The 229,637-nt window shown below is 69.3% G+C and carries 213 protein-coding genes, 10 tRNA genes and 1 other RNA gene (1 of these 224 running past the window's edge); 157 read left to right on the top strand and 67 right to left on the bottom strand.

Annotation, left to right across the window (positions count from 1 at the left end; all coding sequences use genetic code 11):
* From HDC37_RS10175 to serA, 6 genes are all read left to right on the top strand, one after another.
* Positions 1-1,122, top strand: partial view of an acetolactate synthase large subunit gene (locus HDC37_RS10175; protein WP_179560289.1) — the 3' portion only. It extends 687 nt beyond the left edge of the window; only the last 1,122 of its 1,809 coding nucleotides appear in the window; its start codon lies off the left edge, out of view; the stop codon is at positions 1,120-1,122.
* 1 nt (position 1,123) lies between these two features.
* Positions 1,124-1,633, top strand: coding sequence for an acetolactate synthase small subunit (ilvN, locus tag HDC37_RS10170; protein ID WP_124293464.1), 510 nt, complete (start codon positions 1,124-1,126; stop codon positions 1,631-1,633).
* 26 nt (positions 1,634-1,659) lie between these two features.
* Entirely contained in the window at positions 1,660-2,736 is a 1,077-nt protein-coding gene (gene ilvC, locus HDC37_RS10165; protein ID WP_257021425.1) for a ketol-acid reductoisomerase, read from the top strand.
* A gap of 120 nt (positions 2,737-2,856) precedes the next feature.
* Positions 2,857-3,420: a DNA polymerase III subunit gamma/tau gene (locus HDC37_RS10160; protein ID WP_179560287.1), complete on the top strand. Its 564-nt coding sequence runs from the start codon at positions 2,857-2,859 to the stop codon at positions 3,418-3,420.
* Positions 3,417-3,770: a bacitracin resistance protein gene (locus HDC37_RS10155; RefSeq protein WP_179560286.1), complete on the top strand. Its 354-nt coding sequence runs from the start codon at positions 3,417-3,419 to the stop codon at positions 3,768-3,770. The genes HDC37_RS10160 and HDC37_RS10155 overlap by 4 nt, the downstream gene beginning before the upstream one ends.
* Positions 3,771-3,904: 134 nt before the next feature.
* Positions 3,905-5,509 (top strand): phosphoglycerate dehydrogenase, encoded by a 1,605-nt coding sequence (gene serA, locus HDC37_RS10150; RefSeq protein WP_179560285.1) that lies wholly within the window; start codon positions 3,905-3,907, stop codon positions 5,507-5,509.
* Positions 5,510-5,518: 9 nt separating this feature from the next.
* Here the strand turns inward: serA and HDC37_RS10145 are convergent, their stop codons facing one another.
* Positions 5,519-6,064, bottom strand: coding sequence for a TetR/AcrR family transcriptional regulator (locus HDC37_RS10145; RefSeq protein ID WP_179560284.1), 546 nt, complete (start codon positions 6,062-6,064; stop codon positions 5,519-5,521).
* Between the two features lie 66 nt (positions 6,065-6,130).
* On the opposite strand from HDC37_RS10145, the gene HDC37_RS10140 reads away from it, so the two are divergent.
* The 7 genes from HDC37_RS10140 to HDC37_RS10110 all read left to right on the top strand — a co-directional run bounded on the left by HDC37_RS10140 (position 6,131) and on the right by HDC37_RS10110 (position 13,687).
* Positions 6,131-7,666: an MFS transporter gene (locus HDC37_RS10140; protein WP_374939175.1), complete on the top strand. Its 1,536-nt coding sequence runs from the start codon at positions 6,131-6,133 to the stop codon at positions 7,664-7,666.
* A 43-nt stretch (positions 7,667-7,709) separates the two neighbouring features.
* Positions 7,710-8,759 carry a 3-isopropylmalate dehydrogenase gene (locus HDC37_RS10135; RefSeq protein WP_179560282.1) on the top strand — a complete coding sequence of 350 codons (1,050 nt, stop codon included), beginning with the start codon at positions 7,710-7,712 and terminating at the stop codon, positions 8,757-8,759.
* A gap of 38 nt (positions 8,760-8,797) precedes the next feature.
* Complete coding sequence (locus HDC37_RS10130; protein ID WP_179560281.1) at positions 8,798-9,904, top strand: branched-chain amino acid aminotransferase; 1,107 nt, start codon at positions 8,798-8,800, stop codon at positions 9,902-9,904.
* A gap of 36 nt (positions 9,905-9,940) precedes the next feature.
* Complete coding sequence (locus HDC37_RS10125) at positions 9,941-10,717, top strand: fumarylacetoacetate hydrolase family protein (RefSeq protein WP_179560280.1); 777 nt, start codon at positions 9,941-9,943, stop codon at positions 10,715-10,717.
* Complete coding sequence (locus HDC37_RS10120; protein WP_179560279.1) at positions 10,717-12,009, top strand: MFS transporter; 1,293 nt, start codon at positions 10,717-10,719, stop codon at positions 12,007-12,009. Before HDC37_RS10125 ends, HDC37_RS10120 begins: the two co-directional genes overlap by 1 nt.
* 10 nt (positions 12,010-12,019) lie before the next feature.
* The gene (gene gltX, locus HDC37_RS10115) at positions 12,020-13,534 is read left to right on the top strand and encodes a glutamate--tRNA ligase (RefSeq protein ID WP_179560278.1); all 1,515 of its coding nucleotides are present in this window, start codon (positions 12,020-12,022) and stop codon (positions 13,532-13,534) included.
* 81 nt (positions 13,535-13,615) lie between these two features.
* Positions 13,616-13,687 (top strand) — tRNA-Gln (locus HDC37_RS10110).
* 34 nt (positions 13,688-13,721) lie between these two features.
* On the opposite strand, the gene HDC37_RS10105 is transcribed toward HDC37_RS10110, so the two are convergent.
* Positions 13,722-14,633 carry a phosphotransferase gene (locus tag HDC37_RS10105; RefSeq protein ID WP_179560277.1) on the bottom strand — a complete coding sequence of 304 codons (912 nt, stop codon included), beginning with the start codon at positions 14,631-14,633 and terminating at the stop codon, positions 13,722-13,724.
* Between the two features lie 23 nt (positions 14,634-14,656).
* Positions 14,657-15,295, bottom strand: a complete 639-nt coding sequence (locus HDC37_RS10100) for an MBL fold metallo-hydrolase (RefSeq protein ID WP_179560276.1) — start codon at positions 15,293-15,295, stop codon at positions 14,657-14,659.
* A gap of 106 nt (positions 15,296-15,401) precedes the next feature.
* On the opposite strand from HDC37_RS10100, the gene HDC37_RS10095 reads away from it, so the two are divergent.
* A tRNA-Glu gene (locus HDC37_RS10095) sits at positions 15,402-15,477 on the top strand.
* 197 nt (positions 15,478-15,674) lie between these two features.
* Here the strand turns inward: HDC37_RS10095 and HDC37_RS10090 are convergent.
* The gene (locus HDC37_RS10090; RefSeq protein ID WP_179560275.1) at positions 15,675-16,058 is read right to left on the bottom strand and encodes a hypothetical protein; all 384 of its coding nucleotides are present in this window, start codon (positions 16,056-16,058) and stop codon (positions 15,675-15,677) included.
* A 244-nt stretch (positions 16,059-16,302) separates the two neighbouring features.
* On the opposite strand from HDC37_RS10090, the gene HDC37_RS10085 reads away from it, so the two are divergent.
* The 3 genes from HDC37_RS10085 to HDC37_RS10075 are packed head-to-tail and all read left to right on the top strand — an operon-like array spanning position 16,303 to position 20,116.
* A complete protein-coding gene (locus tag HDC37_RS10085) occupies positions 16,303-17,088 on the top strand; it encodes a DeoR/GlpR family DNA-binding transcription regulator (RefSeq protein ID WP_179560274.1) in 786 nt (261 codons plus the stop codon).
* On the top strand, positions 17,085-18,062 hold the full coding sequence (locus tag HDC37_RS10080) for a 1-phosphofructokinase family hexose kinase (protein ID WP_179560273.1): 978 nt from the start codon (positions 17,085-17,087) through the stop codon (positions 18,060-18,062). The genes HDC37_RS10085 and HDC37_RS10080 overlap by 4 nt, the downstream gene beginning before the upstream one ends.
* Before the next feature lie 23 nt (positions 18,063-18,085).
* Positions 18,086-20,116, top strand: a complete 2,031-nt coding sequence (locus HDC37_RS10075) for a fructose-specific PTS transporter subunit EIIC (RefSeq protein WP_179560272.1) — start codon at positions 18,086-18,088, stop codon at positions 20,114-20,116.
* 62 nt (positions 20,117-20,178) lie between these two features.
* Here the strand turns inward: HDC37_RS10075 and HDC37_RS10070 are convergent, their stop codons facing one another.
* Both HDC37_RS10070 and HDC37_RS10065 read right to left on the bottom strand, forming a co-directional pair.
* Positions 20,179-21,300 carry a DUF4349 domain-containing protein gene (locus HDC37_RS10070; protein ID WP_179560271.1) on the bottom strand — a complete coding sequence of 374 codons (1,122 nt, stop codon included), beginning with the start codon at positions 21,298-21,300 and terminating at the stop codon, positions 20,179-20,181.
* Positions 21,297-21,848 (bottom strand): RNA polymerase sigma factor, encoded by a 552-nt coding sequence (locus tag HDC37_RS10065; RefSeq protein ID WP_308472169.1) that lies wholly within the window; start codon positions 21,846-21,848, stop codon positions 21,297-21,299. Before HDC37_RS10065 ends, HDC37_RS10070 begins: the two co-directional genes overlap by 4 nt.
* A 139-nt stretch (positions 21,849-21,987) precedes the next feature.
* On the opposite strand from HDC37_RS10065, the gene HDC37_RS10060 reads away from it, so the two are divergent.
* From HDC37_RS10060 to HDC37_RS10030, 7 genes are all read left to right on the top strand, one after another.
* The gene (locus tag HDC37_RS10060; RefSeq protein ID WP_179560269.1) at positions 21,988-23,124 is read left to right on the top strand and encodes a TerC family protein; all 1,137 of its coding nucleotides are present in this window, start codon (positions 21,988-21,990) and stop codon (positions 23,122-23,124) included.
* Between the two features lie 142 nt (positions 23,125-23,266).
* The gene (leuC, locus tag HDC37_RS10055) at positions 23,267-24,781 is read left to right on the top strand and encodes a 3-isopropylmalate dehydratase large subunit (RefSeq protein ID WP_179560268.1); all 1,515 of its coding nucleotides are present in this window, start codon (positions 23,267-23,269) and stop codon (positions 24,779-24,781) included.
* Position 24,782: 1 nt separating this feature from the next.
* Positions 24,783-25,403 (top strand): 3-isopropylmalate dehydratase small subunit, encoded by a 621-nt coding sequence (gene leuD, locus HDC37_RS10050; protein WP_179560267.1) that lies wholly within the window; start codon positions 24,783-24,785, stop codon positions 25,401-25,403.
* Positions 25,404-25,475: 72 nt separating this feature from the next.
* A complete protein-coding gene (murA, locus tag HDC37_RS10045) occupies positions 25,476-26,858 on the top strand; it encodes a UDP-N-acetylglucosamine 1-carboxyvinyltransferase (RefSeq protein ID WP_179560266.1) in 1,383 nt (460 codons plus the stop codon).
* 4 nt (positions 26,859-26,862) lie between these two features.
* Positions 26,863-27,639 (top strand): lysophospholipid acyltransferase family protein, encoded by a 777-nt coding sequence (locus HDC37_RS10040; protein WP_308472168.1) that lies wholly within the window; start codon positions 26,863-26,865, stop codon positions 27,637-27,639.
* Positions 27,629-28,768 (top strand): NAD(P)H-dependent glycerol-3-phosphate dehydrogenase, encoded by a 1,140-nt coding sequence (locus tag HDC37_RS10035; protein ID WP_179560265.1) that lies wholly within the window; start codon positions 27,629-27,631, stop codon positions 28,766-28,768. Before HDC37_RS10040 ends, HDC37_RS10035 begins: the two co-directional genes overlap by 11 nt.
* On the top strand, positions 28,668-29,756 hold the full coding sequence (locus tag HDC37_RS10030; RefSeq protein WP_179560264.1) for a D-alanine--D-alanine ligase family protein: 1,089 nt from the start codon (positions 28,668-28,670) through the stop codon (positions 29,754-29,756). Before HDC37_RS10035 ends, HDC37_RS10030 begins: the two co-directional genes overlap by 101 nt.
* 6 nt (positions 29,757-29,762) lie before the next feature.
* Here HDC37_RS10030 and HDC37_RS10025 read toward each other — a convergent pair whose 3' ends face one another.
* The gene (locus tag HDC37_RS10025) at positions 29,763-30,239 is read right to left on the bottom strand and encodes a DUF3515 family protein (protein WP_179560263.1); all 477 of its coding nucleotides are present in this window, start codon (positions 30,237-30,239) and stop codon (positions 29,763-29,765) included.
* A 42-nt stretch (positions 30,240-30,281) separates the two neighbouring features.
* Between HDC37_RS10025 and thiL the strand changes: the two genes are divergently transcribed.
* The gene (gene thiL, locus HDC37_RS10020) at positions 30,282-31,262 is read left to right on the top strand and encodes a thiamine-phosphate kinase (protein WP_308472167.1); all 981 of its coding nucleotides are present in this window, start codon (positions 30,282-30,284) and stop codon (positions 31,260-31,262) included.
* A gap of 2 nt (positions 31,263-31,264) precedes the next feature.
* Here thiL and rsmD read toward each other — a convergent pair whose 3' ends face one another.
* Positions 31,265-31,837 carry a 16S rRNA (guanine(966)-N(2))-methyltransferase RsmD gene (rsmD, locus tag HDC37_RS10015; RefSeq protein ID WP_179560261.1) on the bottom strand — a complete coding sequence of 191 codons (573 nt, stop codon included), beginning with the start codon at positions 31,835-31,837 and terminating at the stop codon, positions 31,265-31,267.
* Between the two features lie 121 nt (positions 31,838-31,958).
* Between rsmD and HDC37_RS10010 the strand changes: the two genes are divergently transcribed.
* The 7 genes from HDC37_RS10010 to mutM all read left to right on the top strand — a co-directional run bounded on the left by HDC37_RS10010 (position 31,959) and on the right by mutM (position 37,881).
* Positions 31,959-32,549 carry a hypothetical protein gene (locus HDC37_RS10010; RefSeq protein ID WP_179560260.1) on the top strand — a complete coding sequence of 197 codons (591 nt, stop codon included), beginning with the start codon at positions 31,959-31,961 and terminating at the stop codon, positions 32,547-32,549.
* A gap of 53 nt (positions 32,550-32,602) precedes the next feature.
* Positions 32,603-34,807, top strand: coding sequence for an ATP-dependent DNA helicase RecG (locus HDC37_RS10005; RefSeq protein WP_179560259.1), 2,205 nt, complete (start codon positions 32,603-32,605; stop codon positions 34,805-34,807).
* Positions 34,808-34,881: 74 nt separating this feature from the next.
* Positions 34,882-35,379: a pantetheine-phosphate adenylyltransferase gene (coaD, locus tag HDC37_RS10000; RefSeq protein WP_179560258.1), complete on the top strand. Its 498-nt coding sequence runs from the start codon at positions 34,882-34,884 to the stop codon at positions 35,377-35,379.
* A gap of 47 nt (positions 35,380-35,426) precedes the next feature.
* Positions 35,427-36,005, top strand: a complete 579-nt coding sequence (locus tag HDC37_RS09995; RefSeq protein ID WP_257021449.1) for a DUF177 domain-containing protein — start codon at positions 35,427-35,429, stop codon at positions 36,003-36,005.
* Between the two features lie 2 nt (positions 36,006-36,007).
* Positions 36,008-36,217, top strand: coding sequence for a 50S ribosomal protein L32 (gene rpmF, locus HDC37_RS09990; protein WP_019179169.1), 210 nt, complete (start codon positions 36,008-36,010; stop codon positions 36,215-36,217).
* Between the two features lie 19 nt (positions 36,218-36,236).
* On the top strand, positions 36,237-36,968 hold the full coding sequence (rnc, locus tag HDC37_RS09985) for a ribonuclease III (protein ID WP_374939165.1): 732 nt from the start codon (positions 36,237-36,239) through the stop codon (positions 36,966-36,968).
* Positions 36,961-37,881 carry a bifunctional DNA-formamidopyrimidine glycosylase/DNA-(apurinic or apyrimidinic site) lyase gene (gene mutM / locus HDC37_RS09980; protein WP_179560257.1) on the top strand — a complete coding sequence of 307 codons (921 nt, stop codon included), beginning with the start codon at positions 36,961-36,963 and terminating at the stop codon, positions 37,879-37,881. The genes rnc and mutM overlap by 8 nt, the downstream gene beginning before the upstream one ends.
* On the opposite strand, the gene HDC37_RS09975 is transcribed toward mutM, so the two are convergent.
* Together HDC37_RS09975 and HDC37_RS09970 are read right to left on the bottom strand one after the other, a co-directional pair.
* On the bottom strand, positions 37,839-38,933 hold the full coding sequence (locus HDC37_RS09975) for a GNAT family N-acetyltransferase (RefSeq protein WP_179560256.1): 1,095 nt from the start codon (positions 38,931-38,933) through the stop codon (positions 37,839-37,841). The two genes, mutM and HDC37_RS09975, sit on opposite strands and share 43 nt — an antisense overlap.
* A 58-nt stretch (positions 38,934-38,991) precedes the next feature.
* Positions 38,992-39,264, bottom strand: coding sequence for a hypothetical protein (locus HDC37_RS09970; protein ID WP_179560255.1), 273 nt, complete (start codon positions 39,262-39,264; stop codon positions 38,992-38,994).
* Positions 39,265-39,750: 486 nt separating this feature from the next.
* On the opposite strand from HDC37_RS09970, the gene smc reads away from it, so the two are divergent.
* The 4 genes from smc to HDC37_RS09950 all read left to right on the top strand — a co-directional run bounded on the left by smc (position 39,751) and on the right by HDC37_RS09950 (position 45,206).
* Positions 39,751-43,269, top strand: a complete 3,519-nt coding sequence (smc, locus tag HDC37_RS09965) for a chromosome segregation protein SMC (protein ID WP_179560254.1) — start codon at positions 39,751-39,753, stop codon at positions 43,267-43,269.
* Positions 43,270-43,306: 37 nt separating this feature from the next.
* Positions 43,307-44,179, top strand: a complete 873-nt coding sequence (ftsY, locus tag HDC37_RS09960; protein WP_179560253.1) for a signal recognition particle-docking protein FtsY — start codon at positions 43,307-43,309, stop codon at positions 44,177-44,179.
* A 76-nt stretch (positions 44,180-44,255) separates the two neighbouring features.
* Positions 44,256-44,756 carry a DUF2004 domain-containing protein gene (locus HDC37_RS09955; protein WP_179560252.1) on the top strand — a complete coding sequence of 167 codons (501 nt, stop codon included), beginning with the start codon at positions 44,256-44,258 and terminating at the stop codon, positions 44,754-44,756.
* A 21-nt stretch (positions 44,757-44,777) separates the two neighbouring features.
* Positions 44,778-45,206, top strand: coding sequence for an MSMEG_6728 family protein (locus HDC37_RS09950; RefSeq protein ID WP_179560251.1), 429 nt, complete (start codon positions 44,778-44,780; stop codon positions 45,204-45,206).
* Positions 45,207-45,213: 7 nt separating this feature from the next.
* Here the strand turns inward: HDC37_RS09950 and lipA are convergent, their stop codons facing one another.
* Complete coding sequence (gene lipA, locus HDC37_RS09945) at positions 45,214-46,215, bottom strand: lipoyl synthase (protein ID WP_179560250.1); 1,002 nt, start codon at positions 46,213-46,215, stop codon at positions 45,214-45,216.
* Positions 46,212-46,850, bottom strand: a complete 639-nt coding sequence (gene lipB, locus HDC37_RS09940) for a lipoyl(octanoyl) transferase LipB (protein WP_179560249.1) — start codon at positions 46,848-46,850, stop codon at positions 46,212-46,214. The genes lipA and lipB overlap by 4 nt, the downstream gene beginning before the upstream one ends.
* A gap of 77 nt (positions 46,851-46,927) precedes the next feature.
* On the opposite strand from lipB, the gene HDC37_RS09935 reads away from it, so the two are divergent.
* From HDC37_RS09935 to HDC37_RS17540, 3 genes are all read left to right on the top strand, one after another.
* On the top strand, positions 46,928-47,899 hold the full coding sequence (locus tag HDC37_RS09935) for a TetR family transcriptional regulator (protein ID WP_179560248.1): 972 nt from the start codon (positions 46,928-46,930) through the stop codon (positions 47,897-47,899).
* A 61-nt stretch (positions 47,900-47,960) separates the two neighbouring features.
* Positions 47,961-49,538 (top strand): signal recognition particle protein, encoded by a 1,578-nt coding sequence (gene ffh, locus HDC37_RS09930; RefSeq protein WP_179560247.1) that lies wholly within the window; start codon positions 47,961-47,963, stop codon positions 49,536-49,538.
* Positions 49,539-49,817: 279 nt separating this feature from the next.
* Positions 49,818-50,660, top strand: a complete 843-nt coding sequence (locus tag HDC37_RS17540) for an endonuclease domain-containing protein (RefSeq protein ID WP_179560246.1) — start codon at positions 49,818-49,820, stop codon at positions 50,658-50,660.
* A gap of 12 nt (positions 50,661-50,672) precedes the next feature.
* On the opposite strand, the gene HDC37_RS09920 is transcribed toward HDC37_RS17540, so the two are convergent.
* Positions 50,673-51,842 carry a glutamate--cysteine ligase gene (locus HDC37_RS09920; protein ID WP_179560245.1) on the bottom strand — a complete coding sequence of 390 codons (1,170 nt, stop codon included), beginning with the start codon at positions 51,840-51,842 and terminating at the stop codon, positions 50,673-50,675.
* A 189-nt stretch (positions 51,843-52,031) separates the two neighbouring features.
* On the opposite strand from HDC37_RS09920, the gene rpsP reads away from it, so the two are divergent.
* The 7 genes from rpsP (at position 52,032) to treZ (ending at position 60,534) form a co-directional block, all read left to right on the top strand.
* Positions 52,032-52,454, top strand: coding sequence for a 30S ribosomal protein S16 (rpsP, locus tag HDC37_RS09915; RefSeq protein WP_179560244.1), 423 nt, complete (start codon positions 52,032-52,034; stop codon positions 52,452-52,454).
* A 13-nt stretch (positions 52,455-52,467) separates the two neighbouring features.
* Complete coding sequence (locus HDC37_RS09910) at positions 52,468-52,698, top strand: RNA-binding protein (protein WP_179560243.1); 231 nt, start codon at positions 52,468-52,470, stop codon at positions 52,696-52,698.
* Position 52,699: 1 nt separating this feature from the next.
* Positions 52,700-53,350 (top strand): ribosome maturation factor RimM, encoded by a 651-nt coding sequence (gene rimM, locus HDC37_RS09905; protein WP_179560242.1) that lies wholly within the window; start codon positions 52,700-52,702, stop codon positions 53,348-53,350.
* 1 nt (position 53,351) lies between these two features.
* Positions 53,352-54,029 (top strand): tRNA (guanosine(37)-N1)-methyltransferase TrmD, encoded by a 678-nt coding sequence (gene trmD, locus HDC37_RS09900; RefSeq protein ID WP_179560241.1) that lies wholly within the window; start codon positions 53,352-53,354, stop codon positions 54,027-54,029.
* A 141-nt stretch (positions 54,030-54,170) separates the two neighbouring features.
* Entirely contained in the window at positions 54,171-56,375 is a 2,205-nt protein-coding gene (gene glgX, locus HDC37_RS09895; protein ID WP_179560516.1) for a glycogen debranching protein GlgX, read from the top strand.
* Positions 56,372-58,807: a malto-oligosyltrehalose synthase gene (treY, locus tag HDC37_RS09890; RefSeq protein WP_179560240.1), complete on the top strand. Its 2,436-nt coding sequence runs from the start codon at positions 56,372-56,374 to the stop codon at positions 58,805-58,807. Before glgX (HDC37_RS09895) ends, treY begins: the two co-directional genes overlap by 4 nt.
* Positions 58,807-60,534 carry a malto-oligosyltrehalose trehalohydrolase gene (gene treZ, locus HDC37_RS09885; protein WP_179560239.1) on the top strand — a complete coding sequence of 576 codons (1,728 nt, stop codon included), beginning with the start codon at positions 58,807-58,809 and terminating at the stop codon, positions 60,532-60,534. The genes treY and treZ overlap by 1 nt, the downstream gene beginning before the upstream one ends.
* Positions 60,535-60,540: 6 nt before the next feature.
* Here the strand turns inward: treZ and map are convergent, their stop codons facing one another.
* On the bottom strand, positions 60,541-61,323 hold the full coding sequence (map, locus tag HDC37_RS09880; protein WP_179560238.1) for a type I methionyl aminopeptidase: 783 nt from the start codon (positions 61,321-61,323) through the stop codon (positions 60,541-60,543).
* A 108-nt stretch (positions 61,324-61,431) separates the two neighbouring features.
* On the opposite strand from map, the gene HDC37_RS09875 reads away from it, so the two are divergent.
* The 9 genes from HDC37_RS09875 to HDC37_RS09835 all read left to right on the top strand — a co-directional run bounded on the left by HDC37_RS09875 (position 61,432) and on the right by HDC37_RS09835 (position 68,553).
* The gene (locus tag HDC37_RS09875) at positions 61,432-61,920 is read left to right on the top strand and encodes an MFS transporter permease (RefSeq protein ID WP_179560237.1); all 489 of its coding nucleotides are present in this window, start codon (positions 61,432-61,434) and stop codon (positions 61,918-61,920) included.
* 176 nt (positions 61,921-62,096) lie between these two features.
* On the top strand, positions 62,097-62,444 hold the full coding sequence (rplS, locus tag HDC37_RS09870; RefSeq protein ID WP_124293414.1) for a 50S ribosomal protein L19: 348 nt from the start codon (positions 62,097-62,099) through the stop codon (positions 62,442-62,444).
* Between the two features lie 151 nt (positions 62,445-62,595).
* Positions 62,596-63,357 carry a signal peptidase I gene (lepB, locus tag HDC37_RS09865; protein WP_179560236.1) on the top strand — a complete coding sequence of 254 codons (762 nt, stop codon included), beginning with the start codon at positions 62,596-62,598 and terminating at the stop codon, positions 63,355-63,357.
* Positions 63,358-63,367: 10 nt separating this feature from the next.
* A complete protein-coding gene (locus HDC37_RS09860; RefSeq protein WP_179560235.1) occupies positions 63,368-64,027 on the top strand; it encodes a ribonuclease HII in 660 nt (219 codons plus the stop codon).
* 61 nt (positions 64,028-64,088) lie between these two features.
* Positions 64,089-64,412, top strand: a complete 324-nt coding sequence (locus HDC37_RS09855) for a DUF2469 family protein (RefSeq protein WP_124293411.1) — start codon at positions 64,089-64,091, stop codon at positions 64,410-64,412.
* Between the two features lie 102 nt (positions 64,413-64,514).
* Complete coding sequence (locus tag HDC37_RS09850) at positions 64,515-64,877, top strand: YraN family protein (RefSeq protein WP_179560234.1); 363 nt, start codon at positions 64,515-64,517, stop codon at positions 64,875-64,877.
* Positions 64,874-66,400 (top strand): YifB family Mg chelatase-like AAA ATPase, encoded by a 1,527-nt coding sequence (locus tag HDC37_RS09845; RefSeq protein WP_179560233.1) that lies wholly within the window; start codon positions 64,874-64,876, stop codon positions 66,398-66,400. The genes HDC37_RS09850 and HDC37_RS09845 overlap by 4 nt, the downstream gene beginning before the upstream one ends.
* Positions 66,397-67,587 (top strand): DNA-processing protein DprA, encoded by a 1,191-nt coding sequence (dprA, locus tag HDC37_RS09840; RefSeq protein ID WP_374939164.1) that lies wholly within the window; start codon positions 66,397-66,399, stop codon positions 67,585-67,587. The genes HDC37_RS09845 and dprA overlap by 4 nt, the downstream gene beginning before the upstream one ends.
* Positions 67,588-67,641: 54 nt before the next feature.
* Complete coding sequence (locus HDC37_RS09835) at positions 67,642-68,553, top strand: tyrosine recombinase XerC (RefSeq protein ID WP_179560232.1); 912 nt, start codon at positions 67,642-67,644, stop codon at positions 68,551-68,553.
* A 12-nt stretch (positions 68,554-68,565) separates the two neighbouring features.
* Here HDC37_RS09835 and HDC37_RS09830 read toward each other — a convergent pair whose 3' ends face one another.
* Complete coding sequence (locus tag HDC37_RS09830; protein ID WP_179560231.1) at positions 68,566-69,135, bottom strand: murein hydrolase activator EnvC; 570 nt, start codon at positions 69,133-69,135, stop codon at positions 68,566-68,568.
* A gap of 326 nt (positions 69,136-69,461) precedes the next feature.
* Between HDC37_RS09830 and rpsB the strand changes: the two genes are divergently transcribed.
* The 9 genes from rpsB (at position 69,462) to HDC37_RS09785 (ending at position 76,275) form a co-directional block, all read left to right on the top strand.
* A complete protein-coding gene (rpsB, locus tag HDC37_RS09825) occupies positions 69,462-70,388 on the top strand; it encodes a 30S ribosomal protein S2 (protein ID WP_179560230.1) in 927 nt (308 codons plus the stop codon).
* Positions 70,389-70,480: 92 nt separating this feature from the next.
* Positions 70,481-71,308: a translation elongation factor Ts gene (gene tsf / locus HDC37_RS09820; protein ID WP_179560229.1), complete on the top strand. Its 828-nt coding sequence runs from the start codon at positions 70,481-70,483 to the stop codon at positions 71,306-71,308.
* A gap of 86 nt (positions 71,309-71,394) precedes the next feature.
* Positions 71,395-72,114, top strand: coding sequence for a UMP kinase (gene pyrH, locus HDC37_RS09815; RefSeq protein ID WP_179560228.1), 720 nt, complete (start codon positions 71,395-71,397; stop codon positions 72,112-72,114).
* 87 nt (positions 72,115-72,201) lie between these two features.
* The gene (frr, locus tag HDC37_RS09810) at positions 72,202-72,756 is read left to right on the top strand and encodes a ribosome recycling factor (protein WP_179560227.1); all 555 of its coding nucleotides are present in this window, start codon (positions 72,202-72,204) and stop codon (positions 72,754-72,756) included.
* 7 nt (positions 72,757-72,763) lie between these two features.
* On the top strand, positions 72,764-73,813 hold the full coding sequence (locus HDC37_RS09805; protein WP_179560226.1) for a phosphatidate cytidylyltransferase: 1,050 nt from the start codon (positions 72,764-72,766) through the stop codon (positions 73,811-73,813).
* Complete coding sequence (locus HDC37_RS09800; RefSeq protein ID WP_179560225.1) at positions 73,810-74,403, top strand: DivIVA domain-containing protein; 594 nt, start codon at positions 73,810-73,812, stop codon at positions 74,401-74,403. Before HDC37_RS09805 ends, HDC37_RS09800 begins: the two co-directional genes overlap by 4 nt.
* Before the next feature lie 57 nt (positions 74,404-74,460).
* Positions 74,461-75,258 (top strand): lytic transglycosylase domain-containing protein, encoded by a 798-nt coding sequence (locus HDC37_RS17200; protein WP_308472166.1) that lies wholly within the window; start codon positions 74,461-74,463, stop codon positions 75,256-75,258.
* A 4-nt stretch (positions 75,259-75,262) separates the two neighbouring features.
* Positions 75,263-75,547 carry a hypothetical protein gene (locus HDC37_RS09790; protein WP_179560224.1) on the top strand — a complete coding sequence of 95 codons (285 nt, stop codon included), beginning with the start codon at positions 75,263-75,265 and terminating at the stop codon, positions 75,545-75,547.
* The gene (locus tag HDC37_RS09785; protein ID WP_179560223.1) at positions 75,547-76,275 is read left to right on the top strand and encodes an alpha/beta hydrolase; all 729 of its coding nucleotides are present in this window, start codon (positions 75,547-75,549) and stop codon (positions 76,273-76,275) included. The genes HDC37_RS09790 and HDC37_RS09785 overlap by 1 nt, the downstream gene beginning before the upstream one ends.
* A gap of 11 nt (positions 76,276-76,286) precedes the next feature.
* Here HDC37_RS09785 and HDC37_RS09780 read toward each other — a convergent pair whose 3' ends face one another.
* Positions 76,287-77,360: an AI-2E family transporter gene (locus HDC37_RS09780; RefSeq protein ID WP_179560222.1), complete on the bottom strand. Its 1,074-nt coding sequence runs from the start codon at positions 77,358-77,360 to the stop codon at positions 76,287-76,289.
* A gap of 192 nt (positions 77,361-77,552) precedes the next feature.
* Between HDC37_RS09780 and HDC37_RS09775 the strand changes: the two genes are divergently transcribed.
* Both HDC37_RS09775 and HDC37_RS09770 read left to right on the top strand, forming a co-directional pair.
* Positions 77,553-79,433 (top strand): glycosyl transferase, encoded by a 1,881-nt coding sequence (locus HDC37_RS09775; protein WP_179560221.1) that lies wholly within the window; start codon positions 77,553-77,555, stop codon positions 79,431-79,433.
* The gene (locus HDC37_RS09770) at positions 79,430-80,389 is read left to right on the top strand and encodes a tetratricopeptide repeat protein (RefSeq protein ID WP_179560220.1); all 960 of its coding nucleotides are present in this window, start codon (positions 79,430-79,432) and stop codon (positions 80,387-80,389) included. The genes HDC37_RS09775 and HDC37_RS09770 overlap by 4 nt, the downstream gene beginning before the upstream one ends.
* Before the next feature lie 59 nt (positions 80,390-80,448).
* On the opposite strand, the gene glgB is transcribed toward HDC37_RS09770, so the two are convergent.
* From glgB to glgX (HDC37_RS09755), 3 genes are read right to left on the bottom strand one after another with little or no spacing between them, the layout of a single operon-like run.
* Complete coding sequence (glgB, locus tag HDC37_RS09765) at positions 80,449-82,635, bottom strand: 1,4-alpha-glucan branching protein GlgB (RefSeq protein WP_179560219.1); 2,187 nt, start codon at positions 82,633-82,635, stop codon at positions 80,449-80,451.
* Complete coding sequence (locus HDC37_RS09760) at positions 82,632-84,719, bottom strand: alpha-1,4-glucan--maltose-1-phosphate maltosyltransferase (protein WP_179560218.1); 2,088 nt, start codon at positions 84,717-84,719, stop codon at positions 82,632-82,634. Before HDC37_RS09760 ends, glgB begins: the two co-directional genes overlap by 4 nt.
* A 57-nt stretch (positions 84,720-84,776) precedes the next feature.
* Positions 84,777-86,864, bottom strand: coding sequence for a glycogen debranching protein GlgX (gene glgX / locus HDC37_RS09755; protein ID WP_179560217.1), 2,088 nt, complete (start codon positions 86,862-86,864; stop codon positions 84,777-84,779).
* 71 nt (positions 86,865-86,935) lie between these two features.
* Between glgX (HDC37_RS09755) and HDC37_RS09750 the strand changes: the two genes are divergently transcribed.
* The 3 genes from HDC37_RS09750 to ligA all read left to right on the top strand — a co-directional run bounded on the left by HDC37_RS09750 (position 86,936) and on the right by ligA (position 91,601).
* Positions 86,936-88,135: a cysteine desulfurase family protein gene (locus tag HDC37_RS09750; RefSeq protein ID WP_179560216.1), complete on the top strand. Its 1,200-nt coding sequence runs from the start codon at positions 86,936-86,938 to the stop codon at positions 88,133-88,135.
* Between the two features lie 9 nt (positions 88,136-88,144).
* Entirely contained in the window at positions 88,145-89,251 is a 1,107-nt protein-coding gene (gene mnmA, locus HDC37_RS09745; protein ID WP_179560215.1) for a tRNA 2-thiouridine(34) synthase MnmA, read from the top strand.
* A gap of 103 nt (positions 89,252-89,354) precedes the next feature.
* Positions 89,355-91,601 (top strand): NAD-dependent DNA ligase LigA, encoded by a 2,247-nt coding sequence (gene ligA / locus HDC37_RS09740; protein ID WP_179560513.1) that lies wholly within the window; start codon positions 89,355-89,357, stop codon positions 91,599-91,601.
* 15 nt (positions 91,602-91,616) lie between these two features.
* Here the strand turns inward: ligA and HDC37_RS09735 are convergent, their stop codons facing one another.
* Complete coding sequence (locus tag HDC37_RS09735) at positions 91,617-93,329, bottom strand: long-chain-fatty-acid--CoA ligase (RefSeq protein WP_179560214.1); 1,713 nt, start codon at positions 93,327-93,329, stop codon at positions 91,617-91,619.
* Positions 93,330-93,414: 85 nt separating this feature from the next.
* On the opposite strand from HDC37_RS09735, the gene gatC reads away from it, so the two are divergent.
* From gatC to HDC37_RS17190, 6 genes are read left to right on the top strand one after another with little or no spacing between them, the layout of a single operon-like run.
* Positions 93,415-93,714: an Asp-tRNA(Asn)/Glu-tRNA(Gln) amidotransferase subunit GatC gene (gatC, locus tag HDC37_RS09730; protein WP_179560213.1), complete on the top strand. Its 300-nt coding sequence runs from the start codon at positions 93,415-93,417 to the stop codon at positions 93,712-93,714.
* Positions 93,711-95,234: an Asp-tRNA(Asn)/Glu-tRNA(Gln) amidotransferase subunit GatA gene (gene gatA / locus HDC37_RS09725; RefSeq protein WP_179560212.1), complete on the top strand. Its 1,524-nt coding sequence runs from the start codon at positions 93,711-93,713 to the stop codon at positions 95,232-95,234. The genes gatC and gatA overlap by 4 nt, the downstream gene beginning before the upstream one ends.
* Positions 95,234-96,748, top strand: a complete 1,515-nt coding sequence (gene gatB, locus HDC37_RS09720) for an Asp-tRNA(Asn)/Glu-tRNA(Gln) amidotransferase subunit GatB (RefSeq protein WP_179560211.1) — start codon at positions 95,234-95,236, stop codon at positions 96,746-96,748. The genes gatA and gatB overlap by 1 nt, the downstream gene beginning before the upstream one ends.
* 33 nt (positions 96,749-96,781) lie before the next feature.
* Positions 96,782-98,020 carry a DNA polymerase IV gene (gene dinB / locus HDC37_RS09715; RefSeq protein ID WP_179560210.1) on the top strand — a complete coding sequence of 413 codons (1,239 nt, stop codon included), beginning with the start codon at positions 96,782-96,784 and terminating at the stop codon, positions 98,018-98,020.
* Between the two features lie 25 nt (positions 98,021-98,045).
* Positions 98,046-98,366 (top strand): hypothetical protein, encoded by a 321-nt coding sequence (locus tag HDC37_RS17195; protein ID WP_124293385.1) that lies wholly within the window; start codon positions 98,046-98,048, stop codon positions 98,364-98,366.
* Positions 98,341-98,934: a hypothetical protein gene (locus HDC37_RS17190; RefSeq protein ID WP_308472165.1), complete on the top strand. Its 594-nt coding sequence runs from the start codon at positions 98,341-98,343 to the stop codon at positions 98,932-98,934. The genes HDC37_RS17195 and HDC37_RS17190 overlap by 26 nt, the downstream gene beginning before the upstream one ends.
* Before the next feature lie 4 nt (positions 98,935-98,938).
* Here HDC37_RS17190 and HDC37_RS09705 read toward each other — a convergent pair whose 3' ends face one another.
* The 6 genes from HDC37_RS09705 to HDC37_RS09680 form a co-directional block, all read right to left on the bottom strand.
* On the bottom strand, positions 98,939-99,442 hold the full coding sequence (locus tag HDC37_RS09705; protein ID WP_179560208.1) for a DUF2017 family protein: 504 nt from the start codon (positions 99,440-99,442) through the stop codon (positions 98,939-98,941).
* On the bottom strand, positions 99,439-99,726 hold the full coding sequence (gene clpS, locus HDC37_RS09700) for an ATP-dependent Clp protease adapter ClpS (RefSeq protein ID WP_374939163.1): 288 nt from the start codon (positions 99,724-99,726) through the stop codon (positions 99,439-99,441). The genes HDC37_RS09705 and clpS overlap by 4 nt, the downstream gene beginning before the upstream one ends.
* Positions 99,727-99,734: 8 nt before the next feature.
* Entirely contained in the window at positions 99,735-100,085 is a 351-nt protein-coding gene (locus tag HDC37_RS09695; protein ID WP_179560206.1) for a metallopeptidase family protein, read from the bottom strand.
* 35 nt (positions 100,086-100,120) lie between these two features.
* Positions 100,121-100,196 (bottom strand) — tRNA-His (locus tag HDC37_RS09690).
* 37 nt (positions 100,197-100,233) lie between these two features.
* The gene (orn, locus tag HDC37_RS09685; RefSeq protein WP_179560205.1) at positions 100,234-100,860 is read right to left on the bottom strand and encodes an oligoribonuclease; all 627 of its coding nucleotides are present in this window, start codon (positions 100,858-100,860) and stop codon (positions 100,234-100,236) included.
* 52 nt (positions 100,861-100,912) lie between these two features.
* A tRNA-Arg gene (locus HDC37_RS09680) sits at positions 100,913-100,985 on the bottom strand.
* A 108-nt stretch (positions 100,986-101,093) separates the two neighbouring features.
* Between HDC37_RS09680 and HDC37_RS09675 the strand changes: the two genes are divergently transcribed.
* On the top strand, positions 101,094-101,306 hold the full coding sequence (locus HDC37_RS09675) for a methyltransferase (protein WP_179560204.1): 213 nt from the start codon (positions 101,094-101,096) through the stop codon (positions 101,304-101,306).
* 42 nt (positions 101,307-101,348) lie between these two features.
* On the opposite strand, the gene HDC37_RS09670 is transcribed toward HDC37_RS09675, so the two are convergent.
* Complete coding sequence (locus HDC37_RS09670; RefSeq protein WP_308472164.1) at positions 101,349-102,008, bottom strand: hypothetical protein; 660 nt, start codon at positions 102,006-102,008, stop codon at positions 101,349-101,351.
* Positions 102,009-102,069: 61 nt separating this feature from the next.
* Between HDC37_RS09670 and HDC37_RS09665 the strand changes: the two genes are divergently transcribed.
* On the top strand, positions 102,070-103,494 hold the full coding sequence (locus tag HDC37_RS09665; protein ID WP_179560203.1) for a PLP-dependent aminotransferase family protein: 1,425 nt from the start codon (positions 102,070-102,072) through the stop codon (positions 103,492-103,494).
* A gap of 5 nt (positions 103,495-103,499) precedes the next feature.
* Here HDC37_RS09665 and HDC37_RS09660 read toward each other — a convergent pair whose 3' ends face one another.
* Positions 103,500-103,760 (bottom strand): hypothetical protein, encoded by a 261-nt coding sequence (locus HDC37_RS09660; protein ID WP_179560202.1) that lies wholly within the window; start codon positions 103,758-103,760, stop codon positions 103,500-103,502.
* Positions 103,761-103,962: 202 nt separating this feature from the next.
* Here HDC37_RS09660 and ssb point away from each other — a divergent pair, with 202 nt between their 5' ends.
* The 4 genes from ssb (at position 103,963) to HDC37_RS09640 (ending at position 107,391) form a co-directional block, all read left to right on the top strand.
* Positions 103,963-104,517 carry a single-stranded DNA-binding protein gene (gene ssb / locus HDC37_RS09655; protein ID WP_179560201.1) on the top strand — a complete coding sequence of 185 codons (555 nt, stop codon included), beginning with the start codon at positions 103,963-103,965 and terminating at the stop codon, positions 104,515-104,517.
* Positions 104,518-104,562: 45 nt separating this feature from the next.
* Entirely contained in the window at positions 104,563-105,093 is a 531-nt protein-coding gene (locus tag HDC37_RS09650; protein ID WP_308472163.1) for a DUF6993 domain-containing protein, read from the top strand.
* A gap of 101 nt (positions 105,094-105,194) precedes the next feature.
* Positions 105,195-106,874, top strand: coding sequence for an energy-dependent translational throttle protein EttA (gene ettA / locus HDC37_RS09645; protein ID WP_179560200.1), 1,680 nt, complete (start codon positions 105,195-105,197; stop codon positions 106,872-106,874).
* On the top strand, positions 106,867-107,391 hold the full coding sequence (locus HDC37_RS09640) for a thioesterase family protein (RefSeq protein WP_179560199.1): 525 nt from the start codon (positions 106,867-106,869) through the stop codon (positions 107,389-107,391). The genes ettA and HDC37_RS09640 overlap by 8 nt, the downstream gene beginning before the upstream one ends.
* Positions 107,392-107,410: 19 nt before the next feature.
* Here the strand turns inward: HDC37_RS09640 and HDC37_RS09635 are convergent, their stop codons facing one another.
* Positions 107,411-108,262: an acyl-CoA thioesterase II gene (locus HDC37_RS09635; RefSeq protein WP_179560511.1), complete on the bottom strand. Its 852-nt coding sequence runs from the start codon at positions 108,260-108,262 to the stop codon at positions 107,411-107,413.
* A 126-nt stretch (positions 108,263-108,388) separates the two neighbouring features.
* On the opposite strand from HDC37_RS09635, the gene HDC37_RS09630 reads away from it, so the two are divergent.
* Positions 108,389-109,066 (top strand): hypothetical protein, encoded by a 678-nt coding sequence (locus tag HDC37_RS09630; RefSeq protein WP_179560198.1) that lies wholly within the window; start codon positions 108,389-108,391, stop codon positions 109,064-109,066.
* A gap of 24 nt (positions 109,067-109,090) precedes the next feature.
* On the opposite strand, the gene HDC37_RS09625 is transcribed toward HDC37_RS09630, so the two are convergent.
* The 4 genes from HDC37_RS09625 to pepN form a co-directional block, all read right to left on the bottom strand.
* The gene (locus HDC37_RS09625; protein WP_218869615.1) at positions 109,091-110,758 is read right to left on the bottom strand and encodes an FAD-binding dehydrogenase; all 1,668 of its coding nucleotides are present in this window, start codon (positions 110,756-110,758) and stop codon (positions 109,091-109,093) included.
* A complete protein-coding gene (locus tag HDC37_RS09620; RefSeq protein WP_179560196.1) occupies positions 110,758-111,168 on the bottom strand; it encodes a globin in 411 nt (136 codons plus the stop codon). Before HDC37_RS09620 ends, HDC37_RS09625 begins: the two co-directional genes overlap by 1 nt.
* A 51-nt stretch (positions 111,169-111,219) precedes the next feature.
* Entirely contained in the window at positions 111,220-112,359 is a 1,140-nt protein-coding gene (locus HDC37_RS09615) for a mechanosensitive ion channel family protein (RefSeq protein WP_179560195.1), read from the bottom strand.
* A gap of 65 nt (positions 112,360-112,424) precedes the next feature.
* Positions 112,425-114,971, bottom strand: a complete 2,547-nt coding sequence (pepN, locus tag HDC37_RS09610) for an aminopeptidase N (RefSeq protein ID WP_179560194.1) — start codon at positions 114,969-114,971, stop codon at positions 112,425-112,427.
* A gap of 122 nt (positions 114,972-115,093) precedes the next feature.
* On the opposite strand from pepN, the gene HDC37_RS09605 reads away from it, so the two are divergent.
* From HDC37_RS09605 to HDC37_RS09585, 5 genes are all read left to right on the top strand, one after another.
* Complete coding sequence (locus HDC37_RS09605; RefSeq protein WP_179560193.1) at positions 115,094-116,299, top strand: ferrochelatase; 1,206 nt, start codon at positions 115,094-115,096, stop codon at positions 116,297-116,299.
* Positions 116,300-116,369: 70 nt separating this feature from the next.
* Entirely contained in the window at positions 116,370-116,933 is a 564-nt protein-coding gene (locus HDC37_RS09600; RefSeq protein ID WP_179560192.1) for a ribose-5-phosphate isomerase, read from the top strand.
* Positions 116,934-116,938: 5 nt separating this feature from the next.
* Positions 116,939-117,940, top strand: a complete 1,002-nt coding sequence (locus HDC37_RS09595; RefSeq protein WP_179560191.1) for an Fpg/Nei family DNA glycosylase — start codon at positions 116,939-116,941, stop codon at positions 117,938-117,940.
* A 20-nt stretch (positions 117,941-117,960) separates the two neighbouring features.
* Complete coding sequence (locus HDC37_RS09590) at positions 117,961-118,608, top strand: FMN-binding negative transcriptional regulator (protein ID WP_179560190.1); 648 nt, start codon at positions 117,961-117,963, stop codon at positions 118,606-118,608.
* Positions 118,605-120,110 carry an amidohydrolase family protein gene (locus HDC37_RS09585; RefSeq protein ID WP_179560189.1) on the top strand — a complete coding sequence of 502 codons (1,506 nt, stop codon included), beginning with the start codon at positions 118,605-118,607 and terminating at the stop codon, positions 120,108-120,110. The genes HDC37_RS09590 and HDC37_RS09585 overlap by 4 nt, the downstream gene beginning before the upstream one ends.
* Positions 120,111-120,198: 88 nt before the next feature.
* Here the strand turns inward: HDC37_RS09585 and HDC37_RS09580 are convergent, their stop codons facing one another.
* Positions 120,199-120,684, bottom strand: coding sequence for a Dps family protein (locus HDC37_RS09580; RefSeq protein WP_179560188.1), 486 nt, complete (start codon positions 120,682-120,684; stop codon positions 120,199-120,201).
* Between the two features lie 153 nt (positions 120,685-120,837).
* Here HDC37_RS09580 and HDC37_RS09575 point away from each other — a divergent pair, with 153 nt between their 5' ends.
* A complete protein-coding gene (locus HDC37_RS09575; protein WP_179560187.1) occupies positions 120,838-122,973 on the top strand; it encodes an acyltransferase family protein in 2,136 nt (711 codons plus the stop codon).
* A 33-nt stretch (positions 122,974-123,006) separates the two neighbouring features.
* A complete protein-coding gene (locus tag HDC37_RS09570; RefSeq protein ID WP_179560186.1) occupies positions 123,007-123,546 on the top strand; it encodes a gamma carbonic anhydrase family protein in 540 nt (179 codons plus the stop codon).
* A gap of 18 nt (positions 123,547-123,564) precedes the next feature.
* Here the strand turns inward: HDC37_RS09570 and HDC37_RS09565 are convergent.
* Positions 123,565-123,638 (bottom strand) — tRNA-Gly (locus tag HDC37_RS09565).
* A gap of 128 nt (positions 123,639-123,766) precedes the next feature.
* Here HDC37_RS09565 and HDC37_RS09560 point away from each other — a divergent pair.
* The 5 genes from HDC37_RS09560 (at position 123,767) to clpX (ending at position 128,248) form a co-directional block, all read left to right on the top strand.
* Positions 123,767-123,843: transfer RNA gene (locus HDC37_RS09560), tRNA-Pro, on the top strand.
* A gap of 70 nt (positions 123,844-123,913) precedes the next feature.
* Positions 123,914-125,353 carry a trigger factor gene (gene tig / locus HDC37_RS09555; RefSeq protein ID WP_179560185.1) on the top strand — a complete coding sequence of 480 codons (1,440 nt, stop codon included), beginning with the start codon at positions 123,914-123,916 and terminating at the stop codon, positions 125,351-125,353.
* Positions 125,354-125,528: 175 nt separating this feature from the next.
* On the top strand, positions 125,529-126,119 hold the full coding sequence (locus HDC37_RS09550; RefSeq protein WP_124293359.1) for an ATP-dependent Clp protease proteolytic subunit: 591 nt from the start codon (positions 125,529-125,531) through the stop codon (positions 126,117-126,119).
* Between the two features lie 29 nt (positions 126,120-126,148).
* Positions 126,149-126,832, top strand: coding sequence for an ATP-dependent Clp protease proteolytic subunit (locus HDC37_RS09545; protein WP_179560184.1), 684 nt, complete (start codon positions 126,149-126,151; stop codon positions 126,830-126,832).
* 147 nt (positions 126,833-126,979) lie between these two features.
* Positions 126,980-128,248, top strand: coding sequence for an ATP-dependent Clp protease ATP-binding subunit ClpX (gene clpX / locus HDC37_RS09540; RefSeq protein WP_179560183.1), 1,269 nt, complete (start codon positions 126,980-126,982; stop codon positions 128,246-128,248).
* Between the two features lie 105 nt (positions 128,249-128,353).
* On the opposite strand, the gene HDC37_RS09535 is transcribed toward clpX, so the two are convergent.
* Positions 128,354-130,405 carry a M3 family metallopeptidase gene (locus HDC37_RS09535; RefSeq protein ID WP_179560182.1) on the bottom strand — a complete coding sequence of 684 codons (2,052 nt, stop codon included), beginning with the start codon at positions 130,403-130,405 and terminating at the stop codon, positions 128,354-128,356.
* 91 nt (positions 130,406-130,496) lie between these two features.
* Here HDC37_RS09535 and HDC37_RS09530 point away from each other — a divergent pair, with 91 nt between their 5' ends.
* From HDC37_RS09530 to HDC37_RS09520, 3 genes are read left to right on the top strand one after another with little or no spacing between them, the layout of a single operon-like run.
* Positions 130,497-131,132: a helix-turn-helix domain-containing protein gene (locus HDC37_RS09530; protein ID WP_179560181.1), complete on the top strand. Its 636-nt coding sequence runs from the start codon at positions 130,497-130,499 to the stop codon at positions 131,130-131,132.
* Complete coding sequence (locus HDC37_RS09525; protein WP_179560180.1) at positions 131,129-131,338, top strand: hypothetical protein; 210 nt, start codon at positions 131,129-131,131, stop codon at positions 131,336-131,338. The genes HDC37_RS09530 and HDC37_RS09525 overlap by 4 nt, the downstream gene beginning before the upstream one ends.
* Positions 131,339-131,341: 3 nt before the next feature.
* Entirely contained in the window at positions 131,342-132,664 is a 1,323-nt protein-coding gene (locus HDC37_RS09520; RefSeq protein WP_308472162.1) for an MFS transporter, read from the top strand.
* Here the strand turns inward: HDC37_RS09520 and HDC37_RS09515 are convergent.
* The 3 genes from HDC37_RS09515 to HDC37_RS09505 all read right to left on the bottom strand — a co-directional run bounded on the left by HDC37_RS09515 (position 132,637) and on the right by HDC37_RS09505 (position 136,867).
* Positions 132,637-132,876 (bottom strand): hypothetical protein, encoded by a 240-nt coding sequence (locus tag HDC37_RS09515; protein WP_179560179.1) that lies wholly within the window; start codon positions 132,874-132,876, stop codon positions 132,637-132,639. The genes HDC37_RS09520 and HDC37_RS09515 overlap by 28 nt on opposite strands.
* A 1-nt stretch (position 132,877) precedes the next feature.
* Positions 132,878-135,466 (bottom strand): valine--tRNA ligase, encoded by a 2,589-nt coding sequence (valS, locus tag HDC37_RS09510; RefSeq protein WP_179560178.1) that lies wholly within the window; start codon positions 135,464-135,466, stop codon positions 132,878-132,880.
* Positions 135,467-135,529: 63 nt separating this feature from the next.
* The gene (locus HDC37_RS09505) at positions 135,530-136,867 is read right to left on the bottom strand and encodes an MFS transporter (RefSeq protein ID WP_308472161.1); all 1,338 of its coding nucleotides are present in this window, start codon (positions 136,865-136,867) and stop codon (positions 135,530-135,532) included.
* Between the two features lie 279 nt (positions 136,868-137,146).
* Here HDC37_RS09505 and ileS point away from each other — a divergent pair, with 279 nt between their 5' ends.
* Genes ileS through ndk form a run of 4 tightly spaced genes read left to right on the top strand, consistent with a single transcriptional unit; the run spans position 137,147 to position 142,698 of the window.
* Positions 137,147-140,509 carry an isoleucine--tRNA ligase gene (gene ileS / locus HDC37_RS09500; RefSeq protein ID WP_179560177.1) on the top strand — a complete coding sequence of 1,121 codons (3,363 nt, stop codon included), beginning with the start codon at positions 137,147-137,149 and terminating at the stop codon, positions 140,507-140,509.
* Positions 140,509-141,861: a folylpolyglutamate synthase/dihydrofolate synthase family protein gene (locus tag HDC37_RS09495; RefSeq protein ID WP_179560176.1), complete on the top strand. Its 1,353-nt coding sequence runs from the start codon at positions 140,509-140,511 to the stop codon at positions 141,859-141,861. Before ileS ends, HDC37_RS09495 begins: the two co-directional genes overlap by 1 nt.
* Positions 141,858-142,283, top strand: coding sequence for a DUF4233 domain-containing protein (locus tag HDC37_RS09490; protein WP_308472160.1), 426 nt, complete (start codon positions 141,858-141,860; stop codon positions 142,281-142,283). Before HDC37_RS09495 ends, HDC37_RS09490 begins: the two co-directional genes overlap by 4 nt.
* Before the next feature lies 1 nt (position 142,284).
* Positions 142,285-142,698: a nucleoside-diphosphate kinase gene (gene ndk / locus HDC37_RS09485; protein ID WP_179560174.1), complete on the top strand. Its 414-nt coding sequence runs from the start codon at positions 142,285-142,287 to the stop codon at positions 142,696-142,698.
* On the opposite strand, the gene HDC37_RS09480 is transcribed toward ndk, so the two are convergent.
* A complete protein-coding gene (locus HDC37_RS09480; protein WP_179560173.1) occupies positions 142,699-143,301 on the bottom strand; it encodes a vitamin K epoxide reductase family protein in 603 nt (200 codons plus the stop codon).
* Positions 143,302-143,594: 293 nt separating this feature from the next.
* Between HDC37_RS09480 and HDC37_RS09475 the strand changes: the two genes are divergently transcribed.
* Complete coding sequence (locus tag HDC37_RS09475) at positions 143,595-146,003, top strand: Rne/Rng family ribonuclease (protein ID WP_179560172.1); 2,409 nt, start codon at positions 143,595-143,597, stop codon at positions 146,001-146,003.
* On the opposite strand, the gene HDC37_RS09470 is transcribed toward HDC37_RS09475, so the two are convergent.
* A complete protein-coding gene (locus HDC37_RS09470; protein ID WP_179560171.1) occupies positions 145,997-146,278 on the bottom strand; it encodes a DUF4031 domain-containing protein in 282 nt (93 codons plus the stop codon). The genes HDC37_RS09475 and HDC37_RS09470 overlap by 7 nt on opposite strands.
* Before the next feature lie 157 nt (positions 146,279-146,435).
* Here HDC37_RS09470 and rplU point away from each other — a divergent pair, with 157 nt between their 5' ends.
* The 11 genes from rplU (at position 146,436) to HDC37_RS09415 (ending at position 154,213) form a co-directional block, all read left to right on the top strand.
* Positions 146,436-146,744, top strand: a complete 309-nt coding sequence (gene rplU, locus HDC37_RS09465) for a 50S ribosomal protein L21 (RefSeq protein ID WP_164478179.1) — start codon at positions 146,436-146,438, stop codon at positions 146,742-146,744.
* Between the two features lie 18 nt (positions 146,745-146,762).
* Positions 146,763-147,017, top strand: coding sequence for a 50S ribosomal protein L27 (gene rpmA, locus HDC37_RS09460; protein ID WP_179560170.1), 255 nt, complete (start codon positions 146,763-146,765; stop codon positions 147,015-147,017).
* Between the two features lie 95 nt (positions 147,018-147,112).
* On the top strand, positions 147,113-148,618 hold the full coding sequence (gene obgE, locus HDC37_RS09455) for a GTPase ObgE (protein WP_179560169.1): 1,506 nt from the start codon (positions 147,113-147,115) through the stop codon (positions 148,616-148,618).
* A complete protein-coding gene (gene proB / locus HDC37_RS09450; protein WP_179560168.1) occupies positions 148,615-149,439 on the top strand; it encodes a glutamate 5-kinase in 825 nt (274 codons plus the stop codon). The genes obgE and proB overlap by 4 nt, the downstream gene beginning before the upstream one ends.
* A 35-nt stretch (positions 149,440-149,474) precedes the next feature.
* The gene (locus HDC37_RS09445; protein ID WP_179560167.1) at positions 149,475-150,791 is read left to right on the top strand and encodes a glutamate-5-semialdehyde dehydrogenase; all 1,317 of its coding nucleotides are present in this window, start codon (positions 149,475-149,477) and stop codon (positions 150,789-150,791) included.
* Positions 150,792-150,839: 48 nt separating this feature from the next.
* Positions 150,840-151,067, top strand: a complete 228-nt coding sequence (locus tag HDC37_RS09440; RefSeq protein ID WP_179560166.1) for a hypothetical protein — start codon at positions 150,840-150,842, stop codon at positions 151,065-151,067.
* 9 nt (positions 151,068-151,076) lie between these two features.
* Positions 151,077-151,673, top strand: coding sequence for a nicotinate-nucleotide adenylyltransferase (gene nadD, locus HDC37_RS09435; protein ID WP_179560165.1), 597 nt, complete (start codon positions 151,077-151,079; stop codon positions 151,671-151,673).
* Complete coding sequence (locus HDC37_RS09430; RefSeq protein WP_179560164.1) at positions 151,670-152,620, top strand: hypothetical protein; 951 nt, start codon at positions 151,670-151,672, stop codon at positions 152,618-152,620. Before nadD ends, HDC37_RS09430 begins: the two co-directional genes overlap by 4 nt.
* Entirely contained in the window at positions 152,617-153,021 is a 405-nt protein-coding gene (rsfS, locus tag HDC37_RS09425; RefSeq protein WP_179560163.1) for a ribosome silencing factor, read from the top strand. The genes HDC37_RS09430 and rsfS overlap by 4 nt, the downstream gene beginning before the upstream one ends.
* 42 nt (positions 153,022-153,063) lie before the next feature.
* Positions 153,064-153,136: transfer RNA gene (locus tag HDC37_RS09420), tRNA-Ala, on the top strand.
* A 72-nt stretch (positions 153,137-153,208) separates the two neighbouring features.
* Entirely contained in the window at positions 153,209-154,213 is a 1,005-nt protein-coding gene (locus tag HDC37_RS09415; protein WP_179560162.1) for an epimerase, read from the top strand.
* On the opposite strand, the gene HDC37_RS09410 is transcribed toward HDC37_RS09415, so the two are convergent.
* Positions 154,189-154,401 carry a hypothetical protein gene (locus HDC37_RS09410; protein WP_179560161.1) on the bottom strand — a complete coding sequence of 71 codons (213 nt, stop codon included), beginning with the start codon at positions 154,399-154,401 and terminating at the stop codon, positions 154,189-154,191. The two genes, HDC37_RS09415 and HDC37_RS09410, sit on opposite strands and share 25 nt — an antisense overlap.
* A 105-nt stretch (positions 154,402-154,506) precedes the next feature.
* Here HDC37_RS09410 and HDC37_RS09405 point away from each other — a divergent pair, with 105 nt between their 5' ends.
* The 3 genes from HDC37_RS09405 to HDC37_RS09395 are packed head-to-tail and all read left to right on the top strand — an operon-like array spanning position 154,507 to position 157,206.
* Positions 154,507-154,698 carry a hypothetical protein gene (locus HDC37_RS09405; RefSeq protein ID WP_218869723.1) on the top strand — a complete coding sequence of 64 codons (192 nt, stop codon included), beginning with the start codon at positions 154,507-154,509 and terminating at the stop codon, positions 154,696-154,698.
* Positions 154,699-154,757: 59 nt separating this feature from the next.
* Positions 154,758-155,939, top strand: coding sequence for a sorbosone dehydrogenase family protein (locus tag HDC37_RS09400; RefSeq protein ID WP_179560159.1), 1,182 nt, complete (start codon positions 154,758-154,760; stop codon positions 155,937-155,939).
* Between the two features lie 37 nt (positions 155,940-155,976).
* A complete protein-coding gene (locus HDC37_RS09395; protein WP_308472159.1) occupies positions 155,977-157,206 on the top strand; it encodes a glycoside hydrolase family 3 N-terminal domain-containing protein in 1,230 nt (409 codons plus the stop codon).
* Here the strand turns inward: HDC37_RS09395 and HDC37_RS09390 are convergent.
* Genes HDC37_RS09390 through HDC37_RS09375 form a run of 4 tightly spaced genes read right to left on the bottom strand, consistent with a single transcriptional unit; the run spans position 157,089 to position 160,551 of the window.
* Positions 157,089-158,057, bottom strand: a complete 969-nt coding sequence (locus HDC37_RS09390) for a 3-methyladenine DNA glycosylase (RefSeq protein ID WP_257021423.1) — start codon at positions 158,055-158,057, stop codon at positions 157,089-157,091. The genes HDC37_RS09395 and HDC37_RS09390 overlap by 118 nt on opposite strands.
* Entirely contained in the window at positions 158,047-158,784 is a 738-nt protein-coding gene (locus tag HDC37_RS09385) for an SOS response-associated peptidase (RefSeq protein ID WP_179560158.1), read from the bottom strand. The genes HDC37_RS09390 and HDC37_RS09385 overlap by 11 nt, the downstream gene beginning before the upstream one ends.
* Positions 158,785-158,828: 44 nt before the next feature.
* Positions 158,829-159,863 (bottom strand): App1 family protein, encoded by a 1,035-nt coding sequence (locus tag HDC37_RS09380; RefSeq protein ID WP_179560157.1) that lies wholly within the window; start codon positions 159,861-159,863, stop codon positions 158,829-158,831.
* Between the two features lie 4 nt (positions 159,864-159,867).
* A complete protein-coding gene (locus tag HDC37_RS09375; RefSeq protein WP_179560156.1) occupies positions 159,868-160,551 on the bottom strand; it encodes a DedA family protein in 684 nt (227 codons plus the stop codon).
* Positions 160,552-160,593: 42 nt separating this feature from the next.
* Between HDC37_RS09375 and HDC37_RS09370 the strand changes: the two genes are divergently transcribed.
* The 5 genes from HDC37_RS09370 (at position 160,594) to holA (ending at position 168,825) form a co-directional block, all read left to right on the top strand.
* Entirely contained in the window at positions 160,594-161,901 is a 1,308-nt protein-coding gene (locus HDC37_RS09370; RefSeq protein ID WP_179560155.1) for an anthranilate synthase component I family protein, read from the top strand.
* Positions 161,902-162,002: 101 nt separating this feature from the next.
* Complete coding sequence (gene leuS / locus HDC37_RS09365) at positions 162,003-164,594, top strand: leucine--tRNA ligase (protein WP_179560154.1); 2,592 nt, start codon at positions 162,003-162,005, stop codon at positions 164,592-164,594.
* Between the two features lie 103 nt (positions 164,595-164,697).
* A complete protein-coding gene (locus tag HDC37_RS09360; RefSeq protein ID WP_179560153.1) occupies positions 164,698-165,348 on the top strand; it encodes a helix-hairpin-helix domain-containing protein in 651 nt (216 codons plus the stop codon).
* Between the two features lie 38 nt (positions 165,349-165,386).
* On the top strand, positions 165,387-167,759 hold the full coding sequence (locus HDC37_RS09355) for a ComEC/Rec2 family competence protein (protein WP_218869574.1): 2,373 nt from the start codon (positions 165,387-165,389) through the stop codon (positions 167,757-167,759).
* Positions 167,760-167,769: 10 nt separating this feature from the next.
* Positions 167,770-168,825, top strand: coding sequence for a DNA polymerase III subunit delta (gene holA, locus HDC37_RS09350; RefSeq protein WP_179560151.1), 1,056 nt, complete (start codon positions 167,770-167,772; stop codon positions 168,823-168,825).
* A gap of 89 nt (positions 168,826-168,914) precedes the next feature.
* Here the strand turns inward: holA and rpsT are convergent, their stop codons facing one another.
* The 3 genes from rpsT to HDC37_RS09335 all read right to left on the bottom strand — a co-directional run bounded on the left by rpsT (position 168,915) and on the right by HDC37_RS09335 (position 174,420).
* Complete coding sequence (gene rpsT, locus HDC37_RS09345) at positions 168,915-169,175, bottom strand: 30S ribosomal protein S20 (RefSeq protein WP_141938606.1); 261 nt, start codon at positions 169,173-169,175, stop codon at positions 168,915-168,917.
* Positions 169,176-169,290: 115 nt separating this feature from the next.
* Positions 169,291-170,031, bottom strand: coding sequence for an alpha/beta fold hydrolase (locus tag HDC37_RS09340; RefSeq protein WP_179560150.1), 741 nt, complete (start codon positions 170,029-170,031; stop codon positions 169,291-169,293).
* An 87-nt stretch (positions 170,032-170,118) separates the two neighbouring features.
* Positions 170,119-174,420 (bottom strand): ExeM/NucH family extracellular endonuclease, encoded by a 4,302-nt coding sequence (locus HDC37_RS09335; protein WP_179560149.1) that lies wholly within the window; start codon positions 174,418-174,420, stop codon positions 170,119-170,121.
* Between the two features lie 281 nt (positions 174,421-174,701).
* Between HDC37_RS09335 and lepA the strand changes: the two genes are divergently transcribed.
* The 12 genes from lepA (at position 174,702) to leuA (ending at position 187,488) form a co-directional block, all read left to right on the top strand.
* Complete coding sequence (lepA, locus tag HDC37_RS09330) at positions 174,702-176,549, top strand: translation elongation factor 4 (protein WP_179560148.1); 1,848 nt, start codon at positions 174,702-174,704, stop codon at positions 176,547-176,549.
* A 10-nt stretch (positions 176,550-176,559) separates the two neighbouring features.
* Positions 176,560-177,210, top strand: a complete 651-nt coding sequence (locus HDC37_RS09325; protein ID WP_179560147.1) for a DUF1990 family protein — start codon at positions 176,560-176,562, stop codon at positions 177,208-177,210.
* Positions 177,211-177,212: 2 nt separating this feature from the next.
* On the top strand, positions 177,213-178,424 hold the full coding sequence (gene hemW, locus HDC37_RS09320; protein ID WP_179560146.1) for a radical SAM family heme chaperone HemW: 1,212 nt from the start codon (positions 177,213-177,215) through the stop codon (positions 178,422-178,424).
* Between the two features lie 102 nt (positions 178,425-178,526).
* Positions 178,527-179,567 (top strand): heat-inducible transcriptional repressor HrcA, encoded by a 1,041-nt coding sequence (gene hrcA / locus HDC37_RS09315; RefSeq protein WP_179560145.1) that lies wholly within the window; start codon positions 178,527-178,529, stop codon positions 179,565-179,567.
* A 49-nt stretch (positions 179,568-179,616) separates the two neighbouring features.
* Positions 179,617-180,735 carry a molecular chaperone DnaJ gene (gene dnaJ, locus HDC37_RS09310; RefSeq protein ID WP_179560144.1) on the top strand — a complete coding sequence of 373 codons (1,119 nt, stop codon included), beginning with the start codon at positions 179,617-179,619 and terminating at the stop codon, positions 180,733-180,735.
* 3 nt (positions 180,736-180,738) lie between these two features.
* Positions 180,739-181,467: a 16S rRNA (uracil(1498)-N(3))-methyltransferase gene (locus HDC37_RS09305; protein WP_374939162.1), complete on the top strand. Its 729-nt coding sequence runs from the start codon at positions 180,739-180,741 to the stop codon at positions 181,465-181,467.
* Positions 181,468-181,490: 23 nt separating this feature from the next.
* Positions 181,491-181,838 (top strand): HIT domain-containing protein, encoded by a 348-nt coding sequence (locus HDC37_RS09300; protein ID WP_179560142.1) that lies wholly within the window; start codon positions 181,491-181,493, stop codon positions 181,836-181,838.
* Positions 181,839-181,881: 43 nt separating this feature from the next.
* A complete protein-coding gene (locus HDC37_RS09295) occupies positions 181,882-182,910 on the top strand; it encodes a PhoH family protein (protein WP_179560507.1) in 1,029 nt (342 codons plus the stop codon).
* Entirely contained in the window at positions 182,907-183,377 is a 471-nt protein-coding gene (gene ybeY / locus HDC37_RS09290) for an rRNA maturation RNase YbeY (RefSeq protein ID WP_179560141.1), read from the top strand. The genes HDC37_RS09295 and ybeY overlap by 4 nt, the downstream gene beginning before the upstream one ends.
* Complete coding sequence (locus HDC37_RS09285) at positions 183,374-184,678, top strand: hemolysin family protein (protein ID WP_179560140.1); 1,305 nt, start codon at positions 183,374-183,376, stop codon at positions 184,676-184,678. The genes ybeY and HDC37_RS09285 overlap by 4 nt, the downstream gene beginning before the upstream one ends.
* Entirely contained in the window at positions 184,675-185,592 is a 918-nt protein-coding gene (era, locus tag HDC37_RS09280; protein WP_179560139.1) for a GTPase Era, read from the top strand. Before HDC37_RS09285 ends, era begins: the two co-directional genes overlap by 4 nt.
* A gap of 135 nt (positions 185,593-185,727) precedes the next feature.
* Positions 185,728-187,488: a 2-isopropylmalate synthase gene (gene leuA, locus HDC37_RS09275; RefSeq protein WP_179560138.1), complete on the top strand. Its 1,761-nt coding sequence runs from the start codon at positions 185,728-185,730 to the stop codon at positions 187,486-187,488.
* 7 nt (positions 187,489-187,495) lie between these two features.
* Here the strand turns inward: leuA and HDC37_RS09270 are convergent, their stop codons facing one another.
* Positions 187,496-188,182: a trimeric intracellular cation channel family protein gene (locus HDC37_RS09270; RefSeq protein ID WP_179560137.1), complete on the bottom strand. Its 687-nt coding sequence runs from the start codon at positions 188,180-188,182 to the stop codon at positions 187,496-187,498.
* Positions 188,183-188,217: 35 nt separating this feature from the next.
* Between HDC37_RS09270 and recO the strand changes: the two genes are divergently transcribed.
* Genes recO through HDC37_RS09255 form a run of 3 tightly spaced genes read left to right on the top strand, consistent with a single transcriptional unit; the run spans position 188,218 to position 190,495 of the window.
* Positions 188,218-188,946: a DNA repair protein RecO gene (gene recO, locus HDC37_RS09265; protein WP_179560136.1), complete on the top strand. Its 729-nt coding sequence runs from the start codon at positions 188,218-188,220 to the stop codon at positions 188,944-188,946.
* Positions 188,943-189,770: an isoprenyl transferase gene (locus HDC37_RS09260; RefSeq protein ID WP_179560135.1), complete on the top strand. Its 828-nt coding sequence runs from the start codon at positions 188,943-188,945 to the stop codon at positions 189,768-189,770. Before recO ends, HDC37_RS09260 begins: the two co-directional genes overlap by 4 nt.
* Before the next feature lie 29 nt (positions 189,771-189,799).
* Positions 189,800-190,495: a DsbA family protein gene (locus tag HDC37_RS09255; RefSeq protein ID WP_179560134.1), complete on the top strand. Its 696-nt coding sequence runs from the start codon at positions 189,800-189,802 to the stop codon at positions 190,493-190,495.
* 19 nt (positions 190,496-190,514) lie between these two features.
* On the opposite strand, the gene HDC37_RS09250 is transcribed toward HDC37_RS09255, so the two are convergent.
* A complete protein-coding gene (locus HDC37_RS09250; protein ID WP_179560133.1) occupies positions 190,515-191,021 on the bottom strand; it encodes a glutathione peroxidase in 507 nt (168 codons plus the stop codon).
* 57 nt (positions 191,022-191,078) lie between these two features.
* On the opposite strand from HDC37_RS09250, the gene dusB reads away from it, so the two are divergent.
* From dusB to HDC37_RS09210, 8 genes are all read left to right on the top strand, one after another.
* The gene (gene dusB, locus HDC37_RS09245; RefSeq protein ID WP_179560132.1) at positions 191,079-192,245 is read left to right on the top strand and encodes a tRNA dihydrouridine synthase DusB; all 1,167 of its coding nucleotides are present in this window, start codon (positions 191,079-191,081) and stop codon (positions 192,243-192,245) included.
* 76 nt (positions 192,246-192,321) lie between these two features.
* Positions 192,322-193,650, top strand: a complete 1,329-nt coding sequence (locus HDC37_RS09240) for a deoxyguanosinetriphosphate triphosphohydrolase (protein ID WP_179560506.1) — start codon at positions 192,322-192,324, stop codon at positions 193,648-193,650.
* The gene (dnaG, locus tag HDC37_RS09235; protein WP_179560131.1) at positions 193,650-195,554 is read left to right on the top strand and encodes a DNA primase; all 1,905 of its coding nucleotides are present in this window, start codon (positions 193,650-193,652) and stop codon (positions 195,552-195,554) included. The genes HDC37_RS09240 and dnaG overlap by 1 nt, the downstream gene beginning before the upstream one ends.
* Positions 195,555-195,598: 44 nt before the next feature.
* Entirely contained in the window at positions 195,599-196,384 is a 786-nt protein-coding gene (locus HDC37_RS09230) for an ATP-binding cassette domain-containing protein (protein WP_179560130.1), read from the top strand.
* A 101-nt stretch (positions 196,385-196,485) separates the two neighbouring features.
* Positions 196,486-196,558, top strand: a tRNA-Asn gene (locus HDC37_RS09225).
* Positions 196,559-196,725: 167 nt separating this feature from the next.
* Positions 196,726-197,091, top strand: coding sequence for a hypothetical protein (locus HDC37_RS09220; protein ID WP_179560129.1), 366 nt, complete (start codon positions 196,726-196,728; stop codon positions 197,089-197,091).
* A 539-nt stretch (positions 197,092-197,630) separates the two neighbouring features.
* The gene (locus HDC37_RS09215) at positions 197,631-198,365 is read left to right on the top strand and encodes a hypothetical protein (protein WP_179560128.1); all 735 of its coding nucleotides are present in this window, start codon (positions 197,631-197,633) and stop codon (positions 198,363-198,365) included.
* Positions 198,366-198,379: 14 nt separating this feature from the next.
* Positions 198,380-198,574, top strand: coding sequence for a hypothetical protein (locus HDC37_RS09210; protein ID WP_179560127.1), 195 nt, complete (start codon positions 198,380-198,382; stop codon positions 198,572-198,574).
* Between the two features lie 130 nt (positions 198,575-198,704).
* Here HDC37_RS09210 and HDC37_RS09205 read toward each other — a convergent pair whose 3' ends face one another.
* Together HDC37_RS09205 and def are read right to left on the bottom strand one after the other, a co-directional pair.
* On the bottom strand, positions 198,705-199,082 hold the full coding sequence (locus tag HDC37_RS09205) for a VOC family protein (RefSeq protein ID WP_179560126.1): 378 nt from the start codon (positions 199,080-199,082) through the stop codon (positions 198,705-198,707).
* 253 nt (positions 199,083-199,335) lie between these two features.
* Positions 199,336-199,902 (bottom strand): peptide deformylase, encoded by a 567-nt coding sequence (gene def / locus HDC37_RS09200; protein WP_179560125.1) that lies wholly within the window; start codon positions 199,900-199,902, stop codon positions 199,336-199,338.
* 42 nt (positions 199,903-199,944) lie between these two features.
* Between def and HDC37_RS09195 the strand changes: the two genes are divergently transcribed.
* Complete coding sequence (locus tag HDC37_RS09195; protein WP_308472158.1) at positions 199,945-201,024, top strand: DMT family transporter; 1,080 nt, start codon at positions 199,945-199,947, stop codon at positions 201,022-201,024.
* A 16-nt stretch (positions 201,025-201,040) separates the two neighbouring features.
* On the opposite strand, the gene HDC37_RS09190 is transcribed toward HDC37_RS09195, so the two are convergent.
* Both HDC37_RS09190 and HDC37_RS09185 read right to left on the bottom strand, forming a co-directional pair.
* Positions 201,041-201,117: transfer RNA gene (locus HDC37_RS09190), tRNA-Ile, on the bottom strand.
* A gap of 35 nt (positions 201,118-201,152) precedes the next feature.
* Positions 201,153-203,171, bottom strand: coding sequence for a DUF262 domain-containing protein (locus HDC37_RS09185; protein ID WP_179560124.1), 2,019 nt, complete (start codon positions 203,169-203,171; stop codon positions 201,153-201,155).
* Between the two features lie 152 nt (positions 203,172-203,323).
* On the opposite strand from HDC37_RS09185, the gene HDC37_RS09180 reads away from it, so the two are divergent.
* Positions 203,324-204,097 (top strand): hypothetical protein, encoded by a 774-nt coding sequence (locus tag HDC37_RS09180; RefSeq protein ID WP_179560123.1) that lies wholly within the window; start codon positions 203,324-203,326, stop codon positions 204,095-204,097.
* Positions 204,098-204,276: 179 nt separating this feature from the next.
* Positions 204,277-204,780: a DUF3145 domain-containing protein gene (locus HDC37_RS09175; RefSeq protein ID WP_179560122.1), complete on the top strand. Its 504-nt coding sequence runs from the start codon at positions 204,277-204,279 to the stop codon at positions 204,778-204,780.
* A 157-nt stretch (positions 204,781-204,937) separates the two neighbouring features.
* On the opposite strand, the gene HDC37_RS09170 is transcribed toward HDC37_RS09175, so the two are convergent.
* From HDC37_RS09170 to HDC37_RS09135, 8 genes are all read right to left on the bottom strand, one after another.
* Positions 204,938-206,176 (bottom strand): beta-ketoacyl synthase, encoded by a 1,239-nt coding sequence (locus HDC37_RS09170; RefSeq protein WP_179560121.1) that lies wholly within the window; start codon positions 206,174-206,176, stop codon positions 204,938-204,940.
* 60 nt (positions 206,177-206,236) lie between these two features.
* Positions 206,237-206,485 carry an acyl carrier protein gene (locus HDC37_RS09165; RefSeq protein WP_124293295.1) on the bottom strand — a complete coding sequence of 83 codons (249 nt, stop codon included), beginning with the start codon at positions 206,483-206,485 and terminating at the stop codon, positions 206,237-206,239.
* A 68-nt stretch (positions 206,486-206,553) separates the two neighbouring features.
* Positions 206,554-207,555 (bottom strand): beta-ketoacyl-ACP synthase III, encoded by a 1,002-nt coding sequence (locus HDC37_RS09160; RefSeq protein WP_179560120.1) that lies wholly within the window; start codon positions 207,553-207,555, stop codon positions 206,554-206,556.
* Positions 207,552-208,466, bottom strand: coding sequence for an ACP S-malonyltransferase (locus HDC37_RS09155; RefSeq protein ID WP_179560119.1), 915 nt, complete (start codon positions 208,464-208,466; stop codon positions 207,552-207,554). Before HDC37_RS09155 ends, HDC37_RS09160 begins: the two co-directional genes overlap by 4 nt.
* Positions 208,467-208,560: 94 nt before the next feature.
* Positions 208,561-209,754: a CdaR family transcriptional regulator gene (locus tag HDC37_RS09150; protein ID WP_124293292.1), complete on the bottom strand. Its 1,194-nt coding sequence runs from the start codon at positions 209,752-209,754 to the stop codon at positions 208,561-208,563.
* 18 nt (positions 209,755-209,772) lie between these two features.
* Positions 209,773-212,502, bottom strand: a complete 2,730-nt coding sequence (gene aceE / locus HDC37_RS09145) for a pyruvate dehydrogenase (acetyl-transferring), homodimeric type (protein WP_179560118.1) — start codon at positions 212,500-212,502, stop codon at positions 209,773-209,775.
* Positions 212,503-212,611: 109 nt separating this feature from the next.
* Positions 212,612-212,684 (bottom strand) — tRNA-Val (locus tag HDC37_RS09140).
* A gap of 33 nt (positions 212,685-212,717) precedes the next feature.
* Positions 212,718-213,683: an LLM class F420-dependent oxidoreductase gene (locus tag HDC37_RS09135; RefSeq protein ID WP_179560117.1), complete on the bottom strand. Its 966-nt coding sequence runs from the start codon at positions 213,681-213,683 to the stop codon at positions 212,718-212,720.
* Positions 213,684-213,813: 130 nt separating this feature from the next.
* Between HDC37_RS09135 and HDC37_RS09130 the strand changes: the two genes are divergently transcribed.
* From HDC37_RS09130 to rnpB, 3 genes are all read left to right on the top strand, one after another.
* Positions 213,814-214,545: a zinc ribbon domain-containing protein gene (locus tag HDC37_RS09130; protein WP_179560116.1), complete on the top strand. Its 732-nt coding sequence runs from the start codon at positions 213,814-213,816 to the stop codon at positions 214,543-214,545.
* Between the two features lie 34 nt (positions 214,546-214,579).
* The gene (locus HDC37_RS09125; protein WP_179560115.1) at positions 214,580-216,313 is read left to right on the top strand and encodes a bifunctional 3'-5' exonuclease/DNA polymerase; all 1,734 of its coding nucleotides are present in this window, start codon (positions 214,580-214,582) and stop codon (positions 216,311-216,313) included.
* A gap of 44 nt (positions 216,314-216,357) precedes the next feature.
* Positions 216,358-216,718, top strand: an RNA gene (gene rnpB, locus HDC37_RS09120) — RNase P RNA component class A.
* A gap of 191 nt (positions 216,719-216,909) precedes the next feature.
* Here the strand turns inward: rnpB and ppgK are convergent.
* Positions 216,910-217,707, bottom strand: coding sequence for a polyphosphate--glucose phosphotransferase (gene ppgK, locus HDC37_RS09115; RefSeq protein WP_179560114.1), 798 nt, complete (start codon positions 217,705-217,707; stop codon positions 216,910-216,912).
* Between the two features lie 77 nt (positions 217,708-217,784).
* Here ppgK and HDC37_RS09110 point away from each other — a divergent pair, with 77 nt between their 5' ends.
* From HDC37_RS09110 to HDC37_RS09090, 5 genes are all read left to right on the top strand, one after another.
* On the top strand, positions 217,785-218,006 hold the full coding sequence (locus HDC37_RS09110; RefSeq protein WP_179560113.1) for an SPOR domain-containing protein: 222 nt from the start codon (positions 217,785-217,787) through the stop codon (positions 218,004-218,006).
* Positions 218,007-218,067: 61 nt separating this feature from the next.
* A complete protein-coding gene (gene glnA / locus HDC37_RS09105; RefSeq protein WP_179560112.1) occupies positions 218,068-219,405 on the top strand; it encodes a type I glutamate--ammonia ligase in 1,338 nt (445 codons plus the stop codon).
* A 7-nt stretch (positions 219,406-219,412) separates the two neighbouring features.
* Positions 219,413-222,415, top strand: a complete 3,003-nt coding sequence (locus HDC37_RS09100) for a bifunctional [glutamine synthetase] adenylyltransferase/[glutamine synthetase]-adenylyl-L-tyrosine phosphorylase (RefSeq protein WP_179560111.1) — start codon at positions 219,413-219,415, stop codon at positions 222,413-222,415.
* Between the two features lie 88 nt (positions 222,416-222,503).
* Positions 222,504-223,178 carry a hypothetical protein gene (locus HDC37_RS09095; protein WP_218869571.1) on the top strand — a complete coding sequence of 225 codons (675 nt, stop codon included), beginning with the start codon at positions 222,504-222,506 and terminating at the stop codon, positions 223,176-223,178.
* Positions 223,175-223,720, top strand: coding sequence for a hypothetical protein (locus tag HDC37_RS09090; RefSeq protein WP_179560110.1), 546 nt, complete (start codon positions 223,175-223,177; stop codon positions 223,718-223,720). Before HDC37_RS09095 ends, HDC37_RS09090 begins: the two co-directional genes overlap by 4 nt.
* Positions 223,721-224,112: 392 nt before the next feature.
* Here the strand turns inward: HDC37_RS09090 and HDC37_RS09085 are convergent, their stop codons facing one another.
* The 3 genes from HDC37_RS09085 to HDC37_RS09075 all read right to left on the bottom strand — a co-directional run bounded on the left by HDC37_RS09085 (position 224,113) and on the right by HDC37_RS09075 (position 227,480).
* Positions 224,113-225,459 carry a hypothetical protein gene (locus HDC37_RS09085; protein ID WP_308472157.1) on the bottom strand — a complete coding sequence of 449 codons (1,347 nt, stop codon included), beginning with the start codon at positions 225,457-225,459 and terminating at the stop codon, positions 224,113-224,115.
* Positions 225,460-225,789: 330 nt separating this feature from the next.
* Positions 225,790-225,999: a helix-turn-helix transcriptional regulator gene (locus HDC37_RS17600; RefSeq protein ID WP_374939174.1), complete on the bottom strand. Its 210-nt coding sequence runs from the start codon at positions 225,997-225,999 to the stop codon at positions 225,790-225,792.
* Between the two features lie 848 nt (positions 226,000-226,847).
* The gene (locus tag HDC37_RS09075) at positions 226,848-227,480 is read right to left on the bottom strand and encodes a TetR/AcrR family transcriptional regulator (RefSeq protein WP_179560109.1); all 633 of its coding nucleotides are present in this window, start codon (positions 227,478-227,480) and stop codon (positions 226,848-226,850) included.
* A 211-nt stretch (positions 227,481-227,691) separates the two neighbouring features.
* Between HDC37_RS09075 and HDC37_RS09070 the strand changes: the two genes are divergently transcribed.
* On the top strand, positions 227,692-228,237 hold the full coding sequence (locus HDC37_RS09070; protein WP_179560108.1) for a hypothetical protein: 546 nt from the start codon (positions 227,692-227,694) through the stop codon (positions 228,235-228,237).
* Positions 228,238-229,054: 817 nt separating this feature from the next.
* On the top strand, positions 229,055-229,483 hold the full coding sequence (locus HDC37_RS09065; RefSeq protein WP_179560107.1) for a hypothetical protein: 429 nt from the start codon (positions 229,055-229,057) through the stop codon (positions 229,481-229,483).
* Positions 229,484-229,637: the final 154 nt, after the last annotated feature.

Here is a 229,637-nt window from a genome sequence, read left to right as displayed (position 1 = left end):
TACGTCGGCGGCGGTGTGATCCGCGCCCGCGCTGCGGCAGAGCTGCGGTCGCTCGCCGAGGCGACCGGCGCGCCGGTCGTGACGACGCTGATGGCCCGCGGCGCCTTCCCCGACTCCCACGCTCAGCACCTCGGCATGCCGGGCATGCACGGGACGGTTCCCGCAGTGCTGGCACTGCAGGAGTCCGACCTCCTCATCGCCCTCGGTTCACGCTTCGACGACCGCGTCACCGGCAAGGCCGCTCTCTTCGCGCCCGATGCCCGGGTGGTGCACGTCGACATCGACCCGGCCGAGATCGGCAAGATCCGGGCCGCCGACGTGCCGATCGTGGGCGACCTGAAAGAGGTGCTGCCCGATCTCGAGGCGGCCTTCCGCGCGGCGAGCGCCGACACCGCTCCGGACATCGCCCAGTGGTGGTCGTTCCTGGACGGACTGCGCGACGAGTTCCCCCTCGGCTACGCGCCGACGACCGACGGGCTCCTCGCCCCGCAGTACGTCATCCAGCGGATCGGCGAACTGACCGGCCCCGAGGGGGTGTACGCCGCCGGCGTCGGTCAGCACCAGATGTGGGCGGCGCAGTTCATCAAGTACGAGCGCCCCAATGCCTGGCTGAACTCCGGCGGGGCCGGCACGATGGGCTATTCGGTGCCGGCGGCGATGGGCGCGAAGGTCGCCGAGCCCGACCGCGTGGTCTGGGCGATCGACGGTGACGGATGCTTCCAGATGACCAATCAGGAGCTCGCCACCTGTGCCATCAACAAGATCCCGATCAAGGTCGCGATCATCAACAACTCCTCCCTCGGCATGGTGCGTCAGTGGCAGACCCTGTTCTACGACGGCCGCTACTCGCACACCGACCTGAACACCGGGCACGACACCATCCGCATCCCCGATTTCGTCAAGCTCGCCGAGGCCTACGGGTGCCTGGCGATGCGAGTGGAGCGGGAAGAGGATGTCGACGCGGCCATCCAGAAGGCCCTGGAGACCAACGACCGTCCCGTCGTCATCGACTTCGTCGTGAGCGCCGACGCGATGGTGTGGCCCATGGTGCCGCAGGGTGTCAGCAACAGCTACATCCAGTACGCCCGCGACCACTCGCCGGCCTTCGAGCGGGAGATGTGACATGTCGAGCCACGTGTTGAGCCTCCTCGTGGAGGACAAGCCCGGTCTGCTCACCCGTGTCGCGGGGCTGTTCGCGCGCCGCGGGTTCAACATCGAGTCCCTCGCCGTGGGGGTGACCGAGGTTCCCGGCCTCTCCCGCATCACCGTCGTGGTCGATGTCGACGAGCTCCCGCTGGAGCAGGTGACGAAGCAGCTGAACAAGCTGGTGAACGTCATCAAGATCGTCGAGCTGGATGCCACGGCGTCCGTGCAGCGGGAGCACATGCTCGTCAAGGTCCGCGCCGACAACGCCAATCGATCGAACGTGCTCGAGGTGGTGAACCTCTTCCGCGCCTCTGTGGTCGATTACGCCCCCGATGCCGTGGTGGTCGAGATCACCGGCGACAAGGGCAAGATCGAGGCGTTCCTGCGCGCGGTCGAGCCGTTCGGCATCAAGGAGCTCGCGCAGTCGGGACTCCTCGCCATCGGCCGCGGCGGCAAGAGCATCACCGAGCGGGTCCTCCGCGGCTGAACTTTTCGGCTTCCTCGCGCCGGTCGTTGAGCGAGCGAAGCGAGACGAAACGACCACGACAAGGAGAAACATCCATGACAGCTGAGATCTTCTACGACGACGACGCCGACCTTTCGCTCATCCAGGGCAAGAAGGTCGCGATCGTCGGCTACGGCTCGCAGGGGCACGCCCACGCGCTGAACCTCCGCGACTCGGGTGTCGAGGTCGTCATCGCGCTGAAGGACGGGTCGAAGTCGACCGAGAAGGCCCAGGAGGAGGGCTTCGAGGTCAAGAACGTCGCGGACGCCGCCGAGTGGGCCGACCTCATCATGATCCTCGCGCCCGATCAGCACCAGCGCGGGATCTTCACCGACCACATCAAGGACAGGCTCGCGCCCGGGAAGACCCTCGCCTTCGCCCACGGATTCAACATCCGTTTCGGCTACATCCAGGCGCCCGAGGGCGTCGATGTGATCCTCGTCGCGCCGAAGGCGCCCGGCCACACGGTCCGCCGTGAGTTCGTCGCCGGCCGTGGGATCCCCGACATCATCGCCGTCGAGAACGACGCCTCCGGTCAGGCGTGGGACGTGGCGAAGTCGTACGCCAAGGCCATCGGCGGCACCCGGGCCGGCGTGATCAAGACCACCTTCACCGAAGAGACCGAGACCGACCTCTTCGGTGAACAGGCCGTGCTCTGCGGCGGGGTGTCGCAGCTCATCCAGTACGGTTTCGAGACGCTCAGCGAGGCCGGCTACCAGCCCGAGATCGCCTACTTCGAGGTGCTGCACGAACTGAAGCTCATCGTCGACCTGATGTGGGAGGGCGGCATCGCCAAGCAGCGCTGGTCGGTGTCGGACACCGCCGAGTACGGCGACTACGTCTCGGGGCCGCGCGTGATCGACCCGCACGTGAAGGAGAACATGCAGGGCGTCCTCGCCGACATCCAGTCCGGTGCCTTCGCCCAGCGCTTCATCGACGACCAGGACAACGGCGGCAAGGAGTTCCTCGCCCTCCGCGAGAAGGCGGCCCAGCACCCGATCGAGGAGGTCGGCCGGGGGCTGCGCTCGCTCTTCGCGTGGAAGCAGACCGATGCCGACTACACGGAAGGGTCCGCGGCGCGCTGAGCCGCACCTCGGTTCATCCGAGTATCCGCACCGGCGGGTCGCGCACGTCGCGACCCGCCGGTGTCGTCCTGCCCGGGGCGGGTCGCGTGGGGGAGAGCCGCGGCCCGGTAGCCTGAACCGGTGACGTCGCGCGATGATGACGCCTTCCGCTGGGAGGGCGACGACGACCCCGTCCCGGTCGACCCGCCTCCCGCCGGACGGGGGGCGCCACCGACGCTGCCGCCGGGCTATCGCGCAGTCGGGAAGGGCAGCGGCGAGCTTCCGAAGACGCAGGAACCGGCGCGGAGGTCCGACGCCGACCTGGAGGGCGGCGCCGACACGGCGCCGGGCGACGTGGCCCTCGAGGAAGACGCGTCCAGAGGGATGGGCAACGCGTCGCTGATCGCTCTGGGGATCCTCGGCGGCATCTATCTGCTGTTCTCCATCGGCTGGTTGATCGGCGGACTCCGCGTCCACGGGGTCGCCTCCTTCCTCGTCTCCGGCGACGGCATCGCCCCACCGGTGTGGACCACCGGGAACGCCGCGGCGGTGGGGCTCGCGGTCGCTGCTCCCGCGCTGTGGTTCACCGCGGTCTACACCCTCACCCGCCGCTCGGCCGCGTGGCTTCGCTGGGTGCTCCTGGGAGCAGGTGTCGTGCTCCTCGTGCCGTGGCCGTTCATCGTCGTAGGAGCATTCGGATCATGACCTCGGCCTCCGCCTCCGACTCCGCGCCCGCTCGACGGCGACCCGTCTGGGTCACCGTCGCCGTCAGCGGCGCGTTCGGGCTGTTCTACGCCTACGTGGTCTGGAACGCCGTCACCCTGCTCGTCGCCCAGGCGTCGGGTCCGCTCGGTCTGAATGCGCTCGGCTGGGCGGTGCTCGGGCTCACGATCGTGTTCCCGATCATCGCCTTCGGGGTGGCCTTCGCGGTGGGCTACACCCGACCGCTCGGCGAGTTCGCCCTGGTGCTGCTGGTCGGTCTCGCCGTCGTGGCCGTGCTGTGGGTGAACGTCCTCGCCTACGCCTACACGTACGGGGCTCAGCTTCTCGGGTGACCCGTTTCCCGCGACGTCACACGGTCGGAGGGGCTCACCCTCGCGCGATAGGCTGACAGCGGCCCGCCCCGCGTGCGGCGGGACATCCCACAGCCGCTCGTCGCCGCTCGCGCCCGCACCGAAGGTCTGCCCCTGTGTCGAAGCCCGTCGTCCTGATCGCCGAACAGCTCTCACCCGCCACCATCGACGCCCTCGGGCCGGATTTCGACGTCCGCCACGTCGACGGCACCGATCGTGCCGCGCTCCTGGCCGCCCTCGCCGACGCGCGCGCCGTGCTGGTGCGGTCGGCGACGCGCATCGACTCCGAGGCTCTGGCCGCCGCTCCCGACCTCAAGGTCGTCGCCCGCGCCGGCGTCGGCCTCGACAACGTCGACATCAAGGCCGCGACCGCGCAGGGCGTCATGGTCGTGAATGCGCCGACCTCGAACGTGATCTCCGCTGCCGAGTTGACCGTCGGCCACATCCTGAGTCTTGCCCGTCACATCCCCGCCGCCCACGCCTCCCTCGCCGACGGACAATGGAAGCGCAGCGCCTTCACCGGCGTCGAGCTGTTCGAGAAGACCGTCGGCATCTTCGGTCTCGGTCGTATCGGGGCGCTCGTCGCCGAGCGCCTGCGCGCGTTCGGCGTCCGTGTGGTCGGATACGACCCCTACGTCACGCCCGCGCGCGCGCAGCAGCTGGGGGTCGAACTGCTCTCGTTCGACGAGGTGCTGCGCCAGAGCGACGCGATCACCGTCCATATGCCCAAGACCCCGGAGACCACGGGCATGATCGGCGCCGAGCAGCTGGCGCTGATGAAGCCCTCGGCCTACGTGGTGAACGTCGCCCGTGGCGGACTCATCGACGAGGACGCCCTGTACACCGCGCTGACGACAGGAGTGGTCGCCGGCGCAGGCCTCGACGTCTTCACCACCGAGCCGCCCGCGACCGACTCGGTGGCCGCGCGCCTGGTGTCCCTGCCCAACGTGGTCGGCACTCCGCACCTCGGAGCGAGCACCGAGGAGGCGCAGGAGAAGGCCGGCGTCTCGGTGGCTCGCTCGGTCAAGCTCGCTCTCGAGGGCGATCTCGTTCCCGATGCGGTGAACGTCGCCGGGGGAGTCATCGACCCGTTCGTGCGGCCCGGCATCGCCCTCGTCGAGCAGCTCGGCCAGTTCTTCACCGCCCTCGCGCACGGTGCGCTGACCAGTCTCGACATCGAGGTGCGTGGTGAGCTCGCCGCGTACGACGTCAGCGTCTACCGGCTCGCGGCATTGAAGGGCATCTTCACGAACATCGTCAGCGAGAACGTCTCCTACGTCAACGCGCCGCTGTTCGCCGAGCAGCGCGGCATCGAGGTCCGCCTGATCGTCGAGACCGAAAGCCCTCTTTACCGGAACATCACGCTCCTGCGCGGCACCCTCTCCGACGGCACGGTGCTCACGGTCGCCGGAACCCTCGCGGGTACGCGGATGGTTCCGAAGGTCGTGGGCATCAACGGCTACGACATCGAGGTCGCCATCGCGCATCATCACGTCGTCATGCGGTACGCCGACCGGCCCGGGATCGTGGCGATCTACGGCAAGTACCTCGGCGACGCCGACATCAACATCGAGGCCCTCCAGGTCGCCCAGCCCGACAGCACGGGGCGCGCCCTCAGCGTGCTCACCGTCGACTCGCCGGTGCCCGACGAGATCCTCGACGAGATGAGACGCGCGACCGGAGCCGACCTGTTCCGGCAGATCGACATCACCGGATCCTGACCGTCGCCGTCAGGTGCCCGCAGAGCGTTCGACGAGGCTGATGAGGGCGTCCAGCGCCCCGCCGCGGGGTGTTGGTCCGGGGACGTTCCCACCCCCGAGGGCGTTGTTGAAGTAGAGCCCGTCGCTGACCAGCATGACGAGGTCCAGCGCGGCAGCATCGCGGGTGTGGGGGCGGAGCACGTCGGCCCACTTCGCCCGGACGTCGCGCAGCGCCTCGCTCGCTGCGGCGTTGCCCCCCTGAGCCAGGCGCGCCACGGCGAGCAGTGCGCGGTCCAGCGCGTCGTCGTTCATCACGGAGGTGCGCACGAAGTACGCGATGGGTCCTTCCGGGGCGGCGGCGGTGGCCGCGACGTCGGCATCGACGAGCGAGTGGAGCCGTTCGAGAAGCGCCTGTTCGAGCGCCTCCTTCGACGCGAAGTGATACAGCAGCCCTCCCTTGGACACCCCCGCGGCTCGGGCCGTGGCATCCAGCGTCGATCCGCGTTCGCCCTCGCCGATGAGCAGCGCCTCGAACGCGTCGAGGACCTTCTCTCGGGCGAGGGGTGGTCTGCTCATGGCCTCGATCGTATCGACGGGGTGGATCCTCCTCTGATACTATACCGACCGGACGGTATAGAAATGATGACACTCACGCAGGAGATCGAACTCGCCGACACCGCGGGCAGGCGGGTGGGATGGCGTGGCTGGGCGGCCCTGGTCGTCCTCATGCTGCCCGTGCTGCTGGTCTCGGTCGACAACACGGTGCTGAGCTTCGCGTTGCCGGCGATCTCAGCTGATCTGGCCCCCTCCAGCACTCAACAGCTGTGGATCATCGACGCGTATCCGCTGGTGCTCGCGGGACTGCTGGTCACCATGGGAACCCTCGGTGACCGATTCGGGCGGAGAAGGATGCTGCTGCTCGGCGCGACCGGCTTCGCCACAGTCTCCGCCCTCGCCGCCTTCGCCCCGAGCGCGGAGTGGCTGATCGCCGCGCGCGCCGGCATGGGCGTCTTCGGCGCGATGCTGATGCCCTCGACCCTCTCGCTGCTGCGCAGCATCTTCACCGATCGCGATCAGCGCCGCTTCGCCATCGCGGTGTGGGCCTCGATGTTCTCGGCGGGTTCCGCCCTCGGACCGATCGTCGGCGGCATTCTCCTCGAGCACTTCTCCTGGGGGGCGGTGTTCCTGATGGCTGTGCCGGTCCTCATCCCGCTGCTGATCCTCGCCCCGCTCCTGGTGCCCGAGAGCCGGGATCCGAACCCGGGTCGCATCGATCCCTTCAGCATCGCGCTCTCGCTGGTGACGATGGTCCCGATCGTCTACGGCATCAAGGAACTCGCGGTGTACGGAGTGTCAGGGCCCGCCCCGCTGCTGATCCTGGCGGGTCTGGCGTTCGGCGTCCTGTTCGTGCGCCGGCAGCTGCGGGTGCAGAATCCGATGCTGGATATGCGTCTGTTCCGCGTGGGAACCTTCAGTGGCGCCCTCGTGGTGAACCTCCTCAGCGTCGTGGGGCTCGTCGGCTTCCTCTTCTTCGTGGCGCAGCACCTCCAGCTCGTCCTCGGGCTCACCCCGTTGGAATCGGGCCTCGCCCTCGTTCCGGGCCTGGCCGCGATGATCGCGGCAGGGCTGACGGTGGTGCCGATCGCGAAGCGCATCGCACCGCGCATCGTCGTGCCGGCGGCCCTGATGCTCTCGGTGCTCGGATATCTCCTCATCGCCGCGGCGGGCGATGACACCGGTCCCGGGCTTCTCATCGGCGCGTTCGTCGCACTGGGGATGGGCATCGGCGCGGCTGAGACCGTCTCCAATGAACTGATCCTCGCCAGCGCGCCACCCGCCAAGGCCGGGGCAGCCAGCGCGGTCTCGGAGACAGCGTACGAACTGGGGGCTGTGCTGGGGACGACGGTGCTCGGGGGGCTGCTGACGGCGCTCTACCGATCGAATCTGGTGCTTCCCGAGGGCGTCCCGGCCGCGGTGGCCGCGGACGCCTGGGAGACGCTCGCCGGGGCCGTGCAGGCGGCGGCAGAGCTCGGTGGCTCCGCGGGGGAGGGCCTGCAGGCCGCGGCGGCGCAGGCCTTCTCCGCCGGAGTGAGCGTCACCGCGCTCATCGGGGCGGGACTGGTCGTCCTCGCCGGTGTCGTCGCGGCCACTACTCTGAAGGGATCCCGCGCCTCGTGACCGACCGGTTCGTCGGACGAGGCTTCCGATGAACAGGAGTGCGATGTCGCGTGTGGTGAAGCTGGCCGTGATCCCCGGAGACGGTATCGGCCCGGAGGTCGTGGCCGAGGCGGAGAAGGTGCTGGACGCCGTCACGGCCGGTGGCGTCACCTTCAACAAGACCCGGTTCTCGCTCGGAGCCGGGCGCTACCTCGACACCGGTGACACCCTCACCGATGACGATCTCGCCGCGATCGCGGGGCACGACGCGATCCTGCTCGGCGCCGTGGGCGGAGTGCCGGGCGACCCGCGGCTGAAGGACGCCAACATCGAGCGGGGACTGCTGCTGAAGCTCCGCTTCGAGCTCGACCACTACGTCAACCTCCGGCCGTCCAAGACGTACCCGGGCTCGGTCACACCTCTTGCAGACCCCGGCGACATCGACTTCGTCGTGGTGCGCGAGGGCACCGAGGGCCCCTATGTCGGAAACGGCGGCGCGATCCGCCGTGGAACGGCGCAGGAGGTCGCCAACGAGACATCCGTCAACACCGCCTTCGGCGTCGAACGCGTCGTCCGCTACGCGTTCGACCTCGCCGAGCGCCGCTCACGGCGGCTGACCTGGGTGCACAAGACCAACGTGCTCGTCCACGCGGGGGCGATCTGGCAGCGCATCGTGCGCGAGGTCGCGGCGCAGCATCCGGATGTCGCCGTAGACTACCTCCACGTCGACGCGGCCACCATCTTCCTGGTCACGAACCCCCGCCGCTTCGACGTCATCGTCACCGACAACCTCTTCGGCGACATCCTGACCGACCTGGCCGGCGCCGTCACCGGTGGCATCGGCCTCGCCGCCTCCGGGAACATCAACCCCGCGGGGGCGTTCCCATCGATGTTCGAGCCCGTGCACGGATCGGCTCCCGACATCGCCGGGCAGCAGAAGGCCGACCCGACGGCGGCCATCCTCTCGGTCGCTCTGATGCTGGACCACCTCGGTCTCGGCACCGAAGCCGATCGCGTCACGCGCGCGGTCGAGGGGGACATCGCCGCCCGCAGCGGCGCACCGCGAACGACCTCGCGGATCGGCGACGACATCGTCGCACGCCTCCAGGCGTAACCTGGACATCTCCGCGCCACACACCTCAGGATGCCCGCATGACGCTCATCGACTCAGACCCCGACACCGGCCTCGCCCCCCTGCAGTTCGCCGTCACCAAGAACCTCGCGGCCAAGACGCCGGCCGAGCGCGACGCGATCCTGGCCAACCCCGGCTTCGGCACCCACTTCACCGACCACATGGTCGACATCTGCTGGTCGGTGGGCGGCGGGTGGCACCGTCCCCGGGTGCAGCCGTACGGTCCGATCGCCATGGATCCCGCCGCCGCCGTCCTGCACTACGGCCAGGAGATCTTCGAGGGGATCAAGGCCTATCGCCACGCCGACGGCTCGATCCACACGTTCCGCCCCGATCAGAACGGCCGGCGCCTGCAGCGCTCGGCGCGCCGCCTCGCCCTTCCCGAGCTGCCGGTGAGCTACTTCATCCAGTCGCTGCGGGAGATCATCGCCGTGGACGGCGCATGGGTTCCCAGTGGCGCCGACCAGAGCCTGTATCTGCGGCCGTTCATGTTCGCCAAGGAGGCCTTCCTGGGCGTCCGTCCCGCCCACAAGGTGAACTACTACGTCATCGCCAGCCCCGCCGGGGCTTACTTCAAGGGCGGCGTCCAGCCGGTGTCGATCTGGCTGAGCGAGGACTACTCGCGCGCCGGCAAGGGCGGCACCGGAGCGGCGAAGACCGGCGGCAACTACGCCGCGAGCCTGCTGCCGCAGTCCGAGGCCTACGAGAACGAGTGCGACCAGGTGGTGTTCCTCGACGAGCACCGCAACGTCGAGGAGCTCGGCGGCATGAACATCATCTTCGTGTACAAGGACGGGCGGATCGTCACCCCGCAGTCGGAGTCGATCCTCGAAGGGATCACGCGCGACTCGATCCTGCAGCTCGCGATCGACCGCGGCCACCACGTGGAGGGCCGCGCGGTCTCGATCGACGAATGGCGGGAGGGCGTCGCCTCGGGTGACATCGTCGAGGTCTTCGCCTGCGGCACCGCGGCCGTGGTCACCCCGATCGGGGTGCTCAAGGGCAAGGACTTCCTCGACGAGCAGCCGGTCGGGGAGCTTGCGCTGTCGCTGCGCGAAGAACTCACCGACATCCAGTACGGTCGCCGCGAAGACCGCCACGGCTGGCTGCTGCGGCTCGACGGCTGACCCTCCGGCGGCGGAGGTGATCGCTAGGCTGAGCGGGTGAGAGTCGCCCGCTTCAGCCACAACGACACGATCAGCTACGGAATCGTCGACGACGGCGAACTCGTCGTCCTCGCCGGCGACCCGATGTTCGCCGGCTTCGACACGACCGGGGAGCGGGTTCCGCTCGGCGCGGTGACGCTGCTGGCGCCGGTCATCCCGCGTTCGAAGATCGTCTGCGTCGGTCGCAACTATCGGGACCACGCCGCCGAGCTCGGCAACGACGTGCCCGCCGAGCCGCTGCTGTTCTTCAAACCCAACACGGCCGTCATCGGCCCCGGCGATGCGATCGTGCTGCCGACGCAGTCGGAGCGGGTGGACTTCGAGGGCGAGCTCGCGGCGGTGATCGGCCGGGTGACGAAGAACGTTCCCGCCGAGCGTGCCCTCGATCACGTGTTCGGCTACACGATCGGCAACGATGTCACGGCGCGCGACCTGCAGCGCAGCGACGGACAGTGGTCGCGGGCGAAGGGGTTCGACACGTTCTGCCCGCTCGGGCCGGCGATCGAGACCGAGTTCGACCCGACGGCGCCTGCCCGTCTGACGACGCGGCGAAACGGCGAGACCGTGCAGAGCGCGCCGCTGACCGACATGATCTTCTCCGTCGCCGACATCATCGCCTACGCTTCGGCGGCGTTCACCCTGCTTCCCGGCGACGTGGTGCTGACGGGGACCCCGGCGGGAGTCGGACCTATCGCCCCCGGCGACACGGTCGACGTCGAGGTCGAGGGACTCGGAACCCTTCGCAACACCGCGCGCGCCGCCGGCGAGGGGTGATGACCGGGGGTCCGGATGCCGGGCGCTCATCGCGCGCGCGACCGGTGACCGGGTTCGACGACGCCCTCGCCGCCGCCGCGGTCATCCAGCGCCGGACCGTGCGGGTGCTCTCAGCGGGCCAGATCCTCGGCGGCATCGCCTTCGGCGCGACGATCTCGCTCGGCGCGATCCTCGCCGGCGAGGTCTCGGGCGAGGAGTCGCTGTCGGGCCTGGCCGCCGCGGCCGTGACGCTCGGCACCGCCTTCACGGCCGTCCCACTCGCCGCGCTCGCCCGGCGACGCGGCCGGCGGCTGTCGCTGGCCGCCGGCATGGCAATCGCGCTCGTCGGCGTTGCCGGCGTCATCACCGCGGTGGCAGCGGCATCGTTCCCGCTGCTGCTCGTGGCGTTCCTGCTGGTCGGCGCGGGCCAGGCGGCGAACCTCCAGTCCCGCTTCGCCGCCGCAGACCTCGCCACGGATGCCACTCGGGGCCGGGATCTGTCGATCGTGGTCTGGGCGACGACGATCGGCGCGGTCCTCGGTCCGAATCTCACCGGCCCCGGCGAGGCCGTCGGCGGCCTCCTCGGCCTTCCCGCCCTCACGGGGCCGTACGTCTTCACCGTTCTCGGACAGGCGCTCGCGATCGCCCTGTACCTCTCGGCCCTGCGACCGGATCCGTTGCTCACGGCCCAGCAGCTCGTGATCAGCAGGGAAGCGGCGGGCGGGTCGGCCATCGCGCCGCGCACCGACCATCCCCGGCCCGCGCGGTACGCGATCTTCGCCATCGCCGCGGCGCACGGGGTGATGGTGTCGGTCATGGCGATGACGCCGGTGCACCTCCTCCACCAGGGCGCGACCCTCACCGTCATCGGCTTCACCATCAGTCTCCACATCGCCGGGATGTATGCCGCGGCGCCGATCTTCGGCGTCCTCGCCGATCGCCTCGGTCGCATCCCCACGATCCTCCTCGGCCAGGCCATCCTCGCCGCCTCCCTCGTGACGGCGTCCTTCGGTCAGGACTCGACCTTCTGGGTGACCGTCGGCCTCATCCTCCTGGGCCTCGGATGGAGCGCGTCGACCGTCGCGGGGTCGGCGCTGCTCACCGAGGCCTCCTCAGAAGGGCGCCGCACGCGCCGTCAGGGTCTGAGCGACTTCCTCATGAGCCTCGTGGGCGCCGGCGGAGCGATCCTCGCCGGGGTGGTCCTCGGCTGGATCGGGTACGGCGGCCTCGCCCTGGCGGTGTCGATCGCCGTGGTCGCGACCTCGGCGCTGGCCCCCTTGGCGCTTCGCGGACGGGCGCGGGCGGACGCCTAAACTGGCACGGATGCCTGCCACGCCCGATCCCCGCACCACGACCGCCACCGGTTCCGACGTCCGCGTCCGGTTCTGCCCCTCGCCGACGGGACTGCCGCACGTCGGACTCGTGCGCACCGCCCTGTTCAACTGGGCCTACGCCCGCCACCACGGCGGCACGATGGTGTTCCGCATCGAAGACACCGACGCGGCGCGCGACAGCGAGGAGAGCTACCGGCAGCTCCTCGATGCGCTCCAGTGGCTGCGGATCGACTGGGACGAGGGCGTCGAGGTGGGAGGTCCCCACGCGCCCTACCGCCAGTCGCAGCGCCATGAGATCTACCGCGGCGTCCTGGAGAAGCTGATCGCCTCCGGCGCGGTGTACGAGAGCTACTCGACGGCCGCGGAGATCGACGCACGCAATGAAGCGGCAGGGCGGGCGAAGCAGCTCGGATACGACAACTTCGATCGCGACCTGACCGACGAGCAGAAGGCGGCGTACCGCGCCGAGGGCCGCGAGCCCGCGTGGCGCCTGCGCGTCCCCGACGAGGACCTCACCTACGTAGACCTCATCCGAGGTGAGGTCACCTTCCCCGCGGGATCGTTCCCCGACTTCGTCATCGTCCGTGCCGGCGGCGTTCCGCTCTACACCTTCGTCAACCCGGTCGACGATGCGCTGATGGGGATCACGCACGTCCTCCGCGGCGAAGACCTCATGCCCTCCACCGCTCGCCAGCTCGCGCTCTACCGAGCGCTGATCGACGCCGGCGTGACCACGTTCATCCCGCGCTTCGGCCACATGCCGCTCGTGCTCGGCGACGGGACCAAGAAGCTGTCCAAGCGCGATCCGCGCGCCGATCTCTTCCTCCAGCGCGAGAAGGGCTTCATCCCCGAGGGGCTGCTGAACTACCTCGCCCTGCTCGGCTGGTCGCTCTCCGCCGATCGTGACGTGTTCACCCTCGATGAGCTGATCGCGGCCTTCGACATCGCCGATGTCAACCCGAACCCCGCCCGCTTCGACCAGAAGAAGGCGGAGTCGATCAACGGCGATCACATCCGGATGCTGGAGGCCGACGATTTCGCCACGCGCATCGTCCCGTACCTGGCCGGGGCGGGCCTCATCTCCGATCCGCCGTCCGAGGATCAGGAGGCGCTGCTGCGCCGTGCCGCTCCGCTCGTGCAGGAGCGGATGCCGCTCCTCGGCGACGTCACGGGAATGCTCGGCTTCCTCTTCGTCGACGAAGTGGCGTACGACGACGATGCGCTGAGCGCTCTGCCCGCCACCGCGGGCGAGGTGCTCGTGGCGTGCGTCGGAGCCCTCGAGCTCGTGCCGGCGGGGGAGTGGACTGCGGCGGCCGTGCAGGACGCCCTTTCGCGCGCTCTCGTGGACGAGCTCGGACTCAAGCCCCGCGTGGCGTACGGCCCGCCGCGTGTGGCGATCACGGGGCGTCGCGTCTCACCACCCCTGTTCGAGTCGATGGAGCTCCTCGGGAAGGACGAGTCGCTGCATCGCCTGGGCCGGCTGGTCGCGCACATCGGAGGATGACGCGCGGCATCCGCTCTCGGTTTGGTGTGCCGTGCGTGGTCGACTAGACTCGACCCTCGGCACGGCTTCGGCTGAGGCTGGTGGGGTATGGTGTAATTGGCAACACGGCTGATTCTGGTTCAGTTGTTCTTGGTTCGAGTCCAGGTACCCCAGCAAGACGACAAACCCCCGATCACCGGGGGTTTCGTCATTCCGGGCGCAACTCGGCGAGAGTCTCCCGTGCGAGCGCCGCATACGCGGGCGCATCGTCGCTGTGCCCGAGCAGGATCACGGTGAAGGCGGCAGCCCATGCTCGCGCGCGGACCCAGTCCGCGGCGGTGAAGGCCTCGCCCATGCCCGCGATGAACGCGCGGCGACCGCCCGCATCGAAACACAGCCACGCGACGGCGAGATCGTAGGCGGGGTCTCCGGGGGCGACGTCGATGAAGTCGATCACCGCCACCAGCTGAGGACCTCGGGCGATGAGGTTCCCCGGGTGCAGGTCGCCGTGGATGAGCACGGGTGCGCCACGCCACTCCTGCGCTGCCAGGCCCGCATCCCACAGCCGCGCGAGCAGATCCACATCTGCGGGATGGATCCTCGCCTCCGTACGCAGGTCTGCCAGGCGGGCGGAGATGCTCTCCGCCCGGGTGACGAGGGCGCCGCCGCGGACCGGATTCGGGGGGAGGTCGCCCGGCGACGTGCGGTGGATCGCGGCGACCGCGCGGGCGAGCGGTGCAGCCCAGGCGCGACGCTCGGCGCGGGGCACCTGAAGACCGGCGGTGCCCTCGTGCCAGGTGACCAGCGACCAGGGGTAGGGGAAGATGTCGTCGGGGCGTCCGGCGAACACGACGTCCGGTGCGCCCATACCCGCGGCGGCGAGGTTTCGCGACAGCCCCGGCATCACGACCTGCTCGTGGGCGAGGCCGTGCGCCGCAGCGACCCGGCGCGGAAGACGCATGGCGACGGTGTCGCCCACGCGCCAGGTCTCGCAGTCCCATCCCGTGGCGGCGCGGCGGGGCGGGGCGTCGTCGATGAGCGGCGAGCGGAGGTGGCGTCGCACAAGCCGCTGCACCTGCGCCACGGCGATCTCGATGTCCGCCGACGGGATGCCGGGCATCGCTGCGGCCTTTCCCCGGGTGGTCAGAGCTCGAGGCTGTCGCCGGGATCGAGCTCGAAGAACTCGCCGCCGTTCTGCTCGGTCGCCCAGCGCAGTCGCCCGCGGTGCATGTCGCGGCCGAGCACCGAGAGGGTCATGTCGTGGGTGCCGAAGGCCTGGCGGGGCTTCACGGCGAGGACGAAGTCGATCGCCTCGCCGATCTTGAGCCAGGGAGCCCCGAGCGGGGCAGCCAGCAGCTGGACGTCCACGCCGCCGGGCACCGTGTAGGAGTCGCCGGGGTAGTAGAACGCGTCGTTGACGAGGACGCCGACGTTCTCGACCACGGGGAGGGAGGAGTGGATGACCGCGTGCTGCCCGCCGAAGAAGCGCAGGCGGAACGGCCCGAGCTGGAGGGTGTCGCCGGGAGATATCACGATCACGTCGAACCCCGCTGCGGCCGCGGCGACACCCGCCGGGCCGTAGATCGGCGTCCCCGGTGACAACTTCAGGATGCGGTCGAGATGGTCAGCGGTCCAGTGGTCGGGGTGCTCGTGCGTCAGGACGATCCCCGCGACCTCGCCCAGGTCGAAAAGGGGGTCGGTGAAGGCTCCGGGATCGATCACCAGCGTCGAGCCGGAGTCCTCGAGGGTGAGCGTCGCATGTTCGTGCTTGGTGACTCGCATGTCCCGAGTCAACCGGTGCGAGGGAGCGCCGGCAAGCGTCGCCGAGAGGTCGGGCTCGATTTGTCCGTGGCGTCGTGGCCATGGCATAATCGAACGGTTGCCTGACGGCCCCATCGTATAGCGGCCTAGTACGCCGCCCTCTCACGGCGGTAACGCGGGTTCGAATCCCGCTGGGGTCACCAACAGCACGAAAGCCCTCGGTTCGCCGGGGGCTTTCGTGCGTCCCCGTTCGTGCAGACCCGGTTCGTGTCGCCGCTCAGCCGTCGCGCTCCTCTGCCTCCTCGCGAGCGCGCTCCGCCTCCTACTCGGCCTCTTGCGCGCCTTCTCCGATTCCTTCTCCGCGTCGTGCTGGGCCTTCTCGGCGTCGCGCTGCGCGTCGTCATCCGCCGGTGCGGCCGGACCCACGGGCCGTTCGACGGCCGGAGCGACCCCGGGGTCGGACGGCGTGGGGGTCGAGGCCGTAGCCTCGATCGGGTCGTTCGCCGCCGGTGTCGTGGCCGCCGGTGCCGGTTGCGCTGGGAGCGGGAGGAACGGACGCTCCGGCTGAAGGAAGGACGACCGTCGACTCCTCACCCGATCGCGGTGACGGTGAGACCACCGGCGGAAGGACGGCGGTCGGCATGTCGAGGGGCGCGGCGCCGGCGATGTCGCCCGCCGCGACAGCGACCTCCAGGGCCGTGGGCCGTCGGAGGGGGTCGAGGCCCGGGCGCAGGAGCTTGACGGCCACGGTGCGCCCCAGGACCACGTCGTCCGCTCGGTACACCCCCGTGTCATCCCGCCCTCTCCGACGAGATCTGCGAGGCGGTAACGGCCGTCGAGGAGCGGCTCCGGCGGGGAGGTGGGCACGGCGTTTCCATCGCGGGTCTGCCGACAGCGGTCTCCACGACCCCCTGCGCGGGCCCACGAGCTCGCAGGCGGTGGGGATGAATGTGGGATCGCAGGTGTCAGCGTGTTGCTTTGTGTTGGTCTGTGTTGTAACGTGTGGGAAACCTTGAGGAAGAGGACCGATGTACGCAACGGAGCGACACGACGCGATCGAACGGCAGCTGTTGACCGTGGGTCGGGTGTCGGTGGTGGATCTCGCGCGCGACTTCGGCGTGACCACCGAAACCGTCCGACGCGACCTCGATGCGCTGGAGCGCGCCGGCGCGCTGCGGCGAGTTCACGGCGGCGCCGTCGCCGCCTCTCGCGGGGGGACGAGTGAGACGGCCGTATCCGTCCGCGGTGCGGTGCACGGCGAAGAGAAGACGAGGATCGCGGTCCGGGCGGCGGAGGCGCTGGCGGGTCTCGGTGGGTCGATCTTCATCGACGCGGGGACGACGACCGCCGCCTTCGCGCGGGAGTTCGCGATGCGCACGCCGGCCGACGGCGACGCGCGGCTCGAGCTGGTCACCCATGCCGTCCCCATCGCGTTCGAGCTCGGTGCCCGCGCTGATCTGCCCCTGACCCTCATCGGCGGGCGCGTCCGCGGGTTGACGGCGGCCGCTGTCGGCTCCGCCTCGGTCGAGGCCGTCTCCCAGCTGCGTCCGGATGTGGCGGTCATCGGAACGAACGGGATCTCCGCCGCGTTCGGACTCAGCACGCCCGATCCGGAGGAAGCAGCGGTCAAGCGGGCCATCGTCGCGGCGGCGCGCCGGATCATCGTCCTCGCTGACCAGAGCAAGGTCGACGAGGAGTACCTGGTGCGATTCGCCGGCCTCGACGACGTGGACGTCCTCGTCACCGACGCCGCACCGTCGGGAGAGCTCGCCGACGCCCTGCGCAGCGCCGACGTGGAGGTGTGGACCGCATGATCGTCACCCTTACCGTCCATCCGTCGCTGGATCGCACCGTGGCGCTGGCCACGGGTCTCCGCCCCGGCGAGGTGCAGCAGGCCGTCGCCGTCCGCGAGGACGCGGGCGGCAAGGGCGTCAACGTGGCCCGGGCGGTCGTTGCCGCAGGGGTCCCGACCCTGGCCGTGGTGCCCTTGAACCCGCACGACCCCTACGCCGAGCTGCTCCGCCAGACCGGCGTGCCCACCCGCACGACCGCCGTCAGCGGACGTGTCCGTGCCAACATCGCCCTGACCGATCCGGCCGGCACGACGACGAAGATCAACCTGCCCGGTGCACGCCTGACGATCGCCGACCGCCGCGCCGTCATCGCCGACACCGTCGCCGCCAGCCGCGGGGCCCGATGGCTCGTGCTGGCGGGTTCGGTGCCGCCGGGTGTGGGCGACGACTTCTACGCCGACGTCATCGACGCCGTCAGGGACGCGCCCGGCGCGCCCCTGATCGCCGTGGACACCTCCGGCGCCGCCCTGGCCGCCGTCGTCGAGCGGGGTCGCCCCGATCTGATCAAGCCGAACGACGACGAGCTCGCCGAGCTCGTCGGTGGGCCCACTGCGCTGGACGCCGTCGACCCGGTGGCGGAGGTGGTGCGTCTGGGCGCCGATCTCGTTCCCGCCGCCGTCGGCGCGGCCCTGGTCACCCTGGGCTCCCGGGGAGCGGTCCTCGTCACCGCGGAGGGAGCATGGCACGCCGCCCCTCCGCGCATCCGCGCCGTGAGCACCGTCGGCGCGGGGGACAGCTCGCTGGCCGGTTACCTGCTCGCCGCGGTCACCGGCGCAGGTCCCGCTGACCGCCTCGAGCACGCCGTGCGGTACGGCGCTGCCGCAGTGTCCCTCCCCGGCACCCAGATCCCCACCCCCGCCGATCTTCCCGCCGGGGAGGTCCGAGCCACCGCGCTCGTCGCCGAGCGTCACAACCCCGCGGGCGTCGCCCCGTGAGCAGACCAGAGGAGGTCTCGAAGATGTCTTCACCGACGTCGCACACCATCACTGCCGGCCTTGTGAGCCTGGACGTCGGACTCGGTTCCGACAAGGCCGCGGTCATCCGCACCCTCGCCGACCGTGTCGTCGCGCAGGGCCGTGCCACCGACGCCGAGGCGCTGTACTCCGACGCGTGGGCGCGGGAGCAGAAGGACGAGACGGGGCTCCCCGGCGGAATTGCGATCCCTCACGCCAAGAGCACGGCGGTGACCCAGCCGTCGCTGGCCTTCGCCCGGCTGACCCCCGGAGTGGACTTCGGCGCAGACGACGGGCCCGCCGATCTGGTGTTCCTCATCGCCGCGCCTGCCGACGCGGCCGAGGACCACCTCGCCGTGTTGTCCAAGCTCGCCCGCAGCCTCATGGACGACGGCTTCACGTCGGCTCTTCGCAGCGCCGGCACCGGCGACGAGGTCGTCGCGATCGTCCGCGAGGCGATCGGCGAGAGCGGCGTCGCCCGCGCTGCCGCGGCATCCGCTCCCGCCCGGCCCGAGAGCGTCGACGCGGCCCGGCCTAGGATCGTCGCCGTCACCGCATGTGCGACCGGCATCGCCCACACCTTCATGGCCGCCGACGCGCTGACAGCGGCAGGTCAGAAGGCCGACGTCGATCTGGTCGTCGAACCCCAGGGATCCAGCGGCTACCAGGCACTGCCGTCCGAGGTCATCCGCGACGCCGACGCCGTCATCTTCGCCGTCGACGTCGATGTCCGAGAGCCCCAGCGCTTCGCCGGGAAGCCGGTTGTCCGCACGAGCGTGAAACGCGGGATCGAGCAGCCCGAGAAGCTCATCGCCGAGGCGGTCGCCGCGTCAGCCGATCCCCGGGCCGAGCGTGTGTCCGGATCGGCCGCCGCAGCGTCGACGGTGACCGGCGCCCAGGAGTCCGTCGGTGCCCGCATCAAGCGCTGGCTCCTCACCGGTGTGAGCTACATGATCCCGTTCGTCGCGGGCGGCGGTCTGCTCATCGCGCTCGGATTCCTTCTCGGCGGCTACCAGGTGACCGACGACGCGGCGAACGTGATCATCGAGAACTCGCTGTGGGATCTTCCCGCCGGGGGGCTCGGCCAGTACCTGGGCTCCGTCGCCTTCATGATCGGTGCCACGTCGATGGGATTCCTCGTCCCGGTCCTCGCGGGCTTCATCGCCTTCGCCATCGCCGACCGACCGGGCATCGCGCCGGGATTCGTCGCCGGAGCCGTAGCCGTGCTGATGAGCGCCGGATTCATCGGCGGCCTCATCGGCGGTCTGCTGGCCGGCTTCATCGCCCTGTGGCTCGGACGCCTGCCCGCGCCCCGGTGGCTGCGCGGGCTCATGCCCGTCGTGATCATCCCCCTGGTCGGTTCGATCGTCGCCTCGGGACTCATGATCCTCTTCCTCGGGCGTCCGATCGCGCAACTGATGACCTGGCTCACCGACTGGCTGAACAGCCTGAACGGCGCGTCCGCGGTCATCCTCGGGGTGATCCTCGGCCTCATGATGTGCTTCGACCTGGGCGGCCCGATCAACAAGGTCGCCTACACCTTCGCCACCACGGGCCTCGCGGCCGCGACCGCTTCACAGCCGTTCTCCTCGCCGTACCTCATCATGGCGGCCGTGATGGCCGCGGGGATGGTGCCGCCGCTGGCGATGGCCCTGGCCTCGACGGTGCTGGCACGCAACCTCTTCACGCCGGTCGAGCGCGAGAACGGCAAAGCGGCGTGGCTGCTGGGCGCCGCGTTCATCTCCGAGGGCGCGATCCCCTTCGCCGCGGCTGATTTGTTCCGCGTCATCCCGGCGTCGATGCTCGGCGGGGCCGTGACCGGGGGCTTGAGCATGGCGATCGGGGTCTCCTCGCTCGCACCCCACGGCGGCATCTTCGTCTTCTTCGCCATCCAGCCGGTCTGGGGCTTCGTGGTCTCCATCCTCGCCGGCGTGCTGGTGTCGGCTTTCGCCGTCATCGCACTGAAGAAGTGGGTGCACAAGCGCGAAGCGCCCACCGTCGTACCGGCGAGCTCGGCGATTCCCATCGCCGCCTGAGGCGTTACCGCCCGAGGCCCTGGTGACCCCCATCACCAGGGCTTCGGGCGTGCGCACGCGACTCAGGCGTCGGGCGCGACTCGGTCGCCGGCCGATCGGTCGTTCCGCGCACGCTCGCGTCCCACGCGACGAACCCGGACCACGCCCCACACGATCAGCCCGACGACGCCGAGCACGATGAGCCAGGGGATGAGGAACCCGAAGGCGATGACGATGCCGTTGAGCGTGGCGATCAGTCCGTTCCATCCGGCGAGGAGACCGTCGGTGAAACCGGCGGGGTCGGCGGTGACCTGCTCGACGCGCGGAGAGAGCGACACCGACACCGTGGACAGCTCGACCTGGCCCTCGAGCGACTCCAGCTGCTGCTGGTAGGACTCCAGGGTCGCCTGGCGCTCGGCCAGCGCGCTCTCGGCGGCGATGAGGTCGCCGAGGTCGCCCGCCTGGGCGAGGAGCTCCTGCAGGCGATCGACCGACGCCTGCGTCGCTTCGACGCGGGCGCGGAGGTCGACGGTCTGCTCGGTGACATCCTGGCGGTCGATCGAGGACTGCGTGACCTCGCCGATCTCCGCCAGTCCCGACACGAATCCGGACATCTCGTCCGCCGGAATCCGCACGGTCACCCATCCGGACTCGCCCGCGTAGGCGGGCGGATACGACACGTCGGGTCCGCCGATGCCGGGCTCGATCGGGATCGGCGTGCCGCTCTGACCGATCGACTGCGACTGCACGTACCCGCCGATGGCCGCGGCCGCGGCGCCAACCTCTCCGGCGGCGGCCGGCACGTCGTCGACGACCATGTTCGCCGCCGCGGTCGTGATGATGTCCCGGTCCGCCGGCGCGTCCACTGCGGTTGCGCCACCCTCGGCGGATCCGAGGTCGTCCGCCGCGCCGCTCTCGGCCGAAGTGGCGCGCTGGTCGAGCGGCAGTGTGGCCGCGTCCCCGCCGGCGGGTGCGACGGCGGACTGGTCAGACGCCATGGGGGAGACGATCCCTCCGACGGCGGGGGCGATGGCTGCGGCCACGACGATCACCGCTGCCGCAGCGCCGGCGGTGATCCAGCCGGTGCGCCGCCGTCGCCGACCCGTGCGGCGCTCGGCGTCGATGTCGGCGAAGAGGCCGCCCTCGATGCGGTCGATCCGCTCGTCGCTCAGGTGGGGCAGCGGTGCGCGGTCGGTGGTCTTCATGTGCTCTCCTTCAGGGCGGACCGCACTCGGGTGCGGATGCGGGAGAGACGGTTGCGCACGACGCCGTGAGCCACGCCGAGCTGGTCTGCGGCAGCCTGGTACCCGTACCCCTCCGTCGCGCAGAGCCGGAAGATCTCGCGGTCCAGCTCGCTGAGCCCTCCGACCTCGGCGAGGATCCGCTCGACCAGATCGGCATCGACGACCTGCTGTTCGACGTCGATGGTGGAGGGGAGCGTCTCGTCGAGGTCGCCGTGGACCTCGTGAGTGCGATCCCGGCGCTGCCGCCGCATCCGATTCGCCGCCTGCAGCCGGCAGACGGTCACCAGCCACGGAAGCAGGGAGTCGCCGGCGAGCTCGAGCGACGGCAGTTTCCGCCAGGCGACGAGGAAGGTCTCCTGGGTGACGTCCTCGGCGTCTGACACGTCGTGGAGCAGCCCGTGCGCGACCCAGTACACCGGCCGCACGTATGCGCGATAGAGCGAGCGGAAGGCCAGTTCGCTCCCCCCCGCTGCCCGTGCGACCAGCGCCGCGTCCGTCTGCTCGGTCACCGTTCCCCATTCCGCCGCTCCACGGCATCCGCATTGTCTCTCACCCGGTAAGTGTCGTGCCGGACCAGATCGTCTCACCGCCGGTTCCGAAACCTCCGGGGGCTCGGCAACCCCGGCCCGGCGAGTATCGTGGACGCCCATGACCTATGAGATTCCGACGTGGTTCGCGATCACCGCGCTGGTCGTGCTGTCGCTGATTCTCCTCGCGGATCTGCTCATCATCCTCAAGCGCCCCCACATCCCCTCGATGCGGGAGGCCACGCTCTGGGTGGTGTTCTACGTCGCCCTCGCCCTGGTGTTCGCCGTCGTGCTGCTGCTGGTCACCGGCTCCGGCGACGCGATGGGGGAGTTCGTCGCCGGGTGGCTGACGGAGTACAGCCTCTCCGTCGACAATCTGTTCGTCTTCGTCCTGCTGATGAGTCAGTTCTCGGTGCCGCGCCGCTATCAGCAGGAGGTGTTGATGGTGGGCATCATCATCGCGCTGATCCTGCGCGCCGTCTTCATCATGCTCGGCGCCGTGCTGATCGAGAACCTCAGCTGGATCTTCTACGTCTTCGGCCTGTTCCTCGTCTACACCGCGTGGCGGCAGGCCTTCCCGGGCAAGCACGACGACGACGCCCAGGCCGAAACCGGCATCGTGCGATTCCTCCGACGCTTCATCGACATCAGCGACGGCTACGACGGCTCGAAGCTGCGCACCGTCGTGAACGGCAAGAAGATCTTCACGCCGATGATCCTCGTCTTCGTCGCGATCGGCTTCACCGATCTGGTGTTCGCGATCGACTCGATCCCTGCGATCTTCGGCATCACGCAGAGCCCGTTCATCGTGTTCACCGCGAACCTGTTCGCCCTGATGGGGCTGCGCCAGCTCTACTTCCTGCTCGGGGGGCTCCTGGACCGCCTGAAGTACCTGCACTACGGCATCGCCTTCATCCTCGCCTTCATCGGGGTGAAGCTCTTCCTCCACGCGCTGCACGAGAACGAGCTGCCCTTCATCAACGGCGGCGAGCACGTCGAGTGGGCACCGGACATCTCGACGTGGGTGTCGCTAGGCGTGATCATCGCGGCGATGACGGTCGCGACCGTCGCGAGCCTCATCGCCGCCCAGCGCGAGGGCGAGCCGGTCACCACGGCGGATGCGGCGGACCGGCCGGGCGCCGACCTCCCGGACGGCTCGGGGCGCACCCCCGCGGAAGCCGCCGCGGCGGCCGTGGCAGAGGAGAAGGGCCCCCACGCCGGCGCGGACGGGTCGAGGACCGGGGATGACGGACGTTAGTCGCGTGCGCGGCACCCGGTGGTACTCTGAGCCGGTGCGGATCGCTCGCCTTCTCCTTAGCGGCCGCGGCGAGACCTCGTAACCAGGCCTCTCTCGTCGCGGAGTTCGTCGCGGGCTTGACCCCTTTCCCGAGGAGAACGCAATGAGCACGTCCGATATCGATACACCGACCGTCGGTACCGTCACGATCCCCGACCGTCCCCGCACCCTCGCCGAGAAGGTGTGGGAGGACCACGTCGTGGTCAAGGGACAGAACGGCGAGCCGGATCTCATCTACATCGACCTGCACCTTGTGCACGAGGTCACGAGCCCGCAGGCGTTCGACGGCCTGCGCGCCGAGGGACGCCCCGTGCGGCGGCTCGACCTGACGATCGCGACGGAGGATCACAACACCCCGACGATCGACATCGACAAGCCGATCGCCGATCTCACCAGCCGCACGCAGATCGACACCCTGCGCCGCAACGCCGCGGAGTTCGGCGTGCGGCTCCACCCGCTCGGCGACAAGGAGCAGGGCATCGTCCACGTCGTCGGGCCCCAGCTCGGGCTCACGATGCCCGGGATCACGGTCGTGTGCGGTGATTCGCACACCTCCACCCACGGCGCGTTCGGCGCGATGGCCTTCGGGATCGGCACGAGCGAGGTCGAGCATGTCCTGGCCACCCAGACCCTGCCGCTGAAGCCCTTCAAGACGATGGCGATCACCGTGGAGGGCGAGCTCAAGCCCGGCGTGACCGCGAAAGACATCATCCTCGCGGTCATCGCGAAGATCGGCACGAACGGCGGCCAGGGCTACGTCCTGGAGTACCGCGGGTCGGCGATCCGGTCGCTGTCGATGGAGGGGCGCATGACGATCTGCAACATGTCCATCGAGGCGGGAGCGCGCGCGGGGATGGTCGCCCCGGACGAGACGACCTTCGCGTATGTGAAGGACAAGCCCCACGCCCCGCAGGGGCGGGACTGGGAGGACGCCGTCGCCTACTGGCGGACGCTCCCGAGCGACGAAGGCGCGGTCTACGACGCCGAGGTGTTCCTCGACGCCGACGCGCTCGAGCCGTTCGTGACCTGGGGCACGAACCCCGGCCAGGGGGTTTCGCTCTCCGACGTCGTGCCCTCGCCCGACGACTTCGCCGACCCCAATGAGCGGGCCGCGGCCGAGCGGGCGCTGGAGTACATGGCGCTCGAGCCCGGTACGCGGCTGAAGGACGTGCCGGTGGATGCCGTCTTCATGGGCTCGTGCACGAACAGCCGCATCGAAGACCTCCGAGCCTTCGCGTCAATCGTGAAGGGCCGCAAGAAGGCCGACGGTGTGCGGGTGATGGTGGTGCCGGGCTCTGCCCGCGTGCGGCTGGAGGCCGAAGCCGAGGGGCTGGACAGGATCTTCACCGAATTCGGCGCGGAGTGGCGCTTCGCCGGATGCTCGATGTGCCTGGGGATGAATCCCGACCAGCTGGCGCCCGGAGAACGCTGCGCATCGACGTCGAATCGGAACTTCGAGGGGCGCCAGGGCAAGGGAGGACGAACCCACCTCGTCTCGCCGCTCGTCGCCGCCGCCACGGCTGTGCGCGGAACGCTGTCCAGCCCGAGCGACCTGACCGACGCCGACGTCGCGTCCGGCTCGCCGGGCATCGACACCCTGACCGGGGTGGAGGCCTGACATGGAGAAGTTCACCACCCACACCGGCATCGTCGCGCCGCTGAAGCGCTCCGCCGTCGACACCGACCAGATCATCCCCGCGGTGTATCTCAAGCGCGTCACCAAGACCGGCTTCGAAGACGCGCTCTTCGCCAACTGGCGGCAAGACCCCGACTTCGTGCTGAATCAATCGGTGTTCCAAGGCGCGTCGATCCTCGTGGCCGGACCCGACTTCGGCACCGGCTCCAGCCGCGAGCACGCCGTCTGGGCATTGCGCGACTTCGGGTTCTCGGTGATCCTCAGCCCGAAGTTCGCCGACATCTTCCGCGGCAACGCCGGCAAGCAGGGGCTGCTGACCGCAGCGATCTCGGAGGACGACCTGCACCGCATCTGGGAGGCCGTCGACGCGCGGCCCGGGCTGACGATGACGGTCGACCTCGTCGAGCGTGTTGCCATCCTCGGCGACGCCGCAGCCGGCGGCACCGAGCCCCTCCAGGTGCCTTTCGAGATCGACGATTACACTAGGTGGCGGCTTCTCGAGGGGCTCGATGACATCGGGCTCACGCTGCGCAGCGCAGATCAGATCGCGCAGTTCGAGGCCCGCCGGGAGGCGTGGCGCCCGCGGACACTCCCCGTCCGGTAAGCCGGGATGACGGCTCACGACGCCGTTCATCCCTCGCCACACCCTCGATGACACCGAAGTGAGGACCACCGGATGAAGACCCTTCTCAGCGATGCGGGATCCCCCACGGGGGAGCAGGAGATCGCCGTGACCGAAGCGACCGGGGAGATCCTCAGCATTCGCGGCGGACGACCGCTGCGCGGCCGGGTCGACGTGAAGGGGGCCAAGAACCTCGCCACCAAGGCGATGGTCGCCGCCCTCCTCGGTGACAGCGTGAGCGTCCTGCGCGACGTCCCGGACATCAGCGACGTGAAGGTCGTCCGATCCCTTCTGGAGGCGCACGGTGTGCGCGTGGATGACGGGGAGGAGGCCGGCACCCTGCATTTCGACCCCCGCGAAGCGGTGTCCGCGCACATGGAGGAGATCGACGCCCACGCCGGTGCGTCCCGCATCCCGATCCTGTTCTGCGGTCCTCTTCTGCACCTGCTCGGTCAGGCCTTCATCCCCGACCTCGGCGGTTGCCGCATCGGCGATCGGCCGATCAACTTCCACCTTGACGCGCTTCGCAATTTCGGCGCGGTCGTGGAGAAGCTGCCGAGCGGAATCCGTCTGTCGGCGCCGGACGGGCTGCACGGGGCCAACATCGAGCTGCCCTACCCGAGCGTGGGAGCCACAGAGCAGGTGCTGCTCACGGCGGTCCGCGCGCGCGGCGTGACGGAGCTGCGCAACGCCGCAATCGAGCCGGAGATCATGGATCTCATCGCGGTGCTGCAGAAGATGGGCGCGATCATCTCCTACGAGCCCAATCGCGTCATCCTGATCGAAGGCGTCCCCAACCTCAGCGGCTACGACCACCGGTGCATCTTCGACCGCAACGAGGCCGCGTCGTGGGCGTGCGCGGCCCTGGCCACCGACGGCGACATCTTCGTCTCCGGTGCACGTCAGCAGGAGATGCTCACGTTCCTCAACGTGTTCCGCAAGGCGGGCGGGTCCTTCGACGTCCGCGAGGACGGCATCCGGTTCCGCCGCGGCGAGGCGCTCCGACCGGTCATGGTCGAGACGGACGTCCACCCGGGGTTCATGACGGACTGGCAGCAGCCGCTGATCGTCGCCCTCACCCAGGCCGAGGGGCAGTCCGTCGTCCACGAGACGGTGTACGAGAACCGGTTGGGGTTCACCGCGGCGCTGAACAAGATGGGCGCCGACATCGAGGTGCACGCGCAGGGACTGGACATGCCGGGCCGCCGCGTGCCGCGTCGCGCCCTCGAGCAGGCCGCCGTCATCAACGGTCCCACTCCGCTGCACGGCGCCGACGTCGTCGTCCCCGACCTCCGCGGCGGATACAGCTATGTGATCGCGGCCCTGGCGGCGGAAGGCGAATCGACGGTCCGCAACGTCGGGATCATCCGGCGGGGCTACGAGAAGTTCTTCGCCAAGCTCGACGCCCTCGGCGCCGACTTCCGCGTCATCGGGTGACCCGGTGAGCACTCCTACCCCGCGGCCCCCGGGATCCGGCGCCGACGAGAAACGACGTCCAAGCGTCTTCTGGGCACTCGCCGCCGTCATCGTCCCTGCGATGGGACTGCTCGCGCGCGTCGAGGTCGAGGGGGGCGAGAACCTTCCGCGCGACGGTGCCTATGTGCTCGCCCCCAATCACTGCAGCGAGATCGATCCGCTGGTCGTCGCTGTCGCCGTGTGGCGTGTGGGACGGGCCCCGCGATTCATGGCCAAGGAGAGTCTGTTCCGTGTGCCTGTCCTCGGGGCCGCACTGCGGGCGACCGGGATGGTCCCCGTCGCCCGGTCCTCATCGGCAGGCGGTGCGCGCCAGACCATCGAAAGCTCCCGCATCCTCGTCGAGCACGGCAGAGGCGTGATCGTGTACCCGGAGGGATCGCTCACCCGCGACCCCGACATGTGGCCGATGCGCGGCAAGACCGGTGCCGTGCGTCTGGCGCTGGCCGGCGGCATCCCGCTCATCCCGATGGCCCACTGGGGAGCACAGGAGATCCTCCCGCGCTACGGAAAGCTCCGGCTCTGGCCGCCTCGCCGCCGCGTGCGCGTCGTGTTCGGCGAGCCGATCGACCTCTCGGCCTACTCGGCCACCCAGACGCAGCCGTCGACCCTCGTCGCGGCGACCGACGTGCTGATGGGCCGGATCGCCGAGCTGCTCTCGGGCCTGCGGGGCGTGCCCGCACCTGCGGAGAGATGGAACCCGTCCGCGCACGGGCAGAAGGAGACGGGGCGTCTTGAGCCGTAGGCACGACGCCGATCGTCCGCGGGTCGCGGTCGTGGGTGCCGGGAGCTGGGGCACCACGTTCGGAAAGATCCTCGCCGACGGCGGAGCGAACGTCATGATGTGGGCGCGGCGTCCGGAGCTGGCCCACGAGATCAACGAGGCCAAGCGCAACAGCCAGTACCTCCCGGGTATCAACCTGCCGCGCACCATGATGGCGACCCCCCACCTCTCCGAGGCGCTGCACGGTGCCGAGCAGATCTTCCTGTCGGTGCCGAGCCAGGCGCTTCGTGAGAACCTCAAAGCCGTACGTCCGCTGATCTCCTCCGGCGACGCGCCCGTCGTCTCGCTCATGAAGGGCGTCGAGCGACGCACGGGGCTGCGGATGAGCCAGGTGATCCAGCAGGAGCTGCACTGCGACCCGGCCCGCATCGCCGTGGCATCCGGCCCCAATCTGGCCCTCGAGATCGCCCGCGAGCAGCCGACGGCCGCCGTGATCTCCTCCCTCAGCCAGGAGACCGCCGACGCCGTCGCGCGGCGTGCGCGCAACGGGTACTTCCGGTCGTTCGTGAACACCGACGTCATCGGGACCGAGTTCGGCGGGGTGCTGAAGAATCTCATCGCCGTCGCGATCGGGATCGTCGACGGCGTGGGGTACGGCGAGAACACCAAGGCGTCGATCATCACCCGCGGCCTCGTGGAGATGACCGACTTCGCCGTCGCACAGGGTGCGCACCCCGAGACGCTCCAGGGACTGGCGGGCCTGGGCGACCTCATCGCGACGTGCCAGTCGCCGCTCAGCCGCAACAACACCGCCGGGCGCCTCCTGGGGCAGGGGTACAGCTTCCAGGACGTGGTCAAGCAGATGGAGCAGACCGCGGAGGGTCTGGCCTCGGTCGCGCCCATTCTCCAGCTCGCCCGCGAAGCCGACGTCGACATGCCGATCGTCGAGCAGGTCAAGCGGGTGCTCGACGGCACGATGGATCCGCGCGAGATCGCACCGCACCTGACGACCGATGACGATGACGAACCCCAAGGGGAGAGGACCAGGAATGGACAAGCCCGCGGTGGTGGTGCTGTTTGGCGGTCGATCCAGCGAGCACTCGATCAGCTCCGCCACGGCGGGGGGAGTGCTGCGGGCGATCGACCGTGACCGCTACCGGGTGATCCCGGTGGGGATCACCCGGTCGGGAGCCTTCGTGCTCGAGGTCGACGATCCCGATCGTTTCGCCCTGGACGCCGAGCGACTTCCCGAGGTCATCGACAACGGCACGCGCGTGCTGTGGCCCGAGGCCGGTGGCGACCGACGGCTCCGGGTTCGACGCGCCGACGGCACCGTCGACGACCTCGGCGGCGTCGACGTCGTTCTGCCGATCCTGCACGGCGTCCACGGCGAGGACGGCACGGTGCAGGGCTTCCTCGACACGCTCGGCCTGCGCTACGCGGGAGGTGGCGTGCTGGATTCGGCCCTGTGCATGGACAAGCACTTCATGAAGGTCGTGCTGCAGGCCGCGGGGATCCCGGTGGCGCCCTGGGCGACCGTCACTCTCGCCCGATGGGAGCGCGAAGAGCAGGCGGTGCGCGCGGAGGCGGCGGCTCTGGGCTATCCGGTCTTCGTCAAGCCCGCACGGGCGGGTTCGAGCGTCGGCGTGTCGAAAGTCAGGGATGACGCGGAGCTGGCGTCAGCGCTCGGGAAGGCCTTCGCCGAGGACGACAAAGTTCTCATCGAAGTCGCCATCGTCGGACGCGAGATCGAAGTGGCGATCCTCGAGGGGCGTCGCGGCGCGGCGCCGCGCGCCTCGCTGCCCGGCGAGATCGTGCTCACCACGCGGGAGTTCTACGACTTCGAGGGCAAGTACCTCGGCGGTGACGGAGCCGAGGCCGTGTGCCCCGCCGCGCTCGCGGAGGAGGAGATCCGTGCCGTCCAGGATCTCGGGGTGCGGGCTTTCGAGGCGGTCGGCGGACGCGGGCTCGCGCGCGTGGACTTCTTCCTCGGCCCCGAGGGCCTGTCTGTCAACGAGCTGAACACCATGCCGGGGTTCACGCCGATCTCGATGTTCCCCAAGTGCTGGATCGCCTCGGGGATGACCTACCCGGAGCTGATCGGCGAGCTCGTCGACACCGCGCTCGAACGCGGCTGAGCGGCGTCAGTCCAGGAGCGTCTCGGTCGAGGTGCACTCGGATTCGCGGGGGAGCTGCGACACGATCGGTCCGAGGGTGGAGAGCACCTCATTGGGGGAGACGACGCTGTTGTCGGCGTACACCTCGACCGCCGGCGACCGCCCGTAGCTGCGGATGAGATAGCGGGGCGGATCGCTCTCGTCGACGATCCAGTCCACCCCGCCGATGGTGATGCAGCGCGCCTCGGTGGGGCCCGGGGGCTCCACGCCGCAGGTGAGGATGACGGAGGCCGGGGTGCCCCACGCGCCGGTCGCCTGGGCGTCGGTCCACCGCCGTTCCTGCCCGTCCACCTCTGCGGGAAGTCGGACCGTGATCTCCGCGCACAGCGGGTCGTCGGCGTTGTCCGCGGGGGGAACGGAGACGGTTGCCGCGCACGAGGTCAGCGTCAGCACAGCGCCGACGACGAGCCCGGCGAGAACGTGACGATGACGGGCGAGGCGCACTCCTCCAGGCTAACCCGCGTCGCCGGTGGGTACGGTGAGAGGGTGAGTACCCCGGACCCCGTCGTCGGCGACCTGACCGAGGGCGAGATCCTCGCCGGGATCCTCGATCGCCTCGCGCCGTCGAGAGCGCTCCTCGGCCCGGGTGACGACGCAGCCGTCCTCGCCGTGCCGGGCGGCCGCATCGTCGCGAGCGTCGACACTCTGGTGCACGGGCCGGATTTCCGCCTCGCGTGGTCGTCGGCCACGGATCTGGGATGGAAGGCGGCCGCGGTGAACCTCGCCGACATCGCGGCGATGGGAGCGCGTCCCACTGCCCTTCTCGTGGCGCTGGCGATGCCCGACACCACCCCGGTCTCGTTCGTGCAGGGACTCGCTGACGGACTGCGATCCGCGTGCGACGAGCTGGCGCCCGGCGCCACCGTCGAAGGCGGAGACCTCACGGTGTCCGACACGCTGACGATCGCTGTCACCGCCCTGGGCGTGTTGGAGGGGGTCGAACCGGTGACCCGCAGCGGGGCGCAGCCCGGCGATGTCGTGGCCGTCTGCGGGGCGATGGGGGAGGCGGCCCGGGGCCTTTCCCTCCTCTTCGAGCGCTTCCGCGTGGACGGGCGGCCGGTGCCCGTCTCGGGTCTCAGCGAGGCCGATATCGCGCTCGTCGGCGCGCAGCTGCGCCCGCGCCCGCCGATCGCGTCCGGCGCGGTGGCGGCGGCGCATGGTGCCACGGCGATGATGGACGTCTCGGACGGGCTTGCCCTGGATGCCGGTCGCATCGCCCGTGCCTCGCGCGCGACGATCGAACTGCGGGCCGATGCGCTCGGAAAGGACCCGGCGACGGCGCTGGCGGGTGGCGAGGATCACGCCCTCCTCGCGACCTTCCCGGCCGCCCGGGGTCCCGCTCCCGGCTTCCGGCCCATCGGGGCCGTCCGCGCCCCGGGGGATCACCCGCTCCTCGTCGACGGGGAGCCCTACCGAGGGCGCAGCGGCTGGGACCCGTATCGCGACTGGGACTCCGCGTCGGGCTGACCTCAATCGCGGACGGCCCACCACAGGGCGGTGTCGCCGTAACGCCGGTGGCGATCGGCCCGGAGTCCCGTCGGCCACACCGGCGAGGCCGATCGGGCGCCGCGTTCGACGATCACGGTCGTCTGCGGCGACAGAGCGGGGACGAGCAGGTCCAGAACGGTGCGCAGTTCCGCGTCGGAGAGGTCGTAGGGCGGGTCGAGGAAGACCAGATCGAAGACGCCGACCGGCGCCGACTGCAGATACGTCTCGACACCGGCGCGGTGCACGGCCAGGCGCGCGGCGTCGGGAGAGCCGCGCAGCGCCGTCTGGACCCGGGAGACGTTCCTGCGGATGACGGTCACGGCCCGCGGCGACTTCTCCACGAGGTCGACCGTCGCCGCCCCGCGGCTGGCGGCTTCGAGCCCCAGCGCGCCGGACCCGGCGTAGAGATCGAGCACCCGGGCGCCGCGGAGGAGGTCGGCGGCATCCAGTGCGCCGAAGAGCGACTCACGGACCCGATCGCTCGTCGGCCGGGTCCCGGCATCGGGCACCGCAAGGCTGAGCGAGCCGGCTCGTCCGGAGATGATGCGGGTCACGCGCCTACGATACCGATCGCGACACGACGGTTCGCCTGCGGCCTCCTGCGGTGTGCTGTCCCTAGGATGGCGCGTGCCGGGGGGATTCCGCCGGTGTCCCGTCTCGCCTCAGGAGTCGTCGATGTCCACGCGCCACCGTTCCCTGACCGTGATCGCCGGGGCCGCGCTGGCTCTGGGCCTGCTGTCGGCATGCGCGCCGGAGCCTGCTCCGACGCCGACGGCCCCGACGCAGAGCACGGAGCCGAGCGCTTCGCCCACGGACTCCCCGAGCGAGTCGCCCAGCTCGTCGCCGACCTCCACCGCCTCGATCCCCACCGAGTGCACGGACCTCGGCAGCGAGGCATCCCGACAGGAGATGGTCGGCGATATGACGCTTCAAAGCGATGGGCAGGGCTTCGTCCGCCCGGCGCCGGAGGGAGCAACACTCGTCCTCGGCTGCGACTGGATCGTCGGCGACGCCACCGGCCTGCTCGTGCTCATCAGCACCGCCACCCCCGATGCGGTGACCGCGGCGGTCGCGACCCTCCCCGAGGAGGGGTACACCTGCCAGGTCGCCGACGATTTCGGTGCGCAGTTCTGCGAGCTTCCCGGGTCGGGCCCCGATACGGAGGAGTTCGTCGTGGCCCGCGATGACGTGTGGATCTACTACGCGCCGGTCAACCGCAACGGCCGCGCGTTCCTCTCCGACATCGCCTCGCAGATCTTCGGCTGAACCGGACCCGGTGAGGGAGGGTCGTTGTCGGCGACGCTCCCTACACTCGAGGTATGCCGCCCATCGCACTCGAATCGCGCCTTGACGCGGTCGTCGGCGACAAGACCGCGAAGCTCTTCGCGCGCGCGTTCGGGATCGGCACGGTCGAACATCTCCTGTCGCACTATCCGCGTCGATACGCCCTGCGCGGGGAGCTGACGCCGATCGCCTCGCTGCCCCTGGGCGAACCGGTCACGATCGTCGCGGAGGTGAAGAGCGTCACCGATCGCCCGATGCGCAATCGGCGCGGATCCCTCGTCGAGGCCAAGATCAGCGACGGCAACGGCACACTGACGCTGACCTTCTTCAATCAGAAATGGCGCCTCGGCGACCTCGCACCCGGCCGCCGCGGGATCTTCGCAGGGAAGGTCAGCGAGTACCGGGGCCAGTTCCAGCTCGCCCACCCGGTGTACGAGCTCTTCGACGACGAAGAGACCGCGCGGATGACCGCGGAGGCCACCGCCAACCTCCCGATCCCGATCTACCCCGCCACCGCGTCCGTGCCGAGCTTCCTCGTCGCCAAGACGGTCGGGACGGTGCTGGACGTCCTCGGTCCGTTCGATGACCCCGTGCCCGAGCCGCTCCGACGCGCACACGGACTTCTGGACGCGCGGACCGCGCTGGAGCGCATCCACCGGCCCGATTTCCTCGAACAGGTCGACGCGGCGCGCGAGACCCTCCGCATGCAGGAGGCGTTCGTGCTCCAGGCGGCGCTGTTCCAACAGCGGCAGTTCGTGCGCGCGATGTCCGCGACCGCGCGCCCCGCCGGCGACCTCCTCGAGCGCTTCGACGCCGGGCTGCCCTTCGCACTGACCAGCGATCAGTCAGCGGCGGGGGAGCAGATCGCACACGACCTCGTCGGCGGATGGCCGATGAACCGGCTCGTCCAGGGTGAAGTCGGTTCAGGGAAGACCCTCGTGGCACTGCGGGCGATGCTGCAGGTGGCGCAGTCGGGTGGCCAATCGGCCCTCATCGCACCCACCGAGGTGCTGGCGGCACAGCACGTTCGTTCGATCGCGCGGATGCTCGGACCGCTGCTCGCCCCCGAGCTCATGCCCACGCTGCTGACCGGGCAGCTCCCCGCCGCGGATCGACGCAAGGCCGCCCTGCGCGCCGCCTCGGGGCAGGCCCGCATCGTCGTCGGCACGCACGCCCTGCTCAGCGACTCGACGACATTCGCCGATCTCGGACTGGTCGTCATCGACGAGCAGCACCGCTTCGGGGTCGAGCAGCGGGAGGCCCTTCGCGCCAAGGGCACCGCGCCGCACGTGCTCGTGCTGACCGCGACACCCATTCCGCGCACCGTGGCGATGACGGTGTTCGGCGACCTGGACGTGTCGACGATCAGGTCCATGCCGGCCGGACGCGCGGGCATCACCACGCACGTCGCTCCGCTCGCCGAGCGGCCCGCATGGTTCGGACGGGTCTGGGCGCGCGTCGCCGAAGAGGTCGGCCAGGGCCGGCAGGCCTTCGTGGTGACCGCGGCGATCGACGCCGACGCCGATGTCGTGGACGACCAGGCGCCGATCCCCGACGGAGGCGACGACGACGCGCGTGCGGAGGAGAAGGTCGCCCCCCGCGTCCCGGGCAGCAGCGCCGGTCGCACCCACTGGGGCGTCGTGCAGGTCGTCGAGCTGCTGTCGCGTCACCCCGCCTTCACGGACATCCGGGTGGCGATGGTGCACGGCAAACTCCCGTCGGAGCAGAAGGACGACATCATGCAGTCCTTCGCGCGCGGCGAGATCGACGTCCTGGTGGCCACGACGGTCGTCGAGGTGGGGGTGGACGTCGCGAATGCGTCGACCATGGTGATTCTCGAAGCCGACCGTTTCGGGGTGTCTCAGCTGCACCAGCTGCGGGGACGGGTCGGACGTGGCGGCGTCCCGGGGCTCTGTCTGCTCGTGACCGAAGCCGAGCATGGCTCGCTCGCCCGTCAGCGCGTCGAGGCGGTCGCCGCCACCCTCGACGGCTTCGAGCTCGCCGAAGTCGACCTCGACCTCCGCGGAGAGGGTGATGTGCTCGGCGATCTCCAGTCTGGTGCGCGCTCATCGCTGCGCCTGCTGCGGGTGGCCCGCGACGCCGACCTCATCTCGGCGGCGCGCCGCGCCGCGGAGACGGTGATCTCGGAGGATCCGGCGCTGCTGCGGCATCCGGCCGTGTCCGCCGCGATCGAACGGCGGATCGGCAATGTCGAGCGCGCCGCGCTCGCCCGGACCTGAAGGGCGCCGCGGGCCGCGCGGGACGGCGCGGCTTGTGTCGAGGACCGAGTGCGGCCCGTCGATAGGGTGGTCGCATGAACAGCAGGATCGCCGTCGTTCCCGGATCGTTCGACCCGCCGACACTCGGGCACCTCGACGTGATCCGCCGCGCGGCGCGCCTGTACGACCAGCTGCACGTCCTCGTGGTGCACAACCCGGGCAAGGAGGCGATGCTCCCGATCGCGCAGCGCCTGTCCCTTCTCGAGCAGTCGGTGGCCGAGAGCGACATCGACAGCGAGGTGATCATCGCCTCCTGGAGCGTGGGACTGCTCGTGGACTACGCCGCCGACGTCGATGCCGGTGTGCTCGTCAAAGGGATCCGCTCCCAGATCGACGTGGCCTACGAGACCCCGATGGCGATCGTGAACCGCCACCTCGCCCACGTCGAGACCGTTTTCCTCCTCCCCGATCCCGCGCACGCCATGGTCTCGAGCTCCCTCGTCCGCCAGGTGGCCGCCCTCGGCGGTGACGTGTCGCCCTTCGTTCCGCCGGCCGTCGCACGATTCCTGGTCGCCCACGACCTGTCGGGCTGAGCCCCACGTCGCGGGGGCGGGTAACATGGTCGCCCGTGACCAGACGGCTGAACGGACCCTTCGTCATTGCGGTGCGAGACATCGTCCGCCGACCGGGCGAGATGCGCGAATTCCACCGGGATCTGACCGTTCCCGAGAAGTGGGGCGAGGGTCTCGTCTCCGTCCCGGCGTCCGAGTCGCTGGAGCTGGATGTGCGACTGGAGTCGGTTCACGAGGGCATCCTCGCGTCGGGAGAGGCGCACACCACCTTCTCCGGCGTGTGCGGACGATGCCTCCGCGAGATCACCGAGGGCGTCGAAGTCGAGTTCCAGGAGCTTTTCGCGTATTCTGGGTCGGAGGAAACTGACTTCGAGGTTCAAGACGACCACGTGGATCTTGAAACTCTGGTCAGGGATGCGGTTGTCCTGTCGCTTCCCTTCCAGCCGGTGTGTCAGCCGGATTGCCCCGGCCTCGATCCGGTCACGGGCGTCCGGCGGGCAGCAGACGCCGAACCGAACGCCGAGCCGATCGATCCACGGTGGGCGGCGCTCCAGGACTACATCGACCACGACGCGGTCAACGCCCCCGGGCCCGAGGACCGCGACGAGAACCCAGCGCCCCGCGCTGAGAACACAGAGAAGAGCTAGCCATGGCAGGTAACCCCCCGAAGCGGAAGGTCTCCCGCTCCAACACCCGTTCGCGTCGTGCGCAGTGGAAGGCCGAGGCCCCCACGCTGGTCAAGACCATCGAGAACGGCAAGGTCGTCTACAGCCGTCCCCACCAGGCGAAGGTCGTGACCGACTCGCAGGGCACGGAGCTGTTCCTGGAGTACAAGGGCCGCAAGGTCGCCGACGTCTGATCGGCCCGTTGCGCATTCGGTGACTCACCGTACCGACGCCACGCCGGCGCACCCGCCGCTGGACGAACTGACACAGAAGCTCGGGGTCGATATCGACCCCGAGCTTCTGTTGCTGGCTCTCACTCATCGTTCCTGGGCGTACGAGCACGGCGGGGTTCCCCACAACGAGAGACTCGAATTCCTCGGCGACGCGATCCTCGGCCAAGCCGTGACCGTCCGTCTGTACACGCGGCATCCCGACCTCGAAGAGGGGCAGCTGGCCAAACGACGCGCGAGCGTCGTCTCCACCGTCGCCCTCGCCGAGGTGGCGCGCCGCATCGGACTGGGAGAGCACGTCCTGCTCGGTCGGGGTGAGGAACTGACCGGCGGACGGAGGAAGGACTCGATCCTCGCCGATGCCACCGAGGCTGTCATCGGCGCCGCCTACCTCTCCGCCGGACCCGATGCAGCCACCGCCCTGGTGCTGCGACTGGTCGAACCGCTGCTGGATGACCCCGAGCGCTACGGCGCCGCTGTCGATCCCAAGACCAGCCTGCAGGAGCTCGCCGCCCGGCGCGGATTCAGCCCGCCCGCCTACGAGATCTCCGCCACCGGACCCGACCACGACCGCGTGTTCACCGCGCGTGTCCGGGTGGGGCACATGGAGGCACGGGGCACGGGGACGAGTAAGAAGTACGCCGAGATGGCAGCCGCCCTCCTGGCGTGGCGCGAGCTGTCGACGCCGAGCGACGCCCGCGGCGTCGATGCCTGAGCTCCCCGAGGTCGAAGTGGTCCGGCGCGGGCTGGACCCGGCGATGCGCGGCGCCCTGATCGAAGGTGTCACCGTTCACGACGCTCGTGCGCTGACCCGTCACGGTGGAGACGCCGTCGACTTCGAAGCAGAGCTGACCGGTCGACGCATCGACGCGGCCGTGCGCCGCGGGAAGTTCCTGTGGTTCCCGCTCCACGGCAGCGACCACGCCGTCGTCGGACACCTGGGCATGAGCGGGCAGATGCTGCTGCGTTCGCCGGGGTCGCCGGTCGAGCGTCACGAGCGGGTGCGTTTCGACCTGCACCCCCCCGACCACGGTGACATCGCCGTCGTGTTCGCCGATCAGCGCACCTTCGGCTCGCTCGCCGTCGATCCCCTCCTTCCCACACCCGACGGCGCTCCCGGGGGCGTCGGATGCGAGCTCGCACGCATCCCGCGTCAGGTGGCGCACATCGCCCGCGACCCCCTCGACCCCGCATTCCGCGACAGGCGGTTCCGCGACATCCTGGCTCGGAAGAAGTCCGCGATCAAGCGTGTGATGCTCGACCAGACGGTGGTCAGCGGCATCGGCAACATCTACGCCGACGAGGCGCTGTGGGCGGCGCGCCTGCATCCCGAGACACCCGCCGACGCGCTGCCCACCCGGCGCGTGAACCGGCTCCTGGCCGAGGTGCGGTCGGTGCTGGAGAAGGCTCTGGCCGAAGGGGGCACGAGCTTCGACGCGCAGTACGTCAACGTCAACGGTCAGGCAGGCTACTTCGCGCACTCGCTCAACGCCTACGGCCGCACCGGCGAGCCCTGCCCGCGGTGCGGCCGTCCGATCGTGCGCGTGTCGTTCACCAACCGGTCGAGCCATTTCTGCCCCCGGTGTCAGCCGGCGACGTCGAGCACCTTCTTCCAGGCGCCGGAGTAGGCGATCGGGCGGAACCCCAGCGCCTCGTTGATGTCGAGCATCGGGCGGTTCTCCTCGGCGTTGTAGGTCAGCACGCGCGGCGACTGCGGGGCGATCTCGCGCCACGACAGAAGTCCCGCGCACTTGACGAGCATCCCGAGCCGGTGTCCTCGGTGCGCCTTCAGAACGAGGGTGTCCTCCTGATGCGAGGCCTCCGTGCGATCCGCGCCGATGACCAGCTCGTTGAACGCGCACAGCTCGCCGGTCGCCACGTGCTGTGCCGCTGTCACCTGGAGCAGTCGGCCGCTGTCGGTGTACCGCGCGTCGTGCAGCGCGATCCGCGCCGCATCCCATGTCTCCTCATCGAACTGCAGATCGGCGGCCGGGGCATCGGTGGACATGCGCGACTTCATCCACGCGTAACCGTCGACCCACTCCGCAGGGGTGGGCGCGAACCACTGCACGACTCGGTAACCCGACGCCGCACGCTGGGCTTCGCGGTGGAGTCGTTCGATCCGATCGAACGGTGCACGAAGGTCCAGGGCGCTGGCCCGTTCGACCTGCTGCAGCGCATACCCGTGCCGCAGGTAGAACCTGGCCGCGTGGTCTTCTGGGATGTCTCCGAAGCCGGTCGGCGCCGCCAGGCGCCGACCCGGAGCCTCGGGATGCTCCGCCCACGACTGCAGAACGGTGCGGCCGTGCGCTCGAGCAGTCTCCTCGACGAGCGCGTAGGCGGTTGAACCGATTCCCCGCCCCCAAACCTCGCGGAGCAGCTCGATCAGCCAGAAGGCCAGCGTCGATCCCTCCTCGTGGGGAAGGTCGACGCCGCAGCGGCCCGCGATGCGCCCGCCATCGCGGACGGTCCAGATCAACCGGGTCTCGTACTCATCGGGCTGGTAGTGGGGAAGCAGTTCCGCCGCGCTGATGCGTTCATCGTCGTGGCCGGAGATCTCCCGGTACACCTGGTTTCTGACCCGCGTCATCTCGATGAAGTCTTCGGCGCCGTCGGCGTCGACGTGCGAGGGGATGGTCAGCGGCCGGATATCGATTCCCGCCGGTGCGTGCGTGTCCATGATGGTCCTTTCGAGAGGTCCGGAGCCGTGCGGGACGGCTCCGGACCGTGATGGGAAGTCAGACGCGAACGGTGCCGAGGGCGAGCTCGCGCCAGGCGGCGTGTTCACGGTGGGAACGGGCGCGGTCGGCGGCGAAGGCGCGTCGGCGCGACCGATCGCGGGCGGCCGACTGACGCCGCGCGGCGCGCAGCAGCAGCCAGAGCCCGAGCCGCAGCTCCGCGCGCTGAAGGCGCGAGGGGGCCGCGGAGGCCGGGACGAGATCGACCTCGGCGAGGAGCCGATGGCGGTCGTCGTCATCGAGGTGGAGGACGGAGACAAGGGGAGCGGACATGATGGGTGATCGCTTTCGTCAGGCGTGGGGCACGAGAGTGCGGATGCCGCAGACGGGAAGGTCGCGGAGGGAAGGCGTCAGAGCGACGCGCGCTGCCGGATCGCTCGAGGGAGCGTCGCTCCGGTCAGCAGCAACGGACGGGTGCCCGACAGGCACACCTGTCCCCTGCGACGGTCAGGCGACGGTGGGAGTGAAGGCGCCGGCGAATCCGGTCACCGACGGGGTGATTCCTGAGAATCGACGCGCGGTGTAGCGCGGATCAATAATGTGCATCATCGGTGACCTCCTTTCGACATCGGACGCGAGCAGTGACATTAGCGCGATCGCGCCGGGGACGTCAAGCGAATCTCCAGAAATGATCGGATTCCGGGCGTGTCGGGACGGGAAGCCGTTCCGATCCGCCCGCCTCAGCGGTATCGGCGGGGGAGTTCGGTAACCTGAGCGGCGCCGCTCCGAACCGCGGGCGTGCAGGCCCGGAGGTTGACGATGCACCTGAAGAGCGTGACGCTCAAAGGGTTCAAATCCTTCGCGCAGCCCACGACGTTCGCCTTCGAACCCGGCGTGACCTGCATCGTCGGTCCGAACGGTTCCGGGAAGTCAAACGTCGTCGACGCTCTGGCGTGGGTCATGGGGGAGCAGGGCGCGAAGACCCTCCGGGGCGGAAAGATGGAAGACGTCATCTTCGCGGGGACGACGACGCGCGGCCCGCTCGGGCGCGCGGAAGTGCGCCTGACCATCGACAACAGCGACGGCGCTCTGCCCATCGACTACACCGAGGTCTCGATCAGCCGCACGCTGTTCCGGAACGGGGCCAGCGAATACGCCATCAACGGCGAGACCTGTCGGCTGCTGGACGTGCAGGAGCTCCTCAGCGACTCCGGTCTCGGCCGCGAGATGCACGTGATCATCGGGCAGGGGCGCCTGGACACCGTGCTGCAGGCCACGCCCGAGGACCGGCGGGGCTTCATCGAAGAGGCGGCGGGTATCTTGAAGCATCGCCGCCGGAAGGAGAAGACCCTTCGCAAGCTCGAGGCGATGGAGGCCAACCTCACCCGCCTGAGCGACCTCGCCGGAGAGTTGCGTCGCCAGCTGAAGCCGCTCGGGCGCCAGGCCGAGGTGGCGCGCGAGGCCGCCACCATCGCCGCGGTGGTGCGTGATGCGAGAGCTCGCCTGCTGGCTGATGAGCTGCTGCGCCTTCGGCAGGAGTTGTCCGGGCATGCCCGCACCGAGAAGGAACGCCTGGCCGAGCGCATGGTGCTCCAGGATCAGGCTCAGAGTGTCCGCACGCGCATCGAGCGACTCGAGAGCGACCAGCGCTCCGAAGCGGTCGATGAGGCCCGTCGCGTGGTGCACGGGCTGGAGCGCGTGCAGGAGAGGCTCCGATCCCTCTACGCCCTCGCCGGACAGCGCATGTCGCTTCTCGCCGATTCGGCCGAACACGACGATGACCGTCGCGGCGTGACCGTCACTCCCGATACGATCGCGCACGCACGCGAGGAGATCGATGTGATCGCGGCCGGTTTGGCCGGGGCGCAGGATGACGCCGCCGCAGCGACGCGGGAGGCGACCCGCGCTCGTGCCGAGCTCGACGCCCTCGACGTCGACATCGCGGAGCAGAGCGCCCTGGTCTCGCAGCACGACATGCGGATCACGGCTCTCCGCGGCGCCGCGGAGACGGCAGCGTCGACCCTGGCGGCAGTCCGCACGGCCGTCGATCGGCAAGAACGCGCGTGGCAGGCGGCCCTCAGCAGACGTGACGAGGCCGAGCAGGCGCTGGCCTCCGTGCATCCGGCAGACGATGAGCCGATCCCCGACCACGCCGCGGAGTACGAGCGGGCCCAGCGAGAGGCGGGCGCCGCAGACGAGGAGCTGGCGGGCCTGCGCGAGCGCCTGCATTCGGCAGAACGCGAACTCGATGCGCTGACAGCCCAGACGGCGGCGATCGACCGTGCCCTCGACATCCGGTCCACTGCCGCCGACATCGTCGCCCGCGGCGGTGCGGGAATCCGGGGCCTGGTGGGTGACTTCGTCCGTGTGGAGGCCGGGTACGAGGCCGCCGTCGCCGCCGCGCTCGGGCCGCTCGCCGAAGCGGTGCTCGTCGACGATCTGCCGGCCGGGTTCGGTCTGGCATCGACGGTTCGCGCCGACGACGCCGGCGCCGTGGACATCGTGGTGGCCGATCCGCCCTGGGGCGCCGAGGCCGCGCCGGATGCCGGAACGGCCCTGACCGCCGCGGCGGTGGTGACGGCGCCTGACGGCGTTCGGGCGCTCCTGTCGGGGGTGGTCATCGCCGCTGATCTCGACGAGGCGGAACGGCTTCTGGCGGACTCGGCGCTCGCGCACGCGACGATCGTCACGCGGGCCGGCGAGGTCTGTCGCGTGAATCGGCTGCGCGCGGGATCGGGCGCTTCCCGTTCTCGCTTGGAACTCGTGGCCGAGCGGGACGATGCCGCGGCCCGGCGGGACGAGCTCATGGTGATCGTCGACTCCCTCCGCGAGGCGCGAGCGGGCGCCGCGGCCGACCTCGACGACAAGCGGCGTCGCGTGCGATCGGCGCTGGAGGCGATGCGTGCCCACGACGCGGCGGTGTCGGCGCGAGCCGAGGAGGTCAACCGGGCGACCGTGCGCTTCGAGGCGGCGTCGGCGGAGTGCGAGCGCCTGGCGTCGGCGCTGGCTCAGGCCCGAGCCGGCGTCGATGAGGCGTCCGATGCGTCGCGCGTCGCCGATGAGCAGCTGACGGCGGCCCTGGAATCCCCGCGTCCCATCCTCGATGCATCGGCGCGCGAGGGCCTGCTCGCCGCGCTCGACGCCGCGCGCGAGACCGAGATGCGCGCGCGACTGGATGTGGAGACCCTCCGAGAGCGGATCCGCGCTCAGGAGTCGCGGGTCGTGCAGCTCGAGAAACAGCGTGAGCGGGAGCAGGCGGCGGCGGCGGAAGCGGCGCGGCGGGCCGTCATGCGCAAGCGCCAGCGCGACGCCGCGGCGGACGTGGCGGGGAGGATTCCCCCGGTCCTCGACGCCGTCGCCCGATCCCTCGCGGAGGCCCGCGACGAGCTCGCCGCCGCCGAGACCGCGCGTACTGCGGTCACCGCAGAGCTCGGCGATCTGCGCCGGGAGGACGCGCGAGTGCGGGAACGGCTGTCTGCGGTAACCGAGGACGTGCACGGCCTCGAGCTGCGCATCCACGAACGTCGGTTGCAGGCCGGCTCCCTCCGCGATCGCGCCGTGTCGGAGCTGGGACTCGAGGAGGATATTCTGATCTCGGAATATGGCCCTGACCAGCCGATTCCAGACCCGAACGACCCGGACGGGGAGGGCACGCCCTTCGATCGCGCCGTTCAGGAGCGAAGGCTCGCCGACGCCGAGCGGACGCTGGCGCAGCTCGGCCGGGTGAACCCGCTCGCGCTGGAGGAGTTTTCGGCACTCGAGCAACGGCATGCCTTCCTGACCGAGCAGCTCGATGACCTGAGCCGGACCCGCAAGGATCTGCTGACGATCATCGAGGAGCTCGACGACCGGATGCGGACGATCTTCCTCGACGCGTTCGCCGACACCCAGCGCGCGTTCGACGAGGTCTTCCCCGTTCTCTTCCCCGGCGGCTCGGGGAGCATCGAGTTGACCAAGCCCGACGACGCCCTCACGACCGGTATCGAGGTGACGGTGCGACCGGTCGGAAAGAAGATCGAACGCCTCTCTCTGCTCTCCGGTGGTGAACGCTCGTTGGCGGCGGTGGCGCTCCTGGTGGCGATCTTCAAAGCGCGCCCGAGTCCGTTCTACATCCTCGACGAGGTGGAGGCGGCCCTCGACGACGCCAACCTGGGGCGGCTTCTCGGTGTGTTCGAGCAGCTGCGCGAGAGCAGCCAGCTCATCGTCATCACGCACCAGAAGCGGACGATGGAGATCGCCGACGCCCTGTACGGCGTCTCGATGCGGCAGGACGGTGTGTCGGCCGTCGTCGGGCAGCGACTGGGTCGGGCCATCGACGGCGAGCGGGCGGCGAGCTGAGCGGAGGCCGGCACGCCCGCGCCCGTAGGCTGGACTCATGGCGGAGAGCTCCTGGTCGTTGGGTCGCGCGTTGCGCGGCATGTTCGTCAAGCCCACGATCGACGAGCAGACGTGGGACGACCTCGAGACGGCACTGCTCACCGCGGACTTCGGCCCCGACATCACCGAGCGCATCGTCGACGAGCTCCGGGAGAAGGTCGATCGATACCGCACGACCGACCCGCGTGATCTGCAGCGGATGCTCAAAGAGACCCTCGAGGAGCACTTCGCGCGCTTCGACACGACCCTGCGATTGACCGAGCGTCCCGCGGTCGTCCTGGTCGTGGGGGTCAACGGCGTCGGGAAGACCACCACGATCGGAAAGTTCGCGAAGTTCCTGCAGCGCTACGGGCGCTCCGTGGTCGTCGGCGCGGCCGACACCTTCCGCGCAGCCGCGGTCGACCAGCTCGCGACCTGGGCCGAGCGCGGCGGCGCGGCGATCGTCCGGCCGCAGCAGGAGGGGCAGGACCCCGCCTCCGTGGCATTTCAGACGATCGACTACGCCAAACGCACCGGAACCGAGATCGTGCTGGTGGACACCGCCGGAAGGCTGCACACCAAGGGCGGCCTCATGGACGAGCTGGGCAAGATCCGCCGTGTCATCGAGAAGCAGGCGCCGATCAGCGAGGTGCTGCTCGTTCTGGATGCGACGACGGGACAGAACGGCCTCATGCAGGCCGAGGCGTTCCTCCAGCACGCGGGAGTGACCGGACTCGTGCTCACCAAACTCGACGGCTCGGCCAAGGGCGGATTCGTGCTCGCGGTGCAGGAACGCACCGGCATCCCGGTGAAGCTCCTCGGTCAGGGCGAGGGAATCGGTGATCTCACCGGATTCACCCCCCACGTTTTCGCCGCCGCCCTCGTGGACTGAGCGGGTTCCGGACCCGATCCGGCCGACGCGCGGTCCGGGTCTATCGCACCGGCCGGGAGGCTGGTTTCATGGGCGTATGGCGATCGAGCACGATTTCTTCGGACTCCTCGAGTCGGGTCCGGACGGTTCGATCTTCTGGTCGGAGAACGTCGAACTCGGGGACCAGTCCGTCACGGTGGATCTGACGGCGCCGGATCAGGACGATGTGTCCCAGGCGGCCCTCGACATCGCCGCGAGCCTGGTGTCCTCCCTCGAGGCGATCGACCGGACGGCGCGCAACGGCATGGTCTCCGAGCTCGATGACCGCACCAGCGAAGTGACGGAGTACATCCTCCAGCAGCAGGAGACACTCGGGGAGGACATCGGGAATCTGCTGGTCGACGTCTCCGGGGATATCCGGATCGACGTGATTCGGTCTCTGCAGCTGATGAGCATGACGATCCTCGCGGACGAACACGGCGGCTCCGACCCGTTCGCCGTCCTGGAGTACGCGCTGGATCCCGACGCCACCGACGACGTGCTGCTGGTGAACCTGGATTCCGCGGGCGACGTGCTCTCGGTCACCAGCGCCGACTGACGTCGCCGTCACGCTGGCCTCGTGCAGACCTTCCTTTCTTACCCGGGGTTCGTCGAATCGGCCCGGGTCCTCGATCGCCGGCGGCTGGGGAAGCAGCGGGTGGAGACCCTGCAGCTGCTCCGCGCCGTCACGATTCCCGATTACGGGTGGCGGAACCACCCGGCGGCACGGATGTGGCGCGACCACCTCCCCGCCCTGGTCGCGTACGGGCTGATCATCACGGATACGTGGATCGCGGGCGGCGGATCAGACACCGTGCGGCCGCTCGTCCTCGCCTTCGCGCCCGAGGTCGAAGGCCTGCCCCAGGACGCGATCCCGATGCCGCCCTGGCTCGGCGATGAGGCGTTCCACCTCGCGCACCGATCCAACCTGATGCGGAAGGACCCCGAACACTACCGGCCCTTCTTCGGCGATATCCCCGACGATCTCCCCTACATCTGGCCGCGTTGAGGCGGGCTCACACCGCTTGCGCGAAGGACACCCCCTCCGAGGCGATATCGCGCGCGAGGTGGGCGAGAACGGCAGGTATCTCGCGGCCTTTGGAGATCATCGACTGCGCCCACAGGCGACCCGCCCGATACGACGAGCGCACGAGGGGTCCCGCCAGCACACCGAGGAAGCCGATCTCCTCCGCAGCCTGCTTGAACTCGACGAACTCGTCGGGCTTGACCCAGCGGTCCACCGGAAGGTGTCGGGGCGAGGGACGGAGATACTGCGTGATCGTGATGATGTCGGTGCCGGCATCGTGCAGATCCTGCAGCGCCTCCAGGACTTCGCCGGGCGTCTCACCCATTCCGAGGATGAGGTTCGACTTCGTGATCAGCCCCGACTCGCGCGCCATCGTCAGAACGCCGAGGGAACGTTCGTAGCGGAACGCCGGACGGATCCGCTTGAAGATCCGGGGGACCGTCTCGACGTTGTGTGCGAAGACCTCCGGGCGGGAGTCGAACACCTCCTCCAGCAGACTCGGTACACCGTTGAAGTCCGTGGCGAGGATCTCGACGCCCGTTCCGGGATTGTCGGCATGGATGCGGCGCACGGTCTCGGCGTGGAGCCAGGCACCGCCGTCCGGAAGGTCGTCACGGGCGACCCCGGTCACCGTGGCGTAGCGCAGCTGCATCCGCTGCACGCTCTCCGCGACGCGCCGGGGCTCGTCGGTGTCGTAATCGGCTGGCTTCCCCGTGTCGATCTGACAGAAGTCGCACCGACGGGTGCACTGCGAGCCACCGATGAGGAAGGTGGCCTCGCGATCCTCCCAGCACTCGTAGATGTTCGGGCAGCCCGCCTCCTGGCACACGGTGTGCAGGCCCTCGTCCTTCACCAGCCCCTGCAGGGCGGTGTACTCCGGACCCATCTTCGCCTTCGTGCGGATCCACTCGGGCTTCCGCTCGATCGGCGTCTGGGCGTTGCGCACCTCCAGTCGCAGGAGGCGCCGGCCGTCGGGTGCCGCCGCGCTCATGCCGCCACCGCCTGCTCGGCGGCGAGGAAGACCTCGGTGACGGTCGGAAGGATGTCGCGGGGCGACGTCTCCACCCCGGTGACCTCGCTGATGGTCGTCACTCCGGCGTCGGCGATGCCGCAGGGGATGATCTGACGGAAGGGTGCGAGGGAGTTGTCGCAGTTGATCGCGAACCCGTGCATGGTGACCCCGCGCTCGACGCGGACGCCGATGGCGGCCACCTTGTCGGTCGAGAGGGGCCGCCTGACCCACACCCCGCTTCGACCGTCCACCTGAAATCCTTCGACGCCGAGGCGAGCGAGGGCCGTGATGAGGAGGCGCTCGAGGCGCCGGACGTGGGCCACGACATCGACGGGCTCCGGGAGGCGGACGATGGGATACCCGACGAGTTGACCGGGGCCGTGCCACGTGATCTTGCCGCCGCGGTCGACGTCGATGACAGGGGTGCCGTCGGTGGGGCGCTCCTGCGGTTCGGTGCGCCTGCCGGCGGTGAAGACCGGCTCGTGCTCGAGCAGCAGCAGGGTGTCCGCCCGCTCTGCGCGCACCACCTCCGCGTGGATACGCCGCTGCAGGTGCCACGCGTCGGCGTAGGGGACGAAGTCGGGGTCGAGCCCCACGGTCATCGTTTCGAGCACGGAGGCGCCTTTCTTGTTGGACCGCGTCCAACAATACGCTTCCTATGCAGCGTGCCCGCGCGTTCTAGGGTGAAGTCATGACTGAGCCGCGCGCCGGGCGTCCGAAGCTCTCGTCTCCTGCGACCATCGCCGAGGCCGCGTGCGAGCTGTTCTTCGAGCGCGGCTACGAGGCGACATCCATCGTCGACATCGCCTTGCGTGCCGGTGTCTCGCGGTCGAGCTTCTTCAACTACTTCACGTCCAAATCGGACATCCTCTGGTCGAGTTTCGACGCGCGGGTGGACGCCCTTCGCACCCGTCTCGATGCGGGGGAGTCGGGCGCGCCGCATGTGCGGACGGCCTTGCGCGCGTTCGCGGCGGGATTCGCCCCCGACACCCTGGCGCTCGCGATGGCCAACGCGAGAGCGATGGGACTCGAGGACGAGTTGGATCGCGAGTCGGCCGTTCGTGCGGCGCGCATCGGCCGATCGGTATCCGCTGCGCTGCAGTCCGGGGCCGACCCGCTCGCGGCAGACGTCGTCGGAGCCGCTGTCGGGGGAGCGGTGCTCGCCGCGGTGCGCGCATGGGCGGCCGCGGGTCCGGGGCGCACCTCGCTCTCGCGGACCCTCGATGACGCCGTCGGGGTCGTCGCGCCCCTGCTGCCGGCGCAGGGGGGTGTGCGTCAACTCCGGTTGGTCGTCCGCTCGGCCGATCTCGACGGGGCGCTGTCGTTCTACCGTGACGTGCTCGGGATGCCCGAGGCTGAGGCGTTCGAAGGCCCGGACGGCGCACGCGTGGCGATCCTCGACGCTGGCCGGGCGACGCTGGAGCTGGCGAATACGGCGCAGGTGCGCCTCATCGATGCGGTCGAAACCGACGGCGTGGAGAGCGACGGGATGCGCGTGGCACTCGAAGTCGGCGATGTCGAAGCGGAGACGCAGGCGCTCGTGCACGCCGGCGCCCGTCTGGAGGCCCCGCCCACCGAGACCCCGTGGCGCTCCCGCAACGCACGGCTCCGGGGCCCCGACGGCGTGCAGCTCACGGTGTTCCAGGAGCTCGGCCCCGAGTGAGGTCACCGGCGACTCCCGCGCGCGAGGGCGCCGCCGACCCACGGCGTAGAATTGCCGGACCATGGCTACCTTCGGCACGCTCTCCGACCGGCTCACTGAGACCTTCCGCAATCTGCGCACGAAGGGCAAGCTCACCCCCGCTGATGTCGATGGGACGGTGCGGGAGATCCGCCGGGCGCTTCTGGACGCCGACGTCGCGCTCCCGGTGGTCAAGGAGTTCACCGCGAAGATCCGCGAACGCGCCCTGGGCGACGAGGTCAATCGCGCGCTGAACCCCGCCCAGCAGGTGGTGCAGATCGTCAATGAGGAGCTCATCGGCATCCTCGGCGGCCAGCAGCGTCGGCTGCAGTTCGCCAAGAACCCGCCCACGGTCATCATGCTTGCGGGCCTGCAGGGATCGGGGAAGACGACCTTCGCCGGCAAGCTGGCCAGGATGCTCGAGAAGGACGGGCACACGCCGCTTCTCGTCGCCGCCGACCTGCAGCGACCGAACGCCGTGAACCAGCTGCAGGTCGTCGGACGCCAGGCCGGCGCCGCGGTGTACGCCCCCGAGCCCGGCAACGGCGTGGGCGACCCCGTGCGGGTCGCGACCGACGGGGTCGAGGTCGCGCGGCGCCAGCAGCACGACGTGGTGATCATCGACACCGCGGGCCGCCTCGGTGTGGATGCGGAGCTCATGAAGCAGGCGGCGAACATCCGCCGGGCCACCGACCCCGACGAGGTCCTCTTCGTCATCGACGCGATGATCGGACAGGATGCGGTCAACACCGCCAAGGCCTTCCAGGACGGCGTGGACTTCACCGGTGTCGTCCTGTCCAAGCTCGATGGCGACGCGCGAGGCGGCGCGGCCCTGTCCGTCGCATCCGTCACCGGCCGGCCCATCATCTTCGCCTCGACCGGAGAAGGACTCGACGACGTCGAAGCGTTCCACCCCGACCGGATGGCCTCGCGGATCCTCGATCTCGGTGACATCCTCACCCTCATCGAGCAGGCGCAGCAGGCGTTCGACGAAGAGGAGGCGCGCAAGGTCGCGGAGAAGATCGCGACCGAGCAGTTCACCCTCGAGGACTTCCTGGAGCAGATGCAGCAGCTCAAGAAGATGGGCTCGATGAAGAAGATGCTCGGGATGCTCCCGGGCATGGGGGGAATGAAGCAGCAGCTCGACGACTTCGACGAGCGTGAGATCGATCGCACCGAGGCGATCATCCGTTCCATGACACCGGGGGAGCGGCGCAATCCGAAGGTCCTCAACGGTTCCCGGCGTCTGCGCATCGCCCGAGGGTCGGGGATGACGGTCACCGACGTCAACCAGCTCGTCCAGCGCTTCGAGCAGGCCGCGAAGATGATGAAGACCGTCGCCCGCGGCGGTGTGCCCAACATCCCGGGCATGGGCCCGGTGCCGGGCGCGGGGCGCCCCGGCGCGTCGGCCAAACGCGGCAAGCAGCAGAAGCAGAAGGGGTCGCGGTCGGGGAACCCCGCGAAGCGGGCGGCCGAGAACGCGGGGATCGCCGCGTCGGCACCCGCCTCGCCCACGGGGACCGGGTTCGGCCTGGGCGGCGGGGCCGGCGCCGGAGGAGCGGGCGGCACGCCGAGCGCCGAGGATCTCGCCGAACTCCAGAAGCTCCTCGGCCGGGGCTGACCCCGTCCCCTCACCCCTCACCCCTCACCCCTCACCCTCGCCCTCACCCCCTGGCCCGGGCACGAGAACAGGAGATGAGCGTCGGATCAGGATGATCCGCGGTGATTCCGCCTGATCTCGCGCGACCTTCCTGTTCTGACGTACGCACGAAACGGCGCACGCCGGCTGCGAGCCCACGGACGGCTGCCACCTCTCCTGCACACCGGCTCGTCGAGCCGACTCGTCCACAGATCCGCCCCCGGGCCGCGGGAGGCGGTGCGTGCGCGGCACGCTGACGACGTGGATCACGCACGGCGACTCGAACGGTGGATCGACGACCGCGGTGGACTTGCTCACGCCACGGACGTGCGCGAGGCCGGTTTCGGGCGTCGGGCCGTGGATGGTGCCGGCGCGCGAGACCTCGTCCGACGACTCCGACGAGTCTGGCTGTACACGCGGAAGGCGGAGGCGGAGGAGCTGGCGGCCGTCCGCGTGGGCGGGAGAGTGGCGTGTATCAGTGCCGCCCGACGCGCCGGGCTCTGGGTGCCGGACGCACCCGGCGCCCACGTGGCGGTGCCACCGAACGCGTCGCGCCTCGAGAGCAGCGGGCTGATCCTGCACTGGTCGATCGGACCGGCTCCGGAATCTTCCCGGACGGTCGTGGAGTCGCTCGTCAACATGCTGTTCCACGTCGCGGGCTGTCAGCCGCGCGCGGAGGCGCTGAGCGTGTGGGAGTCCGCCCTGAACCGCGGACTGACGACCGTCGAGGTGCTGCGCGCGGTGACATGGCGATCAGCGTCAGCCCGTGCACTGGTCGACGCCGCGGTGATCCTGTCCGACTCCGGGCTGGAGACGTTCGTCGTGCACCGGCTGCGCCCCCTCGGGCTGCGCATGACGCAGCAGGCGGTTCTGGACGGACGTCCCGTCGACCTCCTCATCGGTGAGCGTCTGGTGGTCCAGATCGACGGGAAGCACCACCTCGACCCGGTGCAGCGACGACGTGACATCGCGGGTGACGCACGTCTGGTCCTCCGCGGCTACACCGTCCTGCGGTTCGACTACGCGCAGATCCTCTTCGCCTGGCCGACGGTCCTCGATGCCATCGTGACCGCCGTGGCACAGGGGCGCCACCGTCCGGCGTGAGCCGACGACCGTTCAACCGCCGACGCTCAGTGAGGCCAGGTGCTCGCGCAGCGTCGGACCGGCGCGGAACTCCCGGATGAGGTGATGCACGACCTCCCGCAGATCGCCGCCGGCGGCCTCGGCGACCAGCAGCTGACGGGCGTAGCTGGCACCGCCGGCGAGGATGCGCTCGAGCCCCGCGAATTCCCGCGCGCACTTGAGTTCGACGGCGATCTCGGCCACCTCGTCGAGCGTGGCCGCCAGATGATCGCGCACGGGCACCTGGGTGCCCTCGCGGTCGACGATGACCCGCGCGTCCAGTCCATAGCGCGCGGCGCGCCATTTGTTCTCCCGCACGAACCACGGCTGGATGCCGGTGAGTTCTCCGCCCGCGTCGAGAACGCGCGAGAAGTGCTCGACCATGACCTGCACGAATGCGGCCACCGCGGCGAGCTCGGGAAGCGTCGACATGCCGTCGCAGGCCCGCACCTCGATGGTCCCCCAGCGGGGCGCGGGTCGGATGTCCCAGCGCACCTCGGTGGCATCCTCCATCACCCCCGTGGAGATCATGTCGTCCAGGTAGTGCTCGAACGCCGCCCAGTCGGGAAGCGGCCACGGCAGCCCCGCCGTCGGCAGCTGCTGGAAGACCAGCGCCCGGTTCGAGGCGTACCCTGTGCGCTCCCCGGCCCAGAAGGGGGAGGAGGCGGAAAGTGCCTGCAGGTGCGGAAGGTACACGGTCAGCGCATTGATGATCGGGAAGACCTTGGCCACGTCCTCCACGCCGACATGCACGTGGATGCCCCAGATCATCATGTTCCGGCCCCACCACTGGGTGCGCTCGATGAGGCTGTGGTAGCGGGTCTTGTCGGTGACCTCCTGGTTGTACCACTGCGCGAACGGGTGACTGCCCGCGCACAGCAGCTCGATGCCCCGGGGGTCGGTGGCCGTCCGCACCGCCGCGATCGCATCGCCGATGTCATCGACGGCGGCGGCGACGGTGTCGCCGATCCCGCTGGTGAGTTCGATCGTGTTCGTCAGAAGCTCTTGGGTGATGGTGTAACGCTCGAGCGCTGCGTCCTCGCCCAGCGCATCGAGAACCTCGGGCGCCCGGGGCACGAGGTCGCCCGTCTCGCCGTCGGCGAGCATCAGCTCCCATTCGATCCCCACGGTGGACCGGGCCGACCGGGCGAAGGGCTCCGTCATGCGCCCAGTGTGGCACGCCGACACGACGGCTCGACGGTTCGCGACTGTTCGTGTCGTCTGGCAGAATAGAGGGTCGGACGCCGGACTCGACCCTCTATCCAGCCCGCCGTCCTCCATAGAGCTTCCACCGGGTGTTGCACCCCACCTCCCGGTCGACCAGTTCATCCCTTCCACACATTCAGGAGAATCGTGGCTGTCAAGATCCGTCTGAAGCGCCTGGGAAAGATCCGCGCGCCCTACTACCGCATCGTCGTCGCCGACTCGCGCACCAAGCGCGACGGTCGTGTCATCGAAGAGATCGGCAAGTACCACCCCACCGAGGAGCCCTCGTTCATCGAGGTCGACTCCGAGCGGGCACAGTACTGGCTCGGTGTCGGCGCCCAGCCGACCGAGCAGGTGCGCGCGATCCTCAAGCTGACCGGCGACTGGGGCACCTTCAAGGGCGACAAGGACGCGACCTCGACGGTGAAGACGCGTGAGGACAAGCCGGCTTTCGAGCTGGACTCGTCGAAGTCCTCCGTCGTGAAGCCCAAGGCCGAGAAGAAGGCTGCGGAGTCCGCCGAGGCTCCCGCCGCCGAGGCCGAGGCTCCCGCCGACGCCGCCGCCGAGTAAGCACCTCATCGCCGTGCTCGCCGCCGCGCTCGAACACATCGTCAAGGGGATCGTCGATCACCCTGACGACGTCCGCATCCAGTCGTCCACGTCGCCTCGCGGCGACCTGCTCGAGGTGCACGTGCACCCCGAGGATCGCGGACGGGTGATCGGGCGCGGTGGCCGCACGGCCAAGGCCCTTCGCACCCTCATCGCCGCTCTTGCAGACGGACGCCGTGTGCGCGTCGACGTCGCGGACGACTGACGTGCCCACCGACGGCTCCGCCGCATCCGCTCCGCGCACGCGTGCGGGTGAACGGACGCAGCTCCGCGTCGGCCGCCTGGTCAAGGCCCATGGGCTCAAGGGTGCGCTGAAGATCGAGCTGTACACCGACGACCCGGACGGGCGGTTCGTCCCGGGTGCGACCTTCACGCTGCAGGTTCCCGAGACCTCCCCGTGGCACGGAAAGCCCCTCACCGTCCGCGAGTTCCGGTGGATGAACTCCCACCCCGTCGCGTTCTTCGAGGGCGTGGACGACCGCACCACGGCGGAAGGACTCGTCCGCGCCATCCTCTGGATCGATGAGGACGCGACCGCTTCGTCGACCGAACCCGACGCATGGTACGACCACCAGCTCGTCGGTCTCGACGTGGTCCGCGATGGACACGTCGTCGGGCGGGTGATCCGGGTCGACCACCTTCCCGCGCAAGACCTTCTGATCGTGCGACCCACCGGCGACGGCGACCGAGAACTGCTCGTCCCGTTCGTCTCGGCGATCGTCCCCGAGGTCGACATCGCGGCGGGCCGCGTCACCGTGACCCCGCCTCCCGGGCTGTTCGAAGATCTGCCCGGTGACCCGGAGGATGCGGAAGCGCCCGACGGCGGAGCCGAGGACGGCCCGCCGGACGCCCCCTGACATGCGCGTCGACATCATCACGATCTTCCCGGCGTTCTTCGACGTCCTCGACGTCTCGCTGATCGGCAAGGCCCGTGATCGGGGCCTCCTCGACATCCGCGTCCACGACCTGCGCTCGTGGACGCACGACCGCCATCGCACCGTCGACGACACCCCCTACGGCGGGGGAGCGGGCATGGTGATGAAGCCCGAACCGTGGGGTGAGGCACTCGACGAGGTACTCACCCCCGACGCCCTGCTCATCGTTCCGTCGCCGGCAGGGGAGCGCTTCGCTCAGCCCGGTGCGCGCGCCCTCGCCGAGGAGGCCCACATCGTCTTCGCCTGCGGACGGTACGAGGGCATCGATCAGCGCGTCATCGATCACTACTCCTCGAGCCATCGGGTGCGGTTGATCAGTCTCGGCGACTACGTCCTCAACGGCGGCGAGGTCGCGGCCATGGCGATCGTCGAGGCCGTCTCGCGCCTGGTCCCGGGTGTGGTCGGCAACCCCGAGAGCCTTGTCGAAGAATCGCACGAAGCAGGCCTCCTGGAGTACCCGAGTTACACCAAACCCGCCTCGTGGCGCGGGCGGGAGGTTCCCCCGGTGCTCCTGAGCGGCAATCACGGCGCGATCGCGCGGTGGCGCCACGAGCAGAGCCTCGCCCGCACGCGCGCCCACCGACCCGACCTGCTGGACTGATCCGGATCGGATGCCGCGGCAGACCCCCTCCCGGTGTCTCGGCGTCAAGGGGCACCGGCGTGTCATCCGTCCTCGATATGCTCAGGACCTTCGTAACTGGTCGTGCGGCGTGCGCGCGACCGTGAAAGGACACGGATGACGCTGCAGGCTTGGCCGGGGTCGGCGTACCCCCTCGGGGCCACCTTCGACGGGAACGGCACCAATTTCGCCGTCTTCAGTGAAGGAGCGGAACGTGTCGAACTCTGCCTCTTCGACGACGGCGGCGCCGAGACGCGGGTGGAACTGCGCGACGTGGACGCGTTTGTGTGGCACGTCTACCTCCCCAACGTCGGACCCGGGCAGCGATACGGCTACCGCGTGCACGGGCCCTACGACCCCGCGAACGGTCAGCGGTTCAACCCGAGCAAGCTTCTGCTCGATCCCTACGCCAAGGCTGTCGACGGCGAGATCACGTGGGGTCAGTCGGTGTTCTCCTACACCTTCGGCGACCCCGACTCGTTCAACGACGAGGACTCGGCCGACGCGATGATGAAGGGGGTGGTGGTCAACCCGTTCTTCGACTGGACCGGCGACCGACAGCCCAAGACCCCGTACGCCGAGACCCTCATCTACGAGGCTCACGTCAAGGGCCTGACCAAGCTCAACGAGCTGATTCCGGAGGAACTGCGCGGCACCTACAGCGGCATCGCCCACCCGGCGGTCATCGACCACCTGGTCAAGCTCGGCGTCACGGCGATCGAGCTCATGCCGGTGCACCAGTTCGTGAACGACTCGACCCTCCAGGAGAAGGGCCTGGCCAACTACTGGGGCTACAACACCATCGCCTTCCTGGCCCCGCAGAACACCTACGCCTCCACGGGCCAGCGCGGTCAGCAGGTGCAGGAGTTCAAGGGCATGGTCAAGGCCCTCCACACCGCCGGCATCGAGGTCATCCTCGACGTGGTCTACAACCACACCGCCGAGGGCAATCACATGGGACCGACGCTGTCGATGCGCGGCATCGACAACGAGGCCTACTACCGTCTCGAGCAGGACGACAAGCGCTACTACACCGACTACACCGGGACCGGCAACAGCTTGAACGTGGGCAACCCGCACGCGCTGCAGCTGATCATGGACTCTCTGCGCTACTGGGTCATCGACATGCACGTCGACGGCTTCCGGTTCGACCTGGCCTCGACCCTCGCGAGGGAGTTCTACGACGTCGATCGCCTGGCGACCTTCTTCGAGCTCGTGCAGCAGGATCCGGTGGTCTCGCAGGTCAAGCTCATCGCCGAGCCGTGGGATGTCGGCCCGGGTGGGTATCAGGTGGGCAACTTCCCGCCGCAGTGGACGGAGTGGAACGGCAAGTACCGCGACACGGTCCGCGACTTCTGGCGTGGCGAGCCGCAGGCCCTCGGGGAATTCGCCTCCCGTCTGACCGGGTCGGCCGATCTCTACGAGCACTCGGGTCGCCGCCCTGTCGCCTCGATCAACTTCGTCACCGCCCACGACGGGTTCACGCTGCGCGATCTCGTCTCGTACAACGACAAACACAACGACGCCAACGGCGAGGACAACAACGACGGCGAATCGCACAATCGCTCGTACAACCACGGCGTCGAAGGGCCCACCGACGACCCGGAGGTCCTGACGTTGCGCGCCCGCCAGCAGCGCAACTTCATCGCCACGCTGATGCTCAGCCAGGGCGTGCCCATGCTGCTGCACGGCGACGAGCTGGGACGGACGCAGCAGGGGAACAACAACGGGTACGCGCAGGACAACGAGCTGACCTGGATGCACTGGGATGCGGTGGATCAGCCCCTGCTGGAATTCACCGCGGCACTCGCGCGCCTGCGGCGCGATCACCCGACCTTCCGCCGCAGCCGCTTTTTCAACGGCCGCCCGGTGCGTCGCGAGGAGGGCGCCCGGATCCCCGACATCGTGTGGCTGCGGCCCGACGGCTCGGAGATGCAGCCGGAGGACTGGGATTCTGGCTTCGGTCGTGCGATCGGCGTCTTCCTCAACGGCAACGGCATCCGTGAGCGCGACCACCGCGGCGAGCCGATCTCGGACAAGCACTTCATCATCCTGTTCAACGCCGGCGATGAAGAGGTGGACTTCCACCTCCCCGCTGTGGAGTTCAGTCCGAAGTGGGACACGGTGGTGGACACGGCGGGGCAACGCGCTGACTCCGCGGCTCTCGTACCCGGCGAGTCCGTGCCGCTGGCGGCGAAGTCCCTGATGGTGCTGTGCGAGCACGAGGTCCCCGAGCCGGAGGTCGACCACTCGGTGGCGGCGTCGCTGGTGCTGCTGGCCGACTCCGAGGTTGCGCAGACCCCGCCGAAGGCCGAGGCCAGGCGGTGACCTCGGCCGAGGTTTCCGCTTCGGCGCCGGACCGCCGGCATCCCGCGTCGACCTATCGGCTCCAGATCCGGCGTTCCTTCGACCTCGATGATGCCGCGGGCGTGGTCGGCTACCTGCGCGACCTCGGGGTGTCGTGGGCCTACCTCTCGCCGCTTCTCGCTGCCACCTCGGGGTCGGACCACGGATACGACGTGGTCGACGTCTCGCGGATCGACCCCGAGCGGGGCGGCCCCGAGGGGTTGGCGAGGTTCGCGGGCGCGGCTCGGAACGCCGACCTCGGCATCCTCGTCGACATCGTCCCCAACCACATGGGCATCTCGGCGCCCGCCCAGAACGGCTGGTGGTGGGATGTGCTCCTCCGGGGCACCGGCTCGGTGCACGCCGGCGCGTTCGACATCGACTGGGACTTCGGGGAGGGTCGCGTTCTGGTCCCGATCCTCGGCGGCGATGTCGACACCGTCGTCGAGGGAGGCGAGATCACCGTAGCGCCCGAGACCGACGACCCCGCCCTGTTCCCCTTCGGCTCCCTGCGGTACTTCGAGCACGCGTTCCCCCTGGCTGAGGGTTCCGCGCCCGAGAGTGAGACCTCGGACCCGGCGGTGGTCCGCGAGGTGCTGTCGCGCCAGCACTACCGTCTGGCGTTCTGGCGCACGGAGGCCGACGACCTGAACTACCGCCGATTCTTCGCCGTCACCACCCTCGCCGGTGTGCGGGTGGAGATACCGGAGATCTTCGAGGCCACCCACGCCGAGATCCTCCGCTGGTTGCGCGAAGGCCTAGCCGACGGGCTGCGTGTGGACCACCCGGATGGTCTGCTCGATCCCGGCGCCTATCTCGAGCAGTTGGCCGAGGCCGCGCGTGAAGCGCGCGGAGCGCCGACGCACGTGCTCGTGGAGAAGATCCTCGAGCACGGGGAGGATCTGCCGTCCTGGTGGCGTACGGCCGGTACGACGGGGTACGACGCCATGGGGGAGATCGACCGGCTCTTCATCGACCCCGAAGGCGAGGCCCGCCTCGACGACCTCGATGCGCGGCTGCGCGCCGAGACCGGCGTGCCGGGCAGCGGGTGGTCCGATCTCATCCACACCACCAAGCGGATGATCGGCGACACCATCCAGCGGGCGGAGATCGCGCGGCTCGTGCGGTGCCTGCCCGCGCCGGTTGACCACGCCTCCGACGCTTTCGCCGAACTCCTCGCCTGCTTCCCCGTGTACCGGTCGTATCTTCCGGCGGGTGAGGAGCAACTTGCGCGGGCGACGGCCGAGGCGACGCGTCGTCGCCCCGACCTCGGACCCAGCCTCCATGCGTTGGGCGAGATCCTCCGGGATCCGTCGCTGGAGGTCTCGCGTCGCTTCCAGCAGACGACCGGGCCGGTGATGGCGAAGGGCGTCGAGGACACCGCCTTCTACCGGTTCACCCGCCTCGGCTCGCTCACGGAGGTGGGTGGCGACCCGGCGGTCTTCTCGATGACGCCGGCGGAGTTCCACCTCGCGCAGCAGCGCCGCCTCGCTGCCTGGCCGCACGCGATGACGGCGCTGTCGACCCACGACACCAAGCGCGGCGAGGACGTGCGCGCGCGCCTGAACGTGCTCGCGGAGATCCCCGGGCGCTGGGCAGAGGTGTTGGAGAGCCTTCGCGCTGTGGCCACCACGGGTCACGGCCCGTTCGACGCACTTCTCTGGCAGGCGATCGTCGGGGCATGGCCCGCCTCCCCCGACCGTCTTCACGCGTACGCCGAAAAGGCGGCTCGCGAGGCGGCGGAGGCGACGGGGTGGTGGGACCCCGACGAGGACTTCGAGACGAGGATGCATGCGCTCGTGGACGCTGCGTCCACGCAGGCTCGTGCGCTGGTCGAGGAGTTCGTCGCCGAGATCTCCGCGTTCGGGTGGAGCAATTCCCTCGGCGCGAAGCTGGTGCAGCTCACCGCACCGGGCTCTCCGGACGTCTACCAGGGCTCCGAGCTGTGGGAGATGTCTCTGGTCGATCCCGACAACCGTCGCCCGGTGGATTTCGCGCTCCGGCAGCGGATGCTGAAGGACCTCGACGCGGCGTTCGACCGTGGCGAGCTTCCGCCGGTGGACGCCACCGCCCGGGCGAAGATGCTGGTGACCTCCCGGGCGCTGCGCCTCCGCCGCGATCGACCGGACCTCTTCACCGCCCATCGCCCTGTCACCGTCGTCGGTGAGGCATCCGATCACGCCGTCGCGTTCGATCGCGGCGGGGCGACGACGGTCGTCACCCGTTTGCCCGCCGGACTCGCCGACCGGGGCGGCTGGGGCGGGACGACCATCCTGCTTCCGTCTCGGGACGTGGTCGACGTGCTGACGGGACGACGGTTCGGCGGCGGCGGGATCCCGCTGTCACAGATTCTGCAGACCTATCCGGTGGCGCTCCTGGTCGACGCCGACCGGATCGAGGAAGGAACACCCTGATGATCGAACTGTGGGCCCCCCGGGCCTCCCGCGTCCGACTGCGGCATGGCGGGGGAGACTCCGAGATGCAGGCAGCAGCGGACGGCTGGTGGCGCGGTGAGGTGGCGCTGGCGGACGGTGACCGGTACGGCTTCGTGCTCGATGACGGCGACGCCGTGCGCCCTGATCCGCGCTCGCGTCGTCAGCCGGAGGGGGTGCACGAACCGTCCTCCTGGTTCGACGCCGACGGATACGAGTGGAACGATCAGGCGTGGACAGGCCGCCAGCTCGCCGGCGGCGTCGTGTACGAGCTGCATGTGGGCACCTTCACGCCCGAAGGCACGTTGGACGCGGCCGTCGCACGCCTCGACCACCTCGTCGACCTCGGCGTGACCCACGTGGAGCTCCTCCCGGTGAACGGGTTCAACGGCGTCTGGAACTGGGGCTACGACGGAGTGCTGTGGTACACGGTGCACGAGGCGTACGGCGGTCCTGCCGCGTACCAGCGATTCGTCGACGCCTGCCATGGGCGCGGGCTCGCCGTCATCCAGGATGTGGTCTACAACCACCTCGGTCCGAGTGGGAACTACCTCCCCGAGTACGGTCCCTACCTCCGCGACGCGGAACGCAACACGTGGGGGTCGTCGGTGAACCTCGACGAGCCGGCGGTGCGGTCGTTCATCGTCGACAACGCGCTGATGTGGATGCGGGACTACCACGTCGACGGGCTGCGCCTGGACGCCGTCCACGCCCTGCTGGACCGCACCGACCGCCATATCCTGCAGGAGATCGCCGAGGAGACCGACGCTCTGAGTGCGCACCTCGGACGCCCGCTGACGCTCATCGCCGAATCCGACATGAACGACGCGACGCTGATCTCCGCTCGCGAAGCCGGCGGCTATGGCCTCACCGCGCAGTGGAGCGATGACTACCACCATGCCCTCCACGTCGCACTCACCGGTGAGACCGTCGGGTACTACGCGGATTTCGCGCCCCTGTCCGCTCTGGTGAAGGCCGCGACGCGAGGGTTCTTCCACGATGGGACGTGGTCGTCGTTCCGCGAACGCGAACACGGCCGGCCCATCGACCCGCGCATTCCGACCTGGCGCCTGGTGACCTACAGCCAGGACCACGATCAGATCGGGAACCGGGCGGCCGGCGACCGGCTCTCTCAGTCGCTGGATGAAGGGGGCCTGCGCATCGGCGCGGTGCTCACTCTGCTCGCGCCGTTCACCCCCATGCTCTTCATGGGCGAGGAGTGGGCGGCGAGCACGCCGTGGCAGTTCTTCACGTCGCATCCCGAGCCGGAGCTCGCCAAGGCGACGGCCGACGGGCGACTGGCGGAATTCGAAGCCATGGGATGGGATGAATCCGTCGTCCCCGATCCGCAGGATCCCGCCACTTTCGAGCGTTCGCGCCTCGATTGGGCCGAGGCGTCGTCCGACGCCGCCGACCCCCGGCATCGCCGCACGCTCGACCTCTACCGGCGGCTCGCGCGGCTGCGCCGGGAGATTCCCGACTTCACCGACCCCGATTTCGGAGCCCTGTCCGCCGAGGCCGATGAGGAGGCGCGCACGTTCGTGCTGCATCGCGGTGGCGTCGACGTCCTCGTGAACTTCGGCACCGACGCGGTGACGCTCCCGCGGGGGGAGGCAGCCCGCGTGCTGCTGACCACGGATGATGCGGTGTCGGTCGACGGCGCGGGGATCACCCTTCCGGGGCGCAGCGCCGCGGTGACGACCCGCTGAGTGCGCTCAGTCCACCCCGAGGAAGCTCCGGTCGGTGAGGACGATCAGACCGTCTTCGGTGATGGCGACGGTGTGCTCGGAATGGGCTCCCCGTGAACCGTCCGCGCTTCGCAGAGTCCAGCCGTCGGGATCGGTGATCAGCCGGTCGGTGGAGGCGAGGAACCACGGTTCGAGAGCCAGGACGAGGCCGGCGCGAAGCGGGTAGCCGCGGCCGGCCTTGCCGTCGTTGGGCACGTGCGGGTCGCCGTGCATCGTCCGGCCTACCCCGTGCCCACCGAAATCGGTGTTGATGAGGTAGCCGTCCGCACGGGCCACCGCGGCGACCGCGGCGGAGATGTCGCCGATGCGGCGACCGGTCTGTGCAGCGTCGATCGCGGCGGAGAGCGCACGCTGCGTCGTGTCGATCAGTGCGAGATCCTCGTCGCGAGGCGTGCCGACGACGAAGGAGACCGCGGAGTCGGCAACCCACCCGTCTACGGCGGCGGCGAAGTCCAACGACACCAGGTCGCCGTCGCGGAGCGCGTAATCGAAGGGGAGTCCGTGAAGGACGGCGTCGTTGATCGAGGTGCAGAGCACCTTCCCGAACGGCGACGCCCCGAACGACGGGTGATAGTCGATGTAGCAGGACTCCGCCCCGGCCCGACGGATCATCTCGTGGGCCCTCTGATCGAGCGCGAGGAGATTCGTGCCCACCCTCGCGTCATCGCGGAGGGTCGCCAGGACCTCCGCCACGAACCGGCCCGCGGGTCTCATCGCCTCGACCTCGGCCGGGGTGCGCAACTCGATCATCCATTTCCTTCCGTCACGCTCCATTCTCGCGGAGTGCGGGCTGGGAGATGGCCGTCCGGGGCCTGGGACACCCTGCCCGCGGCTGCGAGACCGGCGTAGCATCGGCATATGGTGCTCCGACGCGCGGTCTACCGGTGGCTGTTTCCGGCGGCCTTCGTCCTGCCGCTCTGGCTGCTCATCGGCTGGGGCGTCTTCGAGGCCGGCGGGTGGGCCTTTCTCTGGGTGCTTCTCCTGGGCATCCCGTCGGTCTTCATCGGGCAGATCATCCTGACCTTGCTCGTCCGAGCCCGTGGCACGGTGCGCGCCGAGCGTGCGGTGTCGTGGCTGGATGTCGTGGGCTTCGCGGTGCTCCATGCGCTGACCGTGTCGCTCGGGTTCTTCGGCACCTGGTGGTGGGGTGGGGCGTTCGGCCTGACCATCGCCGTCGCCCTGGCGCTGTTCTGGGCGCAGCTGTGGCAGCTGTGGCGCGAAGCGCGACCCGCCGGGTTCGTGTCGTTCCGGACCACGTCGTCGGCGTACCTCGGCGAAGGGTCGACGTCCGCGCGACCACGACCGTCCGACGTCGTCGTGATCGAGGAGCGCAGCGAACTGCGCTGACCGGTGCCGGCGGCGTTTTTGCCGGCATCGCGATCCATGGCAGAATGGCTGTTTGTGCCCTGCACGGCTCTGCCTCAGGGGAGCACGCCGTTCGCTCCACATCGCGAACGGTTCGGGCACACCATCCCGTCATCGTGACGCGGTCGACCTGTGGCGGCCGCAGGAAGTGATCCCTCATGCAGATCCTCGACTCCGTCGACGCAGCGTCGCTGCGCTCCGACATCCCCGACTTCGGCCCCGGTGACACCGTCAAGGTGCACGTCAACATCACCGAGGGCAACCGCTCGCGCATCCAGATCTTCCAGGGCGTCGTCATCGGCCGCTCGGGAGATGGCATCCGCGAGACCTTCACCGTGCGGAAGATCAGCTTCCAGGTCGGTGTGGAGCGTACGTTCCCGGTGCACAGCCCGGTGATCGACCACATCGAGGTCGTCACCCGCGGCGATGTGCGCCGCGCCAAGCTTTACTACCTCCGCGCCCTCCGCGGCAAGAAGGCCAAGATCAAGGAGAAGCGCGACAGCTGAGCGCGCCGAACCCCCGAACGCCCCGGTCATCGCCGGGGCGTTCGTCGTTCCGGGGGAATTCCTCGCGACGGCAGACCGACGACTCCGCGCGAGTGTGTCACCCTGGTAGGACGCCGCACCGTCCGGGGCGGAAGGCCCCGAGAAGGATCCGATGACCACCGAGCAGCACGCGACGGCCGACCGCTTCCCCTCCCGGAGATCCCAGCCCGAGGGTCGCAAGCGGGGGTGGGGCACCTTCCTCCGGGACGTCCTGATCATCGTCTTGATCGCGCTCGTGGTGTCCTTCCTCGTCAAGACCTTCATCGTCCGATCGTTCTACATCCCGTCGGGATCGATGGAGAACACCCTGAACGTCAACGACCGCATTCTCGTGGACGAGCTGACGCCGCGGTTCGGGGGATACGAACGGGGGGACATCGTGGTGTTCCGCGATCCGGGCGGGTGGCTGCCGCCCTCGGAGACACCGAGCCGCGGCCCGATCGTCGACGGCGTGGAGTGGGTCCTTTCTCTCATCGGTCTGGCTGCACCGGACAGCGACGATCATCTCGTCAAGCGCATCATCGGCCTCCCCGGCGACCACGTGGTGTGCTGCAACACCCTCGGGCAGATCACGATCAACGACGTCCCCATCGATGAGATGGACTACCTCAAGCTCCCCGGCGGGGTCAGTCGCGCCTCGGCCGAGGATTTCGATGTCACCGTGCCCGAGGATCGTCTGTGGGTGCTCGGTGACAACCGCAACAGCTCACGGGACTCCCGTTTCAACCAGGACCAGCCGGGTGAGGGCTTCGTGCCGCTCGAGAACGTGGTCGGCCGGGCGTTCCTGACGACGTGGCCGCTGTCCCGGTTCGGGCTGCTGGACTTCCACCACGAGGTCTTCGCGGGGGTTCCGGAGCCCGCCGACCAGCCGTGAGGGACCGGCCATGACAGTGATCGAACCGCGCCTCACCCTCGAGCGCCGGCTGCTCCGGGAGCATCCGGTCGTCATCGCCTGCGATGAGGTCGGGCGTGGGGCACTCGCGGGGCCGGTCGCGGTCGGCGCTGTCGCCGTCGACGCGCCGCGATCGCGCAAGCGCGTGCCGCAGGGTCTTCGTGATTCCAAGCTCGTGCCCGAGCACCTGCGGCCGGTCGTTGCGGCGCGAGCGGCCTCGTGGGTGTCCGCCAGCGCGGTCGGATGGGCGTCGGCCGATGAGATCGACGAGATCGGCATCATGCGCGCTCTGGGCCTTGCCACGATCCGCGCCCTGGCGGATCTGCGCGCCCACGGGGTGGACGCCTCGGAGGCGATCGTCATCCTCGACGGGAACTACGACTACATCACGCCGGCGGGTGCGAGTGGCCTGCGGGTGCGCCCGGTGATCAAGGCCGATCGCGACTGCGCGAGCGCCGCCGCGGCGTCCGTCATCGCCAAGGTCGCCCGCGACACGCTGATGACGGGCCTGCACGACGAGACGCCGGCGTATCGGTGGTCGCGCAACAAGGGGTATGCGAGCCCTGAGCATCGAGCGGCGATCCGCGCCCACGGCCTGAGCAGGCATCACCGGTCGTCCTGGTCGATCGCGGACGCGCCGACGCTGTTCTGACACCGTCGCCGCCGGCCGTCGGAGCGTGGATCCGCCGCGGGCGATCTAGAGTGGACTCACCATGGACGACGAGGTATTCGAAGACTACGACCGCGAGCTCGAGCTGGCACTGTACCGCGAGTACCGCGACGTCGTGGGTCAGTTCGCGTACGTGATCGAGACGGAGCGGCGCTTCTACCTCGCGAACGAGGTCAATGTGGTGCGCCGCGACACCGAGCACGACTTCTACTTCGAGATCACGATGAACGACGTCTGGGTGTGGGACATCTACCGCGCCGATCGCTTCGTGAAGGCCGTGCGGGTGCTGACCTTCAAGGACGTCAACGTCGAGGAGCTCTCCCGACGCGATTTCCAGCTTCCTGAGGAACTCTCCCTCGACAGCTGACGCGCCCGCGTCCTCTCCTGCACAGCAGGCCCCTTCCGGACTCTGTACACGGATGCACCGACGCGGCCGCGGCGGGCTGCCTCGACCGATCACGATCGGAGCATGGCAGTCAAGGACGAGGTCGGCAGGGCCGGCGAAGAGCGTGCAGCGGCGTATCTCCACGAGCAGGGATGGCGCCTGATCGCCCGCAACTGGCGGTGCGCCGCCGGAGAGATCGATGTCGTCGCCGAGGATGGTCCGGACCTCGTCATCGTCGAGGTGAAGACCCGGCGCGGCGAGGGTTTCGGGCACCCGTTCGAAGCGGTGGACGCGCGCAAACGCATGCGGCTGTGGCGCCTGGCGATGGCGTGGATCGCGGCGCACCCCGAACAGGCCCAGGGGCGCCGGCTGAGGCTCGACGCCGTGGCCGTGCTGGGGCCCGATCCTCGAACCGCCACGATCGAGCATCTGCGGGATCTGCGGTGACCGTCGTGCGCACCCGGGCGGTCGCCCTGACGGGACTGGATGGGGCTCTCGTCGAGGTCGAAGCCGACCTCTCGCAGCAGACTCCTGATTTCCGGATCATCGGCCTGCCCGACAAGTCGCTCGGAGAGGCTGTCCAGCGGGTGCACAACGCCTGCGCGAACAACGGGTTGGCGCTTCCGCGGCGCAAGCTCACCGTCAATCTGTCGCCCGCGAGCCTGCCCAAGAACGGCTCCGGGTTCGATGTCGCGATCGCAGTCGCAGCCATCGCCACCGAGCTCCCTCTGTCACGGGAGTCGCTCGACGCCACCGTGCACATCGGCGAACTGGGATTGGACGGACGCCTTCGTCCTGTTCCCGGAGTGCTCCCCGCGGTCCTCGCCGCTGCCCGCAAGGGCATCCGGCGTGCGGTGGTGCCACATGCCAACGGGGAGGAGGCGAGGCTGGTGACCGGTATGAAGGTTCTCGGCGCCGTCAACATCGCGGAGGTGGTCGCCTTCCACGGCGGATCCGTCGCGGTGCCCGAGCAGCCCGCGGTTGCGTCCGAGTGCCCCGAGGACAAGACGGGGGAGGTGCCCGAACTGGCGGACGTGGTGGGACAGCCTGAAGCGGTCACGGCGCTCATCGTCGCCGCTGCGGGCGCCCACCACATCCTGATGAGCGGACCACCGGGAGCGGGCAAGACGATGCTGGCGAGGCGGCTTCCCGGCATCCTGCCGCCTCTCGACGAGGAGGCTGCTCTCCTGGCAGCCTCCGTCCGGTCACTCGGAGGCGAAGCCGTGTCGGCGCTTCGCCGGACTCCGCCCTTCGAGGCCCCTCATCACAGTGCGAGCGTGGCTGCCCTGGTGGGCGGCGGATCGCGCATCATCCGTCCGGGAGCGATCGCCCGGGCGGCGACCGGCATCCTGTTCCTCGATGAGGCGGGGGAGTTTCCTGCGCACGCTCTGGACGCACTGCGCCAGCCACTGGAAAGCGGCCGGATCACCATCCACCGGGCCGGAGCGGTAGCGGAGTTCCCGGCGCGTTTCCAGCTCGTGGCCGCGACCAACCCCTGCCCCTGCGGACAGTTCGCCGTGCCCGGCGGAGCGTGCGTCTGCCCCCCGATCGCCATCCGCCGATACCTCGGACGGCTCTCCGGCCCGCTGCTCGACCGCATCGACATCGAACTGCAGATGCGTCGCGTTTCCGTCGCGCCCGGACAGGGCGATGCCGGCGGCACCACGACCGCGGTCGCGCACGCTCAGGTACGCGAGGCACGGGCGCGGGCTGCGCACCGCCTGCGCGACACCCCGTGGCGAACGAATGCCGACGTGTCGGGAAGCTGGCTCCGACGAGGGCCGGCCGCGCCGTCGCCCGTCATCCGCCGACCGCTGGATGCCGCCCTCCATCGCGGCGCGCTGACCCTCCGCGGCTACGACCGGGTCCTGCGGGTCGCCTGGTCCCTGGCTGATCTCGGCGGTCGCCCCCAACTGAGCGTCGAAGACATCGGACGGGCGCTGTTTCTGAAGAAGGGGGTGACCGCGTGAGCCGGTGGCCTCAGTCCCGCGACATCGCGACACGCGAGCTGGCGGGCGTCCGGGGTGCGGACACGTCCGATTCCGACGTGGCGGACACATGGGCGAGGGTGGCGTGGAACCTTCTCACCGAACCCGGCGACGGGGCTGCCGGTCGTCTCATCTCGGTGCTCGGCGCCTCTCGTGCGCTCGAGATCACCGTGTCGGGGCTCCCCGCCCCCGTGGACCTTTCGGCAGACATCGAGAGAGGCCGGGAGCGCTGGATGCCGCGGTGGCGGCCGGAGGGCGTCGCTGCGGCGTGTGCTGCCGCAGTCCGAGCCGGTGTGCGGCTGATCGTCCCGGGCGACCCGGCGTGGCCCGCGGCCGTGGACGACCTCGGCCCGCATCGGCCTGTCGCTCTGTGGGTCCGCGGAAGCGGCGCGCTGCTGCGTCCGGCGGGCGGTGCTGTCGCGCTGGTCGGCGCTCGGGCGGCGACCGGCTACGGCGAGCACGTCGCCGGCGAGCTCGCCGCCGACCTCGCCGGTTCGGGGGTGACGGTGGTCTCGGGCGCGGCGTACGGCATCGACGGCGCCGCTCACCGCGCCGCGCTCACCCTCGGCGGCGCCACCGTGGCTTTCCTCGCCGGCGGTGCGGATCGTGCGTACCCTGCCGGGCACAGCCGGCTGATCGATCGGATCGCCGACTCGGGCGCGATCGTCAGTGAAGCCCCGTGCGGTGCGGCGCCGACGAAATGGCGGTTCCTTCAGCGGAACCGCTTGATCGCGGCGATCTCCGATGCGACCGTGGTCGTCGAGGCGGGGTGGCGCAGCGGCTCACTCAACACGGCCGGCCATGCCGCGTCCCTGGGGCGACCGCTCGGTGCGGTGCCCGGCCCGATCACCAGCACCGCGTCGGCGGGTTGCCATCGGCTCCTGCGGGAGTACGACGCGCGCTGCATCACCTCCGCTGACGATGTCCGTGAGCTTCTCGGCTGGGAGGACGGGACGCTCCTCCCCGCGACGAGCGGGGACCGCACCGACCGGACCACGCGCGTCCTCGACGCACTGAGCGTGCGCACCGAGAAGGACCTCTCTCAGATCGCACGATCCTGCGGCCTCGCCCCGGCCGAGGTCGAGGCGGAGCTCGGGATCCTCGCCCTCTGCGGCGGAGCGGAGCGCGGCACGATCGGGTGGCGCCGGATCGCTTCCCGGACGAGATGAACACAGCGCCGCGCGGCGGCGTGGCGCTGGGAGCGCATCGGGCATTCTGTAGTGATGCGGCTCTCCGCGGTCATCGAGCGTCACTTGGCGCATCTGCGCGACGTCCGGCGGCTGTCTCCGGCGACGGTCCGCGCCTACCGCGCTGATCTGCGCGACCTCGCAGACATCCTCGACGACCCCGACATCGGCGAGATCACCCGCGAGGATCTGCGCGAATGGCTCTGGCGCGTTCAGCAGAGCGGCGCGTCGCGCGCGACCCTCGCCCGGCGGGCAGCGTCGGCGCGCGGACTGTTCGCCTGGGCGGTGGCCGCCGGCGCCGTCTCGACCGACCCCGCCGCACGGCTCGTCACTCCCCGGCGCGGACGGTCCCTGCCGACGGTGGCACCCGCCGACGCACTCGCTGAGGTGCTCGCCGATCGCGGGGCTTCAGCGACGGAGACCGGCGACCCTCTCGCGCTGCGCGACCACGCGATCCTCGAGCTGCTGTACGGGGCGGGTATCCGGGTGTCCGAACTCTGCGGTCTCGACACCGACGACGTCGATCACGAGCGGCGCACCGTCCGGGTGTGGGGGAAAGGGGCCAAGGAGCGCGTCGTGCCCTTCGGCGGACCAGCCGCGGCGGCCCTCGACGCATGGTCCATCCGGGCGCGGCCCATCCTCCTCGCGCGGCGAGATGACCGGCTCGGCGAGGATGCCGCGCTCTTCCTCGGGGCGCGCGGCCGACGGCTCGGTCCGCGTACCGTGTACGACCTCGTCGCGCGGACGATCGGCCCGCTCGTCGGACGACCCGTCGGCCCGCACGCCCTCCGGCACAGCGCCGCCACCCACCTGCTCGACGGCGGTGCCGACCTGCGCAGCGTCCAAGAGATCCTCGGTCACGAGAGCCTCGGGACGACGCAGATCTACACTCACGTCTCACACGAGCGTCTGACCGCGTCCTACCGTCTGGCGCACCCTCGAGCGTGACTCGCCGGAGCCTCAGCAGCACGGGAGGAGGACCGCACGCGGAACGCCCCCGAGGAGCAGCATCGGATTGATGTAGGCGCCGTCCCGCCGCACGCCGAAATGGAGCGTGCCCGGCGCGCTGTGACCGCCCGCCGACAGGGCGGCGACGACATCCCCGCGACCGACCGCCGTTCCCGGAGGGAGAACGCCGGCGGCGGGTTCCAGCGTCGAGACGAGCCCTGCCCCGTGATCGATCGTGATCACCGGCCGCCCGGCCACCTGTCCGCTGAAGACGATCACCCCTTCTGCGGGCGCGACGATATCGGGCGATGACCTTGACCCGACCGGGGCGATGTCGATGCCCCGATGGCCCGGCGCATACTCGTGCGCGGGCGCGATGTAGGGACGTACGAGCCGGAACGGCTCCAGCGGCCATCCCCACTCCTCCGTGTGCGGGATCGCGGCACCGCCGTCTGGAGCGGCCGCACCTGCAGGACCGAGACCGGCCACGACGGCGAGCACGACGCCGAGGACGACGGCCAGCCGGAGTCCTTCCCGCCGGTTCGTCGGGTGCCGTCCACCAGCCGGCGTACGCGGAGCCATGGTGGCAAGGCTCCCTCACCCGGGCAGGTCGGGTTCCCGGCCCGAACCGATCTGTGGACACCTGTTGTGTCTTCCCCGGTGGGGAGGAGAGGACGCAGAAGCGATGACGCTGATAGACTCTCCGGTGCACCCCGACCTCGGGGTGACTACGCGTGCCCTCAGCGCGCTGCGGCGACCCCGGTCCCGCGGTGCGCGGCATCCTTCCCACGGTCTCCACCCGACATCGTCGTGTGCGAGCGGAGGGCGGTCGGGTACCAGGCACCACCGGTCGATCGACCGGGAGGAAAACCGAAACGGCGCGAACGCGCCAGAGAAGGAGAACGGCCATGGCCGTCGTCACCATCCGCCAGCTGCTCGACAGCGGCGTGCACTTCGGACACCAGACCCGCCGGTGGAATCCGAAGGTCAAGCGCTTCATCCTCACGGAGCGCAGTGGCATCCACATCATCGACCTGCAGCAGTCGCTGTCGTACATCGACAAGGCCTACGAGTTCGTCAAGGAGACCGTCGCCCACGGCGGCACGATCCTCTTCGTCGGAACGAAGAAGCAGGCCCAGGAAGTCATCGCCGAGCAGGCGACCCGCGTCGGCCAGCCCTACGTCAACCAGCGCTGGCTCGGCGGACTCCTCACCAACTTCCAGACGGTGTCCAAGCGCCTGGCCCGCATGAAGGAGCTCGAGGAGCTCGATTACGACAACCCGGCCGACAGCGGTTTCACCAAGAAGGAGCTGCTGCTGAAGAAGCGCGAGCTCGACAAGCTGCATAAGTCCCTCGGCGGTATCCGCAACATGTCCAAGACGCCCTCCGCGATCTGGGTCGTGGACGCCAAGCGCGAGCACCTCGCCGTCGATGAGGCGACGAAGCTCGGCATCCCGATCATCGGCATCCTCGACACCAACGCCGACCCCGACGAGTTCCAGTACCCGATCCCCGGCAACGACGACGCCATCCGTTCGGTGTCTCTGTTGACGCGCATCATCGCCGACGCCGCTGCCGAGGGCCTCATCCAGCGTCACCAGCCGGCAGACGCCGACGAGGCCGCCGAGCCGCTGGCCGAGTGGGAGCGCGAGCTTCTCGAGCAGGGCACCACGGTCACCGGTGCCGCCGACGTCTCGGTCGCCGCGACCGAGACCGCCGCGGACGAGGCCGGTTCCGCCGCAGCCGAAGAGGCTGTCGCCGTCGAGACGGCCGAGGCCCCCGAGGCTGCTGAGGCCACAGAGGAAGCCGTCGCCGACGAGGCCACCGAGAAGTAAGCCGTCGTTCCTCCGGGGCGGGGTGGGAACTCCTCGCCCCGGAGGAACACGCATGCACACGACAGCACCCGTCACATAAGGAGCCGCCACCCATGGCAAACTTCACCATCGCCGACATCAAGGCTCTGCGCGAGCAGCTCGGCACCGGAATGGTCGACACCAAGAAGGCCCTCGAAGAGGCCGACGGCGATGTCGAGAAGGCCGTCGAGATCCTGCGTCTGAAGGGCGCGAAGGGCAACGCCAAGCGCGCCGACCGTTCCACGAGCGAGGGCCTCATCGCTGCCCGCGAGCAGGACGGCAAGGTCACCATGATCGAGCTCGCCTGCGAGACCGACTTCGTCGCCAAGAACGACCGCTTCGTCGCTCTGGCCGAGAAGGTCGTCGAGGCCGCGGCCACGGCCGGCGCCGACTCCGTCGACGCCGCGCTCGCGGCACCCGCGGGCTCGCAGACCGTCGCCGAGCTCATCTCCGACGAGGCAGCGATCATCGGCGAGAAGGTCGAGCTGCGTCGCGTGCGCACGCTGGCCGGTGACAACTTCGAGGTCTACCTGCACAAGACCAACAAAGACCTGCCCCCGCAGGTCGGTGTGGTCCTGGCCTACTCGGGTGATGACGCCGAGACCGCGCGCAGCCTCGCGCAGCACATCTCCTTCGCCAACCCCTCGTACCTGTCGCGTGACGAGGTGCCCGAGGAGGACGTCGACAAGGAGCGTCAGATCGTCACGGAGATCTCGCGCAACGAGGGCAAGCCCGAGGCGGCGCTGCCCAAGATCGTCGAGGGGCGCGTCAACGCCTTCTTCAAGCAGGTGTCGCTCCTGGACCAGGACTACGCCCGCGACAACAAGCTGTCGGTGGCCCAGGTCGCCAAGGACGCGGGTCTGACCCTCACCGGGTTCGCCCGGTTCAAGGTCGGAGCCTGAGACCGCTGCGGGGCCCGCATCGACCACCCGTCGATGCGGGCCCTTTCTCACGCTTCGATAGTCTGCGTTGGACGAGAGGATGATCCGTGATCGATGAGACGAGCCACCGCCGTCGTGTTCTGCTGAAGCTGTCCGGGGAGGCATTCGGCGGAGGACAGCTCGGGGTCAATCCCGACATCGTCAGTCAGATCGCCCGCGAGATCGCCGCCGCGGTCGATCGGGTCGAGATCGCCGTCGTCGTCGGCGGCGGGAACTTCTTCCGCGGGGCCGAGCTGAGCCAGCGGGGGATGGACCGGGGGCGCGCCGACTACATGGGCATGCTCGGCACCGTGATGAACGCGCTCGCCCTGCAGGATTTCCTCGAGCAGGCCGGCGCCGCCACGCGCGTCCAGTCGGCGATCTCGATGACCCAGGTCGCGGAGCCCTACATCCCGCGCCGCGCAGAGCGTCACATGGAGAAGGGCCGCGTCGTCATCTTCGGCGCCGGCGCGGGGCTGCCCTACTTCTCCACAGACACCGTCGCTGCCCAGCGGGCCCTCGAGATCGGCGCGGTGGAGGTGCTGGTCGCCAAGAACGGAGTCGACGGCGTGTACACCGCCGACCCGCGCAAGGACGCCACCGCGACCCGTATCGACCGCATCACCTACATCGACGCGCTGCAGCGCGGTCTGAAGGTCGTGGACTCGACCGCCTTCAGCCTCTGCATGGACAACGGCATGGACATGCGCGTGTTCGGGATGGAGCCGGAGGGCAACGTCACCCGTGCCCTTCTGGGCGACTCCATCGGCACCCTGGTGACCGTCTGACGCCGACCTGCCCACCGCCACGGTGCGCTACCCGGGGCCACCGGGGCGGCGCACTAGACTTCTGATGATTCGGAGAATGGAGTTCCTGTGATCGCCGACGTACTGGCAGATGCCGCTTCCCGCATGGACCGTGCGGTCGAGGCCGCGAAGGAGGACTTCGCGACCGTGCGCACCGGCCGCGCCAACCCCCAGCTGTTCCAGAAGATCATGGTCGACTATTACGGCTCTCCTACGCCGCTCGCTCAGCTCGCCTCGCTGAACAACACCGAGGCCCGCACCCTCGTGGTGACGCCCTACGACAAGTCGGCGCTGAAGGCCATCGAGCAGGCGATCCGCGACACCCCGAACCTCGGAGCCAACCCCACCAACGACGGCAACATCGTGCGTGTCACGCTGCCCGAGCTCACGCAGGAGCGACGCAAGGAGTTCGTCAAGATCGTCCGCGCCAAGGGCGAGGATGCCAAGGTGCATGTCCGCGGGATCCGCCGCAAGGCCAAGGACGACCTCGATGCGCTCAAGAGCGAGGTCGGCGAGGATGAGATCTCCCGTGGTGAGAAGGAGCTCGACGCCCTGACGCGCACGCACGTCGACGCCATCGATGACGCGCTCAAGCGCAAAGAGGCTGAGCTGCTCGAAGTGTGAGCCGGTCATGACAGACACCGCGGGTGGAGAGCAGGGCAGCGACGCCCCTGCGGTTCCCGCGACCCGTCGCGAGGCCGCTGCCGCCCGACGGGCACCCGTCGTCGGAGAACCCGGATTTCAGACGCACGTGCGCGCTGCGCGGAGCGAGTTGGAGACTCAGCTGGCACATGCGCGCGCCGAGTTCGAAGAGGCCAACGCCAGGATCACGCAGCGTACGGGACGCAACCTCATCCTCGCGATCCTCATCGGCCTGGCGATCGGCGTCGTGGTCCTGGCATCCCTCATCTTCTTCAAGCAGCTGTTCGTGCTGTTCGCCCTGGCCGCCAGCACTCTTGGCACGTTCGAGTTCAGCCGCGCGCTGCGCGCGTCGGGCCGCCGGGTCGATGTCGTCGCCCAGCTGGTCGCGGGAACGCTTCTGGTTCTCGCCGGCTTCTTCCTCCAGCCGTGGTTGCACTGGATCGGCGCGTTCGCGGCGGTCGCTCTCGTCGTGGTGTGGCGGCTGGTGGCGCAGCTCTTCGCCGACGACGGAAGACCGCACGTGCTCGTCCTCGGCGACGTGCTGATCGCCGCCCTCGTCCAGCTCTACGTCCCCTTCTTCGCCAGTCTCTGCGTCGCCCTCCTCGCCCAGGACGGCGGCCAGTGGTGGGTCCTGGCCTTCATCATCGTGGCGGTCGTCTCCGACACCGGCGCCTACGTGTCGGGACTCACCCTCGGACGGGGCGGCCGTCATCCGATGGCGCCGCGGATCAGTCCGAAGAAGACGTGGGAGGGGTTCGCGGGGGCCGCCGTGGCCGCGGTCATCGCCGGTCTCCTGCTCGCTCCGCTGATGCTCGGTCTGCCGGTGTGGACCGGTGTCATCATCGGATTGGTGATCCTCGGCACGGCGACGGCCGGTGACCTCGGCGAATCGATGATCAAGCGCGATCTCGGGATCAAGGACATGAGCTCCTGGCTGCCCGGGCACGGGGGAGTGCTCGACCGCCTCGATTCGATCCTCCCCTCCACGACCGCAGCGCTCGCGCTGTACTACCTGCTCTCCCCGCTGGGAGTCTCATGACCGATACTCGACGCTCAGACACGGCCGCGGCGGACCAGCCGCACGAGCGAGCGGCGTTCCCGATCACTCGCGGCCGCGAGAAAGGGTACGACCGAGATGCGGTCGACGAATTTCTCCTGCGCGCGCGCGAGTCCTTCGAAGGGCGGACGCCCGATCCTGTGACCTCGTGGGACGTCCGCCACGCCGCGTTCGCTCTGGTGCGCGGCGGGTACGCCATCGACGCCGTCGATTCCGCCCTCGGCCGCATCGAGGACGCCTTCGCCGCGCGTGAGCGGGAGGCCGAGGTCGGCCGCCTCGGCGCCGCCGGGTGGGTGGGGCGGACCCGCGACCTCGCCCAGGAGGTCCTGGACCGGCTGTCGCGTCCGGAGGGTCGGCGCTTCGACCGTGTCAGCGTCCTCCGCTTCGGGTACCGGATCGATGAGGTGGATCTGGTGGCCGACCGCATCAGCCGCTACCTGGAATCCGGCCAGACGGTCACTGTCGAACAGGTGCGCGCGGTGGCCTTCCGCATGCAGCGCGGCGGGTACCGGGAGCAGCAGGTCGACGCCGTGCTCGACGCCGTCGTCGAGGTCATGCTCGCGGTATCGTGACGGCCTGCTCGACGCTCATGGCACGACGGGAACCGGGTCGGTAGACTCGGCGGCACTGTGACTCCCGACGGCCCCGTTGTGCATGATCTGCCGGCAGCGAACGACGATGCCGGACAGACGCGCGGCGTCGTCCCGACACGGAGGCGTGACGTCGCCGCTGTCGATCGGGCGCCCGCTCGGCAAACAACGGCGCGGCGGACCCCGCCGGGTCCCGCCGCGCGCTGGTCCCGGCGGCGGAGCACATCGGCGACCTTCGCGGCATTCGCCGCCGTGGCGTTCGCGGCGGCCTGGATCGGCCCCACCGGCGCGGCGCTGTCGAGCGCGAGCGCTGAGGAGGTGCCGCCGATCTCGCTGTACGCCAGCACCCTCGGCGACGTGCAGTCGGTGACCGCGGAGGGCGACACCGCCGCCGAGTCCGCGTCACTCGATCGCAGCGGCTACACCGTCTACGTCACCCCCACCCCGACGCCGACGCCCACGCCCACCCGCTCGGCCGCGTCGGCGTCCTCCTCGGGCTCGGGCGGCTGGGTGCCGCCCTTCGTCACGCCGGATCCGGGCAGCGCCCAGGCGATCGCCTACGAGATGGTGATGGCGCGAGGTTGGGGCGACGACCAGTTCAGCTGCCTCGTGGCTTTGTGGAACAAGGAATCCGGCTGGCGGGTGAACGCGTACAACGCCTCCAGCGGTGCCTACGGCATTCCCCAGTCGCTCCCCGGCAACAAGATGGCCTCCGCCGGCGCCGACTGGGAGACCAACCCTGCCACGCAGATCACGTGGGGCCTGGGTTACATCGCCGGACGCTACGGCACACCCTGCGGGGCATGGGACCACTCGACCCGCACCGGGTGGTACTGATCTGATGCCGCGCTCGCACCGTCGTCGCCCTGATCCCGAACGCGACGACTCCTTCGAACGGCTGCTCGCCGGCTGGAAGCGCACCGAGGAGCGCCGCGGCGCAACCTGGACCGTGCAGCCCGTGTCGGCAGGACAGGCCGCCAAGTCCTACGTGTGCCCCGGATGCTCGCAGGAGATCCCCCCGGCGACCGCTCACGTGGTGGTGTGGCGCGCCGACGGCATCCTGGGCGACGCCGCGGCTCTCGCCGATCGTCGCCATTGGCACACCCACTGTTGGAGGATCGGCTGATGGAGATTCGCGGACCCGTCCTGCTGCCGGCACGCCGAGAGGATGTTAACCTTCGCACCGTGGACGGCCTGACCCTGGTGGGAGAGCTCGCCGTCCCGGAGGATGCAGCGCCGGTGGCCACGCTCGTGACGCTTCATCCGCTCCCGACCGCGGGCGGGTTCATGGATTCGCATATCCTCCGCAAGGCCGCAGGACGTCTGCCCGCGCTGGCCGACCTCGCGGTGCTGAGGTTCAACACCCGGGGGACCACGTCGGCTCGCGGCACGAGCGAGGGGAGCTTCGACGGCGGTCGCAACGAAGCGTTCGACGTCGCCGCCGCGATGGATCTCGTGCGGGAGCGCGGATTGCCCCGGCCCTGGCTCGTGGGCTGGTCCTTCGGCACCGAGCTGGCACTGAAGTACGGACGCGACCACGACGTCGAAGGCATCATCCTCCTCTCACCGCCGTTGCATCGCGCGACCGAGGAAGACCTCGCCGGCTGGGCCGGAGATCTCCGGCCGGTCATCGCGCTCGTCCCCGAGTTCGACGACTATCTGCGTCCGGATGCGGCGCGAGAGCGCTTCGCCGCGATTCCGCATGCGACCCTCATCGCCGTCGAGGGCGGGAAGCACCTGTGGGTCGGTGAGAATCAGACGCGTCGTGTGCTCACCGAGATCGTCGCCGTGGTCAACCCCGACGCACTGCCGCTGCCGGTGGAATGGGAGGGTCCTCTCGCGGACCCCGCGTGATCGAACGCCGGTCACAGCTCGTTCTGTCGCGGGATGATCACCTGCCGGTAGATGATGAGGATGCTGGCGGCGACGGGGATCGCGACGAGCGCGCCCAGGAGGCCCAGGAGCGACCCGCCGGCGAGGGCCGCGATGACCACGACGGCCCCTGGGATCGACACCGCACGGTTCATGATGCGGGGGGAGATGATGTACGCCTCGATCTGCATGTAGATGAGGTAGTAGATGGCCGCGATGAGCGCCGTCGTCGGCGACCCGAGCCCGGGAATCAGACAGGTCAGCACGATGATCGTCGAACCGGTCAGGGTCCCCACGAGCGGGATCAGCGAGAAGAAGAAGGCGATGACGGCGAGGACGGCGGGGAAGGGCGCCTGGATGATCGACAGGAAGATGAAGCTCAGGATGCCGTTGGTCACGCCCAGGCTCAGCTGACCGATCACGTAGAAGCCCACCGAGGCGGTGATCTGCTCGGCGAGGTCGATGAAGCGGGGGCGCTTGGACGCCGGCACCAGCTGGTACACGGCCTTCTTCAGGTTCGGGGTCGAGGCGGTGAAGTAGATCGTCAGGATGAGGACGATGAAGGCGCCGCCGAATCCGGCGATCACGGCCCCGACTGTTCCGAGGACGCCCTCGCCGATCGTGCTGCCGATGGACCCGAGATCCAGCGAGGTGTACCAGTCCTCGATGTAGCTCCACACCTCATCCACCCGGATGCCTGGAAAGGCGTCCTGCGCCCAGCCGAGGATTCCGCCGATGAACTCCTCCCAGGTCATGGTCGAGAAGAGGTCCTGGATCGCGGCGATCAGCTGCGCCACCTGCGCGACGATGATCGGCACGACCATGAGCACGATGCCGGCGAAGATCCCGAGCACCCCGAGGATCGTGATGAGCACGGCCGCCCAGCGAGGGAGACCCCGTCGCTCCAACCAGGAGATGATCGGGTCCAGTCCCAGCGACAGGAACAGCGCCGTCCCGACATAGAGCAGGATCGTCGAGAGCGTCTGAATGCTCGCGATGAGCAGGAGTCCCAGACCCACCCCGAGAGTGGCGACGAGCGCCACGCGGAACGGATTGTGGATCTTCATCGGCGCAGGCCCTCTCTCGGCTGAACCGGCGCAGAGACGTCCGGCCCTGTCAGGATACTGATAGGCGGTCGTCACTCCCGGCATCACTCGCTCCCGGGCGACATCCAGGCGCCCTTCGGTAGTCTGGAACGTCGAGTTTTGCGCTCCACCGCGTCCTGGAGCGGTTCCGGAGCGAGGAGAGGTGAGGCATTCGTGCGTTTCGTGTGGGCTGTCGCGGCCTTCGTCCTGGCCGCTCTGATGATCGGCGCGGGCATCGCCCAGCGCACGGTCTTCCAGGGGCCGGACACCGAGACCGCCGCCGTCTCCCTCGAGGAGGACGCACCGTACATCCTCGTCGAGGGCGAGGTGCTCAACAGCCGCCCGGGCGCGCAGACCCTTCGCGCGCAGGGTGAGGGAACCATCTTCGCGGCATACGGTCGGACGGCTGATCTCGAAGCCTGGCTCTCGGACACCGGCTACACCCGGGTGACCGTCGACCAGGAGGGTGCGCTCGAGGCCGAGCAGGTCACCCCGAGTCTCGCCGTCTCGGACGAGACCGGGGATGACACGGGATCGGCGCCTGCTGAGCCCGCTCCCGCGGAGGGCACGGAGGCCGAAGCGCCCGCTGAGGACGCCGCCGCCGGCGACGAGGGAACCACGGACGATGTCCGCAGTCCGGTGGGGTCGGATCTCTGGCTGGACGAGTTCCAGCAGGAGGATGTGCTGATCGCCCCGCTGCAGCTGCCCGAAGACATGAGCGTGCTGGTCGCGGCGGACGGCGTGGAGCCGGCACCGGCCGACATCAGGGTGTCGTGGCCGATCGTCAACGCCACTCCGTGGGCGGGGCCTCTCATCGTCGCCGGTGGTCTCATGATGGCCGTGGGGGTGTTCCTGTACATCCTCGCGATCCGTCATCTGCGACGCTCTCGTGGTCCTCGCCGCAAGGGTCTTCCCGTCCCTGTCACGGAACCGATCGACCTCGCCGTCGAAGGCAAGCGCAAGGGCGTGATCAGCGCCAGCGGTCGTCGCGCGCTCGCCGGTGGCCGTCGTCGCCTCGTCGTGGTCCCGGCCGTCGCGGTGTCCGCGCTGCTGTTCGCCGGGTGCTCGTCCGAGGCGTGGCCGCAGTTCGCCCCCTCACCCTCGCCCTCGCCGTCCGCGTCCGTCATCGTTCCGGAGGGTCAGCAGGCTCCGGCGGTGACCGAAGCCCAGGCGGATCGCATCTGGACGCGGGTCGCAGAGACGGTCGCCGCCGCCGACGAGGCAGCCGACGAAGCTCTGGCCGCCACACGCCTGGACGGCGCCGTGCTCGCCGCCCGTTCGACCAACTACGCGCTGCGCGGGGCGATCGGCGACTATCCCGCTCCCGCTGCACTGCCGGCCGAGCCGCTGACGCTCGTGCTGCCCCAGGCGTTCGACGAGTGGCCGCGTTCCATCGTGGGGGTCGTCGACGACACCGACTCCAACACCTCCAGCATCATGATGCTCACGCAGCAGGACCAGTGGTCACCGTACAAGTTGACGTATCTGGCGAGCCTCGAAGCGGCCACGGAGCTTCCGGTCGTCGCGCCGGCGTACATCGGTGCCATCCAGCCTGCGCCGGACTCGCCGTTCCTTCTGCTGCCTCCCGCGCAGCTCGCCGAGGCATACGCCGACATCTTGAACAACGGTGAACAGAGCCAGTACTTCGAGCTCTTCGACGTCGCCAGCGACCAGTTCCGCGTGAGTGTGGCGGGGGACCGTCAGAAGCGTCTCGACGAGTTCAATCAGACGGGCGCCTCCACGGGCGAGCTGACCTTCCAGGCCGCACCCGGCGCGTACGACCCGTTGGCTCTCGCGACGCTCGAGAGCGGCGCGATCGTCGCGGTGAACATCGACGAGATCGACACCGTCAAGCCCACCAACCCCGACGCGGTGATCAAGCTCGAGAACAACCCTACGGTCCGCACGCTCTCGGGTGCTGAACAGTCGTCGACGGGCTTCACCACGACCTACACCGATCAACTCTTCTTCTACGTGCCCGGCCAGGGATCGACGGAGAAGATCCGACTGCTCGGGTATGCATCCGACATCCTCAACGCGAAGGTGATTCCGTGACCGACGTCTCTCCCGGCGCGACCCTGCGGGGCGCCGTCGACCTCTCCTCGCTCCGAAACCGCCCCGCGACGCCCTCCGGCGGGTCCGCCGCACCGAGCGCCGACGGCACCGAGCCGACGCCGTCGGGGCGCGTCCCGTCTCTCGTCGTGGACGTCACCGACGCGTCGTTCGGTCAGGTTCTGGAGCTGTCACGCACGGTTCCCGTCGTCGTCGACCTTTGGGCCGAGTGGTGCGGACCCTGCAAGCAGCTCAGCCCGGCACTGGAGCGCGTGGTCCGTGAACTGAACGGCCGGATCGTGCTCGCCAAAGTCGACGTCGACGCCAACCCCCAGCTCGCGCAGGCGTTCCGGGCGCAGTCGATCCCGATGGTCGTGGGTGTCGTGGCCGGCCAGCCGGTGCCGTTGTTCACGGGCGCGGTGCCCGAGCAGCAGGTGCGCGAGGTCTTCGCCCAGTTCCTGCAGCTGGCGGCTCAGAACGGTGTCACCGGAACGGTGGCGGCGGACGCCGATGGCGCCGAATCCGACGGGCCGGTCGAGCCGGAGCTCCCTCCGCTCCATGCCGAAGCAGCTGCCGCGATCGAGGCAGGCGACTACGCGACGGCCGTCAGCGCGTACGAGCGTGCTCTGGCCGAGAACCCGCGCGACGCCGAGGCTCGCGCCGCACTGGGCCAAGTCCGCCTTCTCCAGCGTGTGCAGGGTCTGGACCTCGTCACCGCCCGCGACGCCGCCGCGGCAGCGCCGCGAGATCTCGACGCGCAGTTCGCCGTGGCCGACCTCGACATCGCCGGCGGCCACGTCGATGACGCCTTCGCGCGCCTGCTGGATCTGTTCGCCGTCCTGCCCGACGACGAGCGGGTACCGGTTCGCGAGCGTCTGCTCGAGCTGTTCGGGGTGATCGGCGACGCCGACCCCCGCGTCATCCGCGCGCGCGGGCGGCTCGCATCCCTCCTCTTCTGAGAGAGGGCGTATCGATCGACACCCCGAAGGGGCGGGCGTCTGCCCGCCCCTTCGGGGCGTCAGCCCCGGGTCGGGGAGGGGATGTGTGCGGGTGTGCGGTGGCGGAGCCACAGCACGCCGAGCGGGGGGAGCACCATGGTCGCGCGGCCGTTGTCGTCGGCGTGCACGATGCCCATGTTCCCGACGCCCGAACCGCCGTACTCAGCGGCGTCCGAGTTGAGGACTTCCTCCCACACCCCGGCGGCGGGCAGATCGAGGGTGAACGGCTGAACAGGCGCACCCGAGAAGTTGGCGATCACGGCGACGGTGTTGCCGTGGTGATCGCGGCGCGAGAACGCGATCACGTTGGGGTCCCACGACGGGGCGCCCAGGCGGTGGAATGCCGACCCGTCAGCATCCCGCGACCACAGTGCCGAGTGGGCACGGTACTGCCGATTCAGCTGGGCCACGAAGTCCTGCAGCTGCCGGTGCGGCGGCTGCTCGAGCAGCCACCAGTCCAAGCCACGTGACTCCGACCATTCGGAGAGCTGACCGAACTCCTGGCCCATGAACAGCAGCTGCTTGCCGGGATGGCCCCACATGTACGCGAGGTAGGCGCGCATGTTCGCCAGCTTCTGCCAGTGATCGCCCGGCATGCGCTGGAAGAGGCTCCCCTTGCCGTGGACGACCTCGTCGTGGCTGATCGGCAGGATGTAGTTCTCGCTGAACGCGTAGACGAAGGAGAACGACATCTCGCCCTCGTGGTGGCTCCGGTACATCGGGTCCCGGGCGATGTACTGCAGCGAATCGTTCATCCAGCCCATGTTCCACTTGAATCCGAACCCGAGGCCGGCATGACTGGTTGGCGCTGTCACGCCCGGGAAGCTGGTGGACTCCTCCGCGATCATCGAGATTCCGGGGTAGCGCCGGTAGGCGGTGGCGTTGACCTCCTGGAGGAACGCGATGGCATCGAGGTTCTCGCGCCCACCGTAGATGTTGGGGAGCCATTCACCCTCATTGCGCGAATAGTCGAGGTACAGCATCGAGGCGACGGCGTCGACACGGAGACCGTCGACGTGGAACTCCTGCAGCCAGTAGAGGGCGTTGGCGACGAGGAAGTTGCGCACCTCGCGTCGGCCGTAATCGAAGATGTAGGTGCCCCAGTCCTTATGCTCGCCGCGCCGGGGGTCGGCGTGCTCGTACAGGGCCTCGCCGTCGAAGCGAGCCAGAGCCCACTCGTCCTTGGGGAAGTGGCCGGGGACCCAGTCCATGATGACGCCGATGTTCGCCTGGTGCAGGCGATCGATCAGATACCGCAGATCATCCGGCGTCCCGAAGCGACCCGTGGGCGCGAAGTACCCGGTGACCTGGTATCCCCAGGATCCGCCGAAGGGATGCTCCGCGAGCGGCATGAACTCGACGTGCGTGAAGCCCTGCTCCGTCAGGTATTCGATGAGCGGATCGGCCGCGTCGCGATAGGACAGCCCGGGACGCCACGAGCCGAAGTGGAGCTCGTAGATCGACATCGCGCTGTCTGCCGGGCGCGATGCGGCACGCTCCTTCATCCACGCGCCGTCGCCCCACGAGAAGGAGGACTCCTCGATGATCGAGGCCGTACCGGGGGCGACCTCCGCGCGCCGCGCCATCGGGTCGGCCTTCATCACCCAGGCGCCGTGACGGGGGAGGATCTCGAACTTGTAGCGGACGCCGGCGCCCAGGCCCGGAACGAACAGCTCCCAGACCCCGCTGCCGCCCATCGACCGCATCGAATGGCCGGTGCCGTCCCAGCTGTTGAAGTCGCCAACCACGCGGACGGCCTGGGCGTTCGGCGCCCAGACGGCGAAAGAGGCACCGGCGACGCCCTCGTGGGTGCGTAGATGAGCGCCGAGGGCGTTCCACAGTTCTTCGTGCCGGCCTTCTCCGACGAGGTGGAGGTCGAGCTCGCCGATCGTCGGGCCGTGCCGATAGGGATCGTCGGCGGTGTACTCCGAACCGTCCGGGTAGGTCGCGGTGATCACGTACCCGCCCGGTCGCGAGGTGAGCACGCCCTCCCAGATGCCGGCATGCCGATGGGTCAGTGGCACCCGCGTGCCGTCGTCCGACACCGCGACGACGCTGTCGGCCAACGGCCGGCGGGTGCGGATCACCCATCCCCGCGCGTCGGCGCCCAGCGCGTGGATGCCGAGAACGGAATGCGGATCGTGATGCGCACCGTGGGAGACGGCGTCGAGGAGGCCGGCGTCGAGGGCAGGGGGCGTGAGGGTCATGCGCGGTCCTTTGCGATGTGGAGGATGTGCACGGGTTCGGTGAAGGCGTCCAGGCGCACGAAGTTGTGATCCGACCACGTCCAGCGCGCCCCGGTCACGAGATCCTCGACCTCGAAGGGATCGCCGGGTGCGACGCCCCACACGCGGGTGTCGAGGTGAACCATGGTCTGGCGGGCGGAGTGAGGGTCGACGTTGATCACCACGAGGATGGTGTCGGATTCACCGGTCGGCGACAGCGCCGCATCAAGATGCTTGGAATAGACCAGGATGGCGTCGTCATCGCTCCAGTGCACCTCGAGGTTGCGCAGCTGGCGGAGCGCCGGATGCGCGCGCCGGATCTCGTTCAAGCGCCGCAGCCACGGCGCGAGGGACTCGCCGCGGGCCTCGGCGCCGTCCCAGTCACGGAACTTGTACTCGTACTTCTCGTTGTCGATGTTCTCCTCCGAGCCCGGACGGGCGACGTTCTCGAACAGCTCGTACCCGGCGTAGACGCCCCAGGTCGGCGACGCCGTGGCGGCCAGGGCGGCGCGGATCCGGTATCCCGGTCGTCCGCCGTACTGCAGGTACTCCGTGAGGATGTCGTGGGTGTTGACGAAGAGGTTCGGCCGCATGAAGTCCGACGTCTCATGCGAGATCGACGTGAAGAACTCCTCGAGCTCCGCCTTGGTGTTCCGCCAGGTGAAGTACGTGTAGCTCTGCTGGAACCCCGCCATCGCCAGGCCCCGCATCATCGCCGGACGGGTGAACGCCTCGGAGAGGAAGATGACGTCCGGGTCGGCCTCATTCACCGTTCCGATCAGCCACTCCCAGAACTGCACGGGCTTGGTGTGGGGGTTGTCGACCCGGAAGATCTTCACTCCGAGCCCCACCCAGTGCTGGACGACGCGCAGGATCTCCGCGTAGATCCCCGCCGGGTCGTTGTCGAAGTTCGGTGGATAGATGTCCTGGTACTTCTTGGGGGGGTTCTCTGCGAAGGCGATCGATCCGTCGGGCAGGGTGGTGAACCACTCCGGGTGCTCGGCGACCCACGGATGGTCGGGGGAGGCGTTCAGCGCGAGGTCGAGCGCGACGTCGAGGCCGTGCCCGCGCGCCGCGTCGACGAACGCGACGAAGTCGGCCTCCGTGCCGAGGTCGGGGTGGATGGCGTCGTGGCCGCCCTCGTGCGATCCGATGGCGTACGGCGAGCCGGGGTCGCCCGGCTCGGAGGTGAGGCTGTTGTTCCTGCCTTTGCGGTTCGTGGTTCCGATCGGATGGATCGGCGGCAGGTAGATGACGTCGAACCCCATGCCGGCTACGCCCGGGAGCCGGTCGATGGCGGTTCGCAGCGTTCCACTGGTGACCGAGCCGTCGTCATTGCGCGTGGCGCCCTCGGAACGCGGGAAGAACTCGTACCAGGACCCGACGCCGGCTCGCTCGCGCTCGACGAGGAGTTCCATCTCGTCGCCGGCGCTGACGATCGCCGAGGTCGGACGGGAGGCGAACAGCGCAGCGATGCGCTCGTCGCGGACGATGTCCAGGGTCTCCGCGTCGGAGACCTCGGCATCGCGCAACCGCGCGGCGGAGGCTGCCAGCAGCTTGCGCTCGGCGGCGCTGCGGCCCTTCTCCGCGGCGGCGCTGTCGAACAGGCGCGCTCCGGATTCGCGCATCACGAAGGGGTCGAGGCCGGCGGCGAGCTTGATGTCGGCAGCGTGCTGCCAGGTGGCGAAGTCGTCGCTGAAAGCTTCGAACCGGAAGCGCCACACCCCGGTCTCGAGGGGCGCGACGGTCGTGGTCCAGCGGTCGAAGCCATCGTTCAGGGGGGTGAGCCGGTGGAGGGACTCATCCCCCGAGGGGGAGAAGAGGCGTACCTGCACGCCGATCGCGTCGTGCCCTTCGCGGAAGGCGGTCACGGTGAAGGGGACGGCGTCGCCGACGTACGCGGACGGCCGGTACCGGCCACCGGGCACGCGGGGAGAGGGGAGCGCCAGGGGGATGCGGGGCGTCACCGTGGGCGCCGGCGCGGTGGTGGGGAGGACGGCGCGCACCGGAATCGCCGATGCCGAGCGCCAGGGACGGGGGCGGGGGGAACGAGTCGTCGTGGCCACCACTCGAACCTACCGCGCACCATCGGAGGGCCACAGGGCTTGCGCTCGGGCCGCAGATCACTCCACGCGCAACAGCCGCATGCTCGTCGGGGAGATCTCCAGTTCGTCACCGGGCCGGAAGACACCCTCGTTCACGGAAGGATCCTCGTCGGCGCTCGACCAGAGCGAGACGAAGCGCTCGGCCTCCTCGAGCTCGGGAAGGGTGACCGTCGTCGGGCGCTCCACACCGTGGATGACGAGAAGCACCCGGTTGAACGGTTCGTTCTCGGGGGTCGAGGCGGCGACATACTGCAACGTCCGGTGGCCGGGGTCGGTCCACCGCTCCGGCGACATGGTCTGGCCGTTCTCGTCGTACCACTCCATCACCGAGGCCGAAGGGATGCGCTCGCCCAGCCGGGCGAACCGGATCGGACGCAGCGCCGGGTTCTCTCGACGGAGCCGCGTGAGGGTCCGCACGTGGGCGAGGAGGTCCTCCTGCCACGGGGCGTGCTCCCAGGACAGCCAGGTCAGCGGCGAATCGTGACAGTAGGCGTTGTTGTTCCCCCGCTGCGTACGGCCGAACTCATCTCCCGCCGTCAGCATCGGGATGCCCGCCGACAGCAGGAGGGTGCCCAGGAGGTTGCGCATCGCGCGACGGCGGGTGGCGAGGATCGCCTGGTCGTCGGTGCGCCCTTCCGCACCGTGGTTGAACGAGCGGTTCGTGTCGGCGCCGTCGCGGTTCTGCTCACCGTTGCCGAGATTGTGCTTGACGTCGTAGGACACCAGGTCGCGGAGGGTGAAGCCGTCGTGCGCGGTGACGAAGTTGACACTTGCGAGCGGTCCGCGCTCCTCGCTAAAGGTGTTCGACGAGCCGGCCAGTCGGGTGGCGAAACCGCCGATGCCGACCGGCGATGTCGAGGCGCGTCTGGCGTAATCGATGTCGCTCAGCCAGAAGTTGCGGACGCGGTCTCGGTAGCGGTCATTCCACTCGTGCCAGCCGGGAGCGAAGTTGCCCGTCTGCCAGCCCCCCAGACCGACGTCCCACGGTTCGACGATCTTCTTCACGTCCGCCAGCGCCGGATCGTCGAGGATGGCCTGGAGGAGCGGATGATCGGCGGCGAAGGCGTGCCCGGCATCGCGCCCCAGGGTCACCGCCAGATCGAAGCGGAACCCGTCGATCTGCACGTCGCGCGCCCAGTAGCGGAGGGAATCGAGCACCAGTCGAGCCGCGGCATCCGTCGAGGTGTTCACGCTGTTCCCGCACCCGGTGACATCGATGTACGTGCCGTCGTCCTGCTGGCGGTAGTACGACCGGTTGTCGATGCCGCGCAGACTCGAACGGGGCCCGCCGATGCCCTCCTCGGCGGTGTGGTTGTAGACGACGTCGAGCAGCACCTCGATGCCGGCCTCGTGCAGCAGGCGCACCATGCCCTTCACCTCGCGCAGCACCGCTTCGGGACCCTGGCGCTGAGCCTCGAGGGTGGCGTAGGCGGCATGCGGGCTGAAGAAGTTGACGGTGTTGTAGCCCCAGTAGTTCGACAGCCCGTGCTGCAGCAGGCGCGGCTCGGAGGCGAAGGCGTGGATGGGGAGCAGCTCGACGCTCGTCACCCCCAGGCTCAGCAGGTGCTCGATCATCGCCGGGTGGGCGAGCCCCGCATAGGTGCCGTGGAGAGCGGCGGGAATACCCGGATGACGTTTGGTCAGGCCCTTGACATGACCCTCGTAGATGACGGTGCGATCGAGAGGGATGCCCGGTTTGGGCACGCCGCCCCAGTCGAACCCGCCGTCCACGACGACGCAGCGCCAGTCCTCGAGGCCGCTCCCGATGACGCCGCGCGCGTACGGATCGGTGAGCAGGGTGGCGCTGTTGAAGACGCTGCCGGGTGCGACCGGGCCGTCCACACGAAGGGCGTACCGGGCACCGGGGTGGAGCAGCGGTGTGGTCACAGCCCAGACACCACCACCCTCGGGGACGAGTGGGGCGGTGGCGACGATCCAGTCGATGTCGTCGCGATCGAAGAGCACGAGCTCGACGGCCTCGGCGTGCGCGGACCAGATGCGGAGGGTTCCCCCGTCGGGGCCCTGTGTCACGCCCAGATCGTCCAGGTGCGGGCTCAGGAGGGAGGCGGAGGGGGAGGTGGGGGCGAGGGGGTCGATGCTGACCATGCGAACTACGATAGTGAGCGCGTGTATCCCGGAGATCACGGCTCGTCCTGACGGGAGGGAGGTGCTCTGCGGTGACGGTGTATCTCGATCACGCGGCGACGACCCCTCTGCGGCCCGAAGCGCGCGACGCGTGGCTGCGGGCGCACGAGGTCGTCGGCAATCCGTCGTCCATTCACGGCTCCGGGCAGGCCGCGCGTCGCCTCCTCGAGGATGCCAGGGAGCGCGTCGCGGATCTCCTCGATGCCGATCCGATCGAGGTCGTGTTCACGTCAGGGGGAACCGAGGCGGTGAATCTGGCTCTCAAGGGACTGTGGTGGGCCAGGTCCGCCGGCGCTGAGGCCGTCGTCCTGCCCGACGGCGAGCATCACGCGACCCTCGACGCGGTCGAATGGCTGTCGCGCTTCCAGGAAGCGCAGGTACGAGCCGTGCCGCTCGATGGGATGGGGCGCATCGATGTGAGCGAGTTCGCCGCCGCCGCCGGAGGCGCGGCTGTGGCGACGGCCCTTGCGGCCAACAACGAGGTCGGCGCGGTCAACGACGTCGCCGCCCTCGCTGCCGAGGCATCCGCGGCGGGCGTCCCGTTCCACGTGGACGCCATCGCGGCGCTGGGACGCGTGCCGGTGTCGTTCCGCTCCTGGCGCGGCGCGGCGACCGGCTCTGCGGGCCTGGTGGCCCTCAGCGTCGCCGCGCACAAGGTGGGAGGACCGGCCGGTGTGGGTGCGCTGGTCGTCTCGCGTCACGCGCGGATCGAGCCTCTCCTTCACGGCGGCGGTCAGCAGCGGGGACTCCGAGCCGGTACCCAGGACGTCGCCGGCAGTGTGGCCTTCGCCGCGGCGCTGGATGCTGCGGAGGCAGAGCGTGGGTACGAGCAGGAGCGCGTGCGGGAACTCTCGGACCGCCTGGTCCGCGGCATCCGTGCGACGGTCACCGGCGCGGAGGTCCTCGGCCCACCGGCAGACGGTTCGACCGCGCGCCTCGCGGGCAACGTCCACGTGCTCTTCCCCGGGGCGGCGGGGGAGACGCTGCTGTTCCTCCTGGACCAGGCGGGGATCGCGGTGTCGACCGGATCGGCCTGCCAGGCGGGGGTCGCCGAGCCGTCGCACGTCGTCCTGGCCCTCGGCCGGAGTGCCGACGAAGCGCGCCAGGTGCTGCGATTCTCGCTGGGGAGGACGAGCACGCCGACGGATGTCGACGCGGTGCTCCGGCACCTGCCGCAGGCGGTGGAACGCGCACGCGCGGCATCCGGAATCCGCTCAGCGAGCCCTTCGTAGACTGGACGGATGCGAGTACTGGCGGCGATGAGCGGCGGCGTGGATTCGGCCGTTGCGGCGGCCCGCATGGTCGATGCGGGCCACGACGTCGTCGGCGTGCACCTCGCGCTCTCGCGCGCGGGCGGGACCCTCCGCACCGGGAGCCGGGGCTGCTGCACCATCGAGGATGCGATGGACGCCCGCCGGGCGGCGGATCTGCTCGGGTTCCCGTTCTACGTGTGGGACTTCTCCGAGCGGTTCCGCGACGACGTGATCGAGGACTTCGTCACCGAGTACCGGGCCGGTCGTACCCCGAATCCGTGCATGCGGTGCAACGAGCGCATCAAGTTCGCCGCGCTGCTCGAGCGGGCCGTCGAGCTCGGCTTCGACGCGGTGTGCACGGGACACTACGCGCGGATCGTGGACACGCCCGCCGGGCGGGAGCTCCACCGGGCCTCGGATGCCGCCAAGGATCAGTCGTACGTGCTCGGGGTCCTCACCCCCGACCAGCTCGCCCATTCGCTCTTCCCCCTCGGGGACACTCCGTCCAAGGCCGTCGTGCGCGCCGAGGCGGAGCGCCGCGGGCTGACCGTGGCGCACAAGCCCGACAGCTACGACATCTGCTTCATCCCCGACGGCGACACGCGTGGCTGGCTCGCCGAGCGGGTTGGGGCGACCGCCGGCGACATCGTCGACCGCGCCGGCCAGGTGGTCGGCCGCCACGACGGCGCCCATGCCTACACGGTCGGGCAACGCCGGGGGTTGGCGCTGGGCGTCCCCGCCGCCGACGGCAAGCCCCGATTCGTCCTGGAAGTGCGGCCCGTCTCGAACACCGTCGTCGTGGGCCCGAAGGAGGCGCTGGCCACCGCCCGCATCGCCGGCGACCGCTTCAGCTGGACCACTGAGCCGCCGGCGGTCGGATCGTTCTCGTGCGACGTGCAGATCCGCGCGCATGCCGATCCGGTTCCCGCCCGCGGCCGGTTCGACGGCAGCGAGATCGAGATCACCCCGAACGAGCCGTTCGACGGCGTCGCCCCCGGGCAGACCGCCGTGCTCTACGAGGGCACCCGGGTCGTCGGTCAGTTGACCATCGCGCGCACGGTGTCGGCGGCCCCCGTCGAGACCGCCGTCTCCTGACCGTCGCCGCTGCGGTGTCGGAGGCACTGCCTAGACTGACGGCGTGACAGACGCGGCGAGAAGCTCGGCAGAAATCCTCCGTGTCGCCGAGGATCAGGTGTCGATGACGCCGGCGGCGGCGCGGGCACGGGCCGACGAGTTGACCGATCGGATCCTCCGGGCACGCGACGCCTATTACGGCGAAGAAGCGCAGATCGTCGACGATGCCACCTACGACGCGTGGATGCACGAGTTGGAGCAGATCGAGCGGCTCCACCCCGAGCTCCAGGGTCAGGATTCGCCCACGCAGAGCGTCGGCGCCGCGTCCGCGACGCTCTTCGCGCCCGTGACCCACGCCGAGCGCATGCTGAGCCTGGACAACGTCTTCAGCGAGGAGGAGTTCCTCGCGTGGGCGACACGGGTCGAGCGCGACGCCGGGCGCGGTGTGCGGTACCTCTGCGAACTGAAGATCGACGGTCTCGCGCTGTCGCTCCGGTACGAGCGGGGACGGCTCACCAGCGCCGCGACCCGGGGTGACGGACGTGTCGGCGAGGATGTCACCGAGAACGTGCGCCGCATCGGCACGATCCCCGCCGTGCTGTCCGGTACCGGGCACCCGGACCTGGTCGAGGTCCGCGGCGAGGTGTTCTTCACCGTCGCCGACTTCGCCGCGCTCAACGCGTTCCAGCAGGCGCAGGGCGATCGCCTGTTCGCCAATCCCCGCAATGCGGCTTCGGGATCGCTGCGGCAGAAGGCCGAGGGGAAGTCCGAGCGTCAGCTGCGCGCGATGACCGAGCGGCTGAGTCGACTGCGGATGACGGTGCACGGCGTCGGTGCCTGGGCCGACCCGCCGGTGGGGGAGCAGAGCGAGGTCTACCGACTGCTGGAGAGCTGGGGGCTGCCCGTCAGCCGCTACTTCCGCGTGGTCGACGACGCCGCGGCGGCAGCCGGCTTCATCCGGCATTACGGCGAGCACCGTCACGACGTCGAGCACGAGATCGACGGCATCGTGGTCAAGGTCGACGACCTCGCCCTCCACGACGAGCTGGGCGCCACCAGCCGCGCACCGCGCTGGGCCATCGCGTACAAGTACCCTCCCGAACAGGTCAACACCACGTTGCTCGACATCGTGGTCTCGGTCGGCCGCACCGGCCGCGCCACGCCCTTCGCCGTGATGGCGCCCGCGCAGGTCGCCGGCTCGGTCGTCCGCCAGGCGACGCTGCACAACCAGGACGTGGTGAAGGCCAAGGGCGTGCTGATCGGTGACACCGTCGTGCTCCGCAAGGCCGGAGATGTCATCCCCGAGGTGCTCGGGCCGGTGGTGGAGCTGCGCGACGGCAGCGAGCGGGAGTTCGTGATGCCGCAGCGGTGCCCTGAGTGCGGCTCGCCTCTCGCGCCCGCCAAGGAGGGCGACATCGATCTGCGCTGCCCGAACGCGCGATCCTGCCCCGCGCAGGTGAGAGGACGGGTCGAGCACATCGGGTCACGCGGGGCCCTGGACATCGAAGGACTGGGAGAGGTTTCCGCGGCAGCGCTCACCCAGCCCGTCCGCCCCGAGGTCCCGCCGCTGGTCACCGAGGCCGGTCTGTTCGAGCTCACCGCCGCCGACCTGTTCTCGATCGATGTCGTGGTGCGCGACGCCGAGACGGGGCTCCCGCGTCTCCTGGACGACGGGACGGCCGACACCCGGTCGCCGTTCCGCCGTCAGCGCAAGAAGTCCGATCCGCCCTTCGATCCCGACGGCGAGTTCGACGGAGACGCCGGGTTCATCGTCTCGCGAGCAGCCCAGGAGCTCTTGGTCAATCTCGACCGCGCCAAGACCAAGGAGCTGTGGCGCTTCCTCGTGGCGCTCAGCATCCGCCACGTCGGTCCGGTCGCGGCACGCGCCCTGGCGCAGTGGTTCGGTTCGATCCACGCCATCCGGGACGCCTCGCGCGATAACCTCGCCGCCGTCGATGGCGTCGGCGGCATCATCGCCGACGCGGTGACGGAGTGGTTCGCCGTCGACTGGCACCGCGAGATCGTCGAGCGGTGGGAGGCGGCGGGCGCGCAGCTGGCAACTCCGGGTCATCCAGGTCCGGGAGCCGCGGCCGCGGCCGGCGGCGTCCTCGAGGGTGTCACGGTCGTCGCCACCGGAAGCCTCGAGGGCTACACCCGGGAGGGCGCTCAGGAAGCGATCCTGCGCGCGGGAGGAAAGGCGGCGTCATCGGTGTCGAAGAAGACCAATTTCGTGGCAGCAGGCCCCGGTGCCGGATCGAAGTTGGCGAAGGCGGAGGAACTCGGCGTGCGGATCATCGATGCCGCGCAGTTCCACCTGCTCGTCACTGAAGGGCCCGCCGCGCTTTCGGACGCGGACGCCTCCTCGTCGTGATCGGACGGCGTCGGCTCAGCCTGCGTCCGACGTCTGGAGAAGCTGCGCCCGCACCTGGCGTCGCTGCACCTTGCCGATGAGCGATCGCGGCAGTTCGTCGACGACGATGACCCGGCGCGGCACCTTGTAGGCGGTGAGGATCCCTCTCGCGAAGTCGCGAACCTCCTCGGGGTCCAGCGGAGTGTCGCCCGACACGACCACGGCGGCGACGACATCCTCACCTGAGTGACGCGAGGGGAGACCCACCACGGCCGCGTCGCTCACCCGAGGATGCTGACGCAGGACGTTCTCGACCTCGGTGGGGGCCACATTGAAACCACCCGTGATGATGAGCTCCTTGATCCGGTCGACGATCCTCACGAATCCGTCGTCGTCGATCGTGACGATATCGCCGGTGCGGAACCAGCCGTCGACGAAGACCTGCTCGGTCTCCTCCGGCCGTCCGTGGTACCCGTCGAACACCTGAGGTCCCCGCACGACGAGCTCGCCGGGCTGGCCCTGCGCCACGTCGGTGCGAGGGTCGTCGGGGTCCACGACCCGGCACTGGGTACCCGGCAGGGGAAGACCCACCGTTCCGGGCTTCCTGTGGGTCGCGACGGGGTTGGCCATGAGGACCGGGGAGCACTCGCTGAGCCCGTAGCCTTCGACGAGGTATCCGCCGCTGGCTCGCTCGAAGGGGACGACCAGTTCGTGGGGGAGAGCCATGGCGCCTGAGATGGCGACCTGCGTCCCCTCCAGCGAGACTCCGGCCGATTCGGCCGCCGAGAGCAGTCGTTCGGCGATCGGGGGGACGAGGGGAAGGAAGGTCGCGGGACGCTTCTTCGTCACCTCCAGCACGAGCTGGGGATCGAAACGGGGGAACAGGACCAGGCGCGCGGCCATCGACATGGCGAAGGTGACGCACAGCGTCAGACCATACGCGTGGAACATCGGGAGGACGGCGTAGACGACGCATCCCTCTCCCCGGGTGATTCCCGGCACCCAGGCCCGGGCCTGTGCGGCATTGGCGAGGAGGTTGCGGTGAGTGAGTCGCACGCCCTTGGGCGAACCGGTCGTGCCGCTGGTGTACTGCAGGATCGCGAGATCGTCGGTCGCCGGACCCGCGTGGTCGGGGGCGAGCGGACCCGCGGTGATCAGGTCCTCCCACCGGTCCACCGACGCCGTCCGCCGCGGGTGACGGGAATCCAGTGCCGCCCTCGCCTCCCGCGCTCGCGCGACCGGAAGGCGCAGCGCGACCCTGGTGCGCCACGGCATGGCGCGACGGATCTCCACCGACACCAGCGTCTGGACCCCGAGATCGTCGGGGAACGCGCGGACGGTGTCGACGACCTTGCTCCACACGATCGCGTGGCGAGCGCCGTGATCCTGGAACTGGGTGCGCAACTCCCGCGCGGTGTACAGCGGGTTGTGCTCCACGACCACCGCACCGAGCCGAAGGACGGCGTAGAAGGCGATGATGTGCTGCGGGCAGTTCGGCAGCACGATCGCCACCGCATCTCCCGCCTTCACACCGCGACGACGCAATCCCTCGGCGGCGGCGTCGATCTGCGCGTGGAGCTGGCGGTAGGTCGTCTCCCGGCCGAAGAACTCCAGCGCCGGCGCATCGGGGTTCTCCCGAGCCGCGGTGTCGATGATGTCGACGAGCGACCCCGAGACATCCGGGAGATCTGCGGGAACCCCCTCGGCGTAGCTGGCGATCCACGGACGGGGCGGGTCGTACGTCGTCACGCCCGACACTCTACGGCGGTGAGAGGGCACCTTCGTCGCCCGCCGCGGGCGGGAGGCCGCAGGAGCGAGCACCTAAACTGTTCGGGTGTCTGAAATCACACCCGATCTCGTCCGCCATCTCGGCGTGCTCGCCCGCATCCAGCTGAGCGAAGGGGAGGTGGCGCGCCTCACCGGCCAGCTCGACGTGATCGTCGACAACATCGCGAAGGTTTCCGAGGTCGCGACCGCCGATGTCGTGGCCACCAGCCACCCCATTCCTCTGCAGAACGTCTTCCGTGAGGATGTCCCCGCCGATGTCCTGACCATCGAGCAGGTCCTCCAGAACGCCCCCGAGGCGGCCGACAACCGCTTCCGGGTCACCGCCATCCTGGGGGAGGAGCAGTGAGCGCCTCCGACGAGATCATCCGTCTCACCGCCGCTGATCTGGCGGCGCGGCTGAGCGGCGGCGAAATGTCCAGCGTCGAGGCGACCCGTGCGCATCTCGACCGCATCCGCGAGGTCGACGGCGACGTGCATGCCTTCCTCCACGTCAACGAGCGCGCCCTCGAGGTGGCAGCCGACATCGACCGCCGGCGAGCCGCGGGTGAGGAGCTCGGGCCGCTGGCGGGTGTGCCCCTGGCGATCAAGGACGTCCTCGTCACGACCGACATGCCCTCCACCAGCGGATCACGGATCCTCGAGGGGTACATGTCCCCCTACGACGCCACGGTGGTGGCGCGCTCGCGCGCCGCCGGCCTGGTGCCGCTCGGCAAGACCAACATGGACGAGTTCGCCATGGGCTCCTCCACGGAGCACTCCGCGTACGGACCCACCCGCAACCCCTGGGACCTCGAGCGGATTCCCGGCGGGTCCGGCGGCGGCTCGGCCGCAGCGGTGGCCGCATTCGAGGCACCCCTCGCGCTCGGATCCGACACCGGTGGCTCCATCCGCCAGCCCGCGCACGTCACGGGAACGGTGGGGATGAAGCCCACCTACGGCGGAGTGTCCCGCTACGGCGCCATCGCGCTGGCCTCGAGCCTCGACCAGGTCGGCCCCGTGACGCGGACGGTTCTGGACGCCGGCCTCCTTCACGACGTCATCGGCGGTCACGACCCGCACGATGCCACATCGCTGGAGGAGAGCTGGCCGTCCTTCGCCGCCGCGGCGCGCGACGGCGCGTCGGGGGAGGTCCTGCGTGGACTGCGTGTGGGCGTCATCTCCGAGCTGCCCGACAGCGGATTCCAGCCCGGAGTGTCCTCGCGCTTCCGCGCCGCCCTGGACGCCATGGCGGCGCAGGGTGCCGAGATCGTGGAGGTCAGCGCCCCGCACTTCGAGTACGGGGTCGCCGCCTACTACCTCATCCTCCCCGCAGAGGCATCGAGCAACCTGGCGAAGTTCGACTCGGTCCGGTTCGGTATGCGCGTGATCCCCCACGCCGGGGCGACCGTCGAAGAGGTCATGGCAGCCACGCGCGAAGCAGGGTTCGGCGAAGAGGTGAAGCGCCGCGTCATCCTCGGCACCTATGCGCTGTCCGCGGGCTACTACGACGCCTACTACGGCAGCGCCCAGAAGGTTCGCACCCTCATCCAGTCGGACTTCGACGCCGCCTTCGCTCAGGTCGACGTGCTGGCCACGCCCTCGGCCCCCACGACGGCATTCCGGCTCGGCGAGAAGCTCGACGATCCGCTCCAGATGTATCTCAACGACGTCACCACCATTCCGGCGAACCTCGCGGGCGTGCCTGGCATCTCCATCCCTGCGGGCCTCGCCCCGGAGGACGGGCTGCCGGTGGGGATCCAGTTCCTGGCCCCCGCGCGAGAGGACGCCAGGCTCTACCGGGTGGGAGCTGCGGTCGAGGCGCTGCTGGTCGACGAATGGGGCGGTCCGCTGCTGGACCGCATGCCGCTGCGGGGAGGGGTCGCCTGATGGGTCGCGACAAGCTGATGGACTTCGACGAAGCCCTCGAGCGTTTCGAGCCGGTGCTCGGATTCGAGGTACACGTCGAACTGAACACCCGCACGAAGATGTTCTCCGCGGCGCCCAACCCGGCGCACAGCGCCAACCACGACGCCGCGCCGAACACGCTGGTCGCTCCGGTCGACATGGGTCTTCCCGGCGCCCTGCCCGTCGTCAACGAAGAGGCCGTGCGCGCCTCGATCAGCCTCGGGCTCGCCCTCGGATGCGATATCGCGCCCTCGAGCCGATTCGCGCGGAAGAACTACTTCTACCCCGACCTCGGCAAGAATTACCAGATCTCCCAGTACGACGAGCCGATCGCCTTCGAGGGGTCGGTCGAGGTCGAGCTCGAGGACGGAACGGTCGTGACCGTCCCGATCGAGCGCGCCCACATGGAGGAGGACGCCGGCAAGCTCACGCACGTCGGCGGTTCGACCGGTCGCATCCAGGGCGCGGAGTATTCCCTCGTCGACTACAACCGCGCAGGCGTGCCCCTGGTGGAGATCGTCACCAAGCCGATCTTCGGAGCCGAGCACCGAGCGCCCGACATCGCCAAGGCCTACGTCCAGACGATCCGTGACATCGTGCTGGCGCTCGGCATCTCGGACGCGCGAATGGAGCGCGGAAACCTCCGCTGCGACGCCAACGTGTCGCTGCGTCCTCGTGGTCAGGACAAGCTCGGAACGCGCACCGAGACGAAGAACGTCAATTCGATGCGGTCGGTCGAACGGGCCGTCCGCTACGAGATCCAGCGTCAGGCGGCGATCCTCGCCGCAGGCGGCACCATCACGCAGGAGACCCGCCACTGGCATGAGGACACCGGTACGACCTCGCCGGGTCGACCGAAGTCCGACGCGGACGACTACCGATACTTCCCCGAACCGGATCTGCTTCCGGTCGCCCCCGCGGACTCTCTCATCGAGGAGCTGCGGGCAGCGCTTCCGGAGCAGCCTGTCGTACGCCGTCGGCGCCTGAAATCGGACTGGGGCTTCGCCGACATCGAGTTCCGGGGTGTGGTCAACGCCGGTCTCCTGGGCGAGGTCGAGGCGACGGTCGCAGCCGGCGCGACCCCAGCCGCGGCGCGGAAATGGTGGATGAGCGAGATCAGCCGCATCGCCAACGCCGACGGCCGTGAACCGGGCGAGCTCGTCACCCCCGCCCAGGTCGCCGAGCTCCAGCGGCTCGTCGATGAGGGGACGCTGACCGACAAGCTCGCGCGCCAGGTGCTCGAGGGGGTCATCGCCGGCGAAGGCGATCCCGCGCAGGTCGTGGCGTCGAGGGGACTCGCGGTCGTCTCGGACGACACGGCGCTGATCGCAGCGATCGACGAGGCGCTGGCTGCGCAGCCGGACGTGCTCGACAAGATCCGCGACGGCAAGGTCCAGGCCGCGGGCGCGGTGATCGGTGCGGTGATGAAGGCGATGCGCGGACAGGCGGATGCGGCGCGCGTGCGCGAGCTGATCCTCGAGCGCGCGTCCCAGTGACCGGATGTCGGCGGCACCGCCGACAATGGACGCATGGGGCGCGGTGACGGCAGCGGCCGGCTCGTCTCACCGGAAGGTGCAGATGACACGGGGGCGGGCATCCTCCACGTCGACATGGACGCGTTCTACGCGTCTGTGGAGGTGCTGGATGACCCTTCGCTGCGCGGCAAACCGCTGATCATCGGAGCTCCCGAGAGCCGCTCCGTCGTCTCCAGCGCCTCCTACGAGGCGCGGCGATTCGGTGTGCGGTCGGCGATGCCGGTCTCGCAGGCGCTGAGACTGTGCCCTGCCGCGCTGGTCATCCCCCCGCGCTTCCCGCGATACGTCGAGCTCTCGGCGCAGGTCATGGCTCTGTTCCACGAGATCACCCCCCTGGTCGAGCCCCTGTCCATCGACGAAGCCTTCCTCGATGTGCGCGGGGTTCGGCGACTGTGGGGAAGCCCGGGCGATGTGGCGCGCCTCCTGCGCGCGCGGGTGCGTGACGAAGTGGGGCTGCCCTGCTCGGTGGGAGCCGCGGCCACGAAGCACGTGGCGAAGATGGCATCCACCCTGAGCAAACCGGATGGCCTCCTCATCGTGCCCGAAGCCGCGACAACGCGCTTTCTCGCCGGTCGCAGGGTGAGTGACCTCTGGGGCGTCGGCCCCAAGGCCACCGAGGCGCTGACGGCACGAGGAATCCGCACGGTCGCCGACATCATCGACTGCCCTCCGGCGCTGATCGATCGCATCCTCGGAGCGGCACTCGGTGCGCGGGTCCGCCAGCTGGCCCGCGGGGTGGACCCGCGGGAGGTCGAGACGACGCGGGTGGAGAAGAGCGTCGGACACGAGGAGACCTTCGCTGACGATATCGACGACCCCGGCGTCCTGCGGGTGGAGCTGCGCCGTCTCGCCGACCGGGTCGGCGCGCGTCTGAGGGAATCGGGCTGGGACGCGGCGACCGTATCGATCAAGGTGCGCTTCGCCGACTTCAGCACCGTGACGCGTGCGCAGACCCTGCCCGAGCCGACGGCGGTCGGACAGCGGATCGGAGCAGCTGCCATCGACCTGTTCGACGCTCTCGAACGCCGCCTCCCGATCCGCCTGATCGGCGTCCGGGCGGAGAAACTCCGACCCTCCGCAGCCGCCCTGTCGACGCTGTGGGACGACGACGAGGATTGGCGACGGGTCGAGGGTGTCCTCGACGGGGCTGCCGCGAAGTTCGGGCGCGGAAGCATCACTCGGGCAACACTTCTCGGTGGCCACGTCAAGGATCGGGGCGAGGCTGGGCAATGAAGGTGGTGCCGAGTAGCGTGGGGGCATGCCCAATATCGCACTCGACCTCGGCAAGCAGTCCGCGGACTTCGGCGTCACATCCGTCTACGGCGAGCAGCAGGACGTCGACGGCGTCCGTCTGGTCCCGGTGGCCCTCACCTGGACCGCCTTCGGCGGTGGATCCGACGAGGCGGGAAACGGCGGTGGCGGCGGTGGCGGGTACGCGATTCCGCTCGGTGCCTACATCCGCCGCGGCGACGACCTGCGGTTCGAGCCGAACGTCGTCTCGCTCCTGGCGGTCGGAATCCCCTTCGTCTGGGTGGCCGGTCGCGCGCTCAGCCGTGTCATCCGCGCGCTCAAGAAGTGAGTCCGATCCGGTTCGCCGGGCGCTGACGGCGGCGGTCGAGCACACGCGTGACGCCGTCGTCTCCATCGCCGCGGCCAACCCGGTCATCCTCATCGACGGCCGCAGCGGCGCAGGGAAGACGACCCTCGCGCGCGAGCTCATCGCGGGCTGGCCTCTGCGCGGCCGGGTCCAATCGGTCGCGCTCGATGCGATCTATCCCGGCTGGGACGGACTGGCGGAGGGGGTGCGGACCGCGCAGGAGGCGATACTCCGGCCGCACGCGCGCGGTCTGATCGGCGTCTGGCAGCGCTGGGACTGGGAGCGAGGGGAGTACGCCGAGGCGCACGCCGTCGATCCGTCCCTTCCGCTCATCGTCGAGGGATCAGGACTGCTGACAGCGGGAACCGCGCCGCTCGGTGACATCCGCATCTGGTTGGAGTCCCCTGCTCGTACGCGCAGAGATCGCGCGCTCCTGCGCGACGGCGACACCTATCGGCCCCACTGGGATCGATGGGCTCGACAGGAGGAACGGCACCTGGTCGATGACGGGCCCGCCCAGCTGGCCACCCACGTCTTCGCGATCCCCTGAGCGCTCAGCCCCCGGCCGCCCCCGCGGTTTCGATGGCCCGGATCAGGCCTTCGAGGCGGTATCCGAGCCAGTCGTACACGCCGAACCGCGGATCATCGTCGTCGTGCTGATCCTCGTCGGTGATGCCCAGCCGGGATGCGATGACGAGCCTGATCGCCGCCAGGGTCCGCAGCCACGCCTGCACGGTGGCGGGGTCCAGGACGAGATCGACCTCTTCCCACCCCTCGGCTCCCGCCATGGCGACGGATGTCAGCGTCGCCGCCGGCGAGAGGCTGGTCCGCACGAGTTGCGCGTCCTGCCGACGACGACGAAGGAGGTCTCGTTCGGTCACGTCCCGGAACTCACGCGCCGCTTCGGGGTCGTCGGCGTACGCATCGGGAACGAGCCGAAGCACGGCGGGGTCATCGCCCGCATCGTCGGCGACGAGCTCGGCGAACTGATCGACGAGATCGCCGAGGTGCGTCGCTTCCAGGCGGGTGATCTGCAGGACGAGGGGGATGGTGTTCATACGCTGGGAGCCCTTCGTACTGTCGCCCACAGGCCGTAGTCGTGCATCGCCTGGGTGTGCAGTTCCATCTGCTCCCGTGCGCCTTCGGCCACCACGGCGTGGCCATCGTGGTGCACGGCGAGCATGAGGCGTTCGGCAGTGGCGGCGGGGAAGCCGAAGTACTCGCGGAAGACGTGGGTGACGTAGCTCATGAGGTTGACGGGATCGTTCCAGACCACCGTCTGCCACTGACCGCTGGTCGTCTCCTCGATCATGCGGTCGAGGAGCTCCTGGGACTGCGTCATCGACCCCATCACGCCCACCCGAGCTCGTGCAGTTTCTCGTCGTCGATGCCGTAGAAGTGGGCGATCTCATGGACGAGGGTCGTATGGACCTCATGTCTCAGAGCCTGCTCGTCGGCGCACGCGGCGAGATGGGGTTCGCGGTACAGCGTGATGCGGTCGGGGAGTTCTCCCATGCCGTACCGATCACGTTCGGTCAGCGCCCACCCCTCGTACAGGCCGAACAGGTCCTGCGCGGGGTCCTCCGGCCGGTCCTCGACCACGAAGACGACGTTGTCCAGACCGTCGACCATGTCGTCGGGGAGGAGGTCGAGCTCTTCGATCACGAGACGCTCGAAAGCGTCCGCATCCATCTCGAGCATGACTCCACGATACGGCCCGCGAGGGGCTGAGAGATTGGGGTGGCTGACGGGACTTGAACCCGCGGCCCCCTGGACCACAACCAGGTGCTCTACCGACTGAGCTACAGCCACCGTGGTCCCGCATCGGCGGGACAACCCATCGATTCTCTCACACGCCGGAGGAGAACGCGGACACCGCGGAGGCGGCAGCCGCACGGGCTCCGTCGCTGGTCGGTCCGGGCTCGGGAACGAAGACCGCCTGGCGGTAGTAGGCCAACTCGGTGATGGACTCCCGGATGTCGGCGAGCGCCCGATGACCGCCGTTCTTCGCCGGCGCGTGGATGTAGGCACGGGGGTACCAGCGACGCGAGAGCTCCTTGATGCTGGAGACATCGACGTTGCGGTAGTGCAGCCATCGATCGACCCGGGGCATGTACTTGGCCAGGAACATCCTGTCGGTGCCGATGGTGTTCCCAGCGAGGGGGGCTTTGCCCTCCTGGGGGGCGAAGCGCTGGATGTACTCCAACGCCTGAAACTCGGCGTCGGCAACGCTCACCCCGCCCGGGATCTCCTCCAGAAGGCCGGAGGTCTCGTGCATGTTGCGCACGAAATCGCTCATGTTCTCCATTGCGGAGGCGTCCGGCTTGATGACGACCTGGAATCCCGGATCCAACGGTCGCAGCTCGAAGTCGGTGACCACGATCGCGATCTCGACGAGCTCGTCGACCGCGAGGTCGAGTCCGGTCATCTCGCAGTCGATCCACACGAGTCGGTCGTTCTCGGAAGCACCCACCATGGGCCCATCCTAATGACGGGCGCAGACCCCGCTCCGATTCACGGACAGTCCGTCCCCCAGGCACGATTCGAACGTGCGACCGGCGGATTAGAAGGCCGCTGCTCTATCCACTGAGCTACTGGGGGTTGCCAGTCCAGGGTAGCGGCCGAGCGAGGAGGGCGGGAATCGCCGCTCGGCATCTGGCGGCGGGCCCGGGGGAGGCGTAGCGTCGAGGCATCGGAAGGAGTTCGACGATGAGCACAACCGACACGCACTCGAGCCTCTGGGTGGCCTACGGGACGAGCGGGGTGGTGGGGAGCATCCGCAAGACCGCTGAGGGCTACACCGTCACGATGGCGGGGGCGGAGGAGACCGCCGGCACCTACCCCACCATGGATGTCGCCAAGAACGCCCTGCACGCCCGGATGCGGCCGGGAAGCGCCTGGCCGACGTTCGAGGAGCACTGACTCACCTCGGCCTGACTCGTCGCCGCGCGAGCGATCGTCCGTTCACGCGTCGCGTGCGGCCTCGGCCGTCGTGATCGTCGTGTCGTGGCCGGCGTCTCCCGTTGCGGGCGCCGGGGGACTGCCCGGGCGCGCCGTGTCGAACATCGGCAGCGTCAGGTGGACGAGCGGTCCGATCGCCACGGCGAACACCACCGTGCCGACGCCGACCGTTCCGCCGAGCAGCCAGCCGATGAGCAGCACGGTGAGTTCGACTACGCCGCGGCACGCCCAGATGGGCCAGCCGAATCGTGCATGCATGCCGGTCATGAGACCATCGCGCGGACCCGGTCCGAACCGGGCGCCGATGTAGAGGCCGCACCCGACCGCCACGATGAGGATGCTGCCGACGAGCAGGGCCGCCTGCGCCACGATGTGGTCCGGTGCGGGCGGTATGAGCCCGAGAGCGACCTGCATACTCGTGCCGACGAGCAGGATGTTGGCGACGGTTCCGACCCCAGGCCGCTGGCGCAGGGGGATCCACAGCAGGAGGACGCCGACTCCGACGAGATTGGTCACCCATCCGATTCCGAGGCCGGACTGGCGAGAGAGTCCCTCGGCGAACACGGTCCACGGGTCGACACCCAGACCCGCCTCGATGGTGAGGGCGCAGCCGGCGCCGTAGAGCACGAGACCGGTGAGGAGTCGGATCAGGCGGTTCATCACTCCGTCATTTCAGCATTACATTGGACTGTGCCAAGCATGCCAATTCACCTAAAGTGGATGCATGGACTCCCGCATCTCCGCGCGCTCCCTCTCCCACGCACTGGGTGGGTGGCGCACCCGGGAGCCCACGTATGAAGCCCTGGCCGACGGCATCCGGCTCCTGTGCCTGGACAACCGCCTGGCGCCGCGGACAACTCTGCCCGCCGAGCGGGAGCTGGCCGTGGTCCTGGGGCTGAGCCGCAGCACGGTGGCCGCTGCCTATCGGAGCCTGCGCGACACCGGTCACATCCAGAGCGTGCGTGGATCGGGCAGTGTCACCCTCCCTCCCCTCAGGAGGGACCCGGGCATCACCTCCGACGTGCACCGCGATGACATCGATCTGCAGCAGGCGAGCCCGGCCGCGTGGCCGGGCCTGGCCGGTCTTCTCGCCGACGCCGTGGCGGACGCCCCCGGGATCGTCGCCCGTACGGGCTACGACATCATCGGGCGCGTGGAGCTCCGCCGGCAGGTCGCCGCGCAGTACGCTGCGCGCGGCCTCGCCACCTCCCCGGAGGAGATCCTCATCACCACGGGCGCGCAGAGCGCCATCCACCTCCTCGCTCGCGCCCTCATCTCACGCGGCGACCGCGTGCTCATCGAGACTCCCACCTATCCGCATGCGGCTGAGGCGCTGCGGCAGGCCGGGGCGCGACTGACGGCGGTTCCTGTGACCATCCGCGAGGGATGGGACATCGAACGTGCCGAGCAGGTCTTGCAGCGGACCCTCCCTGTGGCGGCGTACGTGATGCCCGACTTCCATAATCCGACGGGTCGGTCGATGAGCGGGGCGGAGCGCGATGCTCTGGCGCGCGGAGCAGAGCGCGCAGGGACGACGCTGATCCTCGATGAGACCACGGCGGATCTGGACATCGACCGAGGGCCCATTGACCGCGGCTTCGGCCGGATCGATCCCGGTCTGGTCGTGCGCATCGGCTCGCTCGGGAAGACCGTGTGGGGCGGGCTCCGGGTCGGGTGGGTCCGGGCAGCTCCGGAGCTGATCCGCCGTCTCGTCGCGCTGCGCAGCGCGCAGGATCTCGGAACTCCCGAGCTGGAGCAGGTCATCGCGACGGCCGTCCTCGATCGCTTCGGTGACGTCATCACCCAGCGCCGGCACATGCTGCGGGAGGGGCGGGACGTGATCATCGCCGCTGTGCGGGAGGGCTTGCCGCACTGGAATGTGCCCCGGCCGCAGGGCGGTGTCTCCCTCTGGATCGAGATGGACGCGCCCCTGAGCGCGGCGCTCGTCATGGACGCGCGCCATCGCGGACTGCTGCTGACCTCGGGCCCCCGCTTCTCGGTCGACGGGGGCCACGACCGATTCCTCCGGATGCCCTTCACCGCAGCTCCGGAGACCCTGATCCGGGCAGCGGACATCCTCGTCGATTCATGGTCGACCGTTTCCCGCGCCGCACCGCCCGCGCTGCTGCGCGACGACGTGATGGTCTGAATCGGTCACCGGGAGTAGTGAAGACACGACACCGCGTCATCCAGGGTCCAGAACCGTCCCAGTTCGAAGAAGCGCCGGACCCGCGCTGAGTAGCGAAGCGCGTGGAATCGCCGCGTGTCCGGGTCTTCAGAGCTCTGAACGTGGCCGACGATGCGTCCCGCACGGTCGACGACCCGCCACATGCGTGCGCCGGCGTCGACGAGACGGAGCCCGTGGCGCGCCGCCGCATCGGTGACAGGGATCGTGGAGTGGATGAGAGTGGTCATGGCTACCTCCGAGATCGAAGATAGGTGCGACCTCCGACATCGCCGTCCTCTCCTGCACAGCGTGGCCGCATGCGGAGTTCTCCACCGATCGCCCGGTTGCGTGGTGCCCCTTTTCTCCTCGGGGCCACGATGGAGCCGTGCCGGTGCTCGCCGGGCACCCGGGCACCGGCACATCCGAACATCCGCACGATCAAGGAGCATCATGTCAGACACGATCACCCTCACCGGCAACATCGCCACGATCCCGGAGCACAAGAAAATCCTCGACGGGGTCCCCGTGACGTCCTTCCGACTGGCGACATCCCATCGGCGCCTGGACAGGGCGACGGGCCGGTGGGTGGACGGCGAGACCAGCTACTACACCGTCCAGCTGTTCCGGCAGCTGGCTGAGCATGCCGTGCTCTCGCTCAGTCGCGGCGACCGCGTCATCGTCACCGGCAGACTCAAGGTGCGCGAGTGGGACAACGGAACGCGCAGGGGGACGGCAGTGGAGCTGGAAGCCGATGCGATCGGGCACGACCTGAAGTTCGGCACGTCGCGCTTCACCCGTTCCACGGCGTCGCGACCCGCGGGTGACGCGGCGCCGGCGGACGAATGGGCCACCCCCGGTGCTGCCGCGGAGACGACCCGTGAGGCGTCGACCGACGGGTGGGCGACGAGCGTCCCGGGAGCCCGCGAGGGCTCGACCGAGAGCGACACCGACGACGCCGGCTCCCCTGATCCGGTTCTGTCCGCCGCCGGTGAGACACCTTTCTGACGCCCGGCGCAGGGAGCCGTCGATGCCGCGACGTAGACTCGGCGCGTGCCCCTGCGGAAACCGGACGATCGCGCCCGCCGTAGCCCGCTGCTCCCTCGCCCGCGGGCCCAGGGACTCCTGTCCGCAGCGGCCGTCGTGCTCCTGCTCACGGGGTGCACTCCGGATCAGACGCCCGCTCCTCCTCCGACTCCGACGGGGTCCGTGGCGGAACCGGCGCCGTCGCCGGACTCCACCCCGGCAGGCCCGGCGTTGGTCCCCGACGGGTCGGCGGAGGACAATCTGCCCTTCTTCACCCAGATCGTCCGATCGGTGTGGAACGGCGACGGTCGCGGCGCCGGCAGAGCATACGTCGACGCGCTCGTGGCCGGCGGATTCGACAGGGGCGCGATGCAGGTCACTGCCGACACGTCCACCGTGGGCAATCCCGCCGAGAGCATCCAGGTGTCTGTCCGATGGGGAGAGCAGTGCCTGATCGGCCAGGTGGGGGAGGCGACCGGCGAGCCGGTCACCACCGTGCTCGGGGCGCTTCCGGACGGAGCGTGCCTCCTGGGGGAGACGCGACCGATCGATTGGTGAGTCGCCGGCCGACCCCCCGTGGCCGAGTGGACAAGGGGCGTGCTGACCGACCGGCTAGGCTGGGACGCTGACGTCGGACGCGAAGGGAAGCTGCGAACGGTATGGCTGAATACATCTACTCGATGGTCCGGGCTCGCAAGGCGGTCGGCGACAAGCTGATCCTGGACGATGTCACGATGGCCTTCCTTCCCGGGGCGAAGATCGGCATGGTCGGCCCCAACGGGGCCGGAAAATCCACGATCCTCAAGATCATGGCGGGTCTGGACACGCCCTCCAACGGCGAGGCGAAGCTCAGTCCCGGATTCACCGTCGGGATCCTCATGCAGGAGCCCGAGCTGGACGAGTCCAAGACGGTGCTGGAGAACATCCAGGACGGAATCGCCATCAAGGCCAAGCTCGATCGGTTCAACGAGATCTCCGCCCTCATGGCCGATCCCGACGCCGACTTCGACGCCCTTCTGGCGGAGATGGGGACGCTGCAGGAGGAGATCGACGCCGCGGACGCCTGGGACCTCGACTCCCAGCTGGAACAGGCCATGGATGCCCTACGCACGCCGCCCGGAGATGCGGCGATCGCCCCGCTGTCGGGCGGTGAGAAGCGTCGCGTCGCTCTGACGAAGCTCCTGTTGCAGAAGCCCGACCTGCTGCTCCTCGACGAGCCCACGAACCACCTCGACGCCGAGAGCGTCCTCTGGCTCGAGCAGCACCTGCAGAAGTATCCGGGCGCCGTGATCGCCATCACGCACGATCGCTACTTCCTCGACAACGTCGCCGAGTGGATCGCCGAGGTCGACCGGGGCCGCCTCATCGGGTACGAGGGCAACTACTCGACCTACCTCGAGAAGAAGGGCGAGCGACTGGAGGTGCAGGGCAAGAAGGACGCCAAGCTCGCCAAGCGCCTGAAAGAGGAGCTCGAGTGGGTCCGCTCCAACGCCAAGGGCCGTCAGGCGAAGTCGAAGGCCCGCCTCGCGCGCTATGAGGAGATGGCTGCCGAAGCCGATCGCACCCGCAAGCTCGACTTCGAGGAGATCCAGATCCCGCCGGGGCCGCGTCTGGGCGGCATCGTGATCGAGGCGAAGAACCTCCAGAAGCGCTTCGGCGATCGGTCGCTCATCAACGGGCTGGGTTTCAGCCTCCCGCCCAACGGCATCGTCGGCGTGATCGGACCCAACGGTGTCGGGAAGACGACCCTGTTCAAGACGATCGTCGGCTTGGAGCCGCTCGACGGCGGGACTCTCAAGATCGGCGAGACGGTGAAGATCAGCTACGTCGACCAGTCCCGCGCCAACATCGATCCCGAGAAGACGCTGTGGGAGGTCGTCTCCGACGGCCTGGACATCATCACGGTCGGGAAGACCGAGATCCCCTCCCGCGCGTACGTGTCGAAGTTCGGATTCAAAGGGCCCGATCAGCAGAAGAAGGCCGGTGTGCTCTCGGGTGGCGAGCGGAACCGACTCAACCTCGCGCTGACGTTGAAGGAGGGCGGCAACCTCCTCCTCCTCGACGAGCCGACCAACGACCTCGATGTCGAGACGCTCCAGTCGCTGGAGAACGCTCTGCTGGAGTTCCCCGGTTGCGCCGTGGTCATCACCCACGACCGCTGGTTCCTCGACCGGATCGCCACCCACATCCTCGCCTACGAGGGCACCGAGGAGCACCCGGACACGTGGTACTGGTTCGAGGGCAACTTCGACGCGTACGAGCAGAACAAGATCGAGCGGCTCGGGCCCGACGCCGCGACCCCGCACCGATCCGCCTATCGCAAGCTCACGCGTGACTGACCCTGCCGTCATCACCGAGACGACACCGCTCGGGCGTCGGCTGCACATCCCGATCCCTCTGCGCTGGGGCGATCTCGACGCGTTCAACCACGTCAACAACACCGCGATGCTGAAGCTCCTCGAAGAAGCGCGCGTCCGCGCATTCTGGCTTCCTGACCCCGGGGAGACAGCCCCCGACACCGCGGTGCTGTCCTCCGGCATCTCCGCGGGCGTGCTCACGCTCATCGCCCGCCAGGAGATCGAGTACCTGGCGCCCGTGCCCTACCAGCGGCACCCTCTCGATGTCCAGATGTGGTTCGGCAGGCTGGGCGGCTCAAGCATCGAGGTCTGCTACGAGGTGTGCAGCCCTCGCGAGACCGCCGCGCCGGATGGAGCGCAGACGGTCTATGCGCGCGCGACGACGGTCGTGGTCAAAGTCGACGCCCGCTCCGGCGCCCCGCTCCGGCTGAGCGCTCAGGAGCGCGCGGCGTGGGAACCGTACGTCGGCCCCCCGCTGATCTACGCGCACCGCCGCTAGAAGACGGCGCGCTGAGACGTCATCCGTCGGTGGGCGGTACCCGGACCATGACCTCCTGAGCAACGCTCGCGACGAGAACCCCGTCGCGGGAGAAGATGCTGCCGCGCGCGAGACCCCGTCCGCCACGAGCGCTCGGCGACTCTTGGACATACACCAGCCACTCATCCACACGCGCCGGCCGATGCCACCACATCGCGTGATCCAGGCTCGCGACCTTCAGCCCCGGTGTCGCCCAGGCCACCCCGTGTGCTCGCAGGATCGACTCCTGAATGGTCAGATCGCTGAGGTAGGCGAGGACCGCGCGGTGCAGCGCCGGCTCCTCAGGCAACGGACGCCGCGTCCGCATCCACACCGCCTGCCGCGGCGCCCTCTCGCCTTCCACCCGCAGGTAGATCGGTGACGGCACGTGGCGCACATCCACGGGGCGATCGGTGAACAGCCGCTTGGACATCGGGTGGAGCCCCGTCAGCTGCTCCTCGATGTCGGGGAGATCCTCCGGTGCGGGAAGGGCGGAGGGAAGGGCTGCCTGGTGCTCGAGCCCGGGGTCGTCGTCCTGGAAGGAGGCGATGGCGGAGAAGATCGGCACTCCCGACTGGAAGGCCTGTGTGCGTCGGGTGGAGAAGGAGCGGCCGTCGTGGATGCGGTCCACCGAGAAGGTGATGCCCAGACTCGCGTCGCCGGGACGGAGGAAGTAGCCGTGCATGGAGTGGACCGTGCGACCTTCGGGGATGGTGCGTTCGGCCGCGACCAGCGACTGCGCCAGCACCTGACCGCCGTAGACGCGGCCCAGCGGCATGCGCTGCGACACCCCGGTGAAGATGTCCTCCGTGGTGCGCGCGGAGGAGCCCTGCAGGTCGAGGACGGCGAGCATGGATGCGACGGGGTCGGCGTCGGATCCGGGGTGTCCCGGGTCCGAGTGCGCCGGGTGGGCGGGGTCGGTCACGCGCCGTGTCCTCCTGTCCGGGCGCGGCGCCCGTTCGTTGATAGTTTAGGTCGGATGTCCGAGCGCCTCCTTCTCGCCGATCGCGACGCCGTCGCGGATGCCCTCACCTTCTCCGGCCGAGCCGCCCGGCTCGGCGACGGCGCGGTGCGCCTGCGCTCGTCGGCGGGAACCCTGACGATGTGGGCCGCCGTGCTGGCGCCGCGAGGACTCTTCGACAGCACTCCCACGATTCTCGGGATGCGTGCGATCCGCGCGGATCCAGAACTCGAGTGCGACTTCGTCGTGGACGCGACCGCACTCGCAGCGGACGCCGCTGACGCCAAGGCCCTCACTCTGCCGGCGACGGCACTGGCCCCCGCGTGGGCGGGAATCTCACCGCCCCAGGGTGGGTGGATCCCCGGGCAGGACATCGCGGCATCCGAACTCGCATCCCGCGCACAGTGGGGGATGGCAGCGATCGCGAACAGGCTCCCGGCCGACGCGGGCGAAGACGTGGTGCGCGTGATCAGATCGGAGGTCTGGGGGGCCCCGGCGGAAGAACTCGGCGATCTGCCTCTCGGCGTCGCGTTCGCTGCGTTCGGGCTGGGCTTCATCGGCGGCGAAGAGTCGGTACGCCTGTTCGCGGCACCGGCGTGGACGCGGCTGAGTCTTCGACGCGGGCACGTGCTCGTGCGCCGGCCTCCCCGCGAAGGACTCACCGCGGTGCGGGCGACCGGCCGCACCGCCGGCTGAACAGCCCCACGCCCGTCGCCCCGCTCACACTGCTGCCGCGGCGCCCCGTCCTGCCGCGCGGCCGCTGAAGAGGCATCCGCCGAGGAACGTGCCCTCCAGCGCCCGGTATCCGTGAACCCCGCCCCCACCGAACCCGCTCGCCTCGCCTGCGGCGAACAGTCCCGGCACGGCGGAGCCTGTGGCGCCGAGGGCCCGACCGTCCAGATCCGTCTCGATCCCGCCGAGGGTCTTCCGCGTGACGATACCGAGACGCGCCGCGATCAGAGGTCCGGCCTTGGGGTCGAGAAGTCGGTGCGGCGCGGCGGTGCGGATCAGCCGGTCGCCGCGGAACGCGCGTGCCGATCGCAGCAGGGCGATCTGTGCATCTTTGGTGAAGGAGTTCTCGACCTCGCGATCACGTGCTTCCACCTCGCGCCGCACCTGCGCGTCGTCGAGGACGTCACCGCCGGGGAGTGCCTGCATGCCGGCGATCAGATCGTCGAGGGTGTCGCGCACCACGAAGTCCTCGCCGCGATCGAGGAACGCCTGCACCGGCCCGGCGGCACCCTTGCCCAGCCGCGAACGGATGAGAAGCGGCAGGTCCTTGCCGGTCAGATCCGGATTCTGCTCGCTTCCCGACAGGGTGAACTCCTTCTCCACGATGCGGGATGACAGCACGAACCAGGAGTGGTCGAATCCTGTTCGACGCAGGTGTGCGAGGGTTCCCAGGGTGTCGAATCCGGGGTAGAGCGGCACGGGAAGACGAGTTCCCCGGGCGTCCAGCCACAGCGACGAGGGCCCGGGCAGGATGCGGATCCCGTGGCCCGGCCAGACCGGATCGACGTTGTGGAGCCCCTCGACGTAGTGCCACATCCGATCGCCGTTGATCACTCTCGCACCCGCGGCGGCGGCCGTCTGCATCATCGACCCGTCGACATACGCGGGGACGCCTGCGAGCATCCGTTCCGGCGCCGTGCCCAGTCGGTCGGGCCACGCCCGGCGGACGAGATCGTGATTGCCCCCGATCCCTCCCGAAGCAACGATCGTGGCTCCGGCCGCGATCTGGAAGTCGCCCACCACCTCGCGAGAACTCGGGCGCCCGCGAGCCGCGCCGGAGGGCGCGAGAATCAGGCCCTCCGCCCCGCCGATGGCTCCATCGGCCTCGATGAGCCCCGTGACCCGGTGGCGGGGGAGGATCGTCACGCGTCCCTCCGACTCCGCGCGCTCGACCTCACGGAGGAACGGCGCCACGACGCCGGGGCCCGTCCCCCAGGTGATGTGGAATCGAGGGACCGAGTTGCCGGGGCCGGTCGCGCCGTAGCCGCCGCGTTCCGCCCAGCCGACCACCGGGAAGAACGACATGCCCTTGCCGCGCAACCACGCCCGCTTCTCGCCCGCGGCGAAATCGAGGTAGGCCTGTGCCCAGCGCCTCGGCCACAGGTCTTCGGGTCTGTCGAAGCCGGCGGTTCCCCACCAGTCCTGCTCGGCGAGGGCCGGAGAGTCCCGCACTCCCATGCGTCGCTGCTCGGGGGTGTCGACCAGGAAGAGGCCGCCGAAGGACCACCAGGCCTGACCGCCGAGATTGGTGCGCGGCTCCTGGTCCAGAAGGATCACGCGCTTTCCCGCGCTGACCGCTTCGGCGGTGGCGACCAGACCCGCCAGACCCCACCCGATCACGAGGACGTCGGCCTGCGCCGTCGCGGTCGACACCATCATGAGCTCCGGGTGGGTTCGAAGGTGTTCACCATCGCGAATGCCGCCCGATGGAGGTAGTCCCAAAGGGTCTCCTCGTGGAGGGGCGGCAGTCCAAGCTCATCGACAGCGGTCCGCATGTGGCGCAGCCACCGGTCCCGTGCATCCGGGTTGACGTGGAAGGGGGAGTGCCTCATCCTCAAGCGCGGGTGACCGCGCTGCAGGCTGTAGGTCGTCGGGCCGCCCCAGTACTGCTCGAGGAACAGTGTCAGGCGCTCCTTGGCCGGCCCGAGGTCCTCCTCGGGGTACATCGGACGCAGAACCTCGTCGGCGGCCACCTCACGATAGAAGACGTCTACGAGTCGGACGAAGGTGGCATGACCGCCCACCTCGTCGTAGAACGACCGTGGCGATGTCTCGACGTCACTCACCGACTGGGCGCTCCTTCCGCGGGCGTCGCCTCCGCGGCGCCGTCCACCAATCTACGCCTCCGCATCCGGCGACGTCGTCGTCCCGGAGGGCGGAGCAGCCCCCGGCGACGGCGGGGTCTCCCGGAAGCGTTTGGGACGCAGCTTCGGGCGCCAGACCGGTCGCTCCGTGGCGATTGGCACGGGCGTGGGCTTGGTCTGGGGCGGGTTCGCGCCGCGCACGCGGTGGGCGCCGTCGTGACCCTCCAGACGCACCGAGGAGATGGTGGCGCCGAGCCCCAGGTCGTCGGTGGCCCGCTTCACGCGGACTCGCAGCTCCTTGGCGACATCGTCCTTCGCGTGCGCGCGCGTGCGGATGACCACCCGCAGCACCAGCGTCTCGCCGGTGACGGCCTCCAACCCCCAGACTTCCGGACGCTCGACGATCCGGGAGCGCCACTTCGGATCCTTCGCCAGGCCCGCCGCCGCATCCTGCAGAGCGTGCTCGACCTCGTCGATGTCGGAGTCGGCGGGGACACCGACATCGACGATGACCCGTGACCATCCCTGCGACAGGTTGCCGATCCGGGTGATCTCGCCGTTGCGGACGTACCAGAGGGTGCCGTTGACGTCGCGCACATGGGTGACCCGCACGCTGACGTACTCCACGATGCCGGTGGCGAGCCCCAGGTCGACGACGTCGCCGATTCCCACCTGGTCCTCGGCGACGATGAAGATGCCGTTGAGGACGTCTTTGACGATGTTCTGGGCCCCGAACCCGAGGCCCGCCCCGATGGCCGCGGTGAGGAGGGTGAGCGACCCGAGGATGTTCGGGTTGATCACCGAGACGATCAGCAGAAGTGCCACGACGATGATCGTCACGCCGACGATGTTCTGGAGGATCGAGCCGAGGGTGCGGGTCCGCTGAACGACGCGCACCTGCGCGACGGGCGAGCGCTCCAGCGCCTGCGTGTCGTCGACGCGGGCGCGGTTCTTCGCGCCCGAGACGATGCGATCGACGACCCTGCGGATCACTGCCCGCAGGACGACGGCGATGAGGAGTGCCGCCACGACGATGATCGCGACCTGCAGTGCTCGCCACCCGACCTCCTGGAGGACGGGAAGGATCGAGTCCCAGGGCGCGGGAAGGGCGGCGGGCTCGGCGGGGGGCTCCTCGGAGGGCGCCGCGGACGCAGTGAGCGAGGTGACAGTCATCGACCCAGATCCTAACGACGCGGCCCCCAGGATCTCCTGAGGGCCGCGCGCGTGAGGGATGCCGCCTACTGCGCGTCACGCTCCTGAACAGCCAGTGCCCGCTCGACGCCGGCGAGGTTCTCCTGCACGAGCCGGCGAAGGGCGGCCGGGGCGTCCGCGTGGTCGGCGAGCCACGCGCGGGTGGCATCGCGCAGGGCGGAGTCCGCCAGCGGCGCGGGGTAGAGGCCCGCGATCAGGTATTCCGCGATCTTGTAGGTGCGCGACTCCCAGACCGGCAGCAGCATGTCGAAGTACGGCTGGACGTAATCGGTGAGGAGATCCCGGCCGGCGGGGTTGACGAACCCCAGGGAAGCGGATCGCACGACGGTGTTCGGAAGGTCGTCGCGGTCGACCAGTGACGCCCACGCGGCGCGCTTGGCCTCGGGGAAGGGCAGGGCAGCACGGGCCTGGGCGGCGAACTCGCCGCCCTTGGCGGTGTTGTCCGCGGCCAGGGCGGTCTCGATGTCGCCGATCGAGGCGACCCCGCCGGCGGCGAGGGAGACCAGCAGCTGCCAGGACAGGTCGGTGTCGATCTGCAGACCGTCGAGGACAACATCGCCGTCGCGGAGGCTCTTGACCGCCGCCCACTGCTCTTCGGTGCAGGCTGCCGCAGCGAACGCGGTGACGAACTGCAGCTGGCTGTCGCTGCCCGGAGCGGCGTTCTGCGCCAGCGCCCAGAGATGTCCGGCCACCCGGCGACGCGTGTCGTCGCGCTTTTCCGGCGCGACGTACGAGTTCGCCGCGAGCAGCAGCTGGGCGAGCGTCGTGCGCACCGTCGTCGACTCGGTCTCGGAGGAGATGTTGCGCAGCACGAGATCGACGTACGCAGTGGCCGACGCCTCGGCGTCCCGGGTCTGATCCCAGGCGGCGCCCCACACCAGCGAACGCGCCAGGGGGTCGGCGATTCCCGCGAGGTGGTCGATGGCGGTCTGAAGGGAACGCTCGTCCAGCCGGATCTTCGCGTAGGCGAGGTCTCCGTCGTTGAGCAGCACCAGGTCGGGGCGGACCAGCCCCGCCAGCTCCGGGACCTCCGTGCGGTCGCCGTCGACATCCAGCTCCACCGCGTGGGTGCGCACCAGCGCGTCGCCCCGCAGGGTGTAGAAGCCCACGCCCAGCCGATGCGGACGGATCGTGGGGTAGTCCGCCGGCGCCGTCTGGATGATCGCGAACCGCCGGATCGTGCCGTCGGGGGATTCGTCGATCACCGGGGAGAGGGTGTTCACTCCGGCGGTCTCGAGCCACTTCTTCGACCAGGTGGTCAGCTCGCGACCGCTGGTCTCCTCGAGTTCGGTCAGCAGATCCGACAGCTCGGTGTTGGACCACTCGTGCTTCTTGAAGTAAGCCGCAACCCCGGCGAAGAACGCCTCGATCCCGACCCAGGCGGCCAGCTGCTTGAGAACCGAGCCACCCTTGGCGTAGGTGATGCCGTCGAAGTTGACCTGGACGTCTTCGAGGTCGGTGATCTCGGCGACGACCGGGTGGGTGGAGGGGAGCTGGTCCTGCCGGTAGGCCCAGGTCTTCTCCATGGCGTTGAACGTCGTCCAGGCCTCGGTCCACTCGGTCGCCTCCGCGGTGGCGATGGTGGAGGCCCACTCGGCGAAGGATTCGTTCAACCAGAGGTCGTTCCACCACTTCATCGTGACGAGGTCGCCGAACCACATGTGGGCGAGCTCGTGGAGGATCGTGACCACGCGGCGCTCCCGGACGGCGTCGGTCACCTTGCTGCGAAAGACATAGGTCTCGGTGAAGGTCACCGCTCCGGCGTTCTCCATGGCGCCGGCGTTGAACTCCGGAACGAACAGCTGGTCGTACTTGGCGAAGGGGTAGGGGTAGTCGAACTTCTCCTCGAAGTAGGCGAATCCCTGACGCGTCTTGTCGAAGACGTAGTCGGCGTCGAGGTGGTTCCACAGGCTCTTCCGCGCGTAGACGCCGAGCGGAATGACCCGACCCGACGCACTGGTCAGCTCAGAGAAGGTCTTCTCGTAGGGCCCGGCGATGAGGGCGGTGATGTACGACGAGATGCGGGGCGTCGGCTCGAAGTCCCAGGTCGCGGTCCCGTCGCCGTGACGGGCCGGCTCGGGCGTGGGGGAGTTGGAGACGACCTCCCAGGTCTCGGGAGCTGTCACGGTGAAGCGGAAGGTCGCCTTCAGATCGGGCTGCTCGAAGACGGCGAACATGCGCCGGGAGTCGGGAACCTCGAACTGGGAGTAGAGGTAGACCTCGCCGTCGACGGGATCGACGAAGCGGTGCAGCCCCTCACCGGTGTTGGTGTAGACGCAGTCGGCGTCGATGACCAGCTCGTTGTCCTCGGCGAGGGCATCCAGTGCGATCCGCGAGTCGGCGAACGCCTCGGCCGGGTCGATTGAGCGACCGTTGAGGGTGATCTCGCGAACCTCGCGCGCGATCAGGTCCATGAAGGTCGACGCTCCCGGCTGCCCGCGGAAGCGGACGACCGTCCGGGAACCGAAGATCTCGTCACCCCGCGTGAGGTCGAGGTCGACCTCGTAGGAGTCGGTGTCGACGGCGGAACGACGCTCCTGCGCCTCGAGGCGGGTGAGGTTCTCTCCTGGCACGGCTGTTCTCCCGGGGTTGTGGGGGTAGACGAAACGGCGCGGCCCTGTGGCACCGGCACCGCTGACAACTGCACCAGCCTACGCCCGGCGCCAGTGCTTTCGCGCGGTGCGAGGATGGCAGGGTGACCGATCTCGCGCCCCAGGACACCAGCTCCGACACCCCCACGGTTCTGTTCGCCTCCCCGGCCGCCGCTTCGGGAGCGCCGCACGTCGAGACCCCCGTGGCCTACGACGCCGTGCTCCTCGCCGGCTTCGGCGGCCCCGAGGGTCAGGACGACGTCATCCCCTTCCTCCGCAACGTCACGCGCGGTCGGGGAATCCCCGACGAGCGTCTCGAGGAGGTCGCCCATCACTACCGCCACTTCGGAGGCGTGAGCCCCATCAATGCGCAGAATCGCGCGCTGAAGGCCGCCCTCGAGACGGAGCTGGCCTCCCGCGGGATCGATCTGCCCGTGTACTGGGGAAACCGGAATTGGGCGCCGTACCTCGACGAGGCCGTCCGCCACGCGGCCGACGCCGGCCACACCACCCTCTTGGGGCTCGCCACCAGCGCGTACAGCTCCTTTTCGAGCTGTCGGCAGTACCGCGAGGATTTCGCCCGGGCGCTGACCGAGACGGGCCTGGGTGACACCGTGACCATCGACAAGGTGCGTCAGTTCTTCGACCACCCCGGATTCGTCCGGCCGTTCGTCGACGGGGTACACGGCGCGATCTCGGAGCTGCTCCAGGACGGAATCGAGCCGTCGCGCATCCAGGTGCTCTTCTCCACCCACAGCATCCCCACCGCCGATGCCGAGCGATCGGGTCCCCGAGACCGCGACTTCGGTCCGGGGGGCGCCTACGAGGCGCAGCATCTCGCGGTCGCCGAGGTCGTGATGGCCGACATCGCCGCCGAGATCCCCGCGGCAGCCGAGGTCCCCTGGCAGCTGGTCTACCAGTCCCGGTCGGGCCCGCCGACTCAGCCCTGGCTGGAGCCGGATGTCGTCGACGTCATCGAGAGGCTCCCCGAAGCGGGGGCCCAGGCGGTGGTGATCGTGCCGCTCGGGTTCGTCAGCGACCACATGGAGGTCATGTGGGATCTCGACACCGAGGCGATGGAAGCAGCCGAGGAGGCGGGTCTGCGCGCGGTGCGCACGCAGACGCCGGGGATCGATCCCGCCTACGTGCGCGGGCTCGTCGACCTCATCGAGGAGCGACTGAAGGGCACGCGCGCGGCGGACCGCCCGCACCGGACCGACCTCGGGCCCTGGTTCGACGTGTGTCGGCCGGGGTGCTGCGAGAACGTGCGGGCGGGCTTCAAGCCGGCGGCGTCGGGCATCGCCCCCTGAGCTCCGGGCGCCCCGGGAGCGGCGACGCTCCGTCCGTCCTGCTCCGTTCCGTCTCCCTAGGATGAAGGCCATGCGCATCCACATCGCCACCGACCACGCCGGTCTCGAGTTCTCCACGCAGCTGCAGCACCACCTCGCCGCGCAGGGGCATCAGGTCATCGACCACGGTCCGGTCGAGTACGACGCGCTCGACGACTATCCGGCCTTCTGCATCCGGGCGGCCCAGGGGGTCGTGCGCGACCAGACGGCGGGACTCGAGGCGCTGGGGGTGGTGTTCGGAGGGTCGGGCAACGGCGAGCAGATCGCCGCGAACAAAGTGGATGGCATCCGTGCGGCTCTGGTGTGGAGTATCGCCACGGCGGAGCTGGCGCGCGAGCACAACGACGCCAACGTGATCGCGATCGGTGCCCGGCAGCACACGTTCGACGAGGCGGCGGCGTTCATCGACCGCTTCATCGCGACGCCGTTCTCCCGCGAGGAGCGGCATGAGCGCCGCATCGCGCAGATCGCGGCGTTCGAGAGGGACGGGAGCCTCGCCCCCGATCCCCGCGCGACCGGTCCGGCGTCGGCGGACGACGTGCAGCCCGATGTCCTGGCAGACGACACCAGCTCGTTCGATCCCGAGGCCGGCTGACACCGGTGCCCGAGGGCCATTCCGTCCACCGCATCGCCCGGCAGATCGCGCAGAACTTCGTCGGGCGGACGGTGTCGGCATCAAGTCCCCAGGGTCGCTTCGCCGAAGGCGCCGCGCTCATCGACGGGCGCGAAGCGATCGAAGCCCGGGCCGTCGGGAAGCAGATGTTCGTCGCCTTCGACGGCGACCTCTGGCTGCGCGTGCACCTCGGTCTCTACGGCGCCTGGGACTTCGCCGGTGAGATCATCTCCGACCCGACCATCGCCGCGTCGAACGGTCGGATGGGGCAGACCAATCAGCGGGGTACGGCCGAAGAGGCGATCCTCGATTCCGCGGGCGAGAACTCGCTGACCTCGATCGGCGCGCCCCGCCGCGCGCGTGGCCGGGTGCGGATGTCGGAGCAGACCACGGGCCTTCCGGGTGATGTGGACCCGGCCGAGTGGCCGCCGCCGGTGCGCGGCCAGGTGCGGTTGCGCTTGCTCACCGACCTCACCTGCGCCGATCTGCGGGGACCGACCGCGTGCGTGATCCAGACGCCCGATGAGGTGGAGCAGTCTCTGGCCAAGCTCGGACCCGACCCGCTCGTCGACGACGCGCGCGAAGGGGAGGAGCGCTTCCTCGCGCGGGTGCGGCGCACCGTCACGCCCATCGGACTCCTCCTCATGGATCAGAGCGTCGTCAGCGGCATCGGCAACGTCTATCGCGCGGAGCTTCTGTTCCGCGCGAGGCTCAACCCCCACACTCCGGGCCGGGACGTCCCCGAGGAGACCGTGCGCGAGATCTGGCGCGATTGGTCGAGGCTCCTGCTCATCGGCGTCGAGACGGGCCAGATGATGACGCGCGACGGGCTGACGGCGAAGGAGCGACGCAGTGCGATGGCCCGCCGCGAGCACCGGCACTGGGTCTACGGCCGCGCAGGTCTGCCCTGTCGCGTCTGCGGCACGTCCGTCGTGATGGAGGAAGCGGCCGGACGCAAGCTCTACTGGTGCCCGTCCTGCCAGGCGTGAGCGGCTCCTAGGCTGGAGGCATGCGTCAGAATCCGAGCTTCGCGATGACGGATGTCGCGGAGCTGCGTCGCCTCGTCGATCTCAATCCGTGGGCGACCCTCGTCAGTCACACCGACGAGGGGCTGGTCGCCTCGCACTACGTCCTCCTCCTCGACGACGACCGCGACGACCTCTCCATCGTCGGCCACGTGGGCAAGCCGGACGATCTCATCCACGGCCTGGGCACACGGGAACTGCTCGTCGTGATCCAGGGTCCACACGGATATGTCTCGCCCGGGTGGTACGGCGATGTGCCCTCCGTCCCGACCTGGAACTTCACCGCCGTCCATCTCGCCGGAGTGCCCGAGATCCTCGAGCCCGAACAGAACCTCCGCGTCCTCGATCGACTGGTCGCGCGCTTCGAGGCCGGGATGCCCGACCCCCGCCTCCTGTGGGAGCGACCCAACGACGCCGCCTTCGTCGAACGACTGGAGCGCGGAACCGTCGGGTTCCGCCTGACGCCGACCCGCGTAATGGCAAAGCGCAAGCTCAGCCAGAACAAGCCGGTGGAGGTCGTCCGCGCCGTGATCGACGGCCTCGCCGACGACGGCCCGCATCACAACACCGCGTTGGCCGCGGAGATGGAGCGGGCGCTTCGGGCACGGATGGAAGCCGGGAGCACCGCGTGAACGTCGGCGAGTCGGTCGCTGTGATCCGCGGTGCCCGGGTCCGAGGTCCCGGCCGCGAGCTCGTGCCGGTCGCCGATGTGGATGACCGCGTGGACGTCTTCCTCGAGGACGGCGCCATCGTCGACATCGCGCCGACCGGCATCATCCGTTCGGCGGGGCCGGTGCTCGAGGCCGAAGGGCGCATCCTCATCCCCGGGCTCTGGGATCACCATGTGCACCTCACCCAGTGGGCCCTCGCGGCGGAGCGGGTGTCCGTGGTCGACGCGGCCACCGCGGCGGAGGCCGCGCGCCGCGTGGCCGCGTCGCCGCTGCTCCCCGACGGCCGTCGGATTGCAGTGGGGTTCCGCGATGCGCTGTGGTCGGACTCACCGAGCCTGGGCCTGCTCGACCAGCACACCGGAGACGTTCCGACCTACCTGATCAATGCCGATGTTCACAGCGTGTGGCTCAATTCCGCCGCGCTGGGCCGCGAGTCGATGACGACGGATGACAGCGGCATCCTGCGCGAGGCGGCCGCGTTCGAGGTGTCACGACGACTGAACGACGTGCCGGCCCACCACGCCGATGTCCTCGTCGAGGCGGCAGCCCGCCGCGCCGCCGCCCGCGGTGTCGTGGGCCTCGTGGATCTCGACATGGCCTGGAACGAGGAGGCGTGGGCCCGCCGCGTGGCGGGCGGATTCGACACCCTGCGGGTGTCGTTCGGCATCTATCCCGAGCACCTCGATCGCGCGATCGCCGCGGGCCTTCGCACGGGCGATCCTGTCCGCGGAGGGTCCGATCTCGTCCGCGTCGGACCGCTCAAGGTCATCACCGACGGTTCGCTCGGGACGCGTACCGCCGCGTGCTCCCACCCGTACGCCGGGTCTCCCGACGATCGCGGAATGCTCACCGTCCCACCGGGCGCTCTGGTCGAGATGATGACCCGGGCGACGGCGGCGGGTCTGTCGTGTGCGATCCATGCGATCGGGGATGTCGCCAACTCCCACGCGCTGGATGCTTTTGCGCTGAGCGGAGCGACCGGCACCATCGAGCACGCACAGCTCGTCAGCGCATCGGACATCCCGCGGTTCGCACGGCTCGGCGTCGGCGCGAGCGTGCAGCCCGAGCACGCCGTCGATGATCGGGATCTCACCGATGAGATCTGGGCCGCGCAGACCGCCACTCCCTATCCGCTCCGCGCTCTCGCCGATGTCGGCGCCACGCTCCTGTTCGGTTCGGACGCCCCGGTCTCGCCGTTAGACCCCTGGGCGGCCCTGGCTGCGGCGGTGTACCGCACTCGAGGCGGTCGGCCCGCGTGGCGCCCCGAGCAGGCCTTGGATGCGCAGACCGCGCTTTCGGCAACCACGCGGGGTGGTTCGACCGATCCGGCGGCGATCCGCCCCGGCGCCCCGGCCGATCTCGTGCTGTGCGACAGCGACCCGCTCAGCGCGACGGAGAGCGAGCTGCGCGGGATGACGGTGGCAGCGACTCTTCTCGCGGGTCGGCTCACGCACCTGGTCTGACATCCGAGGCGGAAACGCCGCTCGCGACGACGAGGGCCCCGGATCCTCCGAAGAGGATGCGGGGCCCTCGGGCATCACGCGAGCGGGATCACTCGGCGAGGTGGGCGAAGAGGAACCAGCGGTCCTTCTCGAGCGTCTGCATGATGGCCAGGGCCACATCCTGGCTGGTGAGGTCGACCTCGTCGAGTCCCTCGATCGCGGCCTTGACGTCGACGATCACGGCGTCCATGTCCGCGATCATGTCGCGGACGATGTCCTGCCACGGAGTGAAGCCGGCGGGAACAGCGGTGGGGGCGACCTTCTCGGCGATGGTCGAGGTGCGAGCGTCGATCGGAAGCCCGAGCGCGACGATCCGCTCGGCGGCGTCATCTGCTGCCTCCCGAGCGTGGTCGACGATCTGATCGAGGAGTTCGTGGATGGCGATGAAGTTCGCGCCACGCACATTCCAATGCGCCTGCTTGCCGTTCACGGCCAGAGCCTGCAGTCCCCGCACGACCGGGGCGAGGAACTGCGCCGAGCCGGCGGCGACCGTGGGATCGGCGGCGGTGGCGGGGGTGGTCTGAATGTCGGTCATTCTGTCGGCTCCCTTCGAACCGCCACACGGCGGTCCAGTGAATCCAACGCTAGTGCGCGCCCCCTATTCCGCAAGCAAGAGTAGGCTCCGCTAACCCGTCTCACTGGCAGGTCGCTGAGCAGGGGCGCCGCCGCCAGGGGTTACCGTCATACCGTGCCCTCCGCTGATCCCGCGCTCGAGCCGCGCCTGCCCGGCGACGCCGACCGGCGACGCAGCCGTCAGGCACAGCGCTCACCCGAGCACGCCGAGCCCGCTCGGTTCCTCCCGCACGTGCAGGGGCTCCGCGCCATCGCCGTGCTGTGCGTGGTGCTCTACCACTTCTGGCCCGGGCGGTTCCCCGGCGGCTACATCGGCGTGGACATCTTCTTCGTCATCTCGGGCTTCCTCATCACCTCGCACCTCATGAGGGAGCTGACCGCGACCGGCACCGTGCGCCTCGGCCAGTTCTGGGCGAGGCGAGCACGGCGGTTGCTGCCCGCATCCCTTCTCGTGCTGCTCTTCTGCGCGCTGGTCGCGATGACGCCGTACCTGACCCCGACCTCGGCGCTGCCGAACGAGGTGCGCGAGATCCTCGCATCGACCTTCTACGTCGAGAACTGGTACCTCGCGATCACGTCCGCGGACTACCTCAACAACGGCGGTGACCCCACCACCGTCCAGCACTACTGGTCGCTCTCCCTCGAGGAGCAGTTCTACGTCATCTGGCCGCTGCTGATGCTTCTGGCCGCGTGGGCCGCGGTGAAATGGGCGCGCGGCGCCGTGCGCCGCAGCGTCATCGCCGTGCTGGCGGTCGTCTCCGCGGCATCCTTTGTCTTCTGCGTCATCTACACCATCACCGACCCGGCGCCAGCCTACTTCGTGACCTTCGGCCGCATGTGGCAGTTCGGCGTCGGCGCCCTCATCGCGCTCGTGCCGCTGCTCCGCCTGCGCTCTGCGGGGGCGAGCTTCGTCGCGGGCTGGGCGGGGATCGCCGCGCTCGTCTGGGCGACCTTCGCCTACGACGGGCAGACCCCCTTCCCCGGGTACGCCGCACTCGTGCCGACGCTCGGCGCGGGCCTGATCATCGCCGCGTCGAACACCGACCGCGGGTGGTACCCGACTCGCGTGCTGTCCGTGCGTCCCGCGCAGTTCATCGGCGGGATCTCCTACTCCCTCTACCTCTGGCACTGGCCGCTCATCATCATCGCGCCGTCGGTGCCGTTCTGGGGACTGACGATCTACCACCGCGTCGCCCTGCTCGCCCTGTGCTTCGTGCTGGCGTGGCTGACGAAGACCTTCGTCGAGGATCCCTTCCGCAGCTGGAAGGTGCTGACCTCCCGTCCGCCGCGGGTGACCCTGTGGGCGTCGCTCGTGGCGATGCTTCTGGTGGCGAGCACCGCGGGTGCGGCATGGGCGGTGAACGCCCCCGCCTACAACGCCGGCGTGCGGGCGCTCGCGGAGCTCCGGGAGGATCCGCCGGAGTGCTTCGGAGCTGCAGCTGTCCTGGATCCGGCCTGCGACGACGCCGCGGCGCCCGACACGATCCTGCCCGCGCCGGGGTTCGCGGGGGCCGACCGACCATCCGATGATCAGTGCTTCGTGCAGCTGAACGATTCCCGCCCGGTGTCGTGCGAGTTCGGGTCCGATGCCGACGACGCCCCCCGCGTGGCGCTCATCGGCGACAGCCACGCCTTCCAGCTCCTGCCCACATTCGAGCGGATGGCCCAGCGCAACGGCTGGCATCTGACGACGTTCTTCAAGGGGGCGTGCCCCTGGAACACCACGCCGCTGTCGACGCCGGGCGCCTTCGGCGCGGCGTGCACCGACTGGCGCGAGGGCGTGACCTCGGCGCTCGCCGATCGCGATGTCGATGTCGTCTTCACCTCCGCCCTCGCCACGACCCCCTACGCGTCGGACGGCTTCGACTCATCGCGCGAGGCCGCCGTCGCGGGCTACCGCGAGGCGTGGAGCGCCATGATTGACCGCGGCACACCGGTTGTGACAGTGGTGGATAACCCGGTGTGGGAGACCGATCCGAACAAGTGCCTGCGCACGCGTGACGCCGCCGAGTGCGACGGTGCGCGCGCCGATGTCCTCGTCGCGGACGATCCGCTGCGCGAGGCGGCCGAGGGGATGGCCGGAGTCACCCTGCTGGATTTCACCGATGTCTTCTGCGACGACGAGGTGTGCAGGCCCGTGGTGGGCGGAGCGAACGTCTACCGCGATCAGGACCACCTGACGGTCACCTTCGCCGACACCCTCGAACCCTGGTACGAAGCGGCCATCCGCGACGCGCTCGCTTCTCGCTGACCCCCGTGCCGGAGGACGTCTAGGCTCCCTGGCATGAGCATCGACCCCGCAGCATCCGTCCTCTCCCTCGGCGACCGTCATCCGTCGCTGCATGATTCGGCCTTCGTCGCCGCGGGCGCACGGGTGGTCGGCGACGTGACACTGGGGGAGGGCGCGAGCGTCTGGTACAACGCACTGCTGCGCGGCGACAGCGCCGGCATCACCATCGGCGCGGGCAGCAATCTGCAGGACAACGTCTCGGTTCACGTCGACGCCGACCACCCGGTCGTCGTCGGCGCGCATGTGTCGGTCGGTCACAACGCGGTCGTCCACGGATGCTCGATCGGCGACGGCTCCCTCATCGGAATGGGAAGCGTGGTGCTCTCGGGCGCGCAGATCGGCGAGGGATGCCTCGTCGCCGCCGGAGCCGTCGTGCTCCCGGGCACCGTGGTGCCGCCCGGATCGCTCGTGGCGGGCGTGCCCGCCACCGTGCGCCGGCCGCTGACCGGGGAGGAGCGCGACAGCATCCGTCAGAACGCGGCGATCTACCTTCGGCACCTGGCCGTACACGAGGACGCCGAACCGATCGGATGAGGTGGCCCCGGAGGGAAGTGGAGGGGATGACGGGAATCGAACCCGCACCATCAGTTTGGAAGACTGAGGCTCTACCATTGAGCTACATCCCCGCGGCGGAGCGATCCGCGGCTCATCCAGTCTAGGGGACGCGTGAGGCGCCGCCCGACGATGAGGCTTCCGGGAGTGTCGGCTAGACTGCAACAGGCCCGATCGGCGCACGCCTGCGTGCGCACCCGCCCGGGGCGTAGCTCAGCTTGGTAGAGCGCCCGCTTTGGGAGCGGGAGGCCGCAGGTTCAAATCCTGTCGCCCCGACCATCGGCCCCCCATCACGAAGACCTACGCCCACGCGTCCGCGTGCGGTGGCAGACGAGGAGAGACACAAGGCATGGTCACCACCACCGTCGAGAAGCTGAGCCCGACTCGCGTGAAGCTCCGCATCGCGGTCAGCCCGGAAGAGCTGAAGCCCAGCATCACCCACGCCTACGAGCACATCGCCCAGGACGTGCAGATCCCGGGTTTCCGCAAGGGCAAGGTGCCCGCACCGATCATCGACCAGCGCGTCGGTCGCACCGCGGTGCTCGAGCACGCCGTCAGCGAAGGGCTCGACGCGTTCTATCGTGAGGCCGTCACCAGCAGCGAGATCCGCGTCATGGGTCGCCCGAGCGCCGACGTGGTGGAGTGGCCCGACGCCAAGGACTTCAGCGGCGACCTGCTGGTCGACGTCGAGGTCGACGTCCGACCCGAGTTCGACCTGCCCGCCTTCGAGGGGACGACCATCGAGGTCGACGCCATCGAGGTCGACGAGGCTGCGGTGGACGCCGAGCTCGACAAGCTGCGCTCCCGCTTCGGCACCCTCGTCACCGTGGACCGGCCGGCCGCCACCGGTGACTTCGTCGAGCTCGACCTCGTCGCCACGATCGACGGCAACGAGGTCGACCGGGCAGAGGGCGTGTCGTACGAGGTCGGGTCGGGCGAGCTGCTCGAAGGCATCGACGAGGCCGTGGACTCCCTGACCGCGGGCGAGGAGACGACCTTCCGCTCCACGCTGATCGGCGGCGACAACGCCGGCCAAGAGGCAGAGGTCGCCGTCACCGTCAAGGCGGTCAAGGAGCGCGAGCTCCCCGAGGCCGACGACGACTTCGCTCAGATGGCGTCGGAGTTCGACACGATCGCCGAGCTGCGCGACAGCCTTCGCGAGCGTGCGGGCGAGCAGTCGGTGTTCACCCAGGGGTCTGCGGCCCGCGACAAGCTCATCGAGACCCTGCTCGCCGGCGCCGAGATCCCCGTGCCCCAGCAGCTCATCGAGGACGAGGTGCACAACCACCTCGAGGGCGAAGGCCGACTCGAGGACGACGTGCACCGCGCCGAGGTCACCGAGGCCAGCGAGAAGCAGTTCCGCACCCAGATGATCCTGGACGCCGTCGTGGAGAAGTACGAGGTCCAGGTCTCGCAGGAGGAGCTCACCCAGTACCTCATCCAGTCCTCCGCGCAGTACGGCATGTCGCCGCAGGACTTCATCAACGCCCTGCAGCAGGGCAACCAGCTCCCGGCCATGGTCGGCGAGGTGGCCCGCAACAAGGCCCTCGCGGTCGCTCTCGGCAAGGTCACCGTCGTCGACACCAACGGCAAGACGGTCGACCTCACCGGCTTCGTCGCGCTCGAGGACGAGGAGACCGCTGAGGACGAGGTGGTCGACGAGGCCGAGGACATCGCCGATGCCGCCGCCGAGGCCGACGAGGTCGTCGCCGCCGAGGAGGCAGAGGCTGAAGCTCCCAAGAAGCCCGCTCGCAAGAGCCGTGCGAAGAAGGCCGACGCCGCCGAGTAGGCGCACACGCCGACAGAGGAGAGGGACGGATGCCGCGGCATCCGTCCCTCTCTCGTTCGATGACGCCGTTGTTCGCGCAGGCGCGACGCGCCCGATCTGCCGACGGCGAACACGGGCGGGGCGCGATTCGCGCGCCGGTAGATTCGAGGACACGACCACGGAAACAGGAGTACACATGGCCGAACCACTTGTCGCGACGAGCGTCTTCGACAGGCTGCTCAAGGACCGCATCATCTGGCTGGGGTCGGAGGTGCGCGACGAGAACGCCAACGAGATCTGCGCCAAGATCCTGCTTCTCGCCGCGGAGGACTCCGAGAAGGACATCTACCTCTACATCAACTCGCCCGGCGGCTCGATCACGGCCGGCATGGCGATCTACGACACCATGCAGTTCGTGCCGAACGACATCGTCACGGTCGGCATCGGCATGGCCGCCTCGATGGGACAGCTGCTCCTCACGGCGGGCACAAAGGGCAAGCGCTACATCACGCCCAACGCGCGCGTTCTGCTCCACCAGCCGCACGGCGGCTTCGGTGGCACCGCGAGCGACATCCAGACGCAGGCGCAGCTCATCCTCGACATGAAGAAGCGCCTCGCCGAGATCACGGCCAAGCAGACGGGCAAGACGGTCGAGCAGATCAATGCCGACGGTGACCGCGACCGGTGGTTCGGTGCCGAAGAGGCGCTCGAGTACGGCTTCGTCGACCACATCCGCGAGTCGGCCACCGACGTCATCGGCGGCGGCGGAACCGCAACCGACAGCTGAGCTCGAAGGCGAAAGAGAGAGAAGTAGGAATGCAGACCCCCACCTTCGGAGGCGCCCCGTCGGCGCCGCAGGGCCTTCAGATGCCCGGCAGCCGCTACGTCCTGCCCCAGTTCGAAGAGCGCACGGCGTACGGCTACAAGCGTCAGGACCCGTACAACAAGCTCTTCGAGGATCGCGTGATCTTCCTCGGCGTCCAGGTCGACGACGCGTCGGCCGACGACGTCATGGCTCAGCTGCTCGTGCTCGAGAGCCAGGACCCCGACCGCGACATCGTCATGTACATCAATTCGCCCGGCGGCTCGTTCACGGCCATGACGGCGATCTACGACACGATGCAGTACGTCTCGCCGCAGATCCAGACGGTCGTGCTGGGCCAGGCGGCGTCTGCCGCGGCGGTCCTCCTCGCCGCGGGTGCACCGGGCAAGCGCCTGGCGCTTCCCAACGCCCGGATCCTCATCCACCAGCCTGCGATGGGGGAGGCCGGCCACGGTCAGGCCTCCGACATCGAGATCCAGGCTGCGGAGATCATGCGGATGCGCACCTGGCTCGAGCAGACCCTCGCAGCCCACTCGAACAAGTCCATCGACGAGGTGAACAAGGACATCGACCGCGACAAGATCCTCTCGGCCGAGGACGCCGTGGCCTACGGACTGGTCGACCAGGTGCTCACCACACGCAAGCGGACGGCGGGCACGCCCGCGCTCACCCGCTGAGACGACCGACGATGACGCCCCCGCGCTCCGGCGACGGGGGCGTCATCACGTTCACGGCGACTCAATCCCCGCGCATGTCCCCGGCAGAGGTTAGGCTCGACGGTGACGACGGGGAAGGCTGCCCCGGGGCGACGAAGAGGAGCCGCAATGGCACGAATCGGTGAAAGCGCCGACCTGTTCAAGTGCTCTTTCTGCGGAAAGAGCCAGAAGCAGGTGCAACAGCTGATCGCCGGCCCCGGTGTGTACATCTGCGACGAGTGCGTCGAGCTGTGCAACGAGATCATCGAAGAGCGGATGGCCGAGTCGTCCACCGGTGTCATCTCCGAGTTCGACCTCCCCAAGCCTCGGGAGATCTTCTCCTTCCTCGAGGAGTACGTCGTCGGACAGGAAGACGCCAAGCGCGCGCTTTCTGTCGCGGTGTACAACCACTACAAGCGCGTGCGCGCCCAGGGCACCCTGCAGCCGGCCGAACAGCGCGCCGACGAGGTCGAGATCGCCAAGAGCAACATCCTGCTGCTCGGCCCGACCGGCTGCGGGAAGACGTATCTCGCGCAGACGCTGGCCAAGCGCCTGAACGTGCCCTTCGCGGTGGCCGATGCCACCGCGCTCACCGAGGCGGGCTACGTCGGCGAAGACGTCGAGAACATCCTGCTGAAGCTTCTGCAGGCAGCCGACTTCGACACCAAGCGCGCCGAGACCGGCATCATCTACATCGACGAGGTCGACAAGATCGCCCGCAAGGCCGAGAACCCCTCGATCACCCGCGATGTCTCGGGAGAGGGTGTGCAGCAGGCGCTGCTGAAGATCCTCGAGGGCACCGTGGCCTCCGTGCCGCCGCAGGGCGGCCGGAAGCACCCGCATCAGGAGTTCATCCAGATCGACACGACGAACGTGCTGTTCATCGTCGCCGGCGCCTTCGCCGGGCTCGAGGACATCATCTCCTCACGTGTCGGCAAGCACGGCGTCGGATTCGGAGCCCCCCTGCACAGCAAGGGACAGGACCTGAACCTCTTCAGCGAGGTACGCCCCGAGGATCTTCACAAGTTCGGACTGATTCCCGAGTTCATCGGTCGGCTTCCGGTCGTGGCGTCGGTCAACCCGCTCGACCAGTCGGCGCTCATGGAGATCCTCACCGAGCCGAAGAACGCTCTCGTGAAGCAGTATCAGCGCATGTTCGAGCTGGACGGAGTGTCGCTGGAGTTCGACACCGAGGCCCTCGAGGCGATCGCCGATCTGGCCGTGGAGCGGAAGACCGGTGCCCGTGGGCTGCGTGCCATCCTCGAAGACGTCCTTGGACCGATCATGTTCGAGATCCCGTCGAGCGAGGACGTCGACAAGGTCATCGTGACGCGGGCGGCCGTCGAGGAGCGTGCCGCGCCGACGTTCGTCCTGCGTGAGAAGCGCAAGAGCGCCTGACCCGTCGGGTGCGGTGACTGTTCGCGACATCCTCGGGAGCGTCTTTCCGCAGGTCGCTCCCGAGGTTCCGTTCCCCGCGTATCCATGACCTCTTGAGTCAGGTGCTCACGCCGCGAGGCCGCGCCGGCGCAGAAGCGGTGTGATCTCGGCATCCCGGCCTCGGAAGTCACGGTAGGCCTCGAGCGGATCCTTCGATCCGCCGACTCCCAGCAGCCGCTGTCGGAAGCGATCGCCGTTGCCGCGGGTGAGTCCGCCGTTCTCGCGGAACCACTCGACGGTGTCGGCATCGAGAACCTCGCTCCAGATGTAGGAGTAGTACCCGGCGCTGTAGCCGCCTGAGAATACGTGGGCGAAGTAGGTGGAGGAGTAACGGGTCGGGACGGCGGGATTGTCCAGGCCGATGTCGGAGAGGGCGTCTGCTTCGAAGCCTGCGACATCGAAGTCCGCTGCTGCCTCATCAGCCGTCAGACGATGCCAGGCCTGATCGATCCAGGATGCGGCGAGATACTCGCTCGTGGAGAAGCCCTGGTTGAACGCCTCGGATGCGCGGAGCTTCTCGACGACGTCTGCGGGCAGCGGCTCATCGGTGTCGACATGACGGGCGTACGCGCTCAGGATCTCCGGCCAGTAGATCCACATCTCGTTGACCTGGCTCGGGAACTCCACGAAATCGCGGAAGACGTTGGTCCCTCCGAAGGACGGGTAGGTCACGGTGGCGAAAAGACCATGGAGGGCGTGGCCGAATTCGTGGAAGAGCGTGGTGACCTCGTCGAGGGTGAGAAGCGTCGGCCGGCCGGGGGAGGGCTGGGGGACGTTGAGGTTGTTCACCACCACCGCTGCCGTTCCTCGCAGGCGCGACTGCACGACGATGGAGTTCATCCAGGCCCCGCCCCGCTTGGTGTCGCGGGTGTACAGATCGAGGATGTAGAGCCCGATCGGGGTGCCGTCGGCATCGTGGACCTCGAACACCCTCGCCTCGGGGTGGTACGCGGGAAGGTCGGGTCGCTCGGTGAACGTCACGCCGTAGAGCTCGGTGGCCGCTTGGAACACGCCGTCCCTGAGAACCCGCTCCGCCTCGAACCACGGCCGGAGCGCCGCACGATCGAGGTCGTACTCGGCCTCGCGCACGCGCTCGGTATAGAAGGCCCAGTCGTGCGCGGCGAGCGGGAACGATTCACCGGATGCGTCGATGATGCGCTGCAGCGCATCCTGCTCCTTCCGCGCATTGCGGGCAGCCGGGCCCGCCAGCCGGAACAGCAGTTCGCGTACAGCCTCGGGGGAGCCGGCGGTCTCGTCGGCCGTGATGTAGGCCGCGTGGGATTCGTACCCGAGGAGTTGCGCACGCTCGGCGCGCAGGCGCACGATCTCGCGCAGCACCTCGGTGTTGTCGTTCGCGTTACCGCGGGAGCCGCGTGACTGCGATGCGGCCATGATGCGCCGGCGGCTCTCGCGGTCTGTGAGGCTCGAGAGGTAGGGATGCCCCGTGAACAGCGTGAGAGTGACGACGTACTTCCCCTCCATGCCCCGGTCTGCGGCGGCCCGGGCGGCGGCGGAGAGTTCGCCTTCGGTGAGTCCGTCGAGCTCCGACTCGTCGTCGAACACGACGGCGAGGTCGTTCGTGTCGGCCAGGAGATTCTTCTCGAACGTCGTCGTAAGGGTCGACAGCCGCTGGTTGAGCTGCGTCAGTCGCTTCTTCGCATCATCTTCCAGCGCCGCGCCGGCGTGGGTCATCTCGCGGAAGCGCCGTTCGACGAGATACAGGTCCTCGGGCGAAAGATCGCTGCTCCCTCGTCCGTCGTACACGTGGCTCACCCGCGCGTAGAGGGCAGGGTCGAGCTGGATGGCGTCCTGGTGCGCCGCCATGAGGGGTGCGAGCTCCTCTTCCACGGCCTGGATGTCCTCGGTCGCGTCGGCAGACGACACGGTGTAGAACGTGCGCGCGACGTCACCGAGGAGATGACCCGATTCCTCCAGCGCGACGAGGGTGTTCTGGAAGTCCGCGTCCGCGGGATCCGCCGCGATCCGGGCGACCTCGTCGCGGTGCGCCGCGAATGCGGCGCGGAACGCCGGGAGGTAGTCGGCCGCCGCGATCCGGCGATACTCGGGCAATCCGTAGGGCAGGGACGAGGGTTCGAGCAGCGGGTTGGCGTCGGTCATCCCTCCACCCTAAGCGAGGTGGGCAAGGCTGCAACGACTTCTTTGCAAACTCCTGCTTGCAAAGAACCCTTTGCATAGCTAATCTGATCGCATGAGCAGCTCCTTCGAACACGAAGCGGACGCCGCGGCACGGGTCGAGGCCCACCACGCGAACGATCGCGTGCTCGACGCGGCGGCTCTTCGTGCCCTCGCCCATCCGCTCCGCGTGAAGATCTACGACATCCTCAGCCAGTACGGTCCGCAGACGGCCAGTTCGCTGGCAGAACGACTGGGCGAGTCGACGGGCTCCACGAGCTACCACCTGCGCGCGCTCGCCAAGCAGGATCTCATCCGGGAGCGTTCCGGGCAGGGGACCGGCCGCGAGCGCTGGTGGGAACGGCCGGTCGGGGGTGTGTCGATGAGCGCCGCCGGCGCGGCGAAGACCCCGGCCGCGCGCGCGGTCACCCAACTCGTCACCAGCGAGTTCTTCCGCCTTCGTCAGCAGGCTCTCCTCGACTTCCACGATCACGCGATCGGGCTGGAGGACGACGAATGGAAGGACGCGAGCCTCATCTCGACGGCGACCGCGCGCCTCACTCCGGCCCAGAGCGCTGAACTCACCCACCGCATCATGGCGATCATCGACGAGACCGTGGCGCGCTACCGCAACCAGGAGGGCGACGACGTGCGACCTGTCACGATCCGCGCGGATGTCTTCCCGCTTCCCGACATCGGAGGTGTCTCATGACCACACTCACCACCCTCGTTCCCGCAACCACCGGCGTCGAGCGCCTGATCCTCGTCGCCGCGGACGCGGCCCGGGGCGCCGTGGCCCGCCGCGTCCAACGCCGTACCGACCCGGTCGGCCGGCGAAGCGCCGCGGTGCTCGCCGCCGCCGCCGACCGCCGTCAGCGGGCTGTCGCGCGCGGCGCGATCGGCCTCTTCCCGGGCTGATCCGTGACCGACACGAGGTCCGAGATCATCCCCGACCTCGGACCGGTCCCGCCGCGGCGCCCGACCCTCGGCCGGGACTTCGGTCGATTGTGGACCGCCGCGGCCTTCAGCAACCTGGCGGATGGGCTCGGCCGCACCGCCGTGCCGCTCATCGCGACGACGCTGACGACCGACCCGCTGGCGATCGCCGCCATCGGCGCCCTGGCGTTCCTGCCCTGGCTGGTGTTCGGCCTTCCGGCCGGCGTGCTGGTGGACCGCTTCGACCGGCGCATCATCATGGCCGCGGCCAACACCCTCCGCGGTGTCGCCGCGGTCGCTCTCGCCATCCTCACGGTCACCGATCAGCTGACGATCTGGGCGCTGTTCGCCGGCGTGCTCGTCTTCGGGCTGGGGGAGACGCTGTTCGACAATGCCACGAACGCCGTCATCCCCGCGCTCGTGCCGCACAGCGGTCTGGATCGTGCCAACGGACGTGTGCAGGCTGCGCAGATCACCATCGACAGTTTCCTGGCACAACCGGTGGCGGGCGTGCTCTTCGCCGTGGCCTTGGCTCTGCCGCTCTGGCTCGGCGCGTTCGGTTACCTGGTGCCGATCATCCTCGCCCTGCTCCTGCCCGCGGCCGCGGCGCGACCCCGTCGAACGTCAGACGAGACTCGACCCGCCGCGCCGATCTCGACGCGCACGGCCCTGTCATATCTCTGGCACCATCGCTACCTCCGTGCCCTGGTGATCTTCACCTCCGTGGTGGGGTCGGCCTTCTCCTTCGCGCAGGCGGCGACGATCCTGTATTTCCTGGACATCCAGGGGGTCCCGGCGGCTGCCATCGGATTCGTGACCGCCGGCATCGGGGTCGGCGCTCTTGCAGGTTCTCTCGTCGCACCGCTCCTGGTCGACAGGTTCGGCCGAGGCGCCGTGATGCTCAGCGCCAACCTCCTGGCCGCGGTCAGCCTGGCGTTCGTCGCGGTGGCGCCGGGGGTCGTCCTCGCGGTGGTCTTCTACGCGCTCATGGCCTTCGCTGTGTCCACCTGGAATGTCCCCTGGGGGGCCCTCCGGCAACTGATCGTCCCGGGCGACATCTTCGGACGCGTCCTCGGCGTCATCCGCAGCCTCACCTGGGGACTGTTCCCGATCGCCACCCTCGCCGGCGGGCTCGTCGCCCGCGTCGACCTGAGGCTGCCGTACGTCATCGCTGCGGGGGTGACACTGGTGGCGACCGCCGTGGCGGCGCGCCTCATCCTCGCGGCGAGCCGGCAGACCGGCCCCCTGCCCCTGCGCGTGTCCGCAGGCGCGGAGGCGGCTCAGCCGAACTCGACCTCGTCGTCGTGACGCACCACCGCGGTCCCGTCCGCGTCGAGCTCGACGATCACACCGCTGTCGAGTTCGGCGATCGGCCGACCTTCCAGCCATGTCAACGTCCACCGCGGGCGCGGACCGGCAGAGCCGAAAGTCGCGTCGACGGAACGAACAGCCGCGGCGACCGCGGGCGGCACCGAGGCGGGAGGCTCATCCCCGGACGTCCATCGCGTTCCCAGCTGCATGTCAGGCCTCCTCGGCGAAGTGGATGTCGGTGACGACCGTCTCCGTGCCGCCGGCGTACCTGATCCGGGCGACCCGACCCACCGCCTTCAGGTCGTCCTCGGCGAGACGGAGGAGCTCGGTTATCTCGGACGGCGCCTGGATGGTCAGCTCGGCCACGGCGGTCTTCTGCGAGACCTTCGCCTCGGTCTTGGCGCGGCGGATGCCGATGAGGGCATCGCCCACGGCTGAGAGCACGCGAGGGTCGCCGTCGATCGACTGCGACGGCGCCTGCGACTGCGACTGGGGCCAGCCGGCGAGGTGGACCGAGCCGTCGTTGAACCACGACCAGGCCTCCTCCGTGGCGAAGGAGAGCACGGGGGCGAACAGTCGCAGCAGGGTGCTCAATGCCTGTCTCAGAGCGAGCGCCGCAGAGGCGCCACCCGCCGTGGATCGGTCGTACGCACGCTCCTTGACCAGCTCGAGGTAGTCGTCGCAGAAGGTCCAGAAGAACGATTCGGTGATCTCCAGCGCCCGGGCGTGGTCGTAGGCCTCCCACGCCGCCGTCGCGTCGTCGACGACCCGGTCGAGGGTCGCCAGCATGCTGGCATCCAGGGGGTGGGTGATCTCGGCGGACTCGGGCACCGGGAACGACAGCACGAACTTCGCCGCGTTCAGGATCTTGATGGCCAGTCGCCTGCCGATCTTGATCTGCGTGGGGTTCTGCGGATCGAACGCGGCGTCGGTGCCCAGCCTGCTGGAGGCCGCCCAGTAGCGGACGGCGTCGGACCCGTGCTGGGCAAGGATGTCGGCGGGGGTGACGACGTTGCCCTTGGATTTCGACATCTTCTTGCGGTCGGGGTCGACGATGAAGCCCGAGATGGCGGCCGTCCGCCAGGGCGACCGGCCGTCCTCCAACGCGCTGCGGAGCATCGTGGAGAACAGCCAGGTGCGGATGATGTCCTGGCCCTGCGGGCGCAGGTCGAACGGCGAGACCAGATCCCAGAGCTCCGGATCCCGCTCCCACCCGCCGGCGAGCTGAGGAGTCAGGGACGAGGTGGCCCAGGTGTCGAAGATGTCCTGCTCGCCCTCGAAGCCGCCGGGCACGCCGCGCTGGTCGGCGGTGAATCCCGTGGGGACGTCGATGGTCGGGTCCACCGGCAGCTGCGAGACCTCGGGGACGATCACCCGGTCGTAGTCGCGGTTGCCGTCCGCATCCAGGCCGTACCAGACGGGGATCGGCACGCCGAAGAAGCGCTGGCGTGACACCAGCCAGTCGCCGGTGAGCCCGTTGGTCCAGTTCTCGTACCGCACGCGCATGAAATCGGGATGCCACCTCAGCTCCCGTCCGAGCGAGATCAGCCGGTCGCGCAGCGCCGCGTCGCGGGCGCCGTTGCGGATGTACCACTGGCGGGTCGAGACGATCTCCAGCGGGCGGTCGCCCTTCTCGTAGAACTTCACCGGGTGGGTGAAGGGCCGCGGCTCGCCGATGAGCTCTCCCGACTCCTTCAGGAGCTCGACCATGCGCTTCTTCGCGCTGAAGACGGTCTTCCCGGCAAGCTCGGCATACGCCGACGAGCCTCCCTCCGACGTGATGACCTCGGGAGCCTCGGCGATCACCCGGCCGTCCTGGCCGAGGATCGTGCGGTTCGGGAGATCGAGCTCGCGCCACCAGATGATGTCGGTCACGTCGCCGAAGGTGCAGATCATCGCGATGCCCGATCCCTTGTCGGGCTGGGCGAGCGGGTGGGAGAGCACCGGCACCTCGACGTCGAACAGCGGCGTCCGCACCGTCGTGCCGAACACGTCGCGGTAGCGCTCGTCGTCGGGGTGCGCCACGAGCGCGACGCAGGCGGGGAGGAGCTCGGGACGGGTGGTCTCGATGTGGATGTCGCCACTGCCGTCGGTGCGATGGAAGGCGACCCGGTGGTAGGCGGCCGGCTGCTCGCGATCCTCGAGCTCGGCCTGCGCGATCGCCGAGCGGAAGTCGATGTCCCACAGGGTGGGCGCGAGTGCCTGATAGGCCTCGCCCCGCTCGATGTTGCGGAGGAACGCGAGCTGACTTGTGCGCATCGTCTCGTCGGAGATCGTGCGATACGTCTGGGTCCAGTCGACGCTCAGACCGAGGTCTCGCCAGAGCGCCTCGAAGTGCTTCTCATCTTCGACGGTGAGCTTCTCGCAGAGCTCGATGAAGTTGCGACGGCTGATCGGGATCTGATCCGCCGCGCGCGACGACTTGTTGTCGCCGCCCTCGTACGGCGGAGTGAAGTCCGGGTCGTACGGCAGGTTCGGGTCGCACCGGACGCCGTAGTAGTTCTGGACGCGGCGTTCCGTGGGCAGACCGTTGTCGTCCCACCCCATCGGGTAGAATACGACCTTGCCGCGCATCCGCTCGAAGCGGACCTTGACATCGGTGTGGGTGTAGCTGAAGACGTGGCCGATGTGCAGGCTCCCCGACGCGGTGGGGGGCGGGGTGTCGATGCTGTAGATGCCGTCGCGCCCTACTTCAGCGGCGCGGACCCGGTCGAACGCGTAGGTTCCCGCCGCGGTCCACCGCTGGTCCCAGGTCTTCTCCAGCCCCTCGAGCGCGGGCTTGTCGGGAATGGTGGCCATGGTGTCTCCTCGGCGCTATGTGCGGCACTGTGTGAGCGTGCCTGAGTGTGGGTCCGCCCGATTCTATCGGGCCGACACCAGCTCCTCGGGGGCCACCTCGCGGTCGCTGACCGGTCGCCGGGCGATCATCGCCCCGGCCGCGACGGCGGCCACGAGCGTCACCCCCGACATCACGGCGAGGATGACGCCGGGGTGCCACCAGGCATTGGCCGTCACCCGGCCGAGCTCGAACGTGAGCGAAGGCACGAAGCCGCTGATCGTCGCGGCGAGGGCGTACGCGAACGACAGGGCCGAATAGCGGAACCGGTCCGGGAACAGCTCGTTCATGAGACCGCCCAGGGCCGCCCACGACATGGTCGGCAGGATGCCGCCAATGATCATCGTGGCCACGAGGACCGGAAACGAGGAGAACTGTAGGAGGAAGTACATCGGGAACGTGATGAGGAGCGTGCCCAGGGCGCCGGCGGCCACCACCCTCGCCGACCCGATGCGCGCCGCCCACACGCCGAAGAGCGGAATGGTGACCAGCTGCAGCAGGCCACCGACGGTCGTCGCGACGAGGAGATCTTGATAGCTGAAGCCGAGCTGGGCCGTGCCGTAGCTGATGGTGTAGGTGTTCATCAGCGAGTACGACCCGATGCCCAGGAGGGCCGCACCGATGGCGGTCACGAGAGCCGCCGGGCGCTGGCGGAGCATCGACAGCACCGGCGTGCGGTCACGCCGCCCCTCGGCCACGAGGCCCTCGAACACCGGGGTCTCGGAGATCGACCAGCGCAGATACAGTGACACCAGCAGCAGCGGCAGGGCCAGGAGGAACGGGATCCGCCAGCCCCACGCCGCCAGCTCCTCCGTGGGGAGGACCAGGGTCAGCACGATGAACACCGCGGCGGACAGGATGGAGCCGACGGGTGAACCCAACTGCGGAATCGCGGCGTAGAAGGCGCGCTTGACCGGCGAGGAGTGCTCCGTGGCGATGAGGATCGACCCGCCCCACTCGCCCCCCAGAGAAAGCCCCTGCGCGATGCGGAGCGTGACCAGCAGCACCGCTCCGAGCCATCCTGCCTGGGCATAGGTCGGAAGAAGACCGATCAGACCGGTCGCCACACCCATGATGCCGACCGTCCACAGCAGTGTCGTGCGCCGCCCGAGACGATCGCCGAGATACCCGAAGATCAGCGCGCCGACCGGGCGGACGACGAAGGCGACCGCGATGGTGAGGAACGACAGCGCCGTGCCGCCGACGGCGCCGAGGGGCTCGAAGAAGAGAGGTCCGACGAAGAACGCCGAGAAGTAGGCGAAGAGGTAGAAGTCGAACGATTCGAGCGAGGTTCCGACCATGGACGCCCACGCCACGCGTCGCGTGGGGGAGCGGTCGAGGGCGGATGCGGCAGGAGAGGACACGGGGGACGATTCTGGCACGAGTCCAGAAACCTCGCGGGCCACTCCGGCATTCCCGCCGCCTTCAGCGGGACGGGGAGCGATATGATCGAGGCACACGCATCGATCCGGCCATCACCGGGGAGCACTCGGAAGAACGTCCCCGCGGGGACCAGTAGAACCGAGCGGGGCAGGCCCGTCACAGCCGCTGTGAGAGGGGCGGGGAAACCCGCAAGCAGGGTGGTACCGCGGCTCGCGAGGAGTCGTCCCGGCGTCCGGCACGACCGACGACTGCGAGACGACATGACCTACCCAAAGCCCACTCCTTCCGGCGCCTCCTTCGGCCCCGCGGCGGTCGTTCCGAGCCCGCGGTTCCCCGACATCGAGAACGAGGTGCTGGCGTTCTGGGGTGAGGACGACACCTTCCGCGCGTCCGTCGCCCGCCGCGACGGCGCCGAGGAATGGGTGTTCTACGACGGCCCGCCCTTCGCCAACGGACTGCCGCACTACGGTCATCTTCTTACCGGGTACGCCAAGGACCTGTTCCCGCGCTTCCAGACCATGCGGGGCAAGAAGGTCGATCGCGTCTTCGGCTGGGACACCCACGGCCTGCCGGCCGAACTCGAGGCGATGAAGCAGCTCGGCATCACCGAGAAGGCCGACATCGAGGCGATGGGCATCGATGTCTTCAACGACCGCGCCCGCGAGTCGGTTCTCGCCTACACCCGGGAGTGGCAGGACTACGTCACGAGGCAGGCGCGGTGGGTGGACTTCGATCGTGGGTACAAGACCCTCGACACGACCTATATGGAGTCGGTGCTGTGGGCCTTCCGCACGCTCTACGACAAGGGGCTGGCGTATGAGGGCTACCGGGTGCTTCCGTACTGCTGGCGTGATGAGACTCCGCTGTCGAGCCACGAGCTGCGGATGGACGACGACGTCTACCAGATGCGACAGGATCCGTCCGTCACGGTGACCTTCCCGCTGGTCGGGGCGAAGGCCGAGGCGCTCGGGCTGACGGCCGTCCGTGCCCTGGCCTGGACGACGACCCCTTGGACGCTGCCGACGAACCTCGCACTGGCCGTGGGCCCCGACATCCGTTACCTCGTCCTTCCGGCGGGTCCGCGCGGTGCCGCGGACGTCCACACCTCTCCCGACGGGACGCCGGACGACGCGGTCGAGTCGAGCGCCCACCGCTACCTCCTCGCCGAGGACCTGCTGGCCGGCTATGCCAAGGACCTCGGATACGAGACGGCCGACGAGGCCCGCGCGGCGGTCGATGCCTCGGTCACGGGGGCGGAGCTCGAGGGCGTCGCCTACGACCGGCTCTTCGACTACTACGCCGATGCCGAGACCTGGGGGACGCACAACGCCTGGCAGATCCTCGTCGACGACTACGTCACCACCAGCGACGGCACCGGCATCGTCCACCAGGCTCCCGCCTACGGTGAGGATGACCAGCGGGTCGCCGATACCGTCGGCATCCCCACGATCCTGTCCCTCGACGACGGCGGTCGCTTCCTGTCCCACGTGACGGATGTCGCAGGGCAGCTGTGGATGGAGGCCAACCGTCCGCTCATCCGTCTTCTGCGCGACGCAGGCCGCCTTCTGCGCGAGGCCAGCTACGAGCACTCGTATCCCCACTGCTGGCGCTGCCGCAACCCTCTGATCTACAAGGCCGTGTCGAGCTGGTTCGTGCGCGTGACCGCGATCAAGGAGCAGCTGCTCGCCGGGAACGAGCAGATCACCTGGGTTCCCGACAACGTCAAACACGGTCAGTTCGGCAAATGGCTCGAGGGCGCGCGCGACTGGTCGATCAGTCGCAACCGGTTCTGGGGTTCGCCCATCCCGGTGTGGAAGAGCGACGACCCCGATCACCCGCGCGTCGACGTCTACGGATCTCTCGCCGACCTCGAACGCGATTTCGGTCGTCTGCCGCGCAACCCCGAGGGGGAGATCGACCTGCACCGCCCGTACATCGATGAGCTCACCCGCCCGAATCCGGACGACCCGACCGGGCGGAGCACGATGCGTCGGATCGAGGACGTGCTGGACGTCTGGTTCGACTCCGGCTCCATGCCGTTCGCGCAGGTGCACTACCCGTTCGAGAATCAGGAGTGGTTCGACGCCCACGCGCCGGCCGACTTCATCGTCGAGTACATCGGGCAGACCCGCGGGTGGTTCTACGTGATGCACGTCCTGTCGACCGCCCTGTTCGACCGGCCCGCCTTCGAGGCCGTGTCGGCACACGGCATCGTCCTCGGCAACGACGGCCAGAAGATGTCCAAGTCGCTGCGCAACTATCCCGATGTCCGTGAGGTCTTCGACCGTGACGGGTCCGACGCGATGCGCTGGTTCCTCATGGCGAGCCCGGTGCTCCGCGGCGGGAACCTCGTGGTGACCGAGGAGGGCATCCGAGCCGGGGTGCGGGAGTTCCTGCTGCCGCTGTGGAACGCGTGGTACTTCTTCGCCACCTACGCCAACGCCTCCGGCGGGTACGAGGCGACGTGGCGCACCGATTCGCAGGACGTGCTCGATCGCTACATCCTCGCGCGCACCGGCGACCTCATCCGCGGGGTGACCGCCGACCTGGAGGGGCTGGATTCGACGTCCGCGGCAGCGAAACTGCGCGACTTCGCCGAGGTGCTCACCAACTGGTACATCCGCCGCTCACGCGACCGGTTCTGGGCCGGGGTGTCGGCGGACGACCCGCGCACGACCGAGGCGTTCGACACCCTCTACACGGTGCTCGAGACCCTCACCCGGGTCGCGGCGCCCCTCATCCCGCTCGTGTCCGAGCGGGTGTGGCAGGGTCTCACCGGTGGCCGGAGCGTCCACCTCGAGGACTGGCCCGACGCCGGCGCGTTCCCCGTCGCCGACGACATCCGCGACGCGATGGACGCCGTCCGGGAGGTCTCCTCGGTGGCCAACGCCCTCCGCAAGAAGCACGGCCTGCGCGTGCGTCTGCCGTTGCCGAGCCTCACCGTCGTCACCCGCGACGCGGCAAGCCTGCACCGGTTCGAGGGCATCGTGCGCGATGAGCTGAACGTGAAGTCGGTGGCCACGGCGGAGCTGGACGACTCCGTCGCGGAGCGCTACGGAATCAGCAAGCGACTCACGGTCAACGCGCGCGCGGCGGGCCCGCGCCTGGGCAAGCAGGTGCAGCACGTCATCGCCGGCGCCAAGGCGGGCGTCTGGGAGGAGCAGGACGGCGTCGTCGTGGTCGACGGGATCGCCTTGGAGCCGGGCGAATACGACCTCGCCCTCGAAGCAGGAGGGGCAGCGGAGGGCACCGCCATCGCGCTGCTGACCGGAGGCGGCTTCGTGCTGCTGAACACCGCGACCACGCCCGAGCTGGAGGCCGAGGGCCTGGCCCGCGACGTCATCCGTGCGGTGCAGGACACCCGCAAGGCCGCCGGATTCGAGGTCAGCGACCGGATCGAACTCTGGCTGACCTTCGATGAGGCCGACGATCGCGTCGCGGTGGAGTCGGCCTTCGACACGGCCGGGGTGGCGACGGAGACCCTCGCGGTCGCCCACGGTCTGTATGGACCGCGCGGCTCGAGGCCTTCGGATTCCGAGCCTGAGCACACCGCGCGCTTCGACGCCGGATCCTTCGCCAACCGCGGCGCCTTCGAGGTCGCCGTGTCACGACGGGAGGCATGATGGGGCACCGCGAACGGGCCGACCGGGTGTACGAGGCGCTCCTGACCCGTCAGGGGGAGCGGTGGGTGCAGCCGCGGGTCGAGCGCACCCGACGGGTGCTCGAGCTGCTGGACGACCCGCAGCACACCTACCGCGTGATCCACGTCACCGGCACGAACGGCAAGACCTCCACCAGTCGCATCATCGAGAGCCTGGTGCGTGCACACGGTCTGCGCACGGGACTGTTCACCAGTCCTCACCTGACCCGGTTCACCGAACGGATCATGATCGACGGCGAACCCGTCGCCGACGCGGCGGTGGCCGACGCGTGGGACGAGATCGCGCCCATCGTCGATCTCGTCGACGCGGAGCTCGCGGCGGCCGGTGACGCGGCGCTGACCTTCTTCGAACTGCTGACGGTGCTCGCCTTCGTCGCCTTCGCCGATGCGCCGATCGATGTCCTGGTGCTCGAAGTCGGGATGGGCGGATCGTGGGATGCTACGAACACCGCCGACGGCGACGTCGCCGTCTTCGCGCCGATCGATCTCGATCACGCCGACCGCCTGGGCGAGACCATCGCCGAGATCGCGGCGGTGAAGTCGGGGATCATCAAGTCGGGCGCCGCCGCCGTGTCCGCGCGACAGCAGCCGGCCGCCGCGCATGTGCTGCAGGACGCAGCGGCCCGGCAGAGCGCGACCCTCGCCGTCGAACAGAAGGACTTCGCCCTCGAAGACGCCCGCCTCGCGGTCGGCGGCCAGCTCCTGACCATCCGGGGGCTGCATGCCCGGTACACCGACGTCTATCTGCCGCTGTACGGCGCGCATCAGGCCGAGAACGCCACCCTGGCCGTCGCCGCGGTCGAGTCGCTCCTCGCGCCCGGAGACCGCGGGCTCGATCCCGATGTGGTCGCCGAGGGTCTCGGGTCGGCGACGTCCCCCGGTCGGGTGCAGGTCGTCGGCGCCGACCCGACCGTCGTGGTCGACGCCGCGCACAACCCGCACGGCGCCCGTGCGCTGGTCGCCGCCCTTGCGGCATCCTTCGATTTCGACGAATGGGGGGTGGTGCTCGGCGTTCTCGACGACAAGGATGCGGCGGGGATCCTCGAGGCCCTCTCGGCGATCGAGGGACCGGTGTTCGCCACCGTCCCCGACTCCGAACGCGCGCGCGACGCCGATGGGTTGGCCGACCTCGTCGAGGCCGCCGGGCGACGTGTCACCGTGCATCGCGACCTGCAGGATGCGGCCGACGCCGCAAGGGAGTGGGCCGCGGCGACCGGCCGTCGTGCGGTCGTCATCACGGGATCCGTCGTCCTGGCAGGAGAGGCGATCGCCCTCGCCGAGGACGAGGACTGGCGCGGCGGGTGGCGCGCGTGACCGCGTCAGCCGCTGCCTCCGACCGTCCCCGTCGTCCCCGTCGACCGCGAGGCGCAGCGGAGTCCCTCGGGTCGATCGTCCTGGGGTTCGAGTCGCTCATCGCCTTCCTCGGCGGCCTGGTCGTCTTCGGGCTGCGAGCCCTTCCCGAGCCGATCCCGGCGTGGTGGGGGATCGTCGCCGGTACCGTCGTCGCCCTCCTCATGATCGTCACGGCCGGTCTCCTCCGTCATCGGTGGGCGATCGTCGTCGGATGGATGCTGCAGGTCGTCGTCGCGCTCGGCGCCATCCTCGTACCGGCGCTGCTGTTCGTGGCGCTCATTTTCGGTGGGATGTGGGGGTATGCCACCATCAAGGGTGCCTCCCTCGATGCGCGCAACGCACGACGGGCGGCGGAGCTCGGGAACGAAACGGAGACTGACTGACATGGCCACGCAAGAGACCCTCGTCCTGGTGAAACCCGATGGCGTCGCCCGCGGGCTGACAGGGGCGATCCTCGCCCGCATCGAGGCGAAGGGCTATGCCCTGGTCGACATCCGCCTGGTCGAACCGGACCGCGAGCGCCTCGAGGCGCACTACGCCGAGCACGAGGGCAAGCCGTTCTACGAACCGCTCCTGGAGTTCATGATGTCGGGGCCGTCGGTGGCGATCCGCGTCGCCGGCAACCGCGTCATCGAGGGTTTCCGCTCCCTGGCCGGGGCAACGGATCCGACCACTGCCGCACCGGGAACCATCCGAGGCGATCTCGGACGCGACTGGGGACTGAAGGTGCAGCAGAACCTCGTCCACGGCTCCGACAGCCCCGAGTCCGCCGCGCGCGAACTGTCGATCTGGTTCTGATCAGAACAGCGACCCGAGCACGTCCAGTCGCACCTGGGCGAGGATCGCCACGACCGCGTAGCTGAGGACGGCCAACACCGGAAGCCAGCCCATGAGGCGGTCGGCCGCACGACGCAGCGGCTTCGGAGCGGGAAGGATCCCCGTTCGCATCACGTGAAGGGTGACGGCGTAGAACGACGGGATCGCCACGACCCACGTCACCATGCACCAGGGGCACAGCGTGCCGAGCACGAAGATGCTCTGTGCGATCAGCCAGACGACGAAGACGAACGCCAGGGTCATTCCTAGCTCGAAGACGAGCCAGAACCAGCGCGCGAAGCGGGCTCCGGAGAGGATCGCCGCCCCCACCACGATCGGCGCGATCCACCCCGCGAGACCCAGGATGGGGTTCGGGAATCCGAACACCGCGCCCTGAGCGGACTCGAGGTTCTTGCCGCACTGCACGAGGGGACTGAAATCGCACGAAGCGCTCGATCCCGGGTTCTCGAGCAGATGGAACCGCTCCATCGTCAGGGAGAAGGCGGCCCACCACCCGACGGCGCCGGCGATGATGAGCCAGATCGCCAGGGCGCGGGGCTGGGAACGCGAAGACGCAGCGGGCATTGCTCGATTCTGACACCGGCGTCCTGAGCGCACGCCGTAGACACGACCAGCGGCTCGGCTCACCCGAAGGCGGATCTCCCGTGCCCGATGGATGCCGTGTGCGATAATGAACGTCGATGCGTGGCGGCCGCGCCGCCACACCGCATCACGAAGACTTCGGGCGATGACCGCCCTCGCAGCCCGAGCCGCGGGCCGGCTGCAGACCGTAGTGAGTTCGCGGCACCGCAGGTGCGGCGCCGCCAGAGATTTCGCCGGACGACGCGCGGTGTCGCCCCGCAAGGAGAAAGCCAGTGATGGCCGATGAGAACGAACAGCACGTCGAACCTTCCGCAGAGGGCTCAGCGGCCCCGACGCCGGATGCGGCCGAAGGCGAGACCGCGGCTCTGATCGAGTCGATCGCGGTCTACGAGGACGGCGCACCGGCTCCCGAGACCGATCCCACCGAGACGGTGCACGACGGCGATGCACCCGTCGAGTCCCCGCCGGCGGAGCCCGTGCAGTCGGAGCCCGACGAGTCGGACTCCACCGAATCGGAGTCGGCAGAGTCGGATGACACCGGGGACGTGCCGTCTGCTGACGAGACCGTCGAGTCGTCCGCCGGCCCTGATGCCGGGCAGACGCCGGAGGGTCCCCCCACCGCGGTGAGCCTGGGTCTGCTGCCGGAGGTGTTCGTGTCGTCCGTCTCGACGACGCTGCACTTCTACGCCCCCGATCTTCCGCCCCTGCCCGCACTTCCCTCCCGCCCTTCCCGCTCCGAGCCGAGCGCCCCCGCGGCGACATCCTCCAAGCGCCGCCGGCGCCGCGGCGGATCCGACGGCCGCGACGACGAGGGCGACCAGGGTCGAGACCGCGACGAGCACCCGCGTCAGCGTGCCGTCGAGCTCGTCACCGAGCCCCAGCGCATCAAGGGATCGACCCGCCTGGAGGCGAAGAAGCAGCGTCGCCGTGACGGCCGCGAAGCCGGGCGGCGCCGTGCCGTCGTGACCGAGGCCGAGTTCCTCGCACGGCGCGAAGCCGTCGATCGCGTCATGATCGTCCGGTCCAAGGCCGGACGCATACAGATCGCCGTCCTGGAGGACAACGTCCTCGTCGAGCACTACGTGGCCCGTCACCAGGACGCTTCGCTCATCGGCAACGTCTACCTCGGTCGTGTGCAGAACGTCCTCCCCAGCATGGAGGCGGCCTTCGTCGACATCGGACGCGGCCGCAACGCCGTGCTCTACTCCGGCGAGGTCGACTGGGATGCCGTCGAGACAGGCAACCAGCCGCGCCGGATCGAACTGGCACTGAAGTCCGGTGACAAGGTGCTCGTCCAGGTCACGAAGGATCCGGTCGGGCACAAGGGCGCCCGTCTCACCAGCCAGATCTCCCTTCCCGGGCGTTACCTGGTGTACGTCCCCGGTGGCGCGATGAACGGGATCTCGCGCAAGCTCCCCGACACCGAGCGCGCGCGGCTCAAGCGCATCCTCAAGGAGGTGCTTCCCGAGTCGTCGGGGGTGATCGTGCGGACGGCCGCGGAGGGCGCCACCGAGGACCAGCTGACCCACGACGTCCAGCGTCTCACCACGCAGTGGGAGCACATCAGCCGGCAGGTGGAATCGATGCCGGCTCCCGCGTTGCTGCACGCAGAGCCCGACCTGCTCGTGAAGATCGTCCGCGACGTCTTCAACGAGGACTTCTCGAAGATGCTGATCCAGGGTGACGACGCGTTCCAGACGATCACGTCGTACCTGCAGAGCGTCGCGCCCGACCTGCTCGAGCGGGTCACCCGTTACGAGGGTGACGCCGATCCGTTCGACGAATTCCGCATCACCGAGCAGATCGAGAAGGCCCTCGACCGGAAGGTGTGGCTGCCCTCCGGCGGATCGCTGGTGATCGACCGCACCGAGGCGATGACCGTCATCGACGTCAACACCGGCAAGTTCGTCGGCTCGGGGGGCAACCTCGAGGAGACCGTGACGAAGAACAACCTCGAGGCCGCCGAGGAGATCGTGCGTCAGCTCCGGCTGCGCGATATCGGCGGCATCATCGTGGTCGACTTCATCGACATGGTCCTGGAATCCAATCGCGACCTCGTGCTGCGACGCATGGTCGAGTGCCTCAGCCGCGACCGCACGAAGCATCAGGTTGCGGAGGTGACCTCGCTCGGGCTCGTCCAGATGACGCGGAAGAAGCTCGGACTGGGCCTCTTGGAGACGTTCAGCGAGGCGTGCGACGTGTGTGCGGGTCGCGGAATCATCGTCCACCACGATCCGGTCTCGAAGCATCGAGCGGCGGGCAGCGGCTCGAGCGGTCGTCGGCCGCGCAACGGATCGTCGTCCAACGGCGGTTCGCAGGGCACGCACGTCATCACCGAGGGGGTCAAGTCGGCGCTGGCGCAGATCGCCGCGTCGACGATCCAGCCGCACGCGGAGGACGAGCGTCCGGAGATCCCCCCGGCGGTGGTTGAGGCGGTCGCCGAGGCCATCGTCGAGGACGGTGTCGAACGCGCGGCAGATCGGGATCGTCCCAAGAAGCCCCGCAAGAAGCGTCCGGACGCAGCCAAGGGACCGAAGTCCGAGGCGGAACTGCTGCTGGACTCGGTTCTCGATGCGCTCCCGGAGCCGAAGGCACCCGGTCAGGGCCGCGCGCGCCGGCGTGTCACGACCGCTGCGCTGACGGGGACGCCGGTCAGCCACGCGCCGGTCGAACCGCCTCAGTGAGAGGAGCGGTTCCGACGCTCGCGCGCGGTGACGCGCAGGCCCGAGGCCAGCAGGGCTCGGACGAGCTCGTGGCCGTCGACAGCCCGTGCCCCGGCATCCACCAACCGGTCGTAGGCGTCCTCCGGAACGTCGTAGTGATCCAGGTCGAATCCCCGCCGGGGGATGCCGGCTGCTGCGGCGAAGGCGTGGAGCTCGTCCAGGTCGCTGTCGCTGATCAGGTGCGACCACAGCCGTCCGTGCGCAGGCCAGCGGGGATGATCGATCAGGATCGCCATCCGCCGATCCTAGGGCCCGCTCCGGACTCGCGGGCATGAGCTTTTGCCTGAGGTCCAGGCATCCGGTAAAGTGTTCCTTTGGTGCGTCGAGAAATCCGCACCACGTCTTGTGTGACATCCCGAGCGCGTGCGCTCCCAGAAGAAAAACAGGTGTGAAGTGGTTTACGCAGTTGTGCGCGCCGGCGGCCGGCAGGAGAAGGTGGAGGTCGGCACCATCGTCGTCCTCGACCGCCAGCAGGCGAAGGTGGGCGACAAGCTCGAGCTCCCCGCGGTTCTGCTCGTCGACGGCGACGCCGTGACGACCGATGCCGACAAGCTCGCGAAGGTCACCGTGACCGCCGAGGTGCTCGGCGAGGAGCGCGGCCCCAAGATCGTGATCCAGAAGTTCAAGAACAAGACCGGTTACAAGAAGCGCCAGGGGCACCGTCAGGACCTCACGCGCGTCAAGATCACCGGCATCAAGTAAGCCCAGGGAGACGTAGAGATGGCACACAAAAAGGGCGCAAGCTCCACCCGCAACGGTCGTGACTCCAACGCACAGCGCCTGGGCGTGAAGCGCTTCGGCGGCCAGCAGGTCCTGGCCGGCGAGATCATCGTTCGCCAGCGCGGCACCCACTTCCACCCCGGCGCCAACGTCGGCCGCGGTGGCGACGACACGCTCTTCGCGCTGTCGGCAGGTGCTGTCGAGTTCGGCACCAAGGGCGGCCGCAAGGTCGTCAACATCGTCGCGGCCCAGTAACGGCCGCCGAGAACAGTTCTCCGGGAGGGGGCGGGCGGATGCTCGCCCCCTTTCCCACTCCAACGGCGATTCGTCGCCCGACTGCAGGGAGCAAGATGGTCACCTTCGTCGACCAGGTGACGCTGCACCTGCGGGCCGGGAAGGGCGGCAACGGCTGCGTCTCCGTCCGGCGTGAGAAATTCAAACCGCTCGCCGGTCCGGATGGCGGCAACGGCGGTCACGGCGGTGACATCGTCCTGGTGGCGGACCCCCAGGTCACGACCCTGCTGTCCTACCACCACTCTCCCCACCGCAACGCCGGCAACGGCGGGTTCGGGATGGGCGATCACCGCTCCGGAGCCGCCGGCGAATCGCTCGAGCTCGCCGTCCCCGTCGGCACGGTGGTGAAGGAGCCCTCAGGGGAAACCCTGGTCGACATGATCGAGCCGGGCATGCGATTCGTCGTCGCTCCCGGCGGCCGTGGCGGACTCGGCAACGCCGCCCTCGCCTCGCCCAAGCGCAAAGCACCGGGGTTCGCGCTGCTCGGCACACCCGGGTGGGAGGGCGATGTCGTCCTCGAGCTGAAGACCGTCGCCGACGTCGCGCTCGTCGGCTTCCCCTCCGCCGGCAAGTCCAGCCTCATCGCAGCGATCTCGGCCGCCCGGCCGAAGATCGCCGACTACCCGTTCACCACGTTGCATCCGAACCTGGGCGTGGTCCAGGCCGGTGACGTCCGCTACACCGTCGCCGACGTCCCCGGCCTCATCGAAGGTGCCAGCGAGGGTCGCGGACTGGGGCTGGAGTTCCTCCGCCACGTCGAGCGGTGCACGGCGCTGGTGCACGTCCTGGACTGCGCCACCCTCGATCCGGGGCGCGACCCGCTCACCGACCTCGACGTCATCCTCGCCGAACTGGCGGCCTACCCCGTGCCCGACGACCAGGTTCCGCTCCTGGACCGACCGCAGCTCGTCGCCTTGAACAAGGTCGATGTGCCGGAGGCGAAGGACCTCGCCGACCTCGTACGTCCCGAGCTCGAAGCACGTGGCTTCCGGGTGTTCGAGATCTCCACGGTCTCCCGTGAGGGGCTGCGCCCCCTGACTTTCGCCCTGGGCGACCTGATCTCCGCACATCGCGTGGCGCAGGCGTCACAGCCCCCGGTCGAACGCATCGTCATCCGCCCCAAGGGCGCGGACGCCGACTTCACGGTGCGGGTGGAGGGCGGATCCTACGGACCGGTCTACCGCATCCTCGGCGAGAAGCCGGTGCGGTGGGTGCAGCAGACGGACTTTCAGAATGAGGAGGCCGTCGGCTTCCTCGCGGATCGTCTGGATCGGCTCGGGGTCGAGGATGAGCTGTACCGCGTCGGCGCGACCGCCGGCGCAACGGTCGTCATCGGTGAGGGCGAGAGTGTGGTGTTCGATTGGCAGCCGTCGCTCAGCTCCGCAGCGGAGCTGATCGCGGCACCCCGCGGCACCGATCCCCGATTCGATCAGAGCACGCGTCGCACCACATCCCAGCGTCGCGACCGATATCACGAGCGGATGGACGCCAAGGCGCAGGCCCGTGCCGACCTCGAGAACGAACGCCGGGCAGAACGGCAGGCTCCCGAGGAGTCGGAGTGACGCTGACGGACCGCGCCGGCATTCCGGGTGCACGCCGTGTCGTGGTGAAGGTCGGTTCGTCCTCCATCAGCGGGGACAACGCAGCGAAGATCCAGCCCCTGGTGGAGGCCCTCGCGCGTGCGCACGGCACCGGCACCGAGGTGGTGCTGGTGTCCTCCGGAGCGATCGCCACCGGCATGCCGTTCCTCGCTCTCGACGAGCGGCCGAGCGATCTCGCGACCCAGCAGGCTGCTGCCGCCGTCGGGCAGAACGTCCTCATCTACCGCTATCAGGAGGCGCTGCGTCCCTTCCGGATCGTGGCCGGCCAGGTGCTCCTGACGGCCGGCGACCTCGAGAACGCCACCCACCGCTCCAATGCCCGACGCGCCATGGAACGTCTGCTCGGGCTCCGGATCCTGCCGATCGTGAACGAGAACGACACCGTCGCCACCCACGAGATCCGCTTCGGCGACAACGACCGGCTGGCGGCGATGGTCGCGCAGCTGGTGGGCGCGGATGCGCTGATCCTGCTCAGCGACATCGCCTGCCTCTACACCCGGCCGCCCGACCAGCCGGGAGCTCGACCCATCGTCGACGTCGCGCCGGGCGATGATCTGTCCGGGTACGAGTTCGGCTCGGTCGTGGTGAACAGCGTCGGAACCGGGGGAGCAGCGACCAAGGCATCCGCGGCCAGGCTCGCCGCCGCATCGGGGATCGCCACGCTCGTCACCAGCGCCGATCTCGTGGAGTCCGCCCTCGCGGGCGGCCAGGTCGGCACGTTCTTCGTTCCCCGCCCCGTCCAGACCCCCCTGCCGACGGGCGCCATCCGCACGACGGCCTGAGCGACGCGCACAGGCCGGCTCGATACCCTGGGAAGATGTCGACGCTTCCCGCCGCACAGGCCTCCGACGCCGTGGCCTCCGACACTCCCGTCCCCGCCGTCTCCGATGACGGCGCCGTTTCCCGCATGGAGAAGGCCAAGGATGCCGCGCGCTCGATCGGTCTTCTCACCGACGCGCAGAAGCGGGACGCACTTCTGGCGATGGCGGATGCGATCGACCTCGCCACCGCTGAGATCATCGCCGCGAACGCGGAGGATCTCCGGCGCGGACGCGAGACCGGTCTGTCGGAAGCGCTCCAGGACCGTCTGTCGCTGGACCGGTCGCGAGTGGCGGCCCTCGCAGACGCGGTGCGTGAGGTCAGCGCCCTTCCCGACCCGGTCGGGCGTGTTCTGGATCGACGGACGCTGCCCAATGGCGTGGAACTGACCAAGGTGTCGGTGCCTTTCGGTGTCGTGGGGGCCATCTACGAGGCCCGGCCGAACGTCACCGTCGACATCACCGCGCTGGCCCTGCGTTCGGGTAACGCTGTGGTCCTCCGCGGAGGGAGTGCGGCGCTGGCGAGCAACGCCGCCATCGTCTCGGTGATGCGCCGGGCTCTCGCATCCGTCGGGATCGATCCCGAGGCGATCCAGACGGTCGATCCGTTCGGACGCGACGGCGCTCGCGCGCTCATGACGGCGCGAGGTCTCATCGACGTGCTCGTTCCACGGGGGAGTGCGGATCTCATACACACCGTCGTGACGCAGTCCACCGTCCCGGTGATCGAGACCGGTGCCGGGGTCGTTCACATCGTTCTGGATGAGACGGCCCCGCTCGACTGGGCGCGCGACATCGTCGTCAACGCCAAAGTACAGCGGCCGAGTGTCTGCAACGCCGTCGAAACGGTGCTGGTGCATCGCGCGGCCGCGGAACGGCTCGTCCCGGCGGTGGTCGATGCCCTCGTCTCCCGGGGGGTCACCGTCCACGGGGATGAAGACGTGCTGGCGTTGGCGGGCCAGGGCATGCCGGCAACCGAGGAGGACTGGGCCGCGGAGTACCTCAGCCTCGATGTCGCGATGCGCGTCGTCGATGATCTGGACCAGGCGCTGGATCACATCCGCCGCTACTCCACGCAGCACACGGAGTCGATCATCACGATGGACGACGGCAGCGCCCAGCGGTTCATCGCGGAAGTCGATTCGGCCGTGGTGATGGTCAACGCCTCGACGCGGTTCACCGACGGCGGCGAGTTCGGCTTCGGGGCCGAAGTCGGCATCTCCACCCAGAAGCTTCACGCCCGCGGTCCGATGGGTCTGGCCGAGCTCACCAGCGCGAAGTGGATCGCGCGGGGTGCCGGGCAGGTGCGCGGCTGACCGCCTAGACTGGAACCGCCTGCACCCGGGAAAACGAACGGAGCCCGAATGACGACCTTCGCGACGCTGATCAGCCTCGCCGCCGAAGAGGCCGAGTCCCACGGGAACGTGGCGCTGGAGACGGTGTGGTACGGCATCGTCGCCATCGTCGTCTTCGCGGCTCTCGCCCTGGTCACCGCCTCGTATCGCAACGTGGCCAACCGCCACGCCCACAAGGCCGAGGCCTACTCCCAGGCTCACGCCAACGACATCGTGAAGGCGGGGCACGGCCACTAGGCCGAGGGCATGAGCTCGACGCGTCCCCCGAGGATCGGGGTGATGGGTGGGACATTCGATCCCATCCACCACGGCCACCTCGTCGCGGCCAGCGAAGTGGCGCAGTCGTTCGATCTCGATGAGGTCGTCTTCGTTCCGACCGGGAACCCGTGGCAGAAGGCTCGCGTCAGCGACAGCGAGCACCGCTACCTGATGACGGTGATCGCCACCGCATCCAATCCTCAGTTCACCGTGAGCCGAGTGGACATCAACCGCTCCGGTCCGACCTACACGATCGACACTCTCCGCGATCTGAAGCATCAGCGTCCCGACGCCGAGCTGTTCTTCATCACCGGGGCGGATGCCATAGCGCAGATTCTCAGTTGGAGGGACCATGATGAACTGTGGGATCTCGCCCACTTCGTCGCCGTCTCTCGTCCTGGTCACGTCCTGGACACCGAGGGGCTGCCGACCGAGGACGTGAGTCAGCTGCAGATCCCTGCGCTCGCCATCTCGTCGACCGATTGCCGAGAACGCGTTCGCCGAGGCCACCCGGTGTGGTACCTCGTGCCGGACGGCGTCGTGCAATACATTGCCAAGCATCACCTCTACCGGAGCAAGGAATGACGGAGAATCCAGCGAACCCCCCGCTGACCCGCAAGCAACTGCGTGAGATCCGCAACACCGGTGCGACTCCGGTCGTCAGCCAGGAAGCGATCGAGTCTGCACGTCAGGACGCTGCAGACGCCGCGGCGTCGACGGAGACAGCGCACGAGAAGGTCGAGGTCGCCGCCGCACCCCTGGCGCGGGCCGCCGAACCCGCCGTGATCGGCGCCCGGCCCGTCGCCGACTCCGCCGTCGATCTGGGCGTCTCACCCCTCACGCGTCGACAGGCGCGGCAGCAGGAACGGATCCGGACCGCGTCGGTCCCCGTGATCACGCCCGACCTCCTCGAGGCGACCCCGCGCCCGGCGACGACATCCGAGGCAGAGCGCGGTGAGCAGGCGGCATCCGAGCCGGCCTCGCACGACGACGGCTCCGCACCCACCCCAGACGCCGACACAGCCGCCGCCGAGCGCGCCACGGTCAGCCCGAAGCTGGGTGCCGAGCTCCTTGAAGCCGAGGCGGTCCAGGTCGATCTCCCGCCCTCTTTCGACCAACTCCTCACGCGGGCACCGGCGTCGACATCGAGCACGCCGCACGCTCTGATCGTCTCCCAGACGCCCTCGCCGCAGATCATGGCACCGGTGAATGCGACCGGTGAGGTCATCATCACCGGGATGCTGAACCTGCCTGACGGGCTCGGCTCCACCGGTCACGCGCCGGGAACCGCCGACGGCAAGGACGTCGACGCCGTGCTCGTCGACGGCGAGCTGCCCGCGCATTCGTCCCCCACGCCGATCGCCGCCAGCGCGGCGATCAGCACGGTGAAGCTGCCCGGCGAGATCATCCAGCCCCCTGCCCCCGAGAAGGGCAGTCGCCTCATGATCGCCCTCGCCATCACCGCGGGTGCCCTCGCCCTCGCGCTGGCCGCGGTCCTCATCCTCGCCTTCGTGAGCGGGGTGTTCGCATGACGGCCACGGAGAACTCCCGAGAGATGCTCCAGATCGCCGCCGCTGCGGCGGACGCGAAGGGAGCCGAAGACCTCGTCGCCCTCGACGTCTCGGATCCCCTCCCTCTCGTCGACATCTTCCTTCTCGCGACGGGACGCAGCGAGCGCAACGTCGCCGCCATCGCCGATGAGGTCGAGCAGAAACTCCTGGAGGCGGGGCACAAGCGGCTTCGCCGCGAGGGCCGCCAGGAGGCACGCTGGGTGCTGCTGGACTTCGGCGACCTGGTGGTGCACGTCTTCCACGAGGAGGAGCGGATCTTCTACGGCCTCGAGCGGCTGTGGAAGGACTGCCCGATCGTCCCGATCGAGCTGCCCGCCCATGCCGGTGAGTCGGACGCCGGCAGTGGTTCGAGGCACGCGTGACGATGTAGTAATCTTGTGGGGTTGCCTCGTGAGGCGACATCCGGGCCTGTGGCGCAGCTGGTAGCGCACCTGCATGGCATGCAGGGGGTCAGGGGTTCGAGTCCCCTCAGGTCCACCGAACAAGCCCCCGAGTGATCGGGGGCTTCGTCGTACAACGGTGTCTGCAAGACCGTCGGGGGGAGATCGGATGCGTCGGGCAGTGGTGGCCGGCGCGAGCGGTTTCCTCGGGGCTGCCCTGTGCGAAGCTCTTGAGGCAGACGGCTACGACGTCGTCCGCATCGGCCGGCGCGAAGCGGTCTCCTGGAATGACCCCGCCCGCATCGCCGACGCGGTGGACGGCGCGGACGTCCTCGTGAACTTCGCCGGCAAGAGCGTCAATTGCCGGTACACCGACGCCCATCGCGACGAGATCCTCCGGTCTCGCGTCCAGACGACCGCGGCGCTGCGCCGCGCCATCACCGCCGCGGCGCGCCCGCCCCGCGTGTGGATCAACTCCTCGACCGCGACGATCTACGCCCACGCGATGGATCGGCCCCATACCGAAGAGAGCGGCCGGATCGGCGAGGGCTTCTCCGTCGATGTCGCCCGGAACTGGGAGCGGGAGTTCTTCGTCGGCGAGCTCCCCGGGACTCGCCGTGTAGCCCTGCGAATGGCCATCGTGCTCGGCGATGGGCCGGCGACGAAGCTGCTTCTCACTTTGGCCCGCCTGGGTCTCGGCGGTCCGCAGCACGATGGCCCGTGGTTCCCCCACCGCCGGTATCGCGGGATCGGCAGCGACCCGTCGGGGCCAGACGTCGGCCCGCCCGTCTATCGCACGCGAGGTCGGCAGAAATTCAGCTGGATCCACCTCGACGACGTTATCCGTGCCATCCGGTTCCTCATCGATCGAGACGACCTCGAGGGTCCGGTGAATCTGTCGAGTCCGCACCCGACCGACAATGCCGAACTCATGCGCACCCTCCGCCGCGCTGTCGGCATGCCGGTGGGGCTTGCGTCCTGGCGATGGATGCTGGAACCCGCCATGTGGCTGCTGAGGACCGAGCCCGAGCTCGTCCTGAAGAGCCGCTGGGTGCTACCCGGTGTTCTCACGGGGGCGGGGTTCGAGTTCTCACATCCCGACCTGGGTAACGCCATCGACGCGGTCATCGCCGGGGGAGCGCTGCGTGCTCAGGCGCCCCGCACGGCGTCGTGAGCCGCCTCGGTGGCCGTCGACTGCAGTTGCATGACCGCGACCGCCTCGCGCAGTGAGGCCAAGGGCGTCTCGATCTCGTCGAAGTGGTGGACGAAGCCGTTGGCGTCACGGGCGGTGATCGTCACGAATGCGTACCCATGCCGCGGCACCCGCACCGCCTGCTTCGTCCGCTGTCTCCGCTCGCCCATTCGGCCCCCTCTCGCCCCTTCGACGGTACCGCGCTCCTGTGCTTCCGGCGGGCCACGACGCGCAGGAGCCGCATAGACTCCGAAGCGGGCGGAAGTTCCCGGTGGGTGACGAACGGAGCGGTGATGACGGCGGCGAAGCGATCTCTCTGGCAGCGGCTGGTGCACGTGTTCCGACCCGAGCCGGAGACCTACGAGACCCGGCGCGCACGACCCGGCGGCAGTGACCCGGGTGTCATCCAGGCATCTCCTCTCGATCAGCGCCGCGACGGCGGGTCCGGCGGAATCGGCGGCGGCTAGGACGGAGAGCATTCGATGTTCTCGTATGACCGCTGCCAGGAGATCGCTGAGGCTTCCGGATGACGGAGGAAACGGGCCACCGCCGTCGTCCGGCTGTGTTCGCTCTCGTCGCCATGTCTCTCATGCTGACGGTCATGGGGTGTGCGGCGGGCCCGGCGAGCGCACCCACGAGCGACCCGCGCACGGTGCAGCCCCTTTCGCCCCGCGCAGAATCGTCTCCCTCCGAGCCCGGAACCCCCGCCGCCACCGGTCGCTGGCGGGTTGCTGAGGGCGTCGTCGCCATTGCCAGCGGCCTCCGTGCGCCGTGGGCGGTGGCCGCGCTGCCCGACGGTGCGCTGGCGGTGTCCGAGCGCGACAGCGGCACCATCCGACTGGTCAGCCCGGACGGGGGCGTGAGTGAGCTCGGGCGGATCGAAGGGGTGGTCTCCGGCGGGGAGTCCGGCTTGCACGGTCTGGCCATCCTCGACGACGGCCGGCGGCACTGGCTGTACGCCTACCACGGCGCAGCAGACGACAACCGGGTCGTGCGGGCACCGCTGACGGAAACCTCCGTCGGCTGGTCGCTCGGCTCGGTGGAGGTCGTCTTCGCCGGCATCCCGAGAGCGAACACGCACAACGGGGGACGCATCGCCTTCGGTCCGGACGGACTGCTGTACGTCACGACCGGTGACGCGCAGAACCTCGAAGCCGCCCAGGACCCCGCACAGCTCGGCGGCAAGATCCTCCGCCTCACACCCGACGGGGAACCCGCGGCGGGGAATCCCTTCGGCACGGCGGTGTTCACGCTCGGGCACCGCAACGTGCAGGGGATCGCCTGGACGAGCGACGGGACGATGTGGGCGAGCGAGTTCGGGCAGAACACCTGGGATGAGCTGAATCGCGTCGACGCGGGCGGGAATTACGGCTGGCCGGAGGCCGAGGGCAGGGCCAGGGACGAGCTGTTCATCGATCCGGTGGCGGTGTGGCCGACGGCGCAGGCGAGCCCGAGCGGGATAGCGGCGGTCGGCGAGACGGTGTTCATGACCGGCCTTCGGGGCGAGCGTCTCTGGGCGATCGACGTGACGGGCACCGACGCCGAGGGCGACCCGGTCGTCGTGCTCGACGGATACGGACGCCTGCGCGACGCGGTCGCGACCGGCGACGGCAGCCTCTGGGTGCTGACCAACAACACCGATGGGCGGGGGAGCCCGCGGGAAGGGGACGATCTGCTGCTGCGGGTGCCGCTGGGTCCGGTCGACTGACCGCCGGGCGCCGAGGACCGCGCCGTAGGCTGGTGGCGTGACACGTCAGCGGGGAGTGCGGAAGAGCCGTGTGCTGCCCGCCCTCGCGTTGGCCCTGGGACTGACCGTCGCCGGGGGCGTGTCGGCGAGCGGTGCCGATACCGCGGAAGACCCCACCGCGGAGTCTATGGATCGCGTCGGCGTATCAGTCCGGCCGGCGCCTCCTGACACCCGCGGTCGTCTCGCCGCGGAACGCGTCGAGGCCATGACGCTGCGCGAGAAGGCGGCAAGCGTCGTCATGGGTCACATACCGGGGACCGACCCGGCTGTGCTCAGCACCTACATGTCGCGAACCGGCATCGGCGGCTTCATCCTCATGGGTGCGAACATCCCGGCCGATGAGGCGAGCCTCGCACAGGTGACCGCCGCGTTGACGGTGGACCCCGGGTTCCCCGCGTTGATCGCCGTGGATCAGGAGGGTGGGGATGTGTCACGCCTGCCGTGGGACCGGCTGCCCGCGGCGCTGACTTTGAAGAACGCCCCGGTCGCCGACACCGCCGCTGCCTTCGCCGCCCGCGGTGCCCTGCTGCAGCGGGTGGGGATCGGCGTCAACTTCGGCATCGTCGCTGACGTGGCGCCGGCGCCGGGCGAGTTCATCTTCCGCCGGGCCTTGGGAACGGATGCCGGCAGCGCCGCGGAGCGCGTCGGTGCAGCCGTTGCCGGCGAGGCGGGTGCGGCACTGTCGACCATCAAGCATTTCCCCGGCCACGGCGCGGCCCCCGGCGACTCGCATGCGACCATCCCGGTGACGGACATGCCGAAAGCGGAGTGGGCCGCCGCCGAGGCGCGCCCGTTCATGGCCGGGATCGACGCCGGGGCGCAGTTCCTGATGTTCGGGCACCTCTCGTACACAGCGGTCGATCCGCGGCCCGCATCGCTGTCACCGGAGTGGCACCGGATCGCCCGAGAGGAGCTGGGCTTCGACGGTATCGCCATCACCGATGACCTCGGCATGCTCCAGTCGGCGGGGGAGCCCGCGTACCTCGACCCCGTCGCGAACGCGGTCACCGCCCTGGCCGCGGGCAACGACATGGTGCTGACGGTGGTCTCCTCCACGGCGGACACCGCCCCCGCCGTCGTGGACGGCATCGTGTCCGCTGTCGAGTCCGGTCAGCTCTCCGAGGAGCGGCTCAGCGAGGCGGCGTCACGTGTGGCCGAGGCGCGACTGCTGCTCGCCGCCGACGGTCGGGGCATGTCTCCGTGCCCCTCATGCGCGCCGGTCTCCTGATCCGTCGTCCCCAGAACGTCTCGCAACCGCATCCGGAGCTGTTGCGCCCTGTCGCTGAAGTCGCGCTGCCTTCCGACGTACTCCGCCTTGCCCGAGGACGTCTCGATCGCGACCGCCTCGTATCCCCAGTCGCGCAGGTCGTAGGGCGAGGCGGCCATGTCGAGGACTCGGATGTCGCGCGCCAGCGCGAAGCAATCCAGCAGCAGTTCGCCCGGCACCAGCGGACCCGCCTTCATCGCCCACTTGTAGAGATCCATCCCCGCGTGAAGGCATCCGGGCTGCTCGAACTCGCTCTGACTCGCACGCGCGAGCCGGTTGCGGTTCCGAGGAGTCGCGTCGGGGGTGAAGAAGCGGAAGGCATCGAAGTGGGTGCACCGCAGCTCGTGCGTCTCGACCACCTCGTCCGTTCCCCGCGATCCCAGGCGCAGCGGAAGCGCATGACGCCTCTCGGGTGCACGGTAGAGCATGGCCCACTCATGGAGCCCGAAGCAGCCGAACACCGGCGTCCGCCCCTGCGTGCTGCGGAGGAGGCCCTGAATCCCGCGGAGCAGACCGACCCGCGACCGCCGGAAGCCGACGTCGTCCACCCGGAGCGCTCCCGGGTATGCTCCAGGCTCATACCAACGCCAGCCTGCTCGCGCCTCGCGTGCCGCGTCGGCGAGCTCGACTCCCGCACCGGGGTGCCACCTCGACAGGAGCGCGGGCTTGTAGGAGTAGTAGGTGAACAGGAAGTCTTCGACCGGATGTTTCTCACCGCGCCGGGCCCGCGCCCGGTGGGCGGCAGTCAGGCCGTCCGCCCTCTCCCGGTGGATGCGCTCGCGCCTGGTCCACTCCGCGCGGTCAAGACGCATGGTCGGCCGGTGCCGCGCTGTCGGCCGGTTCGATGAGGTGGGGGCCGTTGTTTCGGACGTTGCCCACCGCGCGGTCGACCTCGTGGTCCTCGAGCGTCTCGGCGACGGCGGGGGCCGCATCGATCGCGGCGTCCAGCACGTCGCGGACGTTCTCGGTCGTCGGGTCCAGCCACGCATCCGCGTGGTCGGGATCCATGAAGAGAGGCATGCGGTCGTGGATCGATCCGAGCCTTCCGATGGAATCCCTCGTCAGGATCGTGAAGCTCAGCAACCAGCGCGCCGGGTCGTCGTCCTGCTTCGACGGATCCTTCCACCACTCGTAGAGCCCGCCGAAGAAGAGCGGCTCACCACCGGCGGGATGGATGTAGTGCGGAATCTTGGCGCCGTCCACCTGCTCCCACTCGTAGTACCCCGTCGCCGGGACGATGGCGCGGCGCTTGGCGAGCGCCTGGCGGAACATGGGCTTGTCCTCGAGCTCCTCGGACCGGGCGTTGAACGCGCGAGCACCGACTTTGACGTCCTTCGCCCATCCCGGTACGAGACCCCAGCGCGCCGGCTCGAGGCGCCGGGTCGGCGGTTCGGTCTTCGCGGAGTCGAGGACGATCGCAACGGACGAGGTCGGTGCGATGTTGTACGACGGTGCGGGCAGATCATCGCTCTCGACGTCCACGCGCAGCACGCCGACGAGCTCGGAGCCGACGTTTGCCACCACGAAGCGTCCGCACATGCGATCAGCCTACGACGGGCCCCCGACCCGGAGGGAGGCACCCGTCAGGAGACGACCACGCCGACCGCCTTGAGCCTGTCGAGAAGTTCGGCGCCGTCTCGGCCGGTCACCCAGGGGACCCCTGCCGCGGAGTGGTCGTCCACCACGGTGCGCCCACCGGCGAGGACCGCTTCAGCAGGGGAGAGGCGTCGGATGGCCACGGCGATCACACTGTCGGGGTTCTCGCTGGTGAACGTGGTGTAGATCTCATCGTCATGCTGACCGTCGTCGCCGATGAGGAGCCACCTGACGTCGGGGAACTCGCGACCGAGGCGTCGGAGGTTCTCCACCTTGTGATCCTTGCCGCTTCGGAACCAGCGGTCGTGCGTGGGTCCCCAGTCGGTGAGGAGGATCGCGCCCGCGGGGTAGACGTGCCGGCGGAGGAAGCGCATGAGGGTCGGAGCGATGTTCCAGGCTCCGGTGGACAGGTAGATGAACGGGGATCCGGGGTTGTCGCGCACCAGTCGCTCGGCGAGCACCGCCATGCCGGGGACGGGCTGTCGGGCGTGCTCATCCACCACGAAGGAGTTCCACGCCGCCAGCAGCGGTCGCGGAAGGGCCGTGACCATGACGGTGTCGTCCACATCGGAGATCACACCGAAACGCACGTCCGGGGCGACGATGAACAGGCGGGTCTCGACGGGGTCCCCGCCCTCGACCGACATCGTCACCGTCTGCCATCCGGGTTCGAGCGCCGCGGGGAGGACGGTGTCGATGACACCGCCCCGATCGGCGACGACCTCGTGCTCGGTCCCGGCGATCGTCACCCGCACCTGCGCGTAGCCCACGGGAACCGAGGCGAAGCTGCGCCACCCCCGCACACCGGCGTACTCGCCGGACTCGGTCGTGCGGGCGGGAGGGACGATCAGCACGCGGCCGAGCACACGCACCCAGTCGACGCCCCCGTAGCCGGGGAACGGCGCCACGGTGGGTCGCTGACCACGGCGGCGGGCGCGTCGTTCCCGCCACGCGTGGAAGCGGTACTCCAGGCGAGCGAGCCACAACACCTTCGCACCGGGCGACGGAGTGGTCTCAGACATCGCCTCAGTCTTTCACGGTGTCGACCTCGCCCGTCGACTCCGGAACCGGATCGGGTTCGAAGTGCCGGCGCTCGACGCGTTCGATGATCTTCTTCGCGACGTAGACGAGCACGAGGAAGACGACGATGGCGCCCACGAAGAGGTACCCCGCGAAGTGGAGTCGATCGGCAAGTTCCCGGTAGGTCCCGGCGGCCGCGGACGCGACGCTGACGTAGAGGGCAGCCCACAGGATGCAGGCGGGCGCCGTCCAGGCGAGGAACCGGCGGTAGGCGAATCCGCTCATCCCGACCGTGAGCGGGACGAGGGAGTGCAGGACGGGGAGGAACCGGGAGAGGAAGATCGCAGGGCCGCCGCGGCGCTGCAGATAGCGCTCGGACCGCGCCCACTTGTCTTCGCCGATCCACCGACCGAGCCGCGAGCGTCGGATCCACGGGCCGAGGAATCGCCCGAGGAAGAACCCGACGGTCTCGCCGGCAAGGGCCCCGAGGACGACGACGACCGCGAGGATCACGCCCTCCCAGGGGGAGGAGACCGCCGTGGCCGCGACGATGACGATCGTGTCGCCCGGAACGACCAGACCGACGAGGACGCTCGTCTCGAGCATGATGGCGATCCCCGCCAGCACCGTCCGTACGACGGGGTCCACGCTCTGGACGGCGTCGAGGATCCCGGAGAGGATCTCGTTCACGCCTCGAGCCTACGGGTCCGGCGTGTCCTCTAGCCTGAGAACATGTCGGTGCACCCCGTGGCCGTCGAGCTCGACGCGTGGATCGACCCGAGCCAGGCATTCCTCCAGTGGGCGGGACGCCACGAGCACTGCTTCTGGCTCGACGGCGAGGCCACCGAGTCCGGCGGCTGGAGCTGGGTGGGGATCGGCAGCCCCGCCGACCCCGCGGATGTCCTGGCCGTGCCCCTGGAGCCGCGCGCAGCCCCGGACTGGCGAGCGGGGCGATTCCGGGGCGGGTGGGTCGGATGGCTCGGCTACGAGGTGGGCGCTGCCGCTGCGGGGGCTCCGGTGCATCCGGATGCCACGGAGGCACCGTCCTCGCTGTGGCTCCGCGCGTCTCAGTGGTACGCCTTCGACCACGCGCGGCGCCGCGTGTTCTTCGTGGACGACGCCGACTTCGCAGCGCACGGTGCCATCCCCGGCCCGCGCCTCTCCGCGGGGGAAACCCACCCGGTGCCTCCGACCCGGTCCGTGCCGGCGGTCGCACGCCATGAGGCCGACGAATACGCCGCGCTCATCGAGCGATGCCGTGCGCACATCCGGGAGGGCGACGCCTACCAGCTGTGCCTCACCACCCGATTCAGCGTTGCCGGCCCGCCGGTCGACCCGCTCGCGGTCTACCTGCGGTTGCGCGCCGGCTCGCCGGCCCCGTTCGGTGCGCTCATCTGCTCGGGCGACGTCGCTCTCCTCAGCGCCAGTCCCGAACGCTTCCTCGACGTCGAGGGGTCGCTCGTGCGCACGAGCCCCATCAAGGGCACGCGGCGTCGGTCGCCGGACCCGACGGAAGACGCCGCGCTGGCTGCCGACCTCGTCGGCGACGAGAAGGAGCGCGCAGAGAACCTCATGATCGTGGACCTCATGCGCAACGATCTCTCGCGGGTGTGCGAACCCGGATCCATCGCCGTCGAAGAACTCTTCGCCGTCCATTCGTACCGGCAGGTCCATCAGCTGGTCAGCACCGTGTCGGGGACGCTGCGCCCCGGCATCCGGGTCGCCGACCTCCTCGCAGCGACGTTCCCGGCGGGAAGCATGACCGGAGCGCCGAAGCTGTCGGCGATGACGATCCTGCACCGGCTCGAGGGTGCGCCCCGCGGAGTCTTCTCGGGATGCCTCGGGTGGATCGGCGATGACGGAGGCCTGGACCTCGCGATGATCATCCGATCGATCGTGTCGCACCCCGGCGGCGCATACGTCGGAGCCGGCGGCGGCATCACCTGGCGGTCGGTGCCGGCGGCGGAGGTCGCCGAGGTGGCGCTGAAGGCCCGCGGACCCCTCGCGGCACTCGGGGCCGTCCTGCCGGACGGCTGGTGACGGACTCCCGTCCCCGGCTGCCCCCGCGGCTCGGCTAACCTGGGAATCTCGCGCTCCGCGCGCTCGATGTCCCGTTCGAGCACCACGATTGGCATCTCTCCGTGAGTCAGACTCCCCCCAGCGACACCACCGTGCCCACCGACGGCAACGGCTACGACCCCTACGCCATCCAGCAGAAGTGGCAGCAGCGATGGGAGTCGGCCGACCCGTTCCGTGCCGGGGACGAGGGCGACACCCGCCCGCGGAAGTACGTGCTCGGCATGTTCCCCTACCCCTCGGGCGACCTGCACATGGGGCACGCCGAGAGCTACGCCTACGTCGACATCGTCGCGCGCTTCTGGCGACACCGCGGGTACAACGTCCTGAATCCGATCGGTTGGGACTCCTTCGGCCTTCCCGCCGAGAACGCCGCCATCCAGCGGGGCGCCGACCCGCGGGAGTGGACCTACGCCAATATCGCGCAGCACAAGAAGAGCTTCCGCGAATACGGCTCGTCGTACGACTGGAGCCGCATCCTCCACACCAGCGATCCGGAGTACTACCACTGGAACCAGTGGCTGTTCCAGCAGCTGTACGAGCGCGACCTCGCCTACCGCAAGGAGAGCCCGGTCAACTGGTGCCCGAACGACCAGACCGTGCTCGCCAACGAGCAGGTCGTCGACGGGCACTGCGAACGGTGCGGCGCGGAGGTGATCAAGAAGAAGCTCACGCAGTGGTACTTCAAGATCACCGCCTACGCCGATCGGCTCCTCGACGACCTCAACCAGCTCGAGGGGTTCTGGCCTCAGAAGGTCATCCGCATGCAGCGGAACTGGATCGGCCGCTCCGTCGGCGCCGACATCGATTTCGAGATCGAGGGTCGCACCGAGAGGGTCACCGTCTTCTCGACACGTCCGGACACCCTGCACGGCGCGACGTTCATGGTCGTCGCGCCCGACAGCGACCTCGCAGCCGAGCTCGCGGCGGGCGCGTCCGCCGAGGCGCGGATGCGCTTCCAGGACTATCTCGACTCGGTGGCGCGCGAGAGCGAGATCGATCGTCAGAACACCGACCGTCCGAAGACGGGCGTGTTCCTGGAGCGGTATGCCATCAACCCGATCAACGGTGAGCGGCTTCCGATCTGGGCCGCCGATTACGTGCTGGCCGACTACGGCCACGGTGCGGTGATGGCCGTGCCCGCTCACGATCAGCGCGACCTCGACTTCGCCCGTGCATTCGATCTGCCCATCAGGGTCGTCGTCGACACCACCGCGCCCATCACCGGCGCGATCCCGGTCATCGAACTCGACGACGACGGCGAACCGATCATGCCGGAGGACACGGGGACGAGCCTGGCCGACATCGACCCCGCCCGCACGGGCATCGCGCTCACAGGCGAGGGGCGGATGGTGCACTCCGGAAACCTGGACGGTCTGTCCAAGCGCACGGCCATCGCGCGCATCATCGACGAACTCGAGGCCGCGGGCACGGGACGAGCGGCGAAGTCGTACCGGCTGCGGGACTGGCTGATCTCGCGCCAGCGGTTCTGGGGGACACCCATCCCCATGATCCACACCGACGACGGACGCATCGTGCCGGTGCCGGAGTCAGAGCTTCCGCTGCGGCTGCCGGAGGCGCAGGGACTCGACCTGGCACCGCGCGGCACCTCGCCGCTGGGCGGCGCGGAGCAGTGGATCCGCACCACCGATCACGAGACCGGGCGTCCGGCGCGCCGCGACCCCGACACGATGGACACCTTCGTGGACAGTTCGTGGTACTTCCTGCGCTTCCTGTCCCCGAACGACGCCACACAGGCCTTCGCACCGAAGCAAGCCGATCGCTGGGCCCCCGTGGACGCCTACATCGGCGGTGTAGAGCACGCGATCCTCCACCTCCTCTACGCGCGGTTCATCACCAAGGTGCTGTTCGACATGGGGCTGGTCGACTTCACGGAGCCCTTCACGAGCCTGGTGAACCAGGGAATGGTGCTGCTCGGCGGGTCGAAGATGTCCAAGAGCAAGGGCAACCTGGTGGAGTTCGCCGCGAGCATGCGCGACCCCGGCGCCGATGCCGTCCGCGTCGCCATCGCCTTCAGCGGCCCCGCCGAGGACGACATCAACTGGGAGGACGTGTCGACCACCGGCGCCCAGAAGTTCCTCGCGCGCGCGTGGCGCGTGGCGAAGGATGTCACCAGCGAGCCGGATGTGGTGTGGGCGGAGGGTGATGTCGCTCTCCGTCGCGTCACCCACCGCCTGCTCGCCGACGCGCCGGGCCTGATCGAGCAGACCAAGTTCAACGTCGCCGTCGCGCGTCTGATGGAACTCGTCAACGCCACCCGCAAGGTGATCGATTCCGGGGCCGGACCGGCCGACCCCGCCGTGCGCGAGGCGGCGGAGGCGACGGCCATGATCCTCGACCTCTTCGCTCCCCACACCGCCGAGGAGATGTGGGAGATGCTCGGGTACGCCCCGTTCGTGGGGCTGGTGCCGTGGCGGCATCCCGACCCGACGCTTCTCGTCGATGAGACGGTGACGGCCGTCGTCCAGATCGACGGCAAGGTGCGGGCGACGTTGGAGGTACCCGCTCGGATCGATTCCGCCGCGCTCGAGGCGCAGGCGCGCGCCGACGAGAAGGTGCAGCGCGCGCTGGCCGGACGAGAGATCAGCCGTGCGATCGTGCGTGCGCCGAAGGTCGTGAGCTTCAGCACCCACTGAGGCGTCCCGCCACCTCTCCTGCACACCGACACCCGGCCGCGATCCCTCCACGGATCGTGGCCGGTGCCGTTCGTCACGGCGGCTGCGCGCCTAGCGTGTGACCGTGACGGCAGACGGCGAGGAGGCTCGCCACACCGCCCGCAGACTGGGCGTCGGCGCGGCGGTCGTGGTGGTCTTGACCGCCGTGGCGGTCACCGTCGGGATCGGCGTCTTCCGCAGTGCCCTGGCCCCCGTGGACGAGGTGCCTCTGTCGTCCGAGACGAGCGGCGTGTCGGTCCCTGATGCGGCGACGGGATCGGCCTCGCCCTCGTCGCCGGCGGGCCTCGTCGTCCACGTCGCCGGAGCCGTTGCGAAGCCAGGTGTGTACGTTCTTCCCGACCGGGCGCGGGTTCTCGACGCCGTGGCGGCCGCGGGTGGGTTCACCGAGTCCGCCGAGCCGCGGTCAGTGAACCTCGCGCGGATCCTCGCGGACGGTGAGCAGTTGATCATCGCCGAGATCGGCGACGTCTCACTCGAACAGCCCCCGGGGACGGCGCCCGGTGGTGCTCCCGACGCCAGCGGGGGGAGGGTGAATCTCAATACCGCGGATGAGGCGGAACTCGACACCCTTCCCCGCATCGGGCCGGCACTGGCCGAGCGGATCATCGCGTGGCGGGAGGCGAACGGGCCTTTCACCAGCGTCGACGACCTCCTCGCCGTCTCCGGGTTCGGGGAGAAGATGGTCGAGTCGCTGCGCGATCTGGTCGTCCTATGAGTGCGACGTCCATGAGGGAGGCGATGAGACGATCACGGATGCCGGGGGCCGCCGTCCTCACGTGGATCGCCGCCGCGGTGGCGACCCTGTATCCGTGCGCAGCCTCGGCGATCGCCGGAGTCACGTGGACGGCGACAGCCGTTCTCCTCGTCTCGGTCGCCGGTGCGCGCGCTTCCTCCCGGCGTCGCATCCATGGTCGACGGGCCGGGAGCCTCTGGTGCACCGCGGTGGCACTCGGAATGGTGGCCGCAGCGGTCGCCTCGACCCATGTCGCGCTGGCCTCCCCAGCCGCCAGGGAGGCGCAGGAGCGCGTTCCGGTCGGGCGGAGCGTGGAGGCGGAGGTCCTCGTCACCGGCAAGGTCGAGCGTCGCGGTGCCGCGGAGTGGGCCTTCGATGCGGTCGCACTCTCCCTTGAGACGGGTGAGCACGCCCCGAGCGGCGCCGGGGCGGTGGCGGTGAGCGTCGTCTTGGCCGATTCCGATCGTGACGTCCTTCCCGAGCTCGACGTCGGCGCCCGAGTCCGGCTCGCCGGCGTCGCCGATCGGCCGTTCGCCGGCGACCGCGCCGCGCTCGTCCTCCGCGCCAGCACGACACCGGTCGTGATCCGGCCCCCGACCGGCATCCTCGCCGTGGCTTCGGACCTGCGCAGCGGACTCGTCGCGGCCGTGAGCGGGCTTCCCGACCCGGGACGCGCGCTGATCCCGGGGCTCGCGGTCGGTGACACGCGGCTGGTCACCGAGGAGCTCGAGACGGCGATGACCAAATCGTCGCTGTCGCACCTCACCGCCGTCTCGGGTGCCAACTGCGCACTCGTCGTCGGCGTGGCCTACCTCCTCGGCGCCGCGCTCGGCTTGCGACGCGGCGCGCGGACGATGCTGGCTCTTGCGGCCCTCGGCGGCTTCGTCGTCCTCGTCACGCCGGAACCGAGTGTGGTGCGGGCGGGCGTCATGGCGGCAGTGGCGATGCTCGCCGTGCTCCTGGGTCGCTCCGGCATCGGGTTGGCTGTGCTGAGCCTGGCGGTGGTGTCGCTCCTCGCCCTCGACCCGTGGCTGTCCATCTCACTGGGGTTCGCCCTTTCGGTGGTGGCCACCGGCTCGCTCCTCGTTCTCGCTCCGCCGTTGGCGGCTGGGCTGGCACGGGTTCTCCCCGCTCCGCTCGCCCTCATCCTGTCCGTGCCGATCGCCGCGCAGATCGCCTGCGGTCCGCTCCTCGTCCTCGTTCAGCCGACCATTCCGCTCTACGGCGTCCTCGCGAACGTCCTCGCGGCGCCGGCGGCGCCCGTGGCGACGATCGTCGGACTCCTGGCGTGTCTGTCCCCGATGATCCCGCTCCTGCAGTCGGGCCTGGCGGCCCTCGCCTGGATCCCTGCGGCGTGGATCGCCGCCGTCGCGGAGACCGCCTCCGCGCTCCCAGCGGCGGAGGCACCGTGGATCGGCGGGATCGGAGGTCTGTTGACGCTGGCCGCAGCCGGCGCAGCGGTCTGGGTCCTCGTGGCGGTCCGCCCCCGTCGGCGGGGAGCTCTCCGCGCCCTCCGCCTGACCTCCGGCCTCGCTCTCGCGCTCACCCTCGGGATCGTGTCGGGAACGACCGCGCTCCGCACGCTCGCAGGCCCCCTCACCCTGCCGGGAGCGTGGGACGTCATCGCCTGCGACATCGGTCAGGGTGACGCGGTGCTCGTCCGCTCCGCCGGTTCGGTGGCCCTCGTCGACACCGGGCCCGATCCCGTCGCGCTGGGCGCGTGTCTCGACCGGGTGGGCGTCAACCGGATCGATCTCCTCGTGCTCACCCACTTCGACATCGATCACACCGGGGGCGTCGACGCGGTCGTCGGGCGTGTCGGCACCGTCATCCACGGCCCCCTCGACGGCGCGTCGGCCGCGCGCGTGCGCTCCGCTCTCGTCACCGGCGGCGCCGACGTCCAGGAGGTCCATCAGGGCACCTCGGGCCGGCTCGGCGATGCGACATGGCGCACCCTCTGGCCCCGCAGGAACTCGCCCGCGTTTCCGCCCGGCAACGACGCGAGCGTGGTGCTCGACGTCCACGGCGCCGGGATTCCCAGCGTCCTGCTCCTCGGCGATCTCTCGGCGGCTCCGCAGCGGGCGCTCGTCGATGACGGGGTGCTTTCCGACTCCTACGATCTGGTCAAAGTCGCCCATCACGGCAGCGCCGATCAGCACGTTCCGCTCTACGACGACGTCGACGCGGCTGCCGCGCTGATCACCGTGGGGCAGGGAAACCGCCACGGGCACCCTCGTGAGGACATCCTCCGTGCACTGGCGGCGACGGGGACGGCGGTCGCCCGAACGGATGAGGACGGCCTGGTCGCCCTGTGGCTCGACGACGATCGACTGCGGATCTTCCGCGACGGCGGGCGCGCAGCGCCGGAGAGGCCTGTCGGCGGCGCTCGCTAGGCTGGACCGCATGCCGGCCCGCTCCTCGTCTCGCTCGGCTGCCCGCTCCCCGGCGCCGCGCAGCGCCATCCCGCAGCTGTCCTGGCGCGAACCGCACCCCGCGCCGATCGTCCTCGTGTCAGGCCCGGAGGAGGTCTGCGCCGAGCGGGCCATCGCCGGGCTCCGCGACTATCTGCGCGCGGAGGACGCGAGTCTCGAAGTGTCCGACATCCGAGCGGACGACTACGCGGCCGGTTCGCTGCTCGCCCTGACGTCCCCGTCCCTGTTCGGTGAGCCGCGTCTCGTGCGGGTCCTCGGCGTGGAGAGATGCTCCGACGCGTTCCTCACCGAAGCTCTGGCCTACCTCGCGCACCCGCAGGAGGGGGCGACCGTGCTCCTGCGCCACACCGGCGCGAGTGTTCGCGGCAAGAAGCTGTTGGACGCCGTCCGGGCCGGGAAGGGAGGCGGCGTCGAGATCGCCTGTCCGGCGCTCAAGCGGGAGTCGGACCGGTTCGACTTCGCCGCGGCCGAGTTCACCCAGGCGCGCAAGCGCATCGCGCCCGGCGCACTGCGTGCCCTGGTGTCCGCGTTCGCCGACGACCTCACCGAGTTGGCTGCCGCATGCCAGCAGCTCATCGCCGACGTCGCGGATGACATCACCGAGCAGACCGTCGCGCGCTACTACGGCGGACGTGTCGAGACCTCAGCGTTCACCGTCGCCGACACCGCCATTGCGGGTCGCTACGGCGAGGCGCTCATCGCCCTCCGCCATGCCCTCGCCTCGGGAGCCGATCCGGTGCCCCTCGTCGCGGCGATCGCGTCGAAACTGCGCACCATGGCGCGCATCGCAGGGCACCGCGAGCCGTCGTCGGCACTGGCGGCGCGGCTCGGACTGAAGGACTGGCAGGTGGACCGAGCGCGCCGCGACCTGTCGGGGTGGTCGGAGTCCACACTGGGTATGGCGATCCAGGCGGCGGCTCGAGCGGACGCGGAGGTAAAGGGCGCCTCACGTGACCCCGTCTTCGCCCTCGAGCGACTGGTCACAGTCATCGCCACTCGCGAGCCGTTCGCCGGGGCACCCGGCTGAGACCCGCGGCGACGACCACGCCGGATCGTCGCCACAGGACGAACGAACGGCCCGCCTCCGAGGAGACGGGCCGTTCCATGTCTACGACGTCAGAGCGACGCGACCTGCTTCGCGATCGCCGACTTGCGGTTCGCAGCCTGGTTCTGGTGGATGACACCCTTGCTGACGGCCTTGTCGAGCTTCTTGGTCGCCTTGGCCAGCGCCTTCTCGGCGGTCGCCTTGTCGCCGGTGGCGACGGCCTCGCGCGTGCGGCGGATCTCGGTCCGCAGCTCGCTCTTCACGGCCTTGTTGCGCTCGCGCGCCTTCTCGTTGGTCTTGTTGCGCTTGATCTGCGACTTGATGTTCGCCACGTGTCGACGTTCTTTCGTTCGAAGGTTGGATGAGATGCCCGGCGACAGGAGAGGGCCGTCGCGAGGCGGTCGTGAGGGCGAACCCACACGCAAGCCAAACAAGGAGTCTACCAGGTCAGGTGCGGGTGTCCTGCCCACCGTCCTGCTCGAGCGTGGCGATGGCCACTCCCAGCAGGGCGTTGAACACGCGCGGACGCATCGCGGTGACGAGGTGGCTGGTGCGCGGCACGACAATGAGTTCGGCGTGTGTCGCGATGCGCAGGAAGAGCCGCTCGTTCACACGCAGCTGGTCGTACTGGCCGTTGATGAACCACAGCGGAACCTCGATGCGGCCGAGTGCGCGCAGGAGATCGAGGACCGACAGGCTCCGCAGCGCCACGTCCTGGGCATCGAAGGCATAGCCGCCCGCACCGAAGTCCGGTCGGGTCTCGTGGGGGAGGGTGCGGTCCAGGACGTAGTTCGTCAGCCACATGCCGCGGTCCGGCAGTGCGTCGAAGCGTCGGGCGAGGAAGCGGTATGTGGCCAGGCCCACGCCCCGCGGGATCGCGGTGCAGGATGCGGCGACGAAACCCGCGACCGGTGGCGGATCGTCCTGCCCGACGTAGTCGATGCTGACGAGGCCGCCCATCGAGTGCGCGACGAGAAGCACCGGCCCGGATGCGGCCGCCGCGCGGACGGCGCGGTCGATCGTCTCGAATGCGCCGTCGAGGGTGAACAGCTCTCCGCGGCGGGTGCCGTGTCCGGGAAGATCGACGGCGGTCACGGACACATCCCGAGACCGGAGGTACTCGACCTGGGCCCGCCACATGGTGGCCGACGTGCGGATGCCGTGGACGAACACGACCTGGACCCCCATGGGATCCACGATACGGTCGTCGCGCCACCCACGACGACGGCCCCCGCCGGGAGGTGGGGGCCGTCGCTGTGAGGGTGCGTCGTCAGATCACCGCTCGACGGGCAGCGTCCGTCGGCGCAGGGCGAAGAACACCCCGCCGGCGACCAGGAGCAGGACGCCACCGAGCGCGACCCCGAGCGGCAGCTGCGCACCGGTCACGGCGAGCGGGTCGCCCGCCTGGCTGCCCGTGCCCGGCTGGCCGGGCTGACCGGGCTGACCGGGAGTGCCGGGAGTGCCGCCCTCACCCGGCTCGGTCGGGACGTCGGTCGCCATGATCGCTCGGCCGAGCGGTGCCGGATCGACCGTCTCCAGCGCCTGGAAGTAGGCCAGGGTGGCGTCCAGGTCGATTTGGCCGGTGTCGGTGCGGTCGGTTCCCTCGGTGAACGTCGGGAACCCGTCTCCGCCGTTGGCGAGGAAGGAGTTCGTGACGACCGTGAAGGTGTCGGTCGGCGCGATCGGCTCGCCCTGGTAGCTCATCGAGACGATGGTCCCCGAGCGGGCGACAGTCTGGCCCGCCGCCGGCTCGCCTTCCACGTATTCGTAGCTGAAGCCCTCGGACACACCGAGGTGCAGCTTCGGGCGATCGCCCGTCGCCTTCCACTGCTGCGTCAAGATCTCTTCGAGCTGCGCGCCGGTGAGCGTCACCGTGACGAGCGTGTTCGCGAACGGCTGTACATCGGCCGCCTCCTTGTAGGTGACGACACCGTCGTCTCCGACCAGGAGGTCGGCGCGCAGTCCGCCCGGGTTCATCAGCGCGATCTGCGCCGGCGTACCGCCGAAGGCAGGGTTCTCGCTGGTGGCCCAGAGATAGACGTCGGCGACCCAGTTGCCCATCGACGACTCCACGCCGCGGTCGGCGCCCGGGGGCGTGCCGCCACGCAGGATGTCGCCCGTGATCGATCCGATAGGGGCGGACCCGAGCTCGCTGGCCGTCTCGACGTAGCCGGCGACCTGAGCGGCGATCTCCGCATCGGCGGGGAAGGCGTCCTTCAGCGGGAAGGTCGTCCCTTCGATCGAGATCAGCTCGTCGGTCTCGACGTCGTAGCTCAGCGACAGCTGACCCATGGCCTTGCCGTACTCCGAGGCCTGGATGACCGGGCGAGTCCGGTCGGTGCCGTCCACGGGAACCTCGCACGCGTACGTCTGGTGCGTGTGCGCCGAGACGATGGCGTCGATGAGGGGCGAGGCGCCGGTTGCCAGGTCGCCGAACCCTTGCGCGTCCGCCGCGAGCTGCGCGCAGTCACCGGTCGCCGCGCCCGAGTGGGTCAGCAGCACCATGACGTCGGGGTCGACGGTGTCGGCCAATTCGTCGGCGACGCGGTTGGCGGCCTCCAGCTGATCGCCGAACTCGATGTCGGCGATGCCGGAGGGGTCGACCATCGTGGCGGTGTCGGGGGTCACGGTGCCGATGAAGGCGACGCTCACCCCGTCGATCTCGCGCAGCGCGTATTCCGGCAGCACCGGGTCGGTGGTGCCCGCGGCGTACACGTTGGCGCCCAGACCGAAGTCCTGACCGGCCGCGCGCTGCTCGTCCGTCACATTCTCCGGGTCGGTGTTGCCGCCGAAGCGGGGGAGCACCCGGTTCAGCAGGTCGTCGAAACCGCGGTCGAATTCATGGTTGCCCACGACCGAGAGGTCGAGACCCGAAGCCACCAGCGTGTCGATGGTCGGATTGTCCTGCTGGATGAACGACGTGAAGGTCGATGCGCCGATGTTGTCTCCCGCGGAGACGAACAGGGTGTTCGGGTTCTCGGCCTTCTTCGCGTCCACCGCGCCCGCGATCACCGCGGCGCCCGCCTCGGGGCCGGAGGGGTTGGCCTCGAGGCGACCGTGGAAGTCGTTGATCGTGAGGATGTCGACCTCGACGGGCGCCTGGGCACCGGCGCTCAGGCCGACCTTGACCGGATCGTGGTCGCTCGAGCGGTACGGGTCGTCGGCGTGGAACTCCGCGCCGTGGTAGCCGAAGCGCGAGTACTCGAGCGCGAGCGCCTCGCCGGCGTTGACGTTCCAGACGTCCGCGCCGGTCTGGCGGGCCGACGCGGCCTCGTTCACGAGGATGTGGTCGAGCGAGCCCGAGAGCCCCTGGAACACGTAGCTGTACTCGTCGCCCTGCTCTGCGTCGGCGTAGCCTGCCTCGTAGAGCACCCGCATCGGGTCCTCCTGCCCGTACGAGTTGAAGTCACCGGCGAGGATCACCGACGCGGTGTCGCCCTGGACCTCCTCGACCCACTCCGCCAGAGCCGTCGCCTGTCGCACGCGCGACTCGTTCGAGGTGCCCTGTCCGTCACCGGAGTCGACGTCGCCTGGCCACGGTCCGACCGAGCCCTTGGACTTGAAGTGGTTCACGACGAAGAGGAACTCCTCGCCGCCCTCGGCCGGGGAGAAGACCTGACCGATGGGTTCGCGCGCGTTCTGGAACGCGCCGTCCGCACCCGACTCGTCCCCGAGCGCACGGGCGTCGCCGACAGTGTTCACTTCTCCGGGCTGGTAGATGATCGCGTTGGTGATCACGTCCAGACCGGAGGCATCCGGAAGCTCGTCGGAGGACGGGACGAAAGCCCAGCGATCCGTTCCCGCGGCGTCGTTGAGGGCGTCGACGAGGCTCGACAGGGCCTCGTCGGTCTCCTCGCCCAGCGCCGCCGAGTTCTCGATCTCCATGAGGCCCACGACCGAGGCGTCGAGGGCGTTGATCGCCGAAACGATCTTGGACTGCTGACGTGCGAAGTCCGCGGCATCCCACGCCCCGCGCTGGTCGCATCCGTCGCGGACGTTGTTCAGCTCCGAGCCGTCGGGGCTCTGGAACGCCGTGCACGAGGCGCTGTCGGTGCCGAGGGTGGTGAAGTAGTTCAGGACGTTGAAGGATGCCACGCTGATGTCGCCGCCGACCTCTTCCGGGGCGGCGGTGCGGACGTCGTCGAACTCCACGCCGTCGGCGGCGCCCGATCCATCACCCGTGAGCGGCGAGGTCGGGTTGAGCTTGAAAGCGTTGTTGCGGTAGTCGACGATCACCGGTGAGGTGAAGGTGACCGAGGCTCCCACGACGACCGGCTCGGTGAGCGAGACGTACGGCGGGGTGAGGCCGGCGTTGGCCGCGGAGAGGAAGTTGGTGCTCGCTCCGTCGTCGAGGACGACGCGCCGGGCGGCGTTGTCGGCAGCGACCGCTGCGGCCTCGGGCGAGCCCGGGAGTGCCACCTCGGTGGGCTGGAGGAGCGGGCTGTCGCCGAAGGCGAGGGGCACCTCGCCGTACTGGTTCGTGCCGTAGGTGTCGGTGACGGTGAACGTCCCCTCGGGCTGGATCAGCATCGACTCCAGCGCTTCGCGGCCCGCGTCGTCGGCCGGCCAGCCGGTGACGAGCGGCGTGACCGGGGCACCGTCTGCGATGACCTCGACGCCTCCGGTGCGGATGTCGACCTGGGTGAGTCCGTTGAACTCGGTGGCAAGCCCCGTCACGCGGACGGTCTGGCCGAGGGCGACCTGACCCACCGTCTCGGGGGCGTAGACGAAGACCGCGTCGGACGCGGCGCCTGCCACGCCGCCGGTGCCCGGGGACTGGATGACGAAGCCGGCGAGGCCGCCCGTCGGGTAGTGCGCCGTGACGACCCCTTCGGTGACGACCGTCTGGCCGTTCAGCGGGGTCGCAGCGCCGGTGCCCTGGATCTCGGCGATCGAGACCGTGGCGGGGTCGGTCGGCTCGGGATCGGGAGTCGGCTCGGGATCGGGAGTCGGCTCGGGATCGACATCGCCCCCCGCGCCCTCGGGCGTCGGCGTGCCGACGGTGAAGTCGACGGAGTTGTCCGCAGTGTGCGAGCTCTCCGCGTCGCGCGAGACGCTCTGAGCGTTCGTCGTGGCGGGAGCGGGGCTTCCGGCGGAGTCCGTCGCATCGCCCCACCCGAGGTAGTCCACGACCTGGGGCAGCGCGGCGACATTCAATCCAACCGATAGAGCCTCAGCAGAGTCGACCAGGGCGACCTTGCCCCGCTCGCCCGACATCGGGATGGTTCCCTCGACGTCGGCGTCGAATCCGGGGAGAGAGGTGTTGCTTCCGGTCGCCTGGCCGACGAGGAGCGTGCCGCCCGCCTCGATCGTCATCCCCGTCAGGGGGGTGACCTGCCACGATGAACCGGAGAACGACGCGTACTGCACGCTCCACGATCCGAGGTCGACCGCGGTGTCTCCGGTGTTGACCAGCTCGACGAAGTCGCGGCTGAACGCCGCACCGCTGTTGCCGCCGCCGCCGTAGACCTCGTTGATGAGGACGGTGGCGTCGACGCTCACCGCGGCCTGCGCCGGCAGGGCGAAGCCCGCACCGCTCAGCGCGAGGGCCCCCGAGAGCAGGCCGGCGCCGAGCATCCGGGCCCTCCGTCTCGGTCGGCGTGGAGTGGGGGATGGGGCACCGGATGTCACGGTCACAGACACTCTCCTGGATTCGTATGCACAGACGATCAGCGTCCCGAGCACGACGAGACCATCGTCCGGGGGCACGCCGTTCGATCCTTACCGAATTCGCCATCGCGTGGATGACCCCTGTGGAAACTCCCGATGACGCTTCGCGAAAGGCGGCGTGCACCGGCATCCCGCTCTCTTTCCGGCGGCGCAGACGGCCGGCCGGGCGCCCGTAGAATCGAGGGAATATGTCCCCGCGCGCCCTCCAGCCCCTCGAGCCCAGTGCGACCCCGCCCGAGCTCATCCGGAACTTCTGCATCATCGCCCACATCGACCATGGGAAGTCGACCCTGGCCGACCGCATGCTGCAGATCACCGGCGTCGTCGCCGATCGCGACATGCGCGCCCAGTATCTCGATCGCATGGACATCGAGCGCGAGCGCGGCATCACGATCAAGAGCCAGGCGGTGCGGATGCCGTGGGCCACCGATGCGGGCACATTCGCGCTGAACATGATCGACACCCCCGGTCACGTCGACTTCACCTACGAGGTGAGTCGATCGCTCGCGGCCTGCGAGGGGGCGATCCTGCTCGTCGACGCCGCACAGGGCATCGAGGCGCAGACCCTCGCCAATCTCTATCTGGCCCTGGAGAACGACCTTCACATCATCCCGGTGCTGAACAAGATCGACCTTCCCGCCGCCGACCCCGAGAAGTACGCCGCGGAGTTGGCGGGACTCATCGGCGGCGATCCTGACGACGTTCTCCGGGTGAGCGGAAAGACCGGCATGGGCGTCGAGGAGCTCCTCGACCGCATCGTCGAGCAGATCCCCGCGCCCCAGGGGCGAGCCGACGCCCCGGCGCGCGCCATGATCTTCGACTCGGTCTACGACGCCTACCGGGGTGTGGTCACCTACGTCCGGATGATCGACGGCAAGCTCGAGCCGCGTGAGCGCATCCAGATGATGTCGTCCAAGGCCACGCACGAGCTGCTCGAGATCGGCGTGTCCAGCCCCGAGCCGATTCCGAGCCGAGGACTGAGCGTCGGGGAGGTGGGGTATCTCATCACCGGGGTAAAGGACGTCCGCCAGTCGAAGGTCGGCGACACCATCACCACGCAGCGGGGGCCCGCCACCCAGGCCCTCCCCGGATACACCGACCCGAAGCCGATGGTGTTCTCGGGGATCTACCCGATCGACGGCAGCGACTACGCCGAGCTTCGCGAGGCGCTGGACAAACTCAAGCTCTCCGACGCCTCACTGCAGTACGAGCCCGAGACCTCTGTCGCACTCGGCTTCGGATTCCGCTGCGGGTTCCTCGGGCTCCTGCACCTGGAGATCATCACCGAGCGGCTGTCACGCGAGTTCGGGCTGGACCTCATCACCACCGCCCCGTCGGTCACGTACGAGGTGCAGACCGACACCGGCGAGACGATCTCGGTGACCAACCCCAGCGAGTACCCCGACGGTCGGGTCGCCGAGGTGTCCGAGCCGATCGTGAAGGTCGGCATCCTGCTGCCGAAGGATTACGTCGGGACCGTGATGGAGCTCTGCCAGTCCCGCCGCGGCTCGCTCCTGGGCATGGACTACCTCAGCGAAGACCGCGTGGAGCTTCGCTACAACATGCCCCTCGGCGAGATCGTCTTCGACTTCTTCGACCACCTCAAGAGCCGCACCCAGGGCTACGCGAGCCTGGACTACGAACCCGCCGGCTCGCAGACCGCGGACCTCGTGAAGGTCGACATCCTGCTCCAGGGAGAGAAGGTGGATGCCTTCAGCTCCATCGTGCACCGCGAGAAGGCGTACGCCTACGGCACAATGATGACCGAGCGGCTGCGCAAGCTCATTCCGCGTCAGCAGTTCGAGGTTCCGATCCAGGCCGCCATCGGCGCCCGGATCATCGCGCGGGAGAACATCCGCGCCATCCGAAAGGACGTCCTGGCCAAGTGCTACGGCGGCGACATCACCCGGAAGCGCAAACTGCTCGAGAAGCAGAAGGAAGGCAAGAAGCGCATGAAGATGGTCGGCCGCGTCGAGGTTCCGCAGGAGGCCTTCATCGCTGCGCTCTCGGGGGATGTCGAGGGGAAGCAGAAGTAGGCTGTCACCCATGCGCCGCGGAACCTTCAGGGAAGACACGGTCGACTACGCCGCTGTCGGGGCCACGCAGGCCGCCGACCTCATGCACTTCCCCCCGGAGCGCAGCATCCCGGCCGAGCAGTCCTGGCGGATCGGCAGCGGGGAGGATCGCTTCCGCGCAGCCGGTGAGTCGCTGCTGTCGTGGAGCGCCCAGCGCGGAGCAGGTCTCGAGCTCAGCGATGTCCGTCCCGCAGCGGGTCCGATGTACGCCGGTGTGAGCTTCGATGAGAACGGCGCGCCGATCGCCCCGAGCAAGCTCGAGGTCGAGCAGCGCTACGACTCCGACGGCACCCCCTTCGTCACCGCCGGGGCGACCGTCCACCTGGCCGGCCGGATCGCCGGCATGCGCGCCGACGGCGAACTGCGGGTCATCTTCGCGGTCGAGGAACCGCGTCGCATCGGGTTCGCCCTCGGCACGGTGCAGGGATCGGTCGTCAGCGGCGAGGAGTCGTTCATGCTCGATTGGCGCGACAACGACGAGGTCTGGTTCACCGTCCGCGCCTTCGACGCACCGCAGGCGCTGGTGTACCGGCTCTTCCCCGCCCTGACCCGGCGCCGGCGCCGTGAGTTGTTCACCCGCTACCTGCGTGCCATCTCACCGTTGTACGCCACCCCCGACTGAGCGTGGGAGCCGCGCTTCCCCTCGGCGACCCGGCCCCCGCCGACGGCTCGCTGCCGGCCGGCACGGTCATCGATCCGGCGGTGCCCTTCGGCGCCTACCTGCACATCCCGTTTTGCCGGGTGCGCTGCGGATACTGCGACTTCAACACCTACACCGCCACCGAGCTGCGCGGCGCCCGCCAGGACGACTACGCCGAGACCCTGCTGCGGGAAGTGACGCTGGCCCGCCGTGTGCTCTCCGAGACCGGACCGCTCCGACCGGTCGAGACGGTGTTCTTCGGCGGGGGCACGCCCACCCTTCTTCCTGCCGATGATCTGGTCCGCATGCTCGACGGCGTGCGCTCGGCGTTCCCGGGAGCCACCGACGTCGAAGTGACGGTGGAGGCCAACCCAGACACAGTCGACGCCGCGGTCGCTCACCGGCTCGCCGGGGCCGGAGTGACCCGGCTCTCCATCGGCATGCAGTCGGCGGTTCCCCATGTGCTGGCCACACTGGATCGCTCGCACCGCAGCGACGCCGTCGCGACAGCCGTCACGGCCGCCCGTGAGGCCGGGCTCGGCGTCAGCATCGACCTGATCTACGGCGCGCCGGGAGAGTCGCTGGCCGACTGGCGCGCATCGCTCGAGACGGCGATCGCCCTCGATCCCGACCACCTCTCGGCCTACGCCCTCATCGTCGAAGAGGGGACGGCGCTGGCCCGCCGCATCCGTCGGGGGGAACTCGCGCTCCCCGATGACGATCTGCAGGCGGAGATGTACGAGCTCGCTGACGACCTGCTCACCGCGGCGGGACTGTCATGGTACGAGGTCTCCAACTGGGCGCGCACCCCCGCGGACCGCTGCCGCCACAATGCCGCCTATTGGGGGGGCAGTGACTGGTGGGGGTTCGGCCCCGGCGCCCACGGTCATATCGCCGGGACCCGCTTCTGGAATGTCCGCCATCCCGCCGCCTACGCCCGAAGACTCGAGGAAGGGCTTTCACCCGCAGCGGGACGCGAGGTCCTCTCGCCGTCCTCGCGCCAACTCGAGGCGGTTCTCCTCGGCGTCCGCACCCGCGATGGTCTCGCCGCGTCCTCCCTGCCGTCGGGCGCCGGCGCCTCCCTCGCGGCGCTCGTGGCGGACGGCCTCGTCGAACCCCGGACGGCAGACCGCGTGCGGTTGACCCGGCGCGGACGACTCCTGGCCGACCGCGTCGTCCGCACGCTCACGGCCTGACATGCCGCGCCCCGACCGTCCGACCTCGAGGGTGTTCCGTTAGAATTGGCACTCGGATCCAACGAGTGCCAGGAGCGAGGGCAGGCCTGCGGAGGGGGTGTCATGGTCAGCGAACGCGGTTTGCAGGTGCTGCGCGCCATCGTGCAGGACTACGTCGACACGCGCGAGCCTGTCGGCAGCAAGGCCATCGTCGAGCGTCACGCCTTCGGCGTCTCGGCTGCCACGATCCGCAACGACATGGCCCTCCTCGAAGATGAAGACCTCATCGTCGCCCCGCACACGTCGTCCGGGCGGGTCCCGACGGACAAGGGCTACCGTGTCTTCGTCGACCACCTGGCACAGGTGCGGCCGCTGAGCCCCGCCCAGCGGACGGCCATCTCCTCGTTCCTGGAAGGCCCCTCAGACCTCGACGAAGTGCTCGCCCGTACCGTCCGCGCTCTGACGGGCCTCACGGGGCATGTCGCGATCGTGCAGTACCCGTCCTTCGCCCGCGCGACGGTCTCCCACGTGGAACTCGTACGCCTGGACGCGCTGAAAGTGCTGGTCATCGTCGTCACCGACACCGGGCGGGTCTCCCAGCGACTGGCCTTCCTGGGCGTCGAGATCGATGAGGACCGGACGCAGCGGATCCGCGGCCGGGTCGCCGACCTCGTCGTCGGAGTGCCGGTGCGGGAAGGGGTCGCCGAGGTGGCGACCGCCGTGGAGTCGGGCCCGCTGCCCGGGGATCCCGACGGACCCGCGCTCCAGGCGATCCTCCGGGTCATCGGTGAGGAGCTGGACGGTTTTCGTCAGGACCGACTCGTGCTCGCCGGCAGCGCCAACCTGGCCCGCAGCGAAGCGGACTTCCGCGGCAGCATCTACCCGCTGCTCGAGGCCATCGAGGAGCAGGTGACGCTCCTGAAGCTCATGGGCGAGATGGTCGCCGACGATCAGGGACTTGCCGCGAGCATCGGCCGCGAGAACGAGCCTTTCGGCCTCAGCGAGGCGTCGGTCGTGGCGAGCGACTACGACGCGACGGGGTCTCGCGCCCGGGTCGGCGTGCTCGGACCGACCCGCATGGACTACCCGACCAACCTCGCGGCCGTCCGGGCTGTGGCGAGGTACCTCACTCGTCTCCTGGACGAAGACGACAGCGCCCGCTGACGACGGCATTCCGAAGACTCCCCGCGCTCGGCGCGGCAGGAAGGTGAAAGTGGCTGACCACTACGAAGTACTCGGTGTGGCGCGTGACGCCAGCCCCGACGACATCAAGCGCGCCTACCGGCGGCTGGCGCGAGAGCTGCACCCCGATGTCAATCCCGGAGAGGACGCCGCCGAGCGGTTCAAGCTCGTCACGCACGCCTACGACGTGCTGAGCGACCCCGACCAGCGCGCCCGCTACGACCTCGGCGGCGACACGGCGTTCGGGGGAGCCGCCGGCGGGTTCGGCGGGTTCAGTGACATCTTCGAGACCTTCTTCGGCGGGGGAGGAGGCGGCGGAGCGCGCGGTGCCCGGCCGCGCTCGCGTCGCGAACGGGGTCAGGATGCGCTGGTGCGGATCAATCTCGAGCTTCGGGACGTCGTCTTCGGCGTGCACCGCGACATCGAGGTCGACACCGCCGTAGTCTGCGAGACGTGCACCGGATCGTGCTGCCAGCCCGGCACGTCACCCGTCACGTGCGACATCTGCCACGGCACGGGCCACGTCCAGCGGCAGGTCCGCAGCCTCCTCGGCAACGTCGTCACGTCCCAGCCGTGCTCGGTCTGCCAGGGGTACGGCACGACGATTCCGTACCCCTGCGCCACCTGCCAGGGCCAGGGTCGGGTCCGCTCACGCCGAACGGTGTCGATCGACGTGCCTGCGGGGGTCGAGAGCGGTCTGCGTCTGCAGCTGCCCGGCTCGGGCGAGGTCGGACCCGCCGGCGGCCCCAACGGCGATCTGTATCTCGAGGTGAGCATCGCTCCCGACCCGGTGTTCTCTCGCGACGGCGATGACCTGCTGGCAACGCTGGAGGTGTCGATGCCGGACGCGATCCTCGGCACGCACACGACGATCGACTCGCTCGATGGACCGGTCGACCTGGAGCTCCGGGCCGGCGTGCAATCGGGCGACGTGCTGACCATCAAGGGTCGGGGGATCACGCCGCTGCGCGGCTCGCAGCGTGGCGATCTCCGGGTCGGTGTGCAGGTGGTGACGCCCACGCGGCTCGATCACCGCGAGCGCGCGCTCGTCGAAGAGCTCGCCAAGCGCACCAAGCCCGCGCCGCCGCGGCTCTCCGAGTTCCACCAGGGCCTGTTCGCGAAGCTGCGGGATCGCTTCCGGAACGGGTGAGCGGTGCCCCTGCACTTTATGACATCCGAGGCCACCGAGGCGCCCGTCGGCGGCGTCGTGACCTTGACGGGTGCCGAGGCGAAGCACGCAGCCACGGTGCGTCGTGTGCGCGTCGGTGAGAACGTGACCGTCGGCGACGGCGCCGGGGTGTGGCTCGAGGGCGTCTGCGAGTCGGTGTCCGCGTCGGCGGTGGCGGTGATGGTGTCCGCGAGGTCGCAGATCGCCGCCCCCGTCCCCCGGGTGATCCTGGTCCAGGCGCTGGCCAAGGGCGACCGCGACGAGCTGGCCGTGCAGGCCGCGACCGAGCTGGGCGTGGACGAGATCGTCCCCTGGCAGGCCGCGCGCAGCATCTCCCGCTGGGACGCGGCCAAGGCGGTCAAGGGGAGAGAGCGCTGGCAGACGATCGCCCGGGAGGCCGCGAAGCAGGCTCATCGGCCGTGGGTGCCGGTGGTGACGGAGCCGGTCACCACGGCGGTGATCGCCGGGCGAGCGGACCGCGACCTCGTCGTCGTCCTCGAGCCGACGGCCACCGAGCGGCTGAGCGGCCTCGTCCCGTCGGGCCGCGATCTCCTCCTCGTCGTCGGTCCCGAGGGCGGCATCGCCCCGGAGGAGCTCCGTCTGCTGCGAGACGCCGGTGCGACCGTGCGTCGCCTCGGCGAAACGGTGCTGCGCACGTCGACGGCCGGTCCCGCGGCGATCGCCGTCGTCAGCGCCGCCCTCGGTCGCTGGTGACGCCCCGTCGGTAGACTTCCTCCATGAGCGAACCGTCGGTCTTCAGCCGTATCCTCACCGGCGACATCCCCGGGGAGATCCTCACCGAGACGGAGAACGTCTTCGCCATCCGCGACATCGCTCCTCAGGCCCCGGTGCACCTGCTGGTCATCCCCAAGACCGAGCGCTACCGCGACGTGGGAGAGCTCGCCGCCGGCGACCCGGCCCTCCTCAGCGAGATGGTCGCGGTGGCCGGATCGCTCGCAGCGGAACACGCCGACGGCGATTACCGCCTCGTCTTCAACACCGGTGCGAACGCCGGGCAGACGGTCTTCCACGTGCATGCGCACGTCCTCGCCGGGGGGCTGAAAGAGAAGGAGCTTCGTGCCTGACACCCCACCCGCCGTCGAACGCGTCTTCGCGGACGGCGTCGCCATGGTCCAGCTGCTCGGTCCGCAGGATCGGCTCCTGCGCGTGGTCGAGAAAGAGCATCCGGATGTCGATGTGCACGTGCGCGGCAACGAGATCACCCTCACCGGCGAGGCCGCGGCCGTGGCGGCCGCCCGCGTGCTGGTCGACGAGCTGCTGGAGATGACGAAGGCGGGTCAGAGCCTCGGTCCGGCCGATGTCACCTCCGCCGACCGCATCTTGCGCAGCGACGGGGGGCCGCGCCCGTCCGAGGTTCTCGGTGAACCGCTGCTGTCCACCCGGGGCCGCGTGATCCGTCCCAAGACCCTCGGGCAGAAGGCCTACGTCGACGCGATCGACGATCACACGATCGTCTTCGGCATCGGGCCGGCCGGTACGGGGAAGACCTATCTGGCGATGGCGAAGGCTGTTCAGGCGCTCCAGCGCAAGGAGGTCAACCGGATCATCCTCACCCGTCCGGCGGTGGAGGCGGGGGAGCGTCTGGGCTTCCTTCCGGGAACCCTCACCGACAAGATCGACCCGTACCTGCGCCCGCTCTACGACGCGCTCAACGAGATGATGGACCCCGAGATCGTGCCCAAGCTCATCGCGAGCGGCACGATCGAGGTCGCACCCCTGGCCTACATGCGCGGACGCACCCTCAACGACTCGTTCGTCGTCCTCGACGAGGCGCAGAACACCACGCCCGAGCAGATGAAGATGTTCCTGACCAGGCTCGGCTTCGGGACGAAGATGGTCGTGACCGGCGACATTACCCAGCTCGACCTCCCGCAGGGCGCCTCGGGGCTGCGCCTGGTCACCCGCGTGCTCGACCGCATCGACGACATCCACTTCGCCTACCTCACGAGCGACGACGTCGTGCGCCACACCCTGGTCGGGCGGATCGTGGACGCGTACAGCGAGTTCGACGAGCGGCGCCTGGCCGCACGCCGCGAACGCGAGGAGGCGGCCGAGCTCGCCAGCCGCGCGGAACGTCGTGGCGCGACGCGCGCCCCCGGTCCTCGCGACCGCCTGCCGAAACGGGGACGCCAGTGACGATCGAGATCACCAACGAGTCCGGGATGTCGGTCGACGAGACCGTGCTCCTGCGGCTCATGGAGCACAACTTCGGCGAGCTGCATGTCAGCCCCGAAGCCGACGTGGCGATCCTCCTCGTCGACGAGGGCGCGATGGAGTCGCTGCACCTGCAGTGGATGGATGAGCCGGGGCCGACCGATGTCCTGAGCTTCCCGATGGATGAACTGCGACCGGGCACCGAGGAATCACCCACGCCCGCGGGGCTCCTCGGCGACATCGTCCTGTGCCCTCAGGTGGCCGAGACCCAGGCGACAGCCGCTCGGCACTCGACGATGGACGAACTGGTCATGCTCACCACCCATGGCCTGCTGCACCTGCTGGGCTTCGATCATGCCGAACCTGAGGAGGAGAAGGAGATGTTCGGGCTCCAGCGCGACCTGATCGTGTCCTTTCAGATGAGCGAGCGCCGTCGCGCGCGGTCATGACCCCAGTTCTCCTCCTTTTGCTCGCCCTGGTCCTCGTGGCTTTCGGCGCACTCATGGCGTCGATCGACGCCGCCCTCGGCGTCACCTCCCGCGGCGACCTCAGCGAACTCGCCGAGCAGTCGCCGCGCAACGCCACCTCTCTGCGCCGGATCGCCGCCGACCCCGACGCGCACGCCACGGCCGTGGTGTTCATCCGCGTCCTCGCCGAGACGGGGGCGGCGGTGCTGGTGACGGTGTCGTTCGTCATCCTGTTCGACGGCATCCCGTGGGCGATCGTCGCCGCCATCGTGCTGATGACGGGGATCTCCTTCGTGCTCGTGGGTGCCAGCCCCCGTGGCGTCGGGCGGCGTCACGCCCGTGGGCTCCTCCGCGGCGCCGCGCCGGTCATCCGCGGCGCGCGCCTCGTACTCGGCCCGCTCGCGCACGGACTCGTCGTGCTGGGCAACCGGGTCACCCCGGGCGCGCCCCGGGGGGCGTCGTTCGCCTCGGAGGAACAGCTGCTCAGCATCGTCGACGAAGCGGCATCCCACGACCTGATCGAGCAGGACGACCGCGATCTGATCCACTCGGTGTTCGATTTCACCGACACCTTCGTGCGAGCGGTGATGGTGCCGCGTACCGACATGGTCACCGTCGAGGCCACCACCTCCACCCGCGAGGCGATGCAGGTCTTCCTCGACAAGGGGGTCTCCCGCGTTCCCCTCATCGACGAGGAGGCCGACGACGTGGTCGGAGTGCTGTACCTCAAAGACCTGGTCCAGTTCGGGTTCCGCGACGAGTCCGGCTGGCGCGACGCCCCGGTAACGCGCATCGCCCGGAAGGCGGTGTTCGTTCCCGAATCCATGCGCGCCGAGACCCTGCTCCAGCAGATGAAGCGCGATGCGGTGCACGTCTGCCTTGTCATCGACGAGTACGGGGGCGTCTCGGGCCTGATCACGCTGGAGGACATCATCGAGGAGCTCGTGGGTGAGATCTCCGACGAGTACGACCCGCGCGCCGACGAGGTGGTCGAGGTCGACCCCGGCCGCTATCGGGTCAGTGCCCGTCTGAACCTCGACGCGGTGGGCGATCTGTTCGGGATCGAGCTGGAGGACGAAGACGTCGACTCGATCGGGGGACTCCTCGGCAAGGCCCTCGGACAGGTGCCGCAGCCCGGAGCGACCACCGAGTATCTCGGCCTCGTCATGACCGGGGGCACGTCGCGAGGACACGGGCGGGGCCTTGCGACCGTCTTCGTCGAACGGACCGAAGAGGCCGCGCGGGAGCGCGAGCACAGTGAACGGGAAGCAGGAGCACGATGACCGCTGATCCCTCCGATGCGCCGAGCGGGTCGCGCTCTGGATTCGTGACCTTCGTCGGCCGACCCAACGTCGGCAAGTCCACCCTCATGAACGCCCTCGTCGGCGAGAAGATCGCCATCACGAGCGAGAAACCTCAGACCACCCGCCGGGCGATCCGGGGGATCGTCAACCGCCCCGGCGGCCAGCTGGTGATTGTCGACACCCCCGGCATCCACAAGCCGCGCACCCTCCTTGGTCAGCGGCTGAACGACCTCGTGGAAGACGTGCTCGGCGACGTCGACGTGATCGGATTCTGCGTCCCGGCCACCGACGCGGTGGGCCCGGGCGACCGCCGGATCGCCGCCTCGCTCACGGGCTATCCTCGGGCGAAGAAGATCGCCATCGTCACGAAGACCGACGCGGCCACGCGCGAACAGGTCACCGAAAGACTGATGGAGGTCGACTCCCTGCGAGAGGACTGGGCAGCCGTCATCCCGCTGTCGGCGCTGACCCGCACGCAGCTCGACGTCCTCAGCGATGAGGTGCTCGCCCTCATGCCGGAGGGTCCGTCGCTCTACCCCGACGACGTCGTGACCGACGAATCGGTGGACGACCGCGTGGCGGAGATCATCCGGGAGGCAGCTCTGGAGGGAGTGCGGGACGAACTGCCGCACTCCATCGCGGTGGTCGTGCAGGACATCGCACGCCGCGAGGACAGCGACCTGACCGACGTCTTCGCCGACATCGTCGTCGAGCGCGACAGCCAGAAGGCGATCATCATCGGCCACCGCGGTTCGCGCCTGCGGGATGTCGGAGCCCGCGCCCGCTCGCAGATCGAGCCGCTCCTGGGCACGCGCGTGTACCTCGCCCTGCACGTGCGCATCGCCAAAGAGTGGCAGCGCGACCCGAAGCAGCTGAGACGCCTCGGTTTCTGAGCCTGCTACCATGGCCGCATGCGCGCCGGCCTGCTTCTTCTCCTTAGCCGCCGCGGCGAGGCCTCGATCTAGGGCCACCCTCGTCGCGGAGCTCGGCGTCGGCCCGTCCCTCAGACGTGGAAGAGAAGAAGCGACATGAAGAACACCCAGCGCCCCTCGGGCATGCCGATCCATAAGTATCGGCCGTATCACGAGCAGATCCGCGTCGATCTGCCCGACCGCACGTGGCCCGACCAGCGCATCGCCCAGGCCCCGCGCTGGTGCGCGGTCGACCTGCGCGACGGCAATCAGGCCCTCATCGACCCGATGAGCCCCGAGCGCAAGCGCATCATGTTCGACCTGCTGGTCGGCATGGGCTACAAGGAGATCGAGGTCGGTTTCCCGTCGGCCAGCCAGACGGACTTCGATTTCGTCCGGCACCTCATCGAGGAGGATGTGATCCCCGATGACGTCACGATCCAGGTCCTGACCCAGGCGCGCGAACACCTTATCGAGCGCACGTACGAGTCCATCGCCGGCGCGAAGCAGGCCATCGTGCACCTGTACAACTCCACGAGCGTGCTGCAGCGCGACGTCGTGTTCCGCACCGACAAGCAGGGCATCATCGACATCGCGCTCGAGGGCGCGCGGCTGTGCCGGGAGTTCGAGAAGCGCATCCCCGGGACGAAGGTCTTCTACGAGTACTCTCCCGAGAGCTACACCGGCACCGAGCTGGAGTTCGCGGTGGATGTCTGCAATCAGGTCATCGAGGTCTTCGAGCCGACGCCGGATCGCAAGGTGATCATCAACCTGCCGGCCACCGTCGAGATGGCGACGCCCAACGTCTACGCCGATTCGATCGAGTGGATGAGCCGCCGCCTGGCGCACCGCGAGAACGTCATCCTGTCTCTGCACCCGCACAACGACCGCGGCACAGCGATCGCCGCCGCCGAGCTCGGTTACATGGCCGGTGCCGACCGCATCGAGGGATGCCTGTTCGGCAACGGCGAGCGGACGGGCAACGTCGATCTGGTCGCGCTCGGCATCAACCTGCTGACCCAGGGCATCGACCCGATGATCGACTTCAGCGACGTCGACCAGATCAAGCGCACCGCCGAGTATTGCAACCAGCTGCCGGTGCACGAGCGCAGCCCCTGGGCCGGCGACCTGGTCTTCACCGCGTTCAGCGGCTCGCACCAGGACGCGATCAAGAAGGGCTTCGAGGCGATGGACGCCCGGGCTGCCGCCGAGGGCGTCTCAGTGGACGACCTCGAGTGGGCGGTGCCGTATCTGCCGATCGATCCGAAGGATCTCGGTCGGTCGTACGAGGCGGTCATCCGCGTCAACTCCCAGTCCGGCAAGGGCGGGGTGGCGTACCTGCTCAAGAGCGACCACGCCATCGACCTGCCGCGCCGCCTGCAGATCGAATTCTCCGGCGTGGTGCAGGCCAAGACCGACGCCGAGGGCGGCGAGGTCACCAGCGACGAGATCTGGCGGATCTTCACCGACGAGTACCTGCCCGCTGCCGAGCCCGACGACCGCTGGGGCCGTTTCGAATTGCTGAGCACCCGCACCGAGAGCGACATGTCCGGCGATGTCGTCCTCGAGGTCTCGCTGCGCGACGGTGAGGAGCGCGTTGCAGCCTCCGGTCACGGGAACGGTCCCGTTGCGGCCTTCCTCGAGGTCATCCGCGCGCAGGGCTTCGACGTGACGCTGTACGACTATGTCGAGCACGCGTTGAGCTCCGGTGGCGATGCCCAGGCCGCGGCCTACATCGAACTGCAGGTCGACGGCCAGCGCCTGTGGGGCGTCGGCATCGATGGGGACATCTCCACGGCATCGCTCAAGGCGATCGTCTCGGGTGTGAACCGGTCGATCCGCACGCGCGAGCAGGCGGGGGTCCTCGCCGGGGTGTGAACGGTGCTCAGGGCTTGATGACGGGGATCCCGGTGGTCTCCACCGCGACCTTGCGGCGGTACAGCGCCCGCTGCTCCGGCAGGGAGATGTCGAAGATCACCGCGAGGAGCCGGATGACGGCGGTCACGGCGATGCCGATGATCGCTGCCACGACGAGGGTCGCGCCGAAGGCGTGAACTGCGGCGAGGACCGAGCACCCGACCGCGGCGGCGACCGCGTAGAGCGAGCCCACATGCATGATCGCGATGGGCACCCCCATCAGCATGTCGCGGAGGATGCCGCCGCCCACCGCGGCGCAGACGCCGACGAACACCGCGGGGACGACGGGGAGCCCGAGTGCCAGGGCCTTGCTGGTGCCGAAGGCGCCGAACAGCCCCATCGAGAGGGCGTCGAGGCCAACGATGACGGCGTTCAGCCGCGCGAAGACCCCTGACAGCAGCATCCCGACAAGGGCCGCTGCTGTCGCGGTGATGAGGTACCAGTTGCTCTGGAGGGTGACCGGAGTGGTGTTCAGCAGCAGATCGCGGATGAGCCCGCCGCCCATACCGAGGACGATGCCGATGATGGCCACGCCGAGGAAGTCCAGGCGCCGCTGTCCACGGAAGCCCGATGCGAACAGTGCCCCCTGGATGCCGCCGAGACCGACCGCGGTCAGATCTGCCCACAGCGGAATCACGAAGAGCGGCTCCTCCACGCGTCCATTCTGGCCCGACGACGCGATAATCGAGTGTGCCCACCTATCGCGACGAGGTCGTGGTCCTGCGCACCCACAAGCTGGGGGAGGCGGATCGCATCGTCACCGCCCTCGGCCGCCGCAGCGGCAAGATCCGCGCGGTGGCGAAGGGCGTGCGCCGCACCAGCTCCCGTCTCGGCGCCCGGCTCGAGCCCTTCATGGTCGCCGATGTGCAGTTCTCCCGGGGCCGATCGCTCGACATCGTGCAGCAGGCCGAGTCGCTCGGCTCCTACGGCGCCGACATCTCCCAGCACTACGACCGATACACCGCCGCTCACGCGATGGTGGAAGCCGCCGATCGCCTGGGCGATGCCGAAGCCGCCACGCCGCACTACCTGCTGCTGGTCGGGGGGCTCCGCGCACTCGCACGAGGGGATCACGCCGCGCGCAGCATCCTGGATTCCTACCTCCTGCGGGCGATGGCCCTCGCCGGCTGGGCACCGGGTCTGGGCGAGTGCGCGCGCTGCGGCGCGCCTGCGCCGCACGACCAATTCGTCGCACAGCTCGGAGGCGTCGTGTGCACCGCCTGCGCTCCCACCGGTGCGGCGCGCATCGATCCCGCCACGATCGGCCTGCTCACCGCACTCATGGCGGGGGAGTGGGAGATTGTCGATGGGGCGTCGGCGCACTCCGCCGGTGCGGCGTCCGGACTCATCGCCGCCTACGCGCAGTGGCATCTCGAGCGCGGCATCCGCTCGCTCCAGCATGTCGAGGCCGCCCGATGACACCGAAGCCCTACACCCATCGTGACGCCGTGCCCTACCGGCCGCTCGATTGGACGGGCATCCACCCGCCGGTGTTCCCAGGCGCCGTGCCGCGCCACATCGCGATCGTCATGGACGGCAACGGCCGGTGGGCCAACCGCCGGGGACTGACGCGGGTGGAAGGGCACAAGGCGGGGGAAGAGGTGCTGCTGGACGTCGTCGCCGGCGCGATCCAGGCCGGAGTGAGGCACGTGAGCGTCTACGCGTTCTCGACCGAGAATTGGGCGCGGTCGCCCGATGAGGTCCGCTTCCTCATGGGCTACAACCGGGATGTGCTGCACCGGCGGCGTGATCAGCTCAACGAGTGGGGCGTGCGGATCCGCTGGGCGGGGCGCAAGCCTCGGCTGTGGACCTCGGTGATCAAGGAGTTGCAGTTCGCCGAGAGGCTGACCGCCGGCAACGACGTCCTCACCCTCACGATGTGCATCAACTACGGCGGCCGCATCGAGCTCGTCGATGCCATGCGCGCCATCGCCGGCGAGGTCGCCGCGGGGCGGATGCGTCCGTCGGCGATCAATGAGAAGGTCATCCGCCGCCACCTCTACCAGCCCGACATGCCCGACGTCGACCTGTTCATCCGCTCCAGCGGCGAGCAGCGCACATCGAACTTCCTGCTGTGGGAGTCGGCGTATGCGGAATTCGTCTTCCTCGACACACTGTGGCCGGACTTCTCCCGCGAGCACCTCTGGCAGGCGATCGACCTGTATCTCGACCGCGACCGCCGCTTCGGCGGAGCGGTCGATCAGCCGACATCCGACATCGCAGATCACGATCGGCAGGAATAGCGCAGCGGCCGGGGATGGTTGTGGTCGATATGACTGAACCCCTCCGGCTCGACGTATGGAGCGACATCGCCTGCCCGTGGTGCTACATCGGCAAGCGCAACCTCGAAGCGGGCCTCGCCCAGACGCGGGCCGATGCGGACGCACCCGAGGTGGAGATCGTCTACCACTCCTACGAACTCGCCCCCGACACCCCGCCGGACTACGACGGCAGCGAGGTGGACTACCTCGCCGAGCGGAAGGGCGTGAGCCCGGAGCAGGCCCAGCAGATGATCGACCGCGTGACCGAGGTGGCCAAGGGGTCTGGGCTGGCGTACCGCTACGATCTGCTTCACCACGCCAACACCGGCAAGGCCCACCGTCTGCTGCACTTCGCCAAGGAAGAGGGCCGGCAGCTGGACCTCGTCGAACGCCTCATGTCGGCGTACTTCACCGAGGGCCGGCACATCGGTCACGACGACGAGCTGGTGCGCCTCGCCGTGGACGCGGGCCTCGACCCCGACGCGGCACGGGAGGTGCTCGCCACGGACCGGTTCGAGCTGGAGGTGCGCCGCGACCAGGCGCAGGCGCAGGCGTACGGCTGCTCCGGTGTGCCGTTCTACGTGATCGACGGCACCTACGGCGTCTCCGGCGCCCAGCCTGCGGACGCCTTCGCACAGATCCTGCGCCAGGTGTGGTCGGAGCGGCGTTCGGCCGCCGAAACCGAACCCGCCGCCAGCGCCGGCTGAGAGCGGGGCCCCCTCGGGGTCAGCGGGGGAGGTTGTCTTCGATCACCGAGACGATGGCGGGGTCGTCGGGCTTGATGTTCGGGCGGAAGCGGTGGACCTGGCCCGCGGGCGTGATGAGGAACTTCTCGAAGTTCCAGATGATCGGCCCCTTCTTGCCCTCGAGGTCTTTGGCTCGCTTCAGCGCCTTGTACACGGGCGCCGCGCCGTTGCCGTTGACCTTCACCTTCTCCTGGATCGGGAAGGTCACGCCCCACGTCCCGGAGCAGTACTCCAGGATCTCCTCCATGGATCCGGGCTCCTGGCCCATGAACTGGTTGCAGGGGAAGCCGAGGACGATGAAGCCCCGGTCGCCGTAGGTGCGCTGGAGCTCCTCGAGCTGCTCGTACTGAGGTGCCAGGCCGCAGCGGGAGGCGACGTTGACGACCAGCACGACCTGATCGGCGTAATCGCCGAGCGTCGCCGTGCCGCCGTCAGCGGTCGTGAACGGGATGGAACGCAGATCGGTGAGGGTGGCTTCGGAGGTCATATCCCCAGGCTAAATCCGCTTTCGCGACCCCGGCCGCGAGGATGGGAGAATACAGAGGTGTCACTCGCCGTCGCCCCAGCCCCGACCCTTCGGATCGGTGCGCTGACCCTGGACGCACCGGTCGTGCTCGCGCCGATGGCCGGTATCACCAACACCGCCTTCCGCCGTCTCTGCCGGGAATACGGCGCCGGTCTGTACGTCAGCGAGATGATCACCTCGCGCGCACTGGTGGAGCGCAATGCGACCACGATGCGGCTGATCACCCACCACGAGTCCGAGGTCCCGCGTTCGATCCAGCTGTACGGTGTCGACCCCGCCACCGTCGAAGCCGCCGTGAGGCTCCTTGTCGAAGAGGACCGCGCTGACCACATCGACCTGAACTTCGGCTGCCCGGTGCCGAAGGTCACCCGCAAGGGCGGAGGGGCGGCGCTCCCCTGGAAGCGCGATCTGTTCCGCGACATCGTCACCCGCGCGGCTCGCGCCGGGGGAGACATCCCCGTCACGGTCAAGATGCGCAAGGGCATCGACGACGACCACCTGACCTACCTCGAGGCGGGGCGGATCGCAGAGGATGCCGGCATCTCCGCCGTCGCACTGCATGCCCGGACGGCATCCCAGTTCTACTCCGGCACCGCCGACTGGGCGGCGATCGCGGCGCTGAAGGAGGCTGTCACCAGCATCCCGGTCCTCGGCAACGGAGACATCTGGTCCGCTGATGACGCCGTGCGGATGATGGCGGAGACCGGATGCGACGGGGTCGTCGTCGGCCGCGGGTGTCTCGGCCGTCCCTGGCTGTTCGGCGACCTCGCCCGCGCTCTCGGCCGGGACGGCAGCGCCGCCGGCGAGCCCGTCGATGCCACCCTGGCGTTCGTCGCCCGGGCTTTCCGACGTCACGCAGAGCTCCTCGTGAAGTTCTTCGACGACGAGGGCCGGGGGTGCCGCGACATCCGGAAGCACGTCGCGTGGTACTTCAAGGGGTATCCGGTCGGAGGCGACACCCGGGCTCGGCTGGCGACGGTGTCCACGCTCGAGGAGATCGACGAGCTTCTGGCCACACTCGACCTCGGCGCCCCGTACCCGGGTGCGGCCGCGGAAGGCCAGCGCGGCCGAGCCGGAACGCCCAAGCGGCCGGCGCTTCCCGACGGATGGCTCGACTCCCGCGACATCGGCGCCGACGCCTCCACCGCCCTCGCCGAGGCCGAACTCGACCACAGCGGTGGCTGAGCCGGTGGCGGCGTTCCCGGCGACCGGCGACGCGGCGGGTCTCGCCGCGCCCGCGGCCTGGAACGGCGGGGCCGGGCTGGGGGTGGCCCCCGGCCGGCCGAGCGGCTACGACGACGTGGACGCCGAGCGCTTCCACACCGAGACCCATCGCTCCCAGCGCGACGACTTCGCCCGCGATCGCGCCCGCGTGCTCCACTCCGCGGCGCTGCGGCGCCTGGCCGCCAAGACGCAAGTGCTCAGCCCGGCGAGCCCGGCGGATTTCGCCCGCAATCGACTGACCCATTCGCTGGAGGTCGCCCAGGTCGGCCGCGAGCTCGCGACCGCTCTGCGCCTCTCGCCCGATGTGGTCGACACCGCGTGCCTCAGCCACGACCTCGGACATCCGCCCTTCGGCCACAACGGAGAGCGCGCCCTCAACGACTGGGCTGCTGACATCGGCGGCTTCGAAGGCAATGCCCAGACCCTCCGCATCCTCTCGCGGCTCGAATCGAAGGTGTTCGACCCCGCCGAACGGAGTGTCGGGTTGAATCTCACCCGTGCGAGCCTCGACGCCACATGCAAGTACCCGTGGACCGCCGATCATCCGGTGCCTGATCCCGGCGGCAGGCTGAAGTTCGGCGTCTACCCTGAGGACGAGCCGGTGTTCCGCTGGATGCGCGAGCGCGCCCCCGGGCGGGTGCGATGCATCGAGGCCGAGGTGATGGACCTCTCGGACGACATCGCCTATTCGGTCCACGACTTCGAAGACGCCGTCGTCAACGGCTACCTCGACCCCGCTCGACTCGCCGACCCCGCCGAGCACGAAGGTCTCCTCACCGCCATCCAGACGTGGGTCGGGTTCGACTTCGCCCGCGACGAGCTGGCCGATGCGCTGTACCGGCTCATGCGTCTCGGGGAGTGGATCACCGAGTTCCGCGGCACGCGGCACGATCTCGCTCGACTGAAGAACCTCACCTCGGATCTCATCGGACGCTTCGCCCGGGCGGCGACGACGGCCACCCGTGATGCGTACGACACCTCCGTCCTCACCCGATACCGCGCCCACGTCGTCGTGCCGCGCGTCATCGAGGCCGAGATGGCGGTGCTGAAGGGCATCATCGGCGCGACGGTGGTCTCGATCGACGGGCGGAAGGCGCTGTACAAAGAGCAGCGTCGCGCGCTCAAGCGTCTCGCAACGGCGCTGTGGGACGAGCCGGCGCACCTCGACGCCATGCATGCCGAAGACTTTGCCTCCGCCGAGACCGAGAGCGCCCGACGACGCGTCATCGTCGATCAGGTCGCAAGCCTCACCGACCAGCTCGCCATCGCCTGGCACACGCGCCTGGTGGGTGAGATCGACGCCGCCGCGCTCGGGATCTGGGCTCCTGGTTCGCGGCGCTCGACGGCCGACCCGGTGGCACGCTGATGGCGGGGCGCATCCGCCAGGCCGATGTGGAGGAAGTGAAGGCCCGCACCAACATCGGTGACATCATCGGCGAGCGGGTGGCGCTGAAATCGGCGGGCGTCGGGTCTTTGAAGGGGCTCTGCCCGTTCCACGACGAGCGCAGCCCGAGCTTCCACGTTCGCCCCCAAGTCGGCTTCTACCACTGCTTCGGGTGCGGCGAGTCCGGAGACGTCTACACCTTCCTCCGGAAGATGGACCATGTGTCGTTCACCGAGGCGGTGGAACGTCTCGCCGGACGGATCGGGTATGCGCTCCACTACGAGGACGGCGGCGCTGCGCCCGAGACGACCGGACGCAGCCGGCTCTACGCGGCCAACGCGGCGGCGGGGGGGTACTTCCGCTCCCAGCTCGTCACCCCCGAGGCCGCCGCGGCCCGCACGTTCCTCGGCGAGCGCGGTTTCGACGCCGGCGCGGCCGCGCACTTCGGCGTGGGATACGCGCCGCGGGGGTGGTCTCACCTGATGGACCACCTCACCGCCCAGGGCTTCACCCGTGAGGAACTCACGACGGCAGGGCTGGTCTCTCAGGGACAGCGAGGCGTCTACGACCGGTTCCGCGGCCGCCTGGTGTGGCCGATCCGCGACGTCACCGGGCAGGTGATCGGCTTCGGAGCCAGGAAGCTCTACGAGGACGATGGCGGTCCGAAGTACTTGAACACCCCGGAGACTCCGATCTACCGCAAGGCGCAGGTGCTCTACGGGCTCGACCTGGCCAAGCGCGACATCTCGCGCGATCACCGGGTGGTCGTCGTCGAAGGGTACACCGACGTGATGGCCTGCCATCTCGCGGGCGTCACCACCGCTGTCGCCACCTGTGGCACGGCATTCGGAACCGATCACATCACGGTGCTCCGACGGGTGATGGGCGACGACAGCGCGGCGGGCGAGGTGGTCTTCACGTTCGATCCCGATGCCGCCGGTCAGAAGGCGGCGCTGCGCGCCTTCGGCGACGAGAAGAGATTCGCCGCCCAGACGTACGTCGCGGTCGCTCCCGAGGGACTGGATCCGTGCGATCTCCGCATGTCGAAGGGGGATGCCGCGGTGCGCGCGCTCATGGACCACAAGGCGCCCATGTTCGAGTTCGTGATCGACCAGCGGTTGGCCGGCTTCGATCTCGCGACCGTGGAGGGTCGCGCGGGAGCACTCGGCGCCGCGGCGCCGATCGTGGCGGAGATCCGCGACCCGGCGCTCCGTCCGGGCTACACCCGGGTCCTCGCCCGTCGGCTCGGGCTCGACCTGGGGGAGGTGTCCGCCGCCGTCGAACGCGCGGCGCGCGGCGCCTCCCGCGATCACGCCGGCGAGCCCCGGAGCAAAAATACGCGTGACGCCGATGCGGGTGCGCGCGGCGGCCGGCCGGTCGAAGACCATCCGCCGGCGGCGGATGAGCCTCAGGTGCGTCCGAGCGTGGCGACCCTCCCTCGCACAGCCGACGCCGCGCTCGAACGCGACGCCCTCACCGGCTTCCTGCAGTTCGGGCATCGGATCGATGCGGCCCTGCGCAGCCGTGCCCTGGCACAGCCCTTCCGTGTGCCTGCTCTCGAGGCCGTCCGTCAGACCCTCGCGGTGGTTCCGGATCTGGATCGGATGGGGTGGGCGGCGGATGCGGTGTCGGAGGTGCGCGAGCCGTATCGGTCGCTCGCCGCTGAGCTCCTGACCCGCGCATTCCCCGCGCTGACCGACGACGCCGCCGTCGCATCCACAGCCGATCTCGCCCGCCGCGTCGTCCTGCGCGGCATCGAGGAGGAGAAGCGCGAACTGCTCCGTGCCATTCAGCGGGTGGCTCCGGAGTCCGAAGAGGGGCGGGCGGTCCGTCTGCGCCTGCGCGAACTCGACCACGATCGACAGGTCGTCGCAGCGGAAAGCTGAACCCTGCGGTCGCCCGCACCCCGGCGACCGGGCATGATGGGGCTATGGCCCCGCCACGAGACGATGACGTCGCGATCCACAGCCGTGATCTCTCCCTGGCGTGGAACCCCCGTCCCGGCGCCCTCCGTGTGGTCGAAGGCGTGTCGTTCCAGCTGCCACGGGGCCGCACGCTGGCGGTCATGGGGCCGACCGGCGCGGGGAAGTCCAGCCTGGTGATGACGCTTGCCGGACTCGCTCCCGCCGATCTCGGTGTGGTCGGCGGCGACGCCCTGGTCGAGGGCATCTCGGTCCGCCGTCCGGGGCGCAAGCACCGGGTTCTGACGTACGTGACCGGCTTCCTGCCGCAGAGCGCCGGGGCGAAGCTCCCCGCGCGGCTGACGGTGTCCGAGACGATCGCCGAACCGGTGACGAGCCGCGATCGCCGGGTCAATCAGCGGGCGCTGTCGATCCGCGTCGCCGCGCTGCTGGACGAGATGATGCTGCCGCTGGGCGCGGCGGCGAAGTACCCGTACGAGCTCAGCGCAGGCATGCGCCAACGCGTCGCGTTCGCGCGAGCCCTCATGCTCCAACCGAAGGTGTTCCTCGCCGACGAGCCCTTCGCCAACATGGACGTCGAGGTGCGTCGGGCGGCGCACGACGCCATTGCGCGACGTCGCGATGACATCGGCATGGCAAGCGTCATCGTGACGAACGAGGAGGATGTGGCACGCGAGCTCGACGCGCAGGTGCTCGTGTTGCGCGGAGGCCACCCGGTCGCCGCCGGTCCCCACCTCGACGATCTGCTCTGGACGCCCGGCGGCGCAGACGATCGGCGGCGTGCGGCATCCTGATGTGCTTCTGCTGGTCGGTGTCACTCTGCTGGTCGGTGTCACAGGCACCCCTCAGCGTTTGCTAGCATGGTCGGGTTGCCCGCGCCGCGGCGAGGGCACATTCCTCCATAGCTCAATTGGCAGAGCAATCGGCTGTTAACCGATAGGTTCTTGGTTCGAGTCCAAGTGGGGGAGCGCAAAACCCCAAGCCCCCGGAATTTCAGCGAACTTCCGGGGGCTCTTCGTGGGGCAGACAGTCCAGCCCCACTCGTTCCGCGTCTCCTGGCCGAGACCGTCTCCTGATGCATCCACGCATTCAGCCACCTCGCGACGACTCGGAGCAGTCAGATAGCGGCAGCTGCATGGATTGGCGCGACGACCGCGCTGGCGGAAATGCCTCGGAAGACCGCGTCCAGTTCCTCGCGGACGTCGACCTGCTGGCCACCGCCGTCGAGGACGCGTGCCGCGAGCTCGATCCCTTTTTACGACGGGTGAGCATCGACGTCCTCGGCAACGCGGACGCCTTCGTTCATGCGCACATCTGGCCTCGCTATGAGTGGGAGCCGCGGGAGCTGGTCTGGCGCCCGGTGTGGCTGTACGACCTGGGCAAAAATAGGACCCCGACACGGCGCTCGGCGATCAGCACGATGACCTCCGAGCGAGCATCGGTCGCCATCTGCGCTCCCTTGTCGACGGTGACGCTCGGCGTTGATCCGCCTCGCGGCTAAGGCCACGGCGGGCAGACCGGAGATGCTCACGATATGAGGGCTCGGCGTGGTGAGCCTCGCCACTGCGATCTAACAGGCGGTCCGTATCTCGCCTCCGGTCGGCCTATCGCGATGACCAAAAGCCAGATCCGGAGCACCGGCTGCCCATTCGTCCCCCTCATGGGGGACAAAAGATGAGGCCGACATGAGAGTCGCCTGCAAATCGTCTGAAATCGATCGAGATCGGTGTCCTTTGCGAGAAGGGTAAGTGTTTCCCGTCCGACGACGAACGAGAGGAAGATCATGCGAAAGCCAAGCACGAAAGCAGGTCGTCGAACTTGGTCCATTGCTCCGCAGCAGTCGCGGCAGCGATCACTATTCCAGCCGCGTCATTCACTGCGGCACTTCCCGCAACGGCCGATGAAGCCGTGGGGGAGTCCTCCGCGAGGGCAGTCGTAGAGGCGCTCTCCGGCCCTGCAGGGTCGAAAGTAGCGACACCGGCCCCGGCAACGGCGACTGCAGAGGACGCCGCCGTCACCCACGGGTCTGTCACCGTCTCCGTGCCCCGCAACGCCCTGGAAGCTGTCGAGCTGGGTCTGGACGGCGCCACGGTCTCCGTCAAGCTGCCCGAAGTCCAGGCAGCGGACGAGGCAGTCGTGCTCGACTCTGGTGCGATCACATACCCCTCCACATCCGCCGTCGCCAACACCGCTATTCCGACAGAGACGGGGGTTCAGCTACTGACGACGCTGTCGTCGCCAGACGCTCCAGTGTCGTTCTCGTACGACATAACGGCGGGCGCCGACGACGCCACAGTCGCTGTGGCTGACGACGGGTCGGCTATGGTTATCGGCCCCGATGGCGATGTGCTGCTGCATGCGGCATCTCCGTGGGCCGTCGACGCGGAAGGCACATCGGTGCCCACGCGGTACGAACTGGATGGCAACTCGCTGGTGCAGATTGTCGACCACACCTCAGGCGACTTCGCGTACCCGATCCTCGCGGATCCGCGCCTGGACCAGGGCCTGGGCTGGACCTCGCTGCTGTTCAACCGACATGAGACTGACACCATTGCCAGCGCCGGGATCGTGGCATTGGGCGGAGCGACTGCTGCGTGCGGTCTGGGCGGACCGGTCGGGATCGCTGCTTGCTCCATCGCATCCGCGGCAATCGGGGCCACCGCGGTTTACGCCAGTGACAATGGTCAGTGCGTCGGCCTATCGTTCTGGGGAGTTCCCGGAACTACCGTGTTCGGTTGGAACCCCTTCGTCCACAACGGTGCAGACTGCACCTAACGAGAGGAGACCCCATGCGTCAGGGAGACCCGTTTCGCGCGTACTATGTGACCGTCATCGTGGTCGCCATTCTGAGCATCGGCCTCGGCCTGCTCGTGGCAAATCTCACCGGCCAGTACGTCGGCGTCTTCTTCGCACAGATCCTGATTGCCGGCCTACTTGCCGCTTGGTACATGAGCATCAAGAAGCGTGTGACGGCCAGCAAATAGCCTTTGGACGGCACAAGGGGCCTCGGAGCGCGGCTCCGGGGCCCCTGTCGCGGGACGTCGCAGGACGAGGCGATGGCACAAACGGCCCGGGGCTCCACCCCCGGGCCGTTTCTTCTTCGCGGGGTCGGCCTCACTTCCTTTCGCTGAGCGCCAGGATGTTCCCCTCCGTGTCCGTGAACCACGCGGCCCTCTCCGTCGCTAGATCGGCCACGCCGTCGACCGTGCGGAGTCCGGGGAAGTCGTACTCCTCGAACCTCACCCCGCGCTCGCGCAGCGCAGCCATGTCCCTGTCCAGGTGCGGCGTCTCGATGGCGAAGACGGTGTTCTTTGCGGTACCCGCGAAGCCCGTGCGATACAGGAGCACCTGCGTCTGCCCGAGCCGGTAGAACACCTCCTCCTCCGACGGTTCCGTCGCCGGGGTTAGACCGAGCACGCCCTCATAGAACCCACGCGCGCGACCCAGATCTGACGCGGCGATCACAGCGACGCCATGCGCGTCTTCGAACATGGTGCCCTCACCTTCCTTCTCTGTTTCGCTTCACGCGCGACGGTACTCCTGCCGCTGCCGAGGCGGAATGGCCCCGCGGGCACCGAGGACCGCCTCGAGCCAGGACATGCACGCCGAGCCGGACAGGCCCCAGCCGCGCCCGTCACCGGCCGCGAGCCGTCGAGGGATGCTGCTCGGAAAGGTGACGGACGACATTTTCTGACGGGTCGCAGCGATAGGAGCGGAGGCGCCTCCCGGCGGACCGGCGCGGGTTTCAGGCGTCGAGATCATCGACGCCCGGCAGCCACGCCGAGCCGGGACGACCCCAGCCGCGCTTACGCGCGATCTTCTGGACGGTCTTCCACGCCCCGTCGTCAAGCCTGTCGATGTAGAGGACGCCGTCGAGATGGTCGAACTCGTGCTGCAGGATGCGGGCGCGCCACCCGTCCACATCCAGCGAGACGGGCTGACCCTCCAGGTCGTGCCCCGTCACCCGAACCCGATCCGAACGGCGAAGCGGGAATCGTTCCCCGGGAAAGGACAGGCACCCCTCCGACTCCTCGTCGGGGTCGGGCTCTCCGGGCACCGTCGGCAGCATCCACAGGTCGGGGTTGATGATCACCCCGCGCCAGGGGAGCCGCTCGTCGTCCTCGTAGGAGTAGGTGAAGATCCGCAGCGGCACCCCCACCTGGGGGGCCGCAAGACCCACTCCGGGGGCCGCATCCATCGTCTCGAACATGTCGGTGACGAGTGACCGGATCTCGTCGGTGATCTCCTCCACGGGGGCGGCGGGGGCGTGGAGCACCGGGTCTCCCATGATGCGAATAGGTCGAACGGCCATGTCTCGAGCCTATCGACGCGACACGACGGGTATGGTCGAGGGGTGCTGAGCGCAGACGTACAACTGGAGGATGTCGGCGAGGTCCTCGTCGGCGTGTTCCAGAATCCCGGGCTGCTGATCGGCATCCCCCTGGCGCTGCTCGGCGCGATCTTCATGTCCTTCGGTGCGCAGTACCAGCACCGGGGTGTCGCCAAGGTCGAGGAGATGAGCGGGGCCGGAGGGGCGGGCGGGCTCAGCGGGGGTCAGCTGGTTCGTCTGCTGTCGCGGCCGTCATGGGTGATCGGCACGATGATGCTGGGGCTGGCGATCGTCTGCCAACTCGCAGCCCTCTCCTTCGCCCCGCTCATCGTCGTCCAGCCGCTCGGTGCGATCGCTCTGGTGATCACCACCCTGCTGAACGCCCGGATCAGCGGGCACAAGCCCACCAGGCGTTCGCTCATCGCCATCGGGGCGTGTGTCGGCGGCATCTTCATCTTCGTCACGATCGCGGCGCTCTTCGCCACCGAGTCGCCCATCTCCGACGGGCAGCTCATCACGATCCTGCTCATCCTCGCCGCCGTCACGGTCGCCTTCGCGGGCCTGTGGGTCTGGCTGCGCAAGCGCATGGGCGCACTGTTCTACATCATGGCCGCCGGCGTGATCTACGGATTCGTCGCGACGCTGGCGAAGGTCATCATCGTGCGGATCCAGAACCAGAACTTCGAGTGGCTCACGCTTCTCTGCCTCATCGCGCTGCTGATCGGAACGGGAATCGGCGCCTACTTCGTTCAGACCGCTTACTCGTCCGGACCGCCCGATCTCGTGATCGCAGGCCTCACCGTGATCGACCCCATCGTGGCGATCCTCATCGGCCTGATCGTCCTCGGCGAAGCTGCGACAGCGCCGCTCTGGGCCAACATCGGTTTCCTCATCGCGGGCGTCATCGCGGTGTGGGGCGTGTTCCAACTGGCCCGCTACCACCCGCAGATCGTCAGTGACAGCAAAGAGATCCCCATCCAGCGGGGTTCGGACGGCGACGGCACCATGGCGGGCCCCACCACCGGATCGATCCGAGTCACCGAGGCCGTCGCGAAGGTCTGGCCTGATCCGCCCGTGCGCGACCGCGACGATCCGCGCCGCTGATTCTCATCGGCGCCGTTGGTAGGGCGGGTGGGACTTGAACCCACGATCGTCGGGTTATGAGCCCGCTGCCTTGACCAGCTTGGCCACCGCCCCTCGTATCCGAGCCTAGCGGCCCGAAACCCTGCTCCTCAGCGCCGCACGCCGGTGGACATCACCGCGCCGATGTAGGAGTACTTCACGAAGACCTCTTCCGCGATCCCCGCCTCGGCGAGAACGCCCTGGACGGCGCTGAGCATGTAGCTGGAGTCCCACCCGAGGTAGAGGTGGTGGTCGGCGTCGAGGGCGTCCCACTGACCGGTCCACGCTCTCTCGGGGTAGACCGGCCCACCCCGGCGCGCGCTGTACGCGACGACGGCGTCACGCGCATCGGCCCACAGTCGTGCGAAGACGCGATGGAAGAGGTAGCGGATGTCCTTGACCTCCCAGTGCTCGCCGCGGTACTCCACGTAGTCCCACTCGCGTTCCCAGCCTCGCGGCCAGCCACGTCGGCGCACGGCGTCCAGCACCGGTGTCAGACCGTCGTCATCAATGCCGCTGATCTCGGCGCGGGGCCAGACGCGCGCGAACTGTGCGGTCAGCGCGGCGGAGCGGGCCGAGATCTCCCTCGTGCTCCACCGCTCGTGAGCGGCCAGCGCCGCGGTCGCGTCGACGGCCGAGCGGGAGTACACGGTGCGCTTGTCCGGGAACGAGGCATCGAAGACCTGCATCCCCTGTTCCTCCTCGATCAGCGCCAGATTCCCCAGGGTGCGCGCGAGGGCGCGGTGGCTGTTCTGCTCGTCTTCGGAGTACTCCGCCCAGGTGCGCACACCGTCGCCGCTCCATGTCTCGCCCGGTGCGAGCGGCACGATGTGATCGATGTCCCAGTCTGCGCGTGAATCGACGTCGAACAGCCGGGTGAGGACGTATGCCGGGTGGGGGAGATCGGAGTACTTCAGCGCCACAGACACCCGCTCATCGCTCGGGGTGATGCGGGCCAGGGCCCTGCTGAGCGCCTCTGCGCCCTCGTGCTCGGCGCGGCACAGGCGGGCGACGATGCGTTCGGTGCCGATCCCCACGATCGTGCGCCGCAGCAGCAGCGACTCCACCTGCTCCAGCAGGCTGAGGAGCGCGCCTCGGGACAGATCGCCGCCGCGGAATCGCCGATACGACCGCATCACGAGCGGGAAGGCGACGGCTCCGAAGACACCGACACCGGTCAGCCGCCGTGCAACCTCCTCGTCGGTTTCGCGCCCGGGTTCGCGGAGGATGCGGTGGATCTCGGCGTACTCCCGCCACTCCGACGCGTGCGCATCCAGCGCACCGGGTTCGAGACGGGGGAACTGGTGACGGAAGACGTCGTAGACGCCCCGGCCCGCGGCATCCTCGGTTTCGCGGCCCGTCCGCATGACGAGGTACTGCTCCCAGAACGCAGCGATGCTCTCCCCGGTCGCCTGCTCGATGGGCAGCCAGTACTCCTCCTCGATGCGCACCTGCTCGGCGTGAGACAGGCCCATGAGCACGTAATTGTGGATGAGCTCGTGTTCGCGCAGCGGCTCGCCTGTGGAGTTCAGGCTCTCGAAGATCTGCTGTGCGTTGGCACCTGCGCCGAGGCTGATGGCGACGTGTTCGAGCTTCTGCAGGCCCCGCCAGATGCGCGGCACTTCCTCGGCCGACACCTGGCTGCGGAAGAAGGCGTAGTTGTCGGCGAAACGCGACTCGCGCACGGCGAGGTCGGCGTCGTTCCCGAGGATCACCGAGCGGAAGACATCGGCCCATGCCCGGTGGGGCCGCAGCGTGGTCCGAGGCCCCGCGCCCGGCTCGCCCTGGCGGAGGAGGACGGCCTGCAGGTCGGCGGAGAGTGCCGGATCGGCATCGCCGACGGCGTGATGAAGGGCCGCCACCAGAAGCATCAGCGTGGTGATGCGCTGCTGGCCGTCGATGAGCACGAGCTCATCGTCCGAGACCGCCGAGAGAACGGAGCCGATGAAGTGCATGTGACGGTCATCGAGGTCGGCCACGGCGCGGATGTCGGCGAGAAGCTGCTCGCAGTTCCCGATGTCCCACCGGTACTGGCGCTGGTAGACGGGGACGACGATCGTGCGGTCGCCGGAGGCGAGCCACCGCAGGGTGTTGACGGCGGTGGCATCGACATTCGTGGCGGTGACCATCGGGTCGGTTCCCTCCTCGGGATGCTGGAGACAGGCCGCGTCGAGTCTAATGAACCGCTCCCGGCTCCCCGGGCTCCCGCGCGTGCCGGAGGTAGGCTTGCCTTAGTTGGCCTGTTGAAACGTGCTGGCCACCTACGAAAGGGCATAACGCTATGGGTTACATCAAGTCAGCCGCTCTCGAAGAGACCGGCTACGTGGTGCTGGACAGCTACGGCAAGGAGATCGACCCCAGGGAGTGGCTCGACCTCGAGTACGTCGACTGGAAGTCATCCGGCGACACCCGCTTCGCGCCGCTCGCGTCGGCGAAGGGCGAGATCGAATGCAACGGCTTCTGGAACCACAAGCCGCCGCGCACCGACAAGGACGGCGTCTGGATCGACTCCCAGACGGCGATCGCGCCGACCCTGACCGAGCGGGCCCTCGAGCCGGGTGCGAACGTGGGTCGGTGCCGCATCATCGAGCTGCAGCCGAACTCCTACGCCGACTGCCTCTACAACCTGCACCAGGACGACAACAACCGCCTGAACCCCGACGGCACCGGCTGGGTCGTTCGCGGGTTCTTCAACCTCACCGACGACAAGGACAGCTTCTTCGTCCTCCGTGAGAACCGCACCGACCCCCAGGGCGAGGTGCGCATCGCACTGCCGGCCGGCGCGCAGCTGATCATCGACACGCAGCGCCTGTGGCATGCCGCCACGCACCTCGGCAGCGAGCCGCGCTACTGCCTCATCACGTCGTGGGAGTCGGGCCCGGAGCTCGACGCCTACATCGAGAAGTACAACGGCGTCCCCCACGCGGAGAACGTCGAGGTCGCCCAGGACGTGCTCGAGGCCGGCCAGGTCGAGCAGGCACGTCGCGACGCCGCCCGCGCCGCCTACTACGCGGCGAAGGGCCAGCAGGAGAAGCTGGCCATGAGCGAGGCCTGAAGCCTCGGACCCTCATCCGAAGACCCCGGCGCTCAACCGCGCCGGGGTCTTCGGCGTGTCGGAATCACACGCTTGTGATTCCGACGGTGCCCGGGTGATAATGGCCGCACAACCGAACACGCCGCAGCTGTCGTTTCACAGGTCGTAGGGGAAGACGTACCTGAGGAAACGGAGTCATCATGGCGACAACCACTGCGCGTGGAGTGATCTACATCCACTCCGCGCCACGGGCGTTGTGCCCCCACCTCGAGTGGGCGGTCGGCCGCGCCCTGGGTCGGCCCGTCACCTTCGAGTGGGCCGACCAGCCGGTGCTGTCCGGGAGTCGGCGCGCGGAGTTCTACTGGGAGGGGCCCGCGGGGACGGGTGCCGCGCTGGCCACCGCGATCCGCGGCTGGGAGCACCTCCGGTTCGAAGTGTCGGAGGACCCCACGCCGCGCAGCGACGGAGGCCGGTGGCTCCACACGCCGGGGCTCGGCATCCACTATGCCCAGACGGATGCTGCGGGCAACATCGTCATCGGTGAGGACCGCCTCCGCTATGCGATGGAGATCGCCGCCGGCGACGTTCAGGAGCTGCAGCGCGAATTGCACGTCGCCCTGGGCGCCGCCTGGGACGACGAACTCGAACCCTTCCGTCACGCGGGAGACGAGGCATCCGTCGTCTGGCTGCACAAGGTGGGATGACCGCGTCATGACGTGACGGACGCATCCCGTGCGCGAGGCGCCACTACCGGTGGATCGGTGAGCACTCCCGGGGATCGGGACCGCGAATCGACGCACGGAGAAAGGTGAGGCCCCCGACCGAGGTCGGGGGCCTCTGCCGTGCAGGAAGGGGTGGACCTCAGACGCTCGCGAACGCAGCCACGGCGTTGTGCCCGCCGAACCCGAACGAGTTGCTGATGGCGAGCTGGTCGCCGCGTCCGAGCTCCATGCGTTCGCCCGAGATGCGGAAAGGCACCTGGGGGTCCTGCGTGGTGATGTTGATGGTGGGCGGCGCGATGCGGTCGCGAAGAGCGAGCACCGTGAAGATCGCCTCGAGGGCACCGGTGCCGCCCAGGAGGTGGCCCGTCGACGCCTTCGTCGCCGAAACCGGGATCTCATCGATCCGGTCGCCGAAGACCGTCTTCAGTGCGGTGTACTCGTTCGGGTCACCGACGGGCGTCGAGGTGGCGTGCGCGTTGACGTGCGTGACGTCGTCGGGCGAAGCGTCCGCCATCCCCAGCGCCATCCGCACCGCCCGGGCCGCCCCCACTCCCTCGGGGTCGTTGGCCGTGATGTGGTACGAGTCGGCGGTCACGCCGCCACCGACGACCGCGGCGTAGATCTTGGCCCCGCGGGCACGGGCGTGCTCTTCGGTCTCGAGGATGAGGACACCCGCCCCCTCGCCCATGACGAATCCGTCACGGTCCACGCTGCAGGGCCGCGAGGCGGTGGCGGGGTCGTCGTTGCGGCGCGACAGCGCCTGCATCGAGGCGAAGGAGGCGATCGTGATCGGATGGATCGCCGACTCCGTGCCGCCGGCGATCACGACGTCGGCGAGGCCCGCGCGCAGGTGCTCCACGGCGTTGACGATCGACTCGGTGCTCGACGCGCAGGCACTTGCGACCGTGCGGGCGAAAGCCCGCGCGCCGAAGTGGAGCGAGAGGTTGCCCGCCGCGGCATTGGGCATGAGCATCGGGACGGTCATGGGCATGACCCGCCGCGGACCCTTCTCGCGCAGCGTGTCCCACGCGTCCAGCAGCGTCCACACTCCGCCGATGCCCGTGGCGAAGTCGACGCCCAGTCGCTCGGGAGCGACGTCAGGGCGCCCCGCGTCCTCCCATGCTTCCATCGCCGCAACCATCGCGAACTGCGATGCCGGGTCGAGCCGTTTGGCGACGGGGCGCTCGAGAACGGTGTCGGGCCGCACCTTGGCCTGCGCGGCGAAGGTGACAGGCAGCTGATACTGCTCGACCCACTCGTGCTCGAGGGTGCGGGTTCCGGATGCTCCCTCGAGCAGCGCCTCCCAACTCTCGGGCGCGGTCGCGCCGATGGGAGAGGAGGCGCCGATTCCGGTGACGACGATGCGTGACGTGCTCATACGAAGGTGATTCCTCGGTGTGTCGTGCCGGTGGGGGCCGAGGGCCCCCACCGGAGGGCGCTACGCCTGGTTCGACGTGATGTAGGTGACGGCGTCGCCGACGGTCTTGAGGTTCTTCACCTCGTCGTCGGGGATCGTCACGCCGAACTTCTCCTCGGCGTTGACGACGATCGTCATCATCGAGATCGAGTCGATGTCGAGGTCGTCGGTGAACGACTTCTCCAGGGCTACCTCGTCGGCCGAGATGCCGGTCTCGTCGGTGATGAGCTCAGCGAGCCCGGCGAGGACCTCGTCGTTGGTGAATGCCATGGTTTCTCCTGTTTTCTCGGGGGAAGCCCGGTCGGGCCCCGTTCAGTTTAGAGTCGTGGGTCCCGCGCTCACGGGAGCACGATCACCTGCGCGCCGAAGACGAGTCCGGCGCCGAACCCGATCTGCAGAGCGAGTCCGCCGCTGAGTTCGGGATGCTCCTCCAGCAGACGATGCGTGGCGAGGGGGATCGACGCGGCCGACGTGTTGCCGGTCGTCTCGATGTCACGGCCGATGACCACCGTGTCGGGAAGCTTCAGCTGCTTGGCGAATTCGTCGATGATGCGCATGTTGGCCTGGTGAGGGACGAAGGCCGCGAGATCGGATGCCTCGACACCTGCCGCCTCGAGCGCCTCGCGCGCGACCTTCACCATCTCCCACACCGCCCAGCGGAACACGGTGGGGCCCTCCTGGCGGAGGGTCGGCCAGGGCGCCTTCCCGTCCCGGAAGTCCGTGAGCGTGTGATTCATCCCGACCGCGTCGGCCTTGGAGCCGTCGGACCCCCAGACGGTGGGACCGATGCCGGGCGTGTCGCTCGGGCCGACGACGACGGCGCCGGCGCCGTCGCCGAGCAGGAAGGAGATGCTGCGATCGGTCGGATCGACGACGTCGCTGAGCTTCTCGGTGCCCACGACGACGGCATAGTGCGCCGCTCCGGCTCGGATCAGGGCATCGGCCTGAGCCACGCCGTAGGCGAAGCCGGCGCACGCGGCGTTGACGTCGTAGGCGGCCGCGGGGTTGGCGCCCACGCGATCGGCCACGATCGCCGACACCGACGGCGTCTGCTTGGGGTTGCTGATCGTCGCGCAGATCACCAGGTCGACGGCGCTCGGATCGACGCCGGAACGCGCGATCGCCTCACGGGTGGCCTCCGTGGCGAGATCGATGGCATCGGTGTCGGCTTCGGCCCGCATACGGGTGACGATGCCCGTGCGCTGGCGGATCCACTCGTCGCTGGAGTCGATCGGCCCGATCAGATCCTCGTTGGGGACGGCGCGTTCGCCGCGCGCGGCACCGTACGCGTAGATGCGCGTATGTGCCACGCCCGTGGGTTGACGCAGGGAGACGGTCATGCGGCGGGTCCTTCCCAGAGCCCGACGGCGGCGGCGAGATCGTCGGGCGTCTTCACGGCGACGGTCGGGATGCCGCGGAGGGCCCTCTTCGCGAGCCCGGTGAGCGTGCCCGCGGGGGTGAGTTCGATGATGCCGGTGACGCCGGCGGCGGCGAAGCTCGCCATGCACAGGTCCCAGCGCACGGGCGAGGCGACCTGCTCGACGAGGAGATCGATGAAGGCCCGTCCGGTCTTCACGGCGGAACCGTCGCGGTTCGTCCAGATGGTCCGGAGAGGATCACCGCCCACGGTCTGGGCTGCCGCGTCGCGGAGTGCGGTCACGGCCGGCGCCATGTGATCGGTGTGGAAGGCGCCCGCCACCTGGAGCGGGATGACGCGCGTGCCGGCGACGGGTTCGGCGGCGAGACGGTCGAGATCGGCACGGGCTCCCGCAGCGACGATCTGCCCGGCGCCGTTGTGGTTGGCGGGCGTCAGCCCGAGCGCGGAGAGCCGCTCCAGAACGGCCGTCTCGTCGCCGCCGATGACGGCGCTCATGCCGGTGTCGGCTTGCGCCGCGGCATCCGCCATCGCCCGCCCACGGACTCCCACCAGGCGCAGCACTTCGGCGTCGGGGAGGATCGCAGCGGCAGCGGCAGCGGTGAATTCGCCGACCGAATGCCCGGCCACCCCCGACACCTGCCGGGGCCTGCCCAACTCGCCCCAGGCCAGGAGACCGGCTGCGACGATCAGCGGCTGAGCCACCTGGGTGTCGCGGATGCGATCGGCGTCCCACTCCGTTCCGGCGGCGACGAGATCGACGCCCGCGGCATCGGAGTAGACCTCGAGGGTCTCCCGCGCCCCCGGGATCTCCAGCCACGGGGCGAGGAATCCCGGCGTCTGCGAGCCCTGACCAGGGAAGACGGCGATGATCACGGTTCCATCCTTTCAATGATCCTGCGGCACCTTCTGGAGGGTGCGACACAGAAATAGCCGGAGCCTTTGTGCGTTGCGCACAGAGAAGGGGTTCTCATCCGACGCGTCGTGGTCCGGGAGAACGTCGACGGGTGGCATCCGTCCCGATCGATCCGAGAATCAGCGCCGTCTGCAGGATGAGCGCTTCGCGCGGCCCCGTAGCGTCCCACCCGATGACCTCCGACACGCGTTTCAGCCGGTAGCGCACCGTGTTGGGGTGCACGAAGAGCTCCCGCGCGGTCGCCTCGAGCGAGCGGCCGTTGTCGAGGTAGCTCCACAACGTCGTCACCAGGTCGGAGCTGTGGCTCTGCAGCGGGCGATAGATCCGCTCCACGAGCGTCTGCTTCGCCAGCGGATCACCGGCAAGAGCCCGCTCCGGGAGGAGGTCATCGGCCTCGACGGGCCGGGGCGCATGACGCCAGGCTCGGGCGACCGCGAAGCCGGCGAGGGCGGCGCGAGCACTCTGGCTGGCGTCGACGAGTGCGGGGACGGCAGGTCCGAGCACGAGGTAGCCCGTTCCGAAGCCGGGTTCGAGACGCCGGGCGATCTCGTCGAACGGCAGGTCGGTGGGCGTCTCCTCCCCGCGCGGGGCGTCGGCGCGGCCGACGACCAGGACCAGTCGCGAGCCCTGGACACCGATCAGCACGTCGACTCCGAGCTTGCGCGCCGTACGGCGCAGCTGGTCGACGTCGAACTGCGGGGGAGTGGTGCCCACGAGCACCGCCACCTCGCCGTGTCCGTGCCAGCCGAGGGCAGCGATCCGGCTCGGCAGCTCCTCGTCGGCCTCGCCGGTGAGGATCGAGTCCACCACGAGGGCCTCCAGGCGCGCGTCCCACAGCCCCCGCGCCTCCGCCGCGCGGGCGTAGACGTCCGCGGCGGCGAACGCGACCTCGCGCGAGTAGAGCAGGATCGCCTCGCGGAGGTTCTCGTCCTTCCCCGCCACCCGCTCCTCGGTCACCTCGACGGTGACCCGGATGAGCTGCAGCGTCTGCGTCAGCGACACGCTCCGCAGGAGTTCACGCGGCGCGGCGGCGAAGATGTCCGCAGCGATCCAGGGCGTGGACCCGGGATCGTCATACCACTGGATGAAGGAGCTGATACCCGCCTGGGCGACCAGACCCACCGCCGACCGACGGGCCGGCGGCATCTCGGCATACCAGGGCAGTGAGTCCTCGAGACGCTGGATCGTGGCCGTGGCGAGGTCGCCCGAGATGCGTCGGAGCCAGGCGAGCGTTTCGGCCTTGTCCATCGTCGGAGGGGTCCCGGATCAGCTCTCGCCGCCCGCGTTCCCGCTCGTGCCCGCGCTGACGTCGTGCAGGCGGTACTTCTCGATCGCCTGCACCGACAGCGAACGATCCACCGTCCCCTCGGCGGCCAGCGCCTGCAGGGTCTTGACGACGATCGAGGGGCCGTCGATCTTGAACCACCGGCGTGCGGCCGGCCGGGTGTCGGAGAAGCCGAACCCGTCGGCGCCCAGGGTGTGGAAGTTGTGCTGCACCCACGGGCGGATCTGATCCTGGACGGCATGCTCGAAGTCGCTGACCGCGATGACCGGGCCCGGCGTTCCAGCCAGCTTGTCGGTGACGTAGGCAGTGCGCTCCTCGCCGTCGGGGTGGAGGAAGTTGTGCTCGTCGGCGGCGAGACCGTCGCGACGCAGCTCGCCCCATGAGGTCACGGACCACACGTCGGCCTGGACCCCCCAGTCGTCGCGCAGCAGCTGCTGGGCCTCGAGTGCCCACGGCACGCCCACGCCCGAGGCGAGGATCTGTGCGCGGGCGCTCTCGCCGCCGGCGGCGGGTGCGATGCGATGGATGCCGCGGACGATGCCCTCGACGTCGACACCCTCCGGCTCCGCAGGCTGAACCATCGGCTCGTTGTACACCGTGAGGTAGTACATGACGTTCGGGTCGGGGTGGTTCCCGCCGTACATCCGCTCGATTCCGGCCCGCACGATGTGGGCGATCTCGTAGCCGTAGGCCGGGTCGTAGCTGATCACCGCCGGGTTGGTCGAGGCCAGGAGCGGAGAGTGACCGTCGGCGTGCTGGAGTCCCTCGCCCGTCAGGGTCGTCCGGCCCGCGGTGGCACCGATGAGGAAGCCCCTGGCCATCTGATCCCCGGCCGCCCACAGGGCGTCGCCGGTGCGCTGGAATCCGAACATCGAGTAGAACACGTAGACCGGGATCAGCGGCTCACCGTGGGTGGAGTACGACGTACCGGTGCCGGTGAAGGCGGCAAGCGCGCCGGCCTCATTGATGCCGACGTGGATGATCTGCCCCTGGGGACTCTCCTTGTACGCCAGAAGCAGTTCGCGGTCGACAGAGGTGTAGTGCTGACCGTGCGGGTTGTAGATCTTCGCCGTCGGGAAGTACGCGTCCATGCCGAACGTGCGGGCCTCGTCGGGGATGATCGGGACGATGCGGTGACCGAAGTCCTTCACGCGCAGCAGGTCCTTCAGCAGACGGACGAAGGCCATCGTCGTCGCAACCTCCTGCGTGCCCGATCCTTTCTTAGGCAGGGCGTACGCCTGATCGCCGGGGAGTTCCAGCCCGACGTGATGCGTGCGTCGCTCCGGCAGGTAGCCGGCGAGGGCCCGCCGCCGCTCCTGCAGGTACTGGATGGTCTCGTCCTGCGGTCCGGGGTTGTAGTACGGCGGGAGGTAGGGGTTCTCCTCGAGCTGCGCGTCGCTGACGGGGATGTGCATCGCGTCGCGGAAGAGCTTGAGGTCGTCCAGCGTCATCTTCTTCATCTGATGCGTGGCGTTGCGACCCTCGAAGTGCGGACCGAGGCCGTACCCCTTGATGGTCTTGGCGAGGATGACGGTCGGCTGGCCCTTGTGCTCGGCGGCCGCCTTGAATGCGGCGTAGACCTTGCGGTAGTCGTGCCCGCCGCGCTTGAGGTTCCAGATCTGCTCGTCGCTGTAGTCCTTGACCAGAGCGGCAGCACGCTCGTCGCGCCCGAAGAAGTGCTCGCGGACGTACGCACCGTTCTCGGCCTTGTACGTCTGGTAGTCGCCGTCGGGGGTGACGTTCATGAGGTTCAGGAGCGCACCCTCGCTGTCACGGGCGAGGAGGTCGTCCCACTCGCGGCCCCAGATGACCTTGATGACATTCCACCCGGCGCCGCGGAAGAAGCTCTCGAGCTCCTGGATGATCTTGCCGTTGCCGCGGACGGGACCGTCCAGGCGCTGCAGGTTGCAGTTGATGACGAAGGTGAGGTTGTCCAGGCCCTCATTCGCAGCGACCTGCAGCTGGCCGCGGCTCTCGACCTCGTCCATCTCGCCGTCACCGAGGAACGCCCAGACGTGGCTGTCGGAGACGTCCTTGATCCCGCGGTTGGTGAGGTACTTGTTCGTCATCGCCTGATAGATGGCGTTGATCGGGCCGAGCCCCATCGACACCGTCGGGAACTGCCAGAACTCCGGCATCAGACGGGGGTGCGGGTAGGAAGGGATGCCGTTCGGGGCGGCGGACTTCTCCTGCCGGAAGCCGTCGAGCTGGGCTTCGGTGAGACGACCCTCCAAGAACGCGCGCGCGTATGTGCCGGGGGACGCATGGCCCTGGATGAAGATCTGGTCGCCCCCGGAGGGGTGGTCCTGACCGCGGAAGAAGTGGTTGAAGCCGACCTCGTAGAGGGCGGCCGACGAGGCGTAGGTCGAGATGTGACCGCCGACGGCGATGCCCGGACGCTGGGCGCGGTGGACCGTGATGGCGGCGTTCCACCGGATCCACGCGCGGTAGCGTCGCTCGATCTCCTCGTCACCGGGGAAATCGGGCTCGTTCTCGGCCGCGATGGTGTTGATGTAGTCGGTGGTGGGAACCATCGGGACGCCCAGGTGGAGTTCCTTCGACGCCTTCAGCAGACTGAGCATGATCTCGCGTCCGCGCTGCGGGCCCTTGGCCTGCACCAGCTGCTGGAGCGATTCCTGCCACTCCGAGGTCTCTTCCGGGTCGCTGTCCTGCGGGCCCTGAGAGTACGGATCCTGGTCGTGAACAGTCACACGAGACCTTTCTTCGGCTGGCAGATCGTGCCAGACATTCACCATGGACGTGCGGATCGCTTTGTTCGCTCCGCACAACACACCATCGACAAGCCTATCGAGTCCTCGGTGGGCCCTGCCGGGATCGAACCGACGACATCCACGGTGTAAACGTGGCGCTCTACCAGCTGAGCTAAAGGCCCTTCCCTCTCAGTCTAGGAGGGGTGCGGTCTCGGTCACAGCGCGCGGAGCCGCTCGAGAAGCGGACCTGCCGCCTCGGCGAGGAAGCGCTCCTGGTGTTCGCCGCCGATCTGCACCAGGGCGACGTCGGTGAATCCGGCGTCGAGGTAGGGCCGCACGCTCTCGGCGATCTTGTCGAGGTCGGGGCCGCAGGCGATGCCGTCTGCGACGTCGTCGGGCCGGACGAACTGGCTGGCTGCGGCGAAACTCGCCGGGGTGGGAAGCTCGGAGTTGACCGGCCAGCCCAGCCCGAACCACCGGAACTGCTCGTGGGCGCGGGCGACCGCGGCATCCTCGTCGGGATCCCACGAGATCGGGATCTGCCCGATCTTCCGCGAGGTGCCCCCGTGCGCCTCGTCCCATCCGAGAACGAGCTCCGCCTCGGGCTCGACGGCGATCATGTGGTCGACGAGCGCGGAGAACCGGTCGATGGACTTCGGGCCCGACACGGCTGTCGCCAGCGGGACCCCACCCTCGGGAGCGTCCCAGACGCGCGCGGAGTCCACGCGGAAGTACTGTCCGTCGTAGGTCACCAGGTCGCCGGTGTGCAGGGCGCGGATGATCTCGATCGCCTCGACGAGCATGTCCTGTCGCACGTCCACTCCGGGCCACCCCTCACCGACGACGTGCTCGTTCAGGCTCTCGCCCGATCCGAGGCCCAGGGTGAAACGGCCATCCGAGAGAAGCTGCACGGTGGCAGCCTTCTGCGCGACCACCGCGGGGTGGTAGCGCACCGTCGGACAGGTGACGTAGGTCATCAGCTCCACCCGGTCGGTCACGGCGGCCACCGCGCCCAGCACCGACCAGGCGTAGGGCGCATGCCCCTGCGTGGTCAACCAGGGAGAGAAGTGATCGCTCGAGACCTCGAAGTCGAAGCCGACGTCCTCGGCCGCGCGGGCGTAGCGGACGAGCTCCTTCGGGCCGCTCTGCTCGGTCATGAGGGTGTAGCCGAAGTTCGTCATCGGTGCTCCTTGCGTCTGGTGGCGCCCAGGCTACGGACACCGGGTCCGCCGTCCGAGGCCTTGCGCTCGGGACCCGTATGGGGCAGTGCGCGGCCGACGGTGCGGGGGACGCGGCGGGTAGGTTGGACACGTGAACGCCTCTCCTGCCGATCAGCGCCGTCTCCTGGAGGTCTCCGACCTCGACACTCGCATCCGCCAGGCAGAGCACGCGCGGCGGAACCCGCCGCAGGCCGAGCGTGTCAAAGAGCTCCTCGCCCGTCGCACGGCGCTGACGCAGGAGCTCAGCCGTCGCGCCGGTGCACGCGACGATCTGCGAGCGGAGCTGGCGCGGATCGAGTCCGACGTCGCCGTCGTCGATGCGCGTCGCGCACGTGACGAGGAGCGCCTGGCGGCGAGTTCGAACGCCCGTGAAGCGCAGGGGTTTGAAAGCGAGCTCGCCTCGCTCGCTCGCCGGAAGCGCGACCTGGAGGACGCCGAGCTCGAAGTCATGGAGAAGCTCGACGCCGCCGAAGCCGCGGTCGTCGAGCAGGAGGAGCTCATCCGCGCCACGAACGAGGAGGGCGCGCAGCTGAGCGCGGAAGCCAAGCGCGCCGTCGCCGAGGCGGAAGCCTCGCTGACCGCCACTCAGCGCGACCGCGACGCCGTTGCAGGATCCATCGCCGCCGACCTGCTGGCACTCTACGAACGTCTCGCCGCTCGAGGCGTCGGTGCGGGTCTGCTGCGCCGACAGACCTGCGAGGGCTGCCACATGGTGCTGTCGGGCACCGATGTGCAGCGGATCAGGCAGAGCCCGGATGACGCGGTGGTCACCTGCCCGGAGTGCGGCGGCATCCTCGTCCGCACCGAAGAGTCGGGCGTCTGAGACCCGCGCCCGCCCGACGGGCGGACATCGCCGGATGACAGCACCATCGGCGGACGTCGCGTGGGTCGCACTGGGCGCGACCGCAGACGGCTGGGAGGCGGTCACCCTGACGGCAGCCGGCTCCGAGGGCGAGCGTCATGTTCTCGCCCCCGGCGAGCTGGAGCCATGGGTGAGAGGGATCGAGGCCACCCACACCCCACGCTGGGTCTGGTCGGACACCGGCCGTGTCTACGGAGGTCTGCTCGCCGCGGGGGTCCGCGTGGCGCGCTGCCACGATCTCCGCCTCGCGCATGCGATCCTGAGATCGCGCCCGGACATGCTCGCCGACGTCGTCGCGCGCACCGATCCGGATTGGAATGCCCCGGTGAAGGCCGCCGAGGCCCACGACGCCGACGTCCTCTTCTCCCTGGACCCCGACGCGGGCGGGTCGCACCTTCCGGAGGCGCTCGACGCCGTTCTGCGCGAGTTCGGGCGCCAGAGGGACGCGATCGCTTCGAGCGCATCGCCCCGATCGCTCCGGCTGCTCCTCGCCGCCGAATCAGCCGGAGCGCTCGCCGCCGTGGAGATGACGGCGGCGGGTCTGCCCTGGGACACCGCGGCGCACGATCACGTGCTCTCGGACATCCTCGGTCCGCGGCCCCGCGGAGACGAGCTGCCGGAGCGGATGCGGCTGCTCGCCTCGGAGGTTCGCGATGCTCTGGGCGACCCAGGGGTGTCGCTCGATTCGCCTCCGAAGCTCCTCCGCGCGCTGCACCGGGTGGGGATCGATGTCGAAACGACGAGCCGCTGGGAGCTCGCGCGTCACACCCACCCCGCTATCGCCCCGCTCGTGGAGTACAAACGGATGTCGCGCCTTCTCACCGCGAACGGCTGGTCGTGGCTCGACGAATGGGTGCGGGACGGGCGATTCCGGCCGGTGTATGTTCCCGGTGGTGTCGTCACAGGCCGCTGGGCATCCTCGGGAGGGGGTGCCCTGCAGATTCCGCGCGTGCTCCGCGAGGCCGTGCGCGCAGACCCCGGCTGGTGCCTCGTCGTGGCAGATGTCGCCCAGCTCGAACCGCGGGTGCTCGCAGCGATGGCCGGCGATCACGCCCTCGCTGCCGCCGCGCGAGGGCGGGACCTCTACGAGGGCGTGGTGGAGACGGGCGCCGTCGCAACCCGGGCCGACGCCAAGATGGCGCTGCTGGGCGCGATGTACGGAGCGACCACGGGGGAGAGCGGGCGACTGGTGCCGAGGCTCCGAAGGTCGTTTCCCCGCGCGATGGCGCTCGTCGACGAGGCTGCCCGCGTCGGCGAACACGTCGGAGTCGTTCAGACACAGTGGGGACGAGCGTCTCCGCAGCCCGGCCCGGGATGGCGGGCAGCGCAGGATCGCGCCAGCCAACCCGATGCGGCCCCGGCGGAGCAGGACCGCGCCAGGCGTGCCGCACGCGACCGTGGACGATTCACCCGCAACTTCGTGGTGCAGGGGACTGCCGCCGAGTGGGCCCTGGCCTGGATCGCCGATCTGCGGGGGCGACTCCATGCCCTCGGCGGCGACGCCGTCGACCCGCCCGCGACCGCTTCGGGACCGGTGTTCGATCGGCGCCCGCATCTGGCGTTCTTCCTGCACGACGAGATCGTCGTCCATGCCCCGCTCGCGCAGGCCGAGGAAGCGGCCGACGCCGTGCGCGCGGCATCCGTCTCGGCCACCCGTCTGCTGTTCGGCGACTTCCCGCTCGACTTCCCCCTCGATCTGCGGATCACCCAGACGGCGGCCAAGTCCTGACGCCCGGGGCGCCCGCCGGCCCCGCGATACACTCGAGAAGCGAATGGGTCGGCTGGACGGTCGCGTCGCGGGTTTGCTCGCGCCGAGGAACGTCCGGGCTCCACAGGGCAGGGCGGTGGGTAACACCCACCCGGAGTGATCCGCGAGAAAGTGCCACAGAGAACAGACCGCCGGGGGCGACCCCGGTAAGGGTGAAACGGCGGTGTAAGAGACCACCGGGGTCGTGGTGACACGGCCCGCACGGTAAACCTCGCCCGGAGCAAGGCCAGACAGAGGATGCTGACGCGGCTCGCCGAGTCCTCGGGTAGGCCGCTGGAGCGGCACGGCAACGTGTCGCCGAGAGAGATGACCGTCCACGGGGCTCACGCCCCCGGACAGAACCCGGCGTACAGGCCGGCCCATTCGCCCCTCTCTGGCTCGCGCCCCGGGCGCGGGCCCGGCTCCGTCGGCCATACCGCAGCGGATCCAGTGCTGGATCGATGCGATGACCGAACGGACGGGACAGGGTGTTGCAGAGCAATGCGCACACAGGGGTGTCCCCTCGACATGGGCGGCCCCCGGACGGGGCTACCGTTGGCGCGCGCTCATGGGCCCGGTCACTCCGCGGCGGTCACGTCGGCCAGCTGCGGCTCGACGCCGAGCGACAGGGCGGCTGCGCCGATGATCCCCGCGTTGTTGCGGTGGGTCGCCGGCACGATCGGCGTCTTCAGTGACAGCAGGTGCAGGAACTTGTCGGCGTGCTTGCTCACGCCGCCGCCGACGATGAACAGGTCCGGGCTGAAGAGGAACTGCACGTAGTCGTAGTACCACTGCAGCCGCTCCGCCCACTCCTCCCACGAAAGCTCTTCCCGCTCCATGGCGGAGTACGCGGCGAACGCCTCGGCGTCCTTGCCGTGCTTCGCGCGCTGGAGGTGCCCCAGCTCGGTGTTGGGGATGAGCACACCGCGGTACATCATCGCCGAGCCGATACCCGTGCCGAGAGTGGTGAGGATGACCAATCCGGTCTGGTCGCGTGCAGCGCCGTAGCGCATCTCGGCGACCCCTGCGACGTCCGCATCGTTGGCGAAGTAGATGTCGCGGCCCAGTCCGTTCTCGAAGAACTTCTCGGCTTCGAAGCCGACCCACTTGTCGGAGACGTTCGCGGCCGACAGCGTCGTGCCGTTCTTCACGATGGCGGGGAAGGCGACCCCGAGCGGGATGGCGTCCTCGGTGAGCTCGAGTCGCGAGAGGACCTCCTTGACGGCCTCGAGGACGTCGGGCGGCTCCGCGCCCTTCGGGGTGGAGACCTTCACCCGGTCGGTGAGGAGGGTCCCATCCTTCAGATCCACCACTGCACCCTTGATGCCGGTGCCGCCGATGTCGATGCCGACGGCGCGCGTCGCGTCAGAAGCCATGGCGCAAGCCTATCGACGCCACCGTCGATCAGTAGGATCGACCCAGCGGACGATCCGTGGCGAGCCGAGGAGTCATCGTGGCACACGACAGCGAGAAGTACTGGTACAACCTGACCACCGGCGAGGTCGAGAAGGGCTTCGAATCGCCCGCCATCGACCGGGCAGGACCCTTCGACACTGCCGAGGAAGCAGCGAAGGCGCCCGAGGTGCTGCGCGAGCGCTCTCGCGCGTGGGCCGAGGACGAGGCCCGCGAGGACGGCTGGCAGAGCCGTCCGGCCGGCGACGACGGCGCGAACTAGTCTGACCTCGGAGCGGACGGCTCAGGCCCCGCGTCCGCGACACCCCGGCGGAAAGGAAACCATGGACAAGCAGCGGGACTTCGTACTGCGCACGATCGAGGAACGCGGCGTGAAGTTCGTCCGCCTCTGGTTCACCGACGTCATCGGCACGCTGAAGTCGGTGGCGATCGCACCCGCCGAGGTCGAAGGAGCATTCTCGGAGGGCCTGGGCTTCGACGGCTCGGCGATCGAGGGCCTCACCCGGTCGTACGAGTCCGACCTGCTCGCCCACCCCGACCCCAGCACCTTCCAGATCCTGCCCTGGCGCGGCGAGATCGATCCCACCGCGCGCATGTTCTGCGATATCACGACCCCGGACGGCCAGCCCGCTGTCGCCGACCCCCGTCACGTCCTCAAGCGCGCTCTGGCGAAGGCCGCCGATGCGGGATTCACCTTCTACACCCACCCCGAAATCGAGTTCTATCTGCTGAAGTCCTCGTCGTTCGGCACCGAGGGCCCCGAGCCGGTCGACTCGGCCGGGTACTTCGACAACGTTCCCGGCGGCACGGCGCACGACTTCCGTCGCCGTTCGGTGCGGATGCTGGAGGATCTCGGCATCTCGGTGGAGTTCAGCCACCACGAGGGCGGCCCCGGCCAGAACGAGATCGATCTGCGCTACGCCGACGCCCTCGCCACCGCCGACAACATCATGACCTTCCGCACGGTGGTCAAGGAGGTGGCGATCGAGCAGGGCGTGTACGCCACCTTCATGCCCAAGCCCCTCGGCGGCAAGCCCGGAAGCGGCATGCACACCCACATGTCGCTGTTCGAGGGCGACGTCAACGCCTTCTACGAAGAAGGGGCGCAGTACCAGCTCTCCAAGGTCGGTCGCCAGTTCATCGCCGGGCTGCTCCGTCACGCCAACGAGATCGCGGCGGTGACGAACCAGTTCGTCAACTCCTACAAGCGACTGTGGGGCGGCGACGAGGCGCCGAGCTTCATCACCTGGGGCCACAACAACCGGTCGGCGCTCGTGCGGGTACCGCTGTACAAGCCCAACAAGGGCCAGTCCTCTCGCGTGGAGTACCGCGCTCTCGACTCGGCCGCCAACCCCTACCTGGCTTACGCGCTCATGCTGGCCGCGGGCCTCAAGGGCATCGAAGAGGGCTACGAGCTTCCGCCCGAGGCGGAGGACAACGTCTGGTCGCTCACCGACGCCGAACGCCGCGCCCTGGGGTATGCGCCGCTGCCGGCGAGCCTGGATCACGCCCTGGAGTACATGGAAGAGTCCGAGCTCGTCGCCGAGACGCTCGGGGAACAGGTCTTCACGTACGTCCTTCTCAACAAGCGGCGCGAATGGCAGGAGTACCGCTCGCAGGTGACACCGTTCGAGCTGAAGAGCAACCTCGAGATGCTCTGACCGGTCCATGAGCACGGGCGAGCGCACGTCGTCTCTCACCGAGCTCGCTCGGCTGGGCTTCGGCGCGCTCTCCGAGAGCGCCGAGCTCCTCGAAGAGTTGGCCGTCGCGATCGAGGTGCCTCGCTCCGATCTGCTCCGTGCCGCCGCCGAAGCCGCGGATCCGGATGGTGCGCTCCTGGCGCTCACCCGGATCGCACGGCGCGATGCCGCCCCGGTGCGCCGAATCCACGACGACCCTCAGGGGTGGCGCTCCCTGTGGGCGCTTCTCGGCGCGTCGACCGGGTTCGCGGAGTTCTTCCTTCGTCGCCCCGACGAACTCACCCACCTGGAAGGTGCCGGTCTCGCACTCCCGAGCCCCGAATGCCTGCGCGAGGAGATGCTCGACGCGGTCAGTGCCGAGGACGGCTTCGCCGTGGAGGGCGGGGAGGAATCCTGGGTGCGATTGCGCGTGCGTTACCGACGCCTGCTCGCCCGCATCGCGGCATTCGACCTGCTTCACCACCAGCCGCTCGACGTGATCCCCGACGTGGCGGCTCGCCTGGCCGACGCCGCCGGGGCTGCGTTGGAGGCGTCGTTGGCGGTCGCGCGCACTCGCGTCTCCCGCGGCGCCGCCGGCGCGGGTCTGTTCCCAGCGGACCAGGTGGCACGCACGAACCTCGCCGTCATCGGCATGGGCAAGGCCGGGGCGAGGGAGCTCAACTACGTCAGCGACGTCGATGTCATCTTCGTCGCCGGCGCCGACGACGACACCATCGAGGAGATCGGTGAGAGCCGGGTCGTCGACATCGCCACACGCCTGGCCGTGCAGACCATGCGCGGCATATCCGGCGCCGAGATCGAGCCTCCGCTGTGGGAGGTGGATGCGAACCTCCGCCCCGAGGGCAAGCAGGGGGCGCTCGTGCGCACGCTCGCCTCGCACCTGTCGTATTACGAACGCTGGGCGAAGAGCTGGGAGTTCCAGGCGCTGCTGAAAGCGCGACCGCTCGCGGGAGACGTCGCGCTCGGCGAGCAGTACGTCGCCGCTCTCGCACCCAAGGTGTGGACCAGCGCGGCGCGCGAGAACTTCGTCGACAGCGTCCAGCGCATGCGGGAGCGGGTCACCGAGCACATCCCCGCCGACGAGGTCGCCGTTCAGATCAAACTCGGACCCGGTGGCATCCGCGACGTGGAATTCACCGTTCAGCTGCTTCAGCTCGTCCACGGGCTCAGCGACGACCGGATTCGGCAGCGAGGCACTCTCCCGGCGCTGGAGGCCCTCGCCTCAGAGGGGTACATCGGCCGTTCCGAAGCATCCGCTTTCTCCCGCGACTACCGCACGCTCCGCCTGTTGGAACATCGGATGCAGCTGCGGAACCTCCGCCGCACGCATCTCATGCCGCGCGAACCCGACGAGCTGCGCGTGCTGGCACGCGCGACGGGGCTGGCCGAGACGGGGGAGCGGGTGTGGCAGACGTGGGAGGCGATCAAGCGCGAGGTCCGTGACATCCATGTCCGCCTGTTCTATCGCCCCCTGCTCTCCGCTGTCGCGAGCCTCCCGGAGGCCGAGCGGTCGCTCTCGCCCGCTCAGGCGCATGATCGCCTGGCGGCGATCGGCTTCACCGACCCCGCGGGGGCGCTGCGGCACATCGGGGCACTCACGAGCGGCCTCAGTCGGAAGGCCACGATCCAGCGGCACCTCATGCCGGTGATGATCCGCTGGTTCGCCGACGGTGTCGATCCCGACTACGGACTCCTCGCATTCCGCCGCATCAGCGAGCGGCTGGGCGATACACCGTGGTTCCTCCGCATGCTCCGGGATTCGTCGGGAGCCGCCGAGAGTCTCACGCGCGTGCTGTCGGGCTCGCGGTACGTCGGAGAGTTGATGGAGTGGATCCCCGAGTCGGCCGCGTGGCTCGACGACCCCGAGCTGCTCCGACCCCGCAGCGGCTTGGCCCTCCAGGAGGAGGCGCGGGCCATCCAGACCCGCCACGAGACCGTCGACGACGCGATGCGGTCCGTACGAGCACTTCGACGCCGCGAACTGCTGCGGACCGCGATGGCGGCGATCGTGGGGACTCTTACGATCGAGGACCTCGCCGACGCCCTCACCACCATCACCGAGGTCACGATCCAGGCGACCCTGCGGGCCGTCCGTCGCGATCTTCTGGACCCCGAGGACGCTCCGCTGGACTTCTCCGTGATCGCGATGGGGCGATTCGGCGGCGCCGAGCTCGGGTTCGGGTCGGACGCCGATGTCATGTACGTCTACCGCCCGAACGGGATGGATCCCGAACGGGCGGCGCGCAAGGCCCTGGAGCTCGTCGCTGCGCTCCGGAAGTATTCCGAAGACCATCGCGCGCCGCTCGACCTCGACGCGGGGCTCCGACCCGAGGGGCGCAACGGTCCGCTCGCCCGCTCCCTCGATGCCTTCGAAGAGTATTACCGCCGGTGGTCGCTGTCATGGGAGGCGCAGGCGCTGCTGCGCGCCCGTGGCGTGGCGGGCAGTGTCAAACTGATCACCGCGTTCACCTCGCTCGCCAACGAGGTGCGCTACCCCGCTGCGCCCGACCCGACGGGGCTCCGTGAGATCAAGCGCATCAAGGCCCGCGTCGAGAACGAGCGCCTGCCGCAGGGGGCCGACCCGGCCCGGCATCTGAAGCTCGGCCCCGGCGGCCTCAGCGACGTGGAATGGCTCGTGCAGCTGCTGCAGCTGCAGTACGCCCACACCGTGCCGGCGCTGCGCACCACGTCCACGACCGTGGCCCTCACCGCCGCCAGAGACGCCGGGATCGTGCCTGAGGCCGACGCCGCGCGGTTGTTCGAGGCGTGGCGGCTCGCCAGTCGCCTCCGCTCGGCCAACACCCTCCTGTCGGGCCAGACGAGCGACGTGCTTCCGACCGATCGGAAGCGCCTGGACGGCATCGGTCGGCTGCTGGAATATCCCCCCCGATCGGCGACGCAGGTCGAGGAGGACTGGCTGCGCACTTCGCGTCGCGCGCGACGGAGCTTCGAGCGGCTCTTCTACGGCTGAGCCCACGGCACGACGATGAGTCGCCCGACCGCGCACCCTCGTGGGGCGGCGTCGTCGAGCTGACCCGCTTCCGGGGTAGTGTGTCGGCGTGACGGTCCCACCCGAGGCTCCGGCTCCCGGTTCGGGGCAGCCGACCCGCGCCGCGTGGGTGGCACGCACCTGGGATCGGATCCCCACGGGCTGGTTCGCGGGCATCCTGACGGCGGCGTTCCTCACCGTCACCGCCGCATTCGGAGGCCTCGCACAGGCTGCCGTTCCCCCGCTTCCTGCGCTCGAGCCGGGCGACACCCACGTGAACGACCAATTCGCGCTCACGGTCGAGCGGGCGGTCCTCATCGACGAGCTCCCCGAGGCGGGGATCGCGGTCGAGCCCGGTCAGCGGGTTCTCGCGGTCGTGCTCACCGCTGAGAACGTGTGGGATCGCGCGCTGCCGTCCGAGGGGTCTAGCGGTCTGCGTGCGGGCGTGCGCATCGCGCAGCTGGACGATGAGCCCGCAGCCGCTATCGCGCGGTTCGATGACACCACCGTCTCTCCCTACCTGCAGCCGCGCGTTCCGGCCGAGTTGGTCCTCACCTGGGCGGTCGACCGCGGCGCGTTCGCAGACGGTGACGAGATCGAGGTCGTGCTCCGTGACCTCGCCCTTCGGAAAGGACAGCTGGTGACCTCCGGCGAGTACTGGGAGACACCGATCACGGCCGCGACCATGACGCTGGACGTGACCGATGTCGGTGCCGGCGCAGACGCCGAGGAGCCGGAGGGATGAGGCGATGGCTGGCCTGGGCGATCGGTCTTGTGCTCGTGGTGGCAGCCTGGGGTGTCATCCAGATCACCCCGACCCAGGACGACGCTGAAACGCCGTTCCCCCTCGCCGCAGGAATCGATCAGGCCGCCACAGCCCGGGGCTTCGCCGTGGCCGTCACGGACGTACGACTCGGAGCGCGGGCGGTCGCGGGCGGATGGTCGGCGGACGGCACCTGGCTGGTCGTGGACCTCGAGGCTGAAGCGACCCACGAGGAGGACGGCACGGTCCTCGATCGCGCCGACCTCACGATCGACGGAGTCACCTACCGCGCAAGCGAGCGCCCGTCGTCGCTGTTCGGAAGCGGCCTCACGCCGGGCATCCCGCGGCAGGGGAGCGTGGCCTTCGAGCTCCCCAGCGACGTCGTGCGCCGCGCCGCCACCCTCGAGCTGGGACTGAACGAGGACGCTCGGCTCGACAGCGCGGTCACCGTATCGATCGACCTTGCCGAGCTGGAGCTGCTCGACGAGGTCGAAGTGCGCGAGACAGCGTGGGCATCGCGATGACGCGGGGATGGTGGCGGCGCAATGCTCTCCCGCTGGGTGCGGTCGCGATCCTGCTGCCGGTGGGAGTCCTCGTGCCGACGGGCGTCGAGTGGTGGCGCTGGAGTCAGGCCGACCCCGTGTTCCCGACCACCGCCGCGGCGGGGGAGAGCGTCGAGTGGGCGGGCGCGACCTGGGGCCCGGCGACAGCTGTCGACCAGACGAGTCTGTACGCCGCCGACGCACCGGCCGGCACGAGGGTCCTGGTGGTCGAGATTCCCGTCGATCCCGGCGACCTCAGCCCCCTGTGCACCACCCCGGCGCTTCGCGAGCTCGGCGGCGCCGGCCGGCAGTGGGGTGAGGCGACCACCGAGGTCGACTGGCGCTACGAGCGGCCGACCTCGTGCGAGTCCGGTTCACCCGTGCCGTTCACCGTCTCGGTGCCCTATCTCGTTCCCGACGACGCCCGCGGACCGTTCGGCGTGGAGCTCACCGTCCCGGACGAGCTGCCGGGCTTCCTCCGACTCGAGGTCATCCCCTGACGTCACCACCGGCGCCCCGATGAGCGCGCCGACCGTCGCGTCGTAGGTCGCCGCGATCAGAACGGTCCGAAGCGGCTCGACGACGAGCGGGACGAGGAGGAAGAGGGGCGTGGCGGCGATCACCCAGAAGTCGAAGAGGTCGTGGGGCCCGACCAGTCGGGTGAGGACGACCCGCAGGCCTTGCCCGAGGAAGAGGATCAGCGCGTAGAGGAGGACGTACCCGCCGATGAGGATCGGCCCGCCCCGCCACATCAACAAAATCGCCTGCCAGATCGGGCGAAGCCGGCCTCCGACCTCCGACCCGAGATCGACCAGGCGGCGCCGGAGCCGCTGCGGCAGAGATCCGTAGCGGATGCGGGCGCGGTCGACGAGCGCCCCCCGCAGCTGCACCCCCTGCGGCGACACGGTGCGACCGTAGATGACGCCCGCGATAGTCAACCACGCGAGCGGAACGAAGAGCACCACGCCGGCCTGCCCGAGGATCCACTCCACCGCGTCCCAGGTCCATCCCAGCGGCGCGAAGAGGTCTCCGACGGCCTGCCGGAGGTCGCTCAGCCACACCATCGCCTGACGCGTGTCGATCCAGGCGGTCACCTGCCCGAGGGCCTCACCGACGAAGTACGCGGCGAGGAAGATCCACAGGGCTTCAAGATAGGTCGCGATCAACGCGGCCCATCGAGGGAGCGCCTTCTGCCACCGCTTCCACGCCCAGCGCCCCGCGAAGGCGAGAACGACGACGACGATCGTCCAGGGTTCCCAGGTGAGGCTGGCCACCGTCCCCGAGGTGTCGAGCGTGGTCTCCTCGAGGATCGCAGCCCACCGTCGATCGGTCTGCACCGCGAGGGCCACCCGAAGGTAGGCGGCGACATCGTCGCGGAGGAACCCGAGGACGGCGTAGACCGCGATGAACGGCAGGACGGCAGACAACAGGGCGTCGCGGAACGACCGGAGGCGCTCGGCACGGTCGACCGGGCTGGGAGCGATCGCGCTCAGGCGCAGCATCCCGTCTCGGAGGACGAGGAGCATCGCCACCACGCTGACGAGCTTCGCGAGGATCGCCAGCGGGAGGAGCAGGATGCCGCCGAGCGCGGAGTACCCGCCGACGAGACCGGCGAGCTGGATGGACAGGTACCGACCGAGCGACCCCGCGAGGTACCACGCCAGAAGCGCGGGCCAATGGGCTGCGAGGAGTCGGAGCCCCATCCGCATGATCTCGCGCACCGTTACACCGTAGCGGCGCGGGACCGCCGGTTCGGACCCGGACGAGGTGACACCCCGACGCGGAACTCCCCCGAGAGTCCGCAGACCCTCGGGGGAGTACCGGCGTTCCGGGTGTCAGACCCCGAAGTACAGCTCGTATGGTGACGAGGTACTTGATCCTACGTAATCCTGCGGTTTGTGCGCGCCTGCTACGTGCTAAGGCGGAGTCAAACGCCGAATAAGTGAACCTGAAAATCACACCTTCCCGCCGTGTTAATCACACCTCCCAAGTCGGACGGAGATAGGCCTTGTCAGTTGCGCCGCCTGGCTTTGTCGACCTCCAAGCGAGGATCAGGCACCGTGCCGGTGATCGCTTCGCTGCGCGAGCCAGAGTGCCAACTCAGGTTCCGGGTATCGGATCGCGCGGCCGACCCTGATGAAGGGCGGACCGTCGCCCGCCCGCCAACGGTCCACCGTCCGTCGCGGGACCTGAAGGTAGTCCGCCACCTCGTCCGGTGTAAGGAGTCGGGGCAACGCCCCCGGATCAGAAGGTTCAGTCACCGCGACCACAGCCAAGGTGATTAGGCAGAACGCTCGGCGTTGCGGCACGGCGTCTTCGAAAGCGACGCGTTTGCGATCTGGCGATCATGTCTCTGCAGCCCCCACTCGGTGACCGAGAACCTACGCCTCGTCGCGCGCGGGCGTTTGCACGTTTTGCGAGCGGTACCCCTCATGCGCCACGCAGATCAACGCCCGGAAGGTTATGGCTCGCGCGTGCTTTAGCCGCCCCTCCCGATGCAGGATCCGCTGGCGCGAGAACCAGTGAGCGAGTGCTCGCTCGGACTTACTGGATGCTCGCACCCGCGGCATGCGCTGCTCTCGGCGGATGAAGGTGGCCAGTTCCACTCCGCGCAGGTCCCACGATTCATCCTGCGGAGCCCAACTCCAGTGTGGGAGTGCCTCGAGAAGCAGCTGTTGGACGACAGTCAAGGTTCGCGCTCGTCGCTGATTGCGTATCCATGCCGCATCAGGGGGGCGCATGGGGTTCCCCTCTTTTTGCAGTCGTATAGCGACGTACCGACTCACCCAACGAGAGGCGCGACCTGCGGGCGAGTCGGAGACCGCGGACAGCCATCGGATTGATTCGGGATCGCCTCGCCACTCGGCGCTGACCGCGGCGACGAACGAGCTGAAGGCCGCCAGTGAGCTTGAGAAGTCGTTGCAATCAGGATTCACTCAACGGGTCATGCGCGGCGCCGGAACCCACTGAGCACCAGCTGTCCACCAAGGACGGAGTTGTCTTCACTGGGCTCTCAGTCGCTGTACTGACGCCGACCGAGCTCGGCATCGTTTGATGCGCAACTCGCGACCTTATCTCCGTTCAGGGCCTATCTCGTCACCCAACAGGCTCAACGAGTTCGATGCGGCGCGGACGCTTCGCGCTGGCGCAACAACGTTTGAACATCGAGGAGGTGTCGGCGCACGATCACCTGTGCCTCGTGAGCTTCGATCCTCGATGCGCCTCCCTGAGCGGCGAGGTGCGACAGCCCTTCGACTAGCGCAAGCGCGCGGAGTACCTCGGCATCGACGTGTCGTTGGGGAACGTCAATGCCGATGTGGAGGTTCCGGATGATGGTTGCGCATTCGGCGCGTCGAGCATTGCGGCATTGGGCGATGTCCTCGTCGAGGCGCGGGTGCCGGCTGGCACCGACGTAGAGGGCGTGCTCGACGCGCCAGCGTTGTACGTCGTCCGTCATCAGCGGGACCAGCGCGAGCATGCGAAGGGGTAGGTCCTGCTGTCTGGGGTATCGGCTCGCTCCTGCCGCGACAGCGGTCCGCACGCGCTGCACGAGTTCGTCGGCGACTGCGTCTAACAGCGATTCTTGTGTCTCGAAGATGTAGCGGAGCGACCCTGGCACGATGCGTGCCGCCTCGGCGACGCGGCGGACCGTCAGGGCCGCCGCACCGTCCTCCGCGACGACACTCCACGCGGCGTTCACGATCAGGCGGCGACGTTGCGCGTGGTCGATCAGCTTCGGCACCCTGCACGCTAGCACGACCTTGACTCGAATCCGGCTCCTCGTTGGTAGCACGGGTTTGTTACCAAAGCGGCTCAGTGAAGCACCAAAGTTCCGCGTGATTCCCTGCAATTTTGGTCTTTGGTCGCGTGTGGGCCGCCGCGCTGGGGAGACCGCACATGTAGGTGTCAGCTCGCGGCGACGCCACGACACACCAACGAACAGGACTCGCAAAATGAAGAACATCACGCTCTCCAACACCACCGCCACGGACGCCACGCGATTCCGCTACCTCGACCACAACTTCGAGGCTTCGTGGACCGCACCAATTCACCACAACGCACGCATCGTAGAAGCCAACGGCGACCTCATCCTCCAGCTTCAGGACCTCTGGGACATCGACGCCATCAGCGCGCTCACAGACGTCGCCGACCTCGAGCCGGGGTGCAGCTTCGGTGAGTTCCTCGACGAGGACGTACTGCAGCGATGGGCCGAGGGGTGGAGCTTCAACCTCGGCGACATCAATGCCGTGGACGCGCTATGGCATCTCGTCTTCACGTTCCTCGTCCCGACCATCGAGGAACTCCCGAACGGTCGCCTGTATAGAGACATCCAGCAGGTCCGAAACGGCAAGCGCCGCCCCGAAACACTGCCCTCCTACACCCTTCGCATCCACGGCGCCGCCGTCCGTTACCTGCTTGTCGAGACGTACGACGGCCCCTTCACCGACGACACCAGCCGCAACAGCGCCATCATGCGGCGCGTCGCCATCCGCGATTGACGAAGCGGCCGCGACGCACCCGAAGCCGCCCCGGTCAAAATGGGGCGGCTTCGCGGTATCCCTTCCCGAGACCGAGTTCCGCCACCTTTTAGGTGTTTTGGGTTCTTCGGAGGATGCTTGTGGATGCACATCGAGGATGGGGACGGACTTTCGTTCCTCGTGACTGGGGGGTCAGCGCTATCGACATCGGACACGCCTCAAAACAGGAACTCGCGCCCGTCGGCCTAACGGGCGTGAGTCCGGCGCTTCCTCACGATGGCTCGACTCACCTCACAGAGGTCGCAGTACAAGCAGCGCTCGTTCGGCAACCGGCGGCGGTGGAGCGGATCATCCGCAGACGCTTCGCATCTGCCGAGGCTCTAACTCTGGGCAAAGAACGCGGCCGCGTGGATCGGGACCCCAGCGAGGGCGACTGACCGCGGACGAATCGGCACCCGCGGTGATGTCCCGAGCTCTCGCGGAGCACGGCACCCCGGGCGTGCGTGCCCCTCCCTGCCATGGCTGAACGGCGCAACATCGCTGGAGGGAAGTCAGAGCGCTGAGTCATCGGCCACGTAGCGCCGCCGCCTGAGCCGGCCCGACAGAACGTGCCTTGGCGACGTATTCTCCGTTGCTCGCGACCCTGAGTCCTTCCGGTCCCATTCATGCGCCGGTCGGTTCGGGTCACCCCCATTTCTCGCCGCACGATACGGGAAGGGCGGTCGTGACTTGCCGTGGCGGGAGTGGACGACTCTTGCGGGCATTTCCCTCGGCCCTGCCTACCCCGCCACGATGCGCATAGGGGAGCTGTTCCTAGTCCACCGACGAAAGGTTTCTGATGTCTTACCCCTTCTCTATTCGGCCGCCTGCTGACCAGGACGTGGTGTTTGGTGACCCTCTCCCGCCGGTGGCACCGTCGTGGGGTATCTACGCACACCTCCAGTTACTAATTCCGGACATTGGCGCCTGGGACGAAGTTGGGGTCCGCGTAAGGGTCGACGAGGTGAATGGGTACGCGGAGATTCAGGCGCGCCTCCCGCGTGCGCTGCCCCAGGCCACTATTCAGCAGCTGACCGACTTCTTCCCCCAGCGCATCGAATACACCGACATCGACCGCCAGTGGGACCGGGACCTTGGGCATCCCACGGACGACTGGGAGAAGGCAAGCACATTTGCGAAGATGGTCGGCGACTATGTCGAGTACGCGCACGACAAGCTTCGAGCTGCGGCATGGGCCCACGCTTGCGGGAAGCCGTGGACGGGATAGAGGCGACTGCGGCGTGACCATAGCCACCCTTGAGCTGCCGACAGCGCGCGCCGGCGGGTTGGACTGACCCCGTCTTGTAGGTCCAGTCGTTGTGTGAGTCGTCCTGTCGCCCGAGGGTTCGGGCAGGGAGACTGGTCAGATCATGACGAACAGC

The organism is Microbacterium sp. AK009 (assembly GCF_013410955.1).
GTDB lineage: Bacteria > Actinomycetota > Actinomycetes > Actinomycetales > Microbacteriaceae > Microbacterium.
The sequence above is the reverse complement of the archived record's forward strand: the minus strand, read 5'-3'. Positions and strand labels throughout refer to the sequence as shown.

Excerpts from the sequence above, each read along its gene's own strand:
- ftsY (WP_179560253.1), top strand. The coding sequence starts at position 43,307 with ATGGCGGAGAGCTCCTGGTCGTTGGGTCGCGCGTTGCGCGGCATGTTC.
- HDC37_RS09625 (WP_218869615.1), bottom strand. The coding sequence starts at position 110,758 with ATGGTGTCGACCGCGACGGCGCAGGCCGACGTCCTCGTGATCGGGTGG.
- rpsB (WP_179560230.1), top strand. The coding sequence starts at position 69,462 with ATGGCCGTCGTCACCATCCGCCAGCTGCTCGACAGCGGCGTGCACTTC.
- HDC37_RS09430 (WP_179560164.1), top strand. The coding sequence starts at position 151,670 with ATGACGGAGAATCCAGCGAACCCCCCGCTGACCCGCAAGCAACTGCGT.
- clpX (WP_179560183.1), top strand. The coding sequence starts at position 126,980 with ATGGCACGAATCGGTGAAAGCGCCGACCTGTTCAAGTGCTCTTTCTGC.
- HDC37_RS10130 (WP_179560281.1), top strand. The coding sequence starts at position 8,798 with ATGACGCTCATCGACTCAGACCCCGACACCGGCCTCGCCCCCCTGCAG.
- HDC37_RS09400 (WP_179560159.1), top strand. The coding sequence starts at position 154,758 with ATGACGGAGGAAACGGGCCACCGCCGTCGTCCGGCTGTGTTCGCTCTC.
- HDC37_RS09170 (WP_179560121.1), bottom strand. The coding sequence starts at position 206,176 with ATGAGCACGTCACGCATCGTCGTCACCGGAATCGGCGCCTCCTCTCCC.
- HDC37_RS09410 (WP_179560161.1), bottom strand. The coding sequence starts at position 154,401 with ATGGGCGAGCGGAGACAGCGGACGAAGCAGGCGGTGCGGGTGCCGCGG.
- HDC37_RS09185 (WP_179560124.1), bottom strand. The coding sequence starts at position 203,171 with ATGGTCACCGCCACGAATGTCGATGCCACCGCCGTCAACACCCTGCGG.
- HDC37_RS09790 (WP_179560224.1), top strand. The coding sequence starts at position 75,263 with ATGCCGCGCTCGCACCGTCGTCGCCCTGATCCCGAACGCGACGACTCC.
- HDC37_RS09180 (WP_179560123.1), top strand. The coding sequence starts at position 203,324 with ATGGGTTACATCAAGTCAGCCGCTCTCGAAGAGACCGGCTACGTGGTG.
- HDC37_RS09580 (WP_179560188.1), bottom strand. The coding sequence starts at position 120,684 with ATGACCGACATTCAGACCACCCCCGCCACCGCCGCCGATCCCACGGTC.
- HDC37_RS10075 (WP_179560272.1), top strand. The coding sequence starts at position 18,086 with ATGTCTTCACCGACGTCGCACACCATCACTGCCGGCCTTGTGAGCCTG.
- HDC37_RS09495 (WP_179560176.1), top strand. The coding sequence starts at position 140,509 with ATGGGGCACCGCGAACGGGCCGACCGGGTGTACGAGGCGCTCCTGACC.
- ilvN (WP_124293464.1), top strand. The coding sequence starts at position 1,124 with ATGTCGAGCCACGTGTTGAGCCTCCTCGTGGAGGACAAGCCCGGTCTG.
- rpmF (WP_019179169.1), top strand. The coding sequence starts at position 36,008 with ATGGCAGGTAACCCCCCGAAGCGGAAGGTCTCCCGCTCCAACACCCGT.
- HDC37_RS10010 (WP_179560260.1), top strand. The coding sequence starts at position 31,959 with ATGTCCACGCGCCACCGTTCCCTGACCGTGATCGCCGGGGCCGCGCTG.
- lipA (WP_179560250.1), bottom strand. The coding sequence starts at position 46,215 with ATGAGCGCGGCGGCACCCGACGGCCGGCGCCTCCTGCGACTGGAGGTG.
- coaD (WP_179560258.1), top strand. The coding sequence starts at position 34,882 with ATGAACAGCAGGATCGCCGTCGTTCCCGGATCGTTCGACCCGCCGACA.
- HDC37_RS10120 (WP_179560279.1), top strand. The coding sequence starts at position 10,717 with ATGACCGGGGGTCCGGATGCCGGGCGCTCATCGCGCGCGCGACCGGTG.
- rsfS (WP_179560163.1), top strand. The coding sequence starts at position 152,617 with ATGACGGCCACGGAGAACTCCCGAGAGATGCTCCAGATCGCCGCCGCT.
- gltX (WP_179560278.1), top strand. The coding sequence starts at position 12,020 with ATGCCTGCCACGCCCGATCCCCGCACCACGACCGCCACCGGTTCCGAC.
- HDC37_RS09440 (WP_179560166.1), top strand. The coding sequence starts at position 150,840 with ATGACGACCTTCGCGACGCTGATCAGCCTCGCCGCCGAAGAGGCCGAG.
- HDC37_RS09340 (WP_179560150.1), bottom strand. The coding sequence starts at position 170,031 with ATGGGGGTCCAGGTCGTGTTCGTCCACGGCATCCGCACGTCGGCCACC.
- HDC37_RS09250 (WP_179560133.1), bottom strand. The coding sequence starts at position 191,021 with ATGACCTCCGAAGCCACCCTCACCGATCTGCGTTCCATCCCGTTCACG.
- HDC37_RS09230 (WP_179560130.1), top strand. The coding sequence starts at position 195,599 with ATGGCCCCGCCACGAGACGATGACGTCGCGATCCACAGCCGTGATCTC.
- HDC37_RS09470 (WP_179560171.1), bottom strand. The coding sequence starts at position 146,278 with ATGGCGATCCTGATCGATCATCCCCGCTGGCCTGCGCACGGACGGCTG.
- HDC37_RS10070 (WP_179560271.1), bottom strand. The coding sequence starts at position 21,300 with ATGAAGACCACCGACCGCGCACCGCTGCCCCACCTGAGCGACGAGCGG.
- HDC37_RS09160 (WP_179560120.1), bottom strand. The coding sequence starts at position 207,555 with ATGACCGTCTCCCTGCGTCAACCCACGGGCGTGGCACATACGCGCATC.
- ssb (WP_179560201.1), top strand. The coding sequence starts at position 103,963 with ATGTCAGACACGATCACCCTCACCGGCAACATCGCCACGATCCCGGAG.
- HDC37_RS09705 (WP_179560208.1), bottom strand. The coding sequence starts at position 99,442 with ATGAACACCATCCCCCTCGTCCTGCAGATCACCCGCCTGGAAGCGACG.
- HDC37_RS09835 (WP_179560232.1), top strand. The coding sequence starts at position 67,642 with ATGCGGCTCTCCGCGGTCATCGAGCGTCACTTGGCGCATCTGCGCGAC.
- HDC37_RS09860 (WP_179560235.1), top strand. The coding sequence starts at position 63,368 with ATGACAGTGATCGAACCGCGCCTCACCCTCGAGCGCCGGCTGCTCCGG.
- murA (WP_179560266.1), top strand. The coding sequence starts at position 25,476 with ATGAAGACCCTTCTCAGCGATGCGGGATCCCCCACGGGGGAGCAGGAG.
- HDC37_RS09830 (WP_179560231.1), bottom strand. The coding sequence starts at position 69,135 with ATGGCTCCGCGTACGCCGGCTGGTGGACGGCACCCGACGAACCGGCGG.
- HDC37_RS17195 (WP_124293385.1), top strand. The coding sequence starts at position 98,046 with ATGCCCAATATCGCACTCGACCTCGGCAAGCAGTCCGCGGACTTCGGC.
- orn (WP_179560205.1), bottom strand. The coding sequence starts at position 100,860 with ATGGTGGGTGCTTCCGAGAACGACCGACTCGTGTGGATCGACTGCGAG.
- HDC37_RS09800 (WP_179560225.1), top strand. The coding sequence starts at position 73,810 with ATGACCGATACTCGACGCTCAGACACGGCCGCGGCGGACCAGCCGCAC.
- HDC37_RS09525 (WP_179560180.1), top strand. The coding sequence starts at position 131,129 with ATGACCACACTCACCACCCTCGTTCCCGCAACCACCGGCGTCGAGCGC.
- ndk (WP_179560174.1), top strand. The coding sequence starts at position 142,285 with ATGGCCACGCAAGAGACCCTCGTCCTGGTGAAACCCGATGGCGTCGCC.
- HDC37_RS09300 (WP_179560142.1), top strand. The coding sequence starts at position 181,491 with ATGAGCGAACCGTCGGTCTTCAGCCGTATCCTCACCGGCGACATCCCC.
- HDC37_RS09480 (WP_179560173.1), bottom strand. The coding sequence starts at position 143,301 with ATGCCCGCTGCGTCTTCGCGTTCCCAGCCCCGCGCCCTGGCGATCTGG.
- HDC37_RS09135 (WP_179560117.1), bottom strand. The coding sequence starts at position 213,683 with ATGACGAACTTCGGCTACACCCTCATGACCGAGCAGAGCGGCCCGAAG.
- HDC37_RS09975 (WP_179560256.1), bottom strand. The coding sequence starts at position 38,933 with ATGGACACGCACGCACCGGCGGGAATCGATATCCGGCCGCTGACCATC.
- hrcA (WP_179560145.1), top strand. The coding sequence starts at position 178,527 with ATGGTCAGCGAACGCGGTTTGCAGGTGCTGCGCGCCATCGTGCAGGAC.
- tig (WP_179560185.1), top strand. The coding sequence starts at position 123,914 with ATGGTCACCACCACCGTCGAGAAGCTGAGCCCGACTCGCGTGAAGCTC.
- HDC37_RS09805 (WP_179560226.1), top strand. The coding sequence starts at position 72,764 with ATGACAGACACCGCGGGTGGAGAGCAGGGCAGCGACGCCCCTGCGGTT.
- HDC37_RS10155 (WP_179560286.1), top strand. The coding sequence starts at position 3,417 with ATGACCTCGGCCTCCGCCTCCGACTCCGCGCCCGCTCGACGGCGACCC.
- HDC37_RS09955 (WP_179560252.1), top strand. The coding sequence starts at position 44,256 with ATGGCGATCGAGCACGATTTCTTCGGACTCCTCGAGTCGGGTCCGGAC.
- HDC37_RS09260 (WP_179560135.1), top strand. The coding sequence starts at position 188,943 with ATGACACCGAAGCCCTACACCCATCGTGACGCCGTGCCCTACCGGCCG.
- HDC37_RS09530 (WP_179560181.1), top strand. The coding sequence starts at position 130,497 with ATGAGCAGCTCCTTCGAACACGAAGCGGACGCCGCGGCACGGGTCGAG.
- trmD (WP_179560241.1), top strand. The coding sequence starts at position 53,352 with ATGCGCGTCGACATCATCACGATCTTCCCGGCGTTCTTCGACGTCCTC.
- HDC37_RS09675 (WP_179560204.1), top strand. The coding sequence starts at position 101,094 with ATGAGCACAACCGACACGCACTCGAGCCTCTGGGTGGCCTACGGGACG.
- glnA (WP_179560112.1), top strand. The coding sequence starts at position 218,068 with ATGGACAAGCAGCGGGACTTCGTACTGCGCACGATCGAGGAACGCGGC.
- rpmA (WP_179560170.1), top strand. The coding sequence starts at position 146,763 with ATGGCACACAAAAAGGGCGCAAGCTCCACCCGCAACGGTCGTGACTCC.
- tsf (WP_179560229.1), top strand. The coding sequence starts at position 70,481 with ATGGCAAACTTCACCATCGCCGACATCAAGGCTCTGCGCGAGCAGCTC.
- HDC37_RS09205 (WP_179560126.1), bottom strand. The coding sequence starts at position 199,082 with ATGTTCGAAGACGCGCATGGCGTCGCTGTGATCGCCGCGTCAGATCTG.
- HDC37_RS09370 (WP_179560155.1), top strand. The coding sequence starts at position 160,594 with ATGTCGGTGCACCCCGTGGCCGTCGAGCTCGACGCGTGGATCGACCCG.
- HDC37_RS09100 (WP_179560111.1), top strand. The coding sequence starts at position 219,413 with ATGAGCACGGGCGAGCGCACGTCGTCTCTCACCGAGCTCGCTCGGCTG.
- HDC37_RS09380 (WP_179560157.1), bottom strand. The coding sequence starts at position 159,863 with ATGTCTGAGACCACTCCGTCGCCCGGTGCGAAGGTGTTGTGGCTCGCT.
- HDC37_RS09875 (WP_179560237.1), top strand. The coding sequence starts at position 61,432 with ATGGTGCTCCGACGCGCGGTCTACCGGTGGCTGTTTCCGGCGGCCTTC.
- HDC37_RS09065 (WP_179560107.1), top strand. The coding sequence starts at position 229,055 with ATGTCTTACCCCTTCTCTATTCGGCCGCCTGCTGACCAGGACGTGGTG.
- holA (WP_179560151.1), top strand. The coding sequence starts at position 167,770 with ATGCCGGCCCGCTCCTCGTCTCGCTCGGCTGCCCGCTCCCCGGCGCCG.
- ppgK (WP_179560114.1), bottom strand. The coding sequence starts at position 217,707 with ATGGCTTCTGACGCGACGCGCGCCGTCGGCATCGACATCGGCGGCACC.
- nadD (WP_179560165.1), top strand. The coding sequence starts at position 151,077 with ATGAGCTCGACGCGTCCCCCGAGGATCGGGGTGATGGGTGGGACATTC.
- HDC37_RS09920 (WP_179560245.1), bottom strand. The coding sequence starts at position 51,842 with ATGACGGAGCCCTTCGCCCGGTCGGCCCGGTCCACCGTGGGGATCGAA.
- era (WP_179560139.1), top strand. The coding sequence starts at position 184,675 with ATGACCGCTGATCCCTCCGATGCGCCGAGCGGGTCGCGCTCTGGATTC.
- HDC37_RS09785 (WP_179560223.1), top strand. The coding sequence starts at position 75,547 with ATGGAGATTCGCGGACCCGTCCTGCTGCCGGCACGCCGAGAGGATGTT.
- def (WP_179560125.1), bottom strand. The coding sequence starts at position 199,902 with ATGGCCGTTCGACCTATTCGCATCATGGGAGACCCGGTGCTCCACGCC.
- HDC37_RS09335 (WP_179560149.1), bottom strand. The coding sequence starts at position 174,420 with ATGCTCGGCGCCGGCCTGCTCTCGGGGGCCCTCGCGCTGAGCGGTGCG.
- HDC37_RS09385 (WP_179560158.1), bottom strand. The coding sequence starts at position 158,784 with ATGTGCGGACGCTTCGTGGTGGCAAACGTCGGCTCCGAGCTCGTCGGC.
- HDC37_RS09475 (WP_179560172.1), top strand. The coding sequence starts at position 143,595 with ATGGCCGATGAGAACGAACAGCACGTCGAACCTTCCGCAGAGGGCTCA.
- valS (WP_179560178.1), bottom strand. The coding sequence starts at position 135,466 with ATGGCCACCATTCCCGACAAGCCCGCGCTCGAGGGGCTGGAGAAGACC.
- HDC37_RS10105 (WP_179560277.1), bottom strand. The coding sequence starts at position 14,633 with ATGCCCGGCATCCCGTCGGCGGACATCGAGATCGCCGTGGCGCAGGTG.
- mutM (WP_179560257.1), top strand. The coding sequence starts at position 36,961 with ATGCCTGAGCTCCCCGAGGTCGAAGTGGTCCGGCGCGGGCTGGACCCG.
- HDC37_RS09600 (WP_179560192.1), top strand. The coding sequence starts at position 116,370 with ATGCGCATCCACATCGCCACCGACCACGCCGGTCTCGAGTTCTCCACG.
- ligA (WP_179560513.1), top strand. The coding sequence starts at position 89,355 with ATGACGCCGGCGGCGGCGCGGGCACGGGCCGACGAGTTGACCGATCGG.
- leuC (WP_179560268.1), top strand. The coding sequence starts at position 23,267 with ATGAGCACGTCCGATATCGATACACCGACCGTCGGTACCGTCACGATC.
- HDC37_RS09210 (WP_179560127.1), top strand. The coding sequence starts at position 198,380 with ATGCGTCAGGGAGACCCGTTTCGCGCGTACTATGTGACCGTCATCGTG.
- HDC37_RS10030 (WP_179560264.1), top strand. The coding sequence starts at position 28,668 with ATGGACAAGCCCGCGGTGGTGGTGCTGTTTGGCGGTCGATCCAGCGAG.
- HDC37_RS09415 (WP_179560162.1), top strand. The coding sequence starts at position 153,209 with ATGCGTCGGGCAGTGGTGGCCGGCGCGAGCGGTTTCCTCGGGGCTGCC.
- rplS (WP_124293414.1), top strand. The coding sequence starts at position 62,097 with ATGCAGATCCTCGACTCCGTCGACGCAGCGTCGCTGCGCTCCGACATC.
- leuA (WP_179560138.1), top strand. The coding sequence starts at position 185,728 with ATGAAGAACACCCAGCGCCCCTCGGGCATGCCGATCCATAAGTATCGG.
- HDC37_RS10060 (WP_179560269.1), top strand. The coding sequence starts at position 21,988 with ATGACCTATGAGATTCCGACGTGGTTCGCGATCACCGCGCTGGTCGTG.
- HDC37_RS09660 (WP_179560202.1), bottom strand. The coding sequence starts at position 103,760 with ATGACCACTCTCATCCACTCCACGATCCCTGTCACCGATGCGGCGGCG.
- HDC37_RS10135 (WP_179560282.1), top strand. The coding sequence starts at position 7,710 with ATGTCGCGTGTGGTGAAGCTGGCCGTGATCCCCGGAGACGGTATCGGC.
- HDC37_RS09285 (WP_179560140.1), top strand. The coding sequence starts at position 183,374 with ATGACCCCAGTTCTCCTCCTTTTGCTCGCCCTGGTCCTCGTGGCTTTC.
- HDC37_RS09570 (WP_179560186.1), top strand. The coding sequence starts at position 123,007 with ATGAGCATCGACCCCGCAGCATCCGTCCTCTCCCTCGGCGACCGTCAT.
- HDC37_RS10085 (WP_179560274.1), top strand. The coding sequence starts at position 16,303 with ATGTACGCAACGGAGCGACACGACGCGATCGAACGGCAGCTGTTGACC.
- gatB (WP_179560211.1), top strand. The coding sequence starts at position 95,234 with ATGGGTCGCGACAAGCTGATGGACTTCGACGAAGCCCTCGAGCGTTTC.
- ileS (WP_179560177.1), top strand. The coding sequence starts at position 137,147 with ATGACCTACCCAAAGCCCACTCCTTCCGGCGCCTCCTTCGGCCCCGCG.
- HDC37_RS09150 (WP_124293292.1), bottom strand. The coding sequence starts at position 209,754 with ATGGACAAGGCCGAAACGCTCGCCTGGCTCCGACGCATCTCGGGCGAC.
- glgB (WP_179560219.1), bottom strand. The coding sequence starts at position 82,635 with ATGACCCTCACGCCCCCTGCCCTCGACGCCGGCCTCCTCGACGCCGTC.
- map (WP_179560238.1), bottom strand. The coding sequence starts at position 61,323 with ATGATCGAGTTGCGCACCCCGGCCGAGGTCGAGGCGATGAGACCCGCG.
- HDC37_RS09615 (WP_179560195.1), bottom strand. The coding sequence starts at position 112,359 with ATGACTGTCACCTCGCTCACTGCGTCCGCGGCGCCCTCCGAGGAGCCC.
- HDC37_RS09535 (WP_179560182.1), bottom strand. The coding sequence starts at position 130,405 with ATGACCGACGCCAACCCGCTGCTCGAACCCTCGTCCCTGCCCTACGGA.
- HDC37_RS10080 (WP_179560273.1), top strand. The coding sequence starts at position 17,085 with ATGATCGTCACCCTTACCGTCCATCCGTCGCTGGATCGCACCGTGGCG.
- HDC37_RS09635 (WP_179560511.1), bottom strand. The coding sequence starts at position 108,262 with ATGCTCGCCGTCCTCGACCTGCAGGGCTCCTCCGCGCGCACCACGGAG.
- smc (WP_179560254.1), top strand. The coding sequence starts at position 39,751 with ATGCACCTGAAGAGCGTGACGCTCAAAGGGTTCAAATCCTTCGCGCAG.
- lepA (WP_179560148.1), top strand. The coding sequence starts at position 174,702 with ATGTCCCCGCGCGCCCTCCAGCCCCTCGAGCCCAGTGCGACCCCGCCC.
- HDC37_RS09165 (WP_124293295.1), bottom strand. The coding sequence starts at position 206,485 with ATGGCATTCACCAACGACGAGGTCCTCGCCGGGCTCGCTGAGCTCATC.
- HDC37_RS09175 (WP_179560122.1), top strand. The coding sequence starts at position 204,277 with ATGGCGACAACCACTGCGCGTGGAGTGATCTACATCCACTCCGCGCCA.
- HDC37_RS09780 (WP_179560222.1), bottom strand. The coding sequence starts at position 77,360 with ATGAAGATCCACAATCCGTTCCGCGTGGCGCTCGTCGCCACTCTCGGG.
- obgE (WP_179560169.1), top strand. The coding sequence starts at position 147,113 with ATGGTCACCTTCGTCGACCAGGTGACGCTGCACCTGCGGGCCGGGAAG.
- HDC37_RS09355 (WP_218869574.1), top strand. The coding sequence starts at position 165,387 with ATGCCGGGGGCCGCCGTCCTCACGTGGATCGCCGCCGCGGTGGCGACC.
- HDC37_RS09325 (WP_179560147.1), top strand. The coding sequence starts at position 176,560 with ATGCGCCGCGGAACCTTCAGGGAAGACACGGTCGACTACGCCGCTGTC.
- HDC37_RS09255 (WP_179560134.1), top strand. The coding sequence starts at position 189,800 with ATGACTGAACCCCTCCGGCTCGACGTATGGAGCGACATCGCCTGCCCG.
- HDC37_RS09850 (WP_179560234.1), top strand. The coding sequence starts at position 64,515 with ATGGCAGTCAAGGACGAGGTCGGCAGGGCCGGCGAAGAGCGTGCAGCG.
- HDC37_RS09550 (WP_124293359.1), top strand. The coding sequence starts at position 125,529 with ATGGCCGAACCACTTGTCGCGACGAGCGTCTTCGACAGGCTGCTCAAG.
- lepB (WP_179560236.1), top strand. The coding sequence starts at position 62,596 with ATGACCACCGAGCAGCACGCGACGGCCGACCGCTTCCCCTCCCGGAGA.
- HDC37_RS09665 (WP_179560203.1), top strand. The coding sequence starts at position 102,070 with ATGGACTCCCGCATCTCCGCGCGCTCCCTCTCCCACGCACTGGGTGGG.
- HDC37_RS09295 (WP_179560507.1), top strand. The coding sequence starts at position 181,882 with ATGGTCCAGCTGCTCGGTCCGCAGGATCGGCTCCTGCGCGTGGTCGAG.
- dnaG (WP_179560131.1), top strand. The coding sequence starts at position 193,650 with ATGGCGGGGCGCATCCGCCAGGCCGATGTGGAGGAAGTGAAGGCCCGC.
- treZ (WP_179560239.1), top strand. The coding sequence starts at position 58,807 with ATGATCGAACTGTGGGCCCCCCGGGCCTCCCGCGTCCGACTGCGGCAT.
- HDC37_RS09390 (WP_257021423.1), bottom strand. The coding sequence starts at position 158,057 with ATGCGTCTTGACCGCGCGGAGTGGACCAGGCGCGAGCGCATCCACCGG.
- HDC37_RS09695 (WP_179560206.1), bottom strand. The coding sequence starts at position 100,085 with ATGCTCGAGATGGATGCGGACGCTTTCGAGCGTCTCGTGATCGAAGAG.
- HDC37_RS10140 (WP_374939175.1), top strand. The coding sequence starts at position 6,131 with ATGACACTCACGCAGGAGATCGAACTCGCCGACACCGCGGGCAGGCGG.
- HDC37_RS09090 (WP_179560110.1), top strand. The coding sequence starts at position 223,175 with ATGAGGCGATGGCTGGCCTGGGCGATCGGTCTTGTGCTCGTGGTGGCA.
- HDC37_RS09935 (WP_179560248.1), top strand. The coding sequence starts at position 46,928 with ATGACTGAGCCGCGCGCCGGGCGTCCGAAGCTCTCGTCTCCTGCGACC.
- HDC37_RS09590 (WP_179560190.1), top strand. The coding sequence starts at position 117,961 with ATGCGTCAGAATCCGAGCTTCGCGATGACGGATGTCGCGGAGCTGCGT.
- HDC37_RS10145 (WP_179560284.1), bottom strand. The coding sequence starts at position 6,064 with ATGAGCAGACCACCCCTCGCCCGAGAGAAGGTCCTCGACGCGTTCGAG.
- HDC37_RS09855 (WP_124293411.1), top strand. The coding sequence starts at position 64,089 with ATGGACGACGAGGTATTCGAAGACTACGACCGCGAGCTCGAGCTGGCA.
- mnmA (WP_179560215.1), top strand. The coding sequence starts at position 88,145 with ATGCGAGTACTGGCGGCGATGAGCGGCGGCGTGGATTCGGCCGTTGCG.
- glgX (WP_179560217.1), bottom strand. The coding sequence starts at position 86,864 with ATGGTCAGCATCGACCCCCTCGCCCCCACCTCCCCCTCCGCCTCCCTC.
- ffh (WP_179560247.1), top strand. The coding sequence starts at position 47,961 with ATGGCTACCTTCGGCACGCTCTCCGACCGGCTCACTGAGACCTTCCGC.
- HDC37_RS10100 (WP_179560276.1), bottom strand. The coding sequence starts at position 15,295 with ATGCGAGTCACCAAGCACGAACATGCGACGCTCACCCTCGAGGACTCC.
- HDC37_RS09630 (WP_179560198.1), top strand. The coding sequence starts at position 108,389 with ATGTCCGAGCGCCTCCTTCTCGCCGATCGCGACGCCGTCGCGGATGCC.
- HDC37_RS09445 (WP_179560167.1), top strand. The coding sequence starts at position 149,475 with ATGTCGACGCTTCCCGCCGCACAGGCCTCCGACGCCGTGGCCTCCGAC.
- HDC37_RS10005 (WP_179560259.1), top strand. The coding sequence starts at position 32,603 with ATGCCGCCCATCGCACTCGAATCGCGCCTTGACGCGGTCGTCGGCGAC.
- HDC37_RS09515 (WP_179560179.1), bottom strand. The coding sequence starts at position 132,876 with ATGCAGCTGGGAACGCGATGGACGTCCGGGGATGAGCCTCCCGCCTCG.
- HDC37_RS09970 (WP_179560255.1), bottom strand. The coding sequence starts at position 39,264 with ATGTCCGCTCCCCTTGTCTCCGTCCTCCACCTCGATGACGACGACCGC.
- dinB (WP_179560210.1), top strand. The coding sequence starts at position 96,782 with ATGGGGCGCGGTGACGGCAGCGGCCGGCTCGTCTCACCGGAAGGTGCA.
- ettA (WP_179560200.1), top strand. The coding sequence starts at position 105,195 with ATGGCTGAATACATCTACTCGATGGTCCGGGCTCGCAAGGCGGTCGGC.
- HDC37_RS09070 (WP_179560108.1), top strand. The coding sequence starts at position 227,692 with ATGAAGAACATCACGCTCTCCAACACCACCGCCACGGACGCCACGCGA.
- HDC37_RS09545 (WP_179560184.1), top strand. The coding sequence starts at position 126,149 with ATGCAGACCCCCACCTTCGGAGGCGCCCCGTCGGCGCCGCAGGGCCTT.
- HDC37_RS09125 (WP_179560115.1), top strand. The coding sequence starts at position 214,580 with ATGACAGCACCATCGGCGGACGTCGCGTGGGTCGCACTGGGCGCGACC.
- leuD (WP_179560267.1), top strand. The coding sequence starts at position 24,783 with ATGGAGAAGTTCACCACCCACACCGGCATCGTCGCGCCGCTGAAGCGC.
- HDC37_RS09220 (WP_179560129.1), top strand. The coding sequence starts at position 196,726 with ATGGATTGGCGCGACGACCGCGCTGGCGGAAATGCCTCGGAAGACCGC.
- clpS (WP_374939163.1), bottom strand. The coding sequence starts at position 99,726 with ATGACGCAGTCCCAGGAGCTCCTCGACCGCATGATCGAGGAGACGACC.